211 protein-coding genes, 7 pseudogenes, 1 riboswitch and 4 other annotated features (1 of these 223 cut by a window edge) are annotated in these 230686 nt (G+C 36.9%); of the genes and pseudogenes, 190 read left to right on the top strand and 28 right to left on the bottom strand.

Translation table 11 applies throughout. The annotated features are described in order from the left end of the window. Positions 1-593 carry the start of a ribonuclease J1 gene (gene rnjA / locus BR72_RS01085; protein WP_035429233.1) on the bottom strand. It extends 1075 nt beyond the left edge of the window, so 593 of the gene's 1668 nt are visible here — the first part of the coding sequence; its start codon is at positions 591-593; its stop codon lies off the left edge, out of view. Between the two features lie 3 nt (positions 594-596). After that, positions 597-809, bottom strand: coding sequence for a DNA-dependent RNA polymerase subunit epsilon (locus BR72_RS01080; protein WP_035429230.1), 213 nt, complete (start codon positions 807-809; stop codon positions 597-599). Between the two features lie 504 nt (positions 810-1313). On the opposite strand from BR72_RS01080, the gene BR72_RS01075 reads away from it, so the two are divergent. After that, positions 1314-2087 (top strand): Cof-type HAD-IIB family hydrolase, encoded by a 774-nt coding sequence (locus BR72_RS01075; protein ID WP_035429228.1) that lies wholly within the window; start codon positions 1314-1316, stop codon positions 2085-2087. A 122-nt stretch (positions 2088-2209) separates the two neighbouring features. Here BR72_RS01075 and def (BR72_RS01070) read toward each other — a convergent pair whose 3' ends face one another. Together def (BR72_RS01070) and BR72_RS27550 are read right to left on the bottom strand one after the other, a co-directional pair. Continuing rightward, complete coding sequence (gene def, locus BR72_RS01070; protein WP_035429226.1) at positions 2210-2764, bottom strand: peptide deformylase; 555 nt, start codon at positions 2762-2764, stop codon at positions 2210-2212. 106 nt (positions 2765-2870) lie between these two features. After that, positions 2871-2951, bottom strand: a pseudogene (locus tag BR72_RS27550) (YjcZ family sporulation protein); the annotation flags it as partial. A gap of 583 nt (positions 2952-3534) precedes the next feature. Here BR72_RS27550 and pdhA point away from each other — a divergent pair. From pdhA to BR72_RS01040, 5 genes are all read left to right on the top strand, one after another. Beyond that, the gene (pdhA, locus tag BR72_RS01060; RefSeq protein ID WP_035429221.1) at positions 3535-4650 is read left to right on the top strand and encodes a pyruvate dehydrogenase E1 component subunit alpha; all 1116 of its coding nucleotides are present in this window, start codon (positions 3535-3537) and stop codon (positions 4648-4650) included. A gap of 3 nt (positions 4651-4653) precedes the next feature. Next, positions 4654-5631 (top strand): pyruvate dehydrogenase complex E1 component subunit beta, encoded by a 978-nt coding sequence (pdhB, locus tag BR72_RS01055; protein WP_035429220.1) that lies wholly within the window; start codon positions 4654-4656, stop codon positions 5629-5631. An 89-nt stretch (positions 5632-5720) separates the two neighbouring features. Next, positions 5721-7007 (top strand): dihydrolipoamide acetyltransferase family protein, encoded by a 1287-nt coding sequence (locus tag BR72_RS01050; RefSeq protein WP_035429218.1) that lies wholly within the window; start codon positions 5721-5723, stop codon positions 7005-7007. Between the two features lie 6 nt (positions 7008-7013). Then, positions 7014-8426 carry a dihydrolipoyl dehydrogenase gene (gene lpdA / locus BR72_RS01045; RefSeq protein ID WP_035429216.1) on the top strand — a complete coding sequence of 471 codons (1413 nt, stop codon included), beginning with the start codon at positions 7014-7016 and terminating at the stop codon, positions 8424-8426. Positions 8427-8610: 184 nt separating this feature from the next. Beyond that, positions 8611-8844 (top strand): hypothetical protein, encoded by a 234-nt coding sequence (locus BR72_RS01040; protein ID WP_035429214.1) that lies wholly within the window; start codon positions 8611-8613, stop codon positions 8842-8844. On the opposite strand, the gene BR72_RS01035 is transcribed toward BR72_RS01040, so the two are convergent. Then, positions 8841-9233: a DUF1885 family protein gene (locus BR72_RS01035; protein WP_035429212.1), complete on the bottom strand. Its 393-nt coding sequence runs from the start codon at positions 9231-9233 to the stop codon at positions 8841-8843. The two genes, BR72_RS01040 and BR72_RS01035, sit on opposite strands and share 4 nt — an antisense overlap. A 131-nt stretch (positions 9234-9364) precedes the next feature. On the opposite strand from BR72_RS01035, the gene BR72_RS01030 reads away from it, so the two are divergent. Further along, complete coding sequence (locus BR72_RS01030) at positions 9365-9661, top strand: DUF3055 domain-containing protein (protein WP_035429211.1); 297 nt, start codon at positions 9365-9367, stop codon at positions 9659-9661. Between the two features lie 198 nt (positions 9662-9859). Beyond that, the gene (locus tag BR72_RS01025) at positions 9860-9991 is read left to right on the top strand and encodes a GapA-binding peptide SR1P (RefSeq protein ID WP_035429210.1); all 132 of its coding nucleotides are present in this window, start codon (positions 9860-9862) and stop codon (positions 9989-9991) included. Positions 9992-10023: 32 nt separating this feature from the next. On the opposite strand, the gene BR72_RS01020 is transcribed toward BR72_RS01025, so the two are convergent. Together BR72_RS01020 and BR72_RS01015 are read right to left on the bottom strand one after the other, a co-directional pair. Beyond that, the gene (locus tag BR72_RS01020; RefSeq protein WP_035429209.1) at positions 10024-10854 is read right to left on the bottom strand and encodes a protein-glutamine gamma-glutamyltransferase; all 831 of its coding nucleotides are present in this window, start codon (positions 10852-10854) and stop codon (positions 10024-10026) included. Positions 10855-11145: 291 nt separating this feature from the next. Further along, positions 11146-12630 (bottom strand): aminotransferase class I/II-fold pyridoxal phosphate-dependent enzyme, encoded by a 1485-nt coding sequence (locus BR72_RS01015; RefSeq protein WP_090994627.1) that lies wholly within the window; start codon positions 12628-12630, stop codon positions 11146-11148. Positions 12631-13100: 470 nt separating this feature from the next. Here BR72_RS01015 and BR72_RS01010 point away from each other — a divergent pair, with 470 nt between their 5' ends. Beyond that, positions 13101-13370 (top strand): UPF0223 family protein, encoded by a 270-nt coding sequence (locus tag BR72_RS01010; RefSeq protein WP_035429206.1) that lies wholly within the window; start codon positions 13101-13103, stop codon positions 13368-13370. Positions 13371-13452: 82 nt separating this feature from the next. Here BR72_RS01010 and BR72_RS01005 read toward each other — a convergent pair whose 3' ends face one another. Further along, the gene (locus BR72_RS01005; RefSeq protein WP_035429205.1) at positions 13453-14079 is read right to left on the bottom strand and encodes a YktB family protein; all 627 of its coding nucleotides are present in this window, start codon (positions 14077-14079) and stop codon (positions 13453-13455) included. Positions 14080-14286: 207 nt separating this feature from the next. On the opposite strand from BR72_RS01005, the gene BR72_RS01000 reads away from it, so the two are divergent. Beyond that, positions 14287-14475 carry a hypothetical protein gene (locus BR72_RS01000; RefSeq protein ID WP_035429204.1) on the top strand — a complete coding sequence of 63 codons (189 nt, stop codon included), beginning with the start codon at positions 14287-14289 and terminating at the stop codon, positions 14473-14475. Between the two features lie 88 nt (positions 14476-14563). Next, on the top strand, positions 14564-15352 hold the full coding sequence (locus tag BR72_RS00995) for an inositol monophosphatase family protein (RefSeq protein ID WP_035429203.1): 789 nt from the start codon (positions 14564-14566) through the stop codon (positions 15350-15352). A gap of 67 nt (positions 15353-15419) precedes the next feature. Here BR72_RS00995 and BR72_RS00990 read toward each other — a convergent pair whose 3' ends face one another. Beyond that, a complete protein-coding gene (locus tag BR72_RS00990; RefSeq protein ID WP_035429202.1) occupies positions 15420-15599 on the bottom strand; it encodes a DUF5325 family protein in 180 nt (59 codons plus the stop codon). Between the two features lie 141 nt (positions 15600-15740). On the opposite strand from BR72_RS00990, the gene typA reads away from it, so the two are divergent. The 3 genes from typA to BR72_RS00975 all read left to right on the top strand — a co-directional run bounded on the left by typA (position 15741) and on the right by BR72_RS00975 (position 18354). Next, positions 15741-17585: a translational GTPase TypA gene (gene typA, locus BR72_RS00985; protein WP_035429200.1), complete on the top strand. Its 1845-nt coding sequence runs from the start codon at positions 15741-15743 to the stop codon at positions 17583-17585. A gap of 176 nt (positions 17586-17761) precedes the next feature. Next, positions 17762-18064: a YlaH-like family protein gene (locus tag BR72_RS00980; RefSeq protein WP_035429198.1), complete on the top strand. Its 303-nt coding sequence runs from the start codon at positions 17762-17764 to the stop codon at positions 18062-18064. 14 nt (positions 18065-18078) lie between these two features. Beyond that, the gene (locus BR72_RS00975) at positions 18079-18354 is read left to right on the top strand and encodes a hypothetical protein (protein ID WP_035429196.1); all 276 of its coding nucleotides are present in this window, start codon (positions 18079-18081) and stop codon (positions 18352-18354) included. Positions 18355-18496: 142 nt separating this feature from the next. On the opposite strand, the gene BR72_RS00970 is transcribed toward BR72_RS00975, so the two are convergent. Continuing rightward, entirely contained in the window at positions 18497-18697 is a 201-nt protein-coding gene (locus BR72_RS00970) for a YlaI family protein (protein ID WP_035429194.1), read from the bottom strand. Positions 18698-18960: 263 nt separating this feature from the next. Here BR72_RS00970 and BR72_RS00965 point away from each other — a divergent pair, with 263 nt between their 5' ends. Both BR72_RS00965 and BR72_RS00960 read left to right on the top strand, forming a co-directional pair. Further along, complete coding sequence (locus BR72_RS00965; protein WP_035429193.1) at positions 18961-19416, top strand: pyridoxamine 5'-phosphate oxidase family protein; 456 nt, start codon at positions 18961-18963, stop codon at positions 19414-19416. Positions 19417-19583: 167 nt separating this feature from the next. Next, positions 19584-20912: a PhoH family protein gene (locus tag BR72_RS00960; protein WP_035429192.1), complete on the top strand. Its 1329-nt coding sequence runs from the start codon at positions 19584-19586 to the stop codon at positions 20910-20912. Positions 20913-20985: 73 nt separating this feature from the next. Here BR72_RS00960 and BR72_RS00955 read toward each other — a convergent pair whose 3' ends face one another. After that, positions 20986-21483: a molybdopterin-binding protein gene (locus BR72_RS00955; protein WP_035429191.1), complete on the bottom strand. Its 498-nt coding sequence runs from the start codon at positions 21481-21483 to the stop codon at positions 20986-20988. 153 nt (positions 21484-21636) lie between these two features. Between BR72_RS00955 and BR72_RS00950 the strand changes: the two genes are divergently transcribed. The 3 genes from BR72_RS00950 to pyc all read left to right on the top strand — a co-directional run bounded on the left by BR72_RS00950 (position 21637) and on the right by pyc (position 27040). Continuing rightward, entirely contained in the window at positions 21637-21921 is a 285-nt protein-coding gene (locus BR72_RS00950; RefSeq protein ID WP_035429190.1) for an Fpa/YlaN family protein, read from the top strand. Between the two features lie 140 nt (positions 21922-22061). Next, positions 22062-23258, top strand: coding sequence for an FtsW/RodA/SpoVE family cell cycle protein (locus BR72_RS00945; protein WP_035429189.1), 1197 nt, complete (start codon positions 22062-22064; stop codon positions 23256-23258). 335 nt (positions 23259-23593) lie between these two features. Then, positions 23594-27040: a pyruvate carboxylase gene (gene pyc, locus BR72_RS00940; RefSeq protein WP_035429188.1), complete on the top strand. Its 3447-nt coding sequence runs from the start codon at positions 23594-23596 to the stop codon at positions 27038-27040. Positions 27041-27139: 99 nt separating this feature from the next. Here the strand turns inward: pyc and BR72_RS00935 are convergent, their stop codons facing one another. Then, positions 27140-28087, bottom strand: a complete 948-nt coding sequence (locus BR72_RS00935) for a COX15/CtaA family protein (RefSeq protein WP_035429187.1) — start codon at positions 28085-28087, stop codon at positions 27140-27142. A gap of 647 nt (positions 28088-28734) precedes the next feature. Here BR72_RS00935 and cyoE point away from each other — a divergent pair. From cyoE to ctaG, 6 genes are all read left to right on the top strand, one after another. Further along, the gene (cyoE, locus tag BR72_RS00930; RefSeq protein WP_035429186.1) at positions 28735-29658 is read left to right on the top strand and encodes a heme o synthase; all 924 of its coding nucleotides are present in this window, start codon (positions 28735-28737) and stop codon (positions 29656-29658) included. 92 nt (positions 29659-29750) lie between these two features. Beyond that, positions 29751-30800 (top strand): cytochrome c oxidase subunit II, encoded by a 1050-nt coding sequence (gene coxB, locus BR72_RS00925; RefSeq protein ID WP_035429185.1) that lies wholly within the window; start codon positions 29751-29753, stop codon positions 30798-30800. 33 nt (positions 30801-30833) lie between these two features. Beyond that, positions 30834-32696: a cytochrome c oxidase subunit I gene (gene ctaD / locus BR72_RS00920; RefSeq protein ID WP_035429184.1), complete on the top strand. Its 1863-nt coding sequence runs from the start codon at positions 30834-30836 to the stop codon at positions 32694-32696. Next, complete coding sequence (locus BR72_RS00915) at positions 32696-33319, top strand: cytochrome (ubi)quinol oxidase subunit III (protein WP_035429183.1); 624 nt, start codon at positions 32696-32698, stop codon at positions 33317-33319. Before ctaD ends, BR72_RS00915 begins: the two co-directional genes overlap by 1 nt. Positions 33320-33322: 3 nt before the next feature. Continuing rightward, a complete protein-coding gene (gene ctaF, locus BR72_RS00910; protein ID WP_035429182.1) occupies positions 33323-33661 on the top strand; it encodes a cytochrome c oxidase subunit IVB in 339 nt (112 codons plus the stop codon). Between the two features lie 166 nt (positions 33662-33827). After that, entirely contained in the window at positions 33828-34748 is a 921-nt protein-coding gene (gene ctaG / locus BR72_RS00905; RefSeq protein ID WP_035429181.1) for a cytochrome c oxidase assembly factor CtaG, read from the top strand. A 353-nt stretch (positions 34749-35101) separates the two neighbouring features. Here the strand turns inward: ctaG and BR72_RS00900 are convergent, their stop codons facing one another. Further along, complete coding sequence (locus tag BR72_RS00900; protein WP_035429179.1) at positions 35102-35467, bottom strand: YugN family protein; 366 nt, start codon at positions 35465-35467, stop codon at positions 35102-35104. Between the two features lie 209 nt (positions 35468-35676). Between BR72_RS00900 and BR72_RS00895 the strand changes: the two genes are divergently transcribed. The 6 genes from BR72_RS00895 to BR72_RS00870 all read left to right on the top strand — a co-directional run bounded on the left by BR72_RS00895 (position 35677) and on the right by BR72_RS00870 (position 39114). After that, positions 35677-36714 (top strand): CAP domain-containing protein, encoded by a 1038-nt coding sequence (locus BR72_RS00895; RefSeq protein ID WP_035429178.1) that lies wholly within the window; start codon positions 35677-35679, stop codon positions 36712-36714. Positions 36715-36806: 92 nt separating this feature from the next. After that, positions 36807-37220, top strand: coding sequence for a YlbD family protein (locus tag BR72_RS00890; RefSeq protein ID WP_035429176.1), 414 nt, complete (start codon positions 36807-36809; stop codon positions 37218-37220). An 11-nt stretch (positions 37221-37231) separates the two neighbouring features. Beyond that, a complete protein-coding gene (locus tag BR72_RS00885) occupies positions 37232-37477 on the top strand; it encodes a YlbE-like family protein (protein ID WP_035429175.1) in 246 nt (81 codons plus the stop codon). A 78-nt stretch (positions 37478-37555) separates the two neighbouring features. Next, a complete protein-coding gene (locus BR72_RS00880; RefSeq protein ID WP_035429174.1) occupies positions 37556-38128 on the top strand; it encodes a histidine phosphatase family protein in 573 nt (190 codons plus the stop codon). 76 nt (positions 38129-38204) lie between these two features. Further along, complete coding sequence (locus tag BR72_RS00875; RefSeq protein WP_035429173.1) at positions 38205-38657, top strand: YlbF/YmcA family competence regulator; 453 nt, start codon at positions 38205-38207, stop codon at positions 38655-38657. Positions 38658-38838: 181 nt separating this feature from the next. Next, on the top strand, positions 38839-39114 hold the full coding sequence (locus tag BR72_RS00870; RefSeq protein ID WP_035429172.1) for a YlbG family protein: 276 nt from the start codon (positions 38839-38841) through the stop codon (positions 39112-39114). Positions 39115-39418: 304 nt separating this feature from the next. Here BR72_RS00870 and BR72_RS00865 read toward each other — a convergent pair whose 3' ends face one another. Next, positions 39419-39808: a DUF7147 family protein gene (locus BR72_RS00865; RefSeq protein WP_035429171.1), complete on the bottom strand. Its 390-nt coding sequence runs from the start codon at positions 39806-39808 to the stop codon at positions 39419-39421. Positions 39809-40345: 537 nt separating this feature from the next. Between BR72_RS00865 and rsmD the strand changes: the two genes are divergently transcribed. Then, the gene (gene rsmD, locus BR72_RS00860) at positions 40346-40921 is read left to right on the top strand and encodes a 16S rRNA (guanine(966)-N(2))-methyltransferase RsmD (RefSeq protein ID WP_035429169.1); all 576 of its coding nucleotides are present in this window, start codon (positions 40346-40348) and stop codon (positions 40919-40921) included. Next, positions 40909-41397 (top strand): pantetheine-phosphate adenylyltransferase, encoded by a 489-nt coding sequence (coaD, locus tag BR72_RS00855; protein WP_035429168.1) that lies wholly within the window; start codon positions 40909-40911, stop codon positions 41395-41397. Before rsmD ends, coaD begins: the two co-directional genes overlap by 13 nt. Here coaD and ylbJ read toward each other — a convergent pair. Further along, the gene (ylbJ, locus tag BR72_RS00850) at positions 41392-42624 is read right to left on the bottom strand and encodes a sporulation integral membrane protein YlbJ (protein WP_035429167.1); all 1233 of its coding nucleotides are present in this window, start codon (positions 42622-42624) and stop codon (positions 41392-41394) included. The two genes, coaD and ylbJ, sit on opposite strands and share 6 nt — an antisense overlap. Positions 42625-42733: 109 nt before the next feature. On the opposite strand from ylbJ, the gene BR72_RS00845 reads away from it, so the two are divergent. Next, positions 42734-43525, top strand: coding sequence for a patatin-like phospholipase family protein (locus BR72_RS00845; RefSeq protein WP_035429166.1), 792 nt, complete (start codon positions 42734-42736; stop codon positions 43523-43525). After that, positions 43518-44543 (top strand): SepM family pheromone-processing serine protease, encoded by a 1026-nt coding sequence (locus BR72_RS00840; RefSeq protein WP_035429165.1) that lies wholly within the window; start codon positions 43518-43520, stop codon positions 44541-44543. The genes BR72_RS00845 and BR72_RS00840 overlap by 8 nt, the downstream gene beginning before the upstream one ends. 130 nt (positions 44544-44673) lie before the next feature. Here the strand turns inward: BR72_RS00840 and BR72_RS00835 are convergent, their stop codons facing one another. Continuing rightward, positions 44674-45915, bottom strand: coding sequence for a nucleotidyltransferase (locus tag BR72_RS00835; protein ID WP_081904746.1), 1242 nt, complete (start codon positions 45913-45915; stop codon positions 44674-44676). 153 nt (positions 45916-46068) lie between these two features. Here BR72_RS00835 and BR72_RS00830 point away from each other — a divergent pair, with 153 nt between their 5' ends. The 3 genes from BR72_RS00830 (at position 46069) to BR72_RS00820 (ending at position 47453) form a co-directional block, all read left to right on the top strand. After that, positions 46069-46569 (top strand): YceD family protein, encoded by a 501-nt coding sequence (locus tag BR72_RS00830; RefSeq protein ID WP_035429163.1) that lies wholly within the window; start codon positions 46069-46071, stop codon positions 46567-46569. A gap of 61 nt (positions 46570-46630) precedes the next feature. Continuing rightward, positions 46631-46804 (top strand): 50S ribosomal protein L32, encoded by a 174-nt coding sequence (gene rpmF, locus BR72_RS00825; protein WP_001984764.1) that lies wholly within the window; start codon positions 46631-46633, stop codon positions 46802-46804. A 127-nt stretch (positions 46805-46931) separates the two neighbouring features. After that, entirely contained in the window at positions 46932-47453 is a 522-nt protein-coding gene (locus BR72_RS00820) for an RsfA family transcriptional regulator (protein WP_035429162.1), read from the top strand. Positions 47454-47482: 29 nt separating this feature from the next. Here the strand turns inward: BR72_RS00820 and BR72_RS00815 are convergent, their stop codons facing one another. Further along, positions 47483-47953, bottom strand: coding sequence for an N-acetyltransferase (locus BR72_RS00815; RefSeq protein WP_035429161.1), 471 nt, complete (start codon positions 47951-47953; stop codon positions 47483-47485). 496 nt (positions 47954-48449) lie between these two features. Between BR72_RS00815 and BR72_RS00810 the strand changes: the two genes are divergently transcribed. The 42 genes and pseudogenes from BR72_RS00810 to BR72_RS27545 all read left to right on the top strand — a co-directional run. Continuing rightward, positions 48450-49328, top strand: coding sequence for a 2-dehydropantoate 2-reductase (locus BR72_RS00810; protein ID WP_035429160.1), 879 nt, complete (start codon positions 48450-48452; stop codon positions 49326-49328). Between the two features lie 81 nt (positions 49329-49409). Beyond that, positions 49410-51026 carry a bacillithiol biosynthesis cysteine-adding enzyme BshC gene (gene bshC / locus BR72_RS00805; protein WP_035429159.1) on the top strand — a complete coding sequence of 539 codons (1617 nt, stop codon included), beginning with the start codon at positions 49410-49412 and terminating at the stop codon, positions 51024-51026. 384 nt (positions 51027-51410) lie between these two features. After that, the gene (gene rsmH, locus BR72_RS00800) at positions 51411-52343 is read left to right on the top strand and encodes a 16S rRNA (cytosine(1402)-N(4))-methyltransferase RsmH (protein WP_035429158.1); all 933 of its coding nucleotides are present in this window, start codon (positions 51411-51413) and stop codon (positions 52341-52343) included. 15 nt (positions 52344-52358) lie between these two features. Then, complete coding sequence (gene ftsL, locus BR72_RS00795) at positions 52359-52721, top strand: cell division protein FtsL (RefSeq protein ID WP_035429157.1); 363 nt, start codon at positions 52359-52361, stop codon at positions 52719-52721. Positions 52722-52740: 19 nt separating this feature from the next. Beyond that, positions 52741-54918 (top strand): penicillin-binding protein, encoded by a 2178-nt coding sequence (locus tag BR72_RS00790; RefSeq protein WP_035429156.1) that lies wholly within the window; start codon positions 52741-52743, stop codon positions 54916-54918. An 83-nt stretch (positions 54919-55001) separates the two neighbouring features. Beyond that, complete coding sequence (locus BR72_RS00785; protein WP_035429154.1) at positions 55002-56918, top strand: stage V sporulation protein D; 1917 nt, start codon at positions 55002-55004, stop codon at positions 56916-56918. Positions 56919-57349: 431 nt separating this feature from the next. Next, complete coding sequence (locus tag BR72_RS00780) at positions 57350-58825, top strand: UDP-N-acetylmuramoyl-L-alanyl-D-glutamate--2,6-diaminopimelate ligase (RefSeq protein WP_035429152.1); 1476 nt, start codon at positions 57350-57352, stop codon at positions 58823-58825. 22 nt (positions 58826-58847) lie between these two features. Beyond that, positions 58848-59819, top strand: coding sequence for a phospho-N-acetylmuramoyl-pentapeptide-transferase (gene mraY, locus BR72_RS00775; protein WP_035429150.1), 972 nt, complete (start codon positions 58848-58850; stop codon positions 59817-59819). Then, entirely contained in the window at positions 59820-61172 is a 1353-nt protein-coding gene (gene murD, locus BR72_RS00770; RefSeq protein WP_035429148.1) for a UDP-N-acetylmuramoyl-L-alanine--D-glutamate ligase, read from the top strand. 256 nt (positions 61173-61428) lie between these two features. Continuing rightward, positions 61429-62526 carry a stage V sporulation protein E gene (gene spoVE / locus BR72_RS00765; RefSeq protein WP_035429146.1) on the top strand — a complete coding sequence of 366 codons (1098 nt, stop codon included), beginning with the start codon at positions 61429-61431 and terminating at the stop codon, positions 62524-62526. Between the two features lie 167 nt (positions 62527-62693). Continuing rightward, the gene (gene murG / locus BR72_RS00760; RefSeq protein ID WP_035429144.1) at positions 62694-63797 is read left to right on the top strand and encodes an undecaprenyldiphospho-muramoylpentapeptide beta-N-acetylglucosaminyltransferase; all 1104 of its coding nucleotides are present in this window, start codon (positions 62694-62696) and stop codon (positions 63795-63797) included. A 50-nt stretch (positions 63798-63847) separates the two neighbouring features. Continuing rightward, positions 63848-64753, top strand: a complete 906-nt coding sequence (murB, locus tag BR72_RS00755) for a UDP-N-acetylmuramate dehydrogenase (RefSeq protein ID WP_035429142.1) — start codon at positions 63848-63850, stop codon at positions 64751-64753. A 96-nt stretch (positions 64754-64849) separates the two neighbouring features. Further along, positions 64850-65596: a cell division protein FtsQ/DivIB gene (locus tag BR72_RS00750; protein WP_035429140.1), complete on the top strand. Its 747-nt coding sequence runs from the start codon at positions 64850-64852 to the stop codon at positions 65594-65596. Between the two features lie 406 nt (positions 65597-66002). Beyond that, positions 66003-67304: a cell division protein FtsA gene (ftsA, locus tag BR72_RS00745; RefSeq protein ID WP_035429138.1), complete on the top strand. Its 1302-nt coding sequence runs from the start codon at positions 66003-66005 to the stop codon at positions 67302-67304. Positions 67305-67343: 39 nt separating this feature from the next. Beyond that, positions 67344-68492, top strand: a complete 1149-nt coding sequence (gene ftsZ, locus BR72_RS00740; protein ID WP_035429136.1) for a cell division protein FtsZ — start codon at positions 67344-67346, stop codon at positions 68490-68492. Between the two features lie 404 nt (positions 68493-68896). Further along, the gene (spoIIGA, locus tag BR72_RS00735) at positions 68897-69814 is read left to right on the top strand and encodes a sigma-E processing peptidase SpoIIGA (RefSeq protein WP_035429134.1); all 918 of its coding nucleotides are present in this window, start codon (positions 68897-68899) and stop codon (positions 69812-69814) included. Positions 69815-69835: 21 nt separating this feature from the next. Further along, positions 69836-70552: an RNA polymerase sporulation sigma factor SigE gene (gene sigE, locus BR72_RS00730; protein ID WP_035429132.1), complete on the top strand. Its 717-nt coding sequence runs from the start codon at positions 69836-69838 to the stop codon at positions 70550-70552. A gap of 140 nt (positions 70553-70692) precedes the next feature. Then, positions 70693-71472 (top strand): RNA polymerase sporulation sigma factor SigG, encoded by a 780-nt coding sequence (gene sigG / locus BR72_RS00725; RefSeq protein WP_035429129.1) that lies wholly within the window; start codon positions 70693-70695, stop codon positions 71470-71472. Positions 71473-71935: 463 nt separating this feature from the next. Continuing rightward, positions 71936-72214: a YlmC/YmxH family sporulation protein gene (locus BR72_RS00720; RefSeq protein ID WP_035429127.1), complete on the top strand. Its 279-nt coding sequence runs from the start codon at positions 71936-71938 to the stop codon at positions 72212-72214. 115 nt (positions 72215-72329) lie between these two features. Then, positions 72330-73148, top strand: a complete 819-nt coding sequence (pgeF, locus tag BR72_RS00715) for a peptidoglycan editing factor PgeF (RefSeq protein ID WP_035429125.1) — start codon at positions 72330-72332, stop codon at positions 73146-73148. Continuing rightward, positions 73145-73819 carry a YggS family pyridoxal phosphate-dependent enzyme gene (locus BR72_RS00710; RefSeq protein WP_035429123.1) on the top strand — a complete coding sequence of 225 codons (675 nt, stop codon included), beginning with the start codon at positions 73145-73147 and terminating at the stop codon, positions 73817-73819. The genes pgeF and BR72_RS00710 overlap by 4 nt, the downstream gene beginning before the upstream one ends. Before the next feature lie 19 nt (positions 73820-73838). Next, positions 73839-74300: a cell division protein SepF gene (locus tag BR72_RS00705; protein ID WP_035429121.1), complete on the top strand. Its 462-nt coding sequence runs from the start codon at positions 73839-73841 to the stop codon at positions 74298-74300. A gap of 6 nt (positions 74301-74306) precedes the next feature. Continuing rightward, entirely contained in the window at positions 74307-74573 is a 267-nt protein-coding gene (locus BR72_RS00700) for a YggT family protein (RefSeq protein ID WP_035429119.1), read from the top strand. A gap of 10 nt (positions 74574-74583) precedes the next feature. Next, positions 74584-75357, top strand: coding sequence for a YlmH family RNA-binding protein (locus BR72_RS00695; protein ID WP_035429117.1), 774 nt, complete (start codon positions 74584-74586; stop codon positions 75355-75357). A 92-nt stretch (positions 75358-75449) separates the two neighbouring features. Further along, positions 75450-75956, top strand: a complete 507-nt coding sequence (gene divIVA / locus BR72_RS00690; RefSeq protein WP_035429114.1) for a septum site-determining protein DivIVA — start codon at positions 75450-75452, stop codon at positions 75954-75956. A 51-nt stretch (positions 75957-76007) separates the two neighbouring features. Next, positions 76008-76227: a binding site (T-box leader), on the top strand. 80 nt (positions 76228-76307) lie between these two features. Then, positions 76308-79073: an isoleucine--tRNA ligase gene (gene ileS, locus BR72_RS00685; protein WP_035429112.1), complete on the top strand. Its 2766-nt coding sequence runs from the start codon at positions 76308-76310 to the stop codon at positions 79071-79073. 130 nt (positions 79074-79203) lie between these two features. Then, positions 79204-79536 carry a TraR/DksA C4-type zinc finger protein gene (locus BR72_RS00680; protein ID WP_035429109.1) on the top strand — a complete coding sequence of 111 codons (333 nt, stop codon included), beginning with the start codon at positions 79204-79206 and terminating at the stop codon, positions 79534-79536. A gap of 121 nt (positions 79537-79657) precedes the next feature. Next, a complete protein-coding gene (lspA, locus tag BR72_RS00675) occupies positions 79658-80116 on the top strand; it encodes a signal peptidase II (protein WP_035429106.1) in 459 nt (152 codons plus the stop codon). 3 nt (positions 80117-80119) lie between these two features. Then, a complete protein-coding gene (locus BR72_RS00670; RefSeq protein ID WP_035429104.1) occupies positions 80120-81028 on the top strand; it encodes an RluA family pseudouridine synthase in 909 nt (302 codons plus the stop codon). Positions 81029-81234: 206 nt separating this feature from the next. Continuing rightward, positions 81235-81792, top strand: a complete 558-nt coding sequence (gene pyrR / locus BR72_RS00665; RefSeq protein WP_035429102.1) for a bifunctional pyrimidine operon transcriptional regulator/uracil phosphoribosyltransferase — start codon at positions 81235-81237, stop codon at positions 81790-81792. Between the two features lie 136 nt (positions 81793-81928). Beyond that, positions 81929-83212 carry a solute carrier family 23 protein gene (locus tag BR72_RS00660; RefSeq protein ID WP_035429100.1) on the top strand — a complete coding sequence of 428 codons (1284 nt, stop codon included), beginning with the start codon at positions 81929-81931 and terminating at the stop codon, positions 83210-83212. Positions 83213-83360: 148 nt separating this feature from the next. Further along, positions 83361-84275, top strand: coding sequence for an aspartate carbamoyltransferase catalytic subunit (locus BR72_RS00655; RefSeq protein ID WP_035429099.1), 915 nt, complete (start codon positions 83361-83363; stop codon positions 84273-84275). Beyond that, on the top strand, positions 84259-85545 hold the full coding sequence (pyrC, locus tag BR72_RS00650) for a dihydroorotase (RefSeq protein ID WP_035429097.1): 1287 nt from the start codon (positions 84259-84261) through the stop codon (positions 85543-85545). The genes BR72_RS00655 and pyrC overlap by 17 nt, the downstream gene beginning before the upstream one ends. Further along, complete coding sequence (locus BR72_RS00645; RefSeq protein WP_035429095.1) at positions 85542-86639, top strand: carbamoyl phosphate synthase small subunit; 1098 nt, start codon at positions 85542-85544, stop codon at positions 86637-86639. The genes pyrC and BR72_RS00645 overlap by 4 nt, the downstream gene beginning before the upstream one ends. Next, entirely contained in the window at positions 86624-89842 is a 3219-nt protein-coding gene (gene carB, locus BR72_RS00640) for a carbamoyl-phosphate synthase large subunit (protein WP_035429093.1), read from the top strand. Before BR72_RS00645 ends, carB begins: the two co-directional genes overlap by 16 nt. Next, on the top strand, positions 89839-90618 hold the full coding sequence (pyrK, locus tag BR72_RS00635) for a dihydroorotate oxidase B electron transfer subunit (protein ID WP_035429092.1): 780 nt from the start codon (positions 89839-89841) through the stop codon (positions 90616-90618). Before carB ends, pyrK begins: the two co-directional genes overlap by 4 nt. Next, positions 90615-91526, top strand: coding sequence for a dihydroorotate oxidase B catalytic subunit (gene pyrD, locus BR72_RS00630; RefSeq protein WP_035429089.1), 912 nt, complete (start codon positions 90615-90617; stop codon positions 91524-91526). Before pyrK ends, pyrD begins: the two co-directional genes overlap by 4 nt. A gap of 2 nt (positions 91527-91528) precedes the next feature. After that, positions 91529-92245: an orotidine-5'-phosphate decarboxylase gene (gene pyrF / locus BR72_RS00625; protein ID WP_035429087.1), complete on the top strand. Its 717-nt coding sequence runs from the start codon at positions 91529-91531 to the stop codon at positions 92243-92245. After that, positions 92242-92874, top strand: coding sequence for an orotate phosphoribosyltransferase (gene pyrE / locus BR72_RS00620; protein ID WP_035429085.1), 633 nt, complete (start codon positions 92242-92244; stop codon positions 92872-92874). Before pyrF ends, pyrE begins: the two co-directional genes overlap by 4 nt. 378 nt (positions 92875-93252) lie before the next feature. Beyond that, the gene (locus BR72_RS00615) at positions 93253-94158 is read left to right on the top strand and encodes a CPBP family intramembrane glutamic endopeptidase (RefSeq protein WP_035429083.1); all 906 of its coding nucleotides are present in this window, start codon (positions 93253-93255) and stop codon (positions 94156-94158) included. Positions 94159-94403: 245 nt separating this feature from the next. After that, a pseudogene (locus BR72_RS26180) lies at positions 94404-94502 on the top strand (orotate phosphoribosyltransferase); the annotation flags it as partial. 137 nt (positions 94503-94639) lie between these two features. Next, positions 94640-95241 (top strand): annotated as a pseudogene (locus BR72_RS27545) (RHS repeat-associated core domain-containing protein); the annotation flags it as partial. An 863-nt stretch (positions 95242-96104) separates the two neighbouring features. Here BR72_RS27545 and BR72_RS00605 read toward each other — a convergent pair. The 4 genes from BR72_RS00605 to BR72_RS00590 form a co-directional block, all read right to left on the bottom strand. After that, entirely contained in the window at positions 96105-96557 is a 453-nt protein-coding gene (locus tag BR72_RS00605) for a hypothetical protein (RefSeq protein WP_035429081.1), read from the bottom strand. Positions 96558-96617: 60 nt separating this feature from the next. Beyond that, the gene (locus BR72_RS00600) at positions 96618-97298 is read right to left on the bottom strand and encodes an HAD family hydrolase (protein WP_035429078.1); all 681 of its coding nucleotides are present in this window, start codon (positions 97296-97298) and stop codon (positions 96618-96620) included. Positions 97299-97333: 35 nt separating this feature from the next. After that, positions 97334-97588, bottom strand: a complete 255-nt coding sequence (locus BR72_RS00595) for a YbeF family protein (RefSeq protein ID WP_035429075.1) — start codon at positions 97586-97588, stop codon at positions 97334-97336. An 80-nt stretch (positions 97589-97668) separates the two neighbouring features. Then, positions 97669-98343 (bottom strand): MOSC domain-containing protein, encoded by a 675-nt coding sequence (locus tag BR72_RS00590; protein WP_035429073.1) that lies wholly within the window; start codon positions 98341-98343, stop codon positions 97669-97671. 279 nt (positions 98344-98622) lie between these two features. On the opposite strand from BR72_RS00590, the gene BR72_RS00585 reads away from it, so the two are divergent. Together BR72_RS00585 and BR72_RS00580 are read left to right on the top strand one after the other, a co-directional pair. Continuing rightward, positions 98623-99003 (top strand): YoqO family protein, encoded by a 381-nt coding sequence (locus tag BR72_RS00585; RefSeq protein ID WP_035429072.1) that lies wholly within the window; start codon positions 98623-98625, stop codon positions 99001-99003. Between the two features lie 51 nt (positions 99004-99054). Continuing rightward, positions 99055-99279: a binding site (T-box leader), on the top strand. Between the two features lie 49 nt (positions 99280-99328). Further along, positions 99329-99553, top strand: a binding site (T-box leader). Between the two features lie 48 nt (positions 99554-99601). After that, positions 99602-99826 (top strand) — a binding site (T-box leader). A gap of 263 nt (positions 99827-100089) precedes the next feature. Continuing rightward, complete coding sequence (locus BR72_RS00580) at positions 100090-101454, top strand: amino acid permease (protein ID WP_035429070.1); 1365 nt, start codon at positions 100090-100092, stop codon at positions 101452-101454. Between the two features lie 170 nt (positions 101455-101624). Here the strand turns inward: BR72_RS00580 and BR72_RS00575 are convergent, their stop codons facing one another. From BR72_RS00575 to BR72_RS00555, 5 genes are all read right to left on the bottom strand, one after another. Further along, a complete protein-coding gene (locus BR72_RS00575) occupies positions 101625-102155 on the bottom strand; it encodes a DinB family protein (protein WP_035429069.1) in 531 nt (176 codons plus the stop codon). Positions 102156-102275: 120 nt separating this feature from the next. Next, positions 102276-103385 (bottom strand): DUF4018 domain-containing protein, encoded by a 1110-nt coding sequence (locus BR72_RS26610; RefSeq protein ID WP_035429067.1) that lies wholly within the window; start codon positions 103383-103385, stop codon positions 102276-102278. 1 nt (position 103386) lies between these two features. Then, positions 103387-104556 carry a DUF58 domain-containing protein gene (locus BR72_RS00565; protein ID WP_035429064.1) on the bottom strand — a complete coding sequence of 390 codons (1170 nt, stop codon included), beginning with the start codon at positions 104554-104556 and terminating at the stop codon, positions 103387-103389. Positions 104557-104758: 202 nt separating this feature from the next. Beyond that, a complete protein-coding gene (locus BR72_RS00560) occupies positions 104759-105826 on the bottom strand; it encodes a M24 family metallopeptidase (RefSeq protein ID WP_035429061.1) in 1068 nt (355 codons plus the stop codon). Between the two features lie 363 nt (positions 105827-106189). Next, positions 106190-107899: an Rqc2 family fibronectin-binding protein gene (locus BR72_RS00555; RefSeq protein WP_035429059.1), complete on the bottom strand. Its 1710-nt coding sequence runs from the start codon at positions 107897-107899 to the stop codon at positions 106190-106192. Positions 107900-108003: 104 nt separating this feature from the next. On the opposite strand from BR72_RS00555, the gene BR72_RS00550 reads away from it, so the two are divergent. The 17 genes from BR72_RS00550 to spoVM all read left to right on the top strand — a co-directional run bounded on the left by BR72_RS00550 (position 108004) and on the right by spoVM (position 126444). Then, the gene (locus BR72_RS00550; RefSeq protein WP_035429057.1) at positions 108004-110724 is read left to right on the top strand and encodes a calcium-translocating P-type ATPase, SERCA-type; all 2721 of its coding nucleotides are present in this window, start codon (positions 108004-108006) and stop codon (positions 110722-110724) included. 97 nt (positions 110725-110821) lie between these two features. Further along, positions 110822-111697, top strand: a complete 876-nt coding sequence (locus BR72_RS00545) for a YicC/YloC family endoribonuclease (protein WP_035429054.1) — start codon at positions 110822-110824, stop codon at positions 111695-111697. A gap of 66 nt (positions 111698-111763) precedes the next feature. Continuing rightward, positions 111764-112027, top strand: a complete 264-nt coding sequence (remA, locus tag BR72_RS00540; protein WP_020059206.1) for an extracellular matrix/biofilm regulator RemA — start codon at positions 111764-111766, stop codon at positions 112025-112027. Positions 112028-112040: 13 nt separating this feature from the next. Continuing rightward, positions 112041-112658, top strand: coding sequence for a guanylate kinase (gmk, locus tag BR72_RS00535; protein ID WP_035429052.1), 618 nt, complete (start codon positions 112041-112043; stop codon positions 112656-112658). 1 nt (position 112659) lies between these two features. After that, positions 112660-112872, top strand: a complete 213-nt coding sequence (gene rpoZ / locus BR72_RS00530) for a DNA-directed RNA polymerase subunit omega (RefSeq protein ID WP_035429050.1) — start codon at positions 112660-112662, stop codon at positions 112870-112872. A gap of 485 nt (positions 112873-113357) precedes the next feature. Beyond that, positions 113358-114563, top strand: a complete 1206-nt coding sequence (gene coaBC / locus BR72_RS00525) for a bifunctional phosphopantothenoylcysteine decarboxylase/phosphopantothenate--cysteine ligase CoaBC (protein WP_035429048.1) — start codon at positions 113358-113360, stop codon at positions 114561-114563. After that, entirely contained in the window at positions 114560-116965 is a 2406-nt protein-coding gene (gene priA / locus BR72_RS00520; RefSeq protein ID WP_035429046.1) for a primosomal protein N', read from the top strand. The genes coaBC and priA overlap by 4 nt, the downstream gene beginning before the upstream one ends. Before the next feature lie 175 nt (positions 116966-117140). After that, complete coding sequence (gene def, locus BR72_RS00515) at positions 117141-117617, top strand: peptide deformylase (protein WP_035429043.1); 477 nt, start codon at positions 117141-117143, stop codon at positions 117615-117617. 16 nt (positions 117618-117633) lie between these two features. After that, positions 117634-118578, top strand: coding sequence for a methionyl-tRNA formyltransferase (gene fmt, locus BR72_RS00510; protein WP_035429042.1), 945 nt, complete (start codon positions 117634-117636; stop codon positions 118576-118578). Further along, complete coding sequence (gene rsmB / locus BR72_RS00505; RefSeq protein WP_035429040.1) at positions 118575-119909, top strand: 16S rRNA (cytosine(967)-C(5))-methyltransferase RsmB; 1335 nt, start codon at positions 118575-118577, stop codon at positions 119907-119909. The genes fmt and rsmB overlap by 4 nt, the downstream gene beginning before the upstream one ends. Before the next feature lie 4 nt (positions 119910-119913). Then, complete coding sequence (gene rlmN / locus BR72_RS00500) at positions 119914-121002, top strand: dual-specificity RNA methyltransferase RlmN (RefSeq protein WP_035429038.1); 1089 nt, start codon at positions 119914-119916, stop codon at positions 121000-121002. 4 nt (positions 121003-121006) lie between these two features. Next, positions 121007-121759 (top strand): Stp1/IreP family PP2C-type Ser/Thr phosphatase, encoded by a 753-nt coding sequence (locus tag BR72_RS00495; RefSeq protein ID WP_035429922.1) that lies wholly within the window; start codon positions 121007-121009, stop codon positions 121757-121759. 8 nt (positions 121760-121767) lie between these two features. Next, the gene (gene pknB, locus BR72_RS00490) at positions 121768-123735 is read left to right on the top strand and encodes a Stk1 family PASTA domain-containing Ser/Thr kinase (RefSeq protein WP_035429036.1); all 1968 of its coding nucleotides are present in this window, start codon (positions 121768-121770) and stop codon (positions 123733-123735) included. A 118-nt stretch (positions 123736-123853) separates the two neighbouring features. Further along, positions 123854-124735, top strand: a complete 882-nt coding sequence (gene rsgA, locus BR72_RS00485) for a ribosome small subunit-dependent GTPase A (protein WP_035429033.1) — start codon at positions 123854-123856, stop codon at positions 124733-124735. 2 nt (positions 124736-124737) lie between these two features. Continuing rightward, entirely contained in the window at positions 124738-125382 is a 645-nt protein-coding gene (rpe, locus tag BR72_RS00480) for a ribulose-phosphate 3-epimerase (protein WP_035429032.1), read from the top strand. Between the two features lie 275 nt (positions 125383-125657). Next, positions 125658-126299, top strand: a complete 642-nt coding sequence (locus BR72_RS00475; protein ID WP_035429030.1) for a thiamine diphosphokinase — start codon at positions 125658-125660, stop codon at positions 126297-126299. A 64-nt stretch (positions 126300-126363) separates the two neighbouring features. Then, positions 126364-126444 (top strand): stage V sporulation protein SpoVM, encoded by an 81-nt coding sequence (gene spoVM / locus BR72_RS00470; protein WP_020059192.1) that lies wholly within the window; start codon positions 126364-126366, stop codon positions 126442-126444. 72 nt (positions 126445-126516) lie between these two features. Here spoVM and rpmB read toward each other — a convergent pair whose 3' ends face one another. Continuing rightward, complete coding sequence (gene rpmB / locus BR72_RS00465; protein WP_000124776.1) at positions 126517-126705, bottom strand: 50S ribosomal protein L28; 189 nt, start codon at positions 126703-126705, stop codon at positions 126517-126519. 376 nt (positions 126706-127081) lie between these two features. On the opposite strand from rpmB, the gene BR72_RS00460 reads away from it, so the two are divergent. The 91 genes and pseudogenes from BR72_RS00460 (at position 127082) to mutL (ending at position 230389) form a co-directional block, all read left to right on the top strand. Next, a complete protein-coding gene (locus BR72_RS00460; RefSeq protein ID WP_000021111.1) occupies positions 127082-127444 on the top strand; it encodes an Asp23/Gls24 family envelope stress response protein in 363 nt (120 codons plus the stop codon). A 21-nt stretch (positions 127445-127465) separates the two neighbouring features. Next, positions 127466-129139 (top strand): DAK2 domain-containing protein, encoded by a 1674-nt coding sequence (locus BR72_RS00455; protein WP_035429028.1) that lies wholly within the window; start codon positions 127466-127468, stop codon positions 129137-129139. Between the two features lie 330 nt (positions 129140-129469). Then, on the top strand, positions 129470-131518 hold the full coding sequence (gene recG / locus BR72_RS00450; protein WP_035429025.1) for an ATP-dependent DNA helicase RecG: 2049 nt from the start codon (positions 129470-129472) through the stop codon (positions 131516-131518). 87 nt (positions 131519-131605) lie between these two features. Then, a complete protein-coding gene (fapR, locus tag BR72_RS00445) occupies positions 131606-132196 on the top strand; it encodes a transcription factor FapR (protein ID WP_035429920.1) in 591 nt (196 codons plus the stop codon). Next, on the top strand, positions 132193-133185 hold the full coding sequence (gene plsX / locus BR72_RS00440) for a phosphate acyltransferase PlsX (protein WP_035429023.1): 993 nt from the start codon (positions 132193-132195) through the stop codon (positions 133183-133185). The genes fapR and plsX overlap by 4 nt, the downstream gene beginning before the upstream one ends. A 15-nt stretch (positions 133186-133200) precedes the next feature. Continuing rightward, positions 133201-134145 (top strand): ACP S-malonyltransferase, encoded by a 945-nt coding sequence (gene fabD, locus BR72_RS00435; RefSeq protein WP_035429021.1) that lies wholly within the window; start codon positions 133201-133203, stop codon positions 134143-134145. Next, a complete protein-coding gene (gene fabG, locus BR72_RS00430; RefSeq protein ID WP_035429018.1) occupies positions 134145-134888 on the top strand; it encodes a 3-oxoacyl-[acyl-carrier-protein] reductase in 744 nt (247 codons plus the stop codon). The genes fabD and fabG overlap by 1 nt, the downstream gene beginning before the upstream one ends. A 132-nt stretch (positions 134889-135020) precedes the next feature. After that, positions 135021-135254: an acyl carrier protein gene (locus tag BR72_RS00425; RefSeq protein WP_035429016.1), complete on the top strand. Its 234-nt coding sequence runs from the start codon at positions 135021-135023 to the stop codon at positions 135252-135254. Between the two features lie 60 nt (positions 135255-135314). Further along, a complete protein-coding gene (rnc, locus tag BR72_RS00420; protein ID WP_035429014.1) occupies positions 135315-136052 on the top strand; it encodes a ribonuclease III in 738 nt (245 codons plus the stop codon). 55 nt (positions 136053-136107) lie between these two features. Further along, on the top strand, positions 136108-139677 hold the full coding sequence (gene smc, locus BR72_RS00415; protein WP_035429917.1) for a chromosome segregation protein SMC: 3570 nt from the start codon (positions 136108-136110) through the stop codon (positions 139675-139677). 15 nt (positions 139678-139692) lie between these two features. Then, positions 139693-140682, top strand: a complete 990-nt coding sequence (ftsY, locus tag BR72_RS00410; protein WP_035429013.1) for a signal recognition particle-docking protein FtsY — start codon at positions 139693-139695, stop codon at positions 140680-140682. A 295-nt stretch (positions 140683-140977) separates the two neighbouring features. Next, complete coding sequence (locus BR72_RS00405) at positions 140978-141310, top strand: putative DNA-binding protein (protein WP_035429011.1); 333 nt, start codon at positions 140978-140980, stop codon at positions 141308-141310. Between the two features lie 12 nt (positions 141311-141322). Next, positions 141323-142672 carry a signal recognition particle protein gene (gene ffh / locus BR72_RS00400; protein ID WP_035429009.1) on the top strand — a complete coding sequence of 450 codons (1350 nt, stop codon included), beginning with the start codon at positions 141323-141325 and terminating at the stop codon, positions 142670-142672. Between the two features lie 101 nt (positions 142673-142773). After that, positions 142774-143046 (top strand): 30S ribosomal protein S16, encoded by a 273-nt coding sequence (gene rpsP / locus BR72_RS00395; protein WP_035429006.1) that lies wholly within the window; start codon positions 142774-142776, stop codon positions 143044-143046. 14 nt (positions 143047-143060) lie between these two features. Then, positions 143061-143288: a KH domain-containing protein gene (locus BR72_RS00390; protein WP_035429914.1), complete on the top strand. Its 228-nt coding sequence runs from the start codon at positions 143061-143063 to the stop codon at positions 143286-143288. A gap of 120 nt (positions 143289-143408) precedes the next feature. Beyond that, a complete protein-coding gene (rimM, locus tag BR72_RS00385) occupies positions 143409-143924 on the top strand; it encodes a ribosome maturation factor RimM (protein ID WP_035429003.1) in 516 nt (171 codons plus the stop codon). Next, positions 143924-144658 (top strand): tRNA (guanosine(37)-N1)-methyltransferase TrmD, encoded by a 735-nt coding sequence (gene trmD, locus BR72_RS00380; RefSeq protein WP_035429002.1) that lies wholly within the window; start codon positions 143924-143926, stop codon positions 144656-144658. The genes rimM and trmD overlap by 1 nt, the downstream gene beginning before the upstream one ends. A gap of 142 nt (positions 144659-144800) precedes the next feature. Continuing rightward, positions 144801-145145 (top strand): 50S ribosomal protein L19, encoded by a 345-nt coding sequence (gene rplS / locus BR72_RS00375; protein ID WP_035428999.1) that lies wholly within the window; start codon positions 144801-144803, stop codon positions 145143-145145. Between the two features lie 98 nt (positions 145146-145243). Next, complete coding sequence (gene lepB / locus BR72_RS00370; protein ID WP_035428997.1) at positions 145244-145795, top strand: signal peptidase I; 552 nt, start codon at positions 145244-145246, stop codon at positions 145793-145795. Positions 145796-145817: 22 nt separating this feature from the next. Then, positions 145818-146681: a ribosome biogenesis GTPase YlqF gene (gene ylqF / locus BR72_RS00365; protein WP_035428995.1), complete on the top strand. Its 864-nt coding sequence runs from the start codon at positions 145818-145820 to the stop codon at positions 146679-146681. Positions 146682-146854: 173 nt separating this feature from the next. Further along, on the top strand, positions 146855-147631 hold the full coding sequence (locus tag BR72_RS00360; protein WP_035428993.1) for a ribonuclease HII: 777 nt from the start codon (positions 146855-146857) through the stop codon (positions 147629-147631). A 194-nt stretch (positions 147632-147825) separates the two neighbouring features. Then, positions 147826-148986: an ADP-forming succinate--CoA ligase subunit beta gene (gene sucC, locus BR72_RS00355; protein WP_035428992.1), complete on the top strand. Its 1161-nt coding sequence runs from the start codon at positions 147826-147828 to the stop codon at positions 148984-148986. Between the two features lie 20 nt (positions 148987-149006). After that, a complete protein-coding gene (sucD, locus tag BR72_RS00350; protein ID WP_035428991.1) occupies positions 149007-149909 on the top strand; it encodes a succinate--CoA ligase subunit alpha in 903 nt (300 codons plus the stop codon). An 89-nt stretch (positions 149910-149998) separates the two neighbouring features. Further along, positions 149999-150886, top strand: a complete 888-nt coding sequence (gene dprA, locus BR72_RS00345; protein ID WP_035428989.1) for a DNA-processing protein DprA — start codon at positions 149999-150001, stop codon at positions 150884-150886. Positions 150887-151529: 643 nt separating this feature from the next. Beyond that, the gene (topA, locus tag BR72_RS00340; RefSeq protein ID WP_035428988.1) at positions 151530-153608 is read left to right on the top strand and encodes a type I DNA topoisomerase; all 2079 of its coding nucleotides are present in this window, start codon (positions 151530-151532) and stop codon (positions 153606-153608) included. A gap of 51 nt (positions 153609-153659) precedes the next feature. Next, positions 153660-154964, top strand: a complete 1305-nt coding sequence (trmFO, locus tag BR72_RS00335; protein ID WP_035428987.1) for an FADH(2)-oxidizing methylenetetrahydrofolate--tRNA-(uracil(54)-C(5))-methyltransferase TrmFO — start codon at positions 153660-153662, stop codon at positions 154962-154964. 65 nt (positions 154965-155029) lie between these two features. Then, entirely contained in the window at positions 155030-155935 is a 906-nt protein-coding gene (gene xerC, locus BR72_RS00330) for a tyrosine recombinase XerC (protein ID WP_035428986.1), read from the top strand. Between the two features lie 196 nt (positions 155936-156131). Beyond that, complete coding sequence (hslV, locus tag BR72_RS00325) at positions 156132-156674, top strand: ATP-dependent protease subunit HslV (RefSeq protein ID WP_035428985.1); 543 nt, start codon at positions 156132-156134, stop codon at positions 156672-156674. Between the two features lie 22 nt (positions 156675-156696). Continuing rightward, on the top strand, positions 156697-158094 hold the full coding sequence (gene hslU / locus BR72_RS00320) for an HslU--HslV peptidase ATPase subunit (protein WP_035428984.1): 1398 nt from the start codon (positions 156697-156699) through the stop codon (positions 158092-158094). Positions 158095-158170: 76 nt separating this feature from the next. Further along, entirely contained in the window at positions 158171-158950 is a 780-nt protein-coding gene (codY, locus tag BR72_RS00315; protein ID WP_020059163.1) for a GTP-sensing pleiotropic transcriptional regulator CodY, read from the top strand. A gap of 613 nt (positions 158951-159563) precedes the next feature. Further along, positions 159564-160265 (top strand): 30S ribosomal protein S2, encoded by a 702-nt coding sequence (gene rpsB, locus BR72_RS00310; RefSeq protein ID WP_035428981.1) that lies wholly within the window; start codon positions 159564-159566, stop codon positions 160263-160265. 80 nt (positions 160266-160345) lie between these two features. Beyond that, positions 160346-161233, top strand: coding sequence for a translation elongation factor Ts (gene tsf, locus BR72_RS00305; protein ID WP_035428979.1), 888 nt, complete (start codon positions 160346-160348; stop codon positions 161231-161233). A 65-nt stretch (positions 161234-161298) separates the two neighbouring features. Next, entirely contained in the window at positions 161299-162021 is a 723-nt protein-coding gene (gene pyrH / locus BR72_RS00300; protein ID WP_035428978.1) for a UMP kinase, read from the top strand. Between the two features lies 1 nt (position 162022). Beyond that, the gene (gene frr / locus BR72_RS00295) at positions 162023-162580 is read left to right on the top strand and encodes a ribosome recycling factor (RefSeq protein ID WP_035428976.1); all 558 of its coding nucleotides are present in this window, start codon (positions 162023-162025) and stop codon (positions 162578-162580) included. 85 nt (positions 162581-162665) lie between these two features. Then, positions 162666-163442: an isoprenyl transferase gene (locus BR72_RS00290; RefSeq protein WP_035428975.1), complete on the top strand. Its 777-nt coding sequence runs from the start codon at positions 162666-162668 to the stop codon at positions 163440-163442. Positions 163443-163459: 17 nt separating this feature from the next. Further along, positions 163460-164248 carry a phosphatidate cytidylyltransferase gene (locus BR72_RS00285; protein ID WP_035428974.1) on the top strand — a complete coding sequence of 263 codons (789 nt, stop codon included), beginning with the start codon at positions 163460-163462 and terminating at the stop codon, positions 164246-164248. Positions 164249-164271: 23 nt separating this feature from the next. Next, on the top strand, positions 164272-165414 hold the full coding sequence (dxr, locus tag BR72_RS00280) for a 1-deoxy-D-xylulose-5-phosphate reductoisomerase (protein ID WP_035428973.1): 1143 nt from the start codon (positions 164272-164274) through the stop codon (positions 165412-165414). An 18-nt stretch (positions 165415-165432) separates the two neighbouring features. Then, positions 165433-166689: an RIP metalloprotease RseP gene (gene rseP, locus BR72_RS00275; RefSeq protein ID WP_035428971.1), complete on the top strand. Its 1257-nt coding sequence runs from the start codon at positions 165433-165435 to the stop codon at positions 166687-166689. Positions 166690-166704: 15 nt separating this feature from the next. Beyond that, complete coding sequence (locus tag BR72_RS00270) at positions 166705-168402, top strand: proline--tRNA ligase (protein ID WP_035428968.1); 1698 nt, start codon at positions 166705-166707, stop codon at positions 168400-168402. Between the two features lie 82 nt (positions 168403-168484). After that, a pseudogene (locus BR72_RS00265) lies at positions 168485-171382 on the top strand (PolC-type DNA polymerase III); the annotation flags it as partial. 729 nt (positions 171383-172111) lie between these two features. After that, on the top strand, positions 172112-173938 hold the full coding sequence (gene ltrA, locus BR72_RS00260; protein WP_035428966.1) for a group II intron reverse transcriptase/maturase: 1827 nt from the start codon (positions 172112-172114) through the stop codon (positions 173936-173938). A 97-nt stretch (positions 173939-174035) separates the two neighbouring features. Then, a pseudogene (locus BR72_RS00255) lies at positions 174036-175451 on the top strand (PolC-type DNA polymerase III); the annotation flags it as partial. 340 nt (positions 175452-175791) lie between these two features. Beyond that, positions 175792-176262: a ribosome maturation factor RimP gene (rimP, locus tag BR72_RS00250; protein ID WP_035428965.1), complete on the top strand. Its 471-nt coding sequence runs from the start codon at positions 175792-175794 to the stop codon at positions 176260-176262. Between the two features lie 17 nt (positions 176263-176279). After that, positions 176280-177380, top strand: a complete 1101-nt coding sequence (gene nusA, locus BR72_RS00245; protein WP_035428964.1) for a transcription termination factor NusA — start codon at positions 176280-176282, stop codon at positions 177378-177380. Between the two features lie 11 nt (positions 177381-177391). Beyond that, entirely contained in the window at positions 177392-177664 is a 273-nt protein-coding gene (gene rnpM, locus BR72_RS00240) for an RNase P modulator RnpM (RefSeq protein WP_020059150.1), read from the top strand. Next, positions 177665-177976: a YlxQ family RNA-binding protein gene (locus BR72_RS00235; protein WP_020059149.1), complete on the top strand. Its 312-nt coding sequence runs from the start codon at positions 177665-177667 to the stop codon at positions 177974-177976. It abuts the gene before it with no gap. Between the two features lie 4 nt (positions 177977-177980). Beyond that, the gene (infB, locus tag BR72_RS00230) at positions 177981-180047 is read left to right on the top strand and encodes a translation initiation factor IF-2 (RefSeq protein WP_035428962.1); all 2067 of its coding nucleotides are present in this window, start codon (positions 177981-177983) and stop codon (positions 180045-180047) included. After that, a complete protein-coding gene (locus BR72_RS00225) occupies positions 180044-180325 on the top strand; it encodes a DUF503 domain-containing protein (protein WP_035428961.1) in 282 nt (93 codons plus the stop codon). Before infB ends, BR72_RS00225 begins: the two co-directional genes overlap by 4 nt. Before the next feature lie 15 nt (positions 180326-180340). Continuing rightward, positions 180341-180697: a 30S ribosome-binding factor RbfA gene (gene rbfA, locus BR72_RS00220; protein ID WP_035428960.1), complete on the top strand. Its 357-nt coding sequence runs from the start codon at positions 180341-180343 to the stop codon at positions 180695-180697. A gap of 78 nt (positions 180698-180775) precedes the next feature. Further along, positions 180776-181699, top strand: coding sequence for a tRNA pseudouridine(55) synthase TruB (gene truB, locus BR72_RS00215; protein ID WP_035428959.1), 924 nt, complete (start codon positions 180776-180778; stop codon positions 181697-181699). A 43-nt stretch (positions 181700-181742) separates the two neighbouring features. Further along, a complete protein-coding gene (ribF, locus tag BR72_RS00210) occupies positions 181743-182714 on the top strand; it encodes a bifunctional riboflavin kinase/FAD synthetase (RefSeq protein ID WP_035428958.1) in 972 nt (323 codons plus the stop codon). Between the two features lie 100 nt (positions 182715-182814). After that, positions 182815-183084 (top strand): 30S ribosomal protein S15, encoded by a 270-nt coding sequence (rpsO, locus tag BR72_RS00205; protein ID WP_035428957.1) that lies wholly within the window; start codon positions 182815-182817, stop codon positions 183082-183084. A 160-nt stretch (positions 183085-183244) separates the two neighbouring features. Next, the gene (pnp, locus tag BR72_RS00200) at positions 183245-185383 is read left to right on the top strand and encodes a polyribonucleotide nucleotidyltransferase (protein ID WP_035428956.1); all 2139 of its coding nucleotides are present in this window, start codon (positions 183245-183247) and stop codon (positions 185381-185383) included. Positions 185384-185638: 255 nt separating this feature from the next. Next, positions 185639-186538, top strand: coding sequence for a polysaccharide deacetylase family protein (locus BR72_RS00195; protein WP_035428954.1), 900 nt, complete (start codon positions 185639-185641; stop codon positions 186536-186538). Positions 186539-186626: 88 nt separating this feature from the next. Continuing rightward, on the top strand, positions 186627-187871 hold the full coding sequence (locus tag BR72_RS00190) for a M16 family metallopeptidase (protein ID WP_035428953.1): 1245 nt from the start codon (positions 186627-186629) through the stop codon (positions 187869-187871). Between the two features lie 279 nt (positions 187872-188150). Then, positions 188151-188402 (top strand): YlmC/YmxH family sporulation protein, encoded by a 252-nt coding sequence (locus BR72_RS00185; protein WP_035428952.1) that lies wholly within the window; start codon positions 188151-188153, stop codon positions 188400-188402. 168 nt (positions 188403-188570) lie between these two features. Then, positions 188571-189473 (top strand): dipicolinic acid synthetase subunit A, encoded by a 903-nt coding sequence (gene dpaA, locus BR72_RS00180; RefSeq protein ID WP_035428950.1) that lies wholly within the window; start codon positions 188571-188573, stop codon positions 189471-189473. After that, positions 189470-190069, top strand: a complete 600-nt coding sequence (gene dpaB / locus BR72_RS00175) for a dipicolinate synthase subunit B (protein ID WP_035428949.1) — start codon at positions 189470-189472, stop codon at positions 190067-190069. The genes dpaA and dpaB overlap by 4 nt, the downstream gene beginning before the upstream one ends. A 149-nt stretch (positions 190070-190218) precedes the next feature. Beyond that, entirely contained in the window at positions 190219-191265 is a 1047-nt protein-coding gene (gene asd, locus BR72_RS00170; protein WP_035428948.1) for an aspartate-semialdehyde dehydrogenase, read from the top strand. Between the two features lie 22 nt (positions 191266-191287). Beyond that, positions 191288-192511 carry an aspartate kinase gene (gene dapG / locus BR72_RS00165; RefSeq protein ID WP_035428947.1) on the top strand — a complete coding sequence of 408 codons (1224 nt, stop codon included), beginning with the start codon at positions 191288-191290 and terminating at the stop codon, positions 192509-192511. An 11-nt stretch (positions 192512-192522) separates the two neighbouring features. Further along, positions 192523-193401, top strand: a complete 879-nt coding sequence (dapA, locus tag BR72_RS00160) for a 4-hydroxy-tetrahydrodipicolinate synthase (RefSeq protein ID WP_035428945.1) — start codon at positions 192523-192525, stop codon at positions 193399-193401. Positions 193402-194159: 758 nt separating this feature from the next. Continuing rightward, complete coding sequence (locus tag BR72_RS00155) at positions 194160-195830, top strand: ribonuclease J (RefSeq protein ID WP_035428944.1); 1671 nt, start codon at positions 194160-194162, stop codon at positions 195828-195830. Between the two features lie 103 nt (positions 195831-195933). After that, the gene (locus tag BR72_RS00150; RefSeq protein WP_035428943.1) at positions 195934-196683 is read left to right on the top strand and encodes a ClpP family protease; all 750 of its coding nucleotides are present in this window, start codon (positions 195934-195936) and stop codon (positions 196681-196683) included. Further along, positions 196680-196886 carry a YlzJ-like family protein gene (locus BR72_RS00145; RefSeq protein ID WP_035428942.1) on the top strand — a complete coding sequence of 69 codons (207 nt, stop codon included), beginning with the start codon at positions 196680-196682 and terminating at the stop codon, positions 196884-196886. The genes BR72_RS00150 and BR72_RS00145 overlap by 4 nt, the downstream gene beginning before the upstream one ends. Before the next feature lie 166 nt (positions 196887-197052). Further along, positions 197053-199422, top strand: a complete 2370-nt coding sequence (locus BR72_RS00140) for a DNA translocase FtsK (RefSeq protein WP_035428940.1) — start codon at positions 197053-197055, stop codon at positions 199420-199422. A gap of 343 nt (positions 199423-199765) precedes the next feature. After that, positions 199766-199868, top strand: a riboswitch (purine riboswitch). A 235-nt stretch (positions 199869-200103) separates the two neighbouring features. Beyond that, a complete protein-coding gene (locus BR72_RS00135; protein ID WP_035428939.1) occupies positions 200104-200829 on the top strand; it encodes a GntR family transcriptional regulator in 726 nt (241 codons plus the stop codon). 88 nt (positions 200830-200917) lie between these two features. Continuing rightward, positions 200918-202000: a BMP family lipoprotein gene (locus BR72_RS00130; RefSeq protein ID WP_035428938.1), complete on the top strand. Its 1083-nt coding sequence runs from the start codon at positions 200918-200920 to the stop codon at positions 201998-202000. A gap of 80 nt (positions 202001-202080) precedes the next feature. Continuing rightward, complete coding sequence (locus BR72_RS00125; protein ID WP_035428937.1) at positions 202081-203613, top strand: ABC transporter ATP-binding protein; 1533 nt, start codon at positions 202081-202083, stop codon at positions 203611-203613. Then, positions 203606-204664, top strand: coding sequence for an ABC transporter permease (locus BR72_RS00120; protein ID WP_035428936.1), 1059 nt, complete (start codon positions 203606-203608; stop codon positions 204662-204664). Before BR72_RS00125 ends, BR72_RS00120 begins: the two co-directional genes overlap by 8 nt. After that, a complete protein-coding gene (locus tag BR72_RS00115) occupies positions 204665-205624 on the top strand; it encodes an ABC transporter permease (protein WP_035428934.1) in 960 nt (319 codons plus the stop codon). It abuts the gene before it with no gap. A gap of 129 nt (positions 205625-205753) precedes the next feature. Continuing rightward, the gene (gene yfmF / locus BR72_RS00110) at positions 205754-207028 is read left to right on the top strand and encodes an EF-P 5-aminopentanol modification-associated protein YfmF (protein WP_035428932.1); all 1275 of its coding nucleotides are present in this window, start codon (positions 205754-205756) and stop codon (positions 207026-207028) included. A 1-nt stretch (position 207029) separates the two neighbouring features. After that, on the top strand, positions 207030-208316 hold the full coding sequence (yfmH, locus tag BR72_RS00105; protein ID WP_035428931.1) for an EF-P 5-aminopentanol modification-associated protein YfmH: 1287 nt from the start codon (positions 207030-207032) through the stop codon (positions 208314-208316). 21 nt (positions 208317-208337) lie between these two features. Next, the gene (gene ymfI / locus BR72_RS00100) at positions 208338-209051 is read left to right on the top strand and encodes an elongation factor P 5-aminopentanone reductase (RefSeq protein WP_035428929.1); all 714 of its coding nucleotides are present in this window, start codon (positions 208338-208340) and stop codon (positions 209049-209051) included. A gap of 107 nt (positions 209052-209158) precedes the next feature. Then, positions 209159-209407: a DUF3243 domain-containing protein gene (locus tag BR72_RS00095; protein ID WP_035428928.1), complete on the top strand. Its 249-nt coding sequence runs from the start codon at positions 209159-209161 to the stop codon at positions 209405-209407. A gap of 151 nt (positions 209408-209558) precedes the next feature. Beyond that, positions 209559-210344 carry a DUF3388 domain-containing protein gene (locus BR72_RS00090; RefSeq protein ID WP_035428927.1) on the top strand — a complete coding sequence of 262 codons (786 nt, stop codon included), beginning with the start codon at positions 209559-209561 and terminating at the stop codon, positions 210342-210344. Between the two features lie 21 nt (positions 210345-210365). Continuing rightward, positions 210366-211253: a helix-turn-helix domain-containing protein gene (locus BR72_RS00085; protein WP_035428926.1), complete on the top strand. Its 888-nt coding sequence runs from the start codon at positions 210366-210368 to the stop codon at positions 211251-211253. A gap of 65 nt (positions 211254-211318) precedes the next feature. Then, the gene (gene pgsA / locus BR72_RS00080; protein WP_035428924.1) at positions 211319-211897 is read left to right on the top strand and encodes a CDP-diacylglycerol--glycerol-3-phosphate 3-phosphatidyltransferase; all 579 of its coding nucleotides are present in this window, start codon (positions 211319-211321) and stop codon (positions 211895-211897) included. 21 nt (positions 211898-211918) lie between these two features. Further along, positions 211919-213157 carry a competence/damage-inducible protein A gene (locus tag BR72_RS00075; protein WP_035428923.1) on the top strand — a complete coding sequence of 413 codons (1239 nt, stop codon included), beginning with the start codon at positions 211919-211921 and terminating at the stop codon, positions 213155-213157. A 153-nt stretch (positions 213158-213310) separates the two neighbouring features. Further along, positions 213311-213925: pseudogene (gene recA / locus BR72_RS00070) on the top strand (recombinase RecA); the annotation flags it as partial. Between the two features lie 322 nt (positions 213926-214247). Continuing rightward, positions 214248-214673, top strand: a pseudogene (locus tag BR72_RS00065) (recombinase RecA); the annotation flags it as partial. Positions 214674-215332: 659 nt separating this feature from the next. Next, positions 215333-216895 (top strand): ribonuclease Y, encoded by a 1563-nt coding sequence (rny, locus tag BR72_RS00060; protein ID WP_035428922.1) that lies wholly within the window; start codon positions 215333-215335, stop codon positions 216893-216895. 335 nt (positions 216896-217230) lie between these two features. Further along, positions 217231-218025 (top strand): TIGR00282 family metallophosphoesterase, encoded by a 795-nt coding sequence (locus BR72_RS00055; RefSeq protein WP_035428921.1) that lies wholly within the window; start codon positions 217231-217233, stop codon positions 218023-218025. A 149-nt stretch (positions 218026-218174) separates the two neighbouring features. Then, entirely contained in the window at positions 218175-218435 is a 261-nt protein-coding gene (gene spoVS, locus BR72_RS00050; RefSeq protein ID WP_020059065.1) for a stage V sporulation protein SpoVS, read from the top strand. Positions 218436-218602: 167 nt separating this feature from the next. Further along, positions 218603-219526 carry a dipeptidase gene (locus BR72_RS00045; protein ID WP_035428920.1) on the top strand — a complete coding sequence of 308 codons (924 nt, stop codon included), beginning with the start codon at positions 218603-218605 and terminating at the stop codon, positions 219524-219526. 247 nt (positions 219527-219773) lie between these two features. After that, positions 219774-221531, top strand: a complete 1758-nt coding sequence (locus BR72_RS00040; RefSeq protein ID WP_035428918.1) for a 2-oxoacid:acceptor oxidoreductase subunit alpha — start codon at positions 219774-219776, stop codon at positions 221529-221531. Then, positions 221518-222384: a 2-oxoacid:ferredoxin oxidoreductase subunit beta gene (locus BR72_RS00035; RefSeq protein WP_035428917.1), complete on the top strand. Its 867-nt coding sequence runs from the start codon at positions 221518-221520 to the stop codon at positions 222382-222384. The genes BR72_RS00040 and BR72_RS00035 overlap by 14 nt, the downstream gene beginning before the upstream one ends. A 328-nt stretch (positions 222385-222712) precedes the next feature. Further along, positions 222713-224242 (top strand): tRNA (N6-isopentenyl adenosine(37)-C2)-methylthiotransferase MiaB, encoded by a 1530-nt coding sequence (gene miaB, locus BR72_RS00030; RefSeq protein WP_035428916.1) that lies wholly within the window; start codon positions 222713-222715, stop codon positions 224240-224242. Between the two features lie 3 nt (positions 224243-224245). Then, complete coding sequence (locus tag BR72_RS00025; protein WP_035428915.1) at positions 224246-224677, top strand: YlbF/YmcA family competence regulator; 432 nt, start codon at positions 224246-224248, stop codon at positions 224675-224677. A gap of 421 nt (positions 224678-225098) precedes the next feature. Beyond that, the gene (cotE, locus tag BR72_RS00020) at positions 225099-225650 is read left to right on the top strand and encodes an outer spore coat protein CotE (RefSeq protein ID WP_035428914.1); all 552 of its coding nucleotides are present in this window, start codon (positions 225099-225101) and stop codon (positions 225648-225650) included. Positions 225651-225779: 129 nt separating this feature from the next. After that, entirely contained in the window at positions 225780-228467 is a 2688-nt protein-coding gene (mutS, locus tag BR72_RS00015; protein WP_035428913.1) for a DNA mismatch repair protein MutS, read from the top strand. 8 nt (positions 228468-228475) lie between these two features. Next, complete coding sequence (gene mutL / locus BR72_RS00010) at positions 228476-230389, top strand: DNA mismatch repair endonuclease MutL (protein ID WP_035428912.1); 1914 nt, start codon at positions 228476-228478, stop codon at positions 230387-230389. 81 nt (positions 230390-230470) lie between these two features. On the opposite strand, the gene BR72_RS00005 is transcribed toward mutL, so the two are convergent. Then, positions 230471-230686, bottom strand: a 216-nt coding sequence (locus tag BR72_RS00005) for a tyrosine-type recombinase/integrase (protein WP_035428910.1), incomplete at its 5' end; no start/stop codon positions are given.

Raw genomic sequence — 230686 nt, 5'->3', positions numbered from 1 at the left:
TTCGTGCTATCAGATAGCAGGCAAAGGACACCTTCTTTTCCGATTTCAGCCATCTTCGTTAAGTTTGCTGGCTCACCAACTGGTGTAAAATCAAATTTGAAATCTCCTGTATGCACAATCTGTCCTTGCGGTGTTTTCACAACGATACCATATGAATCAGGAATACTATGTGTTGTACGGAAGAAGGAAACGGATGTTTTTTTGAACTTAATCACGTCGTCTTCTTTAATTTCATGCAATTGTGCTTTTCGCAGTAATCCGTGCTCTTCTAACTTGTTTTTAATCAGTCCGAGTGCTAGTTTCCCGCCGTAAATTGGAATATTTACTTGGCGCAATAAATAAGGAATCCCGCCGATATGATCTTCGTGACCATGTGTAATAATGAGTCCTTTAATTTTTTCTTCATTACGTACGAGATACGTGTAGTCAGGGATGACATAATCAATCCCAAGAAGTTCGTCTTCTGGAAATTTGATTCCAGCATCAATAATAATAATTTCATCTTGAAATTGAACAGCATATGTATTTTTGCCGATTTCACCGAGTCCGCCAAGCGCGAAAACAGCAGTTTGGTCATTTTTTAGGAATTTCATAAATTAAACGTTCTCCGCTAATTTGAAATCTGCATATTGCTTTTCGTATTCAAGATGAGCACCAGTAACAGACTGGATAAACTCAATATTATATGCGAACTTGTGTAATTTTGTGCGAACTTCTCTTTCAGACCCAGCTTCTAGATATAGCACCTTAGTATTTTCACGTACAGGTACTTCTAGCATTTTTTCTTGATAAAATACTTTAAAAATCATTAAAACAATCTCTCCTTGTCTATGTTTTAGGCTATCTTTTAACTATTATAAAGCAAACGGTTATGATTTTCATGTTTTTTCGCATAAGAGTGAAGAAAAAAGCCCGGAATGGGCATGATTTAAGCAATTGTTTTTTTTCGAAGCAAATCGTTCCAATATACTTTTAATTTTTTCTTCAGTTTCTTCAGCACGGTTGTCCCTTCCTTTCTTTGCTCAAAACATGTATATAATCTTAATTAAAATAAGTAAGAAGAATTAAGTTTCAAAAGATGAACTACCTATAAGAAAATATTTCGTTCAACTTATAGTATGAGATAGAATAGAAAAGAAAATGCATAAGTTGAACCGTAGTATCGTTTTTATTTCAGTATATGCATAGTTAGGCAGAAAGGTTAGATAATAAGCAGTTTATTTATCAATATGTTATACTTTTTTAGTATTTGAAAAAATATTTTTAGTATAATGTGCTACGTTTGAATTGATGAAGTAGAAAGGGTTATGTGAATGAATGATAAAATTGTTTTTTTTGATATTGATGGAACATTGCTAGACCACAACAAAGAAATACCAAAATCCACAAAAGAAGCTGTACGCCGTTTACAAGAAAAAGGTATACATGTGGCAATTGCAACAGGACGTGCTCCATTTATGTTTGAAGATATTCGTAAAGAGCTAAACATTCATAACTATGTAAGTTTCAATGGACAGTATGTGGTGTTTGAAGATGAGGTTATATATAAAAATCCCTTGCACCCTGATGCATTGCATGATTTCGCGAAATTTTCAGAACAAGAAGGCTATCCGCTTGTGTACTTGAATCATAAAGAAATGAAAGCAACAGTAACATCGCATCATTATGTAACAGAAAGCTTTGCTAGCCTTCATATGGATCATCCTACGTTTGAACCTAGTTTTTTTGAGGAACGTGAAGTTTACCAAACGCTTGTATTTTGCAAAGCAGGAGAAGAAGAAAAGTTTATTAACGACTATGCGAAGTTTCATTTTATTCGCTGGCATGCTTACTCTATGGACATTATTCCAATGGGAGGGTCGAAAGCGAAAGGGATTGAAAAGTATATTGAAAAGCTTGGATTCACAAGGGAACAAGTGTATGCATTTGGAGATGGGCTAAATGATCTAGAAATGATTGAAGCTGTAGGTACAGGAATTGCTATGGGAAATGGGCATGAAGATTTGAAAAAGCTTGCAAATTATGTAACGAAAGATGTTGCAGAAGATGGTATCCTTCATGGATTGCAGTGGGCAGGGTTGTTATAAAGTATAAATATGAGAACCATTTCAATAAAAAGAGTCAGTTTTCGCCACCTTTAGTGAAAACTGACTCTTTTTATCTTGTTATTTGTACGTCGCCAAAAATTCCTGCTGATGGAAAACTCGTTTTATCTTTCTAAAGGTGCTGCATTTTCTAGATCCATAAATGGATTATCTTTATTTATGTGGTCATAAAACATAACGCCATTTAAGTGATCAATTTCATGCTGGAATACAATTGCTGGTAATCCTTTTAAACGCAGCTTGACTTCATCGCCATCCACTGTTGTTCCTTTAATAGTAATGCGAGTGTAACGAGGTACATAGCCAGGGACTTCACGGTCCACTGACAGGCATCCTTCGCCCCCTTGTAAGTATGTACGTTCAACAGAGTGGCTAATAATTTTTGGGTTAAATAAAGCGTAGCTATATAATGTACCGTCTCGATCTGTGACGTGGACAGCGATCATTCTTTTAGAAACACCGATTTGCGGCGCGGCTAAACCAATTCCAGGACGTAAATTATATTTTTCAACCATTTCAGGGTTTTGACTGTTAATCACAAATTCGATCATCTTTCGTAATATATGAACATCTTCTTCGTTTGCAGGTAGAGCTATTTCTTCAGCCACTGCTCGTAAAATGGGATTTCCTTCACGAATTACATCATTCATTGTAAGCATATATAATCTCTCCTTTCATCTTTAGTCTACCAAAGGTTATGAAAAAAGTCATGACAAAGAACAAGGCAATAAACGCCTTGTTCTTTTATAATTGTTTCGTTTTGCATTAACAGATGCAAGCAGCACCGACGATAATTAAAAGTATAAACAATACAACGATTAAAGCAAAACCGTGTCCAAAGCCGCCGCCGCAACCACCACCATAGCCATACGTAGGATATGAGGCAGTTGAGGGATAACAAAAAGTGTATCCGTACATGGTGTGACCTCCTTTACCATTTCCGCGAATGCTGCGGTTAGTATAATGTATGGAAGAAAGAAGAGAAATGTATAGTTATTCGCCTAAAAAGAAGGAAGATGCTGTATATTTTTATTAAGATAGGACAAAAGATAAAAGGGACATAAAGCGTTTACATATTATTCTATGAGCAAAATATGTATGAAAAGGGAATAATATAACAGGAGGTTTTTGCTCACTAATACAGATGGTTTTTTGAAAACTTGTATTTGTTTAGAAAATCTCTCTAATCTTCGAAAAAAATTGAAATCAAAGTGATTGACATCATGATTAGAATAGTTGTAAACTTAAAAACGTGATCAAGATTGTATTAATTAGTTTAAATGAAAACATTAGTACAGATTGTTAGGTACACAAATTATTCAATAACTGACAAATGATACGTCAGTTTTCAAACTTATGCTTTCATGTATAGTGAGATGCTAGTGAAAGCGTTTAAGAATATGGTTCAAGAGAGGAAGAGGTGAACGGAATGGGTACTAAAACAAAAAAGACCCTATTTAATGTTGATGAGCAAATGAAAGCTATCGCAGCTCAATTTGAAACATTACAAATTTTAAATGAAAAAGGCGAAGTTGTGAATGAAGCAGCTATGCCAAAATTAACTGATGAGCAATTAAAAGAATTAATGAGTCGTATGGTATATACTCGCGTATTAGATCAACGTTCTATTTCTTTAAACCGTCAAGGTCGCTTAGGTTTCTATGCGCCAACAGCTGGACAAGAAGCTTCTCAATTAGCAAGTCATTTTGCTCTTGAAAAAGAAGACTTCATCTTACCAGGATACCGTGATGTTCCACAATTAGTATGGCACGGTTTACCATTATATCAAGCATTCCTATTCTCTCGTGGACATTTCATGGGTAACCAAATGCCTGCTGATGTAAATGCACTTTCTCCACAAATCATTATCGGTGCACAAATCATCCAAACGGCTGGTGTTGCATTAGGTATGAAACTTCGTGGTAAAAAATCTGTTGCAATTACTTACACTGGTGACGGCGGTGCGTCTCAAGGTGACTTCTACGAAGGTATGAACTTTGCAGGTGCATTTAAAGCTCCAGCAATCTTCGTTGTTCAAAACAACCGTTATGCAATTTCTACTCCAGTAGAAAAACAATCTGCAGCAAAAACTGTAGCACAAAAAGCAGTTGCAGCTGGTATTTACGGTGTTCAAGTAGACGGTATGGATCCACTAGCTGTATATGCAGCAACTGCTTTTGCTCGTGAGCGCGCAGTAAACGGTGAAGGTCCTACTTTAATTGAAACTTTAACATTCCGTTACGGTCCACATACAATGGCTGGTGATGATCCAACTCGTTACCGTACAAAAGATATCGAAAATGAATGGGAACAAAAAGATCCAATCGTACGTTTCCGTACATTCTTAGAAAACAAAGGCATCTGGTCTCAAGAAGAAGAAGAAAAAGTAATCGAACAAGCTAAAGAAGACATTAAAGAAGCGATTGCTAAAGCTGACCAAGCTCCAAAACAAAAAGTAACTGATTTAATGGAAATCATGTACGAAAAAATGCCTTTCAACTTAGCTGAACAATATGAAATTTATAAAGAAAAGGAGTCGAAGTAAGCCATGGCTCAAATGACAATGATTCAAGCAATCACTGATGCTTTACGCGTTGAAATGAAAAACGATCCTAACGTACTTGTGTTTGGTGAAGACGTTGGTGTAAACGGCGGTGTATTCCGTGCTACTGAAGGATTACAAGCTGAATTTGGTGAAGACCGTGTAATGGATACTCCACTTGCAGAGTCTGGTATCGGTGGACTTGCAATCGGTTTAGCATTAGAAGGCTTCCGTCCAGTTCCTGAAATCCAATTCTTCGGTTTCGTATACGAAGTAATTGATTCTATTTCTGGTCAATTGGCTCGTCTACGTTACCGTTCTGGTGGACGTTGGACTGCTCCAGTTACAATTCGTTCTCCATTTGGTGGCGGCGTTCATACACCAGAATTACATGCTGACAGCTTAGAAGGATTAATGACACAACAACCAGGTTTAAAAGTTGTAATTCCATCTACTCCATATGATGCGAAAGGTCTTTTAATCTCTGCAATTCGTGACAACGATCCAGTTGTATACTTAGAGCATATGAAATTATACCGTTCTTTCCGTCAAGAAGTGCCAGAAGGCGAATACACAATTGAACTTGGTAAAGCTGATGTGAAACGTGAAGGTACAGATGTATCTGTTATCACATATGGTGCAATGGTACATGCTGCATTAAAAGCTGCTGAAGAACTTGAAAAAGAAGGTATCTCTTTAGAGGTTGTGGACTTACGTACAGTTCAACCATTAGATATCGAAACAATTATCGCTTCTGTTGAAAAAACAGGTCGTGTTGTAGTAGTTCAAGAAGCTCAAAAACAAGCTGGTATTGCAGCTAACGTTGTAGCGGAAATCAATGACCGTGCAATCTTAAACTTAGAAGCTCCAGTTGTACGTGTTGCAGCTGCTGATACAATCTTCCCATTCTCTCAAGCTGAGAGCGTATGGTTACCAAACCACAAAGATATTGTTGAGGCTGTTAACAAAGTAATGAACTTCTAATTTGAGTTTTATGTGCAAAGGAAGTCAGCACATGCTGATTTCTTTTGCAATTTCCAATAATAATGATAAGAATCAGGGGGCTGAATTCCGTGGCATTTGAATTTAAACTACCAGACATCGGTGAAGGTATCCACGAAGGTGAAATCGTAAAATGGTTTATTAAAGTAGGCGATGAAGTAAACGAAGATGATGTACTTCTTGAAGTACAAAATGATAAAGCAGTTGTAGAAATTCCTTCTCCAGTTAAAGGGAAAGTACTTGACATTCTTGTAGAAGAAGGTACAGTAGCAGTAGTAGGAGATACTTTAATTAAGTTCGACGCTCCTGGCTATGAAAACCTTAAGTTTAAGGGTGACGATCATGACGAAGCTCCAAAAGCTGAAGAAGTAAAAGAAGAAGCTCCGGCAGCAGCGGCTACTCCAGCAGCAACTGAAGAAGTAGCTAATGAGCGCGTAATTGCTATGCCATCTGTTCGTAAACATGCACGTGAAAAAGGCGTAGACATTCGTCTAGTAGCTGGTACTGGTAAAAACGGACGTGTTGTAAAAGCTGACATCGACGCATTTGCAAACGGTGGACAAGCAGCAGTAGCACAAACAGAAGCTCCAGTGGCGGCAGAAGCTCCAGCAGCGAAAGAAGAAGCTCCAAAAGCACAACCAATTCCAGCTGGTGAATACCCAGAAACTCGTGAGAAAATGAGCGGTATCCGTAAAGCGATTGCAAAAGCAATGGTTAACTCTAAACATACAGCTCCTCACGTAACATTAATGGACGAAGTAGATGTAACAGAACTTGTTGCTCACCGTAAGAAGTTCAAAGCTGTTGCAGCAGAAAAAGGTATTAAATTAACTTACCTTCCATACGTTGTAAAAGCGTTAACATCTGCGTTACGTGAATACCCAATGTTGAACACTTCTTTAGACGATGCATCTTCAGAAATCGTTCATAAACATTACTTCAACATCGGTATCGCAGCTGATACAGACAAAGGTCTATTAGTACCAGTTGTTAAAGATACAGATCGCAAATCTATCTTCACAATCTCTAACGAGATCAATGAACTTGCTGGTAAAGCACGTGAAGGTCGCTTAGCTCCAGCAGAGATGAAAGGTGCATCTTGCACAATTACAAACATTGGTTCTGCAGGCGGACAATGGTTCACTCCAGTTATTAACCACCCAGAAGTAGCAATCCTTGGTATCGGCCGTATTGCTGAGAAACCAGTTGTGAAAAACGGTGAAATCGTTGCAGCTCCAGTATTAGCATTATCTTTAAGCTTTGATCATCGCTTAATCGACGGTGCAACAGCTCAGAAAGCATTAAACCAAATTAAACGTCTATTAAACGACCCACAATTATTAGTAATGGAGGCGTAATAAACAATGGTAGTAGGAGATTTCCCAATTGAATTAGATACAGTCGTTGTTGGTGCAGGTCCTGGTGGATATGTTGCAGCAATTCGTGCAGCACAATTAGGACAAAAAGTAGCTATTATTGAAAAAGCTAACCTTGGTGGTGTTTGCTTAAACGTTGGATGTATTCCTTCTAAAGCATTAATTAATGCAGGTCATCGTTATGAGAATGCAAAACATTCTGATGACATGGGTATTACTGCAGAAAACGTAAAAGTTGACTTCACAAAAGTTCAAGAATGGAAAAACGGCGTAGTTAAGAAATTAACTGGCGGTGTAGAAGGCCTTCTAAAAGGTAATAAAGTTGAAATCATTCGCGGTGAAGCTTACTTCGTAGATGCAAACACATTACGCGTAATGACTGAAGAAGCAGCACAAACATATACGTTTAAAAATGCTGTTCTTGCAACAGGTTCTACACCAATTGAAATTCCTGGATTCAAATACTCTAAACGCGTTCTTAACTCAACTGGTGCTCTAAGCTTACCAGAAATTCCGAAAAAGCTTGTTGTAATCGGTGGCGGTTACATCGGTATGGAATTAGGTACTGCATATGCAAACTTCGGTACAGAAGTTACAGTATTAGAAGCTGGCGATGAAATTTTAGCTGGTTTCGAAAAAGCAATGAGCCAAGTTGTAAAACGTGCACTTCAGAAAAAAGGCAACGTAACAATCCATACAAAAGCTATGGCTAAAGGCGTTGAAGAAACTGAAAACGGCGTAAAAGTTAGCTTCGAAGTAAAAGGCGAAGTACAAACTGTTGATGCTGATTATGTATTAGTAACTGTAGGTCGTCGTCCAAATACGCAAGAAATCGGTCTTGAGCAAGTTGGAATTAAAATGACTGACCGTGGCGTAATCGAAATCGATGAGCAATGCCGTACAAATGTACCAAACATCTATGCAATTGGTGATATCGTTCCTGGACCACCATTAGCTCATAAAGCTTCTTATGAAGGTAAAGTAGCTGTTGAAGCAATTAGCGGTCATGCATCAGCAATCGATTACATCGGAATTCCAGCAGTATGCTTTACTGATCCAGAATTAGCATCTGTTGGTTATACGAAAAAACAAGCAGAAGAAGCTGGAATGACAGTAGCAGTTTCTAAATTCCCATTCGCTGCTAACGGACGTGCATTATCATTAAACAGCACAGACGGTTTCGTACAGCTTGTAACTCGTAAAGAAGATGGTCTTATTGTAGGTGCACAAGTTGCAGGTGCAGGCGCTTCTGATATTATTTCTGAGCTTGGTTTAGCTATCGAAGCTGGAATGACAGCTGAAGATATCGCTCAAACAATTCATGCTCATCCAACATTAGGTGAAATCACAATGGAAGCAGCTGAAGTTGCTCTTGGAATGCCAATTCACATTGTAAAATAATGATAAATAAAAACAACCGCCTCCTATATATTAGGAGGCGGTTGTTTTTATTTGGAAAAGAAATATGATAATGAAAATAATAAACCAATTTGCTTCTTCTGCCAGTTTCCTCATATATATGTAATGATTTCTTTTAGCGCCCATATATTATAATACAATAGGACGTGTGAAAGGAGGCAACAGCATGAAAATAGCTTTTGTTGCTTTGTTTCATTTTATTATATGGGGTGCATTTTCCGTTGTGTTATTGTTATCAAGTCGCGATAAATTGCATTACAAAGTACTGCTCTTTTTTGTGTTTTTTTATTTGGCTTATGTTATTGCCAATATGATGTTGCACTCCAGGAAAGAGGCAATTTTATTCACTATTACTAATAGCCTTCTCTTTTTTATGAGTAAGTTACTTTTTTTTAGTTAACGTTTATAAAAGTACATTGTTCTTCCGTTAAAGAGCTGTAATTCTCCTTCTAATTTCTTTGCTAAAAATCTGCAAAATTCATTAGCTTTTCCTTTATCTCCAAAGGTTGCAGTAGATGGTAATGTAATTTGTATAAAAGATTGTTCGTTTTCAATTCCTATTCCTACATAAATAGAGTGATAGCGTTCATGATTAGATTTTAAACAAAGTGTTGTATCTGAAGTATCAACCATTTCATATGGAAAGGCAGTGTTTGCGTATGAAAAGCCGAGTTGTTGACCTGTTTGAGCTGTAATTGTTTTATAGTAATGAAATAGTTGTTTAACATCGTCTAGAGAAATAGATTGCTGTTTTGAATTTGGGACGAGTTTAATGACTGCATCTTGCATAATAAACCTCCTAAGGACATAATATATTACTATTTTAACATTGTTGTAAATTTTTTGACAATTAAAAGGGATCTTGCTTTTTTTGTTTAATATATACATTGTGGATAAATCAAGAAGAAAGGAGAGGGACAATGTTTGAGAAATTATATGATGAACATGAAAATACAAAAGTCCGCTTTCTTGGTTTTATGACAAATGAGACACGGTATGATTTTGGTGTGGTGTACACAACTATGTTTTTTGGTAAACCACTTGTTGTTTGTATGCAAACTGGTCGAGCAACTCTCCTTGGACAGGATGATATTGAAAATGTGCACCATTTACAAGATGTCTTTAAACTAAAAACGAGTGAAGAGGCAACAGATCTTGCGCAGTTTTTTAAATTTCTATTGCCACCTACTTCTGTGCATGCTGAATATGAGGAATAATTGTGTCAAAGCAGTCGTAATAATAAATATACGGCTGCTTATTATTTATAAATGTTTCATACTAATGAAATTAAAAAATAATTAATATGTCACAATCAAAACTATTGACTAAAAAAGTATAACATATTAAAATAAAGACAGAAAGTTAAGCGGTTACAAAAAATTCTTAGGAATTACAATATTAGGAGGAATTTAAAAATGGGAACTATCGTATGTCAAATTTGTGAGAACACAATTGCGCATTTTGAGGATGAAAAAGTAACAGTATTATACGGAAAATGCGGTTCTAACTGTGAGTGTGAGCATAAAGAACATACTAAAGCCCAATAAATAAAAAAACGCCTGCATGTGCAGGCGTTTTTTTAGTGGATTGAAGTCGTGTGACCAATTGTTGCAATAATTGCATCGTCTCGGATGGGAATGAGTTCGATTTCTGTTTGCATTTTCTTTGTAGAGGCAAATTGGCTCATCATCCGACTGTCTATCCGTGTTAGAAAATCTGTTAAATATGCTGTTAAAAAAGCGAAAGGAATACGTCGTTGATTGAGTGCATCAATAATTTGACTTTCTGTTTTTACACCGACACCGTGCCCATAAAAAAAGAAATTTCCTAAATAAATTGCATTCTCTCCTTGCCATTCAATTGTCGCTGGGTTCACTTGTGGGTTTTTAAAATAAACAAGGTCACCAGGAACAATTTCTCCGCCTGTTTTTGTAGTGAGCTTTAAATCCTTATCATAGTCCCATGTATATAAGTAAAGATTTGCAAATAAACGATTAAACGTTTCTTCGTCATACAATGCTAACAGTGATTTATAGAAGATAATAATCATTGCAGTTGCACATTCTGTTCCATATTTTTTGCCGTTTAGAAAAATATCACGAATAGCAAAAGAGGGTAACACATTAGGGCGAAGCTGAAAGCCACCTAAATGCGTTCTTTCCCAAAATTTAGGATTACAGAAAGATTGCTTAAATGTGCGAAATTGTAACCCGCTGTTAAATAACTCTAAAGCAGAAGTAATGATATGAACACGGACATTTATATCAAAAGCTAACTCATGTAATGATTGGAAATTGTATACTTCATGATTTCCAGTCATAATTTCTAAAATTTGTTGTTTTTCCGAATAGAAAGGTTCGTTTTCATTTTTTATATATGGATGTACAATGGAGCGGCCAATTACAATCATAAAATCCCACCTATATGTTTACATTCTTTTGATTTTGAATTAAAGGGCGATGAGGCTCTCAGCTAAGAGGGAGTTAAAGTCTAATTGATTCTCACCTACTAGGCCTTTGTGATTGCCGGGAGAGAACTGTCCGTAAGATCTTGATTGAGCAGGCTTTCGCCTTATAGAAGTTTTACATTATATCGTATGAATAGGCGAATAAAGGGTGCATAGGAAAAATAATATGAAGGCTGGGAGAGGAGTATTTATAAATGAAAAATCCCACTCCAAAGATATGAAGTGGGAAGGAAGTTATTTGCTAATTGCTTTATATTCTTTAATGACACGTAAAGTTTGCAATGTCATGTCTTCAGGACCTTGTACTGGTAATCCTGCTTCTAAATTCTTTTGAATATAGTCTAAATTTTCTTGTGTAATAATTTCACCAGGAGTAAAAATTGGAATACCTGGTGGATAGACCATAACGAAATCTGCTATAATGCGGCCAGCAGCTTCTGCAAAAGGAACAACTTCTGTTTCAGAATAAAAGGCATCGCGCGGAGATAGCGCAAGTACAGGGATTTCTGGAATATCTACTTGCATTTGAACACCTTTTTCTGCTCTATGTTTAAAGGTTGCTGATAATTCATGCAGAGCGCGTACTAGTAAATTTGTTTCATCTTCTGTATCCCCAAGTGTAACAAGACACAGAATGTTATATAAATCGGAAAGCTCAACCTCTATATTATAATGCTCTCTTAACCATAATTCTGCATCATGCCCTGTAATTCCCAATTCTTTTATAGAAATAATAAGCTTTGTTGGATCATAGTCAAAAGTTGCATCGGTTCCTAGCAGTTCTTTACCAGGACAATATAGGTGTTCAATTTCATTTACTTGCTCTCGAACTTCTTCTGCTAATTGAATAGTTTTCGTAATAAGTTCTCGTCCTTCTGTTGCTAGACGCTTTCTTGCAACATCAAGTGAAGCTAATAAAATATAAGATGTTGAAGTCGTTGTAAGCATACTAATAATCGATTGAACATGCTTTACGTTTACAAGCCCTTCTCTTACATTTAAAACAGAACTTTGTGTTAATGAGCCACCTAGTTTGTGAACACTTGTTGCAGCCATATCAGCGCCAGCCTGCATTGCTGACATTGGCATTTCGTCATGAAAATGAATATGAACACCATGGGCTTCATCCACTAGTACTGGCATATTGTATGAATGTACTAACTTTACAATTTGCTCTAAGTCAGCTGCAAAACCAAAATATGTTGGATTAATGACAAGTAGTCCTTTTGCATCTGGATGTTCTTCAAGCGCTTTTTTTACAGAAGGAATTGTAATTCCGTGTGAAATTCCTAATGTTGGATCAATTTCTGGATGAATAAAAATTGGTTTTGCGCCTGAGAAAATAATCGCTGACATAATAGATTTATGAACATTTCGCGGTACAAGAATTTTATCTCCAGGACCACAAACGCTCATCACCATTGTCATAATTGCACCACTTGTTCCTTGGACAGAAAAAAATGTATGATCAGCGCCGAAAGCTTTTGCTGCTAAATCTTGAGCATGCTTAATCATACCTTTTGGATGATGTAAATCATCGAGTGGTGCAATATTAATTAAATCAATTGATAATGCGTTATGCCCAATAAATTCGCGGAATTCAGGATCCATTCCTTGTCCTTTTTTATGACCTGGAATATGAAATTGAACTGGATTTCGCTTGCTGTGCTCTCTTAAAGCAGTAAACAATGGTGTTTCGTATTGGGACAATCTATACACCCCTTCTTTTTTTATTAATATTTATTAGTTTTGTTTTATGTTTATCCTGTTCGACTAATCAATAGCAGAAGAGAAATTCTCACTACTATTTGAAGTATCCCTTTATGTTCTATAAAACAAAAGCATTATATCACCTATAGGAGAAGATGTATATAAAAATAATAATGGTAATTATTATTTTTAAGTTGGCAGGCTCAAGCGTAAAAAATGAATTACTGGATTGATAAAAATTTAAGGATAGAGTATCAACGAATGAAGCTTGAGCAAAATAAGTGACGGAAAGAGTGAGGTATATGCACATGAACAGATTATATTTTTTACTGAATTCAAGAAAAATATCATTGATGAGATTACGGATTGGTAAAGAAAACGATTCGTGAAGAAGCATTCAGGTGGAAGTTTCACTTTATCTCGCGTATGATAATGAAGAAGAATAAATTAGAGTGAACTGGAATAGATGAGGTGTTATTATGGAATATCAATATCCAATTAATTATGATTGGTCAACAGAAGAAATGGTTGCAGTAATAAAATTTTATGAAGCGATTGAACAAGCTTATGAAAAAGGGTTGAAAAGAGAAAATTTAATGGGCTTGTATCGTCATTTTAAAGAAATTGTGCCTGGAAAAGCAGAAGAAAAGAAAATCGACAAAGAATTCCAAGAGGTGAGTGGTTATTCCATTTATCGCACAATTCAAAAGGCGAAAGATTTACAGGAAGAAGATATTGTTAAAATGTAAAAATTTTTTGAAAAATAAAAAATGAAGTGTTATAATGGGATAACAACTAAAAACGGACAATACAAATATTGTCCGTTTTGCTTTATCGATTACAAATTTTATATAAAGGAAGGAGTGAGAACATCGTTGTTTCAATTTTTCCGATGAATTGTTCGTCAGTAAGATTTGTAAATTCTTCTGGAGAAATGTGAATTCCTACTAATAATTCTGCTTTTTTAACAGTTCCTAACCGCTCAATCATTGTTTGTAGCTCTTCTAATTGAAGAGTGCTATGTAATTTTACATCAGACTTAGTATGGTCAATGGACCAAACGAAATCATTTGGTATATTTGTTTTTAAATCATTTAAATGCTTTAAAAAGGCATGAGCCGCTTCCATTTTTTGTGGGCACTCATAAATTAATCCAAAGTATATAAAAGCATGTGTTCCCCATAGTCCAATTTGAAAATGAGGTAGCATTTTATATCCGCGTTTATTTGTTGAAAATGCAACCCAAGTATCGTTTGGTGGATTGACTTTACGACGTGCATGTTTCGCGACATGATAGAAAAAAGGTTCACTAGTCTCATTTGTTAAGAAATGAGACAATTGTTCACCGAGAGCTTCTAACTTCGGATGAACGTTCGTTTTAATTGCAGCCATTCTTTCTTCTAAACCATCTACTGAGAACACAGCAAAGTCTTTTTCTTTGAAAGTTTTTGATGTCATGGTAGTTCCTCCAACTCCTAGTTTGTTTTTATTCTAACATAGCTCGTACAATTCATAAAAAAAGACGCTTATAAAAAAATTTGAGATAAAAATTCAAATTAGTTGCATAGATGATTTATCCCACATAATATAGTATAAAACAAAAAATCAGAAAATTAGGTAAATTCAAGTCGAGGGCAAACGAATATTGGGAGGGGGCAAACGAATATGAGACAGGTAATTAATGCATTAAAAAGAACAGATGCGGAGAAGAGAATTCCGGTGTTACGTTTAGAATTAGATTACGAATTAGCAACCCTATATGATGCGATGATGGAAAATGATGACATGAAAAAAGAGGAGTGTATGAAAAAATTAGAAGTGTTAAGACTTGAAATGATCCGTTTAGAGGCGTAATAATAGTGTATGTATAAAAAATAAGTTGGTGCGAACCTTATAAAGGGTTCGTTTTTTCTGTGAATCGTACAGATCGGAGTGTTTAAAAATGCAAGAGGTATGGGAAGAAATTGATGCATACGCAAAACAATGGATAAAAGAAGCGGGGCAGTACCTTATTTCATCAATGAAGCAGTCTCTTATTATTGAAACGAAGTCAAATGCCTCTGATTTAGTAACAAATATGGATCGAGAAATTGAACAATTTTTTATTGGGAAAGTGAAAGAAATATTTCCTAAACACTATATTCTTGGAGAAGAAGGATATGGCGATGATTTGGCTTCAACGGATGGGGTTTTGTGGTTAATTGATCCAATTGATGGCACGATGAATTTTGTTCATCAAAAGCGGAATTTTGCAATTTCAATTGGTATATATGAGAATGGTATTGGGAAAATTGGCCTCGTATATGACCCAGTTCATGATGAGTTATATCATGCGAAAAAGGGTGTTGGAGCATTTTGTAATGAAATAAAAATTCCATCATTACAGCCGGGTGAAATATCTTCAGGCGTTATTGCTGTAAATGCAACGTGGCTTACCGATAACTCTCGTCTTGATATGAGGAAAATGGCACAGCTTGTAAAAAAAGCAAGAGGAACACGTTCGTACGGTTGTGCAGCGTTGGAAATGGTATATGTGGCAACAGGAAGATTAGATGCATATGTGACGCCTCGTTTGTCTCCATGGGATTTTGGTGGAGGGAAAATTATTGTAGAAGAGGTTGGAGGAAAAGTAACGACATTTACTGGAGAGTCGCTTCGAATTATTGAGAAGAGCAGCGTTCTGGTTGCAAGACCAGGTGTGTATGAAGAGATGCTACAATATGTACAGTAAGTGTATAAAATCCATAGAATAAACAAAAAAGTAAGAGGCAGAGAAAATCGCTTCTTACTTTTTGTTGTTATTGTAGTTTACGCATTTTTCTTTTTGTTATAAAGCCGTATCCGATTGTAAAGATCGTACCAATGATACAAATAATTACACCAATCGGGCTATTCTCAGCAATCATAATTCCAATGCCAATCATAAAAATAACACCAATGATAGCTGTTAATAAAAAACGATACTGAATCTGTTCCATATATTTCACCCTCCATTTTTATTGTACTTTCACAAAAGTGAGAATACAACTATATTTTCATTCTTGATTTTATTTTGATTGCTATTGTATCCCCTTCGCTCTTATAATAGAAAAGGATTAAAAAGACACTAGGAGTTGGACATGTTGAAAAAACGAGAAGATTTACGAAATATAGCAATTATCGCCCACGTTGACCATGGTAAAACAACACTTGTTGACCAATTGTTACGTCAAGCGGGGACGTTCCGTGCAAATGAGCACGTTGAAGAACGCGCAATGGACTCAAATGATTTAGAAAGAGAACGCGGTATTACTATTTTAGCAAAAAATACAGCGATTCATTATGAAGATAAAAGAATTAACATTTTAGATACACCTGGACATGCTGACTTCGGTGGTGAAGTAGAACGTATCATGAAAATGGTTGATGGTGTTTTACTTGTTGTTGATGCATATGAAGGTTGTATGCCACAAACACGATTTGTGTTAAAGAAAGCACTTGAGCAAAACTTAACTCCAATCGTTGTTGTAAACAAAATTGACCGTGACTTTGCTCGTCCAGACGAAGTAGTTGATGAAGTAATCGACTTATTCATTGAACTTGGTGCAAACGAAAATCAATTAGAGTTCCCTGTTGTATTTGCTTCAGCAATGAACGGAACAGCGAGCTTAGATTCAAATCCAGCAAACCAAGAAGAGAATATGAAATCATTATTTGATACAATTATTGAGCATATTCCAGCACCAATCGATAACAGTGAAGAGCCACTTCAATTCCAAGTAGCACTTCTTGATTATAATGATTATGTAGGTCGTATCGGAGTTGGTCGTATATTCCGCGGTACAATGAAAGTAGGACAACAAGTTGCATTAATGAAGGTTGATGGAAGTGTAAAACAATTCCGTGTAACAAAATTATTTGGTTACATGGGATTAAAACGTCAAGAAATTGAAGAAGCAAAAGCTGGAGACTTAGTAGCTGTTTCAGGTATGGAAGACATTAACGTTGGTGAAACGGTATGTCCAGTTGAACATCAAGAGGCATTGCCGTTATTACGTATTGATGAGCCGACACTACAAATGACATTCCTTGTAAATAACAGTCCATTTGCAGGTCGTGAAGGTAAGTATATTACATCTCGTAAAATTGAAGAACGTCTTCGTTCACAGTTAGAAACAGATGTGAGCTTACGTGTAGATAATACAGAATCTCCTGATGCATGGATTGTATCTGGACGCGGAGAATTACATTTATCAATCTTAATCGAAAACATGCGCCGTGAAGGATACGAATTACAAGTGTCAAAACCAGAAGTAATTATTAAAGAAGTTGATGGTGTAAGATGTGAGCCTGTAGAGCGCGTACAAATCGATGTGCCTGAAGAATACACTGGTTCTATTATGGAATCAATGGGTGCACGTAAAGGTGAAATGTTAGACATGGTGAATAATGGAAATGGTCAAGTTCGCCTTACTTTCATGGTTCCAGCACGTGGTTTAATTGGTTACACGACAGAATTCCTAACATTAACTCGTGGTTATGGTATTTTAAACCATACATTCGATTGCTACCAACCAGTACATGCTGGACAAGTTGGTGGACGTCGTCAAGGTGTTCTTGTTTCACTTGAAGCAGGAAAAGCATCACAATACGGTATTATGCAAGTTGAAGATCGCGGTGTAATCTTCGTTGAACCAGGTACAGAAGTATATGCTGGTATGATTGTTGGAGAACATACACGTGAGAATGATTTAACGGTTAACGTTGTAAAAATGAAACAACAAACTAACATTCGTTCTGCGACGAAAGATCAAACTTCAACAATGAAAAAACCACGCTTAATGACTTTAGAAGAGTCATTAGAGTACTTAAACGATGATGAGTTCTGTGAAGTAACTCCAGAATCAATTCGTCTTCGTAAAAAGATTCTTGATAAGAGTGAGCGCGAAAGAGCTGCTAAGAAAAAGAAATCTGTAGAAGCTTAAGTAATGTAGGGCTGCCTTTTAATAAAAGGCAGCTTTTTTATCGTGAATATTTTTTGAAAATTTGTTCTTTTTTTGTGGACAGTACTTTTTTTGCAGGGTACTCTTATAGTAAGTAAATTGGAAATGAATATAGAAGGAGTTGTTATTCATCTGCGTGAGTAAGGGGGAGAAATGTAGTGCTTGAAAAAATGTCATTTTTTGCGAAGTTGTACAATGTAGATGTCAATCCAGAAGTGGGAATGTGGCTTCTTTACGGTACAATTATTATATTCAGCATTATTGTTTATAATTTAGGATTTGCTAGAAAGTTATCGTTGTTAAAGAATGTAGTAATCTATACTGTACTAATGCTTGGTTGCACTATTTTAACTTTTTTTGCTGTTTTTCTGCCTGTAGGAGAAGGGCTTGTTGTAGCGATTCTTATACTTAGTATGTATAAACTACGTTTACGGCAAGCGAAACATTCAAAAGCAGGTTAAAAGGGGGATGGAAGGTGCGTTCTGTTCAAGATGCATTATATAATTGGTTAACGATTAAAGTTGTTGCGGAGGCTCGTCCGTCTGATGAAGCTGCTCAAGAAACATATATGCTTTTTCATAATATGTTACATGAAGATCATCAATTACAACATGTTACAGTAGAAAGAAAGGAAGATATGTATGTTGTTACATATGAAAGAGAAGGGGAAAAAAAATCAGTTCGGTTTCCGCTTGAGCTCATTGATTGTTTTTTAGAACAGATAAACCGTGAGCCAGAGAAATATAAATAAGCCCTCATCCTTTGAGGGCTTATTTATACGTTACAATTATGTACAGTATTCTATAATATAATAGATAGCTAAAAAACTGCTGTATAGCGATGGTTGTTTTATTGCTATCTATGTTCAAATGGATGATATCGCCATTAACGGATTACCATTCATCGTCAACTGTTTTATCACGATATAACCGAAAATTTCCTGTTGCTTGTCGTTCTAAAGTACGTTCTGCAATTCGATCTGTACATTGCTTACACATAAATGTATGAATAGGACGATTGCGAAGCCGCTTCGCTACTGGATCTTCGTCATTTAAACTGTCTACTTTATCGCAAAGAATACATTTGACTCTCATTTTGTCACCTCAGCACAAGTTCTATCTTACTTTAGTATATCATGTACCTTAGAAGTTTTTGAACTATAGAAGAAAAAATAAATATTTCCGCAATTCAAAAAATAAGTTATTATATAAGTGAAACTACTATCAACGTTGTATGTGAATTTTGTTGATGGTTAGTTGAATCAAGTTGGCAGACCTCTTTTTTCGTTTGTTACAGTCTTGTGGTAGGAAGTACTTGTTTAAGCGAAATCAATATAGATGGTTATGGAGGTGCAAGCATGGCAAATATAGTAGAACTAACATTAACAGATGCTTTAGTGAAGGCGTTACGTGAAGAACGTATTGTAACAATTGCAACGACTGATTTTGAGAAAGGTGTTCCCAACGTAAGTGCAATTTCATGGGTATATGCAATGGATGAAAAAGTTATTCGTTTTGCAGTGGACCAACGCTCTCGTATTGTAGAGAATTTGCGTCATCACGCAGGACTTGTTCTTACTGTTATGGCAAATGAATCCATATATTCTATAAGTGGTGAAGCGATTATAAAAGCAGAACGGATAGAAGGTGTTCCGTTGAAATTAACTTTAATTGAAGTTTCTGTGCAAGAAGTACGTGACGTAATGTTTTATGGTGCAAAACTTGCTATTGAACCGAAATATGAAAAAACATACGATCTTCGCGCTGCAGAAAAATTAGATAACCAAGTTTCATCAGCGATGAAGGATGCGTGAAAAAGGATGGGCAGTAAGGAAAGTTGTTCATTCTTTTTCTTTATATTTAAAATGATTTCTATTCTACCTTGTTTGTACAGTACATATAATTATAACAATGGTTCGTCCATATCCATGGATGAAACCCTTGTTCTACAAATTTCATAGTGGAGTCAGGGGGTAACAGGTTGGGGAAAATTTATGTGCTAGATACGAATGTGCTTTTGCAGGACCCATTATCTATTTTTTCTTTTGAAAAAAATGATGTAGTCATTCCAGCTGTTGTGTTAGAGGAAGTAGATTCAAAGAAACGATATATGGATGAAGTTGGAAGGAATGCGCGTTATGTATCAAAGCTAATAGATAAATTTCGTGAACTTGGCAAATTACATGATAGCATTCCTCTTGAAAATGGAGGGACGTTTCGAATTGAGTTAAATCATCGTTCGTTCGTTCAATTACAAGATATTTTTGTAGAGAAAACAAATGATAATCGTATATTAGCTGTGGCCAAAAATTTATCATTAGAAGAGCAAGAAAAAGAAAATGGGAAAACTGTCATCCTTGTGAGTAAAGATGTACTTGTAAGAGTAAAAGCTGATGCTCTAGGATTACAAGCCGAAGATTATTTGAGTGATCGTGTTACGGAAGTTGAAAATATATATACAGGCTTCTTAGAGTATTACATACAAAAAGAGATTTTAAATCTTTTTTATGAAAAAGGGGAGCTTCCTCTTTCTGAAATTGCGAATCATCCGTTTTATCCCAATCAATTTATTGTAATGAAAGATGCTTTAGGTGGATCAAGTTCGGCTCTTGGGATTGTGGATCCTTTGGGGAAAAAGATTAAAAAGCTTATTTTTCCAAATGATCAGATTTGGGGAATTCGTCCTCGAAATGTGCAACAAATTATGGGGATGGAATTGTTGTTACGTGAAGACATTCCTCTTGTAACATTGACCGGAAAAGCTGGAACGGGGAAAACATTATTAGCATTAGCTGCGGGACTTATGCAAACAGAAGATTTGGGAATGTATAAAAAGTTACTTGTAGCAAGGCCTATTGTTCCAGTTGGAAAAGATATTGGATATTTACCAGGAGAGAAAGAAGAAAAGTTAAGACCTTGGATGCAGCCTATTTATGATAATTTGGAGTATTTGTTTAATACGAAAAAGCCTGGAGAATTAGATGCAATTTTAGCGGGAATGGGTTCAATTGAAGTGGAAGCTTTAACATATATTCGCGGACGGAGTATTCCAGAGCAGTTTATTATTATTGATGAAGCACAAAATTTAACAAAACATGAAGTGAAAACAATTTTAACACGTGTTGGCGAGAGAAGTAAAATTGTTTTAATGGGAGATCCACAGCAAATTGATCATCCATATTTAGATGAATATAATAATGGTTTAACATATGTGGTAGAGAAGTTTAAAGAACAAAAAATTAGTGGGCATGTGAAGTTTGTAAAAGGTGAGCGCTCTAATTTAGCACAACTAGCGGCGGATTTATTGTAGGAAAGAGTGGCGTTAAGCCACTCTTAATTGTTTTCTATAAACAATAAGCTCTCCCACTAATAGAAGATTCATTTTATACAATAGTAAATTTTCGAATATATCGAACAGGATTATTGACATTAGAGCCATCACCGAAATAAAGGTGAACAGGGCCATCTTCTTTTAGTGGCTTTCCATTACTAGAAAAACCGAGAATGGCATCTTTTGCTTCGTGTATTGAAATCGTTGTAATACCAGATTCGGTATGGATTTCTACATGTGTTGCGTCATTAGACATTTCTGCGTTTTTTAAAAAGGGTAAAAAAGGTATGCCGAATGTTCCCGTAATAATTTTCTCCTTTTCGAACCTGGCAACGCTTTTATTAACAGGTGGAAAAATAGCTCCTTCTTTAATTTCACGATCCCAATGCTTGGACGCTTCTTTCGTATATTGTGCTAACTCGCTTATTTCTTCTTTTGGAGTTGTAAAGTATGTTGTTAAGTCGACTTTTCGATCATCAAAAATCCAGACACTTGGATCAATTGTAATTGGAAAGCGGACATTTCCGTTAATAAATAAGATTTCAGTCATTATAGTTCCCCCATTTGTCTTATACTCCCACTTTTCAGTATAATAGGACTAGGTACAATTGTCACAGAAAATGTTTCTATTGCAATTTATGAAAACTATCGCTAATATTAATAGATAGGATAGGAGAGTAGGACGGAAACGGAGGGAACCAAATTGGCGTCTGAGACAGTAACAAATCATCAGGAAAAGGCACTTGCCCTTCTACAAGCTGATGCAGAAAAAATATTAAAACTTATTAAGGTGCAAATGGACCACCTTACGATGCCACAGTGTCCATTATATGAAGAGGTACTTGATACACAAATGTTTGGCTTATCCCGTGAAGTTGATTTTGCGGTTCGTCTTGGTCTTATTGTGGAAGAGCAAGGTAAGGAAATTTTAGGAGAATTAGAACGCGAGTTATCGGCGTTGCATGATGCTTTTACAAACAAACAATAATAGCTGGTTCAAATAAGGAGCTCAAACTGAATCAGTTTGAGCTTTTTTTGTGAAAAAAACGATTTTTCCTGAAAAAGCAGGAAGAATACAAATAGATATGGAATACAACTGTAAAAAAGAAGAGAGAAAGAGGATTTTGAATGAAAAGAGTCTGGAAGTCCATAGATTATTCTTTAGTGCTTCCTCTTGTTATTGTATGCGTGCTCGGCGTCATTATGGTGTATAGTGCTAGTTCTATTGTTGCGATTACAAAATATTATCCAAAATACGGATGGACGAGCGATCACTTTTTTCGGTCACAGTTAAAAGCGATGTTAATTGGGACAGTTGGATTGATTGTTATTATGTCTATTCCTTTTCAGGTGTGGCGAAAGCGCATTATTACTGTTTTAATTGTTGTTGTTAGCATTGGTATGCTATTAATAGTTTTAAAATGGGGAACTGTTGTGAATCATGCGAAATCGTGGGTGTTTGGTGTACAGCCATCGGAATTTGTTAAATTAGGGATTATCATTGTATTAGCCCGTTTTTATGCAAAAAAACAAGCGACTGATGGACCGATTTGGCATGGTGCTGGTCGAGTGTTTCTTTTTTTGTTCATTTCAATTTGTTTAATTTTGAAACAGCCTGACTTAGGAACAACGTTATTAATTATGTCAACGATTGGGATCATGACGTTCTGTTCAGGGGTACCAGTTCAAGTTTGGCTAAAACGAATTGCTCTTACATCAATTATATGGCTTCCGCTCGGATATTTCATAGGGAAAACTGTTTTAACACCTGTTCAAATCGCGCGGTTCACTACATTTTGGAATCCGTTTGGAGATGCGCAAGGGAAAGGGTTTCAATTAGTTAATTCGTTTGTTGGAATTGCTTCTGGTGGTATAGGTGGTAGAGGATTAGGAAATAGCATTCAAAAGTATGGATATTTACCAGAGCCGCATACAGACTTCATCATGGCAATTGTATCTGAGGAACTCGGGTTTATTGGAGTGGCAATTATTTTAATAGGTTTACTAGTCATTGTCGTTCGTGCTTTTCGAATTGCTCAAAAATGTAAAGATCCTTTTGGGAGTTTACTTGCAATTGGAATTGGTAGCATGATTGGAGTGCAATCTATTGTAAACTTAGGTGGGATTACGGGAATTATGCCACTTACTGGTGTGCCGTTACCATTTGTTAGTTTTGGTGGTACTTCTTTAGTGTCAACTCTAGCTGCTATGGGAGTCTTATTAAATGTAGCTAGTTTTGTAAAACAGCAAGAAAAAAGAGAGCAGCAAGAGCGAGAACAACAACAACAACCTAAACAAGAGAGACATCTTGTTGTTGTAAAATAAAGAAGCTTTGTACATTTGTACAAAGCTTCTTTTATTTCCATGGATTTTGGAAAAAAGATGATTATTTTATTATTTTACAATAAAGAGTATGTCACATATAGATAAATGTGTTCTACAAAAAGGTTGGTTGCTTCTTTCGTTTTATGCTATACTAATTTTGTCGGATAATATAGACAGAGTGCTTATCATTTGTAGAAAAATGAGGTATGATGAATAAAAATAAGCTGAAGCTTGCACGCAGTGAAAAAGTAATGCTGGAAGTGAAGTACTTACTCCCACTAAATCGGGACAGGTTTATAGCGTTATGAATGGTAGGAAAATAGAGGGGGAAAATCATGAAAAAGTTGCAACGCATTCAAAAAGTATTAGTAGCTAACCGCGGCGAAATTGCGATTCGTGTGTTTCGTGCTTGTACAGAATTAGGACTACGCACAGTTGCGATTTACTCGAAAGAAGATAGCGGTTCATATCATCGCTATAAAGCAGATGAAGCGTATTTGGTAGGAGAAGGAAAAAAACCAATTGATGCATATCTTGATATTGAGGGTATTATTGAAATTGCTAAAAGTAATCATATTGATGCAATTCATCCGGGATACGGATTTTTGTCAGAAAATATCCAATTTGCAAAACGTTGCGAAGAAGAGGGAATTATTTTTATCGGTCCAAAGAGTAAGCATTTAGACATGTTTGGAGATAAAGTAAAGGCAAGAACGCAAGCGCAATTGGCGAATATCCCTGTTATTCCTGGTAGTGATGGTCCTATAAATGCACTTGAAGAAGTAGAAGAGTTTGCTAAAAAGCATAATTACCCAATTATTATTAAAGCAGCTCTTGGTGGCGGTGGCCGCGGGATGCGGATTGTACGAACTGCAGACGAATTAAAGGAAGCGTATGATCGTGCGAAATCCGAGGCGAAGGCGGCATTTGGGAACGATGAAGTATATGTTGAAAAATTTGTTGAAAATCCTAAACATATTGAAGTACAAATATTAGCAGATGAACATGGGAATATCGTTCATCTATATGAGCGTGATTGTTCTGTACAGCGCAGGCATCAAAAAGTTGTAGAAGTAGCACCAAGTGTGTCTCTTCCAGTTGAACTGCGCGATCGTATTTGTGAGGCGGCAGTTCAATTAACGAAAAATGTTAATTATGTGAACGCGGGGACAGTTGAGTTTCTTGTAAGAGGAAATGAATTCTATTTCATTGAAGTGAATCCACGTGTCCAAGTAGAACATACAATTACAGAAATGATTACAGGTATTGATATCGTTCAATCACAAATTTTAATTGCGGACGGATATGCTCTGCATAGTGAAAAAATAAGTATTCCAAAACAAAAAGATATTATTACACATGGATTTGCAATTCAATCCCGTGTGACAACAGAAGATCCGCTTAATAATTTCATGCCAGATACGGGGAAAATTATGGCGTATCGTTCTGGTGGCGGTTTTGGGGTTCGTTTAGATACAGGAAATAGCTTCCAAGGTGCAGTTATTACACCATATTATGACTCATTACTTGTAAAAGTAACAACTTGGGCATTAACGTTTGAACAAGCGGCAGCTAAAATGGAACGTAACTTAAAAGAATTCCGTATTCGGGGCATTAAAACTAACATTCCATTTTTAGAAAATGTTGTGAAACACCGAAACTTTTTATCTGGAGAATATGATACATCATTTATCGATTCCTCACCGGAACTATTCGTATTTCCAAAGCGAAAAGACCGTGGTACAAAAATGCTATCGTATATTGGCACGGTAACAGTAAATGGATTCCCTGGAGTAGGGAGACAAGAAAAACCGATTTTTGCAGAAGCGCGCATTCCAAACATAAAACATTCTGAACCAATTCTAACTGGTACGAAGCAAATTTTAGATGAGCGTGGAGCAAATGGATTAGTAAAATGGGTTCAAGAACAAAAGCAAGTTTTATTAACTGATACTACATTTCGCGATGCACATCAATCGTTATTAGCGACACGTATTCGTACACAAGAGTTGAACCAAATTGCTGAACCAACAGCAAGAATGTTACCAAATTTATTTTCAGCAGAAATGTGGGGCGGAGCAACATTTGATGTCGCGTATCGTTTCTTAAAAGAAGATCCGTGGGAACGTTTATTACAATTACGTGAGAGTATGCCAAATGTATTATTCCAAATGCTTCTTCGTGCATCAAATGCAGTAGGATATAAAAATTATCCAGATAACTTAATTCAAATGTTTGTGGAATGTTCTGCGCAGGCGGGTATTGATGTATTCCGTATTTTTGATAGCTTAAACTGGGTAGAAGGTATGCGTGTTGCAATTGATGCTGTGCGTCAAAACGGTAAAATTGCAGAGGCAACAATGTGCTACACAGGTGATATCCATGATCCAATGCGCAGTAAATATGATTTAAATTACTATAAAAACTTAGCAAAAGAGTTAGAAGCATCTGGTGCTCATATTTTAGGGATTAAAGATATGGCAGGGTTATTAAAACCAAATGCAGCATACGACCTAATATCCGCATTAAAAGAAACGGTATCGATTCCAGTGCATCTTCATACGCATGATACGAGTGGAAATGGTGTATTAACATATGTGAAAGCAATTGAAGCTGGTGTTGATATTGTAGATGTTGCGGTAAGTTCTATGGCCGGTTTAACATCTCAGCCAAGCGCTAATACATTGTTCTATGCATTGGAAGGAAACGAAAGACAACCGAATGTGGATGTGAATTCGTTAGAGAAACTCTCTCATTATTGGGAAGATGTTCGTAAATATTATTCTTCATTTGAAAGTGGAATGAATGCACCGCATACAGAAGTGTACATGCATGAAATGCCAGGCGGTCAATACAGTAATCTACAGCAACAGGCGAAAGCTGTCGGATTAGGAGATCGTTTTGATGAAGTGAAAGTAATGTATCGCCGCGTTAATGATATGTTCGGTGATATCGTGAAAGTAACGCCATCATCAAAGGTAGTCGGTGATATGGCTCTATTTATGGTGCAAAATCATTTAACAGAGAAAGATATTTATGAGCGTGGTCATGCATTAGATTTCCCAGGGTCAGTTGTCGAAATGTTCTCGGGTGATCTTGGACAACCGTTTGGTGGTTTCCCTAAAGAGTTACAAGAGATTATTCTAAAAGGAAAAGAGCCTTTAACAGTAAGACCAGGTGAATTATTAGAGCCAATCGACTTTGAAGCATTAAAAGAAGAATTATTCCATAAACTCGGTCGTGAAGTAACGATGTTTGATATTGTAGCGTATGCGTTATATCCGAAAGTATTTATGGATTATCAAAAAACTGCAGAGCGATATGGAAATATTTCCGTTCTTGATACACCGACATTCTTCTATGGAATGAGACTTGGTGAGGAAATTGGTGTGGAAATTGAACGCGGTAAAACGTTAATTGTAAAATTAATTTCGATTGGAGAACCACAATTAGATGGTACACGTGTTATCTATTTTGAATTTAATGGACAGCCTCGTGAAATTGTTGTAAAAGATGAAAGTGTTAAAGCAACTGTTTCGCAACGAGTGAAAGGGAATCGTGAAAATCCAAGTCATATTAATGCAACAATGCCGGGAACTGTAATTAAAGTGGTGGTAAAAGAAGAAGAGCTAGTGAAAAAAGGTGATACCATGGCAATTACAGAAGCGATGAAAATGGAAACAACTGTACAAGCTCCATTTACTGGCACGGTGAAAAAAGTGTATGTGAAAGACGGAGAGGCAATTCAAACAGGTGATTTGCTGATTGAATTAGAGCAATAAAATAAGGCTATCACTTGAATTTTGAAAATAATAAAGAGCTGCTTTAGTGCAGCTCTTTTTCTTTTTTGAAAATAATAACTTGCCGAAAGAGACAAGTTATTATGATAGTTTTGTTTGTTTAGTAGTACGGTTTATTTCTGTTTTTTTCATGTTGGTTTTACTGCGTGTTCCTAGTATAACTAAATAGCATAATACAGCAAATAAACATGATATAAAGAGCGAGTGAAGAAGTGACATTGCTAAGCTTGCGTCTGTGTATACAACTAAAATACCAACGATTGCTTGACATGTTACAAGAATAAAAGCTGTAATCCACCCATAACATATAACCTTTTGTTGTTTATAATGCCTAATAGCTATCATCATGGCATATAAAACCCAAGCGAAAATTAACATAGCAGCGATCCGATGCCCCATTTGTACCCATTCATGATATTGCGTGGGTAGAGGGCTGTTTTTACTGCATAATGGGAAAATCGGACAGGCCAAGCTTGCGTGCTCATGCCGTACTAATGCTCCTGTATAGACAACAAGGTAACTGTAAATTGTTACACCATAAATGTGAAATTTCATCTTCTTATCAATAACAAGTGAATAGGCATCAAATTTCTTATCGATTTCAAAAATGAGAAGTGTTAATAAAATAACAGCAGCAAATGAAATAAGGGAAATACCGAAATGAATTGCTAGTACAGCCGGAACTTGCCCCCATACAACCGCAGCAGCGCCCATTAGCGCTTGCGCTATTAAAAACACGAAAGATAAAATAGCAAGTGCTTTTGTTTCACGAACGTGTCCATAATATTTCCAAGATAAGATACATAGCAATGTAACGAGAATTCCTGCAGAACCGGAAGTGAGGCGGTGACTTAGCTCAATAATTGTTTCCATTGATAAATTCGAAGGAACTAATTCTCCATTACATAGCGGCCAGGATTTACCGCAGCCTTGTCCAGAGCCAGTTTTAGTAACTAATGCCCCGCCAAGAAGAACAAATAATAAATCAAGACTTGTAATGACTGCTAACCATTTTATAAAGCGTTGCAATCCTTTTCACCAGCTTTCAATTTCAAAGTTATTGTGCAATATTTTAATAAAATAAAGTGAAACTTCCCTCGCTGTTGTTTTTCATCCTTACCAAGGGTTAGTTAAACTAATTTGGCGCATACGAGTAGTTCCCAACCGATATACTATATGTCTTCAGAATATTAAGGTGGAGTCCTTACTACTTGTAGATAGCCATACATGTTATAGAAACAGAAATGCACTACAGTCCTATGATATATAAAATCTGATAAAATAGCAAAGGGGACAGAAAATGTGACGAGAAGAAAAAAAATCATTAACATTTTGAACATAAATTGCTAATTTTATCAAAAAAAAGTGAGTTTTATAAATAAATAAGCGGAAATACATGCGGAATTTGACAAAATAGTTTATTATAAAAGAGAATTACGTTCTATGATTGATGAAGGAGTAGGAAACTTATTGAGTTATAGACACAAAAAGTTCATGTTTTCTTCACAATTTCTTCATGAAATATGTTTTAATATATTCGAGCGAGAAGTGTATATTAATAGTGAAACCATAAAACAACATTTCTACTGTAATAATATTGCTATATAAAAGCGCGATGTTTTATTTTAAGTAAATGGACAAAAGAAAGATGGAAGTTTTAAGAGGGGGTTAAAGTGATGAACCATGCAACAAGTGAACTGCATGATGAGTCAGCTGTAACAATTGTACCGGAAACAACACGTGTACAAGATTTATTAGCGCTCGTTAAGATGGGGATTGTAAATTCCAATACACTTACTGTATTTACAGGCATTTGGTTAGCTTTACATTTCAATGGATTGAATGTTGTGGACCATCTAGATAAAATGTTTTTTACAATCGTCGGCTCTGCTTTAATTATGGCGGGGGCATGTAGCTTAAATAACTATATTGACCGCGATATTGATCATTTAATGGAACGAACAAAAAATCGTCCAACAGTAACAGGAAAATATAAACCTGGATTCGCATTAACATTAGGTATTACAATTTCGCTTCTAGGCTTTGTATTTTTACTATTTACAACACCGATGGCAGCATTTATTGGTTTTATTGGTTTCTTTACGTATGTTGTTCTGTATTCATTATGGACAAAGCGAAAATATACGTTAAATACAGTAGTAGGTAGTGTATCAGGTGCAGTACCGCCTTTAATCGGTTGGGCAGCTGTTGATCCAAGTTTGAGTAATCCTATTCCTTGGATGCTATTCTTAATTATGTTTGTTTGGCAAATTCCACATTTCCTCGCACTTGCGATGAAACGTGTTGAAGAATATCGCAATGCAGGTATTCCAATGCTTCCTGTTGCGCATGGATTTGATATTACAAAGCGTCAAATTATGATTTGGACAGTATGTTTATTACCACTGCCATTTTATATGAGTGCACTTGGAGTAACATTTATGGTAATTGCAACATTGCTTAACATCGGTTGGATCGTTTTAGGGTTTTATGGCTTCCGAAAGAAAGATGACATCAAATGGTCCGTGCAAATGTTTGTATACTCCTTAAATTACTTAACAATCTTATTTATTTCAATGATTGTTGTAACTTTCTTCTAAGACAACGACATGAGGGGATTTCTTTACGTTGAGATTTACTTTACTTACTATAAAGTACAATCTAAATAACAAAGAAAGTGGGGGTTGTTTGCATGAAGAAACAGTGGCGATTGCTTTCGCTCGTTTCACTAGTGGCTTTACTGTTAGGGGGATGCGGTAAAGCCTTTCAATCTACTTTGATACCACAAGGTGAAGTAGCAAAAATGCAATATGATTTATTGTTATTAGCTAGCGCAATCATGATTGGTGTTGTTCTTGTTGTTACGATTATTTTCTTGTATGTAATTGTTCGTTTCCGCCAAAGGAAAGGACAGGAAAATTATATTCCAAAGCAAGTAGAAGGAAATCACAAGCTAGAAATTATATGGACAGTCATTCCGATTTTACTTTTATTGGTGTTAGCTGTCCCTACTGTTACATATACGTTTAAACTTGCTGACGTTAGTGGAATGGAGAAAAAGAATATTGATAAAGATACAATCGTTGTTGATGTAACAGCGAATCTTTATTGGTGGGAATTTTCTTACAATAATGAAAAATTAGTAACTTCGCAAGATTTAGTCATCCCTACAGGTAAAAAAGTGTATTTAAATTTAAAAGGTTCTGATATCAAACACTCATTTTGGGTGCCATCTTTAGCTGGAAAAATGGATACAAATCCAGATAATGTAAACAAAATGTGGATTAAAGCGGATAAAGAAGGCACATATAATGGTTTTTGTGCAGAATTTTGTGGCCCATCGCATGCTTTAATGCAATTTAAAGTGAAAGCTCTTAATGAAAGCGAGTACAAAAAATGGGTTGCTAGTATGAAAGAATTAGATGGTAAGAAAGCTGTTGCTTCCACGCAAGAGCAAGATGGAAAACAAATTTTTGAAAAGAGTTGTATGGGTTGTCATGCAGTTGGATCAAATGATAGCAGACCACCATCTGCACGTATCGCACCTAATTTAGCAAATTTTGCAGATCGTGATTTGGTTGCGGGAATTGCTGAAAATAATGAACAAAACGTAAAAAAATGGTTAAAAGACCCTGAAAGCATGAAACCAGGAAATAAAATGACTGGAAAATACGGTAATCTTACTGATGATCAAGTAGAGGCATTAAATGCTTACTTGAAAACATTAAAAGTTGAAAAGTAACGAGAAACTATTTGCGAAGGGGAGGTTGAAAACGTGAGTTCTGTAGCAAAGAAACAGGGAGTTGGCTCTGTAATTTGGGATTATTTAACGACAGTAGACCATAAAAAGATTGCCATTCTCTATTTAATTGCAGGTGGGTTATTTTTTATCATCGGTGGAATAGAAGCAATATTTATTCGGTATCAGTTAGCGTTTCCAAACAATGACTTTCTTGTTGGAGATGCATACAATCAAGTGTTAACAATGCATGGAACAACAATGATTTTCTTAGCAGCAATGCCGCTTGTGTTTGCGGTGATGAACGCAGCTGTACCACTCCAAATCGGCGCACGCGATGTTGCGTTTCCATTTATTAATGCACTTGGATTTTGGCTGTTTTTCTTTGGTGGTGTATTTTTAAATTTAAGTTGGTTTTTAGGCGGGGCACCTGACGCAGGATGGACATCATATGCATCGTTATCACTCGCATCAAAAGGACACGGCATCGATTTCTATGTTCTCGGCTTGCAAATTTCAGGTATTGGAACATTAATAGGCGGGATTAACTTCCTGGTTACCATTATTAATATGCGTGCACCTGGAATGACATATATGCGTATGCCGATGTTTACATGGACGACATTTGTAACATCTGCACTTATTTTATTTGCATTTCCTCCGCTTACAGTCGGTTTAGCTTTATTAATGTTAGATCGCTTATTTGGAACAGGCTTTTTTAATCCAGCTTTAGGAGGAAATACGATAATATGGGAGCATTTATTTTGGATCTTCGGTCATCCAGAGGTATATATTCTTATACTCCCAGTTTTCGGAATATTCTCAGAAATATTTGCGACATTCTCTAAAAAACGATTATTCGGATATTCATCTATGGTATTTGCAACGGTATTAATTGGATTTTTAGGATTCATGGTGTGGGCGCATCATATGTTCACGGTGGGTCTTGGACCGGTAGCAAATGCCATTTTTTCTGTAGCTACAATGGCAATTGCAGTTCCGACAGGGATTAAAATTTTTAACTGGCTCTTTACGATGTGGGGCGGAAGTATTCGCTTTACAACGCCAATGATGTGGGCTGTTGCTTTCATCCCATCATTTGTTATGGGGGGTGTGACAGGGGTTATGCTTGCGTCTGCTCCTGCTGATTATCAGTTTCATGATAATTACTTCGTTGTCGCTCACTTCCATTACGTAATTGTTGGTGGAGTTGTGTTTGGATTATTTGCGGGGGCTCATTATTATTGGCCGCTTATGTTTAATAAAATGTTAGATGAGACACTTGGTAAAATTACGTTTTGGTTGTTCTTTATTGGTTTTCATTTAACGTTCTTTATTCAGCACTTCCTTGGTTTAATCGGTATGCCGCGTCGATATTTTACGTATTTGCCAGGACAAGGATTAGAAACTGGAAACTTAATTAGTTCAATAGGCGCAGTATTTATGGCTCTTGGAACAATTGTGCTTTTGGTTAATGTTGTGAAAACATCTTTTTCCAAAAAGCAGGCGGGCCGCGATCCTTGGGATGGCCGCACGCTAGAATGGTCAATTCCGACGCCGACACCTGAATATAATTTCAAACAATTACCGTTTGTGCGTGGCTTAGACCCATTATGGATTGAAAAACGGGAAGGAAAAAATGAGATGACACCAGCAGAGCCGGTTGGTGACATTCATATGCCAAATGCATCTTTCTTACCGTTTGTAATTTCATTAGGCTTATTTATCGCAGCATTTGGAGCGATGTATATGCAAGGTGGAAAAGAGAAAATGTGGTTAGTGGTAGCGATTGTTGGTCTTATTATCACGTTTGGAGCGATGTTCTTCCGATCTGTAATTGATGATCATGGATACCACATTCATAAAGAAGATTTAGATGATAAAGGGGGCAAGGCGTAATGCATGCAGAGGAAAAATTAACAAATGAAACCTTTCCAGCAGAGCCTGAAAAAGCAACCCTTGAAGGAAAGAATAAATTTATTGGGTTTTGGTTGTTTTTAGGAGGCGAAACGGTACTGTTTGCTTCCTTGTTTGGAACATATTTAGCGTTGAAAAATTCAACTAACGGCGGTCCAACGTCACAAGAAATGTTTCAAATGCCGCTTGTGTTTATTATGACAATGCTTCTTTTAACGAGTAGTTTAACGAGTGTATATGCAATGTACCATATGAAAAATTTTAATTTTAAACAAATGCAGCTTTGGCTTATTATTACGATCTTACTTGGGCTTGGCTTTTTAGGTTTTGAGATTTATGAGTTCACTCATTATACTCATGAATTTAAGCATACAATGAAAAGTAGTGCATTTGGTTCTGCATTTTATGCATTAGTTGGTACGCATGGATTACACGTTTTATTTGGATTACTTTGGATTTTAACTCTAGTGGTTCGTAATGCGAAGCGTGGTTTGAATTTATACAATGCTCCAAAGTTTTACGTCGCATCAATTTACTGGCATTTTATCGACGTAGTTTGGGTGTTTATTTTCACTGTAGTATATTTAATGGGAATGGTGGGATAAACAATGGCGATAAAACAAACAAATATAAATAACCCTAAAGTGGATCTTGCTTATCGCAGAAAAAAAAGTGCAGAAGAAATGAAGCATCAAGTCGTTACTTTCGGATTAATGATTTTTTTGACAATGATCTCGTTTGTAGCAGTTGCATATCCAAAAACATTTAGTCCGCTTTTTTCTGTACCATTTATTTTACTGTTAGCTGCCGTACAAGTTATTTTTCAATTGTATTATTTTATGCATATGAGCCATAAGGGACATGAGGCTCCGGCATTTTTCTTGTATGGTGGTTTGCTAGTTGGATTATTAACGATTTTAGCGTTTATGACAATTGTTTGGGTTTAAAAAATGAAAGGAGATTGAGGAGGTTTATCAATCTCCTTTTATTTATCCCGCTATTCGTGGGAGATAACTGCTGGCATGCACCGATTGGTTCAACTAATAATCAGTGGGGGATGAAAAAACTCCCACTGATTAAAGTTTCACTTTATGAAAGGTAGGGTGTCAAAAAATGAACAACTTATGGATATTTGGTTTTGAAGCATTGTGGAGCCCAATCTTTTTTCTTTTTATACTAGCTGTCGTGATTAGCTATTTTTTTATAATTGGAAAGTATCGAAATCGTTTTCCGAACGGAGAGAAAGTAAGTAAGCGAAAAATCATTTGTTTTACAAGTGGTATGTTCCTCTTATATTTTGTTAAAGGAGGCCCAATTGATTTACTTGGACATATTGTATTTAGTGCACATATGTTAGAAATGGCAATTATGTATATTGCTGTGCCGCCATTATTATTACTAGGGTTACCAAACTGGTTGTTTGAGTATATCACATCATTTCGATGGATTCGTATCATGTTACGCATATGGGCAAATCCTATTATCGCATTAATTGTTTTTAATGGGTTATTTTCGATGTATCATTTACCAATTGTGTTTGATGCGGTAAAACAGAGTCAAATAGGACATCCAATTGTTCTTGCTGTACTGTTTTTTGTGGCAATTATGTTATGGTGGCCGATGTTTAATCCGTTATCACAATATCAAACATTAAGTGAAATTAAAAAGATTGGTTATATGTTTGCTAATGGGATGCTATTAACACCGGCTTGTGCGCTTATTATTTTTGCTAATGAGCCGTTATTTGTGACATATACAGATCCAAGTGCATGGATGAAGGCAATGGAACTTTGCGTGCCAGCTGGAACATTATCTAACCTAAATATTACAGGTCCTGATTTCTTACATTGGCTTCCTGTTTTGGAGGATCAGAAAACAGGAGGGATTATCATGAAGGTTATTCAAGAAGTTGTATATGGGACAGTGATTGGGTATGTTTTCTTCTCGTGGGCGCGTAAAGAACGGAAAAAGGATGCTGAACAAATACATGCATTACCCCCGTATTTACAAGCTCAAGCTGAAAGCAAGCTCTAACCAAGTAGGCTTACTGCCCACGAATAACGAGGTTAATTTACTAAACAAAAAGAAGGTGTATCATTGTGTATACCTTCTTTTTGTTTATATAAATCCATTTTAATTTTTCGATATCTTTGTCTAGCTTTGCCTTCTAAGCCCTCATGTTTAAACAGTTGGAGTTGGATCCGCTGCTGCTGTGCAACATACAACATGATCGCTATTTGCTTGCTCCCTTTGTTTTAAACCCCGCATGTGGCAGGAAAAGGCCCTAACCGCTTCTATGCATGACCAGATGCTCTCGCCCCCCTAAAAGAAAAGGGTTTTATGTCGTTTTTTACCTTGTATATAGTGAAACTCGTAGAAGGTTTTCTTTATTCTGTAATCGCCAAACCTTGCAACTCTTTTTCGATATTTTGAAGTAACTGTTCGCTTTTTTGAAGAACGTTTTTTGGGAAATTTTCATTTTCTCCATATTCCACGCCGTGTGGATAATAATGTTTACCTAAAAGAGGTTTTAATAATTTAATATGGGCATGTCGACGCCCGATGTCTCCTTCTGTTGCAAAACCTTGTATACGTAAATAATACACATCATTTAGCATTTCAAATTTATAGTCGTATGTAACTCGCTCGTAATCCCATTGCCCAGCTAGTACAAAGTGATGATTGTCCATTACCTCAGTAAGAAGTGTGAAGTCAACAATTACGCCTTCAAGTTTCGTATTTGCAAATTGCATGAAATTGCCCCCTTATTATAAACATAGTATCGCTTGAATTTATAATAGTACGAATAGTGAGAAAACGCAATTCATATAGAGAGAAAAGGGGGAATGTCTGATTTTATAATAGAAATATGATATAGTGAACATAGTGTGGTACACACAAAATGGAAAAAAGTTTTGTTTGTGTATACCTCAATTTCATGGTTATTCAGGAGGTATATAATTTGAAAAAGTTGTTTCGTATTATAGTAATTACTTTTCTTATTTTAGCAATCGATCTATACGGGAAATTACTCGTTTCTCAATATATATTTCAATCACCTCAATTAAAAAAAGAGCATAAGATTGTGAAAATCAAAAAAGAAAAAGAGATTAAAGGGGTACCAGATACGATTCCAGAGTTACTTGGTAGGGATTCTGAAATTTTATTAGCGAATTGGGATGAACCAGCGCGAATTGAACCATCTGCATATGGTTATGAATGGTGGATATATAATAAAGACCAATCGCAATATGTGCAGTTTGGAGTTAAAGAGCATAAAATTGTTACGATTTATGTTGGCGGAGAGAAAGTAAATATTTCGCCATTTCATATTGGGGAAACATATGAAGATATTTATAAGAAAAATCCGTTTTCACATGAAATTTCACTTAAAATGGGAAGAAATAGCTATCAATTCGAATTATCTGATGTTGAACTAATAGAACAACCACTCGTTTCTATAGAAGATGGCTGGGCGCAATTATATTTTGATCATTTTACACATAAACTTGTTGGTGTTCGTTATATGGATGATGAGACGTTAATTAAACAAAAACCGTATCAACTCGTTTCTTCTGGAGAATTAACGAATCCACAGCCATTATCGCCAGAACTAATGAAACAAGTTGAACAAGGGAATGCGCAGCAAATTTTAGATTTAACAAATGTCATTCGAAGTCGTTACCATATTCCATTATTAGCATGGGATCAACAAACGGCAGCAGTAGCATTTGAGCACAGTAAAGACATGAAAGATAACAACTATTTTTCTCATGATTCACCTTCGTTTGGTACATTAGGAGATCGTTTGCAAAAAGGAAATGTATCATTTCAGTTAGCCGGAGAAAACATTGCGGCGCAGCATAGTGATGCAATCGCAGCGATTCAAGGATGGTTAAATAGTGAGGGGCATCGAAAGAATTTACTAAACGAACAATTTACCGGTTTAGGGATTGGCGTGTATGATAAATTTTATACGCAAAATTTTATTCAGAAGTAGGGTGTATGGATTGCCTAAAAATAGGCGAACCATGCGCCTTTTTTTTCTTACAATATAGTAAAAAGATACATCTGATGGGGTGGGTGATTGTGATGACAACAGTGAAAGGAGATTTACATCCTTCTATCCAAAAGTTCAAAGAGTTTGTACGTCAGCATCCAAAGATGGTTCATGACGTTCGAAATGGAAAGAAATCATGGCAACAGTTTTACGAAGAATGGTATTTACTTGGAGAAGAAGATGGCGTATGGAATTACTACAAAGTAAACGGAGAGGTTGTTCCTCCTTCTGTACAAGAAGAGAGCGGAGAAAAGTCAGGGGACTTTATGGGACAAATGGCGTCGTTTTTTAAAAAAATAGATGTGGAACAGGTGCAGCAACATTTAGTGAATATGACTACAGCTATTGGAAGTGTACAGCAGGTTATTCAACAGTTTCAAGGGAACCAGACAACAAAACAACAGCGCAATTCTGAAAATAATCCGTTTTTCTTTCAAAAAGATTAGGAGGAAGAGTGATGAGATCAGAACTCATCGAATTTATAAAGTCGAATGAAGATTTACAGAAATATATTCGTGAGCAACCGCATTGGTATCGGAAACTTTCTAGAAATCCAAGTGAAAAAGAAGCATTTGAATTAGCAGCTATGCAATATTTTAAAAAGACGATCCCAGATAAGGTAGAAAAGTTTCAAAATCAATTATCCGTTGCTTCTCTTATGATAGACATGTTTCAATATATGAAACAGCAAAATGTTAATTGATTAGGAGTAAAAACTGTGTCCGTCATGCGAAACTTTTGTTACAATAAAAAAATGGATTATAGAAAAAGGAGTTATAGCATGACGGAAATTTGTTTAGTACGACATGGACAAACTGATTGGAATTTTCAAGAAATCATTCAAGGAAGAGAAGATATTCCTTTAAATGAAATTGGGAAAAAACAAGCAAGTCAAAGTGCTGCAGCTTTAAAAGCTGAATCATGGGATATCATTGTTAGTAGTCCGCTAGTAAGAGCATACGAAACCGCACAAGCTATTGCTAATGCGGTGAAAATAGACACAATTCACCTTGATGAACGTTTTATGGAAAGAAATTTTGGAGTAGCATCAGGAAAACCGGTTGCTGAAGTTAGACAGTTTATTACAGATGGTAACGTAGAAGGAATGGAAACGGATCAAGAAATTGTGGAGCGGTGTTTTGCAGCATTAAAAGATGTTGCCCAAAAATATATGGGAAAACGTATAATTATTGTTGCACATTCTCATGCAATTAAAGCAATGTTACACGCTATTTCTCCAGAAGAAATTACATTTCAAACACCATTACAAAATGCATGTATTAGTTATGTGAGAGAAATGGAAGGAACATGGGAAGTTGTGAAGTACAATATTGCTGAACATATTTGTTTGTAATTTATATCTGAATAAAGTCATAGAATTAGTAGTTCTGCTATAAATGTGATATGATTAATATTCGGAGGTGTCTCTCATGATTGTAGCGACGCTAGAGAGCGTAATGATTTTAGACAAGTCTGAACAACTTGCAAAGGCTGTTGTTCTTTCAGATATAGCAGAGCAATACCGCAAGTGCTACCGCATATTGCAACAAGATTCGGAAGTACAAATGCTAATAGGGCAATTTTCAGCAATGAAAGAGCGTTATGAAGAAGTGCAGCGTTTTGGAAAATATCATCCTGACTATACAACCGTATCGAAACAAATGCGGGAGTTAAAACGAGCAGTAGATTTGCATGAAAAAATAGCTGCTTTTAAAAAAGCAGAAAATGATTTGCAAAAGTTATTGGATGAGATAAGTGTAATTATGGGAGCTGAAATCTCTCCTGCTATTAAGGTTCCGACAGGCAATCCGTTTTTTGATGCAGGTGGTTGTGGAGGCGGTTGTGGCTCTGGAGGTAGTTGTGGGTGTAAAAAAACGGGGTAATCTGCCCCGTTTTTTAGAATATAGAAGAAAAAGGACTACAAGAAATGGCTTCCGTTTTTTAAATATTTGAAAAATGATAACGAAATCTTTGTATGTGGAGGCCTAATACCCGTTAATACGGGATGAATTTCTGTGGCTTATTGTAAAATAAATGAATGATATTAAATAAAAGGAGAACATTATGTTTGGGCAACGACAAAGTATGATTGTCTATCTAAATTCCTTAAAGAATGCTAAAATTTTAAGGAAATATGGAAACATTCATTACATATCGAAACGGTTTAAATATGCTGTTGTATATTGTGATATGGAGCAATTAGAACATCTGATGCAAAAATTAAATAAACTTCCGTTTGTAAAAAAAATTGAGCCATCTTATCGGCCGTTTTTAAAAACGGAGTTCGAAAATTCCAGACCAGATCGTGCAAAAGAGTATGATTACAATAAGATGGATTAAAAGCCCGCCAAAATTTTGGTGGGCTTTTTGTATTTTTTACTTTATCCCGCTATTCGTGGGCAGTAATACTCCCGCCTCAAAATTCAGCAAAAGCATTGTTCTAGGATCTCCGGCCGTTTCACTCCCTCGGACGAGGCAAAAAAGCGCCTCGTCCGAGGGGCGTGGGCGTCCTGCGATTCTGAACGAGCCGCTTCCGCTTTTCTTAAGAAGTTAGGCGGGAGATAAACTGCTCATCAAAGCCCGATTTGTGAGGGCTAATAATCAGTGGGGGATGAAGAAAATCCCCACTGATTAAAGTTTCACTTTATTGCATCGGTGGAATAAAATGATTCATTCGTAAAATACCGATGAGATGATTAAAGTATAGTTCGGTTTCTGGAAATATAGTAGATGGTTTTACAGTAAAAGACACTACTTTTTTTCCGATTTGTTCAGCCGTTTCTTCAAATAAAGTAATTCGTTTGCTTTTTTTATCTGTTAATACAGGGATCCCTTCTCGACATATGTATAAAGGTTGGAAATCGCCTACTGTCGTGGGTTGAAGAACAACGACGAGAGAGCATACAGCTTTGTCGCTTTTCGAAGTATTAAATTGTAGCATATGCGCTACGCGATGTTTGTTTACTTTTGCAATTTCGAGTAGTTCGTATAAATCGGAGTATCCCTCTCCTAGTTCGATAAAACGTTGAATCATGTCTTTTCCTCCTCTTTCTTTTACTGTATCATTTCATTTTCAAAATGAAAAGAAGACAAAGAAAAAACCCTGCCGAAGCAGGGCCCTTCTTATACTAGTATGACTAGCAAGAAGGCAAAGGGAGAGGAGAAACCGGAGGAAGAACTTATGGGGAAACGTAAGTCTTCTCCGCGGTTGGCAACAACATCGAAGGTGATGTTGTTATATTTATTTATCCCCAAACTGTATGAAGATATACATTGCAAAATTAAATTTTCTCTTTTCCTTTTTATTTTTCTTTCGAATGTTTTATGATAGGATAAAAAAGGTACATATACATAAAGTGAAACTTTCATCAGTGGAGGTATTACTGCCCACGAGTAGCGGGGTATAGTTGTACTTACACAAAATGATTTATATGAACATTTGTTATATGAATCCATTTTGATTTTTCGACATATAGATTGCAGTCAGATGCTCTTACCCACCTGAAAAGAATGGTTTTATGTCGTTTTTTAATTTGGATTGATATAGAAAGAGATAAGGTAGTGAAAAATTATGAGAGTAGTTTCAGGAAAGTGTAAAGGTCATCCTTTAAAAGCTGTACCAGGTAATACAACACGGCCGACAACAGATAAGGTGAAAGAGGCTATTTTTAATATTATCGGTCCTTATTTTGATGGTGGTTTAGCTCTTGATTTGTTTGGCGGGAGTGGAGGGCTTGGTATTGAGGCTCTTAGTAGAGGGATAGATAAAGCTATTTTTGTTGATCGTGATGGAAAAGCGATAAAGGTAATCCATCAAAATTTAGAAAGTTGCAAGTTAGAAGCGCAAGCTGAAGTATATAGAAATGATGCAGAACGTGCTGTAAAGGCGCTCGTGAAACGTGCGTTATCGTTCGATCTTGTACTGCTAGATCCGCCGTATAAAGATCAAAGGATTATTTCTTTAATCAGTATAATGGATCAGCATGATCTATTGAAAGAAGATGGAATCGTAATGGCTGAACATGGTGTAGATATAGACCTGCCTGAAACGATTGGTAGACTTGTGAAGGTAAGAGCTGAAAACTACGGTATTACAGCGATTTCGATTTATAAGTATGAAGGTGAGGGGACCGAATGGCAAGCATAGCGATTTCTTCGGGAAGTTTTGATCCAATTACCCTTGGACATTTAGATATTATTAAAAGGGGTGCAAAAGTTTTTGATGAAGTATATGTTGTTGTTTTAAATAATTCATCAAAAAAACCGCTTTTTACGGTAGAAGAGCGTTTAGAATTAATTCGCGAGGCGACAAAAGACATTCCGAATGTAAAGGTTGATTCGCATAGTGGATTATTAGTAGAGTATGCGAGAATGCGTAATGCGAATGCGATATTACGCGGTTTACGTGCGGTATCTGACTTTGAATATGAAATGCAAATTACATCTATGAATCGTAAATTGGAAGAGAATGTAGAAACATTTTTTATTATGACAAATAATCAATATTCTTTTTTAAGTTCAAGTATTGTAAAAGAGGTAGCTCGTTATGGTGGAAGTGTTTCTGGACTTGTTCCGCCAATTGTAGAACGTGCTTTAAAAGAGAAGTTTCAAACCCCGTTATGATGAACGGGGTTTTTTGTTATGAAAGAGACGGACAACGAGTAATAAAACGTATAAATATAAACAAAATAGTGTAAAGGCCGGACCAAACATAATAAGGGAATTCCAAGCTTTTGCAAACACGGTAGATTGTTCAGATAAAAAGACTGGAATATCGTATTGAGTAGGCGAAAAAGAATGTAATCTTTCATAAAGTGGTCCCCAAAATATGTATGTATAGATTGGAGCAAGGAAGCTTTGAATAATCCGTGCAAAAAAGTATGGTTTAAAACGGATATCCGTTTCTGCTAAAATACTGGCAACTTGAGCTTGAATAGAAAGACCGCTAAAAGCTAAGATAAAACTTGTCATCATAGCTTGTTGTAAAATAGAAGTGTGTTCTGTTTGACTAATCATTTGACTCCCAAGTGTCATTTCTAAAAGGCCGGATAAAATCGGGAAACTAAAATAAGGCGAAAGTTGAAATGCAGCTAATATTTGTTTCATAATATAAGCAAGGAAGGTTGTAATATGAAAAACGGTTAACATTTTATTTAAAACAGAGAATAAAATAATAAACCCGCCAATCATAAGTAATGTTTGAACAGAAGAAGAAATTGCATCACCGATTAATTTACCAATGGGGCGTTTTTCTTGTAATCGAGTGTTATGAAGAACTGAAAAAGCATGCCGCAACGGAATTGGCGGTGTATGTCTTTTTGCTTCTTTTTGCTTGCGATTATCTTGGTAAAAGCGCATGAGTAGTCCAACTGTGAAATTACTAACATAATGGGAGGCTGCTAAAATTATTCCTAATTTTGGGTTATCAAAAAAACCAATTGCTACAGCTCCAAAAATAAATAGTGGATTGGAAGAATTTGTGAAAGAGACGAGGCGTTCTGCTTCAATTTGTGTAAGTTGGTTTTCTTGACGTAACCGAGCGCTTAATTTTGCGCCTGCAGGGAAACCTGAGGCCATACCCATTGCCCATACAAAGCCTCCGATGCCAGGTACACGAAAGAGTGGACGCATCAAAGGTTCTAATAGCACCCCAATAAACTTTACAATTCCTAGTCCGATTAGAAGTTCGGCGATAATAAAAAAAGGTAGCAAGGAAGGAAATACAACTTCCCACCATATATTTAAGCCTCGAATAGATGATTGGAGTGCTGCTTGGGGATGGAGTACGAGAGAAATTGTAAGAAAAGAAACCGATATGGTGAGAAAGCCTGTTTTCCATTTTTCGTACATTTTATATCCCCCCCTTTGTCCCAAATGTTCATTTCAGTATACGAGGATACATAGTGAAATTAGACCATAAGTATAAAAAGAGAGTGAAAAATTTTTGAGGGTGAAGAAGATGAATGAACCGAAAATTGGATTAGCGCTTGGGTCAGGTGGTGCAAAAGGATTTGCACATGTTGGTGTTATTAAAGTACTACGAGAAGCCAATATACCTATTCATATGATTGCAGGAAGCAGTATGGGGGCACTAATAGGTACGTTTTATGCAGCAGGATGTAATGTGGACCGTTTGTATCGTTTAGCAACAGTATTTAAGCGGAAGTACTATTTGGACTTTACTGTACCCAAAATGGGATTTATTACTGGAAAACGTGTAAAAGATATGATTAAAATGTTTACATATAATAAAAAATTAGAAGAGTTAGACATTCCAACAGCGGTTGTAGCAACTGATATTTTAAATGGTGAAAAGGTTGTCTTTACAAAAGGTTCTATTGCAGATGCTGTTAGGGCAAGTATATCTGTGCCCGGTATATTTGTTCCTGAGAAAATAAATGGAAGGCTGCTCGTTGATGGAGGAGTGATTGATCGTATTCCAGTATCAGTAGTAAGAACATTAGGGGCTGATATTGTGATTGCTGTTGATGTATCCCCTATTAAGGTCAATGGGGAAGTTACATCCATTTATGATGTCATTATGCAAAGTATCGAAATTATGCAACATGAGCTTGTAGTAAATAGACAAATTGCATCAGATCTTATGATGCATCCAGCTGTAGAACAGTTTAGTTCGCGATCCTTTACGAATATAGAAGATATCATTCGTGTCGGTGAAGAAGAAGCAAAGCAGCACATTCAAACAATTTACACATTGATTGAGCAGTGGAAGGAGAAAAAAGATGTTTAAAAAGTTTCGGTATTTATATGCACTACTTATTGGAGTAATTATCGCGATGCTAATCGTGTTTGTCCCTCTGCCATACTATATTACAAAACCAGGCATGGCAGAGAAATTAGAGCCGTATGTAAAAGTTGAGGGAGGAAATAAAGAGAAAGGGGATTTTATGCTCGTAACAGTTTCGATGGGGCGAGCAAATGTTGTGAATTATCTTTCTGCTAAATTTAACAAATATAACGAAATATTTAAGAAGGAAGAAATTTTAAGAAAAGGTGAAAGTGATGAAGAATATCAATTTCGCCAAGTATATGCAATGAAAGAGTCACAAGATGCGGCTATTTATAATGCGTATAAAAAAGCAAATGCCTCTGTTACGTTTGAAAATCAAGGTGTGCTTGTAGTTGGAATTGCAAATGATATGCCAGCTGCTGGAAAATTAAAACTTGGCGATCGGATTCTTGCTGTTGATGGTCAATCATTGCAAACGGCAGAGCAGTTTATTGCCTATATGAAAACAAAAAAACAAAATGATGAAGTAAGCGTTAAATATGTGCGTGAAAATAAAGAACAGGAAGACAAATTTGTACTAAAGCCAATTCCAGAAGATAAAAACCGCGCTGGTATGGGAGTTTCTATTATTTCAGATAAGAAGCTTACAGTAAGTCCTAATGTGAAAATTGATGCGCATAAGATTGGAGGACCTTCTGCTGGTCTTATGTTTACGTTAGAAATTTATAATCAGCTCGTGAAAGAAGATACAACAAAAGGTCACGAAATAGCTGGAACTGGAACGATCAATGAAAAAGGAGAAGTCGGTCCAATTGGAGGTATTTCTCTAAAAGTAGTTGCAGCACATAATGCGGGTGCAGAAGTATTCTTCGCACCAAATGAGAATGGAAAAGAGAATTCAAACTATAAAGAGGCAGTGAAAACAGCTAAAGATATAAACACAAAAATGAAAATTATACCTGTAGATACGTTAGATGATGCCTTAATGTATTTAGATAAAATGTCAGAAAAAAAGTAATCCTCTCGTTTAAGAGAGGATTTTTTTTCGTGCTATTTTCAGACAGTGAAAGATTAAACACGGAAAGCTGAGAGATTCACTTTATCCCGCTATTCGTGGGCAATAAGCCCCCACTTATGGAAGTTTCACTTTATAAAAATACGTGTTGCACTTCGTCATATCGGATAGGGTGCTGCGTTATATCTCGTTTTATCATTTCACCGCAAAGGGTTCCTTGTAAAATAGAGAAATAAGTAGCGCTTGCTTTTCGGTCTAAATCTAAAAGAGGATGCTGAAACGTTTTTGTATGAGAAAGCAATGGAAGTGTTATTTGCTTTTTCTTTGCTGATATATACGCTTGTCCTTTTTGGGACATGCCGAGCAAACGAATATATTGTGCGTGTTGTTCTACACGGGCTTTGTGCATCTCTTCTTTTGTTGTGTTGGTTAAAATATGTGTGCAAATGCGCTGTAATCGTGTCCATGTGTAACGTTTTGTTTTTAATATTTCCATAAACTTTGCGAATGAAGTAGCTTCTTGAATAGATGATAAAATCCGATGTTCCAACCCTTCCTCTACTTCATATATATTTTGTAATTGCGATGGTGACATTGTTAGGAGTTTATATTTTAGCAAGTGAAAATAATGCTCCCAATTATGTAATAGGTGATAGGAATGTGTATATTGCTCTAAAAGTAATTTTGTCACTTTTGGAACAAAGGGAATAATTGCTGGAAAAGTTTCTGGATCATTAAATAATTGCTTGCGAATGCTCGTTGCGCTAGCGATTCGTTCATCTTGAAATGTTTCGTCATGATAATGCGAAGCAAAGCGCTTAATTGTACTCGCTTTCATTGAACTCTTTTGCCCGATAATTGCTTCTATGTAATGCATTCCTAAAATATTATTAGGCTCTGAAATGTCGATAGTATCTATGTTTTTTTGTAAGGATGCAAATGCCTCAGAAGTTGCTTTCGCATAGCTCATTCCTGTTTTTAAGTATTGTTGTACGAGGGAATGAAATGCGTCTTGCTCAGCTTGACGTAAAGTGATCGTATTGTAGAAATGATCAATATTACCACTTTCACTCCCAAAGCAAACCTCAGAGACGCAAAGAGCATCTAATATTGAAATAGCACCGTTTGCAAATGTTTCAGCTTTTTGCGTTGCGAAGGCATATGGAAGTTCGACAATAATGTCCGCGCCATTTGCTAAGGCCATTTGTGTTCGCGCCCATTTTGAAATGAGAGCCGGTTCCCCGCGCTGCAAAAAAGGTCCGCTCATAACAGCGATGATAATATCTGTCTTTGTTAACTTTTTGGTTTGTTGCATATGATAAGCATGACCATTGTGAAATGGATTATATTCAACAACAATGCCGCTAGCTTTTATAATAATCTCCCCTTTCGGTGTAGCATCTTTTTCTAAAACATGATAATCTATATATTATTTCCTATAATGACTTCATTATAGTGTAAAGAAAAAATATTGACAAATATACAATGGCTAGCTATAATTTTGTTTGTTGCCTTGAGGTGATATGATATGAAATGGTCGATTCATCAATTGAACAAATATCGACAAAAAGGACTAACGTTAGATGAGATGGTAGATGTAAGTGAGCTGAAAAATGTTGAGAACGATGTTCGAGATGTTACTCCTGTTCATGTGACAGGTAGAGTTGATTTTAGTTCTAACAAATATACGTTTCATCTACATATAACAGGAAGCATGGTATTACCATGTTCTAGAACGTTAGTAGATGTAACATTACCATTTGAAATTGAAACAACTGAGGTGTTCTTAGTTTCGAAAGAAGATTATGAAACTGAAGCAGATTTTCATTACTTAGAAGGAGAAGTACTTGACTTACTCCCTGTAATTAAGGAAAATATACTATTGGAGATTCCAATGCAAATTTTCAGTGAGGATGTTTCAGAAGGAACACCGATGCAAGGTCGAGACTGGCAAGTGATTTCGGAAAAAAGCGAAGAAAAGCCTGTTGATCCAAGATTAGCAGGACTTGCGAAGTTTTTTGACAAATAATCAGAAGACCATTTCAGGCCTTCGTATGAAAATAACTTTCTCTTTTAAGGAGGTGGGAAGAATGGCTGTACCTTTTAGAAGAACTTCTAAAACAGTAAAAAGAAAGCGTCGCACGCATTTCAAATTATCAGTACCTGGTATGGTAGAGTGCCCAAGCTGTGGTGAAGCGAAATTAGCTCACCGTGTATGTAAAGCATGCGGTACTTACAAAGGTAAAGAAGTAATCAGCAAGTAATTGCAAAAATAAACGCAGGAGGGAAACCTCCTGCGTTTATTTTTTCGCTTTTCTTTACATGTTATTCTTCTATCTTTTCTAGTAACTGCATATGTTTAATAAAAAATGCATAAGGAGGACTAGAGAGATGGCAACAACAAGACAAGATGCATGGACTGATGAAGAAGATTTACTTCTGGCGGAAGTAGTGCTCCGGCATATACGTGAAGGAGGAACGCAACTTTCTGCCTTCAAAGAAGTAGGAAGACATTTATCGCGAACACCTGCCGCTTGTGGATTTCGTTGGAATTCTTACGTACGTAAACAATATAAAGAACGCATTGAAGAAGCAAAGCAAATAAGGAAAGCTGATAATTATGAAGTGCGAGAACAAAAGAAAGAGAAAGTGACTTCTCTTTCAATAACGTTAGAAGATGTAATTGTCTTTTTACAAAGCTATAAAAAAGAAGAAGAAAAAACGGAATTATATAAGAAGATTGAGGCATTGCAAAGGGAAAAAGAAGGACTTTTGCAGCAATTGTCTTTGTATGAAGAAGAATACCGTACTTTATTCGATTATATTGACCGAAAAAGAAACTCGATGGTATTAGAACCTTCTGAAAGAGAGAGAAACCGAGAAAAAGGAATACTTGAAAAAACATCAAAATAAAAACAGCTGTTATGCAGCTGTTTTTATTTTTAAGCAGATTCACTTTTTGTAACCGCATTCAAATTTACGTTTGGATGCCAAATGTAAAAATCGCTATCATCGATGGTTACTTTTTCGAAGTGTAATTTTTCCCAAAAATCAGCAGATTGGACGCGAGCAATCGTTTTGATAGGAAGGTTTAATTGTTTTACATAATTGACAAGCATCTTACCGAATCCTTGTTTTTGGAATGTTGGTAACACTTCGAGTTTAAAAAGTTCTACATAAGGGCTAGTTAACGAATTGCTGCTGGCCTGTTGTTTCGTATACAAGCTCATGCGAGCGATAAGAGAACCACCGTAATAAATTCCGTAAAAAGGGGATTCACTATCGTTTTCGATAATATTTGCTTGTAGATCTTCCAGCATAGATAATTCTTCAGCGCCACAACCCTTGAATTTTTTAAACTCTTCTAACGTTTTATAATTGATGAGCAAGCGCTCAACTTTTGGGAAATGCATAGAATCACATCCTTTTCTTGTTGTAAAATAAAGAAAAGTATAAATATTTACAATAATATTATAACGCATTTTTTTATTTTTATGAAGAAAAGAGATGATTCTTTCGATATTTTTTTTAGAAGTTTGCTAAACTAATTTTATAAACTATATAAATACAAATTAAAAATCCGACATATAAGCCCTCTTTTTTGAGGAGAGCGAGAGCATCTGGCTATGTATAATAGCGGTCAGGGCTTATTTCTGCCACCTGCAAGGTTTAAAAACAAAAAGAGTAAGTAGCGATTATGTTATATTCTGCATTGAAGCGACTTATGGATGTTCAGGCCCGTTGGTAATGTTCTTAAATATGAGGGCTTAGGAGAAAGAGCTAGAAAAAGATGTCGAAAAATTAAAATGGATTTATATATAGTAAAGCTTTCGTTAGTAGAAATTCTTTTTTTGTTTGCGGAAAGTTATTCATAATGTATAGCATGATGAAAATGGGGGCTTTGTAAAGATGAGGATTGGAATTGTTGGGCCAGGAGCAATTGGACTTCTTTTTGCGTTTTATTTACAAAAAAATGAGCAGGATGTCACACTGTACACACGAACAGCGGAGCAATCTGAGCGTTTGAAAGAGTCCGGAATTACATGTGTGCAAAATGGTATGCGGGAAACTGTATTTCCTCGTGTAAATCATTTAGAGAATATAAAAAATGAAACACATGATTATATATTTATTGCTGTAAAGCAATATCATTTAGAAAAGGTATTACCGTGTTTGCAAGCGGAAAAGCGACTTATCTTCTTACAAAATGGAATGGGACACCTTCATTTATTACAACAAATTCAAGGTGCTAGCGTTGCAGTAGGAATTGTAGAGCACGGAGCGAAAAAGGAAAATGGGAGTATCGTTCATCATACTGGAGTTGGTAGTACGAAATTTGGAATCATACATGGAGAGAGGAAGGACTTAGAGCTTCTGTTCACTGCATTTTCTTCGAGTCTATTCCCGGCAGTGGTTGAAAGTGATTGGAAGCGAATCATGATAAATAAGCTTGTCGTAAATGCGTGTATTAACCCATTAACCGCGTTGTTCGGTGTACAAAATGGAGAATTGTTGACAAATCCTTCGTTTCACAAAGTGATGAAGCAAGTATTTTCAGAAGTAATGGGAATAGTAGGTGACGTACAATGTAAAGAGTATTGGGATCGTGTATGCACAGTGTGTGAAAATACAGCTCATAACACTTCCTCTATGTTAACGGATGTACGCAATAATAGAAAAACAGAAATTGATGCAATTGTCGGTTATTTACTTGAAGAAGCAGAGAAACAACAAAAATCAGTTCCAACGCTGTCTTTTTTGTATCATTCTATAAAAGGATTAGAATGATAAGAGTTATTCTTTGCTTTTGCAACGAACATTGACTACAATTTGGTTGGTGAGAGATTCGGAGATGAAAGGAAGAAGTATATGGAGATAAAAGAAATCTCTGTCCCGCTTCAAGGAGTTGTTGCGGACTATTTGAAACATAAAAAAGAAATTCAAGAATGCTTTGATTATCCAGTAACGGAAGAGAGTTTTGTAAGACGTATACAAGATTTACGAAATAGACAGTATCCAAGACAAGAGTTAGTATCACATTTATTACAATATAATCAAGAATTAAATGCAGGAGAAAAAACGTTTCAAAATATCAATGCTTTGTTAGAAGAAGATACATACGTTGTTATAGGAGGGCAACAAGCTGGATTGCTAACGGGTCCTCTTTATACGATCCATAAAATTATATCTATTTTACAACTTGCAAAGGAAAAAGAAGCTTCGCTTGGCGTACGAGTGGTTCCTGTTTTTTGGATTGCTGGTGAAGATCATGACATTGATGAAATTAACCATGTGTTCGTTACGAAAAACGGAAAAGTAAAAAAGACAATTTTTCACGGACGTAACCTAAATAAAGCGAGTGCATCTGAAACGGAGATTTCCATCGAGGATTGTCAACATTGGATCGAAGAAATATTTAAAACATATCCAGAAACAAAACATACAAAGGATCTACTTCGTTTGGTAGAAGAATGTTTACAGCAATCACGTACATACGTTGATTTTTTTGCGCGTTTTATTACAAAGCTATTTATGCATTCGGGTTTAATTCTTGTAGATTCTCATCATCCTATCCTGCGGAATATTGAAGTTCCTTTTTTAAAAGAATTATTAGCACGCTATAAAAATGTGCAAGTAGCACTTAACGATCAGCAACGTATATTACGTGATTTGGACTATAAAACAATTATTGAAACAAAGCCGAATGTAGTGCATATCTTTATGGAGATTAATGGGGAACGTCTTTTGTTAGAGGAAGAAGAAGGGCGTTTTATTTGTAAAGAAGGGATGTATTCGTTTTCCTACGAGGAGATTATAAAAAGTATGGAAGATCATCCAGAACGATTTAGTAACAATGTTGTTACAAGACCGCTTATGCAAGAATATATTTTTCCTACACTTGCATTTATTGGTGGACCAGGAGAAATTGCGTATTGGAGTGAACTCCAACAAGTATTTCATGCGGTGGACTTCCAAATGCCGCCAGTTGTGCCTCGCTTGACAATTAGTTATATAGAACGCGATATTGAAACTGATTTACAGGATTTGCAGATTCAGGAGAGCGAAGTGTTCAGTACTGGTATTCCTGCACTGCGAGAAAAGTGGCTATCTAAGCAAGTTGAAGAGCCGATAGACAGTCACTTTATGAATGCGTCGGAGCAAATTGGAGCAATTCATACATCATTACAACAATTTGTTCAGAAAGTAAGTCCAGGTCTTCGAGATTTTGCGAAGAAAAATGAGTTGAAAATTATGCAACAACTTGAACTGTTAGAGCGGACAATTCAATCTGACTTAGAAAGAAAACATGAAGTGCAGCTTAATAAATTCAGAAGAATTGAGTGCTCATTACAACCGTTAGGTGCACCGCAAGAACGAATATGGAACATTTGTTATTATTTAAATGTCTATGGGCTTGATTTTGTAGAACGAGTAATGAAGCAAACTTATCGTTGGAATGGAAAACAGCATATTATAAAATTATAAAATCTTGCTCTTAAGAGCAGGATTTTATTTTATTTTGTGGAATTACCTGTAAAATAAATTGATTTATTGATTATATGTATTGTAAAGTATATTGGTTGAAAATACACAACTTTTGAAGAATGGTTCTTTTTTGACAAAATGGAACAAAAAGAAAGTGAATTATCATCATTTTCGACATGTTTTTGTGAAATTTCCCGAAAAAGATGATAAGATTTAGTATATAATAAGATAAAACTTTAATTTAGTAGGAAGTGGAATTCTTACTAATTACTGACCACGCCAATCGGAATTTTATGGACAATTATCTTGATTCCTTTTCATTTTTGGAATTGGGGATAAAAAGATGACTTCAAAAGATTATTTTGTAAAAAAGTAGGTGCAACAATGTTTAAACATGTAACAGTGTTATTAAAAGAAACAGTAGATGGATTGGAAATTAAACCTAATGGTACATATGTAGATTGTACGCTAGGAGGTGGAGGACATAGTGCTTATTTACTATCTCAACTTTCTGAAGAAGGAAGATTAATTGCATTTGATCAAGATGAGGTTGCAATTCAAAATGCAAAAGAAAAATTCTCTTCTTATGACGGTCAATTTATAACTGTAAAAAGTAACTTTCGTTATTTAAAAGAAAAATTAAATGAATTAGGAATAACGGAAGTAGACGGTATTTTATTCGATTTAGGTGTTTCTTCCCCACAATTAGATACGCCAGAACGTGGATTTAGTTACCACCACGATGCTCCGCTTGATATGCGCATGGATCAAGATGCCCCGCTAACAGCATATGACGTTGTAAATAGTTGGTCATATGAACAACTTGTAAGAATCTTTTTTCAATATGGTGAAGAAAAGTTTTCAAAGCAAATTGCAAGAAAAATTGAAGCATACCGTGAAAATAAATCAATTGAAACAACTGGAGAACTAGTGGAGTTAATTAAAGAAGGGATTCCTGCCCCGGCTAGGCGAACGGGAGGACATCCTGCGAAGCGAGTATTCCAGGCAATTCGTATTGCAGTTAATGATGAATTGAAAGTATTTGAGTACGCGTTAGAAGCGGCGATCGATATGACGAAAACAGGTGGTCGAATTAGTGTGATTACATTCCATTCGCTAGAAGATCGGATTTGTAAAACGACATTTAAAAGACATAGTACAACACCACAGCTTCCACCAGGATTACCAATTATTCCGGATGAATACAAGCCGAAGTTGAAGTTAATTACAAGAAAGCCGATTTTGCCTTCTGATGTAGAATTAGAAGAAAATAAACGAGCACGTTCTTCGAAGTTACGAATTGCTGAAAAACTATAAAAAGGAGAGAGAGGTATGTCAAATTTAGCCGTTAAGTACAAAAAGCAACAAGTGGAAATAGAAGTACAATCTCAAGCTCCGCAGCAAGTAGTACAGCCAACTGTCAAAACAAAAATTACAAGAATTGAAAAATTATTGTATGTTGCATTTATTGGCTTTTTATTATATACATGCGTAGCTGTTATTGGGAATAAAGCGGCGCTATATGAAGCTGATGCTAAAGTGACAGAGATGGAAAGCACCCTTATAAAACACCAAAAAGAAAATCAAGAATTACAAGCTGAAAAGGAAAAGCTAACACGTTATGATCGCATTGCAGAAATTGCAAAAAAACATGGACTTGAAATTAATGCGAATCATGTAAAAGGCTTAAATTAATAATAGGTGTGAAGAAAAGATGAATATACGTAAATTTCATACTAACAAAGGAGCAGGATTCTTCATTAAGGTGTTTCTCCTGCTCTTTTTTCTGTTGTTAGCGCGCTTTCTTTATATTCAAGCAACGAAAACAGTGCATGGAGTAGATTTAGAGACAATTGCACAGCAAAAGCATAATAAAAAAGGGGTACTTGAAGCAAATCGAGGAACGATTTACGATCAAAATGGTTACGTGCTTGCTCAGGATGCAAATTCGTATAAGATGGTTGCCGCACTAAAAGGACAAAAGTATGTGAAAGACAAAGATGATGCGGCAGAGAAAATATCAAAAGTACTTGAGGTTGATAAAAATGAAATTTTACAGTACTTAAATAAAAATGCTACACAAGTAGAGTTCGGAAAGATTGGAAAAGACTTAACGAAAGAAAAGAAAATTCAAATTGATAATCTGAAAATAGATGGAATATCGTTTGTTACAGAAAAGGCAAGAATATATCCGAATGGAAATTTTGCTTCTTACATACTTGGATTTGCAAAACCAAATGATGAAGGAATTGCAGAAGGGAAATTTGGACTGGAACAAAGCTTAGATAAATATTTAAGAGCTTCTAACGGAAGCATGAAGTATACAGGAGATACGAAAGGTATTGCGTTAGATGGTGGTAAACAGTCTGTGAAGCCTCCTAAAAACGGGGATAATGTATATTTAACACTTGACCAACGGATTCAAGGCTATCTAGAAGATGCGATGGAAGAGGCAGAAAAACATTATGATCCGTCTATGTTAATTGGAGTCGTAGCAGATCCGAAAACAGGAAAAATTTTAGCGATGTCTAGCAGACCGAGTTTTGATCCGAATCCGAATAATCGAGATATTCAATACTTTTTAAATGATACGATTGCAAACGCGTATGAACCAGGTTCAACGATGAAAATCTTTACGTTAGCAGCTGCTATTAATGAGGGCGTATATAAAGGACAAGATTATTATCAATCTGGTAGATACAAAGTGGGGAATGAGGAAATTAGAGATCATAATGGCGGATCAGGTTGGGGTTCTATTACGTTTGACGAGGGAGTAGAGCGCTCATCAAACGTTGCTTTTGCTATTTTAGGAAATGAAAAGCTAGGCCCTGATCGTTTTCGTCAATATATTCATAAGTTTGGTCTGGATGAAAAGACTGGTATTGATTTACCTGGAGAAGGCGAAAATACAATTTTATTTGATAAGAAAATCCAGCAAGTAACAACAGCATTTGGACAAGGTTCAACTGTAACTCCAATTCAGCTTGTACAAGCAGCTACTGCAATTGCTAACGATGGGAAAATGATGAAACCCTACATGATTGATCAAATTGTAGATCCGATGGATAATAAAGTTGTCTTGCAACACCGTCCAGAGGAAGTAGGGAAACCAGTTACAAAAGAGACTGCAACGCAAGTAAGGCAACTGTTAGAACGAGTTGTAACGTCACCGAAAGGGACTGGAACGATGTATAAACTTGATGGATATTCCGTTGGTGGTAAAACAGGAACAGCACAAATTCCGGATGGAAAAGGCGGTTATATGATAGGGAAAAATAATTATATATTCTCCTTCCTTGGTATGGCACCAATGGATGACCCACAGCTTGTCATATATTTAGCAGTTAAGCAACCTAAATTGAAAGACACTGAAAATGGTGCACAGCCGTTATCCGAAATGTTTAAATCTGTTACGAAAAATAGTTTGGAGTATTTGAAAATTAAGCCAAATGAAATAAAAGATGTGAAAAAACAAGGAAACCAGCAGCAAGCTACTGTTCCAAATGTAACGGGTAAAACAATGGAAGAAGCAAAAGGCATATTGGAAAAGGCGAAGTTCCGACCTGTTATTTTAGGAGAGGGAAAAATCGGACAACAAGTGCCAAAAGCGAATGAAAAAACGTTAACGGGTGATCGTGTATTCTTAGTAGGAAATCAACCGAAAATGCCGAATGTTAATGGTTGGGCCCTTCGTGATGTGATGAATTTAGCGAAAATATTAAATCTTGATGTGAAGCTTTCTGGTACAGGTTATGTAACTGAGCAAAGTGTCGCTGAAGGTACTCCTTTACAAGAAAGAACACAGGTAGAAGTAAAACTTGAACCACCTCTTGAACCGCAACAAGAAGCAGAGCGGGAACCAAATAAGAAGGAAAAGAAAGAGGACACGTAACATAGGAGAAATGAACGTGTTCTAATGAAACAAGTACAAGCATATATTGGAACAAGCTAGGCGTAAAGGAGGCTTGTTCCAATATGCGTGTATCAAATGTAACGGTAAGAAAAAGACTTATTTTTGTGCTGATTTTTGGTATACTTATTTTTACAATTATTGATATTCGTCTTGGATATGTGCAGTTTTTTCTTGGTAATCTGTTAACAGATCGTGCGAAAGATTCATGGAGTCGTAATATTACATTTGAACCTGAACGGGGAAAAATTGTAGATCGTAATGGTGTGGAACTTGCAACAAATAAAAGTGCACCAACTGTCTTTGTGGTACCAAGGCAAATTGAAAAACCGGCAGAGACTGCAGAGAAGTTAGCTGCAGTTTTAGGTGTGTCGAAAGAAGATATTTATCAACGCCTTACGAAAAAAGAGTCTATAGTCAGATTAGATAAAGGTGGACGAAAAATTTCTCATGATAAGGCGAAAGAAGTTAGAGCTTTAAGTTTAAAGGGTGTATATATTGCTGAAGATTCAATTCGATACTATCCGTTTGGTAAGTATTTATCACATGTGCTTGGCTTTGCTGGGAGTGATAATCAAGGGCTTATGGGGCTGGAGTCATATTATGACAAAGAATTAAATGGTGACAAAGGATATGTCCGTTTCTTTGCTGATGCGAAAGGACAACGCATGCCGAACATAGGCGATGATTATAAGGAGCCAGGCGACGGCTTGAATTTGAAGTTGACAATTGATTCGCGTATTCAGACAATTATGGAGAGAGAATTAAATATAACAGAGTCTACGTATCATCCAGATGGAATCGTCGCGATTGCAATGAATCCAAATAACGGTGAAATATTAGGTATGTCTAGTCGTCCGAGTTTTGACCCAGCGGATTTCAAAAGTGTTTCACCAGAAGTCTTTAACCGAAATCTTCCGGTTTGGAGTACATATGAACCAGGATCCACATTTAAAATTATTACACTTGCAGCTGCTTTAAATGAAAAATTAGTAGACTTGGAGAAAGATACGTTTTATGATGATGGAGCGGCAGAAGTTGGCGGTGCAAGATTGCGTTGCTGGAAAGCGGGGGGGCATGGCAGCCAAACGTTTTTAGAGGTTGTTCAAAACTCTTGTAACCCGGGTTTTATAGAACTTGGAGACCGTTTAGGAAAAGAAAAGTTGTTTCAATATATCCGTGATTTTGGATTTGGACAAAAAACAGGTATTGATCTACAAGGAGAAGGTAGAGGGATTTTATTTGATCTAAAAAAAGTAGGACCTGTTGAACAAGCGACTACAGCGTTTGGTCAAGGAGTCTCTGTTACCCCGATTCAACAAGTAGCAGCAGTAGCGGCTGCTGTAAATGGAGGCAAGTTATATCAGCCTTATATAGCGAAAGAATTCATAGACCCAACTACGAACAAAGTAATTAGTAAAAAAACACCTATTGCAAAGAAACAAGTGATTTCCAAGGAAACATCTGAAAAGGTTCGGTATGCACTTGAGAATGTTGTTGCGAAAGGTTCAGGTAACAAAGCATATATTGATGGATATCGTGTTGGAGGGAAAACAGGTACAGCACAAAAAGTAAAAGATGGTAAGTATTTGGATAACAACTATATCGTATCATTTATTGGATTTGCACCAGCGGATAATCCGCAAATTGTTGTATATGTCGCTGTAGATAATCCAAAGGGAGTTACACAATTTGGCGGAGTGGTTGCTGCACCAATCGTTGGGAATATTCTTCGTGATGTCTTACCGGTTATGGGAGTAGAGCCTAGAAAAGAGCAAATTGAAAAGAAATTAACTTGGGATGAGACGCCATTAGTAGAAGTCCCTAATATAGTAGGCTTGGATCGAAAGGAATTACAAAGTCAACTTGTTGATTTACAAATTGATGCCAGCGGTGATGGAAACAAAGTGGTTGAACAGTCTCCAAAGCCAGGTACGAAAGTAAAAGCAGGATCCAAGGTTCGAATATATTTTAATAAGTAAGTATCAAGGCATGTGTGTACGATATAGTAACACTCAACTAACAATACAAATTGAAAGACTGGCATAAAAACCCTTTTTCTTTTAGGAGGATGAGAGCATCTGGCCGTGCATTGGAGCGGTCAGGGCCTTTTCCTGCCACATACGGGGTTTAGAACAAAGAGAGCAAGCAAGTAGCGGTTATGTTTTAATCTGCATAGCAGCGACTTATAAAGAAAAGCGGAGCCGCCTGTTTAGGCCATTGGCTAAGGTTCTTATACATAAGGGCCTAGGAGGCAGAGTTAGACAAAGATGTCAAAAAATCAAAATGGTTTTTATAGTAGTGAGATGTTTGATTCACATTGCATGTTGGGTAAATATATGACATTCTTATTAATGGAGTGCTTTGATAGCATTAATAAGAGGTAAATAAAGAGTAGAGAGGATTTAAAGAAATGAAGTTGCATACACTCGTATCAAATTTGCATGATTTTCCAGTCATTCCAATAGAAAATCCAGAAATTACATCAATTGAAGCAGATTCACGTAAAGTGACAACTGGAAGTTTATTTGTATGTATAAAAGGTTATACGGTTGATAGTCATGAATTTGCTATGCAAGCAGCCGCGCAAGGTGCGGCTGCTATTGTTGCGGAAAGACCTATTGATGTTGACGTTCCAGTTGTACTTGTTAAAGATACAGTACGTTCTTTAGCAGTGTTAGCTGACTCTTTTTATGGACAGCCGACGCAAAAGTTACACTTAATTGGAATTACAGGTACAAATGGAAAGACAACAACATCGCATATAATGAACGAAATTATGCGCGCACATGGACATAAAACAGGGCTAATTGGGACGATTAATATGAAAATAGGTGATGAAACGTATGAGGTGAAAAATACAACACCTGATGCATTAACATTACAAAATACGTTCGCTAAAATGGTCGAACAAAATGTAAATAGCGCTGTTATGGAAGTATCTTCACATGCGTTGCGTCTCGGAAGAGTACATGGATGTGACTATGATGTAGCGGTGTTTACAAACTTAACGCAAGATCATTTAGATTATCATAAAACGATGGAAGAGTATAAATATGCAAAAGTCTTGCTATTTGCACAGCTTGGTAATAGTTATCATCATAATCGTGTAAAGTACGCTGTATTAAATAATGACGACGCTGCAACAATAGACTTTATGGAAAGTACAGCAGCAACAGTGATTACGTATGGGATTGATACAAAAAGTGATATTATGGCGAAAAACATTGAGATGACAAGTGCTGGTACGACGTTTACACTCGTAACTCCAAATGAAAGTTTTGACATCACGATGAAATTAATTGGGAAGTTTAATGTGTATAATGTATTAGCTGCAACAGCTGCATGTTTTGTTTCTGGTGTAGCGCTGCAAACAATTATCGACGTTGTGAAAGAATTAAAAGGTGTTCCTGGCCGCTTTGAAGTTGTTGATAGAGGACAAGATTTTACTGTCATTGTTGATTATGCGCATACACCAGATAGTTTAGAAAATGTATTGTTGACAACGAAACAATTTGCAAAAGGTAATGTGTATTGTATTGTTGGATGCGGCGGAGATCGAGATCGTACGAAACGACCAATTATGGCCAATGTTGCAATGAAATACGCAACGCATGCGATTTATACATCAGATAATCCGCGTAGCGAACACCCACAAGCAATTCTTGATGATATGATTGAAGGTATAGAGGGAAATAATTATGAAGTAATTGTTGATCGAAAAGAAGCGATATTTCATGCTGTATCAGAGGCAAAAGCTGGAGATATTATTGTAATTGCAGGTAAAGGTCATGAGACATATCAAATTATTGGTACAGAGGTACACCATTTTGACGATCGTGAGGTTGCTGGGGAGGCAATTGCACAACGTTTAAGCATGAAAGAATGACAACAAGAGAGGGGGACTAGATATGCTTGAACAAGGATTATTAATTACAGTTGGGGTGTCATTTTTAATTTCGGTTGCGTTGTCACCAATTTTTATTCCATTTTTACGTCGTTTAAAATTTGGGCAGAGCATTCGAGATGAAGGACCAAAATCACATCAAAAGAAATCGGGAACACCGACTATGGGCGGAATTGTTATTTTTATTTCAATTATGATTACGTCTATTATTATGATGTTTAAATTTCAAAAAAGTGCTGAGACGTACTTATTGCTTCTTGTTACATTTGGCTACGGTTTAATCGGATTTTTAGATGATTACATTAAAGTTGTAAAAAAACGAAATCTTGGTTTAACATCAAAGCAAAAATTGGTAGGACAATTTATTATTGCAGTAGCATTCTTTATCATTGCAAAAGGACAAGGATTTGATACACATTTAATGATTCCAGGTACGGAAATTAAGTTTGACTTACACTGGGCGTACTTTATTCTCGTGCTCTTTATGCTGATAGGAGCTTCAAATGCAGTTAACTTAACAGATGGTTTAGATGGATTATTAGCAGGAACAGCTGCTATTGCATTTGGTGCATATAGTATTATTGCATTTGCTCAGGAACAGTATACAATTGCTATTTTTTGTATGGCAGTTGTGGGAGCTGTATTAGGATTTTTAGTATTTAATGCCCATCCCGCAAAAGTGTTTATGGGGGATACAGGATCTTTAGCTCTTGGCGGTGCTTTAGCTGCTGTTTCCATTTTAACGAAAACAGAATTATTATTAGTTATCATTGGTGGAATGTTTGTTATTGAGACACTCTCTGTTATTATTCAAGTTGTGTCGTTTAAAACGAGAGGAAAGCGTGTATTCAAAATGAGTCCGCTTCATCACCACTATGAATTATGTGGTTGGTCAGAATGGCGAGTAGTTGTAACGTTCTGGTCAGTCGGACTTTTATTTGCCGTGTTAGGAATTTATATCGGAGTGTGGATGTAATTGAAAACGATAACTGACTATCAAAATAAAAATATTCTTGTATTAGGTATGGCAAAAAGCGGTTATGCTGCAGCTGTCTTATTAAAGAAACTTGGAGCAAATGTGATTGTAAATGATGGCAAGCCGCTTGCTGAAAACCCATTAGCGACAGAGTTACAAAGTCAAGGTATAGAAGTTGTATGTGGCGGCCATCCTTTAGAATTATTAGAAAAAAATATTTCTGTCGTTGTAAAAAATCCAGGGATTCCGTATTCTAATCCGTTACTAGTAGCGGCAAAGAAAAAAAACATTCCGATTATAACAGAAGTAGAACTAGCGTATCGCATTTCGGATGCTCCATTAATTGGGATTACAGGATCGAACGGAAAAACAACGACAACAACATTAACATTTGAAATGTTAAAAGAAGGAGAAAAACATCCTGTTATTGCTGGAAATATCGGCATGGTAGCGTGTGAAGTTGCACAAGGTGTAACGGAACAAGAAGTGGTTGTAACAGAACTTTCTTCTTTTCAATTAATGGGGATTGATACATTTCAACCGAAGATTGCGGTGTTGTTAAATTTATTTGAAGCACATTTAGATTATCATGGTACGAAAGAAGAATACGGTTTAGCAAAAGCGAATATCTTTAAAAATCAAAATGAAAATGACTATAGCATCATTAACGCTGACGATGAAGAGGTAATAATGTTGTCTGAGCAAAGTAAAGGACAAAAAGTGTACTTTTCTACGACGAAAGTCATTGAAGACGGTGCGTGTGTAAAGGACGGCGCTCTTTACTTCAAAGGTGAAAAAGTGATTGATGTTCAAGATATCGTATTGCCAGGGAAACATAATTTAGAAAATATCCTAGCTGCTATGAGCATTGCAAAGCTTATGGGTGCTGCAAATGAAGCGATTATAGCAGTCTTAAAACGGTTTACAGGTGTAAAGCATCGTTTAGAATATGTAACGACAATTCAAAACCGTAAGTTTTATAATGATTCGAAAGCAACAAATATGCTGGCGACAGAAAAAGCATTGTCCGCATTTACGAAACCAGTCATTTTATTAGCTGGCGGACTAGATCGCGGGAATGAATTTGACGAATTAATTCCATACTTTGAGAATGTAAAGGCATTATTTACATTCGGACAAACTGCACCGAAGCTTGTTGAAGTGGCAGAAAAGGCTGGAATGAAAGGTATTAAATGTGTCGATAATGTGGAACAAGCGGTACAAGAAGCGTTTGCTCTGTCTGAAGAAGGAGATATAATTCTTTTATCTCCAGCATGTGCAAGCTGGGATCAATTTAAAACATTTGAAGAAAGAGGAGACATGTTTATACAAGCTGTGCATAAGCTAGTATAAAGTGAAAGAATCATCAGTGGATTATTTCTGCTGATGATTCTTTTATAGATAAAATAATGTGAAATTTCTATCGGTGAGAGAGCTCATCTTCTACTGATGAGAAATCTTCACCAGGTTCTTACAGGCAGTTATTCACACATATCTTCTTTGATTTTGCGGTGGAATTAGGCTGCTTGCCTCTTGCCTAAATAAATGAGACTTCGGTTGTAAAAAAAGTATGGTTAACGAAAAGCTACATTCAAAGAGGTGATACTCATTGCCAACAAAAAAGACGCCTGACTTTATTCTTATAATTGTAACCTTGTTACTTTTGACGGTAGGAATGGTGATGGTATACAGCGCTAGTGCTGTATGGGCTTCGTATAAAATGGGAGATTCGTTCTTTTTTGCAAAACGTCAATTGTTATTTGCTGGGCTTGGTGTCGTTGCTATGTTTTTTATTATGAAGATTGATTATTGGGTGTGGCGTACATATTCTAAAGTGATTTTACTCATTTGTTTTGTTCTCCTTATATTAGTTTTAATTCCAGGTATTGGACTGGTGCGCGGCGGCGCTCGAAGTTGGATTGGGATAGGGGCATTCTCAATTCAGCCTTCGGAGTTTATGAAGTTTGCGATGATTATTTTTTTAGCGAAATTTTTATCGGAAAAACAAAAAATGATTACATCTTTTAAACGAGGATTGCTTCCTTCGCTTAGTTTTGTATTTGTTGCATTTGGCATGATTATGCTGCAACCAGATTTGGGAACGGGAACCGTAATGGTTGGCACTTGTATTGTTATGATTTTTGTTTCGGGAGCACGGATTTTTCACTTTTCCATGTTAGGACTAATAGGAGTAGCAGGATTTGTAGGGCTGATTGTATCAGCACCATATCGAATGAAACGGATTACATCTTATTTAGATCCATGGTCGGATCCGCTTGGAAGTGGATTTCAAATTATTCAATCGTTACTTGCAATCGGACCGGGTGGATTATTTGGTCTTGGTCTTGGGCAAAGCAGACAGAAATTTCTTTACTTACCAGAGCCGCAAACAGACTTTATTTTTGCGATTCTTTCTGAAGAATTAGGTTTTATTGGTGGTTCGTTTGTGTTATTATTATTTAGTCTGTTGTTATGGCGTGGGATTCGAGTAGCATTAGGAGCGCCAGACTTATATGGAACTTTTTTAGCAGTCGGGATTGTGGCGATGATTGCGATTCAAGTAATGATTAACATCGGTGTTGTAACTGGTTTAATGCCAGTTACAGGAATTACCTTACCATTTTTAAGTTATGGTGGGTCTAGCTTGACCCTTATGTTAATGGCGGTTGGAGTATTACTAAATATAAGTCGCCATTCTCGCTACTAAACCCTGTTTTTATGACAGGGTTTTTCGTATGTAAAAATAGAAACTAAGCGATTGACATATGAATAGCATACAGTGGAATTTATGAACAGTAAGGTTAGTTAAACAAATCGGACTTTTATGATCTGGCAGTAGTGGGATAATAGAAAAAAGAAGCGGAGGAATAAGCAGTGCGAGTATTAGTCAGTGGTGGCGGAACAGGTGGGCACATTTATCCAGCTCTTGCGTTAATTCGAGAAATCAAAAAAATTCATCCGGAAGCGAGATTTTTATATATTGGTACTGAAAATGGTTTGGAGAGTAAAATTGTTCGCAAAGCGGGGATACCTTTTCAATCCATTGTTATTAGTGGGTTCAAGCGTAAATTATCAGTTGACAATGTGAAAACGGTGATGCGTTTTGTGAAAGGTGTACAGGATAGTAAACGGTACATACGTCGTTTTAATCCAGATGTTGTTATTGGAACAGGTGGTTATGTATGTGGTCCGGTTGTATACGCAGCAGCTAAACTGGGTATTCCAACAGTTGTACACGAACAAAATAGTGTACCTGGTGTAACAAATAAATTTTTGAGCCGTTACGTGAATAATGTAGCGGTTTGTTTTGAAGCGGCAGTAGAACATTTCCCGCAAAATAAAGTTGTGATGACAGGGAATCCTCGGGCTTCAGAAGTGTTGAATCAAAATGGTATGAAAGGCAAGCGTTCGGTCGGTTTATCTCTTTCAAAAAAATCAGTGTTAATTTTTGGAGGAAGCCGAGGCGCTAGACCAATTAATGATGCGTTTTTAGAAGCAATTGAACAATTTGGTAATAAAGCTTACGAAGTATTGTACGTTACAGGTGAAGTGCATTATGATAAAGTGATAGAATTGGTGAAACAAAAAGGGAATCCACACAATGTTATAATTAAGCCGTTCATTGATAATATGCCAGAAGTACTTACTGGGGTAGATCTTGTTGTTTCGCGTGCAGGTGCCACAACGTTAGCTGAATTGACAGCTTTAGGGAAACCAAGTATTTTAATTCCAAGTCCATATGTTACAAACAATCATCAAGAGAAAAACGCTCTTTCTGTTGTTGAAAAGGGGGCAGCAAAAATGCTTCTTGAAAAAGATTTAACAGGTGAAACGCTTCTTGGTGATATCGATGAAATTTTATTGGATACACAAAAATTACAAAATATGAAACTTGCTGCAAAGCAGTTAGGAATTCCAGATGCAGCAAATAAGTTATTTGAAGTGATGAAAAAACTTGTAGAAAATAACGTTAGGTGAATACCCTGCATACTACTGTAGTACAGAGATTTAATATGGGGGAGATCATCATGAAACAATTAGCAAAAGAACTTATGGAAGCACATGTAGGAAAAGTATTAGAAAATGAACCGTTAGCTCGTTATACAACAATGAAAATAGGTGGTCCAGCAGATATTTTAGTCATTCCAAGTAGCATGCAAGGTGTAGAAAAAGCGCTAGAATGTGTGAAAAAGTATAGAACAAAATGGACTACGATTGGTCGCGGTTCTAATCTGCTTGTATCCGATAAAGGAATTGAAGGTGTTGTCATTCGACTAGGAGAGGGTTTGGATCATTTAGAAGTGACTGGAACGAATGTCCGCGCGGGCGGAGGATATCCTCTTATTAAGCTTTCAACTCTACTAAGCCGTCAAGGACTCGCAGGATTAGAGTTTGCAAGTGGAATCCCAGGAAGTGTAGGCGGGGCTGTGTATATGAATGCAGGCGCTCATAAATCGGATATGTCTAAAATTGTGAAGCGCGCTCGTGTGATGTTTGAAGACGGAAAGTTTGAATGGTTAACGAAAGAAGAGCTAGAATTTTCTTATCGTACATCTGTGTTACAAAAGAAGCGCCCTGGTATTGTACTAGAAGTAGAATTGCAATTAAAAGAAGGAAATCGTGACGAAATTATCGGGATCATGCAAAAAAATAAAGATTATCGTCGTGATACTCAACCTTGGAACCATCCGTGTGCAGGGAGCATTTTTAGAAACCCGCTCCCAAACTATGCTGGTGATCTAGTGGAAAAAGCTGGGCTGCGCGGTTATCAAATTGGTGGTGCGAAAATTTCAGAAATGCATGGAAACTTCATTGTAAACACGGGGACAGCATCAGCACAAGATGTTCTTGATTTAATCTCTTTTGTAAAGAAGACAATACTAGAACAGTTTGGTTTAGATATGCACACTGAAGTAGAAATCATTGGAAGATAATAGTTGTCTGTCCTGCCTTGTATCATTTATGATATAATGAGAAGAAGAACGGCATGCATAACATGCCGTTCTTTATGTTACATAGGGGGAGCGTACATGAAGAATAGTAAAGTTATTAAGTTACAAGATCGTGTACCAAAATTAAAAAATCAAAAGAAGAAAAAACAAGTAAATAAACGATTAATTTTATATGTATCGATTTTATTTTTATTGGTACTTTTTTTAATTTATTTTCGATCTCCGATGAGCAATATAAAAGAGATTACAATTCATGGTAATCATTATATGACGGATAAACAAATAATGGAGCAGTCTGGGATTACGAATAATATGAGCTATTTTAGTCTAATTGGACATCAAGCGGAAGCGAAATTAAAGAAGCAAAAGGAAATAAAAAATGTCCATGTGAAAAAACAATTTCCAAACAAGATTGTTATCGATGTTGAGGAATATGTGACAATTGGCTACATTAATAAAGATGACAAATTATATCCTCTTTTACAAAATGGAAAATCATTAGATGCCCTTCCAAATGGGAAGTTACCAGTTGCTGCACCAATTTTTGTTCCTTTTGAAGAAAAGAAAATGAAAGAATTGATTGCTGAACTAGAAACGTTAACACCAGCTGTTCTTCGCTCCATATCAGAAATCCAGTATAAACCAACAGAATTGTATGCAGATCATCTTACACTATATATGAATGAGGGATACGAAGTAAGTACAGTTATTCAAGATTTTGCAAAACGAATGGAAGCTTATCCACTTATTGTTAAGAATTTGTCGCCAGATAAAAAAGCAATTATCCACCTAGAGGTAGGTGCTTACACTGAATATCTAAATTAACGAATAACAGCTTAGCAAAGTGGATGCTTTAGTTGTAAAATTTGTTTTGTTAAGAAAAATAGAAATGTATTCTTGAAAATTATGTAATTAAGTCATATTTTCCTCTTTTTTCTTTTTTTAATATAATCTTAGGAGTAAGTTTCACTTTTCTAGAAGTACATCTTAGTGTAGACTTATAATTGGCGGTAATCTTTGTAGAGAGATAAGGTTGTTTCAAAAAATAACAGTGATTTATATTTTGCTGTTAAAAAAATGAATAAATACCAAACGAAAATAAGAAAAATATAGTGTTAAAAAAGGGAAACGCATAAATACGTTGAATATTTTTCTTATAACATAGTAAAGCAACGATTGTTGTTCCATATATTGAATCTTATGGTATAAATAAAGAAGGAGGTGCCAAAGAATGAACAGCAATGAAATATATGTTAGTCTTGACATCGGTACATCCAATGTTAAAGTCATAATTGGCGAGATGGTCAATGACGCTTTAAACATTATTGGTGTTGGAAATGTAAAGTCGAATGGTTTGAAAAAAGGCTCCATTGTTGACATAGATGAGACTGTACAATCGATTAAAAAGGCTATTGAACAAGCTGAACGCATGGTAGGAATTCACATTGAACGCGTTGTTGTAGGTGTAAATTCTAATCAAGTACAGCTTCTTCCTTGTCATGGAGTAGTCGCTGTTTCAAATGAAGATCGTGAAATCGGAAACGAAGATGTGCTTCGGGTACTTGATGCAGCACAAGTTGTGTCAATTTCACCAGAGCGTGAGTTTATTGATGTGGTGCCTCGACAGTTTATCGTAGACGGCCTTGATGGAATTAATGATCCGCGTGGAATGATTGGTGTACGTTTAGAAATGGAAGGTACATTAATTACAGGCTCGAGAACATTGTTACATAATTTACTTCGATGTGTAGAAAAAGCGGGTCTTGAAATAATTGATATTTGCCTTCAGCCATTAGCAGCAGCATCAGTTGCATTATCGAACGATGAAAAAAATCGTGGTGTTGCTCTTATTGACATCGGTGGAGGTTCGACAACATTATCCATTTTCCAAGATGGGGAATTACAAACGACAAGTATATTACCGATTGGTGGAGATCATATTACAAAAGATATCGCCATCGGATTGAAAACATCAACTGAAAATGCCGACCAAATTAAACTAAAATATGGACATGCTTTTTATGATACAGCATCTGAGGAAGAAATGTTTACTGTTTCAATGATGGGCAGTGATCAAACGGAGCAATATTCTCAATTAGAGTTAGCTGATATCATTGAAGCTCGTGTAGAGGAAATTTTTATGCTAGTACAAGATGAGGTGCAAAAACTTGGCTTGAAACAGTTACCAGCTGGCTATGTACTTACTGGTGGTGTTGTTTCTATGTCTGGTATTCTTGATCTTGCAAATGACATTCTACAACAAAATGTTCGTATTGCAACGCCAGATTATATTGGTGTACGTGAACCACAATATACAATTGGGGTTGGACTTATAAAAAATGCATACCAAAAAGCTAAATTGCGAGGAAAGAGCGTGCAGGAAAAGCAGGAAAATTATGAAACACAGCATACACATGCACCAGTACCTGCTGCAGCGCAACAACCAGTAAAACAAAAGCCTCGTAAAAACAATGATAACAATGAACGAATGATGTCAAAAGTGAAGCGTGTATTCCGATATTTATGGGATTAGATTTAAACGCGAAAAATGAGGTTCTAGGGGGATTTCGACATGTTAGAGTTTGATACTACACAAGATCAATTAGCAAATATAAAAGTTATTGGTGTTGGCGGCGGCGGAAACAATGCTGTCAATCGTATGATTGAAAATGGCGTACAGGGCGTAGATTTTATTGCTGTAAACACAGATGCCCAAGCACTAAACTTATCAAAAGCTGAAACAAGAATGCAAATCGGTGGTAAATTAACGCGCGGACTTGGTGCGGGCGCAAATCCGGAAGTAGGAAAAAAAGCTGCTGAGGAAAGTAAAGAACAAATTCAAGAAGCACTTCGCGGTGCGGATATGGTCTTTGTCACAGCTGGTATGGGCGGTGGAACTGGGACTGGAGCAGCTCCTGTTATTGCACAAATTGCAAAAGAACTAGGGGCATTAACAGTTGGGGTTGTAACTCGCCCATTTACATTTGAAGGTCGTAAGCGTGCAACGCAAGCTACATCTGGGATTGCTGCGTTTAAAGAAAATGTAGATACAATCATTGTTATTCCAAATGATCGTATTTTAGAAATCGTTGATAAAAATACACCAATGCTTGAGGCATTCCGTGAAGCAGATAACGTATTACGTCAAGGTGTTCAAGGTATTTCTGACTTAATTGCAACGCCTGGTCTTATTAACTTAGACTTTGCAGACGTAAAAACAATTATGTCTAACAAAGGTTCTGCATTAATGGGGATTGGTATTGGAACTGGTGAAAACCGTGCGACAGAAGCAGCAAAACGTGCGATTTCTAGTCCGTTGCTAGAAACATCTATTGATGGTGCACAAGGTGTTATTATGAACATTACAGGTGGCACGAATTTAAGTTTATACGAAGTTCAAGAAGCGGCGGATATTGTAGCTTCAGCTTCTGATCCAGAAGTAAATATGATTTTCGGTTCAGTAATTAATGAAAACTTAAAAGATGAAATTGTTGTTACAGTAATTGCAACAGGTTTTGATGATAGTATCTCAATGCAACCACCTAAACCAATTACTCGTTCCTCAGTAACTACTACTAAAAGTGCGCAGCAACCAGTACAACCAGTTAAACAACGCGAAGTAAAGCGTGAAGTAAAGCGTGAAGAGCCAGTTAGCGAGCGTCATACAGATGTAGATGATATCGATATTCCAGCATTTTTACGTAATCGTCGCAGACGCTAATGGAGCGTTTATAAAGTGAAACTTTAAGTTGTAGGGTATACCCGCTGCTTATTAGTTGAACCAATTAAGTTTTTACTGTCCATAAGTTGCGAGATGAATTTTCGTATTTCATGGAAAAATAAAGAAGAAAACTCTCTTTAAATGCAAAGAGGGTTTTCTTTTTTTTATTCTCTTTCCTTTGTTATTCACGGACAGAAAAATAATAATCTTTATATTGATACAAATTTCGTTACTTACTCAAAGATAGTGCCTTCTCGGTAGTTTTATAAGAGTCCTCTTTTTCTACATGACAAATTATTCCTTAAAGTTTCAAAATAACAAAAAATCCCTTCCGTCAATTGACACACTTTTCCATTGGATATGCATTATACTAGTCTCAACTTTATAAAAAAGAGGTGAACCGTTTGGTTGTATACGCCGACATTATATGGTTATTAAATGTCTGCATTGATTTTCTTTTACTTTTATTAACAGCAGTTGTTTTAAAACGGAAAGTGAAAAGATGGAGACTTATACTTGGGGCATGTATCGGTTCAACAATTGTTATTTTTGCATTCACGCCGTTAGCATTCTTGATGACACATCCTGTAATGAAATTAATATATTCATTTCTTATTGTTTATACTGCATTTGGCTTCATTCGTTTTCGGACATTTCTCCAGAGTGTTTTAACGTTTTATTTTGTGACGTTTATGGTAGGAGGTGGCCTTGTCGGCACTCACTTTTTTCTTCAAACAAGCGACATGATGAATGGGCTAATTTCAACAAAATCTATTTCGTATGGTGATCCTGTAAGTTGGTTGTTTGTAATAATCGGGTTTCCTGTTATCTACTATTTTTCAAAAAAGAGAATTGCAGATGTAGAAGTAACAAAGATTCATTATGAGCAAATTGTGAAAGTAGATATCAAAATAGGTATAAATGATATTCAACTAGATGGATTGATTGATAGTGGAAATCAATTGCATGATCCGCTTACCAAAACACCAGTTATGATTATCCATGTTTCTTCTTTGGACAATGTGCTACCGAGTTGGCTAATAGAACAAGTTCAACGAAAAACAGCAATTCCTTATATACCAGATGAAGAATCGGGGTGGGCAACACGTTTGCGCTTAATTCCTTACCGCGCTGTAGGGGTTAACCAACAATTTTTATGGGCGTTTAAACCTGACTATGTACAAATTTATCATGAATCTGCGAAAGTTACTGTAAATAAAGTATTAATTGGTTTGAATGCACAGCAGCTATCAGCGAATGGTGAGTATCAGTGTATTTTACATCCAAAAATGTTATTGTCACAAAAAATAACAATTGCTTAATAGAGAAATGGAGGGATTGAATTGAAGTTGAAGTTTCGGTTAACGTATCTTTGGTATAAGTTATTGTTAAAACTTGGAATTAAGACCGATGAAATATACTATATTGGTGGGAGTGAAGCGTTGCCACCACCATTAACAAAAGAAGAAGAAGAAATTTTGTTAAAAAAACTACCAAATGGAGACGAAACAGCAAGGTCACTTTTAATAGAGCGCAATTTGCGTCTTGTTGTATATATTGCTAGAAAGTTTGAAAATACAGGGATTAATATTGAAGATCTTATTAGTATTGGAACCATTGGCTTAATAAAAGCGGTTAATACATTTAATCCAGAAAAGAAAATTAAACTTGCAACGTACGCTTCAAGGTGTATTGAGAATGAAATATTGATGCATTTACGGAGAAATAATAAAAATCGTTCAGAAGTGTCTTTTGATGAGCCTCTTAATATTGATTGGGATGGAAATGAACTATTGTTATCAGATGTTTTAGGAACAGATGAAGACATTATTACAAAAGATTTGGAAGCAACTGTTGACCGCCATTTACTTATGAAGGCATTGCATCAATTAAATGATCGAGAGAAACAAATTATGGAACTTCGTTTTGGATTAGATGGTGGAGAAGAAAAAACACAAAAGGATGTTGCTGATATGCTCGGCATTTCCCAGTCGTATATTTCACGTTTAGAAAAACGAATTATTAAAAGGCTTCGTAAAGAATTTAATAAAATGGTATAGATGAAGCTAAGCAGACAATTGTCTCGTTATAAAGAATGTAGGTTTCATTTGATAAAGTGAGACAAATGAATTAATGCATAAAATTCCCTCCAAAGGAGATACTTTACACTGTACAGCAACTCCCGTTAGGAGGGAACACTTTGACGAGAAACAAAGTAGAAATTTGCGGTGTTGATACATCAAAACTTTCAGTACTAAAAAATGAAGAAATGCGACAGCTATTTCGAGAAATGCAAAGCGGCGATATAAGCGCAAGGGAGAAACTAGTAAACGGAAACTTACGTCTTGTACTGAGCGTCATCCAAAGATTTAACAACAGAGGGGAGTTTGTTGATGATTTATTTCAAGTGGGCTGTATTGGACTTATGAAATCCATTGATAATTTTGATTTAGGTCAAAATGTTAAATTTTCAACATATGCTGTACCAATGATTATCGGAGAGATTCGAAGATATTTACGTGATAATAATCCAATACGAGTATCACGTTCTTTGCGAGATATTGCGTATAAAGCATTACAAGTACGCGAAAAACTCATTGCTGAAAATTCGAAGGAGCCAACAGCAATGGATATAGCAAAAGTACTTGATGTGACGCACGAAGAAATTGTGTTTGCACTTGATGCGATTCAAGACCCAGTTTCATTATTTGAGCCAATATACAATGATGGTGGAGATCCGATTTTTGTTATGGATCAATTAAGTGATGATAAACAAAGGGACGAGCAATGGGTCGAAGAGCTAGCGTTAAAAGAAGGAATGAAGAGATTAAATGAACGAGAAAAGATGATTATTCGCAAGCGTTTCTTTCAAGGAAAAACACAAATGGAAGTGGCTGAGGAAATTGGAATTTCTCAAGCACAAGTGTCGCGTCTTGAAAAATCAGCAATTAAACAAATGAATAAAACAATTCAAGGCTAAGAAACTGACTTCAAAAGGCGCATAAGTGCCTTTTGAAGTCAGTTCTTTTTTCGTTATCGACCACTCTTTAGAATATATCGGCGCTTTTCACAATATATCGGCGTTTCGGCACAATATAAAGACCGTTCGACGATATTCGACATACAAGTAGTCAATTCGCTGAGCTGAATCATACCGAAAAGTGAATTTTTTAGTCAGCCACTTTCATGTAAGAATTAAGAGGGGAGATTCTGTTCATAGGAAAGGTTTCATATTCATATAATGGCTATAAAGAAAAGATTTTGTACGTGAAGGGACGGATTCTCTACTAATGATTATACTAACAGGCCTCATCTCAAGAGGCGGAGAGAGCCAAAGAAGTTAGGTAGGAAGGAAAAAACTTATTGATGGAAGTTTTACTTCATTTTTTAATTGAGGTGAATTTGCGATTGTCAGTTAAATATGTGACAAGGAGTGGATTGTAATGATACGTATTTCAGAATTTCAAATGAAAGATGTTGTCAATGTATCCGACGGAAAAAGGCTTGGAAACATTGGAGATATCGATATTGATATGAGAACAGGGAAGATTCAGGCAGTTATCATTACAAAGCAAGGGAAAATGTTAGGGTTATTTGGAAAAGAAGAGGAATTAGTAATCCCTTGGAAACAAATTGTGAAAATAGGGGAAGATGTAATATTAGTTCGAGCGGATCATGTTCCTACTGTTACAGAAACAATACAAACACCGACAACTTTTTAAAGAATATTACAATTTTCTCTTTTTTTTTAGTTGTCATTATGGAAAAATAAAAGTATGGTAAAATAGACAGGAAGTACCATACTTTTTATGTTATTTTATTATAAGGAGCCTTTTTATGAGAGAACCATTTACATATAAGGACGATATGTTGTATTTACAAATATGGGAAGAACTGGGTCCTATCATAGCTGGATTTACCACAAAAGAAGGTGGAGTGAGTACTGGGGCGTTTCATTCAATGAATCTAGGACTGCACGTTCATGACAAAGTGGAAAATGTTCATGAAAATCGCCGTCTTTTAGCAGAAAAATTACAAGTTCCATTAGAAAATTGGATTTGTTCTGAACAAGTTCATGATCACCATGTTGCAAAAGTGGGCAAACAAGAGAAAGGAAAAGGTGTCTTTTCCTATGAAGACGGTATCCCAAATACCGATGGCATATATACAAATGATACAGATGTGTTATTAACATCTTGTTATGCGGATTGTGTACCACTCTATTTTTATGCACCATCTTATAGAATGATTGGACTTGCACATGCTGGCTGGAAAGGAACCGTAAAAGGAATTGCGAGTGAAATGATCGGTAAGTGGAAAAATGAAGGCATACCGCTTGATGATATACACGTTGCTATCGGTCCATCTATTGGAGCGTGTTGTTATGTTGTAGATGAGCGTGTATTATCTGCTGCTAAGCAGGTGCTTCATGGCTCCGTACCGTATGACATGATTTCTACTGGACAATATGCACTAGATTTAAAAGAAATAAATCGTTTGCTATGTTTACAAGCTGGGATTAAAGAAGAGAACATTGTTATGTCTTCTCTTTGTACAAGCTGTGAAACGCAATTATTTTTCTCACATCGCCGCGACCATGGAAAGACAGGAAGAATGCTTAGTTTTATTGGTTTTAAGGAGGATGGAAAACAGTGACAGTACAAGAGAATTTAGCATACATTCAACAAGAAGTTGAAAGAGCATGCCAACGAGTGAATCGATCTTTAGACGAAATTACACTTGTTGCTGTTACAAAAACAGTAGGGATTGAAAAAACCAATGAAGTGTTACAAGCTGGGCTTGTACATCTTGGAGAAAATCGTAATGAAGGTTTTTTACAGAAGTATGAGTATTTTGGAGACAAAGCGACGTGGCATTTTATCGGTTCATTGCAATCTAGAAAAGTAAAAGAGGTTGTAAATGAGATTGATTATTTACATTCACTTGATCGTCTTTCCCTTGCAAAAGAAATTCAAAAACGAAGAGCGAAACCTATTCGCTGCTTTGTGCAGGTAAAAACCTCAGCAGAAGAGTCTAAACAAGGGTTAGATATAGAAGAGACCATTGAGTTTATTTACAACTTACAACAATTTGATAAAATTGAAGTTGTTGGACTGATGACAATGGCACCTTACACAGACGATGAAATGCAAATTCGTAGTTGTTTTCAGATGTTGCGTAAACTGCAAAAGCAAGTACAAGATTTAAACCTATCGTATGCTCCGTGTACGGAGTTATCAATGGGAATGTCGAATGATTATACAATTGCAATTGAAGAGGGCGCTACTTTTATTCGTTTGGGAACGATTTTAGTGGGAAAAGAATAAAAGGAAGGAGAATTTGATTATGAGTTGGTCAAAAGTAAAGTATTTCTTTTTTGACACACCAGAAGAGCGGGAAGCGCACTATGCTTACGAAAAGGAGCAAAATGAAATGAAAAAACAGCAGGACCCAGAGCAGGATATTCCTCTTGCAAAGATACAAACGAAACAAAACGTAGTAAGCATTGAAACAGCAAAACAATCTTCAAAAGTTGTTTTATTAGAACCCCGTACTTACTCAGAAGCACAGGGGATTGCCGATCATTTGAAAGGCCGTCGTGCAGTTGTAATTAATTTGCAACGTATGTCTACAGATCAAGCGGTGCGTATCGTTGACTTTTTAAGTGGAACTGTATATGCAGTAGGCGGGGATATTCAAAAGTTAGGCCCAAAAACATTTATATGTACGCCAGATAATGTAGATATTGTTGGGGCAATTTCTGAATTGTTTGGTGAAGATGAAGAAACAAATATAAAAAGGTGGTAGTGCACTATGATGGTAATTTTTCAAATTTTGTACTATCTATTCGAAATTTATTCATTTGCGCTTATTGTTTATATCCTTTTATCCTGGGTTCCGGGAGCTAGAGAGTCAACATTTGGTGATTTCCTAGCCCGTATTTGTGAGCCGTATTTAGAACCGTTTCGGAGGTTTATTCCACCATTAGGTGTAATTGATATTTCTCCAATTGTGGCGATTCTTGTACTACGTTTTGCAAAATCAGGATTGGTACGTGTATTTGAATTCTTTTTGATATAGGGAAATATAGATGAGCATCTATGAACATTTTAGACCTGAAGAAACAGTTTTCGTTGATAAAGTATTAGAATGGAAGCAAGCAGCAGAAGAATACCATCAAGTAAAACTTACTGATTTTCTTGATCCGCGAGAACAACAAATTGTTTCTATGATTGTTGGACATCAAGGTGATGCTGCATTTCAGTTATACGGGGCTACCCCGAGTGCAGAAAGAAAACGGGCGTTAATTTATCCCGATTACTTTCTGCCGAATGCAGAAGAGTTTCAAATAGAAATATTAGAAATTGACTATCCTTCTAAATTTTATACGCTAGAGCATCGTCAAATATTAGGAGCATTTATGTCTCTTGGCTTAAAGCGGGAGAAATGCGGAGATATTTGGCTTCAGAACAATCGTGCCCAAATTGTAGTTGCAAAAGAAGTTGTGTCGTATATAGAAATGAATTTACAATCAATTGGAAAAACAAAAGTATCATTATCACCTGTGTCAATTGATCGTGCATTACATATAGAAGATCAGTGGGATGAAAAGTCAGGTACCGTCCCGTCACTTCGATTAGATGTACTGCTATCAGAAATGTTTCATCTATCTCGACAAAAGGTACAGCCATTCATTAAAAATGGTCTTGTGAAAGTAAACTGGAAAGTCGTTGATCGATCTGCTTATGAATGTTTTCCGGGAGATGTATTTTCTGTAAGAGGTCATGGTAGAGGTAAATTACTCGCTGCTGAGGGAAAAACAAAGCGCGATAAATGGAGAATTTTGTATGGGACTTTAAAATGATTTCTTTTTTTAGAAGGAAAATCTCCCATTTTGTCGAAGAAAAGATATAATTAAAAAAGAAAATTTAGATAACCTACTTGGAGGTGGCGTTTGTGCCGTTAACACCGTTAGATATTCATAATAAAGAATTTAGTCGTGGTTTTCGTGGCTATGATGAGGATCAAGTAAATGAATTCCTTGATCAAATCATTAAAGATTATGAATTAGTAATTCGTGAGAAAAAATCATTAGAAGAAAAAGTTGCACAACTAGAAGGGAAATTAGATCATTTCTCCAATATTGAAGATACATTAAACAAATCTATCGTTGTAGCACAAGAAGCAGCAGAAGAAGTAAAGCGTAATGCACAAAAAGAAGCAAAGTTAATTGTTCGTGAAGCAGAAAAAAATGCAGACCGTATTGTTAACGAAGCGTTAGTAAAATCAAGAAAAGTGGCATTTGATATTGAAGAGCTGAAAAAGCAAGCAAAAGTGTTCCGTACGCGTTTCCGTATGCTAATAGAAGCGCAGCTTGAAATGTTAAACAATGACGATTGGGACAAGTTAATCGAGTTAGAAGAAGAAGTAGATGAGCTTCTTAAGAAAGAAGAAACTGTGTAAACTTGACGTTTTTCTCATTATTACATATAATTCTATACAACATAATTTTTTAGAAAAACGAAGATAGGGATAAGTACTTTTTTCATACCTTATATAGCGAACTGAGGGCGGTGGAAGCTCAGGATAAGGAGAGAATGGGAATATCACCCTGGAGTTCCTCGCTGAACAACAAAGTAAGCAGAGGCGTGTATTCGCGTTAAGAATATAAAGAGGATTACTATATGTAGTAGTCTACTAGGGTGGTACCGCGGGAGACCTTCTCGTCCCTTTTTGGGGATGAGAAGGTCTCTTTTTTATTCCATTTATTTAGAAAAAGTGTCAATCTTTTATATATTCAAGGAGGAATTAAGTATGGAGTATAAAGATACATTATTAATGCCAAAAACAGAATTTCCAATGCGTGGGAATTTACCGAAACGTGAGCCTGTTATGCAAGAAAAATGGGCTGAAGTGAACATTTATGAAAAAGTACAAGAACGTACAAAAGAACGTCCGCTGTTTGTACTGCATGATGGACCGCCATATGCGAATGGTGACATTCATATGGGACATGCGTTAAATAAAGTATTAAAAGACTTTATTGTTCGTTTTAAATCAATGACGGGATACTGTGCACCATATGTACCAGGTTGGGATACACACGGACTACCAATTGAGCAAGCCTTAACAAATAAAGGTGTTAAGCGTAAAGAAATGACAGTTGCTGAATTCCGTAAACTTTGTGAAGAATACGCATACGAGCAAGTAAATCGTCAGCGCGAGCAATTTAAACGTTTAGGTGTACGCGGTGATTGGGATAATCCATACATTACATTAGAGCCAGCATATGAAGCACAGCAAATTAAGGTATTCGGCGAAATGGCGAAAAAAGGTTATATCTATAAAGGACAAAAACCTGTTTACTGGTCTCCAACAAGTGAATCTGCATTAGCAGAAGCAGAAATTGAATATAAAGATAAAAAATCTGCATCTATTTATGTAGCATTCCCTGTAAAAGATGGAAAGAATGTTTTAGAGGGTGATGAGAAGTTCATCATTTGGACAACAACACCTTGGACGTTACCAGCTAACTTAGGTATTTCTGTTCATCCAGAACTTGAATATAGTGTTGTGAAAGTAAATAATGAAAAATATATTATCGCTTCTGAACTATTTGAAACAGTTACGAAAACATTAGAGTGGGAAAATGCTGAAGTTGTGAAAACAGTAAAAGGTAGCGAGCTTGAATATACAACGGCGAAACATCCATTCTACGACCGTGATTCTCTTGTAATGCTTGGTGAACATGTCACGACAGATGCTGGTACAGGTTGTGTACATACAGCACCTGGGCACGGGGAAGATGACTTCCTTGTTGGAAAGAAATACGGTTTAGAAGTTCTTTGTCCAGTTGATGATAAAGGTGTATTAACAAGTGAAGCTCCAGGGTTTGAAGGACTATTCTATGATAAGGCAAATAAACCAATTACAGAAAAATTAGAAGAGGTTGGTGCGTTATTAAAGTTAACATTTATTACGCATTCTTATCCACATGACTGGAGAACGAAACAACCAATTATTTTCCGAGCAACTGCGCAATGGTTTGCGTCTATTGAAGCGTTCCGCAGTGAATTATTACAAGCTGTAGAGGAAACAAAATGGGTGCCAGCTTGGGGAGAAACACGTCTTCATAACATGGTTCGTGATCGCGGTGACTGGTGTATTTCTCGTCAACGTGCATGGGGTGTTCCGATTCCTGTATTCTATGCAGAAAATGGTGAACCAATTATTACAGATGAGACAATTAATCATGTAGCAGCGTTATTCCGTGAACATGGTTCGAATGTATGGTTTGAACGTGAAGCGAATGATTTATTACCAGAAGGATTTACACATCCATCTAGTCCAAATGGTGAGTTCCGTAAAGAAACAGATATTATGGACGTATGGTTTGATTCAGGTTCTTCTCATCAAGCTGTCCTAGAAGAGCGCGAAGACTTACAACGTCCAGCTGATTTGTACTTAGAAGGATCTGACCAATATCGTGGCTGGTTTAACTCTTCGTTATCAACAGCAGTTGCGGTAACAGGTAAAGCACCATATAAAGGCGTTTTAAGTCATGGCTTCGTACTAGACGGTGAAGGTCGTAAAATGAGTAAATCTATCGGGAATATTGTTGTACCGAAGAAAATCATGGATCAATTAGGTGGAGATATTTTACGCCTATGGGTATCTTCTGTTGATTATCAATCTGATGTACGTATTTCAGATGATATTTTAAAACAAGTAGCAGAAGTATATCGTAAAATCCGTAATACATTCCGTTTCTTATTAGGAAACTTAGCTGACTTTAATCCAAGTCAAGATGCAGTAGCAAAAGCTGAACTACGTGAAGTAGATCGTTACATGCTAGTGAAATTAAATGACTTAATTGCAAAAGTAAAAGATGCTTATGAAACATATGAATTTGCTGCTGTATATCATGCGATTCATAACTTCTGTACAATTGATTTAAGTTCATTCTATTTAGATTTTGCAAAAGATATTTTATATATCGAAGCAGAAAATAATCATGAGCGTCGTGCAATTCAAACGGTACTATATGATGTACTTGTTTCATTAACAAAACTTGTAACGCCAATTTTACCGCATACAGCAGATGAAGTATGGCCGTATATCCCTGAAGTAGTAGAAGAGAGCGTCCAATTAACTGATATGCCGGAAGTTGTAGAAGTAGAGGATGCTGAAGAGTTAAAAGGAAAATGGGATGCATTTATGACACTTCGCGATGACGTACTAAAAGCGTTAGAAGATGCACGTAATGCAAAAGTAATTGGTAAATCATTAAATGCAAGTATCACACTTTATCCAACAGCAGAAATGAAAGAATTGTTACAATCCATTACAGAAGATGTGAAACAATTATTTATCGTTTCTGAGTACCATCTTGGTGGAACGATGGAAGAAGCACCAGCTGATGCACCGAAATATGAACATACAGCTGTTGTTGTAGCGCAAGCAACTGGTGAAACATGTGAACGTTGCTGGGTTGTCTCTGAAACAGTAGGAAGTAATGCGGACCATCCAACATTATGTAAGCGTTGCGGAGAAGTTGTAACTGAACATTATGTAAAATAATGCAATGAGGAAAATCGACTGCATACAAGGCAGTCGATTTTTTTCTTCCTTGGAAGGAAAAATGTGTGTGCGGTAATCGAGTGTGTTTCGGATAAACTAACGATACATTCCAGCCGGGAGGGACGCACTTGTGACTGACACATACATGGAAATTCAAGCAGAACTACAATTAATGAAGCGAGAATTACAGGAGAGATTAGCTAAAGAAGAGTTGTATGCGTATGATGTGGAATTTGGTCAGGAATTGCTATTTATAGCGAAAACAGATATGAAAAATAAATTATTATTGCATGATATGAGGGAAGATTTAAAAGATGTAGAGCGAGCGCTTTGGAAAATGGAAATAGGGATGTATGGAATTTGTGAGGAAACCGGACAACAAATGACACTTAGACAATTAAAGGGGATGCCGACAGCACGTACAATTTATGAGTGCTTTTATGAAAAAGTAAAAACACTTTAAAGACAACAATATTATATTACCTAGTTCATTTTATTTTATGCTCCAATGCGATGCTTCATTGTGAAAACATAGCAGCTATGCTAAAATTTTGAGGTATACTGTCATTGTGGGGGAAACGAAAATGATATATTATTTAATAGCATTATTTGTGATTGCCATTGATCAAGTATCAAAATGGATTATCGTGAAGGAAATGGAGTTAGGTGAGAGCATTCCGATTATTGATAATGTGCTGTATATAACGTCTCACCGCAACCGCGGAGCTGCATGGGGTATTCTAGAAAATAAAATGTGGTTCTTTTACGTTATTACGGTTATCTTTGTAATCTTTATTCTGTTTTATATGAAGAAATATGCAAAGACAGACAAGCTTCTCGGTATTTCGCTGGGGCTTATTTTAGGCGGGGCAATTGGTAATTTTATTGATCGTGTCGTACGAAAAGAGGTTGTTGATTTTATTCATACGTATATTTTTTCGTATAACTTCCCAGTGTTTAACGTTGCGGACTCGGCATTATGTGTAGGAGTGGCGTTAATTATTATTCAAACATTACTAGAAGGAAAGAACATAAAGGAGTAAATAATGAGCGAAGTAGTACAAGTAACAGTTTCAGAAGAGCAAAAGAATGAACGGATTGATAAATTTGTTGCTGGAGTGAATAATGAATGGTCTCGTTCACAAGTACAGCAATGGATTAAAGATGGTGTTGTAACGGTAAATGGAAAAGACGTTAAAGGGAATTATAAAGTAAAAACAAATGATGAAATTATAGTTACCATTCCAGAACCAGAAGAACTTGATATCCAGGCCGAAGATATGAATTTGGAAATTCATTATGAGGATGCTGATGTATTGGTTGTAAATAAGCCGCGTGGCATGGTTGTACATCCAGCCCCGGGACACACAAGTGGTACACTTGTAAATGGTCTTATGTATCATTGCACAGATTTATCAGGTATAAATGGTGTAATGCGCCCAGGGATTGTGCATCGCATTGATAAAGATACATCTGGGTTATTGATGGTGGCAAAAAATGATATGGCACATGAGGCGCTTGTTAACCAGCTTGTAGCAAAGACGGTAACAAGACGTTATCAAGCAATTGTTCATGGTGTTATTCCACATGATAAAGGAACGATTGATGCGCCAATTGGTCGTCATAAACAAGATCGTCAAAGTATGACCGTTGATGAAAATGGAAAACATGCTGTGACTCATTTCCGAGTATTAGAACGTTTTAATAACTTCACTCATGTGGAGTGTCAATTAGAAACAGGCCGCACGCATCAAATTCGTGTACATATGAAATATATTGGTTATCCACTTGCAGGTGATCCGAAATATGGTCCGAAGAAAACATTTGATATAAATGGTCAAGCTTTGCATGCAGGTATTTTAGGTTTTATTCACCCGCGTACAGGTGAATATTTAGAATTTGAAGCACCAGTTCCACAAGTTTTTGTAGAGCTTCTAAATGATTTACGAAAATAATATTGACAATCGTTATAAAAACTGACATAATAACATCAGTTGAATAAGTCCTTTAACACAACCCCGTGAGGTTGAGAAGGTAACGGTTTGAAATGCATAGGGTATCTTTATATCCTTTTTCAGAAACCCCTCTCGCACACGACGGCGAGAGGGGTTTTTTTATACCATTCCTCTCACGCAAGAAAAAAAGCCTGGAGGTGAAGAACATGAAAGAAAAAGCAGTGGTACTAGATGATCAAATGATTCGCCGCGCTTTAACACGCATTAGTCATGAAATTGTAGAACGTAATAAGGGTGTTGAAAATTGTGTTCTAGTTGGCATTAAAACACGCGGCATTTTCATCGCTCAACGTTTAGCAGAACGAATTGGTCAAATTGAAGGAAAAGAAATGGCCGTCGGTGAATTAGACATTACGTTATATCGTGATGACTTGACTTTGCAATCTAAAAACAAAGAACCGCTTGTAAAAGGTTCAGACATTCCAGTTGACATTACAAATAAAAAAGTCATTCTTGTTGATGACGTATTATATACAGGAAGAACAGTGCGAGCTGCTATGGATGCATTGATGGATATCGGTAGACCATCACAAATTCAGTTAGCTGTTCTTGTAGATAGAGGTCACCGTGAACTGCCAATTCGCGCTGATTATGTTGGGAAAAACATTCCAACATCAAGCGAAGAGCGTATTGAAGTAGACCTTCGAGAAACAGATAAACAAGATCGAGTAAGCATATACGAAAAAAAAATAAAGCCCTTTTAAATGTAGTCCCGTGAGGCTGCCAAAGGGTCTTGACTTTCATATGTCTAATTTGACATACGTAAGTATAGGACTCTTTGTGCATAGTCACAAAGAGTTTTTTTATTGCAAGTTTTCAACATTGGAGGAGGAGATAACAATGGAACAAAAGCCAGTGTTAGATATTCATGAAGTACCAAAGCCAGGAAAATGGTTATTGTTAAGTATACAGCATTTATTCGCTATGTTCGGGGCAACGGTGCTTGTTCCATTTTTAACAGGATTAAATCCAGCAGTTGCTTTAATTTCAAGTGGACTCGGAACGTTAGCATTCTTGCTTGTGACGAAAGGGCAAGTACCTGCTTACCTCGGATCATCGTTTGCATTCATTGCACCAATTATTACAGCAAAAGCAGCAGGCGGTCCAGGAGCAGCTATGCTTGGCGGAATGATGGCAGGACTTGTTTACATGTTGATTGCACTTGGCATTAAAAAGTCTGGATCGAACTGGATTATGAATCTCTTACCACCAATTGTAGTTGGTCCAGTTGTTATGGTAATTGGACTTGGGCTTGCGCACACAGCGGTAAATATGGCAATGAATAATGCAGATGGAAAATATAGCTTTACACACTTTTCAGTTGCGCTCGTAACATTAGCAATTACAATCATCTGCTCGATTTTTGGAAGAGGCTTCTTTAGCATCATACCAGTATTAATTGGAATCATAGGTGGTTATATCTTTGCCTACTTCCAAGGCTTAGTCGACTTGAAACCAGTGGTAGAAGCAAAGTGGTTCGACGTGCCAGACTTCATCGTACCATTTGTCACATATACACCAGAGTTTTCGTGGAAAATCGTCCTAGTCATGGTACCAGTTGCGATTGTAACGATTTCAGAACATATCGGACATCAAATTGTACTTGGAAGTGTTGTAAATAGAGACTTGATTGAAACTCCTGGTTTGCATCGCTCTATTATGGGAGACGGCATTGCAACATTTATCGCGTCCACAATTGGAGGACCGCCAAATACAACGTATGGTGAAAATATTGGAGTACTTGCGATTACTAGAGCATATAGCGTGTACTTGTTCGTCGGATCAGCAGTATTTGCGATTATCTTCGGGTTTATTGGGAAAATCTCAGCACTTATCCATTCGATTCCAACGCCGGTAATGGGTGGTGTATCAATCTTACTCTTCGGTGTGATTGCATCAAGTGGTTTACGCATGTTAGTAGATGAGAAAATAGATTTAGGAGATAAGCGCAATCTAATGATTGCATCTGTCATACTAGTCATTGGAATAGGCGGTGCAGTGCTTCATATCGGCCAGTCTTTCCAGGTAGAAGGTATGGCTCTTGCAGCAATGGTGGGAGTACTGTTAAATCTAGTTTTACCTAAAATGAAAACGAAAAAACAATCAAAGCGAATTGCTTCATAAAGACAGCCTTTTAATTCAGTCCTGTGAGACGGAAAAGGGTGTGTAGTTTGTTACACCCTAGTCTCACATGGCTAGGGTGTTTTTATGCGGTTAATATAATAAAAATTCATATGTACTATTATAAAAATTAGAAAGATGAGGGATGACAATGAACCATTTGTTAACGATGAGTGAGTTATCGGAGCAGGAGATTTCAGAAATCCTAAAAGATGCAGAAGATTTCGCAAGCGGAAAGGGTATAAAAGCGACAGAGCAAACGTTTGTTGCAAATTTATTCTTTGAGAATAGTACAAGAACGCGTTTTAGCTTTGAAGTAGCAGAGAAGCGTTTAGGACTAGATGTTCTCGACTTTACAGCAGAATCTTCTAGCGTACAAAAAGGAGAAACATTGTACGATACGGTAAAAACACTAGAATCGATAGGAACAAAAGCTGTTGTCATCCGCCACGAGCAAGATCGCTATTTCGATGAGCTTAGAGAGCAAGTGAATATTCCAATCTTAAATGCAGGGGATGGATGTGGAAATCATCCAACACAATGCTTGCTTGATCTACTAACGATAAAACAAGAATTTGGAACATTTGAAGGACTGAAAGTGGCAATTGTTGGAGATATCAGTCATAGCCGGGTAGCGCGCTCAAATGCAGAGGCGTTAACGAAGTTAGGAGCAACTGTTTATTTTGCAAGTCCAGAAGAATGGAAAGATGAAACGAACACATTTGGAACGTACAAAGCATTAGACGAATTAGTTCCAGAAGTTGATGTAATGATGTTACTACGCGTGCAGCATGAGCGTCATGATCACTATGAAACAGATATTATGAAAGAGTATCATGAACAGCACGGTTTAACGATTGAACGTGAGAAACGCATGAAGCCAGGAAGCATTATTATGCACCCAGCACCTGTAAACCGTGATGTGGAAATTGCAAGTGAACTTGTCGAGTGTGAGCGCTCACGCATTTTTAAACAAATGGAAAACGGTGTTTATGTAAGAATGGCTGTATTAAAACGCGCATTACCAAATGTATTAGGAGGAATGAAACATGAATTATTTGTTTAAAAATGGTCGCTATGTAAATGAAGAGGGAACTATCGTCACAACAGACCTTCTCGTACAAGACGGTAAAATTGCGAAAGTAGCAGAAAATATCACTGCTGAAAATGTAGAAGTAATTGATGTAAATGGAAAATTAATTGCACCTGGGCTAATTGATGTACATGTACATCTTCGTGAACCGGGTGGTGAGCATAAAGAAACAATTGAAACAGGCACACTTGCGGCAGCAAAAGGTGGATTTACAACAATTTGTGCAATGCCAAATACACGTCCTGTACCAGACTGCAAAGAACATATGGAAGATTTGCAAAAACGAATTCAAGAAAAAGCACATGTAAATGTACTGCCATATGGCGCTATTACAGTACGCCAAGCAGGTTCTGAAATGACAGACTTTGAAACGTTAAAAGAACTCGGTGCATTCGCGTTTACTGATGATGGGGTAGGCGTACAAGATGCAAGTATGATGCTAGCTGCAATGAAGCGTGCAGCAAAATTAAATATGGCAGTTGTTGCACACTGTGAAGAAAATACGCTAATTAATAAAGGTTGTGTACATGAAGGGAAGTTTTCTGAGAAACACGGATTAAACGGTATCCCATCAGTATGTGAATCTGTACATATTGCCCGGGACATATTACTGGCGGAAGCAGCGGATTGCCACTATCACGTATGTCACGTAAGTACAAAAGGATCTGTACGCGTGATTCGTGATGCAAAACGTGCTGGAATTAAAGTAACAGCAGAAGTAACACCACATCACTTAGTATTATGTGAAGATGATATCCCATCGGCTGATCCAAACTTTAAAATGAACCCACCGCTTCGAGGAAAGGAAGACCAAGAAGCATTAATTGAAGGGTTATTAGATGGAACAATCGATATGATCGCAACAGATCATGCACCACATACAGCAGAAGAAAAAGCACAAGGTATTGAAAGAGCACCGTTTGGAATTACTGGTTTTGAAACAGCATTCCCATTACTTTATACAAACTTTGTGAAAAAAGGAATCATCACATTAGAACAATTGGTTCAATTCTTAACAGTAAAACCGGCAGATACATTTGGTTTAGAAGCTGGTCGCCTGCAAGAAGGAAGAGCAGCTGATATTACAATTATCGATTTAGAACAAGAAGAAGAGATTGACCCAGCAACATTCTTATCAAAAGGAAAAAATACGCCATTTACGGGCTGGAAATGTCAAGGATGGCCGATTATGACATTAGTTGACGGTAAGATCGCATGGCAAAAGGAGAGTGCATTAGTATGAAAAGACAGCTTATCTTAGAAGATGGAACAGTATTAATTGGAAAAGGTTTCGGAGGAGAAATCGAGAAGTCAGGTGAAGTTGTATTTACAACTGGAATGACTGGATATCAAGAAACACTATCTGATCCATCATACTGCGGTCAAATTGTAACATTTACGTACCCATTAATCGGAAACTACGGCATTAACCGTGATGATTTCGAATCAATTCATCCATCTGTAGATGGTTTAATAGTAAACGAAATTTGTGATCACCCATCTAACTTCCGTAATGAAATTTCGTTAGATGATTATTTAAAAGAAAGAAACATTCCAGGATTAGCAGGAATTGATACAAGAAAATTAACACGAAAAATTCGTCAATATGGAACATTACGCGGACGTCTTTGCAACATGGATGCGGATGTAGAGTACATCGTTAGCCAATTAAAAGAGACAGTCTTTACAGATCATGTGAAACGCGTATCAACAAAAGATCCATATCCAAGTCCAGGCCGTGGCCATCGCGTTGTACTTGTAGACTTCGGTATGAAGCATGGTATTTTACGAGAACTAAATAAACGTGATTGTGACGTAATCGTTGTACCATACAATACAACTGCCGAAGAAATTTTACGCCTTAGCCCAGATGGAATTATGTTAAGTAATGGACCTGGGGATCCAAAAGATGTACCAGAAGCAATTGAAATGCTAAAAGACATTATCGGAAAAGTACCATTATTTGGAATTTGCCTTGGGCATCAATTGTTCGCTCTAGCATCTGGTGCAAATACAAGCAAGTTAAAATTCGGTCACCGTGGTTTAAATCATCCAGTAAAGCATCTTGCAACTGGAAAAGTAGCCATTACTTCTCAAAACCATGGTTACGCAGTAGAAGAAGAATCAGTTAAAAGTACAGATCTTGAAATTACACATGTAGCTTTAAATGATGGAACAGTAGAAGGTCTTCGTCATACGAAGTTCCCAGCATTTACAGTACAATACCATCCAGAAGCTTCAGCAGGACCAGAAGATGCAAATGATTTATTCGAAGATTTCTTAACAATGATTGAAAACTTCAAGAAAGAAGGGGAAGAGTTATGCCAAAACGCCTAGACATTAACACAATTTTAGTAATCGGATCAGGACCTATTGTAATCGGGCAAGCAGCGGAGTTTGACTACTCTGGAACGCAAGCTTGTCAATCTCTTAAAGAAGAAGGTTACAAAGTAATCCTTGTAAACTCTAACCCAGCAACAATTATGACAGATACTGCAACAGCAGATAAAGTATACATTGAGCCATTAACATTAGAATTTGTAAGCCGTATTATTCGTAAAGAACGTCCAGATGCAATCTTACCAACATTAGGTGGCCAAACAGGCTTAAATATGGCGGTTGAACTTGCAAAATCAGGCGTACTTGACGAGTGCGGAGTTGAAATTTTAGGAACAAAATTATCAGCAATTGAGCAAGCGGAAGATCGTGATTTATTCCGTACATTAATGCAAGACTTAAACGAACCAGTACCACCAAGTGAAATTATTCATACGCTTGATGAAGCATATGAATTTGTAAAAGTAATTGATTATCCAGTTATCGTTCGCCCTGCATTTACGCTAGGCGGAACTGGCGGTGGTATTTGCCATAATGAAGAAGAGTTAATTGAAATTGTAACAAGCGGTTTAAAACATAGCCCAGTAACGCAGTGCTTATTAGAAAAAAGTATCGCAGGGTTTAAAGAAATCGAATACGAAGTAATGCGCGATGCAAGCGATAATGCGATTGTAGTATGTAATATGGAAAACATTGACCCAGTTGGTGTTCATACAGGAGATTCAATCGTTATTGCGCCTAGCCAAACATTAAGTGACCGTGAATATCAAATGTTACGTAATACTTCATTAAGAATTATTCGTGCATTAGGAATTGAAGGTGGATGTAACGTTCAGCTTGCACTTGATCCGCATAGTTTCCAATACTATGTAATCGAAGTAAATCCACGTGTAAGTCGTTCATCTGCATTAGCATCAAAAGCAACAGGATATCCAATTGCAAAATTGGCAGCAAAAATTGCAGTCGGCTTAACACTTGATGAAATTGTAAACCCGGTTACACAAAAAACATATGCATGCTTTGAACCAGCTTTAGACTATGTTGTTTCTAAAATTCCACGTTGGCCATTTGATAAGTTTGAGTCAGCAAACAGAACGCTTGGCACACAAATGAAAGCGACTGGGGAAGTCATGTCAATCGGTCGTAATTTAGAAGAATCATTATTAAAAGCAGTTCGTTCTTTAGAGCTTGGTATTTATCATTTAGAGCTTGATTACTTAAAAGAGCTTGATAAAGAAACAATGAAAAAACGTATTATAAAAGCAGATGATGAGCGTCTATTCGTTGTAGCAGAAGCAATTCGTCAAGGTGTAACGAAAGAAGAAATTAATGCATGGTGTGAAATGGACTTCTTCTTCTTACAAAAAGTTGAAAACATCGTAACTATGGAGCTTAACGTTAAAAACAATGTAGGCAATATGGAAGTATTACAAGAAGCAAAAGCAATGGGATTCAGTGATCATTACATCGCAGCTGCTTGGGGTAAAACAGAGCGTGAAGTTTACGATATGCGTAAAGAAAACGGCATGACACCAGTATTCAAAATGGTAGATACATGTGCGGCAGAATTTGAATCGGCAACGCCTTACTACTACAGCACATATGGTGATGAAAACGAATCAATCGTTACAGAGCGTAAAAGTGTAGTCGTTCTTGGCTCTGGTCCAATTCGCATCGGTCAAGGTGTCGAGTTTGACTATGCAACAGTTCATTCTGTATGGGCAATTAAAGAAGCTGGTTACGAAGCGATTATTATAAATAACAACCCAGAAACAGTTTCAACAGACTTTAGTATTTCAGATAAATTATATTTTGAACCACTTACAATTGAAGATGTAATGCACATCATCGATTTAGAACAACCAGAAGGTGTAATCGTTCAGTTTGGTGGACAAACAGCGATTAACTTAGCGGCAAAATTACAAGAGCGCGGCGTGAAAATTTTAGGTACATCACTAGAAGATTTAGACCGTGCAGAAGACCGTGATAAATTTGAAGCAGCTTTAACAGAGCTAGGTATCCCGCAACCAGTTGGTAAAACAGCAACGACTGTAGAACAAGCGGTAGCAATCGCTGAAGAAATTGGTTACCCAGTATTAGTAAGACCATCTTACGTACTTGGCGGACGTGCAATGGAAATTGTATATCGTCAAGAAGAACTACTGCACTATATGAAAAACGCAGTAAAAGTTCATGCAGATCATCCAGTATTAATTGACCGCTACATGGTTGGGAAAGAAATTGAAGTAGATGCAATTTCAGACGGTGAAAATGTATTCATTCCAGGTATTATGGAACATATTGAACGCGCTGGAGTTCACTCTGGTGACTCAATTGGAGTATACCCACCGCAAAGCTTATCTGCAAAACTGAAAGAACAAATTATCGAAAATACAATTGCACTTGGAAGAGGATTAAACATTGTTGGATTACTGAATATCCAGTTTGTAGTATTCAAAGATGAAGTGTATGTAATTGAAGTAAACCCACGTGCGAGCCGTACAGTACCATTCTTAAGTAAGATTACAGGTGTACCGATGGCGAATATCGCAACAAAAGTTATTTTAGGTCAAAATCTTGTAGAACAAGGTTATGAAACGGGATATCGCCCAGAAGAGAAAGAAGTATATGTAAAAGCTCCAGTATTCTCTTTTGCAAAATTACGTTCTGTTGATACAACATTAGGACCTGAAATGAAATCAACAGGGGAAGTAATGGGTAAAGATTTAACGCTTGAAAAAGCATTATATAAAGGACTTGTTGCTGCTGGAATCAATATTCCAACGCACGGATCTGTAATCATCACAGTAGCAGATAAAGATAAAGAAGAAGCACTAGAAATCGCTAAACGATTCCATGAAATTGGCTATAACTTATTAGCGACAGCAGGAACTGCGAAATCATTAACAGACCAAGGCGTTCCAGTCCAAGTTGTAAACAAAATTGATTCTGAAGACTACAACTTACTTGATATTATTCGCCAAGGAAAAGCGCAATTTGTTATTAACACATTAACAAAAGGAAAACAACCAGCGCGTGATGGCTTCCGTATTCGCCGTGAGTCTGTAGAAAATGGTGTAGCATGCTTAACATCATTAGATACAACAAGAGCAATTTTACGAGTACTAGAGTCTATGACATTTTCAGCTCACGCAATGAAAGAATTTGCAGGGTCTGAGCGTCAAGAGGTGGTACATGCATGATGCAAAAGCAAAATATGATTGTCGTTAACCAAACAGAAATCGCAAAAAACATTTATGAATTAGTGCTTCAAGGTGATATTGTACAGCAAATGAACGAACCAGGGCAGTTTGTACACATTAAAGTCGCAGAGGGCATCGCGCCCCTTCTGCGCCGCCCGATTAGTATTTGTAATGTCGATCAAGAGAAAAACGAATTTACAATGCTATACCGTGCAGAAGGACAAGGAACAAAAACATTAGCAAAGAAAAAGCAAGGTGAACTTGTAGATGTATTAGGACCATTAGGCCATGGATTTCCGGTAGAAGAAGCGGAGGCAAGGCAAACTGCTCTATTAGTAGGAGGCGGAATTGGTGTACCACCACTTTATGAGCTATCACAACGCCTTGTTGCAAAAGGAGTACGTGTCATTCATATCCTAGGTTTCCAAACAAAAGATGTTGTCTTCTACGAAGAGAAATTTGCAGAACTTGGTGATACGTACGTTGCAACAGTAGACGGCACGCATGGGACAAAAGGATTTGTAACAGATGTAATTGATGCATATGGAATTGATTTTGACATTCTTTACTCCTGCGGCCCACTTGCAATGTTACGTGCACTAGAAGGGCGTTATAAAGAGAAAAAAGCATACATTTCACTTGAAGAACGTATGGGCTGTGGTATTGGAGCGTGTTTTGCATGTGTATGCCACTTACAAGAAGATCCAAGTGGACATTCTTACAAGAAGGTGTGTAGCGACGGGCCAGTATTTCCAATCGGGGAGGTTGTACTATGAACAGATTGCAAGTTGAATTACCAGGATTATCATTAAAGAATCCAATCATCCCAGCATCTGGTTGCTTCGGGTTTGGTCGTGAGTATGCACAATTTTATGATTTAAGTGTACTTGGATCAATCATGATTAAAGCAACAACGGAACAACCTCGTTATGGAAATCCAACGCCTCGTGTTGCCGAAACACCGGGCGGAATGCTAAATGCAATCGGGCTTCAAAACCCAGGGTTAGAAAAGGTGATGACTTCAGAATTACCATGGCTAGAACAGTTTGATCTGCCAATTATTGCGAACGTTGCAGGATCACAAGCTGAAGACTATGTGGCAGTTGCGAAAGAAATTTCAAAAGCACCGAATGTTCATGCATTAGAATTAAATATTTCTTGCCCAAATGTGAAGACAGGTGGAATTGCTTTCGGTACAGTACCGGAAATTGCAGCAGATTTAACGAAACGTGTAAAAGAAGTATCTGAAGTTCCGGTATACGTAAAGCTATCACCAAACGTTGCAAACATTGTTGAGATTGCAAAAGCAATTGAAAACGCGGGAGCAGACGGGTTAACGATGATTAATACATTGCTTGGCATGCGTTTAGATTTAAAAACAGCAAAACCAATTTTAGCAAATCGTACAGGCGGACTATCTGGACCAGCGATTAAGCCAGTGGCAATTCGCATGGTGCACGAAGTGAGTCAAGCTGTTAACATTCCAATCATCGGAATGGGTGGTATCGAATCGGCGGAAGATGTAATTGAGTTCTTCTACGCTGGTGCAAGTGCAGTAGCAGTTGGAACAGCCAACTTCGTTGATCCGTTTGTATGTCCAACAATTATTGAAGAATTACCAGCACTTTTAGATGAATTAGGATTTGAACACATTTCAGAATGCCGTGGAAGGAGCTGGAAGTAAGCATGTCACAATCTTTAATAGTTGCACTAGATTTTCCAGGTAAGGCAGAGGTAGAACAGTTTTTAAGTCACTTTGAAGGAGAACAATTATTTGTCAAAGTTGGTATGGAACTGTTTTATAAAGAGGGACCTGCTATTATCACGTATTTAAAAGAAAAAGGACATCAAATTTTTCTAGATTTGAAACTTCATGATATTCCGAACACAGTAAAAAGTGCAATGCGTAATTTAGCTAGTTTAGAAGTTGACATGGTAAACGTTCATGCTGCTGGGGGAAGCAGTATGATGAAATATGCGCTTGAGGGATTAGAGGAAGGTAAGAAAGAAGGAAAAGAGAGACCGATTTGTATTGCAGTTACACAACTAACAAGCACATCGGAAGAAGTAATGAAAAAAGAGATCGGCATTGAGAAAACGTTAGAAGAAGCGGTTGCTCACTATGCGAAATTAACAAAAGAAAGCGGTTTGGACGGCGTTGTTTGTTCAACGCTTGAAGTACCAAAATTACGTGAAGTATGCGGAGACGCTTTCGTAACAGTAACACCGGGGATTCGTCTTGCAAGCGACGATGTAAATGACCAAGTGCGTGTAGCAACGCCAAAACGTGCGCGTGAACTCGGCTCTAGTTATATCGTAGTAGGACGTAGTATTACAAAAGCAGAAAATCCGCGCGAGGCGTATCAAATTGTAAAAGAACAGTGGGAGGGTGTAACAGTATGAAAAAACAAATTGCATCTCATTTATTAGATATCGGAGCAGTATTTTTACAACCAAATGATCCATTTACATGGTCTTCTGGCATGAAATCACCAATTTATTGTGATAACCGTTTAACGTTATCATACCCAGAAGTACGCCAAGCGATTGCAGCAGGATTAGAAGAATTAATTCAAACACACTTCGGAGATGTAGAAGTTATTGCAGGTACAGCAACAGCAGGTATTGCGCACGCTGCTTGGGTAAGCGACCGTATGAACTTACCAATGTGCTATGTACGCAGCAAGGCAAAAGGTCATGGTAAAGGTAACCAGATCGAAGGTAAAGCAGAAAAAGGCCAAAAAGTTGTCGTAGTAGAAGATTTAATCTCAACTGGCGGCAGTGCAATCACTTGTGTAGAGGCACTTCGCGAAGCTGGTTGTGAAGTACTAGGAATCGTATCAATCTTCACATACGAACTAGAATCAGGAAAAGAAAAATTAGCAGCAGCAAACGTTGCATCATACTCTTTAAGTGACTACAGTGCACTTACAGAAGTAGCAGCAGAAAAAGGTATCATTGGCGAAGCAGAAACGAAGAAACTGCAAGAATGGCGTAAAAATCCAGCTGACGAGGCTTGGGTTACAGCGTAATAATATAGAAAACACGACCGTGGGGGAACGCGGTCGTGTTTTTTTGCAATTATATGTATTCATTCATGTAAGGAGTATATATGAATAGTATCTGATAGACAGTGTAATAAGAAAGAATCTTAAGAACGAAAGGATTTAAAAGAAGACTTCGGTATTGGCGGAGTCTTCTTTCTCATGTTCATGAATTTATATATTACAAGAAAAAGGAAAAAAATACTATGTGTCGAAAATAAGATGATGAAGGATGTCGTATCAAAAAGATAATAAAGTGAAACGCCTTTATTAGTTTTTATTATTACATTTTTTAATTAGGGGTAAGCGTTTGGAAAAATATAAGTAGATTGTAACAGAAATAACGAAGGACTTGGGAGGGAAAAAATGAATAATGATCGATTTAAAACAATAGAAGCAGTACGAGAAGGAAAAAAGAAAGTACATCCAATTTTAGCGGTGATATTAACAATTTTATTTTTAGTTTTAGGTGAATTGTTTATGCTCTTTATGTTGTTTTTACCGAAGGCAAGAACGACCTTTATGGAGGGGATATATCTTGATTTAGAAATGGTATTAACATTTGGAGGAACAATCTTAATTGTATTTTTATGGGTTCGATTTGTGGAGAAAAGACCATTTTCATCCATTGGTCTTTGGAAAGGACAATGGATAAAAAAGTATTTGCGCGGAGCTTTGCTAGGATTTATATTCATATCAATACCAGTTGTATTTCTTGTTATAACAGGAGCTGTACAGTTGCAAATACAACATATTACAACGACAGGTATATTTAGTATATTCGGATCTTTAGTTGCATTTTTAATACAAGGAGCCGCAGAAGAGGTTGTAGTACGAGGGTGGTTGTTTCCTGTTATATCTGTAAGAAGCCGCATATGGATTGGGGTGGTTGTAACTTCAATTCTATTTGGTTTTCTTCATTTATTTAACCCTGATATTACAATTCTTTCAATATTAAATATCATATTAGTTGGTGTATTTGCGGCATTTTATGTATTAAAAGAGGGTAGTCTTTGGGGGATTTGTGCTTGGCATTCTATATGGAACTGGGCTCAATATAATGTATATGGTTTTGCGGTGAGTGGAACAACGGCATATTCTACACCATTATTTAAATCGGTTACGAGTGGTCCCAACCTATTACATGGTGGAGCATTCGGAATCGAAGGAAGTATGATTACGACAATTATGCTTGCAGTTGTTTCGTTCGGACTATGGAGACAACTATGGGGAAGAAAGGGAAACAGCATAATGCTAGATCATAATAGGTGAGAAATGGATGATGCGATCATCTGTCTATATAAATATCAATTGAAAAACCAATAGAAAACCATTCTATTTAGGAGGGAGAGGGGATCCGGCCATGCAGAGAAGCGGATCCTCCCATATGCAAGTGTTAAAGTGAGTGCAGGTTAGTTTTCGTTGTACATAATAGGGATTTATATATCGAATGTCGAAAAAATTAAAATAAACTTATATATCCAAAAGCAAAAGGTCATAGTAAAGGAAACCAGATTGAAGGTAAAGTAGAAAAAGAGATGATTGGCGAAGCAGAAACGAAGAAACTACAAAAATGGCGTAAAAATCCAGCTGACGAGGCTTGGATTACAGCGTAATGATAAAGAAAACACGACCGTGGGGGGGAACGCGGTCGTGTTTTTTTATACATAATAGTAGAGGGGGAGTTATATTTGTGCGGTTATGTTATTTCTAACATGTTGTTTTTTATAATGGAAGAAATCATAATGTATTTGATATTGGAAACGTTGTTCGTTATCAAGTCGGCAATAGCGCGGCGGGCCAATTTACGTATGACCACACAAAGAAACTGACAAACTTACAAATAGGCACAAAAGATTCACAGCGTATTTTAGAAGAATCCTATACGTATGACGCAACAAGTAACCGCACCGCAATCGAACGCAAAAACGGTGACAAAACAGAAAAAACAACATATGCATATGATTCTATTAATCAACTAACAAAAGAAGCATTACAAAATGGTACAATGAAAGAATACAGCTATGACGGCTTTGGAAACCGCACAAACGCACAAGTAACAGAAGCAGGACAGCTGTATCAACAACTGTATTTAACGACGGCAACCAGATAACGAAATTTGGCAACGAATCCCTAACATATGACGCAAAAGGCATCGCCGCAGAGAATCCATTTGGCTATGCGGGATATATGTATGATGAAGAAATTGGGATGTATTATTTAATTGCGAGATATTACAATCCAACTCATGGTGTGTTCTTGTCTGTGGATCCAGATCCGGGTGATGAGGATGATCCGATTACGCAGAATGGGTATACGTATGGGAATAACAATCCGGTGATGATGGTGGATCCGTAATGGCTAGTTCAAAATTTTTGCAACCATAATGGGAAGCAACGAAATCGTATGGCAAATATCAAAATAAATCCAAATGGCTAGTTCAGCAAAGTGCAAATTTAAAATCTAAAAAAGGAAAAATATTGTCTAGAGTACAAAGTAAAGCAAATGCTAGGCAATTTCAAAAAGTGAGTATTCGATTGGCTGGAAAAGTAGGAAGGAAAACCTTATTAGGTCCGATTGGTTGGGCATCGGATGCTTATGTATTTTATAAAGATTTTAGGAAAGGACGGAAATCTTATAGGAAAAGGTGATTAAATGATAGATAGCGATGAAACAATAATTTGGATATATGGGATTATTATAGGAGTTATTTTTGGTGGAGGTTGCATACTAACAATAGTTAAAAATAAAACATATATACTATTTTTATTTTTTATTCCTTTTATAATTCTATATTTACTATACTTCACATCATTATCTTTTATCCCCATATTATTTCGTTTGTTGATATTTGGAGGATCCTTTATCTTAGTTTACATTGTCGTATACTGGTTTGAAACACGTTAAGTATATAGAAAAATAACCAAAATAAAGAAATTTGAAACGACAATAAATCAAAGTGGTAGCGAGGACGCATAGAATAATTTCTTAAAGTGTGATACGGAAAGGTATTGCAGCAGAGAACCATAATAGTAGGGGAATCGATACATTTAAATCTAGCTGATAAAGCTTGGATTACAGCATAATAAGAAAAAACACGACTGTGTGGGGGAAATCAGTCGTGTTTTTTATATTGCATTCATGAACAATAAAATTATTTGTTTTAAAATTCAGAGAAAATAAAAGAGAGGTGCAGTGATCATTATCAATTAATCTTATTATAAAAAATAAGGCAGGTAATAAAATATGCCAATGCCAATACTTGCAGTTGATAAAATAATCGTACCAAATACAAGAGGATTTAAAGAAAGGCGGAATACTGTTACTGATCCTAAATCTACACCACCGCTATAATATTTATCTGCAATTTTAGCATTATTTCTTTGAATCGTAACGAAATAGGGAATAAGCCAAACGCAACATAATAATAAAATACTTCCCATAACTAAACTTTCTAAGACAGATACTTTGAAAAAAATTGAGAAGCGCCATATCACAAGTAATTCGAATAAGATGGTTATGGCTGTTAAGAGTATCTTTCTCCACTTTGCACTAAACTTTTTAAAAATAGTTGCATTAAGAAATTGCTCGGTTTTATCCCATGCAAATGCTAACAAGAAGAGGCAACAAACAAAAATGAGAGTGACTAGAAATTTTAATAATGAGACCATATGTTATTCCTTTCTTTTACGGTTTTATAATAGGTAGTCTAAATATTCGTACTAGAGCGTTTATGTAAGTATATGAATTAATTCATACAACGATTGTATGGTAAGAACACTACATTGTTGTTTTTTATTACTTCGATCTAGCCATATTCCATGCATACCAGCTTTTTTACTGCTGAGGGCATCTGTTTCTAAGCGATCACCAATGTAATAGCAATCTTGAATTTGACATTTGGCTTTCATACTAGCTGTTTGAAAGATAGCTATATTAGGTTTTGCCACACCTATTTCACTAGAAGTGATAACGGGATCGAAATAATGTAAGATATGTAAACGATGTAGTTTTTCAATTTGTTGTTCATAATTCCCATTACTAATAATTCCTAATGGATAACCTTTTTGTTTTAAGCTATCTAGTACATAGACTACATCTTCATACACTGTCCAGTTTTCTATATATAAGGATAAATATAGGCTGAATTTCTCATCAGCTTCTTCATTCGTTAAGAGAACGCCATATTTTTGAAAAAGGTGTAGCATTCGCAATCTTTGTTGTTCTTGAAACGATAATGTATTGGATAAAAATTGATTAAAGTATTGTTCAGAGAGTTGGTTCCATAGTTTGCTAGCTTCAAATTCTTTACCAGAAAAAATAGGATTATGCTCGCGAAAGAAGTCAAGAATACCATTTTTTTCAGCGAGCTCATAATCAAGTAGAGTACCATCAATATCAAAGAAAATCATGAATAATGCTCCTTCAGTAACATGTAATGACATAGTTAATGCTTTTTATCTACTTCTTTTTTCTCTTTTTCAAATAATAGTGTTATATAAGAAACAAGAAATGAAAAAATACTATACATCCCGACCCAAAAGAAAAATGATCGATTAAATAAGGTTACTGCCAAAATAAGAAAAATCGCAAACGTAATAATAGGCATTACATAATATGTTTTTGTAACCCGTGTACCAATAACAGAAAAAATAAAGACAAGCAATGGACAAATAAGTAATACGAATGCAAATTCACTCATGTGCTGTCCTCTTTTCTATCAAATTATTCCGCTATTCGTGGGCAGTAAATAAGACCCCCACTGATGGAATTTTCACTTTATTATTTTCCTGTTAAACGTTTTTCTGTACTCGTTTCTTTTCCTTCTAATCGCTTCGTAAATGTGTTACGCCAGCTTTCTGATAAAGAATCAACTGCTAATATGCGTTGTATACCTTCAATATTTTGTTTATCGCGGTGCATGATTTCATTTGCGAAGGCTATTGTGATGTGGTGTTTATTATGTTCTATTAATATTATTTCATCAGAAGGGGAAACAGTTCCTTCTGTTAGCACTCTTACATAAAAGCCAGTAAATCCTGTATTTTGCACAAGAAGCGGGAAGTCTTTTCGATTGTAGCGATAAGATAGTTTATAGCAAGGTTGTCTCGGCTGTGTTACTTGAACGAGCGCTTCTCCTATTTTATATATATCACCAATGCATACATCTGATTCCAGTAATCCTGTTACTGTTAAATTTTCTCCGAATGCTCCGTATGGAAGTTGCTGCGTTAGCTCTTGTTCCCAATATGGATAATGTTCAAAGGCATATATACAAACAGCTTTATCTTTTCCGCCGTGATGCTTTAAATCAGCCTGACCGTCGCCTTCGAAGTTAAGTGTCGATAAATATAATGGTTTATTAATACTTTCTTTAAACAAACCAGTTTCAATTTCTTTCCCTTGAAACTGGAATTTTTGCGGTGTCCCGATATTGAGGGAAATGATGTGTGGCATAATAATAACTCCTTTCTATCTTTATATATGGTTTATATTACCATGAAATGAGATAAGGATTACATGCTTTGTAGGAAAATTCATACATTTTTGAATGGATTAAAGCAGAGGTCATAAGTGGTATGAAGAAGTATGAATCCCCCAGTAGGGTCAACTGTTTAAAATAGGAGAACAATTTCACTCACCGTAATGGAATAAGTACGACATACAAAAAACATAATGAATGAATGAATGTTATAATGAAAGTAATTCTATAAATGGAAAATAAAGGAGGTTTTTATGGCAAAAAAAATAGGTTTTTACGGTTTAATGGCTAGTTTAATTTTATCTATTATTTTAACTCATCTAATTGCAGATAATTGGATAAACATTGTTTTTATTGCTGGAATTATTTTTGCTTTGCTATACAGGTGGGAGGATATTCGAAATTTAAGTAAGAAAAAGAAACTAATTTTTACGATTGAATTTATTATTTTAGTACCGACTGTAGCATTTCTATTAATAGCAGGTCAGAAAAAAATGGCTGCTATGTCACTTTTTCAAGAGTGGTTATTTTTAGCGAAATTCATTTATATATTTGTAATTTTAATTGTTTCTGGAATGATTGTTTCCAAAGTAAATAGAAAGTTATTATTACATGATGATACATTTCGTGTATAAAAAATATTGCTTTTTTACCTTATTTATTATAGGATAATCATTAAGTAAATAAGATAAGCGATGAATGGAATAAAGTAGTGTATGTTCTCCCTGTTAAAGAGAGCTGGCGGTTGGTGTAAGTCAGTACATAGAACAACATGAATTACAATCCAGGAGCATCTTCTTCGAGCGAATAGTAAGGGGAAGACGGTGAAGAGCCGTTATAGAGAATGAAGAGATTGACATATAAAGTTTGTCAATAATTAGGGTGGTACCGCGAATAAAATCGTCCCTACTGATTAATTTTCAGTAGGGATTTTTTGTATTTTCATAACAACTAAATAATAGATAAGCGATGAATGGAATAGAGTAGTGTATGTTTTCCCTGTTAAAGAGAGCTGGCGGTTGGTGTAAGTCAGTACATAGAACAACATGAATTACAATCCAGGAGCATCTTCTTCGAGCGAATAGTAAGGGGAAGACGGTGAAGAGCCGTTATAGAGAATGAAGAGATTGACATATAAAGTTTGTCAATAATTAGGGTGGTACCGCGAATAAAATCGTCCCTACTGATTAATTTCAGTAGGGGTTTTTTGTATTTTCATAACAACTAAATAATAGATAAGCGATGAATGGAATAGAGTAGTGTATGTTCTCCCTGTTAAAGAGAGCTGGCGGTTGGTGTAAGTCAGTACATAGAACAACATGAATTACAATCCAGGAGCATCTTCTTCGAGCGAATAGTAAGGGGAAGACGGTGAAGAGCCGTTATAGAGAATGAAGAGATTGACATATAAAGTTTGTCAATAACTAGGGTGGTACCGCGAATAAAATCGTCCCTACTGATTAATTTCAGTAGGGATTTTTTATTTACTTTTTAAATAGAAGTACTTAAATGTATGAATGATGATGCTTTTAAGAGGCCTAATTGTGGATAAGACTGACAGGCCGTTATTTAAAAAATGAATTTAGCTAGTATAAATCAATTCATTCACCAAGTACCAATAGAAATGTAAAGGAGGTGAATAGCTATGGAAGATGGCTATTACTATGTAAAATCACTTGCAAAACAACTTGGGAAATTAAGAACAGAAAGAGGAGAACAGAATGAAGAAAGATGGTTTAAAGAAAGAGTTATTACCTAGACATGTGCAATTTTTAGCGTTAGCGGGAATGATTGGTACGGGTATTTTTAAAGGTAGTGGAGATACTTTAGGGATTGCTGGGCCTGGCGTAATTATTTCGTACTTACTTGGTGGATTATTAATGATGATTGTTATGGTGGCTTTAGCAGAAATGGCTGTTGTTTATCCAAATCAAAATGTTCAACATTTAGTTCATAAGGCTTTTGGATTTCACGTATCATTTGTAGTGGGATGGCTATACTGGATTAACTGGACGCTTGTTACAATTGTAGAAATATTAGCTGCAGGATCTTTTTTACAATTTTGGTTTCCGAATGTACCTCTTTGGTTACTAAGTGCTATTTGTGCACTATTAGTTGTGGGGATTAACAGCTTTCAAGTGAAATTTTATGGCGAAATGGAATTTTGGTTTGCTAGTATAAAAATTTTGGCACTTGTATTATTCATCCTTTTAGGAGGAGCAGTCTTATTTGGACTAACGAGTTTTGCTCCGTCAACACCAACGGAACATTTACTTGGGCATGGTGGATTCTTTCCAAATGGTATTAAAGGGGTATTTAGTGCTTGTTTTATTGTAATGTTTTCGTTCGGAGGATCTGAGTTAATAGGGGTAGCAATTTCTGAGACAAAAGACGTTGAAAAGGTGTTACCTAAAGTGATAAAGGGTGTTGTTTGGCGCGTAATCATATTTTATATCTTGCCCATTACAATTATTGCGGGATTAATACCTTGGAATGAAGTTGCAGGAAATGAAAGTCCATTTATACAAGTAATGAATGCCATTGGTATCCCAGGTGTTGCACATATTATGAATTTTGTTTTATTAACTGCAGTTCTTTCAGCGGCGAATTCAGGAGTTTTTGCTACTTCCAGAACAATGGTTGCGTTAGCTGAAAAAGGAGAAGCACCAAAAATATTGAAACAGACTGCGAAATCAGGTGCACCAATCATTGCAATTTCTTTGAATGGCTTATTACTATTGATCGGGGCAGGCCTAGCATTCTTTGCTCCAAATAGTATTATCGGAACAATGATGACAATTCCAGGGTTTACAATGTTATTGCTTTGGTTAAGTATTTGCTTTGCGCAACTTAAATTACGTCCTAACTATGCAACGATGCCTAATTTTAAAATGAAGTTATTTCCAACTACAACTATTATTGGAATCGTGGGATTATGTATTATCTTCATAGGCTCAACGTTTAGTAATGGAATTTCAGTTGGAACAGTGGTTTGTTTTACAACTTTAGCAATTTTAATTAGTTTTGCTTTATTTAAAGGGCGGAATAGAAAGAAAGAAAAAACACAATTAAAGCATATAAGCTAAATTTATGAGCGGAATAATGAAGTATATTATTAAATTTGATAGAGTAGGGACATTCATCTAATAATCATTAGAGCATGCTTTTACTGAAATAAGAGTTTAATAAAATAAATTAAAGTCATAACAAAAAGCTGTATTACTTCACGTATAAAGTAATACAGCTTTTTTACATATTATTTTACGGATTGAGCCTGTTGCATTTTTTTAATCATGCGAATTTGTCCACGGTGATTTAGTTCGTCTTCAAACACATGAAACCATTTGAAATAATTGTTTGCTGGCTTGCCCTCCCAAAATGGAGTTGTTTTAAATAACCATTCGTTTGGAAGTGATTGAAATGTAGCGATTGTTTTCTCGCGCACTTCTTGTAATGTGTTGATGTAGAAATCTAGCGGTTGGTTTTTGATTTTCTCCCGTCCAAGACTACCGAGTTCAACACCTGGTAACCAGCGTTCTAGTTCTTCTTCCGTCGGCTCTCTGTCTTCAAAGGTATGAATTTGATAATAAAATTCGATAGCTGCCATGTGATACAGAAGCATACCGATTGAATTTGCATTTTCATCATTTAAGTAATCTAATTCTTCAATTGTTAAATCTTGAACTGCATGTAGTGTTGAGAAACGTGCATAATTCATCATCGAAACAAGTTTAGAAAAATCGTCGCTTAATCCGTCGATTTTATCAATTAAAAATAAATTCTCCATTGTAATCCCCCTGTTATGAAATGTAGACCTTTATTTCATTTCTCCAAATAGGAAGAGAATCCTTTTTTATGTATAGGAATAAAGCGGAAAATAATCTTTAAAATTTCAATTTTTTTGGAATCAACTTCCTTTGCCGCTTTTTTGTTGAGCAATAATATGTTCAACTTCTTTTTCTAGCGAGGTCAGTAGATGAGAATCTAGTTTATTTTGCGAATAACGAGCTTCGTTATAAGAATGAATGATAAGCATTTCATTGATTGAAATTCCTAGTCTTTTTAAACGAAATAACCAATCTTCTAACGTTTCCCCGCGGTGTCGGGAGAACGGAGGATGCAACTGTTGTTCTAATTGAAAAATGATATAACGAAATGGATTTTCAGGTGCCTTACTTTTTTTGTTTTTTGTTCCATTTGTGACTTTACTTGGCATAAATACAGCAGGGAGTATGTTCGTTTCCTTTATTTTTAATCCGTTTTTTCGTTTTACAATACGATAGATGACATAACTCATTAGAAATAAACCTGTTACTCCAATGAGTATATAGGGAAGTTGTGATGATTGATTATTAGAAGAAGAAACAAGGCCCTCGTGCAATTGAGAGTTATTCCCGGATTGATTTTGCAACACTTTTGCAATTTTGTTACCTGTTCTTGTTGGAATCCGTTCAAATAAAGGAGTTACTGCATAGCCAATACTAGGGAAAAACATTGATATAACATAGAATAAGCCTATTCGAAAATAGATTCCTATATGTAAGAGAAGAAAGCTAACAATACTTAAACCAATTATCATGATGGGCCGAGTAACTTGTTGTTTTTTGTTGTGACTGGTTAATAAAAGTATGATAAACCCTTGTAACAAAAGTACAAAAATATCAAATGATGAAGGAAAGTCCATACTTAAAAACATCGATACAACAATGATTAACACAGAAAAAATAAATTTTTCTACTAAAGATATATTCTTTTTGAATAAGAGAATAAAGAAAATACATGAAAAAATAAGCGTATGAAAAATTGTAGTAGAAAATAGAACATAATTATTGATGATAAGAAAAGAATAAAAAATAAGGTATCCAAAATAGTTATGTATATATTTTTTCACAATGTAATACGAAAAATAATAGATGATTAAAAATAAAAAGAGAAAGTGTAGCCTTATTATTCCTAGCGATGATGCGAGTAAGAGAAGGAGCAAGATGTCAATAATAAAAGAAATATATAATTTCATCTTATTCTACAACTCCTTTATCTGATACGAAATATGTACGTTGCTGAGCAGATGGAATATCTGTTTTATTTACTCCGATAAAAATAAGAGAAGAAGAGTAGTCTCGTTTGTTCATAAAATAGTGAATAAATCGCTTTTTTGGTAGTAATATATTTCCTTGTGTAATATGAGCTAATTTTTCTAAAGCTTGTGTATACTGCTGAATGCCTTCATTTGCAGGAAGGTGAATGGGATTGTTCTCTGAAAGAATACTAATAAATAATTCAAAGGGAATCTTTTTTTCTACTGCAGTTTGGCAAATAAATGCGGTATAAGAAATCAAATCTTCCATATTTATATTCCAATCAGGTATTGCATCATAAGATAAGCAAAGGCAAATACTCCAAGAATGATTGAGAACGGGTTGATAATGTTTTGCATGTAACTGTTGCATTTTTGCCGATGCTTTCCAATGGATAGAGCGAAAGGATTCTCGTTCATATGGTTTAATACCAATGATAGTAGATTCATCTTGATAAAAAGATAGAGTTGTTTTATAAGTACCAGGTGTAGTTTGGAAAACTTGTTGTAATCCTATAACTGGTTTGAGTGATGGATAGACGAGAATTTCTGTTCGCAACTTATGAATGGAAGGTAAATGAATATGAATAAACTGAAAAGGATCACCGATGATACATTCTAAATTCTCAATTTGAAAGCAACCTCGTTTTGTCGCTTGAAATGAAAAATTCCATTGTTGCATGGAAGCAGCATTTTGTACAAAAGAGAAAGTAAATATTGTATTGGATACAGTTTCTACTTTTGAGTAGTTATAAAGAGACGAATCCGAATTGAATATGATGTGTTCATTTATAAGTGGAAGCTTAGCTGTACGAAATGTAACTTTTCCATTCATAACGGGAAGTTTAGCATTGTTTTGCATAATGATGCTTAGTGTTCCTGTTTCTTTAGGGAAGAGACGGACAGTTTTTTTAGAATCTATAACTTTTATATTTTTTTCTATATACGAGACATAAAAATGTAGAGAAATTGCTAATAAGTAATAGAAAAGAAAAAAATATATAATCGTATTATTTTGAAATACAAAGAAAAATAAAAGGAAAATAGGAATGGTTAATTTGAGAATATAATGTTGCAGGAAAATAGGAACTACTTCGATATGTTGATTCATTTATAACCTCCTGTTGAATATTTTTTGTAAGGTTTTGTAGTTTTTATTATTTGATATAACGATAGCATAAAAAATAATAATTTGGAATTATCTGAAATTAATAAAGAGAGGGAGAAGTAGTATTAAATAGCGGTGATATTTATATAAATATCACCGCTATTTATGAGTAGTAATTGAGGGATAAAAAACGAAAAACTTCTTTTTAGCCTATAACGATAAGTTCTCTATTCGCATGTGTAATCACTTCATGTCCAGTTTTTGTCACGACAATATCATCTTCAATTCTGCAACCGCCAAAGTTTGGGATATAAATACCTGGTTCTACAGTTACAACCATTCCTTCTTGTAGTGTGTCTGTACTGTCTTTTGATAATCGAAGAGGTTCATGAAGTTCTAATCCAAGTCCATGGCCTGTTGAATGACCGAAATATTCACCGTATCCATGTTCAGTAATGTAATTTCTTGTAATGTCATCGATTGTTTTTGCTGACTCACCTGGGCGAATTGCTGCAGTACCTCGTTTTAAAGCTTCAAGTATAATGTTGTATATTTTTACGAATTCCTCGGAACAACTGCCGATTGCAACAGTACGCGTTATATCAGAGCAATATCCGTTATAAAGTGCACCGAAGTCTAATGTAACAATGTCACCGTCTTCAATGATTTTACTTGTAGCTACTCCGTGTGGGAGAGAAGAGCGAGTGCCGGACGCAACGATAATGTCAAATGATGAAGAGGAAGCCCCTTGTTTTCGCATGAAAAATTCTAATTCATCTCTAACATCACGTTCGGATACGCCTGGTTTTAGGAACGTTATAATATGCTCAAATGCATCATCTACGATGCGAGCGGCAATTTTAATCATTTCGATTTCGAAGTCTTCTTTTACAGTACGAATCGTCTCGATTATTTCATTTACATGAACAAGTTCGATATTTGTATATTTTTTTAACGCTGTGTATTGTTTTAGCGTCATATTATTTTCTTCTATACCTAGTTTTTTAATTTGTAATCTGTCTATTTGAGCCGCAATCTCTTTTTCCATGTTTCCTTTATGCATAATAATTTCCGCTTCGCGTACTTGCGATTTTGCTTGATCTGTATAACGGAAATCTGTAATAAATACGGCATTTGTAGGAGAGATTAAGATAACTCCAGCAGTACCTGTAAATCCAGTAGCGTACCTGCGGTTTTCTTTTTTTGTAATAAGTAATCCGTCTATTCCAAATTGATGTAGCTGTTCTTGAATTTTTTTAATTCTTGAATTCATTTTAATTCCTCCCTTTCATCTCCTTATATAAAGCAAGAATAATGCCAACATTTTATCCAGCATGAATGGGGAGTAAAAATCTACTGTGAAAAAAGTTTCGTTATATCTCTGTCAAAAAATATAGACACACAAGATGATTTTGTGTCTATATTTTTTGACAGAAAAGTGATTGTGTAAAAATGAATGAAATAACGATCTTTTTTGTAAGGGAATATAGAGAATCTTTAGAGCTTCATTAAGATTTTTCAACATGTAGGTCGCTTTCGCTCTTTGTTTTAACCCTTGTTTGTGACAGAAAAAGGTTTTCATGAAAAAGAAGTTGCCCTAAGTTACTACTTTTTGGGACAACTTCTTTTCGTATTTTTAAGCCTTTAATTTCATCACTGTGTCTGCATTCGGTGTTACGTATACTGTTTGTTGATTATCATATGTCACAAACCCAAGTTTTGCTCCGCTTGGCTTTTTCACATGACGAATTTTCGTATAATCGACTGGAACTGAGCTCGATTCTTTTGCTTTACTAAAGTAGGCAGCGAGCTTTGCTGCTTCCACTAATGTTTCGTCACTTGGCTCTAATGAACGGATGACTACGTGAGAACCTGGAATGTCCTTCGTATGAAGCCAAATTTCATCCCGGCGTGCTAGTTTATTCGTTAAATAATCGTTTTGTTTGTTATTTTTCCCAACTAAAATCTCTGTTCCATCACTTGCAATATATTTGTCTAATACAGGTTTAGTTGGCTTTTTCTTTACATTTTTCGTTTTACGATTCCGTACATATCCTTCTTCAGCTAGTTCTTCGCGAATTTCCTCAATATCTTTAGAAGAAGCAGCTTCCATTTGTTGTAGTAAGCTATCAAAGTAAACGATTTCTTCGTTTGTTTTTTCGATTTGTTCTTCTACGATTGTGATAGAATTTTTTGCTTTTTGATATTTTTGGAAATAACGCTGTGCATTTTCTGATGGTGTGCGCAGTGGATCTAAAGCTATTTTTACAGTACTGCTATTTTCATCATAGTAATTGATAACTTCAATTTCTTTGTCGCCCTTTTTCATTGCGTACATATTAGCTGTAAGCAATTCGCCAAATAGTTGATATTTATCTGCTTTGCCCGCGTCTTCTAACGTTTTTTGTAATTTAATTAATTTCTTTTCATTCTTTGCTTTTTCATTTTGCATAAATCGTTCTAAATCATGGGCCTGTTGCTTTACGCGGTCACGCTCTGCTTTTCCGAAGAAGAATCGATCTAGTAATTCACTTACAGATGAGAAGGTTTTCTCTTCACCTTTTAGGTGTGCAAGCGGGAATAAATAAAAGAACTCTTTCCCATTTGCTACAATCATCGAAGGCGTATACTGATGTTGTAAGAGCGGTTTTTGTAATGTGAAAAATGCTTCAGATAATGCATGTTCATTTACCATGCCAGCTTTTGCAACTACTTCTTTTGCAAATAATGGAGAGATTCCTGTAAAAGCTCCTACGAGTTGTTTATCCATATTTCCTGATAAAAAGTCGAGCGGCCGAATAAATTCTTCTTGCGTTTCAATTTGCAAGGGGTTGATTTTTTGTTGCGTTGGCGGTGCAACATATTCAATCCCGGCATATACAGTACGGTGACGGTTTACCGCTAAGGAAACGTGTTTTAAGCTGTCCAAAATAATATTTGTTTTGGAGTCTACTAAAATGATATTGCTATGGCGTCCCATAATCTCAATAATTACTGTTTTTAATGATTCATCACCAATTTCATTGCGGCTGCGAATAGTAATTTGAATCATTCGTTCTAAATCAATTTGTTCAATTTTTTCAATGAATCCACCTTCTAAATGTTTGCGAAGAAGCATGCAAAACATTGGTGGTAATGCAGGGGAGTCATAGTTTTGTGTTGTTAGATGCATCCGCGCATATGTTGGGTGAGCGGAAAGAAGTAATTTTTGATTTTTTCCGTTTGCCCGAATATGTAATAAAATTTCATATTTTGACGGTTGATATATTTTTGAAATTCTTCCTGTTTGAAGAGAGTTTGCAATTTCATGTGTGATTGCTCTTGTAAATAATCCATCGAATGCCACGTTGAACACTCCTTTCTCACTAAAAGTTAATTATAGCATTTTTTCGGACGAGGCTGAATAAGCTTTCATTAGAGCATGTCTGCAATCAGGAGGTAGATGGCGAGATGAATTGGTATGAACTGCGTGCACATGAAGTAGAAGAGCGAACGAATACAAATGTAAAAACAGGATTGACGGAGCAAGAGGTAGAAGTGCGGCTGAAAAAACTTGGCCCAAACGAATTACAAGAAGCAAAAAGGCCTTCTGCACTTATTGTGTTTTTGGCGCAATTTAAAGATTTTATGGTACTTGTTTTGTTTGGTGCAACGATTATTTCTGCTTTTTTAGGAGAATATGTGGATGCAATCGCGATTGTGGCAATTGTCATTATTAATGGTATTCTCGGTTTTTTTCAAGAGAGAAAAGCAGAAAAATCACTGGAAGCATTAAAAGAGCTGGCCGCCCCGCAAGTAACTGCACTTCGGAATGGGAGATGGATGAAGATTCCTTCGAAAGGTCTTGTGCTTGGAGACATTATAAAATTTTCAAGCGGGGATCGTATCGGTGCGGATATACGGCTCATTGAAGCTTCAAGTCTATATATTGAAGAGTCTGCATTAACTGGAGAATCAGTGCCGGTCCAAAAGAAGATTGATGTTCTGCATGGTACTGATGTTTCAATTGGTGATCAAACCAATATGGCATTTATGGGAACGATGATTACGAGAGGATCCGGTATTGGCGTTGTTATTGGAACTGGAATGAATACAGCGATGGGACAAATTGCAAATATGCTGCAAAATGCGGAGCAAAATGAAACGCCGCTACAGAGAAGGCTTGAGCAGCTTGGAAAAATCTTAATTATCGTTGCATTAATTTTAACAGCACTTGTTGTATTAGTTGGTGTTTATCAAGGTAATGAAATGTATCATATGTTTTTAGCAGGTGTTTCGCTTGCGGTTGCAGCGATTCCTGAAGGATTGCCGGCCATTGTTACAGTAGCACTCTCACTTGGTGTTCAACGGATGATTAAGAAAAAAGCAATTGTAAGAAAGTTACCTGCGGTTGAAACTTTAGGATGCGCATCTGTCATTTGTTCAGACAAAACAGGGACAATGACGCAAAATAAAATGATGGTCACACATGTCTGGTCGAGTGGTGAAACGTGGAATGTAACGGGGCAAGGTTATGAACCAAGTGGCGAATTTATGAAAGACGATAAGAAAATAAATCCAACAGCGGCTCGCTCTTTATATCAGCTCCTTACATTTGGATGTCTATGTAACAACGCAAATATTGTGAAAAAGAAAAAATCATATGTATTAGATGGTGATCCGACGGAAGGTGCCCTCGTTGTAGCGGCGATGAAATCTGGTATTTCAAGAGAAGGCATAAAGGATCAATTTGAGGTCATTCACGAGTTTCCATTTGATTCAACGCGGAAAATGATGAGTGTCATCGTTCGTGACAAGGCAGGAAAAAAATTTGTAATAACAAAGGGAGCGCCTGATGTTTTATTACAAATGAGTCAAACTATTTTATGGGGAAATAAACAGCAGCCATTAACAGAATTGTATCGAAATGAAGTGCAAACGGCTATTCATCAGTTAGGAAGTCAGGCACTTCGTACAATTGCGATTGCTTTTAAGCCTTTAAAAACAACAGAGCAATTGGAAAGTGAACGAGAAGCAGAACGAGATTTAATGTTTATTGGACTGCAAGGAATGATTGATCCGCCAAGACCTGAAGTGAAACAAGCGGTGCAAGAGTGTAAAGAGGCGGGGATTAAAACAATTATGATTACAGGAGACCATAAAGTTACAGCGATGGCAATCGCCGAGCAGCTTGGGATTTTACCATCTGGCGGCCGCGTTGTGGAAGGAATTGAACTTGCAAACATGTCAGTTGAAGAGTTGGAAGATATTGTGGATGAAACATATGTCTTTGCGCGTGTTTCTCCGGAACATAAGTTGAAAATTGTGAAGGCGTTGCAAAATAAAGATCATATTGTGGCAATGACCGGCGACGGCGTGAACGATGCGCCTGCTATAAAAGCAGCTGATATTGGTGTGGCGATGGGGGTTACTGGGACAGATGTTGCGAAAGAAGCATCATCTCTTGTGTTATTAGATGATAATTTTGCTACTATTAAAGCGGCGATTAAAGAAGGAAGAAATATTTACGAAAACATTCGTAAGTTTATTCGTTACTTATTAGCGTCTAATGTTGGCGAAATTTTAGTTATGCTATTTGCAATGATATTAGCATTGCCACTGCCACTCGTACCGATTCAAATTTTATGGGTGAATTTAGTAACAGATGGTTTGCCCGCGATGGCGCTTGGACTTGATGCAGCAGAAGGTGATGTGATGAGAAGAAAACCACGCCATCCAAAAGAAGGGGTATTTGCGAGAGGGCTTGCATGGAAAATTGTGAGCCGAGGCTTTTTAATCGGTGCGATGACACTCTTAGCGTTTATCATTACATTCAATCAACATCCAAATGAATTAAAGTATGCGCAAACAGTTGCCTTTGCAACACTTGTATTAGCTCAGCTTATTCATGTGTTTGATTGCCGGAGTGAGCATTCTGTCTTTCACCGTAATCCATTTGGAAATATGTATTTAGTAGGGGCGGTAATTATTTCGATTTTACTCATGCTAGTAGTCATATATTATCCGCCGCTGCAACCGATTTTTAGTACGATGCCAATTCAATCGAGAGATTGGTTATTAATTGGTGGACTTTCTTCTATTCCAACATTTTTATTAGTTGGATCCTTGCTAACTGGGAAGTCTGAAAAGAAGAAACCAATTGTATATAAAAGAGGGGTAAACTTGAAATAGTAAATGACATAAAAGTATGCTATAATTTGAAAAGGTAGTAGAGTAGAGTCTCTATTACCTTTTTCATTGAGTAAGATCATGGCTTGGATGTGATAAAATGATTTCGAGTATGACAGGTTTTGGACGCGCAAAAGTAGAAAGTAATGCGTTTCAAATTACAGTAGAAATGAAGTCGGTCAACCATCGTTTTTTAGAGATGAATATTCGTCTTCCAAAGCAAATGATGGTGTTCGAGGATAAAATCCGCAAGTTAATTGCAGAACAAGTAGGCCGCGGACGTATTGAAGTATCGATCATTGTTGAAGGGGAAGGACTCGTTGAACGAAAGTTACGCGTGGATTGGTCCCTTTTAGAGCAATATAAGCTCATTATGGAAGAAGCGAAGGGGAAATTTCAATTACAGGATTCGATTACATTACAACAGCTTATTGCTATGCCAGAAGTGACAGCAATTGAAGAAGTTGAAAATGTAAATGAAGCGTTTGAACATAGTTTGTATGAGGCGGTTCGCCGCGCAGCTAGCATGTTAAAAACGATGCGTGATGGTGAAGGGGAACGACTGCATAAAGATTTGGAGCATCGTTTACAAGGAATTAACACGTGTGTGCACGCCATTATTCCTTATGCGCCGTCAGTTATTCAAAAATATCGTGAGCGCTTAGAAAACCGTTTGAAAGAATTACATAATCAAGAATTAGAAGAACAACGATTACTTACAGAAATAGCGGTGTTTGCAGACCGCTGTGATATTCATGAAGAGTTAGTTCGTTTACAAAGTCATTTAGAACAATTTCAAGAGGCATTGCAAAGTAAAGAGCCTGTTGGAAGGAAAATGGATTTCATCGTACAAGAAATGCATCGTGAAATAAATACAATTGGTTCAAAAGCAAATGACTTAACCATTTCAAAATATGTTGTGGAAATGAAAAATAATCTTGAAAAAATCCGTGAACAAGTACAAAATATTGAGTAGCTGTCAATTGTATACGAAGTTATACGAGAGGGAGAAATCGGATAGACTTACTAGGAGGCGCAAATTATGGCCATGCGGTTTTTAAATATTGGATATGGAAATATCGTATCTGCACATCGAATTATTTCTATTGTAAGTCCGGAATCAGCACCGATTAAGAGGTTAGTACAGGAAGCGCGCGAACAAAATGTGCTGCTTGATGCTACCTATGGGCGAAAAACGCGAGCGGTGATTGTTATGGATGATGGACATATTGTTTTAAGTCCGATACAACCGGAAACAATTGCACATCGGTTAAACAATAAAGAAGATTTAAGTGACGAAGGGTAGGTTTAACATATATATGAGAAGTAGAAGAGGGTTGCTCATCGTTCTTTCAGGGCCTTCTGGTGTTGGAAAAGGAACAGTTCGAAAGGAATTGTTCAGTCAAGAAGATACAAATTTACAATACTCTATTTCTGTAACAACGCGTAAACCACGTGAAGGAGAAGTAGACGGCGTTGATTATTTCTTTAAAACGAGAGAAGAGTTTGAAGAGATGATTCAAAATAATAAACTGCTGGAATGGGCGGAGTTTGTTGGGAACTATTATGGAACACCAATTGATTATGTCGAGCAAACATTACAGCAAGGGAAAGATGTTTTCTTAGAAATTGAAGTGCAAGGTGCCATTCAAGTAAAGAAAGCTTTTCCAGAAGGAGTATTTGTCTTTTTAGCTCCTCCAAGTTTATCGGAACTAAAAAACCGAATTGTGGGCCGCGGTACAGAAACAGAAGAAGTAATTCAAAATCGTTTAACAGTAGCAAAAGAAGAAATCGAAATGATGGATGCTTATGACTACGTAGTAGAAAACGATGAAGTAGAACTTGCTTGCGAACGTATTAATGCAATTGTGATAGGTGAACATTGTCGCCGTGAGCGAGTAGCAAAATATTATAAAGAAATGACGGAGGAAATATAATATGTTAAACCCATCTATTGATGCATTGTTACAAAAAATTGATTCTAAATATACGCTAGTAACAGTAGCTGCAAAGCGCGCTCGTGAAATGCAAGAGCATAATGATTGTGCTGTTGAAAAACCGGTATCTCATAAATTTGTAGGGAAATCATTAGAAGAAATTCATGCACAATTATTAAGCTACGAACCAAGTGAAGATAACAACCAAAAATAATGCGTTATTTTCGACAAATAGAGGCATAGATACTATACTTTTCTATGTAACAGTAACAACCTATTTACAAGTAGGTTGTTATTTTTTTACGATGTTGATAAATTTAAAAATGAGATAAAAGCTTTCTTTTTAGGTGGGCGAGAGCGTCTGGCCGTGCATAGAAGCGGTCAGGGCTTATTTTTGCCACATGCGAGGTTTAAAACAAAGGGAGAAAGCAAGTTGTGGTCATGTTGTATTCTGCATAGCAGCGACTTATATGCCGAAAAAAACAAAATGGATTTATCCCGCTATTCGCGGACAGTAAGTCCCCCACCTCAAGGTTCCGAGAAAATCGAAGAAAATAGGTGAGGGCTTTCCATCAGCGGGGGATGAAGTCCCCACTGATGGAAGTTAGAATAACGGTAGCTTATATTTGCAGGCTGTGATGATGAATGAATTGAAGTTCGAATTGGGTTAAGGATGATGAAAGAAAGAGGACGAGACTTATGCTAAAAGGGAAAAAAATACTTTTATGTGTTACGGGGGGCATTGCTGTATTTAAAGCAGCTGCGCTAACAAGTAAATTAACACAGGCAGGTGCGCTTGTAAAAGTAATAATGAGTGAATCGGCAACGAAGTTTGTTACACCGCTTACATTTCAAGCACTTTCTCGCCATGATGTATACACAGATACATTTGATGAAAAGGATTCAGCAGTCATTGCTCATATTGATTTAGCAGATTGGGCTGATCTTGTACTTGTTGCACCGGCGACAGCAAACATCATTGGTAAATTCGCAAATGGTCTTGCCGATGATATGGTTTCAACGACGCTTCTCGCGACAACAGCTCCAGTGTGGATTGCAGCTGCGATGAACGTTCATATGTATGAAAATCCAGTTGTCCAAAAAAATATGCAAATGCTAAAACAGTTAGGCTATACATTTATTGAGCCTGGAGAGGGCTTTTTAGCTTGCGGATATGTTGCTAAAGGTCGGTTAGAAGAACCAGAAAACATTGTAACTATGTTAGAGAAGCATTTTTCAGAAGAGAAGCCGCTGCAAGGGAAACGAATATTGGTGACAGCTGGCCCGACACGTGAAAAAATTGATCCAGTTCGTTTTATGACGAATTTTTCTTCTGGCAAAATGGGATATGCACTTGCGGAAGTTGCGGCGAATCTTGGTGCAGAAGTCATTCTTATTTCTGGTCCAACAGCGCTAACACCGCCTGCGAATGTAACAACAATACAAGTGGAATCAGCACAAGATATGTTAGAGGCGGTTTTACATCATTATGCTAATATGAATGTTGTAATTAAAACAGCAGCAGTAGCAGATTACCGTCCAAAGTTTGTGTGCGATGAGAAGATGAAAAAGAAAAGCGGAGATACAGTTATTGAATTAGAAAGAACGACAGATATTTTGAAAACATTAGGTGAGCGAAAAGAACATCAATTACTCATTGGTTTTGCAGCAGAAACAACAAACGTTGAAGAATATGCAACGAAAAAATTACGCGAAAAAAATGCTGATATGATTGTTGCGAATGATGTAAAAGCAGAAGGGGCAGGATTTGGTACGGACACAAATATTGTGACGATGTATAAACGAAATGGCGCCGTGGTTGAATTGCCATTATTAACAAAGCAGGAAGTAGCGCGAGAAATATTACTGCATGTTGAAAAAATGTTGGAAGATGATCCTGCATGAAATTTGCAAGCGTAATTGTCGATGTTTCAGCAAGGCAAACGGATAGGCCATTCGATTATATTATTCCTAAACGTTGGGAAGATTTTGTTCAAACGGGTATGCGAGTTGTTGTTCCTTTTGGACCGCGAAAATTACAAGGATTTGTCATTGGGATAAAAGATACAGTAGATGTAGATGTAAATAAGTTGAAAACATTACATGAATTGTTAGATGTAACACCTGTATTAAATGAGGAATTACTACAGCTTGGAAATTGGCTTACAGAAGAAACACTTTGTTTTACAATTTCAGCGTTCCAAGTTATGTTGCCAACAGCAATTAAAGCGACATATAAAAAACAGCTACGTCTTCATCGGCCCGAAGACGTAGCGACCAATGTGAAGCAGCTCTTTCAAGGAAAAGAAAGTATCGATTGGAATGTACTTGATGAATGGCCGCAGTTGTACCGTGCAGTGCAAACAGAAATTGCAAAAGGGACTGTTGAAGTTGTTTATGAAGTAAAAGATAAGGCGCAAAAGAAAAAACAAAAAATGATTCAACCTGTTTTGCCTTTTGAAGAATTGGAGGAAACGGCTTTTCATCTAAAGAGTAAAAAGCAGCAGGATGTATTGTATTATTTCATGGAACACTATCAGCCTGTACCGTTAAAAATAGTAATGGAAGAATTGCAAATGACGGATGCTCCCATTAAATCACTTGTGAAAAAAGGTTTGTTAGCTGAAAAATATGTGGAAGTATATCGAAATCCCTATGATGATGATGCTTTCGAACGCACAAAGCCATTCCCGCTTACAGAAGAGCAACGACAAGTAATTGCACCAATCTTAACCACCATTACTGAAGAGCAGCATGAGACGTTTTTACTGTACGGTGTCACAGGGAGCGGAAAAACAGAAGTTTATTTACAGTCAATTGAAGAAGTACTTAGCAAAGGAAAAGAAGCCATAGTACTTGTGCCTGAAATTTCGTTAACGCCGCAAATGGTGGATCGTTTTAAAGGGCGTTTTGGCTCGCAAGTGGCAGTTCTTCATAGTGCATTGTCTGTTGGTGAAAAATATGATGAATGGCGTAAGATTTTACGGAAAGAAGTCAAAGTAGTTGTAGGGGCGCGTTCAGCAATTTTTGCACCATTTGAGAATTTAGGAATTATAATTATTGATGAAGAACATGAATCGAGTTACAAACAGGAGGATAATCCACGCTACCATGCACGTTCTGTTGCGATTCGGCGGGGAGAATATCACAATTGTCCTGTTGTGTTAGGAAGTGCTACGCCTACACTAGAATCGTTTGCTCGCGCTCAAAAAGGTGTATATAAACTGCTTACAATGGCGAAGCGGATGAATGAAAAGGATTTGCCTGCAGTTGAGATTATTGATATGAGAGAAGAGCTTCGTGATGGTAATCGTTCTATGTTTTCTCAGCTTCTTCATGAGAAGATAGCGGATCGATTAGAGAAAAAAGAACAAATGGTGCTTTTTTTAAATCGAAGAGGGCATTCGACATTTGTTATGTGTCGTGATTGCGGATATGTCGTACAATGTCCACACTGTGATATTTCGCTTACATATCACAGAATGAATAACCGTTTGAAATGTCATTACTGTAGTTATGAGGAACATTTACCGAATGCTTGTCCTGCTTGTAATAGCTCCCATATCCGCTTCTTTGGGACAGGGACACAAAAGGTTGAAGAAGAAATTACAAAATTGTTTCCAGAAGCACGCGTTATTCGAATGGATGTGGATACGACAAGTCGTAAAGGGATGCATGAAAAGCTCCTGAAGTCATTTGGGGCAGGAGAAGCTGATATATTACTTGGGACGCAGATGATTGCGAAAGGTCTTGATTTTCCAAATGTGACGCTTGTAGGTGTATTAACAGCAGATACAATGTTGCATTTGCCGGATTTCCGGGCAAGTGAAAAAACGTATCAGCTTTTAACGCAAGTAAGTGGTCGAGCTGGACGTCACGAGCTTCCAGGAGAAGTAGTCATTCAAACGTATACACCTGAACATTATAGTATAGAATTAGCAAAAAAGCAGAAGTATGATTTGTTTTTTGAGCGTGAAATGTATATGAGGAAAATGCGGCAATATCCACCATATTATTATGTTACGTTAGTTACAGTATCTCACCCGGAATTATTAAAAGCAGTGCAGGTAACAGAAAAAATTGTTGGTTTTTTACGACAACATTGCTCACAGCAAACGATGATCTTAGGTCCAGTTGCTTCGGCAATTCCTCGTATAAAAGATAGATATCGATACCAATGCATGATAAAATACAAACGGGAACTAAACTTAAAGTACGTGCTTAAAATGGTAAATGAACATTATCAGGCAGAAATGCAAAAAGACTTGCAAATCTCAATTGATTTTAATCCAACTATGTTGATGTAGTAGAGCTGAATTTAGAGGCAAATGGATAAAATAGAGTGAAACTTTTATAAGCTAGGAAGAAGGTCCTCGTTGCCCGTACTGCTGGCATGTGCCTGAATAGGCAAGCAAATCATCAATGGAGTTGCCTCCATTGATGGAAGTTTCAATCTGATTGTATGTTGAAAAGGAGAGTAGTATGGCAACATTAGAAATTGTAAAACATCCAAATGAAGTATTAGAAACACCGTGTGAACGTGTTATTAATTTTGATAAAAAGTTAGTGAAGCTTTTAAAAGATATGCACGAAACAATGTTAATTGCGGATGGTGTTGGATTAGCAGCGCCGCAAGTTGGTGTTAGTATGCAAGTTGCTGTTGTAGACATTGATGATGATAACGGGAAGATTGAATTAATTAATCCTGTTATTTTAGAAAAACGTGGTGAACAAGTAGGTCCCGAAGGCTGCTTAAGTTTTCCGGGGCTTTTTGGTGATGTAACACGTGCTGAGTATATTAAAGTACGTGCCCAAAATCGTCGTGGTAAAGTGTATTTATTAGAAGCAGACGGCTTTTTGGCCCGTGCAATTCAACATGAAATCGATCATTTACATGGTGTGTTATTTACATCGAAAGTAACGCGATATTATGAGGAAAATGAATTAGAAGAGATGTAAAAGGAGAGTTTTTCAAATGGTGAAAGTTGTATTTATGGGAACACCGGACTTTTCAGTGCCGGTGCTTCGTCGTCTTATTGAAGATGGATATGATGTGATTGGTGTTGTGACGCAGCCAGATCGTCCAGTAGGTAGAAAAAAAGTATTAACCCCAACGCCTGTGAAAGTTGAAGCAGAAAAACATGGTATTCCGGTATTGCAACCGTTAAAGATTCGTGAAAAAGATGAATATGAAAAGGTATTGGCATTAGAGCCAGATTTGATTGTGACAGCTGCATTCGGACAAATCGTTCCAAATGAAATTTTAGAAGCGCCGAAATATGGATGTATTAATGTCCATGCTTCGTTACTTCCAGAACTTCGCGGCGGTGCACCTATTCATTATTCGATTATGCAAGGAAAAGAGAAAACAGGCATTACGATCATGTATATGGTTGAAAAATTAGATGCGGGTGATATTTTAACGCAAGTAGAAGTCGAAATTACCGAACGCGAAACAACCGGCTCATTATTTGATAAATTAAGCGTAGCTGGAGCTCAGTTATTATCTAAAACGGTGCCGCTTTTAATACAAGGAAAGTTAGAACCAATTAAACAAAATGAGGAAGAAGCAACATTTGCTTATAATATCAAACGTGAGCAGGAAAAGATTGATTGGTCGAAAACTGGAGAAGAGATTTACAATCATATTCGTGGCTTAAATCCTTGGCCAGTTGCTTATACGACATTAGCAGGACAGGTTGTAAAAGTATGGTGGGGAGAAAAAGTTCCTGTCACAGAAAAAGCTGAAGCTGGAACAGTTGTTGCAATTGAAGAAGATGGTTTCGTTGTGGCTACAGGAAATGCAACGGCAATTAAGATTACTGAGTTGCAACCATCTGGTAAAAAACGTATGGACTGTTCGCAATTTTTACGTGGAACAAAGCCTGAAATAGGTACGAAGTTAGGAGAAGACGCATGAAACAAAACGTTCGTGAATTAGCTCTTGACGGTTTAACGCAAGTTGAAAAAAGCGGCGCATATAGCAATTTGCTTTTAAACAACCTTATTGAAAAAAATAGTATTGATAAAAAAGACGTTGGATTGTTAACTGAAATTGTATACGGAACAATTCAACGACGCGATACACTTGATTATTATTTACAGCCGTTTTTACGAAAAAAGATTGAACTGTGGGTAAAAGTATTGCTTCGTCTCTCTTTATATCAAATGTTGTATTTAGATCGTGTTCCAGAACGGGCAGCCATTCATGAAGCGGTTGAAATTGCGAAGCGTCGTGGCCATAAAGGAATCGCCGGACTTGTGAATGGAGTACTTCGTTCGATTCAGCGTGAAGGTATTCCATCACTAGATGAGATTAAAAGTCCGGAAAAGCGTCTTGCTATTGCAACAAGTCATCCAGAATGGCTTGTTAAAGAATGGATAGAAGCATACGGAATTGAAACGGCAAAGCAAATGTGCGAAGTAAACTTACTCCCGCCAGTTCCGACAGCTCGCGTTAACGTAGCGAAAGCGTCTAGAGAAGATGCGCTCAAAATGTTAGAAACAGAAGGAATTCAAGCAAAGCATGGCGATTTATCGGAAGATGCGATCCAAATTGAAAAAGGGAATGTAGCTCATACAGGAGCATTTCAAGAAGGGATGTTATCTATTCAAGATGAAAGTTCTATGCTTGTAGCTCGTGCGCTTGATCCAGAGGCAGGAGATATAGTTCTAGATAGCTGCGCTGCTCCTGGTGGGAAAACGACGCATATTGCAGAACGATTGGGAGGAACGGGGAAAGTTATTTCTCTTGACTTACACCCACATAAAGTGCGTTTAATTCAGCAGCAAGCAAAGCGTCTTGAATTAGAAAATGTAGAAGCGAAAGCTCTTGATGCACGGAAAGTGCAAGAACATTTTGAACAAGAAAGCTTTGATAAAGTATTAGTAGATGCACCGTGTTCTGGATTTGGAGTAATCCGCCGTAAACCAGATATTAAAATAGGGAAACAGAAAGAAGATAGTGAAAGACTTGCTAATATTCAACTATCTATTTTAGAAAAGGTAGCTCCTTTGTTGAAAAAGGGAGGACGCCTTGTTTATAGTACGTGTACAATTGAGAAAGTAGAAAATGAACAAGTAATAGAGCAGTTTTTACAATCACATCCTGAATTTGAATGGGATGCAACAATGAAAGACCGATTACCAAAAGCTGTGCATCCTTATGTAGTTAATGGTGAAGTGCAAATTTTGCCACATTACTTTGCAACGGATGGATTTTATATTGCTTGTTTAAGAAAGAAGGTGTAGCATCATGGAAACTACTGTAAAAAAACAAAAGAAAGAATTAGAAGAGAAAAAGCCATCTATTTATTCCTTGCAGCTTCATGATATGGAACAATGGTTAAAGGAACAAGGAGAACCTAAATTCCGTGCCAGTCAAATTTTTGATTGGCTATACAAAAAAAGAGTAACGACTTTTGAGGATATGTTAAACCTTTCTAAAGGATTGCGTGAAAAATTGTCGAATTCCTTTGATATTACGACTTTAAAAACATTAGTAAAACAAACATCTTCAGATGGAACGATTAAATTTTTATTCCAACTGCATGATGGTTATTCGATTGAAACAGTATTAATGCGCCATGAATATGGAAATTCAATTTGTGTGACAACACAAGTTGGGTGCCGAATTGGCTGCACATTTTGTGCGTCAACACTAGGCGGCTTAAAACGTAATTTAGAAGCTGGTGAGATTGTTGCGCAAGTAGTTGAAGTACAACGTGAGTTAGACGCTTCAGATGAGCGTGTTAGCTCCCTTGTTGTAATGGGAATCGGAGAACCGTTTGATAATTATGACAGTTTAATGGCGTTTTTACGCATCGTGAATCATGAAAAAGGTCTTCACATTGGGGCTCGTCATATGACGGTATCAACAAGTGGAATTATCCCGAAAATTTATAAGTTTGCTGAAGAAAATATACAAATTAATTTTGCGGTTTCTTTACATGCTCCAAATACAGAGCTGCGTTCAAAATTAATGCCAATCAACCGAGCGTACAAGCTGCCAGATTTAATGGAAGCTATTAAATATTATACTGAAAAAACAGGGCGCCGTGTTACGTTTGAATATGGCTTATTTGGAGGAGAGAATGACCAAGTCGAACATGCTGAAGAGTTAGCTCAGCTGTTAAAAGGTGTAAAATGTCATGTTAACTTAATTCCGGTTAACTATGTACCAGAACGCGATTATGTGAGAACGCCACGTGAACAAATTTTCTTGTTTGAAAAAACATTAAAAGATCGTGGAGTTAACGTAACAATTCGTCGCGAGCAAGGTCATGATATTGATGCAGCCTGCGGTCAATTGCGTGCAAAGGAGCGCAAAGAAGAGACGAGGTGAGATGATGAAAACCGTGTTTCTATCAGATAAGGGAAAAGTTCGTCAACATAATGAAGATAGTGCAGGAGTATTTCATAATTTAGATGGAGATATTTTAGCGGTTGTAGCAGATGGAATGGGAGGTCATCGAGCAGGCGATGTTGCTAGCTCGATGGCAATCCAACTGTTCCATGACTACTGGAAACAAACGTACAATATGGATAAGCCTAAAAAAGCAGAACAATGGTTACATAATCATGCACAAATTATTAATGAACGAGTATATAAATATTCTGGAGAACATCCAGAATGCAGTGGAATGGGAACAACAATCGTTGCTGCTATATGTACGGATACTTTTGTAACGATTGGTCATATTGGAGATAGTCGCTGTTATATGCTATCAGATGATTATATGTCACTTGTTACAGAAGACCATTCCCTTGTAAATGAACTCGTTCGGCATGGGGAAATTTCCAAAGAAGATGCTGAATATCATCCAAGAAAAAATGTTTTACTTAGGGCGCTTGGAACGGAAGAAACCGTTATATTAGATGTGAAAACCTTAGTATTAGAAGAGGGAGATCAGTTGTTACTCTGCTCGGATGGGTTATCTAATAAAGTTGCAATGAGTAATATGAAAGAAATTTTACAGTCTAATGAACCTCTGCAAACAAAAAGTGTGCAGCTTGTGCAGCTTGCAAATGATTTTGGAGGAGAAGACAATATTACTCTTGTCATTATTGATTATGCGGACTCGGCGAACGAAAGTAGGTGAATGACAACGTGATGATTGGAAGACGCCTAAATGACCGTTACAAGCTACTTAAAATGATCGGCGGAGGAGGAATGGCCAATGTATATTTGGCGCATGATGACATACTCGATCGTGATGTAGCTGTAAAAATGTTGCGACTTGACTATTCCAATAATGAGGAATTTATTAAGCGTTTCCATCGAGAAGCACAGTCGGTTACAACGCTATCGCATCCAAATATTGTGAATATGTATGATGTTGGAGAAGAAGATGGAATCTATTATCTTGTTATGGAGTATGTGCCAGGTCAAACGTTAAAACAATATATACAACAGCGAGGTCTTCTTCCTGTAGAAGAAGCGATTAATATTATGGAGCAATTAACTGCTGCGATGGCTCATGCGCATCATTTTGAAATTGTCCACCGTGATATTAAGCCTCACAATATTTTAATTCGAAATGATGGTGTTGTAAAGGTTACAGATTTTGGGATTGCAACCGCAACAAGTGCAACTACCATAACACATACAAATTCTGTTCTTGGTTCTGTTCATTATTTATCTCCTGAACAGGCAAGAGGTGGTGTTGCAAATAAGCAATCAGACATTTATTCTCTTGGAATTGTAATGTTTGAATTATTAACTGGAAGGCCGCCATTTTCCGGAGAATCTGCTGTTTCTATTGCACTGAAACATTTGCAAAATGAAACACCATCTCCAAAAAGGTGGAACCCTGATATTCCACAAAGTGTAGAAAATATTATTTTAAAGGCAACAGCGAAAGATCCGTTTCATCGTTATCAGTCTGTAAATGCAATGAAACGTGATATTGAAACTGCATTATATCCAGAGCGAATAAATGAACAACCTTTCTATATACCAGAAGATATGGAAGCCACAAAAGCGATTCCTATCATTCAGCAGGAACAGTTAATAAGTGCAAATACTGAAGAAACAATTGTTTTAGCTGGAAAGTCGAAAGAAGAAAAACAGCAGGATAAACCAGAAGAAGAACAAAAAAAGAAAAAGAAAAAAAGCAATCGTTGGCTTAAAATTTTATTAACGACGTTCCTATTTTTAGTTGTTTGTGGAATATTAGCAGTGACGGTGATACCAGGTTTCTTTATTCCAAAAGAAGTCAAAGTGCCAGATGTATCTGGAATGACATATGAAACAGCAGTGAATACACTTAAAGGATTCGACTTGACGTCACCTCAAGTTATATATACAGATGAAGTGGAAGAAGGTAAGGTTATTAAAACAAGTCCAGCGGCAGGACGAGTTGTACGAGAAAATACAAAAATTACAATTTTTAAATCTGGTGGAAAGCAAAAGAAAAAAATGCCTAATTTGATAGGGCAAGATTATGAAAAGATTAAAGATGGATTGACTTCATATAAAGGGGTTGTTCCTGATTATATTGAAAGTGAAAAGCCGCGCGGTGAAATTGTGTTACAAAGTCCAGAAGCAGGACAAGATATTATAGAAGAAGAGCAAGAGGTAAAGGTGTGGATTAGTAAAGGGCCAAAACAAATTAGCCTCGCCGATTTTTCCGGTTGGACAGAAAGTAGCGTGAATAGCTATTTAAATGAGAAAAAACTTGTGCCGGAAATAAAGAGAGAGTATTCCGATAAAGTGGATAAGGGGCTAGTTATTTCCCAATCGCCAAAACCAGATACGAATTTAAAAGAAGGGGCAAAAGTAACAATTACTGTCTCTGAAGGACAAAAAGAAAAACCAACAAAAATTGTAAAAGTTGATAATATTCCAATTCAGTATCAAGGGCCAGCAACTGGAGAGAAAACACCACAAAAAATTGAAATATATAAAGAAGATATGCAAAATACTATGGATAAACCGCTTGAAACGAGAACAATAACAGAGTCAACGACAGTCTCTCTTGAGTTTATTATTCAAGAAGGAAAAAAAGGGCGTTACAAAATTGTTCGTGATGGAACGACCTTAATTGAAAAAGAAGTTTTGTATCCAACGCAATAAAGTGAAACTCCTATTAAAAATAATTATAAATGGTGAGTTGAGCGAATCTCGTTCTAAAGTGTATTATGAATAGCTATTTTTATGTCTTTTAGAACAAGGTAAAAAAAGGAGAGAATGTATGCCAGAAGGGAAAATTATAAAAGCTTTAAGTGGGTTCTACTATGTGCAGCATGAAGAAGAGATCACACAGTGCCGAGGACGTGGTGTATTTCGTAAACATAAGATTACACCGCTTGTTGGTGATCAAGTTGTATTTCAAGCCGATAACCCGAGTGAAGGATATGTTCTAGAGATATTAGAACGAAAAAATGAGCTTGTGCGTCCACCGATTGCGAATATCGATCAAGCACTTCTTGTGTTTTCAGCTGTAGAGCCAGAATTCAATCCATTACTATTAGATCGGTTTTTAGTTTTAATTGAGTTTCATAACATTAAGCCGATTATTTGTATTAGTAAGATGGATTTAGTAGATGTGAAAACGCGTGAAAAGATTGAAGCATATGCAAAGGATTACATTGCAATTGGATATGATGTTGTATTCACTTCAACGACAACATCAGAAAGTATAGATGTATTAAAGCCGTTTTTAGAAGGGTGTGTTTCCGTTGTAGCAGGACAATCTGGTGTAGGGAAATCGTCGCTTTTAAATGTATTACGTCCAGATTTAGCGCTAAAAACGAGTGGGATTTCAGCTCATTTAGGGCGAGGTAAGCATACGACAAGACATGTAGAATTAATTGAAGTAGGGAGTGGACTTGTGGCGGATACACCTGGATTTAGTTCACTCGATTTCATCGATATAGAAGTAGAAGATCTCACATATTGTTTTCCAGAGTTGAAAGAACGGAGTCAATACTGTAAATTTAGAGGTTGTACACACCTTTCTGAACCGAAATGTGCGGTGAAAGAAGCGGTAGAAGAAGGGAATATTACAAACTATCGTTATGAGCACTATGTGCAGTTTATTGAAGAAATTAGAGAGAGAAAGCCGAGGTATTAATTATGATTAAAATTGCACCATCGATTTTATCAGCAGATTTTTCAAGATTGGGAGAAGAAATTAAAGATGTAGAAAAAGGCGGAGCAGATTACATACATGTCGATGTAATGGACGGACATTTTGTTCCGAACATTACAATTGGACCGTTAATTGTGGAAGCTATTCGTCCAATTACTTCTTTACCATTAGATGTTCATCTTATGATTGAAAATCCGGATCAGTACATTGAGGCTTTTGCGAAAGCAGGAGCGGATATTATTACGGTACATGTAGAAGCTTGCGCGCACTTACATCGTACGATTCAATTAATTAAATCACATGGCATTAAAGCAGGTGTTGTTTTAAATCCACATACACCAGTTTCCATGATTGAACACGTATTAGAAGAAATCGATATGGTTCTACTTATGACTGTAAATCCAGGGTTTGGCGGACAAAAATTCATTCACTCTGTATTGCCGAAAGTGAAACAAGTCGCTGATATGGTTCGTGAACGTAATTTACAAGTAGAGATTGAAATTGATGGCGGCGTGAATGCAGAAACAGCAAAACTATGTGTAGAAGCAGGAGCGAATGTTCTTGTTGCTGGATCTGCAGTATATAATGAAAAAGATCGCGGAGCAGCTATTGCTGCAATTCGCGGATAAGAATGTAGAAGTAGATATATATACAAGTTAAAAAACGACAAAAAACCTTTCTTTTTAGGGGAGCGAGAGCATCTGGCTGTGTATAGAAGCGGTCAGGGCCTGCTCCTGCCACATGCGAGGTTTAAAACAAAGGGCGCAAGTAGCGTCATGTTTTATTTTGCATAGCAGTGGTTTATATGTCGGGAAATTTAATTGGATATATAGGAGTTTTGTTTAAAAGAGAAGGTAATCTAGCTATTAGCAGATTGCCTTTTTTCTATAGGAGGAGAGAGAACGTGATTATTCATATTTTAGCTGGAGGTCCAGTAGAGTGCTGGGCAGATTTTTCTAAATATGAGAATGAAAAGGTCGTATGGGCAGCTGTTGATCGCGGAGTATACCATTTGTTGCAGTTTGGAATTATGCCAGAAGTGGCGTTTGGTGATTATGATTCTGTTACAAAAGAGGAACTAGAATGGATGCGAGAGCAGAAACATGATTTGCATATTGTACCGAAAGAAAAGGATGAAACGGATTTAGAGATTGCAATTAACTGGGCTTTAAAGCAACAACCAGAACAAATTCGTATTTTTGGTGCAACAGGTGGAAGGCTGGATCATAGTTTAGCGAACATTCAAATGTTAATAAAAGGTTTGAAATCCAATACTAATATAAGCATTGTAGATTATAAAAATGAAATCTCAGTTAGAGAATTTGGCACATATATAATTGAAGAGAATTCATCATTTCCTTACATATCTTTTGTTCCAATGACAGAAATAGTAATGGGAATTACACTTCGTGGCTTTAAATATCCTCTTACTGATAAAACGATAAACTGGGGATCGACACTTTGTATTAGTAATGAACTCGTTGCGGAAAAAGGTACTTTTTCATTTACTTCCGGCATATTAATGGTGATAAGAAGCACTGATTGATGAAATACTTCTGTTGCGGCGTCTATAGTAAACAAGTGGAGTAATGGGGATTAGGAGGGAAACCATGAGATTTTATACAATTAAGTTACCGAAATTTCTTGGTGGAATTGTTCGCGCGGTATTGAATACCTTTAAAAAAGGATAAAAAAGCACCTATTACCGGTGCTTTTTTCATGAGCATAATAAAAAAAGAGCCAACAGGCTCTCTTTTTTATTATTAAACACGTTCGATTTTGCCAGATTTTAATGCTCTAGCAGAAACGTAAACACGTTGAACTTTACCGTCGATGCGTACGCGAACTTTTTGAAGGTTAGCGCCCCATTTACGTTTTGTAGCGTTCATTGCGTGAGAACGAGAGTTACCAGAACGAGCTTTTCTTCCAGTAATAGCACAAACACGAGCCATCTATATTTCCCTCCCTTAACTACCGTAACTTACGTAATTTTCAATGTTAGTCTTTTATGCGATGCTAAAAACACTACTATAATTTAACACAACTAAAAAGAGAATGCAACAGTGTATAAAAAAGAAATCAAGAAAAATTACTTGACACTATATGTAAGAAATCAAAAGCTGAAATCAAGAAAAATCACTTGACATATTGTAGTGGTATATGTTGTATAATAAAAATGGACTATTTTGCTCACCATAAAAAATTGCTGTTTTATTATATAAATGTGAGAGCAAAACGAAAGAACGATGGAATTTTCTTTAAAAAGATTATATGATAGTAAATAAAGTAGTCTAGCTCACTTTCACCATTTCAGAAGGGGGAAACGAGATGTCAATTGAAATTAAGACAAAATACGGTCAAATTGATATTAGTACAGATGTAATTGCAACAATTGCTGGAGGCGCTGCAGTAGACTGTTACGGCATCGTCGGTATGGCTTCTAAAAACCAATTAAAAGATGGGTTGACAGAAATTTTACGAAAAGAAAACTTCACTAGAGGCGTTATTGTTCGTAAAGACGAAGATGAAGTACATATTGATATGTATATTATCGTGAGCTATGGTACAAAAATTTCAGAAGTAGCACATAACGTCCAAACGAAAGTGAAATATACACTGGATCAAACGGTAGGACTAGCAGTAGATTCTGTAAACATCTACGTACAAGGAGTTAAAGTAATAAACTTGTAATTGCATTAAGGAGGAAGAACTGTGTCAATTCAAAAAATTGATGGAAAACGTTTGTCACAAATGATCATACAAGGAGCGAATAATTTAACAAACAATGTTCAACTTGTTGATGCTTTAAACGTTTTTCCGGTTCCAGATGGCGATACCGGTACAAATATGAACTTATCGATGACTTCAGGTGCGCGCGAGGTGAAGGGAAATCCTTCGCAACACGCTGGTAAAGTCGGAGTAAGTTTAGCTAAGGGATTATTAATGGGAGCGCGTGGTAACTCAGGTGTTATTTTATCTCAGTTATTCCGTGGTTTTTCAAAATCCATTGAACAAAAAGAAGAATTAACAACAATTGATTTTGCTGATGCGTTAGAAGCGGGTGTAGAAACGGCATATAAAGCAGTTATGAAGCCGATTGAAGGAACGATTTTAACTGTTGCAAGGGAAACGAGTAAACATGCAGTCACTGTTGCGAAAAAGCAGCGCGATTTTGTTTTGTTTATGGAAGAAGTTGTGAAAGAAGCGAATGCATCATTAAATCGTACACCTGATTTATTACCTGTATTAAAACAAGTTGGTGTTGTAGATAGCGGTGGAAAAGGTCTTGTTGTCGTTTATGAAGGATTTCTAGCGGACTTAAAAGGTGAGACAATCGCCTTTAATGAGCCAACACAACCATCTATGAACGAAATGGTACGTGCAGAACATCACCGTAGTGTACAAAGCCAATTGAGTACAGAGGATATTAAATACGGCTACTGCACAGAATTTATGGTTAAGTTAGACGAAGAGAAGATGCAAGAACATAATTTCTCTGAGCAAAAATTCCGTGAAGAGATTAGTGTGTATGGTGATTCATTGCTTGTTGTATCTGATGAAGAAGTCGTAAAAGTTCATATTCATGCAGAGCATCCTGGAGATGCGATGAATTACGGACAACGTTATGGAAGCTTAATCAAAATTAAAGTAGAGAATATGCGTGAACAACATACTGCTTTATTAGATGAGCCTGCGGCGATGCATGTAGAAGTAAAACCTGCAGAAAAACAGTCTTATGGAATTGTAACAGTAGCAATGGGTTCTGGTATTAAAGAATTGTTTGAAAGCATCGGAGCGACGGTAGTTATTGAAGGCGGTCAAACGATGAATCCAAGTACAGAAGATATTGTAAAAGCGATTGAAGAAGCGAATGCAGAAAAAGTTATTATATTACCGAACAATGGTAATATTGTAATGGCTGCAGAGCAAGCAGCTTCTGTAGTGGATCAAGAAGTAATTGTTGTTCGTTCAAAAACAGTTCCGCAAGGTATGGCAGCGATGCTTGCATTCAATCCAGCAGGAACTCTTGAAGAAAATGAAGCGCAAATGAACGAAGCACTTGCTCATGTGAAAACAGGCCAAATCACGTATGCGGTTCGTGATACGGAAATTGATGGTGTGACAATTAATAAAGATGACTTCATGTGTATTGCAGATGGAAAAATTGTATCAACAGATGCAGAGAAAATTTCAGCTGCAAAAAAACTGTTAGAAAATATGCTTGATGAAGATGCAGAAATTTTAACAATTTTACAGGGTGAAGATGCATCAGAAGAAGAAGTAGACACATTAGTAACGTTTGTAGAAGAAAAATTTGAAGATGTAGAAGTGGAAGTTCATAATGGAAATCAACCTCTATATTCTTTCATTTTTTCTGTTGAATAAAGTGAAAACTTTATTTCTGTTTAAAATGTAATTACTCTATTATGAGATGAACAAATATATATAAGAAGAGGGCCTTGCTAGCAGATGTGGTGAGGCTCTCTTTCTTTTTGGGGAAATATGCCGAGAAACTAAATGAATATATAAGATTTAGGAAAAGGGAAATGACTACTATGCTTTCTTGATGCTATGGTAGAATAAGAGAGGTAGCGATTGCGTATTCAACGTGAATACGGAAATACGTAATCCGTTGTTGAGATATAACCTACAAGTAAAGAAGATGTATGTTATATATGAAAGGTTAGGAATAAGATTTGACGGGGCGTGAAGATCTTGAATGAAGTGGTGCAAATTCCAATTACGGATGTGAAAGGGATTGGAGAAGAAACAGCTGTATTACTAAATGAGATGGGGATTTTTACGGTTTCTGATTTACTAGAGCATTTTCCGTATCGTTATGAAGACTATGCGATGAAAGATTTGGCTGAAGTTAAACATGAAGAACGAGTAACTGTAGAAGGTAAAGTACATAGTGCACCTCTACTGCAATATTATGGAAAAAAGAAATCTCGTCTAACTGTGCGTGTTCTCGTGGGGCGTTATTTAATTACAGCTGTATGCTTTAATAGACCCTACTATAAGCAGAAATTAAATATTGATGAAACGGTAACGATATCTGGAAAATGGGATCAACATCGTCAAATGATTTCGGTATCTGAACTTCACTTTGGGCCGGTTGTTCGTCAACAAGAAGTAGAACCGGTGTATTCAGTTAAAGGGAAATTGACGGTAAAACAAATGCGGCGGTTTATTGCGGGGGCGTTTAAAGAGTATGGTTCTTTTGTGAAAGAAGTGTTACCAGAAGGGTTGTTGTCGCGTTATAAGTTATTATCCCGTTATGAAGCACTATATGCCTTGCATTTTCCTAGTGGACAAGAGGATATGAAACAGGCGCGTCGTCGCTTCGTATATGAAGAGTTTTTCTTGTTCCAATTGAAGATGCAAGCACTTCGCAAAATGGAGCGGGAAAGTTCGAAGGGAACGAAAAAAGATCTATCTCTTGAACAATTAGAGGAGTTTATAGGCGCTCTTCCTTTTCCGTTAACAAATGCGCAGCGTCGTGTTGTTACAGAAATTATGAAAGATTTGCAGTCCCCGTATCGAATGAATCGTTTACTGCAAGGTGATGTAGGTTCTGGAAAAACGGTAGTGGCTGCAATTGCTTTGTATGCTGCGAAATTAGCTGGATATCAAGGAGCATTAATGGTACCGACAGAAATTTTAGCAGAGCAGCACTATCAATCTTTAGAATCTATATTTTCTCATTTTAATATGAACATTGAATTATTAACAAGCTCTGTAAAGGGAGCGCGTCGCCGCGAGATACTAGCAAGACTAGAACAAGGGGAAATTGATATTCTTGTTGGGACGCATGCTTTAATTCAAAATGAAGTCATATTTCACAGGCTTGGACTTGTAATTACGGATGAACAACATCGCTTCGGTGTAGCACAGCGTCGTGTGTTAAGGGAAAAAGGTGAAAATCCAGATGTCTTATTTATGACAGCAACACCAATTCCTCGTACATTAGCAATTACTGCGTTCGGTGAGATGGACGTATCCATTATTGATGAGATGCCGGCGGGTCGTAAAGTCATTGAAACATACTGGGCGAAACATGATATGTTTGAACGTGTTCTCGGATTTGTAGAGAAAGAAGTAAAAAAAGGACGACAAGCATATGTCATTTGTCCATTAATTGAAGAATCGGAGAAACTGGATGTGCAAAATGCAATTGATTTGCATAGTATGTTGACTCATCACTATCAAGGAAAATTTCAAGTTGGGCTAATGCATGGCCGTCTTTCTTCTCAGGAGAAAGATGAAGTAATGCATCAATTTAGTGAAAATAAAGTGCAAATTCTCATTTCGACAACGGTTGTAGAAGTTGGTGTGAACGTACCGAATGCAACAACGATGGTTATTTATGATGCAGAACGTTTTGGGTTATCGCAACTTCACCAGCTTCGTGGTCGTGTGGGACGTGGAAGTGAACAATCTTATTGTATTTTAATTGCTGATCCGAAATCGGAAACGGGAAAAGAACGCATGCGTATTATGACAGAGACAAATGATGGATTTGTCCTATCGGAAAAAGATTTAGAACTGCGTGGTCCTGGGGATTTCTTTGGGAGTAAGCAAAGTGGTTTACCTGAATTTAAATTAGCTGACATGGTACATGATTATCGAGCGTTAGAAACAGCGAGGCAGGATGCTGCGCTACTTGTTGATTCGACTGCTTTTTGGCAAAGTGAACAGTATGAAATGCTGCGAAGATATTTAGAGAAATCAGGTGTTTTTCAAGGAGAAAAGCTGGATTAAAGCGCAATGCGTAAAAAAATGTTGCATTCTGTATTTAATGCTTATATACTACTGTTAGTACCTAGTCATAAAAATGGATGGTGCGGAATGAAAAAGAGAAAGAAAAAAGAAAGACAAGAGTTGTTACAACAAACAATAGAAGAAAATCCGTTTATTACGGATGAAGAATTAGCTGAACAATTTCAAGTAAGTATTCAAACAATTCGTCTCGATCGAATGGAACTTTCGATTCCAGAATTACGAGAACGAATAAAACATGTGGCAACGAAACAACATGAAGAAGATGTAAAATCTTTACCGCTTGATGAAGTGGTAGGGGAAATTATTGATATAGAATTAGATAGACATGCAATTTCTATTTTTGAAGTGAAAGAAGAACATGTCTTTAAACGTAATCAAATTGCTCGTGGACATCATTTATTTGCACAAGCAAACTCATTAGCTGTTGCGGTTATTGATGAAGAATTAGCACTAACTGCAAAGTCTACCATTCGATATATTCGTCCTGTAAAATTAGGGGAGCGTGTTGTTGCGAAAGCGCGTGTTGAAGATGTAGAGAATGATAAAGGACGGACGGTTGTCAAAGTGCAAAGCTTTGTTGGGGAAGAACTTGTTTTTGCTGGCACTTTTGAAATGTATCGATCTAGTAACTACAGTGAGGAAGGTAACAACTTATGAGAATCGCAATAGATGCAATGGGCGGCGATCATGCGCCGAAATCTGTCGTACTTGGAGCAATGAAAGCAATTAAGCAATATTCAGATTTACATATTACTTTAGTTGGAAAAGAAGATGAAATTCGTAAATATTTAACGAGCGAAGAGCGTATCACAGTATTGCACACAGACGAAGTAATTGAAGGAACAGATGAGCCGGTACGAGCAGTGCGTCGAAAAAAACAAGCTTCTATGGTACTTGCTGCGCAGCAAGTTAAAGAAGGTACAGCTGATGCTTGTATTTCAGCCGGGAATACAGGGGCTCTTATGGCAGCTGGATTGTTTGTAATAGGACGTATAGAAGGGATAGAGCGCCCTGCTCTTTCTCCGACGATGCCAACAGTAGATGGAAAAGGCTTTGTTATGCTAGATGTCGGTGCAAATGTCGATGCGAAAGCAATTCATTTGTACCAATATGCTGTAATGGGATCTGTATATGCAGAGAAGGTAAGAGGAATTTCTAATCCGCGAGTAGGTCTTTTGAATGTTGGAACTGAGGAAGGAAAAGGAAACGAGCTTTCTAAACAAGTCTTCGCAATGCTAAAAGACGCACCGGTTAACTTTGTTGGAAATATAGAATCACGAGACCTATTACAAGGTGTAGCTGACGTGGTTGTTTGTGACGGATTTACTGGAAATGTTGCGCTTAAAACACTAGAGGGAACTGCAATATCTTTATTCTCAATGTTGAAAGAGCAGTTAATGAGTTCATTTACAAGCAAACTAGCGGCAGCGGTATTAAAACCGAAATTAATGGTATTAAAAGATAAAATGGATTATTCGGAGTATGGAGGAGCAGCTTTATTTGGATTGAAAGCTCCTGTCATCAAAGCACATGGTTCTTCAAATGATCAATCGATTTTTAGTGCGATCCGTCAAACTCGAGAAATGGTAGCAAAGGAAGTTATTCCTACTATTAAGAGTGTAATGGAGGAAGAACCGCTTCAATAATGAGGAGGGTTTGAAATGGGAAAACTGGCATTTCTTTTTCCGGGACAAGGTTCACAAGCAGTTGGAATGGGAAGACAATTAGCAGAAAGTTATGAAGAGGCTACAAAAGTATTTCGTCAGGCTGATGAAATTTTAAAGGATTCTCTTTCATCACTTATTTTTGAGGGACCTCAAGAAGCGTTGACGTTAACAACCAATGCACAACCGGCATTGTTAACGACTTGTGTTGCAATTTTAAAAGTATTGGAGCAGTACGATATTGCACCTGATTATGTTGCAGGACATAGTTTAGGTGAGTATAGTGCGTTAGTAGCAGCAGGTGCTCTATCATTTGAAGATGGTGTTTATGCTGTTAGAAAACGTGGTGAATACATGGAAGAGGCTGTGCCAAATGGCGAAGGTGCCATGGCGGCTATTTTGGGAGCGGATCCCGATATGTTAAAACAGGTAACTGAGGAAGTGACAGATGAAGGTTATTCTGTTCAAATTGCGAATATGAATAGCACAAAGCAAATCGTAATTTCTGGTACAAAGCAAGGTGTAGAATTGGCTTCGGAAAGAGCGAAAGCAAACGGCGCAAAGCGTGCAGTTCCTTTGCGAGTTAGTGGTCCGTTTCATTCATCACTTATGAAACCAGCGGCTGAGAGGTTTCGAGACGTGCTAAATGAAATTAAGATTGAAGATACAAAAATTCCGGTAGTTGCAAATGTAACAGCAGATTGTATTACACGTAAAGAAGATATTCAAGAAAAATTAATTGAGCAACTCTATTCCCCTGTATTATGGTACCCATCCATTGAACGTATGGTAGAGCTTGGTGTAGATACATTTATTGAAATTGGGCCTGGAAAAGTTTTAGCTGGTCTTATGAAATCAATCGCTCCTTCTGCGAAAGTATATGCGATATACGATGAAGAGACGATGAAAGATACCATTTCGAAACTGAGAGGAGAAGGCTAATGTTATTAAAAGACAAAGTTGCGTTAGTAACGGGAGCATCTCGCGGAATTGGCCGTGCAATTGCATTAGATTTAGCAAAACAAGGTGCAAAAGTAGTTGTAAACTACGCAGGAAACGAATTGAAAGCAAACGAAGTTGTTGATGAGATTAAAAATATAGGTTCAGAAGCAATTGCAATAAAAGCAAATGTTGCAAGTAGTGAAGAAGTTGCTGACATGATAAAACAAACTGTCGATACATTCGGTCAAATTGACATTCTTGTAAATAACGCTGGCATCACGAAAGATAATTTGTTAATGCGTATGAAAGAAGAAGAATGGGATACAGTTATTAATACAAACTTAAAAGGTGTCTTCTTATGCACAAAGGCTGTCTCTCGTTATATGATGCGTCAACGTCATGGACGTATTATTAATATCGCTTCAGTTGTCGGTGTTACTGGAAATCCAGGACAAGCAAATTACGTTGCAGCAAAAGCTGGTGTAATTGGATTAACAAAAACTTCAGCAAAAGAGCTAGCAAGTCGCAATATTACAGTAAATGCGATTGCACCTGGATTTATCGTAACAGATATGACAGATGTATTAGCAGAAGATGTAAAGAACGAAATGCTTAAGTTAATTCCAATTGCAAAATTTGGAGAAGCTGAAGATATTTCAAATGCAGTTGCCTTTTTAGCATCAGATGCAAGTCGTTATATTACTGGACAAACACTTCATGTTGACGGTGGTATGGTGATGTAAGGGAAGAAACTATAGAAATAGGTTGATTTCATCTCGTTTTTCTGTACAATATTAAATATAATGTCTTGAGGAAATCGGATGGATTAATAATAGTAATTGTATGTTTATACTTTTTAAAGGAGGTGAATGAATATGGCAGACGTTTTAGAGCGTGTAACGAAAATCATCGTAGATCGTCTAGGAGTAGACGAAACAGAGGTAACACAAGCTGCGAACTTTAAAGAAGATTTAGGTGCTGATTCCTTAGATGTAGTAGAACTTGTGATGCAATTAGAAGATGAGTTTGAAATGGAAATTTCTGATGAGGAAGCAGAAAAGATTGCTACTGTTGGCGATGCTGTGACTTACATAGAGAGTCATCTATAATGCTTGATGAAGTCCCGTTTATATACGGGGCTTTCTCAGCATATATACCTGGAGGGACCTATGCCGTACAGAAAGTATAGAGATAAGAAAAATGAAACTAAATATCGAGAGGCTTTTAAAAAGTTTCAAGAGAAAATAGGTATTACATTTACAAATGAAAAGTTATTGATTCAAGCATTTACGCATTCATCGTATGTGAATGAGCATCGAAAAAAGCCACATGAAGATAACGAGCGTCTTGAATTTCTTGGCGATGCGGTATTAGAACTGACAGTTTCGCAATACTTGTTTCAAAAATATCCGACAATGAGCGAGGGCGAATTAACAAAACTTCGCGCTGCTATTGTATGTGAACCTTCTCTCGTTCGCTTTGCAAATGAGTTATCATTTGGAAGTTTGGTCCTTTTAGGAAAAGGAGAGGAAATGACAGGAGGGCGTGAACGTCCAGCATTATTAGCGGATGTCTTTGAAGCGTTTATTGGTGCTCTTTACCTTGACCAAGGTTTGGATAAGGTATGGGGATTTTTAAAAACAGTTGTTTATCCAAAAATTAATGAAGGTGCTTTTTCTCATGTGATGGATTTTAAAAGCCAACTACAAGAGTTAATACAGCGTGATGGTAGCGGGAATATAGAATATCAAATTCTGCAAGAAAAAGGACCGGCTCATAATCGGGAATTTGTATCGCGTGTTACATTAAATGGTGAATCATTAGGTCTTGGAAGTGGGAAGTCTAAGAAAGAGGCAGAACAGCATGCTGCCCAAGAAGCGTTGGAAAAATTAAAAGAGCACTTATAGCGAATCCCCCTTATACTTAGGGGGATTCCTTGTGCATAAAGGGGGAAGGCCTTTCGTGTTTTTAAAACGATTAGAAATATTAGGATTTAAATCTTTTGCAGAACGTGTGTCGATTGACTTTGTGCCAGGTGTAACGTCTGTGGTAGGACCAAACGGAAGTGGAAAGAGTAATATTACAGATGCTATTCGTTGGGTGCTTGGTGAACAATCTGTAAAATCACTTCGCGGTGCGAAAATGGAAGATATTATTTTTTCAGGCAGCGATACACGTAAAGCGTTAAATATTGCAGAAGTCACATTAACATTAAATAATGAAGATCAGCGTCTACCAATTGAATATAACGAAGTAAGTGTAACGAGACGAGTATATCGTTCTGGAGATAGTGATTTTCTTATTAATAAACAATCTTGTCGTTTAAAAGACATTGTCGATTTATTCATGGACTCAGGTATGGGGCGTGAAGCGTTTTCTATTATCAGTCAAGGTAAAGTGGAAGAAATTTTAAGCAGCAAAGCAGAAGATCGCCGCAGTGTGTTTGAAGAAGCAGCTGGTGTGTTGAAATATAAAATCCGCAAGAAGAAAGCGGAAGGGAAATTAGCCGAAACGCAAGATAATTTAAATCGTGTAGAAGATATTATTCATGAATTAAGTACACAAGTTGAACCTCTTGAAAGACAAGCTTCTATTGCAAAAGATTATCTTGAGAAAAAAGATGAACTAGAAAAAGTTGAAGCGGCATTAATTGTGTATGAGATTGAAGAATTACATGAAAAATGGGAAGCGCTTCGTGAGCAATTTAAACATAACAAAGATGAAGAAGTGAAGGTATCGACGCATCTTCAAAAAAATGAAGCGGATTTAGAAGAGATACGCGGAAATGTACAAGCTATTGATGAATCTATTCAATCTTTACAAGAAGTTCTTCTTCTTTCTAGTAAAGAACTTGAAAAGCTAGAAGGACAACGTGAACTGCTGAAAGAAAGAAAGAACAACGCAACAACACATTGCGCGCAGTTAGAAGCATCCATTCATGAATTAACAGAAAAAGTTTCTATATATGAAGGAAGTGCCCTGCAAGGAACAGAAGAATTGCTGGAATTAACAAATCATGTGAAAGAGTTAGAGCAGAAACTACATGATAGCGAACGATTGTTGTCTACATATGAACAAAATTTAGATGAGAAAATCGAACATTTAAAAGGGGATTATATTGAACTTTTAAATCAGCAGGCAAGCTATCGAAATGAACTGTCTATGTTAGAGGAACAATTTAAACAGCGAGATTTCAAAAATCAGCGTCTTGATGAAGAGAATGAAAAATATGTTCAGATGCGTATAGGTATTGCGCAGAAAAAATCAATTGTCGTTGAAAAATATGAACGTATAAAAGAACAAATTTCAACTTTATTGTCAAGTATACAGCAGACGGAAGCTACGCTTGGTAAATATAAAGATCAATACAGTGAAAATGAAACTAAACTGTATCAAGCATATCAATATGTTCAACAAGCTCGTTCACGTAAAGAAATGCTTGAAGAAATGCAAGAAGATTATTCAGGATTTTATCAAGGTGTCCGTGAAGTGTTAAAGGCGCGTGATAGCCAGTTGCATGGTATTGAAGGGGCGATTGCCGAGCTTCTTACTGTACCGAAAAAATATGAAATAGCGATGGAAATCGCACTTGGGGCAGCAATGCAACATGTGGTTGTGCAAACAGAAGAACATGCACGCCGAGCTATTACATTCTTAAAGCAAAACCGCCATGGCCGAGCGACCTTTTTACCGCAAAGTGTTATAAAGGGCCGGGCGCTTAATAGAGAGCAACTTCGCATGATAAGTCAGTATCCTTCATTTATAGGGATTGCTTCAGAGCTTGTACAGTACGATAATAAATATGAAAATGTAATTGCAAATTTATTAGGTACAGTAATCGTTGCCCAAGATTTAAAAGGGGCAAATGAATTAGCGAAGCTGCTGCAGTATCGTTATCGTATTGTTACATTAGAAGGGGATCTTGTGAATCCAGGCGGTTCAATGACAGGCGGTGCAGTGAAACAAACAAATTCTTCTTTATTAGGACGTCAACGAGAATTGGAAGAGTGGAATGAAAAGTTGACAGATATGGAAGAAAAGACTGAGAAGCTTGAGGACTTTATTAAAGCGTTAAAACAAGAAATACAAGAAAAAGAAGTGAAGGTAAAGGAACTGCGCCAAAATATTGATGAAAAGCGTGTAGACGAACAACAATACAAAGAAGAAATGAATCAGTTAGAGCTGGAAGAACATCGTATTAATGAGCGGTTATCTATTTATGATTTAGAGCTAGAAGGGTTTTTGCAAGATCAAGCGAAGATACAAGGGCGAAAAACTGAGCTAGAAGAAACGCTTACTGAGCTGCAAGGGAAAATTACGGAACTCGATATGACGATTACAGAGTTAACACAACAAAAGAATGAGCAGCATTCTTCGAAGGAAAAAGTTCAGAAAGAGATTACCGAGCTAAAAGTACAAGCGGCTGAAAAGTATCAGCGATTATCAAATCAAAAAGAAACAGTAGAACGCCTTACGAGAGAACGAGATGAAACTAGTAAGAATCTTATAAAGACAAAAGAAGATTTAGCATTCTTAAAACAAGAAATGACATCGAATTCTAGCGGCGAAGAGCAAATTACAAGTCTAATTGAAAAGAAAACACACGATAGAAACCAAACTGTGGAATTAATTAGCTCACGCCGTGAACAACGTCTTGATTTACAAGGGCGGTTAGAACACCTAGAGTTAGAGGTAAAAGAAGCGAAACGTAGGCATAAATACTTACTTGATGTATTAAAAGATCAAGAAGTGAAAATAAATCGTTTAGACGTGGAGTTAGAAAATCGCTTGCAACACTTACGGGAAACGTATACCATTTCGTTTGAATTGGCGAAACAAAAATATACGATGACAATGTCTAGCGAGGAAGCTCGTAAAAAAGTGAAATTAATCAAACTATCCATTGAAGAACTCGGTACAGTAAATATAGGTGCTATTGATGAATTTGAGCGTGTATCTGAGCGCCATACGTTTTTATTAGAGCAACGGGATGATTTGCAAGAGGCGAAAACAACGCTGCATCAAGTAATTGACGAGATGGATGAAGAAATGAAAAAGCGTTTTTCTTATACATTCCAAGCAATTCGTACAGAATTCCAGTTCGTATTTAGTGAATTATTTGGCGGTGGGCGTGCAGACTTGGTTATGACAAACCCGAATGATTTATTAAATACAGGAATTGATATTGTTGCACAACCGCCGGGGAAAAAGTTGCAAAATCTAGGCCTTCTTTCTGGAGGCGAACGAGCATTGACAGCTATTGCATTGCTATTTGGTATTTTAAAAGTTCGTCCTGTACCGTTTTGTGTGCTAGATGAAGTAGAAGCTGCGTTAGATGAGGCGAATGTTGCTCGTTTTGCACAGTATTTGAGAAAGTTTAGCAATGAAACGCAGTTTATTGTGATTACGCACCGAAAGGGTACGATGGAAGAATCTGATGTATTATATGGTGTAACGATGCAAGAGTCTGGTGTGTCTAAACTTGTTTCTGTCCGTTTAGATGACGGAGAAGAGCTTGTTACAAGCAAATAGGAAGGATGGGAAAGAATGAGTTTTTTTAAAAAATTAAAAGAAAAGATTTCGAAGCAAACAGATACGGTAACAGAGAAGTTTAAACAAGGTTTAGAGAAAACGAGAAACTCTTTTGCTGAAAAAGTAAATGATTTAGTATTTCGTTATCGTAAAGTTGACGAAGATTTCTTCGAAGAGTTAGAGGAAATTTTAATTGGCGCGGATGTGGGTGTGTCCGTAGTAATGGAGTTAATTGACCAATTAAGAGATGAAGTGAAGCGTCGTAATATTCAAGATCCAAAAGAAGTACAAGCTGTTATCTCTGAAAAATTAGTCGAGATTTATAAAGGTAACGGTAATTTTAATAATGAATTAAATGTACAAGATAATGCATTGACAGTTATTTTATTTGTTGGAGTAAACGGTGTTGGAAAAACAACAACGATTGGAAAAATGGCACATAAATTTAAAACGGACGGCAAATCTGTATTATTAGCAGCCGGCGACACATTCCGTGCTGGTGCAATTGAGCAACTAGAAGTATGGGGAGAACGCGTTGGTGTAGATGTAATTAAACAAGGATCAGGTTCAGACCCAGCAGCTGTTATGTTCGATGCAATTCAGGCTGCAAAATCGCGAAAAGTTGATGTCTTGTTATGTGATACGGCAGGTCGTTTGCAAAATAAAGTCAACTTAATGAAAGAGTTAGAGAAAGTGAAACGTGTAATTGAACGTGAAGTTCCTGGAGCTCCTCATGAAGTATTACTTGTCATTGATGCAACAACAGGGCAAAATGGTTTAAGTCAAGCGAAGACATTCCGTGAGGCGACAAATGTAACGGGTATTGTCTTAACGAAATTGGACGGAACTGCTAAAGGTGGAATTGTATTAGCGATTCGTAATGAGATGGATGTACCGGTGAAATTTGTTGGTCTAGGAGAACAAATGGATGACTTACAAGCATTTGATCCAGAACAATATGTGTATGGATTATTTGCGGACTTTGTAGAAACAGAAGCAGAATAAATATAACTTGAAAACTGACTTAAAAACCCTTTTTCTTTATAGGTGGGCGAGAGCATCTGGCCGTGCATAGTAGCGGTCAGGGCCTATTTCTACCGCGCGCTAAAGGAGCGAGTAAGTGGCTGACATGTTGTATTCTGCATAGCAGCGACTTATATGTCGAAAAAGAAGGGGCGGTGTTTACCGCTTCTTCTTTTGGATTAAAATTGAGATGTTAAGAAAAAAACTTGACACACCTTTACTCTCCATGTAAACTAATCCATGTAAAGGTAATTCACTTAACAAAGGGTGATTCAACATGCTCGAAAAAACAACGAGAATGAACTATTTATTTGATTTTTATCAATCGTTGTTAACGCCAAAACAAAGAAGTTATATGTCACTTTACTATCTTGATGATCTATCGCTTGGTGAAATTGCAGAAGAATTTGAAGTAAGTCGCCAAGCAGTGTATGATAACATTAAACGGACAGAAGCGATGCTTGAAGAATATGAAGAAAAGTTATTATTACTTCAAAAGTTTCAAGAAAGGCAGCAACTTGTTACAAAGTTAAAGCAGCTAATCAGCGAAGAAGAGCATGTAGATGAACAAATAAAACAAGTTGTTGAAGCTATCGAAAATTTAGATTAGGAGGGCGGCAATATGGCATTTGAAGGATTAGCCGACCGACTTCAACAGACAATGCAAAAAATTCGCGGCAAAGGGAAAGTATCCGAAGCCGACGTAAAAGAAATGATGAGAGAAGTTCGTCTTGCACTTTTAGAAGCAGACGTTAACTTTAAAGTAGTAAAAGATTTTGTAAAGCGTGTGTCTGAACGTGCTGTCGGACAAGATGTAATGAGAAGTCTAACGCCTGGACAGCAAGTTATTAAAGTAGTACAGGAAGAACTTACTGAGCTAATGGGCGGGGAACAGAGCAAAATTGCTATCTCTAACCGGCCACCAACTGTTATTATGATGGTAGGTTTGCAAGGTGCGGGTAAAACGACGACAACAGGTAAGCTTGCGAATTTACTTCGTAAAAAGCATAATCGGAAACCGATGCTTGTTGCAGCTGATATTTATCGTCCAGCGGCAATTAAGCAACTTGAAACACTCGGTAAACAATTGGATATGCCAGTTTTCTCTTTAGGAGACAAAGTAAGTCCTGTTGAAATCGCGAAACAAGCAATTGCAAAAGCAAAAGAAGATCATCATGATTACGTTCTTATTGATACAGCAGGTCGTCTGCATATTGATGAGGAACTTATGGGTGAATTAGCACAAGTTAAGGAAGTAGCGAAACCGGATGAAATTTTCCTTGTTGTTGATGCAATGACAGGACAAGATGCGGTTAACGTTGCACAAAGCTTCCATGAACAGCTTGGTTTAACAGGTGTGGTATTAACGAAATTAGATGGTGATACGCGCGGAGGTGCAGCGCTATCTATTAAAGCTGTTACAAACACACCGATTAAATTTGCTGGTATGGGTGAGAAATTAGATGCGCTAGAGGCATTCCATCCAGAACGTATGGCATCACGTATTTTAGGTATGGGTGATGTTCTAACGTTAATTGAAAAAGCGCAAGCGACAGTTGATGAAGAAAAAGCAAGAGAACTTGAGCAAAAAATGCGTACACTTTCCTTTACGTTAGATGATTTTCTAGAGCAATTAGGACAAGTGCGTCAACTAGGACCACTTGATGAGCTATTAAATATGCTTCCTGGTGCTGGGAAAATTAAAGGATTAAAAAATGTCCAAGTTGATGAAAAGCAAATTGGACACATTGAAGCGATTATTCGCTCAATGACGAAAATAGAGCGTGAGCAACCGGAAATGATTAACGCTAGTCGCAAGAAACGTATTGCTAAAGGTAGCGGTACAACTGTACAAGAGATCAATCGTCTTTTGAAGCAATTTGAAGATATGAAAAAGATGATGAAAACGATGTCTGGTATGCAAAAAGGTAAGAAAAAAGGACTAGGTGGTATGAAGTTTCCATTTATGTAAGGAAAAAAAGATGGCTCTGTTAAGAAAAAATACTTTACAAAGGCCCACTCTTTTTGCTAATATTATTATCTGTGTGAAATATATTCGGAGGTGCTTTATAAATGGCAGTTAAAATTCGTTTAAAACGTATGGGAGCTAAAAAATCTCCTTTCTATCGTGTAGTTGTTGCAGATTCTCGTTCTCCTCGTGACGGACGTTTCATCGAGGAAATCGGAACTTACAATCCAGTTGCAGTGCCAGCTGAGATTAAGATCAACGAAGAAGCAGCATTAAAATGGTTAGGAAACGGTGCGAAACCATCTGATACAGTTCGCAACCTTTTCTCTAAACAAGGCATCATGGAGAAATTCCATTTAGCTAAACAAGGTAAGTAATTAAAGCAATGGCTATGTCAGGGTTAATCGAAACAATTGTTAAACCCCTTGTGGATCATCCTGATTATGTATTGGTTACACAGGAACTGTACAACGGAGAGATGAAGTATCGGTTAACCGTACATCCTGAGGATGTGGGTAAAGTCATTGGGAAACAAGGGCGAGTTGCAAAAGCAATTCGAACGATCTTATATGCAGCGGGACATCATGAAAATGAAAAAGTCACGCTGGAAATTCAATAAGTACGAAAAGGGCGAGGATATGTTCCTCACCCTTTTTTAACATTTTAAGATAAATCGCATCTTCAGCAAAGAGAATGGAGATGCTAACGACATATTGCGAACAGGGGTGACGTGCTGTTTATGACGAAATGGTTTAATGTAGGGAAAATTGTAAATACTCACGGTGTTAGAGGTGAGGTCCGTGTCGTTTCACGTACAGATTTTCCAGAAGAGCGTTATAAAGTAGGAAACACATTATACATATGGCAGGAGAAAGTTACTGAGCCATTAGCTGTAAAGATTACTTCTCATCGTCAACATAAGTCTTTTGATTTATTGACATTCGAAGGCTATAACAATGTAAATGAAGTGGAACAATGGAAAGGCTCTTTATTAAAAGTGCCAGAGGATCAGCTTGGAGAATTGGCTGAAGGAGAGTATTATTATCACGAAATTATTGGTTGTACAGTTGTAACAGAAGACGGAGAGACAATTGGTACAATTAAAGAAATTCTTTCTCCAGGTGCAAACGATGTTTGGGTCATTAAACAACCAAAAGGTCAAGATGTTTTAATCCCATATATTGAGGAAGTTGTCTTACAAGTAAACATGAACGAAAAGCTTGTGACCATCCACGTGATGGAAGGGTTACTGTAATGAAAATCGATATTTTAACATTGTTTCCAGAAATGTTTACAGGTGTCTTTGGTTCTTCTATATTAAAAAAAGCACAAGAAAAAGAAGCGGTGCAGCTAAGAGTTGTTAATTTTCGTGATTATTCAACGAATAAGCATAATAGCGTGGATGATTATCCATACGGCGGCGGAGCTGGAATGGTATTAACACCACAGCCCATTTTTGATGCTGTAGAAGAGTTAACGAAGGAAACAGAGCGTAAACCACGAGTTGTACTAATGTGTCCACAAGGAGAGCGTTTTACGCAAAAGAAGGCTGAAGAATTAGCTGAAGAAGAGCATTTGATTTTTATTTGTGGTCATTATGAAGGGTATGATGAGCGTGTTCGCGAGCATCTTGTGACCGATGAAATTTCAATAGGTGATTACGTCTTAACAGGCGGAGAATTGGCATCTATGGTTATTACAGATAGTGTTGTGCGTCTATTACCTGACGTTTTAGGAAATCAGCAATCACAAATAGAAGATTCATTTAGTACAGGCTTACTAGAACATCCGCATTATACGAGACCAGCGGAGTTTCGTGGGATGAAAGTGCCAGATGTACTTTTGTCTGGAAATCATAAATATATTGAAGAATGGCGTCATAAAGAGTCGCTGCGCCGTACTTTTGTACGCCGCCCTGATTTACTAGAGGAACGAAGCTTATCTAAACAAGAGGAAAAGTGGTTAGCAGAAATTAAAGAAGAGAAGTAAAAAAATGCTATTGCAACAAACCAAGCAATATGCTATTATAACACTTGTGCTACTTATAGAGAGTAGCCGTTAACAACGGTGTTCCGCTGTAATTTATGATATGACTTTGCATGAGCATCTGTTTGGAAGGAGAGAATTGAATATGCAACAATTAATCGCAGAAATTACAAAAAATCAATTAAAAACTGATTTACCTTCATTCCGTCCTGGTGACACTTTACGTGTACACGTAAAAGTAGTAGAGGGTACTCGTGAGAGAATTCAGATTTTTGAAGGTGTTGTAATTAAACGTCGTGGTGGCGGAATTAGCGAAACATTCACAGTTCGTAAGATTTCTTACGGTGTAGGTGTTGAACGTACATTCCCAGTTCACACGCCAAGAATCGCGAAAATTGAAGTACTTCGCCGTGGTAAAGTACGTCGTGCTAAGTTATACTACTTACGCAACCTTCGCGGTAAAAAAGCACGTATTAAAGAAATTCGATAAGACATGTATGGGAGCTTGTATTTGCAAGCTCCCTTTTTCCAATCTAGCTGTGTCCTAACTTACATACAAACAGCTTACATAACCGTGGAGGGAATTACATGACGAAACAAAAAAGTACGCTTTGGGAATGGACAAAAGCTATTTTGATTGCTGTTGTCTTAGCTTGGATTATTAGACAATTTTTCTTTGCACCAATTCTTGTAGATGGTGTATCGATGTCACCGACGCTTCAAGATCGTGATCGTATGATTGTCAATAAAATAGGTTATCACATTGGAGAACCAAAACGCTTTGATATCATTGTGTTTCAAGCGACAGAAGATAAAGATTACATTAAACGTATCATTGGTTTACCTGGTGATCAGATAGAATATCGAAACGACACACTCTATGTTAACGGAAAGTCGTATGAGGAGCCGTATTTAGATAAGCAGAAAAAGCAGCTTGCTGATGGGCCATTAACGTATGATTTTAAGCTTGAAGAAATTACAGGGAAAACAACGGTTCCAAAAGGAGAATTATTTGTATTAGGAGATAATCGTCGTTTTAGTAAGGATAGTCGTACAATTGGAACGATTTCAATAGACCAAGTAATTGGAAAAGCGAATATATTGTATTGGCCATTCGAGGATGCACGTATTGTAAAATGAATGTAGAAAAGAAGGTGGAAGTATGGTAATTCAATGGTTTCCTGGTCATATGGCTAAAGCAAGGCGCCAAGTAACAGAGAAATTAAAATTAATCGATGTGGTAATTGAACTTGTTGATGCAAGGTTGCCATTATCATCACGAAATCCAATGATTGATGAAATTATTACGCACAAGCCAAGACTTGTTGTTTTAAATAAAGCGGATATGGCAGACGATCGTGTAACAAAAGAATGGATTGCTTATTTTGAAGAAAAAGGTCATAAAGCAATCTCTATCAATGCGCAAGCTGGACAAGGTATGAAAGAAATTACAGCAGCTTGTAAAGAGCTTGTGAAAGAGAAATTTGATAAAATGATTGCAAAAGGTATTAAACCAAGAGCAATTCGTGCTTTAATTGTTGGGATTCCGAACGTTGGAAAATCGACATTAATTAATAAATTAGCAAAGAAAAATATTGCTAAAACGGGCGATCGTCCAGGTGTAACAACGGCACAACAATGGATTAAAGTTGGAAAAGAAATGGAGCTATTAGATACACCTGGTATTTTATGGCCGAAATTTGAGGATGAAATGGTTGGACTTCGACTCGCAACAACTGGAGCGATTAAAGATTCTATTTTAAATTTGCAAGATGTGGCTGTGTATGCGCTTCGCTTTATGGAGAAACAGTATCCAGAACGTTTAAAAGAGCGATATAAGTTAAATGAGATTCCAGAAGATATTGTAGAGTTATTTGATGCGATTGGAAAAAATAGAGGCTGTTTAATGGGCGGGGGACTTGTTGATTATGATAAAACATCAGAACTTGTTCTTCGTGAGCTTCGCGGTGGTAAACTTGGGAAAATGACATTTGAAACACCGAAAGAGATAATGGAAGAAGCATAGAGCAATCCTTCTATTTCGTTCATTCCATGCCATTCGATGAATGTTACTGGTAGTTATTTTTTTGCCAAGTGTCTTTCTTTTTTAAAAATGAAAAGATAATGCTTGCTATTGTGAAATGGGAGAGAAAAGGCACGCTATTGCGCGCCTTTTCTTACTTGTAGGAGGAACTACGTATGTCTAAAAAACAAACAATTCAAGAAATCGAAACTGTATTGCGAGAAATTGAACGAGAAGACGACGAGCGCTTTCGTATGTTAGTAGCGGATGAACGAAAAGGCGTGCAGAGACTAATATTAAAATGGAAAAAACAGCAAGAGGATAAAGAAAAAGAAAGACAAAAATTTGCTGAGATGTCTTCATATGAGAATGCGCTTCGTCAAAAGGGGATTGAATCAATTGCTGGTATTGATGAAGTCGGAAGAGGCCCCTTAGCAGGACCTGTTGTTACGGCTGCTGTTGTGCTTCCGAAAGATTTCTATATGCCTGGTTTGAATGACTCGAAAAAATTGAGTGAGGCAAAGCGTGAGCAGTTTTATGATGGGATTAAAGAGCAGGCGCTAGCAATTGGGGTTGGAATTATTCCACCGCGCGTTATTGATCAGATAAATATTTATCAAGCGACGAAACAAGCGATGTTAGAGGCTGTAAGTAATTTATCATGTGAGCCAGAGCATTTGCTAATTGATGCAATGGATTTGCCAACATCAATCCCACAAACGTCTATTATTAAGGGAGATGCGAAAAGTATTTCGATTTCAGCTGCGTCTATCATCGCGAAAGTCACAAGAGATCGCATGATGAAAGAACTTGGAAAACAATATCCGCAGTATGGATTTGAGCAACATATGGGATATGGAACGAAACAACATTTACAAGCGATTGAAACTTATGGTGTGTTAGAGGAACATCGAAAAACGTTTGCTCCAATTAAAGATATGATTGAAGAATAAGCTGGGAATTCACAGCTTATTTTTTTATTTTTGTATATTAACATTATTATTTTCAAAAAAGAATAAAGCGATTTCAGTTTTCTGATATTTTACTGTAGACAGCGTGCCAATCATTTTATACAATGACAATGTAGTGTTTAAAAACATTAAAAAAACTTTTCGAGTAAAACAGGAAAATAGGGGAGGATGGGACCATGAATATCCACGAGTATCAGGGTAAAGAAGTCCTTAGAAACTATGGGGTAAGCGTTCCGAATGGGAAGGTTGCCTTTACAGTAGAAGAAGCTGTAGAAGCAGCGAAAGAATTAGGAACAAACGTATGTGTAGTAAAAGCGCAAATTCATGCTGGCGGACGCGGCAAAGCTGGCGGTGTAAAAGTAGCAAAGAACTTAGATGAAGTTCGTACATATGCAGAAGAAATTTTAGGGAAAACGCTTGTAACTCATCAAACGGGTCCTGAAGGTAAAGAAGTAAAGCGCTTACTTATCGAAGAAGGATGCGACATAAAAAAAGAGTACTATGTTGGTCTTGTGTTAGATCGCGCGACTTCTCAAGTTGTGTTAATGGCGTCTGAAGAAGGCGGAACAGAAATTGAGGAAGTAGCAGAGAAAACACCAGAAAAGATCTTTAAAGAATATATTGATCCTGCTGTGGGTCTACAAGGCTTCCAGGCACGTCGTATTGCGTTTAATATCAATATTCCAAGCGCGCTAGTTGGACAAGCTGTAAAGTTTATGATGGGCTTATACCGCGCGTTTATTGAAAAAGATTGTTCTATCGCAGAAATTAACCCGCTTGTAACAACAGGTGACGGAAAAGTAATGGCGTTAGATGCAAAATTAAACTTCGATTCTAACGCTTTATATCGCCATAAAGATATTTTAGAGCTTCGTGATCTTGATGAAGAAGATCCGAAAGAAGTTGAAGCTTCTAAATATGACCTGAACTATATTTCATTAGATGGAAACATTGGTTGTATGGTAAATGGTGCAGGACTTGCAATGGCAACGATGGATATTATTAAACATTATAACGGTGACCCAGCTAACTTCTTAGATGTTGGTGGCGGTGCAACAGCTGAAAAAGTTACAGAAGCTTTCAAAATTATTCTTTCTGACAAAAATGTAAAGGGTATTTTCGTTAACATTTTTGGCGGCATTATGAAATGTGATGTAATTGCAGAAGGTGTTATTGAAGCGACAAAACAAGTAGGTCTTGAATTACCGCTTGTTGTTCGTTTAGAAGGTACAAATGTAGAGCTAGGAAAGAAAATTTTAAATGAATCTGGCTTAAATATTGTTGCAGCAGAATCTATGGCAGACGGTGCACAAAAAATTGTTTCACTAGTAGGCTAATAGAAAGCGGGGGAGAAGAAATGAGCGTATTAGTTAATAAAGATACAAAAGTTATTGTACAAGGTATTACAGGTTCTCAAGGTTTATTCCATACAAAACAAATGATTGAATACGGTACGAAAATTGTCGGTGGTGTAACGCCTGGTAAAGGTGGTACTGAAATCGAAGGTGTACCGGTATTTAATACTGTAGAAGACGCTGTAAAAGCGACAGGTGCAAACGCTTCTGTTGTATACGTTCCACCTGCTTTTGCTGCAGATGCAATTATGGAAGCTGTTGATGCGGAACTTGATTTAGTAGTATGTATCACAGAAGGTATTCCTGTATTAGATATGGTAAGTGTTAAAAAATATATGGATGGCAAAAAGACACGTCTTCTTGGACCAAACTGCCCAGGTGTTATTACGCCAGAAGAATGTAAGATTGGTATTATGCCAGGATACATTCATAAAAAAGGTCATGTTGGTATCGTATCTCGTTCAGGTACGTTAACTTATGAAGCTGTACATCAATTAACACAAGAAGGAATCGGCCAATCAACTGCAGTTGGTATCGGCGGAGATCCTGTTAATGGTACAAACTTCATCGATGCTTTAAAAGCATTCAATGAAGACGAAGAGACACATGCGGTTATTATGATTGGTGAAATCGGTGGAACTGCAGAAGAAGAAGCTGCTGAATGGGTAAAAGCGAACATGACAAAACCTGTTGTCGGCTTTATTGGTGGCCAAACAGCACCTCCAGGAAAACGTATGGGTCATGCTGGTGCGATTATTTCTGGTGGTAAAGGTACAGCTGCTGAAAAGATTAAAACAATGGAAGCATGCGGTATTAAAGTTGCTGAAACACCAGCTGTTATGGGTGAAACTTTAATTTCTGTGTTAAAAGAAAAAGGCTTATTTGAAACTTGTAAAAATTATTAATCATTAAGAAAGACACCTTCTGTAAAAGAGGGTGTCTTTTATCCCTTTCGTAGTTAACATAATCTTAATTATGGGTAAGGAGAATGAATATGAAACGTGAAAGATTATTACATCTTCACTACTTCTTGGCAGATCAGTGGAAAGTACTAAGGCGCTTATTAGCTATTGATCCTCAGTTATCGAATATTTATTCCTTTCAAGCTCCTCAAATTGAAAAATACCTTGGGTTATCGATACAAAAAGCCTCTGCACTTGTTTCTTATCTTCAAAAAACATCACCTTCTTTTTACATTCAACAATTACAAAATGAACACGTTTTTTACATGACGATATGGGATGATGATTATCCGAGTTTGTTACGCGAAATCCCTGACCCGCCATATGTTTTATATGGAAAGGGGAAGAAAGAATTATTGCAATGGTCAAAAAAAATAGCTGTTGTTGGAACGCGAAATCCGTCTTTATACGGAAAAGGTAGCATACAATCTATTTTACAACCGCTTATAAACAATGACTGGCTCATTGTGAGTGGTTTTGCAAATGGTATTGATACAATTGCTCATGAAATTGCAGTAGAACATCCTTTTATGACAATTGCGGTGTTAGGACATGGTCTAAACTTTATGTATCCAAAGAAGAATCAAGGTTTTTATGAAAAATGGAAAGACCAAATATTACTCGTAACGGAGTATCCCCCGTATTATGCGCCGCAAAAATGGTATTTTCCAAGACGAAACCGCATTATAAGTGGACTTTGTCAAGGTGTTCTCGTAGTAGAGGCGAAAGAGCGAAGTGGTTCTCTTATAACAGCAGATTGCGCTTTAGAGCAAAATAGAGAGGTGTTTGCTATGCCGGGACCAAATTATATTGTGAATGCGGTTGGAACAAATCAGCTCATTCAACAAGGAGCAAAATTAGTTCAATGTGCCGAAGATGTGATAGAAGAACTTTCAAATTATAAAATGAACCCATTTTAATCTGCTTTACAGAAAAAAGGAGTATGCACTCGTCCAACAAAAAAGAAAGAGGTTGTTCAATCGGTTTCTCAACTAATATTTCTAAAGTTATCTATATATCCATGCACGCAAAACAAAAACATAATGGGCTCTCGCATACTACCATGTGTTAAAAGCGCGGTACGCGGCAAAAAAAGCCTTGATCGCTACTATACATGGTCAGATGCTCTTGTATTCGTAAAAAAATAAAGAGGATGTTCAATCAATTTCTCAACTAATATTTCTAAAGTTATCCATATGTCCATGCACGCAAAACAAAACATAATGGGCTCTCGCATACTACCATGTGTTGAAAATGCGGCACGTGGCAGAAAAAGGCCCTGACCGCTACTATGCCCGGCCAGATTCTCTCGCCCACCTAAAAAAGCTCTTAAGTCATTATTAAATTTATCTTTATACAGTATATTTCATGTTTTTTATTAAACAATTATTGACAAATAGTAGATACTCACTGTATGTTATATTCATTGTTGATTGACAAAAATGAGAGAAATCAATAATATTAGTCAATAATCCTTCCCAAAAGGTTATAGAAACTTTTCGGAAGGAAATTTTGTGTGAATAAAGATGAAGACTTGAATCCACCTCTTAAGGAGGCACTAGCATGTCAGATTACCTTGTAATCGTGGAGTCGCCTTCTAAGGCGAAAACGATTGAAAAATATTTAGGGAAAAAATACAAAGTAGTCGCGTCTATGGGCCATGTTCGCGATTTACCTAAAAGCCAAACGGGGATAGATGTGAAAAATAATTTTACCCCGAAATACATTACCATTCGTGGTAAAGGGCCTGTTTTAAAAGATTTGAAGACAGCGGCAAAAAAAGCAAAAAAAGTTTATCTCGCAGCCGATCCGGATCGCGAAGGAGAAGCGATTGCTTGGCACTTAGCTAATACGTTGAACGTAGATATAGAATCAGATTGCCGCGTTGTGTTCAATGAAATTACAAAAGATGCTATTAAAGAATCTTTTAAATATCCACGTGCGATTAATATGGATTTAGTGGATGCTCAGCAAGCAAGACGTGTGCTTGATAGGCTTGTTGGTTATAATATTAGTCCTTTACTATGGAAGAAAGTGAAAAAAGGGTTAAGTGCAGGCCGTGTGCAGTCTGTTGCAGTTCGTTTAATCATAGAACGAGAAAAAGAAATTCAAGCGTTTTTACCTGAAGAGTTCTGGACAATTAAAACTGAATTTGTAAAAGGGAAAGAGACGTTTGAAGCAGCCTTTTATGGAATAAACGGGGAAAAAGTAGAATTAACAAATGAACAACAAGTAAATGAAGTCATTGAAAAAATGCAAGAAAATGCATTTTCAGTTGAAAATGTAACGAAGAAAGAACGTAAGCGTAATCCGGCACTACCGTTTACGACATCTTCACTGCAACAAGAAGCTGCAAGAAAGTTAAATATGCGAGCAAAGAAAACGATGATGCTTGCGCAGCAACTTTATGAAGGTATTGATATTGGGAAGCAAGGAACAGTCGGATTAATTACTTATATGAGAACAGATTCAACGAGAATTTCAGAAACGGCGCAGCAAGAAGCACGTTCTTATATTGAAGAAGCGTTTGGTGCAGACTACATAGGAACGCAAAAAAAGAAGGAATCGAAAAAAGCAAACGCACAAGATGCGCATGAAGCGATTCGTCCATCATCTGTTTTGCGTAAGCCAGACGAACTAAAAAGTTATTTGAGCCGTGACCAACATCGTTTATACAAACTGATTTGGGAGCGATTTGTTGCAAGTCAAATGGAATCTGCTATTATGGATACCGTTACAGCTACACTGATAAACAATTCTGTGCAATTTCGTGCGCATGGTTCTGTTGTAAAGTTCCCGGGATTTATGAAGGTGTACGTGGAATCAAAAGATGACGGAGCAGAAGAGAAGGATAAAATGTTGCCGCATCTAGAAATTGGAGAAACAGTCTTTTCTAAAGATGTCGAACCGAAACAACACTTTACACAGCCGCCACCGCGTTATACAGAGGCACGTTTAGTAAAAACGTTAGAGGAACTTGGAATTGGTAGACCATCTACATATGTACCAACGCTAGAGACAATTCAAAAACGTGGGTATGTAGGGTTAGACAATAAGCGATTTGTTCCGACTGAACTTGGCGAAATTGTAACCGAACTTATTTTAGAGTTTTTCCCTGAAATTATTAACATTGAGTTTACAGCTAATATGGAGCGAAATCTTGATGAAGTAGAAGAGGGGAACGCAAATTGGGTACAAATTGTCGATGATTTCTACAAAGAGTTTGAGCCGCGTTTAGAAAAAGCGGAGAAAGAAATGCGCGAAGTAGAAATTAAAGATGAACCTGCTGGGGAAGACTGTGAATTGTGTGGTCACCCAATGGTCTTCAAAATGGGTAAATTCGGAAAGTTCATGGCTTGTTCTAATTTCCCAGATTGCCGAAATACAAAACCGATTGTAAAAGAAATCGGTGTTACATGTCCAAAATGTAATGAAGGACAAATTATTGAACGACGAAGCAACAAAAAGAAACGTCTTTTTTACGGCTGTGGTACATATCCAGAGTGTGACTTTGTTTCTTGGGATAAACCAATTGGTCGAAAATGTCCAAAGTGCGAAGGGATGCTTGTTGAGAAGAAGTTGAAAAAAGGCGTTCAAGTACAGTGTATTTCTTGTGATTATGAAGAAGAACAACAAATGTGAGCCTACGAGCTCACATTTTTTTCGGGAAATGCAAAAAGAAAGGTGAGATACATGACAACACAAGTAGTAAACGTAATTGGTGCAGGACTTGCAGGAAGTGAAGCAGCTTATCAAATCGCAAAACGCGGTGTTCAAGTAAGGTTATACGAAATGCGACCAGTAAAACAAACACCAGCTCATCACACAGATAAATTTGCTGAGCTTGTATGCAGTAACTCGCTTCGTGCAAATACATTAACAAACGCGGTGGGCGTAATTAAAGAAGAGATGCGCCGTATGGATTCTGTTATTATTCGCGCAGCAGACGAATGTTCTGTGCCAGCAGGCGGTGCGTTAGCTGTTGACCGTCATGAATTTGCGGCTAAGGTAACGGAATATGTGAAAAATCATCCGAACGTGACAGTAGTGAATGAAGAAATTACAGAAATTCCTGAAGGACCTACAGTAATTGCAACGGGCCCTCTTACGTCAGCAAGTCTAGCGGTACAACTGAAAGAGCTAACAGGCGAGGATTATTTTTATTTCTATGATGCAGCGGCGCCAATTGTAGAAAAAGATAGCATTGATATGGAGAAAGTATATTTAAAATCCCGTTATGACAAAGGGGAAGCAGCATATTTAAACTGTCCTATGACAGAAGAAGAATTTAATCGTTTTTATGATGCGTTAATTGCTGCAGAAACAGTGCCATTAAAAGAGTTTGAGAAGGAAATTTTCTTTGAAGGCTGTATGCCGGTAGAAGTCATGGCAAGCCGTGGTAGACAAACGTTAGTATTCGGACCGATGAAACCAGTTGGATTAGAAGATCCAAAAACAGGGGAAACACCGTATGCAGTTGTTCAATTGCGTCAAGATGATGCAGCAGGAACGTTATACAATATTGTTGGTTTCCAAACACACTTAAAATGGGGACCGCAAAAAGAAGTGTTACAATTAATTCCTGGATTAGAAAATGCGGAAATCGTACGTTATGGTGTGATGCATCGTAATACGTTTATTAATTCACCGAAATTACTTCGTCCAACGTACCAATATAAAAATCGCGACGATTTATTCTTTGCAGGACAAATGACTGGGGTAGAGGGATATGTAGAATCAGCTGCTTCGGGCTTATTAGCAGGTGTAAATGCAGCGCGACTTGTGAAAGGTGAAGAACCAGTTGTTTTACCAGCAGTAACAGCAATGGGAAGTATGGCAAATTACATTACATCGACGAATGCGAAAAACTTCCAACCGATGAACGCGAATTTCGGACTATTTGCACCGTTAGAAAAGAAAATTAAAAAGAAGCAAGAACGTAATGAAGCGTATGCAAATCGCGCATTAGAAACAATTCAAAATTTTGTAAATATTTAGTCAAATTTCTTGCAAAGGCTACTAAATTGTGATACGATTTAGTAGCCTTTATTGAGGTGAAGAGTATGAATGAAGATGTGAATAAAATGTTACAATTATTCGTCGGATATTTACAAATTGAAAGAAATTATTCAAAATATACAATTGCAAGTTATCAAAATGATGTAGAACATTTTATACAATTTATGAATCGAGAAGGTATTTTGACTTTTGAGGATGTTACGTATACTGATGTTCGTTTATATTTAACAACTTTGCATAATGAAAAGTTAGCAAGGAAGTCTGTAGCGCGAAAAATCTCGAGTTTGCGAAGTTTGTATCGCTTTTTGATGCGTGAAGGATATCGGGAAGATAATCCATTTGCACTTGCTGCACTCCCTAAAAAAGAATGGTCAATACCAAAATTTTTGTACGCTGAAGAGTTAGAAAAACTATTTGAAGTTTCGGATACTTCAAAACCGCTAGGTCAACGAGATCAAGCGTTATTAGAACTTATGTACGCGACGGGTATTCGTGTAAGCGAATTCGTGAATATTCAGCTTGCGGATATTGACTTTTCAACAGGTACGATTTTGGTGACGGGAAAAGGAAAGAAACAACGCTATGTTCCTTTCGGTAGTTATGCACAAGATGCTTTACTAACTTACATAGAAAATGGGAGAAAACAATTGGAGAAAAAATCGCAAGAACACTCTCAAATGTTGTTTTTGAATGCGAAAGGCACACCGCTAACGAATCGAGGTGTTCGATATATTTTAAATGAACTAATAAAAAGAACATCCCTTACAATGCATATAAGTCCCCATACGTTAAGGCATACGTTTGCAACCCATATGTTAAATGAAGGGGCAGATTTAAGGGCTATACAAGAATTATTAGGACATGAAAATTTATCGGCAACACAAATTTATACGCATGTCTCAAAAGAAAGATTGCGATCGGTTTACATGATGCACCATCCTCGTGCATAAATTGCTTTTAAAAGTTATAAAGTGAAACTACTATTGGTGGAGGAGATTCTTCCTTTTTCACTAATAGCTAGGTGTACCAATTGAGCTCTTACGGGTAGTTAACTCCTAGGTACCTTGTTTGATTTATCAGAATTTTTAGGTTGGAGTCTAAGTGCCTGTTAGCAGCAGGATAAAAACAAATAAAGGAGTTTTTTCTATGGGAAACTTCCATGCTACAACGATATTTGCGGTTCACCATAATGGAGAATGTGCAATGGCCGGTGATGGGCAAGTTACACTTGGAAATGCTGTTGTTATGAAGCATACAGCTCGTAAAGTTCGAAAGTTATTCCATGGCAAAGTGTTAGCAGGTTTTGCAGGTTCTGTAGCTGATGCTTTTACATTATTTGAGATGTTTGAAGGAAAGCTTGAGGAATACAATGGTAATTTACAGCGAGCTGCGGTAGAAATGGCAAAGCAGTGGCGGGGAGATAAGATGCTTCGCCAACTAGAGGCAATGTTAATCGTTATGGATAAAAATACGATGTTGCTTGTTTCAGGAACGGGTGAAGTGATTGAACCAGATGATGGCATTTTAGCAATTGGTTCTGGTGGGCATTACGCACTTGCAGCAGGGCGCGCTTTAAAACAACATGCAGGTTCCCATTTCACAGCAAGAGAAATTGCGAAGGCAAGTTTAGAAATCGCTAGCAATATTTGTGTATATACAAACGAAAATATTATTGTGGAAGAACTGTAGAACTGTAAGGGAGGCATTTTATATGCATTTACATTTTACTCCGCGACAAATTGTAGAAAAATTAGATCAATATATTATTGGTCAAAAAGATGCGAAAAAAGCAGTTGCAGTGGCACTTAGAAATCGTTATCGCCGCAGTAAATTAGAAGAAGGACTTCGCGATGAAATTGCACCGAAAAACATTTTAATGATTGGACCTACAGGGGTCGGAAAAACAGAGGTGGCGCGTCGTATTGCAAAGCTTGTGGGGGCTCCTTTTATTAAAGTAGAGGCAACTAAATTTACAGAAGTAGGCTATGTTGGTCGTGATGTTGAATCGATGGTTCGTGATCTTGTAGAAACTTCTGTTCGAATTGTAAAAGAAGAAAAAATGATTCATGTGAAAGATAAAGCGGAAGAGCAAGCTAATCAACGAATTGTTGAAATTTTAGTGCCGCATAAACAAAAAGAATCAGGATTTAAAAATCCGCTAGAAATGTTATTTGGCGGGTATCAAAATCAAAACACTGCTCCAACTTCAGAAAAGCAAGATGAGAGAGAAGTGGAGCAAAAACGAAATGAAGTAGAGAAACAGCTTGCTGCTGGTTTACTTGAAGATGAAATGATTACAATTGAAGTGACAGAACAGCAATCATCTATGTTTGATATGCTCCAAGGTACAGGGATGGAACAGATGGGCATGAATTTTCAAGATGCACTTGGAAGCTTTATGCCGAAAAAAACGAAAAAACGTAAACTTTCTGTAAAAGAAGCGAGAAAAGTCTTGACAAATGAAGAAGCACAGCGCTTAATTGATATGGATGAAGTTACACAAGAAGCCGTTTATCGTGCTGAACAGCTTGGGATTATTTTTATTGATGAGATTGACAAAATTGCTGGTAAACAATCGAATAGCGTTGATGTATCGCGTGAAGGTGTGCAGCGAGACATCTTACCGATTGTGGAAGGATCGACTGTTGTGACAAAATATGGACCGATAAGAACGGATTATGTTTTGTTCATTGCAGCGGGTGCTTTTCATATGTCAAAGCCGTCAGATTTAATTCCAGAACTGCAAGGAAGATTCCCAATCCGCGTAGAGTTGACAAAATTGTCAGCGGACGATTTTGTGAAAATTCTTGTAGAACCAGATAATGCTTTAGTAAAACAATATATAGCATTATTGGAAACTGAAGGTATAGAAATTGAATTTTCTGACGAAGCTATTCGTAAGATTGCCGAGATTGCTTATCAAGTCAATCAAGACACAGATAATATTGGAGCAAGAAGGCTCCATACCATTATGGAAAAACTTCTTGAAGATTTATCATTTGAAGCATCTGAAATTACGTTAGAAAAGGTAACGATAACACCTCAGTATGTAGAGGAAAAATTAGAGACGATTGCTAAAAATAAAGATGTGAGCCAGTTTATTTTGTAATAGTATCATCAGGTGACTCGCCTTAGCTTCCAAGTGATTAAAACTATGTGAATAATGTGTAGGAGGAAATTTAGAAATGGAATTATTAGCAAAAACGAGAAAGTTAAATGCGTTATTACAAAGCGCAGCAGGAAAACCAGTAAACTTTAGAGAAATGGCTGACACGATGTGTGAAGTGATTGAAGCGAACGTGTTTATTGTAAGTCGTCGTGGAAAATTATTAGGATATGCAATTCACCAACAAATCGAAAACGAGCGCATGAAGCAAATGCTTGCTGAGCGTCAGTTCCCAGAAGAATATACAAAGAACTTATTTAATGTAACTGAAACATCTCCAAACTTAGAAGTAAACAGTGAGTATACAGCGTTCCCTGTAGAAAACAGAGAGTTATTTGGTCAAGGTTTAACAACTATCGTACCAATCGTTGGTGGTGGTGAGCGTTTAGGTACATTAGTATTAGCGCGACTTGGTCAAGAATTTTTAGACGATGATTTAATTCTTGCTGAATATAGTTCTACTGTAGTAGGTATGGAAATTCTACGTGAAAAAGCGGAAGAAATTGAAGAAGAAGCACGTAGTAAAGCAGTTGTACAAATGGCGATTAGCTCATTATCATACAGTGAACTTGAAGCAATTGAACATATTTTCGAAGAGTTAAATGGAACAGAAGGTTTACTTGTTGCAAGTAAAATTGCTGATCGTGTAGGTATTACACGTTCTGTAATTGTAAACGCACTTCGTAAGTTAGAAAGTGCTGGTGTAATTGAATCTCGTTCTTTAGGTATGAAAGGAACATACATCAAAGTACTAAATGACAAGTTTTTACATGAACTTGCGAAACTAAAAACAAACTAATTTTTATAAATGAAGAACTCTTCTGGATGTTGCAGAAGGGTTCTTTTTGTTATTAACAGAAAAGAAGAATTTGCTATTGCAAGTTTCACTGTATTATTAAGACAGCTTAAAAATAATGGAAATTGGTAATACTGTATATAAGTTCAAAAAACATAAAACCCCTTTCTTTTTAGGAGAGGACGAGAGCATTTTATCGTGTATAGAAGCGGTCGAGGCTATTCCCTGCCCATGCGAGATTTAAAACAAAGGGAGCAAGGAGAGTACAGGATATAATGTATCCCGCATAGCAACGACTTATAAAGAGAAGCGAAGCCTACTGTTTAGACATGATGGCCTAGGAGGCAGAGCTAGACAAAGATGTCGGAAAATTAAAACGGATTTATAGATAAAGAGTGCGTATATCATTCAGCAATAAAATAGGAAAATGAAAAAGAAAGTTTGACAATGTGTGTATTTTCGACTTGATTGTGATATTTTGTTGTGATATAGTTGTCAGTGGTGTCAGTACAAAGTACACACGTTCATTGATTTAAGTGTTGGTGCTACGCTTGTAGTTTCGCTTAAAGATGAAGTGAACGGAGGATATCAAAAACCATTTAGGAGGAACAAAATTATGTCAGTAATTTCTATGAAGCAATTGCTTGAAGCTGGTGTTCACTTCGGACATCAAACTCGTCGTTGGAACCCAAAAATGAAACGTTACATTTTCACAGAGCGTAACGGTATCTACATCATCGACTTACAAAAAACTGTGAAAAAAGTTGAAGAAGCATTCAACGTAATGAGAGACATCGCTGCTAACGGCGGTAACGTATTATTCGTAGGTACAAAAAAACAAGCACAAGATGCTATTAAAGAAGAAGCAACTCGCGCTGGTATGTACTTCGTTAACCAACGTTGGTTAGGTGGTACGTTAACAAACTTCCAAACAATTCAAAAGCGTATTAAACGCCTTAAAGACATCGAAAGAATGCAAGAAGATGGCACTTTCGAAGTACTTCCTAAGAAAGAAGTTGTACAACTTAAGAAAGAATTAGAGCGTCTTGAAAAATTCTTAGGCGGCATTAAAGATATGAAAGGTCTTCCAGATGCATTATTCATAGTAGACCCTCGTAAAGAGCGTATCGCTGTTGCTGAAGCACGCAAATTAAACATTCCAATCATCGGTATTGTTGATACAAACTGTGATCCAGATGAAATCGATCATGTAATCCCAGCAAACGATGATGCTATTCGTGCTGTAAAACTTCTTACATCTAAAATGGCAGACGCAATCCTTGAAGCAAAACAAGGTGAAGAAACTGTTACTGCGTAACAAATTTAGAAAGGTGATAAGGGGTTAGGCCTTTTATCACCTTTTTTAAGGTATATACATATTTTAGGAGGATGAAAAGCATGGCAATTACTGCACAAATGGTAAAAGAACTTCGCGAAAAAACTGGCGCAGGTATGATGGACTGCAAAAAAGCGTTAACTGAAACTAACGGTGACATGGAGAAAGCAATTGACTTCCTACGTGAGAAAGGTATTGCGAAAGCTGCGAAAAAAGCAGACCGCATTGCTGCTGAAGGTTTAACTTACATCGAAGCAAACGGTAACGACGCTGTAATCTTAGAATTAAACTCTGAAACTGATTTCGTTGCGAAAAACGAAGGTTTCCAAGCATTAATTAAAGAATTAGCTGCTCACTTATTAGCTAACAAACCTGCTAACGTTGAAGAAGCTATGGCTCAAACAATTTCAAACGGCAAAACAGTAGAAGAGCACATCAACGAAGCAATCGCTAAAATTGGTGAAAAACTTACACTTCGTCGTTTCGAAATCGTATCAAAAACTGATGCAGATGCATTCGGTGCTTACCTACACATGGGTGGACGCATTGGTGTATTAGCAGTTCTTGAAGGTTCTACAGATGAAGCAGCTGCTAAAGATGTAGCAATGCACATCGCAGCAGTTAACCCTAAATACATCGACCGCGATGCTGTAACAGCTGAAGAAGTTGAGCATGAACGTCAAGTATTAACACAACAAGCTTTAAACGAAGGCAAGCCAGAAAAAATCGTTGCGAAAATGGTTGAAGGTCGCCTTGGCAAATTCTTCGAAGAGATTTGCTTACTTGACCAAGCATTCGTTAAAAACCCTGATATGAAAGTTCGTCAGTTCGTTGAGTCTAAAGGCGGAACATTAAAAGGATTCGTTCGCTACGCTGTTGGTGAAGGAATTGAAAAACGCGAAGACAACTTTGCTGAAGAAGTAATGAACCAAGTAAAAGGTAACAACTAATAAAGATTGGGGAACACATTGTGTTCCCTTTTTTAAAATAAAGATGCAAGTACTGGAGGTTCATTATGAGTAAGCCAAAATATGATCGTGTTGTATTAAAGCTAAGCGGAGAAGCTTTAGCTGGAGATAAAGGGTTTGGAATTAACCCATCTGTTATTAAATCTGTTGCACAGCAAGTAAAAGAAATTGCTGAGCTTGATGTAGAAGTTGCAGTCGTTGTTGGTGGCGGTAACATTTGGCGTGGAAAAATCGGAAGTGAGATGGGAATGGACCGTGCAACAGCCGACTATATGGGCATGTTAGCAACTGTAATGAATTCTTTAGCTCTTCAAGATAGCTTGGAGAATTTAGGAGTCCAAACACGTGTGCAAACTTCTATTGAAATGCGCCAAGTAGCAGAGCCTTACATTCGTCGTAAAGCAAATCGTCACTTAGAGAAGAAGCGTGTTGTAATTTTTGCAGCAGGTACGGGTAACCCTTACTTCTCTACTGATACAACAGCGGCATTACGCGCAGCTGAGATTGAGGCTGATGTTATTTTAATGGCAAAAAATAATGTAGATGGCGTATATAGTGCAGATCCAACTGTTGATGAAACAGCGACAAAATATGAGACACTTACATATTTAGATGTCTTAAAAGAAGGTTTAGGTGTAATGGATTCTACAGCTTCTTCTTTATGTATGGACAATGATATTCCACTAATTGTATTCTCAATTATGGAAGAAGGAAATATTAAGCGTGCCGTTCTCGGCGAAAATATTGGAACAATTGTAAGGGGGAAATAAAATGGCACAACAAGTAATGAATAATGCAAAAGAAAAAATGGAAAAAGCAGTTGCGGCATATTCTCGTGAACTTTCAACAGTTCGTGCAGGTCGTGCGAGTGCTGCTGTATTAGATAAAGTACAAGTAGATTACTACGGTGCACCAACACCAGTTGTACAATTAGCAAATATCACAGTGCCAGAAGCACGTTTGCTAGTTATTCAACCGTATGATAAGACATCTATCGGTGATATTGAGAAGGCGATTTTAAAAGCTGATTTAGGTTTGAACCCTTCAAATGATGGTACTGTTATTCGTATCGCATTTCCAGCGTTAACAGAAGAACGTCGTCGTGAACTTGTTAAAGTTGTAAAGAAATATTCTGAAGATGCAAAAGTAGCTGTTCGTAACGTTCGTCGCGATGCAAATGATGATTTAAAGAAACTTGAGAAAAACGGCGATATTACAGAAGATGACTTAAGAGGATATACAGAAGATATCCAAAAAGAAACAGATAAGTATATCGTAAAAGTTGACGAAGTTACAAAAAACAAAGAAAAAGAAATTATGGAAGTGTAATCGCGAAACTTTCGCAAATATGACCCTCTTCTTAAGGGGGTCTTTTTACACTTTTAGGCATATGTCTGCTCGTTGGAGGGTTTGAATGATGTTTAGAAAACTTCCCTTTTTTAAAGGCAATAAGATTGCGTCGTTTGATCATCTCGTAGAAGAGGCAAAAAAAGGAGAAATCCCAGCACATATTGCAATCATTATGGATGGTAATGGAAGATGGGCGAAAAGAAGAGCGATGCCACGTATTGCAGGGCATCATGAAGGCATGCAAGTCGTAAAGAAAATTACGAAGTTTGCCAGTAAGCTCGGTGTCAAAGTGTTGACTCTTTATGCCTTCTCTACAGAGAACTGGAAAAGACCAAAAGTAGAAGTAGATTATTTAATGAAACTTCCTGAAGAGTTTCTAGGTACATTTTTACCAGAGCTTGTTGAAGAAAATGTACAAGTACGTGTGATAGGACAAAAAGATCGCCTTCCAACTCATACGCGAAGAGCAATGGATAAGGCAATTGAAGATACAAAAGAAAACACGGGGTTAATTTTAAATTTTGCGTTAAACTATGGAAGTCGTGATGAAATTGTATCTGCTGTGCAAAATATGGTGAAGGATAGTAAGGAAGGGAAACTTTGTTCTGAAGATATAACAGAAGAAATGATTTCTTCATATTTAATGACGAGAACATTGCCTGATCCTGATTTACTAATCCGAACAAGCGGTGAGCTTCGAATAAGTAATTTCATGTTATGGCAAATTGCTTATACAGAGTTTTGTTTTACCGATGTATTGTGGCCGGATTTTACAGAAGAACATTTATTACAGTCGATCACTGACTTCCAAAATAGAGGTCGCAGATTTGGAGGCGTGTAGAAAGAGAGGGTTTGGTAGTGAAACAGAGAATAATTACTGGAGTGATTGCTGCCGCGCTATTCATCCCCATCGTATTTTACGGTGGCGTGCCTTTTACAATTTTAGTGTATGCATTAGCTTCTGTTGGATTATATGAATTAATTAGAATGAATAAACTAACGATTATTTCTGTACCAACAATTTTAGCAGCGATATTGTTATGGATTAGTTTAGTTCCAAGTAATGCATTGGACGTATTTGAAACAATAGGTTTATCAAAAGGAGAAATTACATTTGTAATTGTCTTATTACTTTTATCATATACGGTCCTCTCTAAGAATACATTTACTTTTGACAATGCTGCATTTTTATTAATGGCCACAACGTATGTTGCAATGGGTTTCCTTTATTTAAATGAAACGCGTATTGCAGGAATCCAGTACGTATTTTATGCGTTATTTGTAATTTGGGCAACGGATTCTGGCGCTTATTTTATTGGAAAAGCTATCGGAAAACGAAAGCTTTGGCCGGAGATTAGTCCAAATAAAACAATAGAGGGTTCTATCGGCGGTATTTTATGTGGAATTGTTGTTGCGCTTGTGTATAATGTATTTTTACCGGTTCATTCCAATATCGGTGTTCTTATTGCAGTTACAATTGCAATAGCGGTATTTGGCCAAATTGGAGACCTAGTAGAGTCAGCATTTAAACGTCATTACGGTGTGAAAGATTCAGGTACGATTTTGCCAGGACATGGTGGTATTCTAGATCGTACTGATAGTTGGCTATTTGTGTTACCGCTATTACATTTCTTACATTTCATTTAATGAATGAACGAGGAGTAGAAGTAATGAAAACCATTAGTTTATTAGGTGCAAGCGGATCAATTGGAACGCAAACATTAGATGTATTGCGTACGCACCAAGACCAATTCCGTCTCGTTGCTTTTTCTGTTGGTAGAAATATTGAATTTGCTCAGCAGGTGATTCAAGAATTTTCTCCTGAGATTGTTTCTGTACAACATAAAGAAGATGCCGGGAGGTTACAGGCGGTTTGTGGAAATACGAAAATTGTATATGGAGAGGAAGGACTGCTTGCGGTTGCACTTCATCCAGATGCAAAAATAGTTGTAAACGCCGTTGTTGGGAGTGTAGGATTATTACCGACATTGCGAGCAATTGAAGCGAAAAAAACGATAGCAATTGCAAATAAAGAAACATTAGTAACAGCAGGACATTTAGTTATGGAAGCTGCAAAGAAACATAATGTATCTCTGCTTCCTGTAGATAGTGAACACTCTGCTATTTTTCAATGTTTGAATGGGGAAAATGAGAAGCGCATTTCCAGATTAATTTTAACGGCATCAGGTGGAAGTTTCCGAGATAAAACGAGGGATGAGCTGAAAAATGTAACAGTGGAAGATGCACTTTGTCATCCAAACTGGTCTATGGGTTCGAAAATTACTATTGATTCTGCTACAATGATGAATAAGGGATTAGAGGTTATTGAAGCGCATTGGCTTTTTAATATCCCTTATGAGCAAATCGATGTTGTATTACATAAAGAAAGTATCATTCACTCTATGGTTGAGTTTGAAGATCGAAGTGTAATGGCGCAGCTTGGTACACCAGATATGCGTGTTCCAATTCAATATGCCCTTACTTACCCTGATCGTTTGTCACTTCCAAACGCTAAACAGCTGAATTTATGGGAAATTGGGACATTACATTTTCAAACAATGGATATGGAACGTTTCCGCTGTCTTAAGTTTGCATATGAAGCTGGAAAAATGGGAGGAAGTATGCCAACTGTGATGAATGCAGCTAATGAAGCTGCTGTAGAAGCTTTTCTGCAAAAGAAAATTAGCTTCTTAACAGTAGAAGATCTCATTGAAAAAGCAATGCACCATCACAATGTCATTGCGCGTCCAAGCTTAGAAGAAATTCAGGAAATTGATGCTGCCACAAGACGGTTTGTGATGGAACAAATTTAGCAAAGGTGGTTATGAGAATTGAATACAGCGATTGCCTTTATTTTAATTTTCGGTGCACTTGTATTTTTCCATGAACTTGGACATTTGTACTTTGCCAAACGTGCTGGCATTTTGTGTCGTGAATTTGCCATCGGTTTTGGTCCAAAATTGTACTCGTTTGAAAAAAATGAAACAGTTTATACAATTCGTTTACTTCCGCTTGGCGGATATGTCCGAATGGCTGGAGAGGATCCAGAAACAGTTGAACTAAAACCTGGGACTAAGGTAGGTCTTGTTCTAAACAAAAACGATGAGGTTACGAAAATCGTTTTGGATAAACGTGAAAAATATCCAAATGTTCGTGTCATTGAAGTAGAACAAGCTGACTTGGAACATAAGCTGATTATATCTGGATATGAAGAATATGAAGAAGAGTTACAAACATTTCGAGTACATGAGAAAGCTCATTGTGTTTCAGCGGGAGAGGAGACCCAAATTGCGCCGTTTAACCGCCAATTCGGTTCAAAAACACTAGGACAACGAACGCTTGCCATTTTTGCTGGTCCTGCTATGAACTTTGTGCTTGCTTTTGTTATCTTTGTAATTATTGGTTTTGTACAGGGGATTCCAGTAGATAAACCGATGATTGGAAAAATTGTATCTGGCAGCGTGGCAGAGAAGGCAGGCTTGCATGAAGATGATATCATTACGTCGATTAATAAAAAGCCGACAAATAGTTGGAAAGATATCACAAGTATTGTCCGTGAAAATCCAGGAAAAGAAATTACGATGGATGTAACACGTGATAGTAAAAAAGTAGCAATTCAAGTTACACCTGCTGCTGAAAAAGAAGGCGACGTTACAGTCGGTAGACTTGGTGTGCAATCGCCTGTTGAAAAATCAGTCTTAGGTTCTATTAAATTAGGCTTTGAAGAAACATACAGATGGACAAAGCTTATATTTGTCTCACTTATTCAGCTCGTTACAGGTCATTTTTCTATAAACGATTTATCTGGTCCAGTAGGAATTTATAATTTAACAGACCAAGTTGTAGAATATGGTACGATTCGCGTCATGAGCTTAGCGGCTGTTTTAAGTATAAATCTTGGTTTATTTAACTTATTACCAGTTCCTGCACTTGATGGAGGACGTCTTTTCTTCTTCTTAATTGAAGCGCTTCGTGGGAAGCCGATTGACCGTCAAAAAGAAGGTATGGTTCACTTTATTGGTTTTGCTTTATTAATGTTACTGATGTTAGTTGTAACATGGAATGATATACGGAAGTTTTTCTTATAAAAGAGGTGCTATTGAATGAAACAAAGTATAATATTTAGTCCTACACTGCGTGAAGTGCCAGCTGATGCGGAAATTAAAAGTCATCAGCTTCTATTGCGCGCAGGGTTTATGCGTCAAAATGCTTCAGGCATATATAGTTTTTTACCGCTTGGTCTGAAAGTGTTGCATAAAGTAGAGCGTATTGTTCGTGAAGAAATGGAGAAAGCTGGTGCTGTAGAATTGTTAATGCCAGCTCTTCAAGCAGCTGAATTATGGCAAGAATCTGGACGCTGGTATTCATATGGTCCAGAATTAATGCGTATGAATGATCGTAACAATCGTGAGTTTGCTTTAGGAGCAACGCATGAAGAGGTAATTACTGATCTTGTACGTGACGAAATTAAGTCCTATAAGAAATTACCTTTAACGCTTTATCAAATTCAAACAAAATTCCGTGATGAGCAAAGACCTCGCTTTGGTTTGTTACGCGGAAGAGAATTTTTAATGAAGGATGCATATTCTTTCCACGCAACGCAAGAGAGTTTAGATGAAGTGTATAACCGTTTGTTCCAAGCGTACTCTAATATTTTCACACGTTGCGGCTTAAATTTCCGTGCTGTTATCGCTGATTCTGGAGCAATGGGCGGAAAAGACACACATGAATTTATGGTATTATCAGATGTAGGAGAAGATACAATTGCATATTCTAATACATCTGACTATGCTGCAAATATTGAGATGGCACCTGTTCTTGCTTCTTATGAAAAGAGTGATGAAGTAGAAAAAGCGCTTGAAAAAGTAGCTACGCCAGATCAAAAATCAATTGAAGAAGTGAGTACGTTCTTAAATATTGAAGCGACAAATTGTATTAAGTCTATGGTCTTTAAAGTAGACGAGAAGTTTATTGTTGCTCTCGTTCGCGGAGATCATGAAGTAAATGATGTTAAGGTGAAAAACTTATACGGTGCTTCAGTTGTTGAACTTGCAAGTCATGAAGAAGTAAAACAATTGTTAAACTGTGAAGTGGGTTCATTAGGTCCAATTGGCACAGCGGAAGTAGAAATCATTGCTGATCATGCAGTGCAAGCTGTCGTAAATGGATGCTGTGGAGCAAATGAAGAAGGTTTCCATTACGTGAATGTAAATCCAGAACGTGACTTTAAAGTAAGTCAATATACAGATTTACGTTTTATCCAAGAAGGAGACCTTTCTCCAGACGGCGAGGGAACAATTCGTTTTGCTCGTGGTATTGAAGTAGGACATGTATTTAAGCTTGGCACTCGCTATAGTGAATCAATGAATGCAACGTTCTTAGATGAAAACGGTAAAACACAGCCGATTATTATGGGCTGCTACGGAATTGGAGTATCTCGTACAGTTGCGGCTATTGCTGAGCAATTTAATGATGAGAATGGTTTAGTATGGCCAAAAGCAGTTGCTCCATTCCATGTACACGTAATTCCAGTAAATATGAAATCTGATGCACAGCGTGAAGTGGGCGAAAAAATCTACAATTCATTACAAGAACAAGGATATGAAGTGTTATTAGATGACCGCGCAGAGCGTGCTGGTGTAAAATTTGCTGATGCAGATTTATTCGGTCTTCCAGTTCGAGTTACAGTTGGTAAAAAAGCTGATGAAGGTATTGTTGAAGTAAAAGTACGTGCAACAAATGAATCTGCAGAAGTAAAAGTCGAAGAACTTCACACATACATTGCAAATATTTTAAAATAAGAAGAGGTACCTCCAGGTGAGGTACCTTCTCTTTCTTTGTGGAACGTTTCAATTTATAATAGCAGGTGGAAGGAGGTTGCTTATGTCATTAACAAACGAACAACAAGAGCGATTTCAAATTTTGCTCCAACAGTTAAAAATGCCTGAAGACCTTATCAATCAATATTTACAAGGTGGTGGCATTCAAAGGTTAGTTGTTGATAAAGCAAATAAGAGTTGGCATTTTGATTTACAAGTACCACGTATTTTACCAACAGAATTATATGAATTGCTTGAAACACAACTTAAGCAGTCATTTTCTCATATTGCAAAAACGTCATTTTCACTAGAAACAGAGAATAAGCAATTTACGGAAGAAGAGGTTAAGGCGTATTGGCCGCTCTGTACAGAGCGAATTACTTTCTCGCCTATGTTTGCGTATTTAAAAAAGCAACTTCCGCATGTAAACGGAGTGAAGTTGTTACTTGATGTGAATAATGATTTAGAATCTACTGCGCTAAAGAAAAATCTTGCGAAGTCAGTCGGAGACCAATATGAAATTTTTGGATTTCCTCGTTTTCAGCTAGAAACAAATATAAAACAAAATGAAGAGGAAGTTCAAAAGTTTCGTGAACAAACACAGCAAGAGGATCGCCAGCGTGTTATACAAGCCATGGAAGAAATGGCCAAGAAACAAGCGGAAGAAAGTGATATTGTACACGAGGGGCCGATTGTACTCGGTTATCTTATTAAGCCTGATGAAGAAATTACGCCACTTCGTGAAATTCAAGATGAAGAACGAAGAAAAACGGTACAAGGTTATCTATTTGATGTTGAAACGAAAGAACTACGAAGCGGACGTACGTTATTGACATTAAAGATAACGGATTACACCGATTCCATTATGATTAAAATGTTTTCACGCGATAAAGAAGATATTCCACTCTTACAATCATTGAAAAAGGGAATGTGGGTGAAAGCACGCGGATCCGTTCAAAATGATACGTTTGTTAGAGATTTAGTCATGATAGCAAACGATATTAATGAAATAACAGGACCATCTCGTAAAGATAAAGCGCCTGAAGGAGAAAAAAGGGTAGAGCTTCATATGCATACACCGATGAGCCAAATGGATGCTGTAACTTCTGTATCTACACTTGTGAGTCAAGCGGCAAAATGGGGACATGAAGCGGTAGCAGTGACAGATCATGCTGTTGCACAGGCTTTTCCTGAAGCGTATTCTGCTGGAAAAAAAGCAGGAATTAAAGTGATTTTTGGGGTAGAAGCAAACCTTGTTAATGACGGTGTGCCAATTGCTTATAATGAGGAACATCGATTACTTGCAGACGAAACATATGTTGTATTTGACGTTGAGACAACTGGATTATCAGCTGTATATGATACCGTTATTGAGCTTGCTGCAGTAAAAGTAAAAGGTGGAGAAATTATCGATCGTTTTGAATCGTTTGCAAATCCACATCAGCCATTATCAGCAACAATCATTGAATTAACAGGTATTACAGATGATATGCTAACGGATGCCCCAGAGGTAGAAGAAGTATTTAAAAAGTTTGAACATTGGATGGGTGATCATACACTTGTCGCTCATAATGCAAGCTTTGATATGGGGTTTTTAAATGTTGGATTTAAGAAAAGTGGTTTAGAAAAAACGAAAAATCCAGTTATCGACACGTTAGAGTTGGCTCGTTTCTTATTTCCAGAGATGAAAAACCATCGTTTAAATACGTTATGTAAAAAGCTTGATATCGAATTAACACAGCATCACCGTGCGATTTATGATACAGAAGCAACGGGTTATCTGCTTGTGAAGATGCTGAAAAATGTAATTGAAAAGGGTTTCGAATATCACGATCAGTTAAATGACAGTATGGGACAAGGAGATGCGTATAAACGTGGACGTCCTAGTCATGCGACACTTCTCGCAACGTCAGATGAAGGATTGAAAAATTTATATAAACTTGTTTCTTACGCGCATCTTCAATATTTTTATCGTGTCCCACGTATTCCGCGTTCTTTATTAAAGAAGTATCGCGAAGGTATTTTAGTCGGTACGGCTTGTGATAAAGGTGAAGTATTTGAAGCGATGATGCAAAAAGCACCAGAAGAAGTGGAGGAAATTGCTCAGTTTTATGATTACATTGAGGTAATGCCTCCAGAAGTGTTACGACATTTGGTAGAGCTTGAGCTTGTTCGTGATGAAGGTCAATTAAAAACAATTATTTCTAACTTAGTAAAGTTAGGTGAAACGTTAGATAAGCCTGTTGTTGGAACTGGAAATGTTCATTATTTAAATCCAGAAGATGCAATGTACAGAAAAATTTTAGTGAGTTCGCAAGGCGGAGCGAATCCATTAAATCGTCATTCATTGCCGCCTGTGTATTTCCGAACAACAGATGAAATGTTAGAATGCTTCTCCTTCTTAGGTGAAGAGAAGGCAAAAGAAATTGTTGTAACAAATACACAAAAAGTCACATCGATGATTGGGGACGTAAAGCCTGTAAAAGATGATCTTTACACGCCAAAAATTGAAGGTGCAGATGATGAAACGCGGGATATGAGTTACGTAATGGCTCGAAGTATTTACGGAGATGAACTTCCAGAAATTGTAGAAGCCCGCTTGGAAAAAGAATTGAAAAGTATTATTGGACATGGATTTGCTGTTATTTACTTGATTTCTCATAAACTTGTAAAGAAATCACTTATCGATGGTTACCTTGTTGGTTCACGTGGTTCAGTTGGTTCATCATTTGTAGCGACAATGATGGAAATTACAGAGGTAAACCCTTTACCGCCGCATTATGTTTGTCCAAATTGTAAGCAATCGCAGTTCTTTAATGATGGATCGGTCGGTTCTGGATTTGATTTACCTGATAAAGATTGTCCAAGCTGTGGAATTGCATATAAAAAAGACGGTCATGATATTCCGTTCGAAACGTTCCTTGGTTTTAAAGGAGATAAAGTTCCGGATATTGATTTGAGTGCGACACGTTCTTAACTGAAAAGGTTAAGCATTAGCATTTGCTAGTAGAACTGCTATTTCGAAGTGTGGAATGATGGAGTAACGCCCTAAAACACACTCACTGAAGCTACGGCAAGCGATAGCGATATTGCAACCATCAACATCGTTTGAAGCCCGTTAAAGTAGGCTGAAGTTCACCCTAACGTAGAGACGAGGAAAGGGAGGTAGAAACCTTCTGTGAATGATAGGTCTGGTGTCTATAAAATTCCTATGGTTAGAATCAGTAGAATCACTGGGACGAACCCTCGACTGACTTTTCGTGAATGTCACGTAGTAGAAATGTTACGGGGTCCAAATAGGACTTCCAAGTGTGGATGAGTAAGCGTTTGGTTATGAAAATCCATACTGTGTTACAGGCACAGTCAAGCTTGGCGGAATTTAGGGGGAACCTAAGGGAATTATGTACAGATAGGAATAGTGGAACGTGTGAAGCTTTCGACATAAGAGAAGGTTGTACTTCGATGACGATGGTATGTGGAAAGGCAGATGCTATAACACATTTTACGAGAGTGGCAGTAGTGCCGTAGTACCGCTTAATGAAATGCTGAAGATGACTGAATAACCAATAAGTCGGAGGGGAAAAACATTTCAGAGGGAAGGGCACAAGTCGTTAACGTCGAAATAAAACCTACAAAAGTCAGATTCGTGTATGACAAAAGAGAAACGAAAACTTCATAAGGAAGTGATTAGTTGGCTGACTTAATGATTCAAAAATTAAGAAACAATGAATATTTTGGCTTACAATCAACTTTTGATAATCTTTATGAAGAGAGTAACGAGGGTCGATATTTCAAAAACATATATGAGCTGATTGTTTCTGAAGAAAACATTCGATTAGCCTTTCGTAATTTAAAAAGCAACACGGGTAGTAAGACGAAAGGTACAAACGGACACACAATAAAACATCTTAACAAAATAGATGTCGACAAGCTAATCAGATTAACGAAGAAGAGATTGGAAAACTACATGCCACATGCAGTAAGACGTGTGTTTATATCAAAGCCAAACGGGAAAATGCGACCTCTAGGAATTCCAACGATTGAAGACCGATTAATTCAGCAAATGTTCCTACAAATTTTGGAACCGATTGTTGAAGGGAAGTTTCATCCGCAAAGCTATGGTTTTCGACCAAAACGAAGCACTCATGACGCTTTAGCCAGGTGTTATCATATGGTCAATCACAGTCACCAACATTTTGTAGTGGACATAGATATTAAAGGTTTCTTTGATAACGTTAATCATAAAAAGTTAATGAGGCAGCTATGGACAATTGGAATACGAGACAAAAGAGTTTTAGCCATTATCAAAAAGATGCTGAAGGCGGAAATTACAGGCGAAGGCATTCCTGTTAAAGGGACTCCTCAAGGTGGTATTTTATCCCCATTGCTAGCCAACGTTGTATTAAATGAACTTGACTGGTGGGTGTCAAACCAATGGGAAACAAAACCGACAAGAGTACCTTATAAATTGAAACGCAATAAAACGGATGCACTTAAAAAGACAAGGTTAAAACCAATGTATCTAGTAAGGTATGCGGATGATTTTAAAATCTTCACAAATTCCTACGAAAACGCTAGAAAGATTAAAATAGCGGTTGAAAGATGGCTCAAGGAAAGATTAGGACTTGAGATAAGTGAAGAAAAAAGTAAAATCACAAACTTACGGAAAAACGGTACAGATTTTTTAGGAATTCGATTTAGAGCAGTTCAGAAGGGAAATGCTAAAACTGGTTATATTGTAAATTCTAAAATGGACCCGAAAGCGAAAGATAAAGTATTGGGTGTCATTAGGCATCAATTGGTGAAGCTAAGAAAAAGTCCTACTCCAGAAAAAGTAATGAACTTTAACTCCAACATTCTTGGATTGCATAATTACTATAAAATTGCGACCAGAATTTCTCAAGATTTTAATGAGATAAGGCATAAAGTTCATCCGAATATAAAATCATTGATGTTTAGAAACATCTTTGTTTATACAAAGGAAACGAACAACGTCATTAATAAATTTTATGGAGATTACAATTGTCCAAGGTTTAAAAGTAATGGATTTCTGGTCTATCCTATTGAAGCAATTCGACATGATATACGAGGTCAAAGAGACCCTAACTTCTCAGTTTATAATGAAAAGGATAGGGCACTAATTCATAAAGAGATAAAACATGTGTCTGTTCGTGAGATTGAAATGTTTCGTAAAGGAATATATAAAGCGAAAAGTGTTCTGTATGAAAATAACCGCTTAAGTAAATATGTTGCTCAAAAAGGATGCTGTGGAATAACAGGAGAACGATTGACTCCTCATAATGCTATCTGTCATCACATTAAGTCAACAGCTCAAGGCGGTAGTGATGAATATGATAACTTGATTATTATTAATAAGAAATATCATATGTTAATTCACAATAAAGACCCTCTTGCAAATAAAGATTACAAAGAAATGTTAGCCAAGTTTGAAAAGAAAGCTTTAAACAAATTAAATAAGCTGAGAACGGAAGTAGGAAATCCAAAACTTAGCCTATAAACTTCGACAAAGTTAACGATGGAACGCCGTGTGAGTGTGAAAGCCTCATGCACGGTGTGGAGTGGGGGAAAAGCTGGAGATAATATCAAATGCTTACCTATCACTATACTTCTCAGGAGAATACCAACCACGTGCCCATAACTATACGAAAGTACTGTTCGGTGAAGATAATGTATATCGTGCTGGAACAATAGGTACTGTTGCCGAAAAGACCGCGTATGGATATGTGAAAGGATATGCTTCCGATCATAATTTAACGATACGAGGAGCGGAAGTAGACCGCCTTGTAGCAGGGTGTACTGGTGTTAAGAGAACGACAGGACAACATCCAGGTGGTATTATCGTAGTGCCAGATTACATGGATGTCTTTGATTTTACACCGATTCAATTTCCAGCAGATTCTTTAGAGGCAGAATGGAGAACGACACATTTTGATTTCCATTCTATTCATGATAACTTGTTAAAACTTGATATACTCGGACACGATGATCCGACAGTGATTCGTATGCTTCAAGATTTAAGTGGAGTGGATCCAAAGACGATTCCTACTGATGATCCAGAAGTAATGAAAATTTTCTCGGGTACAGAATCACTTGGCGTAACGGAGGAACAAATTAACTGTAAAACAGGTACACTTGGTATTCCAGAATTTGGGACGAAATTCGTTCGCCAAATGTTAGAAGAAACGAAGCCGACGACGTTCTCAGAGCTTGTCCAAATTTCTGGACTATCTCACGGTACAGATGTATGGCTTGGAAATGCAAATGAACTCATTTATGATGGTACATGTACATTAAGTGAAGTAATCGGTTGTCGTGATGATATTATGGTGTATTTAATTTACCAAGGTTTAGAACCGTCTTTAGCGTTTAAAATTATGGAATCTGTGCGTAAAGGGAAAGGTGTGCCTCCAGAGTGGGAAGAGGAGATGCGTAATAATAATGTGCCGGGATGGTATATTGATTCGTGTAAAAAGATTAAGTATATGTTCCCTAAGGCGCATGCGGCAGCATATGTACTCATGGCAGTGCGCATTGCCTATTTTAAAGTGCATTTTGCGCTCTTATTCTACGCAGCATACTTTACTGTTCGGGCTGATGATTTTGATGTAGATGCGATGGTAAAAGGCTCAGCAACTATCCGCACTAAAATTGATGAAATTACGCAAAAGGGATTAGATGCTTCGCCAAAAGAAAAAAGTTTACTAACAGTATTAGAAATGACACTCGAAATGTGTGAACGTGGTTATTCATTCCAAAAAGTTGATTTATATCGCTCTAGTGCAACAGATTTTATTATTGATGGGAATACATTGATTCCACCGTTTAATGCAATACCTGGTCTTGGTACAAATGCTGCATTAAACATTGTAGCAGCACGTGGAAATGGCGAGTTTTTATCGAAAGAGGATTTACAACAGCGCAGTAAGATTTCCAAAACAATTATTGAGTATTTAGATAGCCAGGGTTGTCTAGGAGATCTACCAGATCAAAACCAGTTATCGTTGTTCTAATAGGTAGGAAAAGTCTTTGCAAAACAATGGTTACTATGCTATACTAGATAGCGAGATAACCATGTCGTGTATATTTTGTGAAAAAAAGAGTGGGGAAACCCACTCTTTCGTTTTACTATCTACGTTTCTGCGTCTAAAATTTACGTAGACGCTTCTGTCGTATATACATATTTTGTTACAAGTTTTACTTCTTAAATTTGGTAATACTAAGACAGATATTCCCTGCTTATTAGCAGGGGCTTTTGTTAGCTAACGAGAAAGAATATACAAACTGCATTGGTTAAAAGTACGCAGGATGAAGTCTTTCAACTGTTACATGGCGGCAGAAAGGAGGCTGTTTATGGATAAGAAAGTTACAGAAGTTGTTGAAGCACTTGCGCAGCCAATTGTCGAAGAGCTTGGTCTTGAGCTTGTAGATGTAGAGTATGTGAAAGAAGGACAAGATTGGTTTTTACGCGTGTCCATTGACTCTGATACAGGAGTAGATATTGAGGAATGTGGAGCGGTAAGTGAGCGGTTAAGTGAAGCTTTAGATAAAGAGGATCCAATTCCTCATCTTTACTTTTTAGATGTATCCTCTCCAGGAGCGGAGCGTCCACTAAAGAAAGAAAAAGATTTCCACCAAGCAGTAGACAAACAAGTTGCAATTAAAACATACGAGCCAATTGATGGTGAGAAAATGTTTGAAGGAAAACTACTTGCATATGATGGAACAACAATTACATTACTATTAACAATTAAAACACGTAAAAAAGAAATCCAAATTCCAATGGATAAAGTTGCCAATGCGCGACTTGCAGTTACGTTTTAGTAAGAAGGGGGATCTTCATGAGCACTGAGTTGTTAGATGCTTTGCTCGTATTAGAACAAGAAAAAGGTATTAGCAAAGATATTATTATTGATGCTATTGAAGCAGCTTTAATATCTGCTTACAAACGAAATTTCAACCAAGCGCAAAATGTTCGCGTTAGCTTCAATCCTGAAGTTGGTACAATTCAAGTATTAGCACGTAAGGATGTAGTGGAAAATGTATTTGATCCACGTCTTGAAATTTCTGTTGAAAAAGCAAGGCATATTAATCCGAACTATCAAGAGGGCGACGTATTAGAGATTGAAGTAACGCCAAAAGATTTCGGACGTATTGCAGCACAAACAGCAAAACAAGTTGTAACACAGCGTGTACGTGAAGCTGAACGTGGCGTGATTTATTCTGAGTTCAGCGACCGTGAAGAAGACATTATGGTTGGTATTGTACAACGCCAAGATGCTCGCTTTATTTATGTAAGTTTAGGGAAAGTAGAAGCACTTTTACCAGTAAGCGAGCAAATGCCAAATGAACAGTACAAACCTCATGATCGCATCCGTGTTTTCATTACAAAAGTAGAGAAAACAACAAAAGGACCGCAAATTTATGTATCACGTACGCATCCAGGCCTTTTAAAGCGCTTGTTTGAAATTGAAGTACCAGAAATTTATGATGGAACTGTAGAAATTCGTTCTGTAGCACGTGAAGCAGGAGACCGTTCAAAAATCTCTGTGTACTCTGAAAATGTAGATGTAGATCCAGTAGGTTCTTGTGTAGGACCGAAAGGACAACGTGTACAACGCATCGTAGATGAACTAAAGGGTGAAAAAATTGATATCGTTCGCTGGTCAAATGATCCGGTTGAATATGTAGCAAACGCACTAAGTCCATCACAAGTTGTAAAAGTGCTTGTAAACGAAGAAGACAAAGCAACTACTGTAATTGTTCCAGATCATCAACTTTCCTTAGCAATTGGTAAGCGTGGGCAAAATGCACGACTTGCAGCAAAATTAACAAATTGGAAAATTGATATTAAAAGCGAGTCTGATGCGAAACAACTAGGACTTTTAACAGAAGAAGATATGATAATCGCATTCGATTCTGCTGAAGATGAAATCGAATAGAGGTGATGAACGTGAGCAATCGAAAAGTTCCGTTACGAAAATGTGTGGTAACACAAGAAATGAAATCAAAACGCGAGCTCATTCGCATTGTTCGTTCCAAAGAGGGAGTCGTGTCAATTGATTTAACAGGTAAACAATCAGGACGCGGTGCATATTTATCAAAAGATAAAGAATGTATTTCTCAAGCGAAAAAGAAAAATGTTTTGGAACATCACCTAAAAGCGAAAATTGATGACTCTCTTTATGAAGAGCTAATCGAGCTTGTTGAGAAGGAGTCGAAGTAAGTGTCCAATTGGAAATCGTTTTTAGGGCTGGCTAATCGGGCCCGAAAGATTATATCGGGTGAAGAGCTTGTTTTAAAAGAAGTCCGAGGTGGTAAAGCAAAGCTCGTATTGCTTTCTGAAGATGCGTCAGCAAATACAACAAAGCGCATTACGGACAAAACAACGTTCTACAACGTACCAATGAGAAAAGTCGAAAATCGACAAGAATTAGGGCATGCGATTGGGAGAGAAGAACGAGTCGTTGTAGCGGTGTTAGATGACGGCTTTGCTAAAAAGCTGCTTAGCATGCTCGATACAACTTACCGGGGGTGAAGGTATGAGTAAAATTCGAGTATATGAATATGCAAAAAAACACAATATCTCAAGTAAGGATATTATTACAAAACTAAAAGAAATGAATATAGAGGTTTCTAATCATATGGCGATGTTAGATGATGAAGTAGTAAACAAGTTAGATAATCAATATAATGACGGAGCAGAAAAACCTTCTGTTGCAGATGAGTTTGAAGTAGAAGAAAAAGTTGTTCGCAGTAAAAAGAACAGCAATAAGAATAAGAAAAAAGGCAAAGGAAATCAAGACAAACGTCAAGAAAACTTTGCTGGAAGACAACAAACGCAAGTAGTAGAAACACCAGACAGAATCACTTTCTCTGGCACGCTTACAGTAGCTGAACTTGCAAAAAAATTAAGCAAAGAGCCGTCTGAAATTATTAAAAAGCTCTTTATGCTTGGAATCATGGCAACAATTAACCAAGATTTAGATAAAGATACAATTGAGTTAATTGCTAGTGATTATGGTATTGAAGTAGAAGAAGAAGTAATTGTTAGTGAAACAGAATTCGAGACGTTTATAGACGAGCAAGACGATGAAGAAAACTTAAAAGAACGTCCGGCTGTCGTTACAATTATGGGACACGTTGACCATGGTAAAACAACATTACTTGACTCTATTCGTAATTCAAAAGTAACTGCTGGTGAAGCAGGCGGAATTACGCAGCATATTGGTGCATACCAAGTTGAAGTAAACGACAAAAAAATTACGTTCCTAGATACACCAGGTCACGCAGCGTTTACAACAATGCGTGCACGCGGTGCGCAAGTTACGGATATTACAATTCTAGTTGTAGCAGCTGATGACGGTGTTATGCCACAAACAGTTGAAGCGATTAACCACGCGAAAGCAGCTGGAGTACCAATTATTGTTGCTGTAAATAAAATGGATAAACCAGCTGCAAATCCGGACCGTGTAATGCAAGAGTTAACTGAATATGAGTTAGTTCCAGAAGCTTGGGGCGGCGATACAATCTTCGTACCAATCTCAGCTATTAAAGGTGAAGGAATTGACAACTTGTTAGAAATGATTCTTCTTGTAAGTGAAGTAGAAGAATATAAGGCAAATCCAAATCGCTATGCAACTGGTACAGTAATCGAAGCACAGCTTGATAAAGGTAAAGGAACAATTGCGACGTTACTTGTTCAAAACGGTACACTTCGAGTAGGAGATCCAATCGTTGTTGGTACATCATTCGGCCGTGTTCGTGCGATGGTAAATGATATTGGTCGTCGTGTAAAAGTTGCAGGTCCGTCTACTCCTGTTGAAATTACAGGTTTAAATGAAGTACCACAAGCGGGAGATCGCTTTATGGCATTTGCCGATGAGAAGAAAGCACGTCAAATCGGTGAAGAACGTGCACAACAAGCATTGCTTGCACAGCGCGGTGAAAAATCTAAATTAAGCCTTGAAGATTTATTCCAACAAATTAAAGAAGGCGATGTAAAAGAAATTAACTTGATTGTGAAAGCAGACGTACAAGGTTCTGTGGAAGCAATGGCAGCATCACTTCGTAAAATTGATGTTGAAGGCGTAAAAGTGAAAATCATCCATACTGGCGTAGGTGCAATTACAGAATCTGATATTATTTTAGCTTCTGCATCTAATGCAATTGTAATCGGATTTAACGTACGTCCTGATGTTAATGCGAAGCGTACAGCTGAATTAGAAAACGTTGATATTCGTTTGCACCGCATTATTTATAAAGTAATTGAAGAGATCGAAGCAGCAATGCAAGGTATGCTAGATCCTGAATTCGTAGAAAAAGTAATTGGTCAAGCAGAAGTTCGTCAAACGTTCAAAGTAACGAAAGTTGGAACAATTGCAGGCTGTTACGTAACAGATGGTAAAATTACACGTGATAGCGGCGTGCGTATCATTCGTGACGGCGTAGTTATTTTCGAAGGCCAACTTGATACGTTAAAACGTTTCAAAGACGACGTAAAAGAAGTTGCCCAAAACTATGAGTGTGGTATTACAATTGAAAGATATAATGATCTTAAAGAAGGGGACATCATTGAGGCGTACATTATGGAAGAAGTGAAGCGATGATTATCGCTTCACTCTCATTCGAATGTATAATCTATGATGTGCATTCTTTAAAAGAGAAACGAGCAATTTTACAGCGTGTTTTAACTCGTGTAAAACAGCGTTACAATGTATCTGTTTCAGAAGTTGGGCATCAAGATGTATGGCAACGTACAGAAATTGCGATTGTTTCCGTATCCTCAAATCGTGTTGTCTGCGAAAAAGAAATGGATCGTGTACTTGCCTACATTGATTCATTTCCTGAAATTGAACGTACGATAACACAATTGGAATGGTATTGAATGAGGTGATTAGTTATGAAGCTACGTGCAAATCGCGTGGGCGAGCAAATGAAGAAAGAATTAGGCGAAATTATTAGTCGCAAGATTAAAGATCCACGTATCGGTTTTGTGACGGTAACAGATGTGCAAGTAAGTGGGGATTTACAGATTGCCAAAGTATATATTTCTGTTTTAGGAGACGAAGAACAGAAAGAAAATACATTAAAAGGTTTAGCGAAGGCAAAAGGCTTTATTCGTTCCGAAATTGGACAACGTATTCGTCTTCGTAAAACACCTGAAATTTCCTTTGAATTTGATGAATCGATTGGATACGGTCATCGAATTGATACACTTTTACATGAAATTAATAAAGACGGTAAACGTGAAGAATAATGGATAGACATTTGTCTATCCATTTTTTCAATCTAGAGTAAGTTTGACATACAAAAAGAATAACGATGAGGTGAATATATGGAAGGTGTAGTACTATTACATAAACCAAAAGGCATGACATCACATGATTGTGTATTTAAATTAAGAAAAATATTAAGGGAGAAACGTATAGGGCATACAGGAACTTTAGATCCGGATGTGACAGGAGTATTACCAATTTGCGTAGGGCGTGCCACGAAAATTGCACAATTTTTGACGAGTGAAACAAAAACGTACGAAGGCGAAGTTACACTAGGATTTTCGACGACTACAGAAGATGCTTCAGGTGAAGTGGTTGCAAAGCAAGATGTCAATCGTGTTATTAGGCGTGAAGAAGTAGAAACCGTATTAGCAGGCTTAACAGGAACAATTGAACAAGTACCACCGATGTACTCAGCTGTAAAAGTAAATGGAAAGAAGCTATACGAATATGCGAGGGCGGGAAAAGAAGTAGAGCGTCCTGTTCGTACAATTACGATTCATGAATTTACTTTACTTGATAATTGTGAATTATTTGAAGGGAAGACAATTTCCTTCCGTTTCCGTGTGACTTGTAGTAAAGGAACATACGTAAGAACATTAGCAGTTATGATTGGGGAAAAGCTTGGGTTTCCAGCGCATATGTCCGATCTTGTAAGAACAGCATCAGGAGAGTTTAAATTAGAAGATTGTATATCATTTGAAGAAATTGAGCAAAACATGCAAAATGGAACAGTGGAATCTATCTTCATTTCAATTGATGAAGCTTTATGTAAGTTTCCAAAAATAATTGTTAGTGAGGAACAAGCAGAAAAAGTGAAGAATGGTATGTTTTTACCGAATAAAGAACAAATAACAGCACCATACATCACAATTTTTGATAAAAATGAGCGTTGTTTAGCAATTTATGAACATCATCCAAAGCATCAAGATATGTTGAAACCGATGAAAGTACTTGTGAATAATCAAGAATTACAGCTATAATGGATAATTGGAAGGATTATTACAGAAAAAGGTGAATTCAAGCGTGAAACTTATTCATTTAACTCATCCACACGAACAAAATAAAATAGAACTACCACCTACTGTAATGGCATTAGGATTTTTTGATGGCATTCATTTAGGGCATCAGCGTGTGATTCGAACAGCAAAAAAAATAGCGGATGAAAGAGGATATAAAAGTGCTGTCATAACGTTTCATCCACACCCATCTGTTGTGTTAGGGAAAAAAGAAGCGCATGTGGAGTATATTACACCGTTATCTATTAAAGAAAAAGTAATTGCAGATTTAGGGATTGATATGTTGTATGTGGTGAAATTCGATGAATCATTTGCTGGATTACTGCCACAACAGTTTGTAGATGAATATATTATTGGGCTAAATGTAAAGCATGTAGTAGCAGGTTTTGACTATTCATACGGACGTCTAGGAAAAGGGACGATGGAAACTTTACCATTTCATGCAAGAGGGGAGTTTACACAAACCGTGATTGAAAAAGTAGAATTTCAAGAAGAAAAAGTAAGTTCCACATTATTACGAAAGCATATTCGTAATGGAGAAATGGAACGAATCCCAGCTATTTTAGGAAGACCATATACAGTTGAAGGCATAGTTGTTCACGGAGATAAACGAGGACGCCAAATTGGCTTTCCAACAGCTAATGTGGCTTTAAGTGATGAATATCTTTTGCCGCCTGTTGGTGTGTATGCTGTTAGAATGAACGTAAATGATGAGTGGCATGAAGGTGTATGTAATATCGGATATAAACCTACTTTTAAGGAAAATGAAAAGCAGCTTTCTATTGAAGTGCATCTATTTGAATTTCAGCGCGATATATATGATGAGTCTGTTGTTGTAGAGTGGCACATCCGCATTCGTGAAGAAAAAAAGTTTAACGGAATAGATGAGTTAGTTGCACAAATTGCAAAAGATAAAAGAACGGCAGAAGATTATTTTAGCCGTGCAAATAATATACTTGCTTTTTCTAATGAAAAGTAGTATTCTATCTTATGTACTTTACAATAACCTTTGCTTGGCATTACGACTCACCGACGTGTGCTAGGTAATTGGGGATATAATACTTAGGAGGTGAAATAGGATGGCTTTAACACAAGAGCGTAAAAATGAAATCATTGCACAATTTAGAACTCATGAGACTGATACTGGTTCTCCAGAGGTTCAAGTTGCTGTCCTAACAGAGCAAATTAACACTCTAAATGAGCACTTACGTACTCACAAGAAAGATCATCATTCACGTCGCGGTCTTTTAAAGATGGTTGGTAAACGTCGTAACTTACTTACTTACCTTCGTAACAAAGACATCACTCGCTACCGTGAGTTAATCACAAAGCTTGGATTACGTCGATAGTCAAAGAAGCGGGAATATTCCCGCTTTTTTGTTAGGTAAAAATATATCTTCTACTCTTGATAGCTTACTGTATTTTCGGTAATACTAGAGGAAGAATATTGTGATATATTATTCATTTACATAGAAGAATTGAATATTTTAAATTGAGAGGGGTACTTAAATGAGTCAGGAAAAGCAAGTCTTCTCGATAGATTTGGCTGGTCGTCAGCTAACAATTGAAGCAGGTCAGCTTGCAAAACAAGCAAACGGAGCAGTTTTAGTAAGATATGGCGATACAGCGGTTCTATCTACAGCAACTGCATCAAAAGAGGCAAAAAATGTAGATTTCTTCCCACTAACAGTAAACTATGAAGAGCGTTTATATGCAGTAGGAAAAATTCCAGGTGGCTTTATTAAACGTGAAGGTCGTCCAAGTGAGAAAGCGATTTTAGCGAGTCGTTTAATTGATCGTCCAATTCGCCCTCTTTTTGCTGAAGGTTTCCGTAATGAAGTACAAGTTGTCAGCATTGTAATGAGTGTTGATCAAGATTGTTCTTCAGAAATGGCGGCTATGCTAGGTTCTTCATTAGCATTATCGATTTCAGATATTCCATTTGAAGGTCCGATTGCTGGTGCGACAGTTGGTCGTATTGACGGCGAATTTATTATTAATCCAACAGTTGAACAACAAGAGAAGAGTGATATTCACCTTGTTGTTGCCGGAACAAAAGATGCGATTAACATGGTAGAAGCTGGTGCAGATCAAGTGCCTGAAGAAACGATGTTAGAAGCGATTATGTTTGGTCATGAAGAAATTAAACGTTTGATTGCATTCCAAGAAGAGATTGTACAGGCTGTAGGTAAAGATAAAACAGAAGTACAACTTTATGAAGTGGATGCTGATCTTAATCAAGTTGTACGTGAAATGGCAGAGCAAGATATGCATTCAGCGATTCAAGTGCACGAAAAACACGCGCGTGAAGATGCAATTAATGCAGTGAAAAAGCGTGTTATAGCGCATTATGAGGCGCAAGAAGCTGATGCTGAAACATTAGGACAAGTAAATGAGATTTTATATAAAATTGTAAAAGAAGAAGTACGTCGTCTTATTACAGTTGAAAAAATCCGCCCAGATGGACGTAAAGGTGATGAAATTCGTCCTTTAGCATCAGAGGTAGGGATTTTATCTCGTACGCATGGTTCTGGTTTGTTTACACGTGGACAAACACAAGCATTAAGTATTTGTACATTAGGAGCATTAGGTGATGTGCAAATTTTAGACGGTCTTGGTGTAGAAGAGTCTAAACGATTCATGCATCATTATAATTTCCCGTCCTTTAGTGTTGGTGAAACAAGACCAATGCGTGGACCAGGTCGTCGTGAAATTGGTCACGGTGCGTTAGGTGAACGTGCTCTTGAACCTGTTATCCCATCTGAAAAAGATTTCCCATATACAGTTCGTCTTGTATCAGAAGTATTAGAATCAAATGGTTCTACTTCTCAAGCAAGTATTTGTGGTAGTACTTTAGCGATGATGGATGCAGGCGTTCCGCTGAAAGCACCAGTTGCTGGTATTGCAATGGGACTTGTAAAGTCAGGTGAACACTATACAATTTTAACAGATATTCAAGGTATGGAAGATCACTTAGGCGATATGGACTTTAAAGTAGCTGGTACAGCTAAAGGTGTAACAGCACTTCAAATGGATATTAAAATTGAAGGTTTATCTCGTGAAATTTTAGAAGAGGCATTGCAACAAGCTAAGCTTGGTCGCATGCACATCTTAGAACATATGTTATCTGTTATTGCTGAGCCTCGTAAAGAGTTATCTCAATATGCTCCAAAGATTGTTACAATGACAATTAATCCGGACAAAATCCGTGATGTTATTGGGCCAAGCGGAAAGCAAATTAACAAGATTATTGAAGAAACAGGCGTGAAAATTGATATTGAACAAGATGGTACAGTCTTTATTTCATCTATTGATCAAGAGATGAACGAAAAAGCGAAGAAAATTATCGAAGATATCGTTCGTGAAGTGCAAGTAGGTGAAATTTACTTAGGGAAAGTAAAACGAATTGAAAAATTTGGTGCTTTCGTTGAATTATTCAGTGGTAAAGACGGCCTTGTTCATATTTCTGAATTAGCGCTTGAACGTGTAGGGAAAGTAGAAGATGTTGTGAAAATCGGTGATGAGATTTCTGTAAAAGTTATCGAAATCGATAAACAAGGTCGTGTAAACTTATCTCGAAAAGTATTGCTTAAAGAAGAGCAGGAAAAAGAAGCAGCAAAACAAGAACAAGAACAAGAACAAGAATAAGCAAAAAAGCTAAGGAATTTCCTTAGCTTTTTTTATTATGTAAAAACCTTGGGATATATCTCAAGGTTTTTTGTATATAACAGAGTATAGTTTTAATGAGAACGTTTAAATTAAAAATGAAAAGAAAAGAAACTGTTATTACTTTCGTTTGACGAGGTGTACATGAAAAGAAAAGAAGGGAAATCTGACTAACTATTAGTCGGCGGACGGAAGATCCTTGACTGATGGGAGTTTTACTTTATTGGAGGGTGCTTAATGAAAATTCGCATTATTTTACTTATAGTTATACTATGCTTCTTTGCAATGCATGTTTCGCATATATCATATGCAAAAGACAGCTTGTATGAAGAGATTGAAGAAAAAGCAAAAGTGTATGCGATTCCACCGCAAAATGCATGTATTGATAAGGTGTGGAAAGCGACGCCGGGGTATAATGGTAAAGAAGTAGATATCCGAGCTTCCTATGATAACATGAAGAAACAGGGGCGTTTTGATGAGAAACAATTGGTATATCGAGAAGTATCGCCCAAAGTACATTTAACAGACTTATCGCCTGCTCCTATTTATAGAGGAAATCCAAGTAAAAAAATGATTGCACTTACCATTAATGTTGCTTGGGGAAATGAATATCTTTCAAAGATGTTAGAAATACTGCAAAAGCACAATGTGAAAGCAACTTTTTTTCTAGAGGGAAGATGGGTGAAAGAAAATTTACGGTTTGCAAAAATGATTGCGGATGCTAACCAGGAAGTGGGAAATCATTCATATACGCATCCTGATATGAAAACGTTATCGCTTTCTGCAATTCAAGAACAATTACAAAAAACGAATCAAGTCATTGAAGCGGCAACGAATCAAAAAGTGCGTTGGTTTGCACCTCCAAGTGGCAGTTTTCGTGACGATGTTGTTCATACTGCTGCAAAATTGCAAATGGGGACGATAATGTGGACAGTGGATACAATTGATTGGAAGCATCCAGAACCGCACGTGTTACTTCAGAGAGTATTAAGTAAAGTGCATCCCGGAGCCATTATTTTAATGCATCCAACTTCTTCTTCGGCAGAATCACTTGATACATTGATTTCAAAACTAAAAGAAAAAGGATATACTGTAGGGAACGTATCTGCTTTAGTAGATGAAAAGCGTATTGAATAAACACATTTGCATGACATTCTTCTTTAAACTTGTTATGATTATATAATAGAATTTTTTAACAGAGAAATTGTTAATAGGAGGAAGGCTTTTGATCAAAAAATATACGTGTAAAAATGGAGTAAGAATCGTAATGGAACATATTCCAACAGTACGTTCTGTTGCAATTGGAGTATGGATTCATGCAGGATCACGAAATGAAAATGAAAAGAATAATGGAATTTCTCACTTTTTAGAACATATGTTTTTCAAAGGAACGAAAACACGTAGTGCTAGAGAAATCGCTGAATCCTTCGACAGCATTGGCGGGCAAGTTAATGCGTTTACATCAAAGGAATATACATGTTACTATGCGAAAGTGTTAGATGAACATGCGAAATATGCACTTGATATTTTAGCGGATATGTTCTTTAATTCAACGTTTGTAGAAGAAGAATTGAAAAAAGAAAAAAATGTTGTGTTTGAAGAAATTAAAATGTATGAAGATACGCCAGATGATATTGTCCATGATATGTTAACGAAAGCGACGTATGAGACGCACCCGCTGGCATATCCTATTTTAGGAACAGAACAAACGCTTGAAACGTTTACTGGTGATACACTTCGTGAATATATGAAGGATCATTATACGCCAGAAAATGTCGTTATCTCTATTGCTGGCAACATTGATGAGTCATTCGTTCAAAACGTTGAACAATATTTTGGAAGTTATGAAGGAACGACAAATCGTGAACAAGTACATAATCCTATTTTCCATCCAAATAAAGTAGCACGCAAAAAAGAAACAGAACAAGCTCATTTATGTCTAGGGTTTAAAGGATTACAGATGGGTGATGAAAGTGTTTATAATCTGATTGTATTGAATAATATTCTAGGTGGCAGTATGAGTAGTCGTTTGTTCCAAGAAGTGCGTGAGCAACGCGGGTTAGCATATTCTGTATTTTCTTATCATTCTTCTTATGAAGATACAGGTATGTTAACAATTTACGGAGGAACGGGCAGTCAACAACTCGATATGTTGTACGAAACAATTCAGCAAACGCTTGATACATTAAAAAATACAGGTATTACAGAAAAAGAATTACTTAATAGTAAAGAGCAACTAAAAGGAAATCTTATGTTAAGTTTAGAAAGTACAAATAGTCGAATGAGCCGCAATGGTAAAAATGAATTACTTCTAAAAAAACATCGCTCTTTAGATGAAATTATTGAAAGTGTAAACAGTGTTACAAAAACAGATGTAGACACATTAATTCGTAATATGTTTACAGATGAGTTTTCTGCAGCATTGATTAGCCCAAATGGTGAGCTTCCAAAAGGGATAAGTCAAAAATAAATACAAATAAAAAACCGTTTCTTATTAAGGAAACGGTTTTTTATTTGTATTTATATATTCGGTTTAATATTTATGTATATAAATTGGTATTATGCAGAGTGCAACATAACTGTTCCTTGTTTTTGCTTGTTGTAAACCATGCATGTGGTAGGATAAGAACCTGACCGTTTCTATGCCGTTTTTTTAACTTATATATAGGCATTTTTTTTTGAAGTTTAGAATAGGTACTTAATATAAAAGAAATCTTCTATTCCAAATGATATATAAGGAGGGGATGGAATGCGATTAAGTGAACTAAGTGGAAAAGAAATTGTGGATTTACAGCGTGCGGAACGAATGGGAGTATTAGGGCACGCCGATCTTGAGATTGATGAGAAAGATGGGAAGATTCAAGCGCTCATTATTCCAGTTGGAAAATGGGGAGGATTTAAACGAGGGCAACAAGAAGTCAAGGTGGAGTGGAGTAGAATTAAAAAAGTGGGGCAAGATATGATCATTTTTGATCTTGTTAATTATTCAGATTCTAATTAAAAGATGACCATTGCGGTCATCTTTTTTATTATGAGAACCTATAGGTGTAAATCATCCTTACTTTGTTGTTTTCAATCACCTTATACTCGTACATTACATATGATGTGGAGGAAAACGAAAAAGTAGGCACTTTTCTTATAATGAGAGAAAAAGAAGGTGAAGAAAAGAATGTTGACTGATATTCATATCGCTGTCATAGGAGGAGATGCAAGGCAGCTTGAAGTCATTCGTAAGCTAGTTGAGCTTGATGCGAAACTCTCATTAGTAGGCTTTGATCAGTTGGATCATGGATTTACAGGATCAGCAAAAGAGAGTATGCAAAATCTCGATTTTACTACTTTAGATGCCATTATTTTGCCGGTAGCTGGAACTGATGCGAATGGAAAGATTGATACTATTTTTTCAAATGCAAAAGTTATGATTACAAAAGAACAGATTGAAAACACACCAGCCCATTTTACGATATATTCAGGAATAAGTAACACTTACTTAGATACAATTGCTTCTTCAACGAATCGAAAACTTGTCAAATTGTTTGATCGTGATGATGTAGCGATTTATAACTCAATACCAACTGTTGAAGGGACTATTATGATGGTTATTCAACATACCGATTATACAATTCATGGGTCTACGGTAATGGTATTAGGTTTTGGGAGAACTGGAATGAGTGTAGCAAGAACATTTCAGTCATTAGGAGCGAAAGTGAAAGTAGGTGCACGACGTTCTGAACATATTGCTCGTATTACTGAGATGACATTCACGCCATTTCAAATGCGAGATATAGAGCGAGAAGTACACGATGTTGACATTGTTATTAATACAATCCCTCATCTTGTTGTAACGGCAAGCGCAATTTCAAAAATGCCTGCTCATACATTAATTATCGATTTAGCCTCTAAACCTGGAGGGACAGACTTCCGCTATGCAGAAAAACGAGGAATTAAGGCTTTGTTAGCGCCTGGACTTCCAGGGATTGTTGCACCGAAAACAGCCGGACAAATTCTCGCAAATGTCCTTTCTAATTTATTAATAGCAGATGTAGACGTAAGAAAGGAGAATAAAAAATGAGTGTGAAAGGTAAACGAATTGGCTTTGGATTAACAGGCTCACATTGTACGTATGCAGAAGTTATGCCACACTTAGAAAAACTTGTTGCGGATGGAGCGGAAGTACGTCCTGTTGTATCATATACATTACAAACGACAAACACAAGATTTGGTGAAGGTGCAGAGTGGATTGAGAAGATAGAATCGATAACTGGTTATAAAGTAATTGATTCTATTGTGGGGGCAGAACCACTAGGTCCGAAAATTCCATTGGATTGTATGGTTATAGCACCATTAACAGGAAATACGATGAGTAAATTTGCGAATGCAATGACAGATTCACCTGTATTAATGGCTGCTAAAGCTACCTTGCGAAATGGTAAGCCTGTTGTATTAGCAGTTTCAACGAACGATGCTCTTGGGTTAAATGGTGTGAACTTGATGCGCCTTATGGCAACAAAAAATATATATTTTGTGCCATTTGGGCAAGATGCACCGCATAATAAACCGAACTCTATGGTAGCGCGTATGGAATTATTACAAGATACAATTGTTGAATCGCTAGAAGGGAAACAACTCCAACCTGTAGTTGTAGAAAAATTCAAGTATATGAATTAACAATCAAAAAACAGACAATTTTTTTCATGAAACCATCATTCTTATCGCAGAATATGATAAAATTAATTCTATTAAGAATGAGAAGGAGTATTTGTTACTCCTTTTTATTCTAAGTATAGAAGGATTGGTACCTAGAAAGGGGCATAGTGATGGAAAAGAAAAAATCTTTTCATGTCGCTGTAGTTGGAGCAACCGGCGCAGTTGGTGAACAAATGTTAAATACTTTAGAGAAACGTAATTTTCCAATAGAAAAGCTATCGTTACTTTCATCTAAACGTTCTGCAGGTAAAACGCTTTTATTTAAGGGAGAAGAAGTAACGGTACAAGAGGCTACTCCTGAAAGTTTTGAAGGAGTGGATATCGCACTCTTCAGTGCGGGTGGATCTGTATCGAAACAATTAGCACCAGAAGCAGCAAAACGCGGTGCAATCGTTGTTGATAATACGAGTGCATTTCGTATGACAGAAAATGTTCCGCTTGTTGTACCAGAAGTAAACGAAAAAGATTTATTAGAGCATAATGGAATTATTGCAAATCCAAACTGTTCTACCATTCAAATGGTAGTTGCTCTTGAACCAGTTCGTCAAAACTTTGGTTTAAAACGAGTAATCGTTTCCACATATCAAGCTGTATCAGGAGCAGGAGCGGCTGCGATTGAAGAGCTACATGAACAATCACAAGCCATTTTAAACGGTGAAGAAGCAAAAGCAAATGTTTTACCAGTAAAAGGTGATGAAAAGCATTATCCAATTGCATTTAATGCGATTCCGCAAATTGATAAGTTTGAAGATAATGGCTTTACATTTGAAGAAATGAAAATGATTAATGAAACAAAGAAAATTATGCATATGCCAGATCTTGAAGTAGCTGCTACATGCGTACGCTTGCCAGTTGTATCTGGTCACTCTGAATCTGTTTACATTGAAGTGGAAAAAGAAGGTGTAACAGTAGAAGATGTGCGTAATCTGCTAACGAATGCAGAAGGAATTGTTCTGCAAGATAATCCAGCAGAACAAGTATATCCAATGCCAGCAACTGCAGTTGGTAAAAACGAAGTATTCGTTGGGCGTATCCGTAAAGATTTAAACAATGATAAAGGATTCCATCTTTGGGTCGTATCTGATAACTTATTAAAAGGTGCTGCATGGAACTCTGTTCAAATTGCAGAACGATTAGTGAAATTACAATTAGTGTAAACGGCTAAAAGAAGGTGCGAAAATGAAAATTATTGTCCAAAAATTTGGTGGTACATCTGTACGTGATGAAAATGGTCGGAAACATGCCCTTCACCACATCAAAAAATCGTTAAAAGAGGGCTATAAAATTGTAGTTGTTGTATCTGCGATGGGGCGCAAAGGTGAGCCATATGCGACTGATACATTATTAGGCCTTGTAAATGAAAAACAATCATTTATTTCAAAACGTGAACAAGATTTATTGTTATCTTGTGGTGAGTTAATTTCGGCAATTGTGTTTTCAAATATGTTAAATGAAAATGAAATTAAAGCGGCAGCATTCAATGGTGCGCAAGCTGGTTTTATTACAAATGATGATTTTACAAACGCTAAAATCATTGAAATGAACTGTGAACGTATTCGAAAAGAGTTAGAAGAAGTAGATGTAATTGTCGTAACAGGATTTCAAGGACAAACTAAAGAAGGCGATACGACAACACTTGGGCGCGGTGGAAGTGATACATCAGCGTCAGCATTAGGTGTTGCGCTTCATGCCAAATATATCGATATCTTTACAGATGTAGAAGGTGTGATGACAGCCGATCCTCGTATTGTAAAAGATGCGCGTCATCTTGAAAATGTAACATACAATGAAATTTGTAATATGGCATATCAAGGTGCAAAGGTTGTTCATCCGCGTGCGATTGAAATTGCGATGCATGCGAAAGTACCATTGCGTGTACGTTCTACGTATTCTGATAGCGAAGGAACTTTAATTGCAGCATATGATGGTGCACGCGACGTACAAGAGCGTCCTGTAACTGGTATTGCTCATTCTTCAAGTGTCACGCAAATTAAAGTGTTGGCCAAGGACGGAGCATACGATTTACAAACAGAAGTGTTCAAAGAAATGGCTAAAGAAAAGATTAGCGTAGATTTGATCAATATTTCTCCTACGGGTGTAGCATACACAGTGAGTGATGATGTTGCATATCGAGCGGTTGAAGTGCTTCATAAACTTGGTTATGATCCAATTGTAACGGAGCACTGTGCAAAAGTATCTATTGTTGGAGCAGGTATCGCAGGTGTTCCAGGTGTTACAGCGAAAATTGTGACGGCATTAGCTGAAAATGGCGTTCAAATATTGCAATCAGCAGATAGTCATACAACAATATGGGTACTTGTGAAAGAAGAGAAACTTGTAGATGCTGTAAATGCACTTCATCGTGCATTTGAGCTTTCAAAAGAAAAGCAACTGGAATTATAAGGAGTGAGACCATGAGAGATTTTGGGACAATTGCAACAGCGATGGTCACACCGTTTGATAAAAATGGAAACATCGATTTTGCAAAGACAACAAAATTGGTAAACTATTTGATTGATAACGGGACAACGTCAATTGTTGTAGGAGGAACAACAGGTGAATCTCCTACATTAACATCTGAAGAAAAGGTAGCGTTATATCGTCATGTTGTATCTGTTGTCGATAGCAGGGTGCCTGTCATAGCTGGAACTGGCAGCAATAATACGCATGCTTCTGTGGAGCTTACGAAAAAAGCGGAAGAAGTAGGCGTAGATGCGATTATGTTAGTTGCACCATATTATAATAAACCAAGTCAAGAAGGAATGTATCAGCACTTTAAAACAATTGCTGAAAATACAAAACTTCCGATCATGTTATACAACGTTCCAGGTCGATCTATTGTTCAGATTTCGGTTGATACAGTTGTTCGTTTATCGCAAATTCCAAACATTGTTGCAATCAAGGATGCGGGCGGCGACGTATTAACGATGACAGAAATCATTGAAAAAACTTATGATGATTTTGCTGTATACAGTGGTGATGATGGATTAACATTGCCAGCGATGGCAATTGGCGCAAAAGGGATTGTCTCTGTTGCTTCTCATATTATTGGTAATGAAATGCAATACATGATTGCAGCATTCCGAACTGGTGATATGAAAACAGCACAAAAGCTTCATCAAATGTTAGTTAGAGTGACAAATGCATTATTTATGGCACCGAGTCCAACTCCTGTGAAGACGGCATTGCAATTCGTAGGATTAGATGTTGGTTCTGTTCGTTTACCTCTTCTACCATTAACCGAGGCAGAAAGAACGCAATTACTTGAAGTTATCCAATCTATTCCTCGCTAATAAGCAAGTGGCTTAGTGATATGTGCTAAGCCACTTTTTGTATTTTATCCCGCTATTTGCAGGTAGTAAGTCCCACACATTAAGGATTAGAGAAAAGGGAAGAATCTATATGAATTCATTTGTTTTTTGACATCTTTGTCTAGCTCTACCTCCTAGTCTAGTTGGCTAAACAGTCGTCTTGGTTTTTCTTTTTAAATTACTGCTATGCAGAATACAACATGCCCCTACTAACTTTCTCCTTTTGTTTTAAACCTTGTATGTGGCAGAAATAGGCCCTGACCGCTTCTATGCACGGCCAGATGCTCTTGCTCACCTAAAAGGAAAGGGGTTTTATAGCGTTATTTTAACTTGCATATATAGATAGGGATGAAGAAAATTACAACTGCTAGATGTCTCGCTTTACTTCTTACATGTAGTAGTGAAATAAATCCAGTTTATCCTCTTATACATATTCTTCTCTTTGCTTTCTTATAATTTAACTTGTGTTCTATTTCTTATATCAGTTATAATATGGCTAAGTAGCTTAGTACGGGTATGCTTAGCAAAAATGGAAAAACTTTACGGGTTATCGGATTTTGTATGAAATTACATAAAACATTTGATCTATATAATGAAAGAGAGGTGGGACCTGGTTTAAAAACAAAAAACGTGATAAGACCTTCGTTTTAGATGTTGAAAAATGATGGTGGAGTTTCCCCTGGTTTCTCTACAATGTTAGTGGGATCAGTTTTTATACTATTTTTAAACCAGGCAACAACATGAAGAAGAAAGAGATAGATACTGTAAAAGTATTCGCTCTCGGCGGAGTGGGCGAAATTGGAAAGAATATGTACTGCGTGGAAATTGATTCTGAAATTTTTATTGTGGATGCAGGACTTATGTTTCCAGAAGAAGAGATGTTTGGAATAGATATTGTTATACCAGATATCACATATTTAGTGGAAAATAAAGAGCGCGTAAAAGGACTATTTTTAACACATGGTCATGAAGATCATATTGGTGGTATTGTTTATGTGTTAAGGAAATTAGATATTCCAGTTTATGGAACGAAGCTGACGAACGGTCTTGTGAAAGAAAAATTAGGAGAAGCGGGTATGTTAGGCCGTGTTGATTTAAGAACAATTGATTCTAATGCTACTGTAGAATTCGATACATCAACGGTTTCCTTCTTTAATACAACTCACAGTATTCCAGACGCAGTGGGTGTTTGTTTCCATACTTCACAAGGGGCAATTGTATATACTGGTGATTTTAAATTTGATCAAACTCCTATTGGGAATAATGGTGCAGATATTGGAAAAATGGCACAAATCGGCAATGAAGGTGTGCTTTGCTTATTATCTGATAGTACTAATGCAGAGCGACCTGGCTATACAGGATCTGAGAGAGAAGTTGGTATAGAGATTTCCAAAGTATTTTATAACTCAGAAGGTCGTATTATTGTAGCCTCATTTGCGTCTAATGTTCATCGTATTCAACAAGTTTTTGATGCAGCTTATGAAACTGGTCGTAAGGTAGCGGTAGTTGGACGAAGTATGGTAAAGGTAGTTGATATTGCATATAATTTAGGTTATTTAAATATTCCAGACGGTATGTTAATTTCACTACAGGATGTTGATAATTATCCTGAGAAAAAGGTGACAATTTTAACGACTGGAAGTCAAGGTGAGCCAATGGCTGCCCTTTCTAGAATGGCTAGACAAGCTCATAAACAAATTTCAATTCGTAAAGGTGATACAGTCATTATTGCAGCATCCCCAATTCCAGGGAATGAAACATCTGTCTCAAGAACAATTGATTTACTATTTAGAGCAGGTGCGGATGTAGTATATTATGGAGAAAAGAAAGTTCATGTTTCGGGGCACGGTAGTCAAGAAGAATTGAAGTTAATGTTAAATTTAATGAAACCGAAATATTTCTTGCCTGTACATGGTGAATTTCGTATGCAAAAGGCACATGCCCGCTTAGCTCAAGATGTTGGAATTCAATCAGATCGTATTTTTATCACAGAAAAAGGTGAAGTAATCTCCTTTACAGATGGTGAAGCGAAACCAGCAGGGAAGGTTCCGGCTGGAAATGTATTGATTGATGGATTAGGCGTTGGTGATGTTGGAAATATCGTATTACGTGATCGAAAAATGTTATCACAAGACGGTATTTTAGTCGTTGTTGTGACACTTGGAAAAGATGAGAAAAAAATTATTTCTGGACCAGAAATAATTTCGCGAGGCTTTGTTTATGTTCGTGAATCTGAAGCATTGATTGAAAAATCAACGGATATCGTCCGTACAATTGTAGAACAATCTATTAAAGAGTATTCAATTGAATGGTCAACGTTAAAACAAAATATTCGTGAGCTACTTGGACAATTTTTATTTGAAAAAACGAAGAGAAAACCGATGATTTTACCAATTATTATGGAAGTATAAGAGATGGCTGCCTGTTTATAGGTAGCTTTTTCTTTTATCCTCTGTCGAATGAAATTTATAACTTAAGAAATAATAGTTATATACGTGAGAAAGGGGATACGACATGATAGAGCGTGATAAAATGAAAAATGAAGAGAAAGAGCCTGTGACAAAAGAAGAGACGAAAGAAGCTTCTGTATTAGAGAAAATTCAGCAGCTTGGCCAGACGAATGTCCCGCAATTAAATGAATCACGTATTCATTGTTTAACGATTGTAGGGCAAATTGAAGGCCATGTGCAATTGCCACCACAAAATAAAACGACGAAATATGAGCATGTTATTCCGCAAATTGTAGCAATTGAACAAAATCCTAAAATTGAAGGGTTATTAATTTTGTTAAATACAGTTGGAGGGGATGTAGAAGCTGGGCTTGCGATTTCTGAAATGATTGCTTCTCTTTCGAAACCGACTGTATCAATTGTTCTTGGCGGAGGTCATTCTATTGGTGTGCCGATTGCGGTATCAACAGATTATTCATTCATTGCAGAAACAGCAACAATGACAATCCACCCTATTCGTCTTACAGGTCTTGTAATAGGTGTTCCGCAAACATTTGAGTATTTAGATAAAATGCAAGAGCGTGTCATTCGTTTTGTAACAAAGAATTCCAAAGTAACAGAAGATCGTTTTAAGGAGTTAATGTTTGCAAAAGGGAATTTAACGCGAGATATTGGTACAAATGTTGTAGGTATGGATGCGGTGAAATATGGTTTAATTGATGATGTCGGAGGGATTGGTCAAGCAATCAAAAAGTTAAATGAATTAATTGAGGCGAAAACATCAACTAAAAAAGATAAGGCGTTGTTACAATGATTTTATATACGATTATGCCAGAGCAACTCGTGTATCCAATAGATCATGCAGAATTTGCGAAGCAGAAAATTATACATGTAGATGGTATTGATATGGTTGTGGAAATGGGGAATGAAAATAACTATTCTGTTATACGTGTGTTAAGTACAAATCCAGAGCATTTTTTACAATATGAACCTGGGCAGAAAATATCCTTTTCATAAAAGAAGGATTTTGTTTATGAGCTATGGTATAATATAAAAAACAAGAGGGTGAAGCAGCCGTGTGTACAGGCTGCTTTCTTGCGTTTATCCTGTAAAATCCTCTTTGAATGGGACTATACTGATTCTATGAAAGCTATATTTTTGAATGAGAATTTGAGGTGAAGAAATGGCAAAACAAAAGCAAATAGGGACGAAAACAAAAGCAAGACGTACTATAAAGCCAACTTTGTACTACGAAATCGTCGGTTTGACTCTTTTTGCGCTCTCTATCATTACAATTATGCAACTAGGTGTTGTCGGAAAAGCATTCGTGCTATTTTTTCGCTTTTTCTTTGGAGAATGGTACATACTTGGAGTACTTGGGGTTATTGCACTTTCTGTAGCGTTTGTTATAAAACGAGAGTGGCCGGATTTATTAAACAAACGATTGATTGGTCTATATTTAATCGTATTAGCTATATTGATGTTTAGTCATATTACATTAGTCAGCCTTTTAACAAAAGATGGAGCAGTACAAAGTACATCTGTTATTGTAACGACAAAAGATTTGTTCTTTCATGAAATGAAAAAAGGAGTCGACTCGGTCCATTTAGGCGGGGGAATGGTTGGGGCTATTATGTTTGCGACATGTTATTTTTTATTTGATGAAGTTGGCGCATACATAATCGGAATGATTCTCATTTTACTTGGTGTATTATGTATTACAAATAAACATATAGGAGAAGTACTAGCACCAATTGGAAGAATACTGAGACGGCAATTTCAAGTGATGCAAGGTGATTATAAAGATTGGCAATCAAAACGAACTGCCGAGAAAACTGAAAAGAAAAAGACTGCTCGTACGCGGAGTGAGCGTCATGTGTCAGAAGCACCAGAGTTAGTAGAATGTACAGAAGAGGTTGATATAGCGCCGCCGATTATATCGAATTTTACTGAAAACTATACAACGCCGGATCCAATAAGTGAAGAATCCCTTATTCCTGAAGCGATTCAAGAAGAAGCTTTGCCTATGCAAGAAGAAAAGCAAAAGCGGAAAAAAGGTGAAAAAATTGTTGAATCACTTGCCGGAGAGACGACAGCGCCGCCAATGCATTTTTCCGATGTTGAAAATAAAGATTATAAGTTGCCGTCTTTAGAGCTATTAAAGTTCCCGAACAATAAGCAAGTGACAAATGAGAATGAAACGATTTATGAAAATGCTCGTAAATTGGAACGAACATTCCAAAGCTTCGGTGTGAAAGCGAAAGTAACAAAGGTCCATAGAGGACCAGCAGTTACAAAATATGAAGTGTATCCTGATATGGGGGTTAAAGTTAGTAAAATTGTTAGTTTAAGTGATGATTTAGCACTAGCTTTAGCGGCGAAAGATATTCGAATTGAAGCACCAATCCCAGGGAAATCAGCTGTTGGTATTGAAGTGCCAAATTCAGAAGTTGCAGTGGTTACGTTAAGAGAAGTGTTGGATTCGAAAGCAAATAATCATCCAGAAGAAAAGTTATTAATTGGACTTGGACGCGATATTACAGGTGAAGCTGTCTTAGCACGTCTAAATAAAATGCCCCATTTACTTGTAGCAGGGGCAACTGGTAGCGGAAAGAGTGTATGTATAAACGGAATTATTACAAGTATATTAATGCGCGCTAAACCGCATGAAGTGAAACTCATGATGATTGACCCCAAAATGGTCGAATTAAATGTATACAATGGTGTTCCGCATTTATTAACACCTGTTGTGACAGACCCGAAAAAGGCGTCACAGGCATTAAAAAAGGTTGTCAATGAAATGGAACGACGTTATGAATTGTTTGCGCATAGTGGAACACGGAATATTGAAGGGTATAATGAATACATTAAACAACATAATGAACAATCCGAAGCGAAGCAACCAGAACTTCCGTATATTGTTGTTATTGTGGACGAGTTAGCAGATTTAATGATGGTTGCTTCTTCTGATGTAGAGGATGCGATTATGCGTCTGGCACAAATGGCACGTGCAGCTGGTATTCATTTAATTATTGCAACGCAGCGACCATCTGTAGATGTTATTACCGGTGTTATTAAAGCGAATATTCCATCGCGAATAGCTTTTGCGGTTTCCTCTCAAACTGATTCAAGAACGATTCTTGATACAGGGGGAGCAGAGAAATTATTAGGACGAGGTGATATGCTGTTTGTACCAATTGGTGCTTCTAAGCCAGTTCGCGTACAAGGTGCATTTTTATCAGATGATGAAGTAGAGAAAGTAGTCGAGTATGTTGTTGCGCAGCAAAAAGCGCAATATCAAGAGGATATGATTCCGCAAGATGTACAAGAAACAGTGCAAGCGGTAGAGGATAATTTATATGATGAAGCGGTGCAGCTCGTTGTAGACATGCAAACTGCATCAGTCTCTATGTTGCAGCGCAGGTTTCGTATTGGATATACGCGTGCAGCCAGGTTAATCGATGCAATGGAGATGAATGGTGTTGTTGGCCCGTATGAAGGAAGTAAGCCTCGTGAAGTGCTTATAAAGGATATTCAAGAGAAAAGTTCGTGATAAAGTGAAACTTTAATCAGTGTTTTTTCATTCCCACTGATTATTAGCCCTCACCGATCGGGCGCATGCCAGCAGTTTACCTCCCGCACAACTTCTTTGAAAGCACGTTCAGACCTGGACAACGCTTTCGCTGATTTTGAGGTGGGAGTATTACTGCCCGCAAATAGCGGGATAAAGAAACCGATTAGGAAAGATTCTAGTCGGTTTCTTTAATGATTAAAAATGATAACGCTTACCGTTTGTGAATTTCAATGAGAATACGAATGGTAGGATGTTTTTGAATTTCAACGTTCGATTTTTTCTTGGATTGTATTGACAGTTATCCTATCAAGTGGTACGATTACTTCGAAATCAAAATAAACCTCATATAATCTTGGTAATAAGGTCCATAAGTTTCTACCTAGCAACCATAAATCTGCTAGACTATGAGGAAAAAGTGTCAATACAAGGTGTATAACAACTTTGTTCCTAACTTTTTCAACATGTGAGAAATGGAGGGTGCAAAGTTTTTTTTATAGGTTAAAGAAAGAAAATTTCATTTAAAGAAATTATTAACACTTATTCGACAAATTGCAACTTTCTTATTTTTATTTCGGGTAAATCATGATATAGTAATTGTGGAAAAAAGAGAAAAGAGGTCTTACATCAGAGGTCGAATAAGTGAAGTGCGAGGGGAGTCTTATGTCAGTAAAGTCAGATAGTCGACATTTGTATTTACGAGTGATTGACCACATTAAAGAAAAGATTAAAAACGGGGTATATAAAGAGAAGCAAAAGCTACCGTCCGAATTTGATCTAGCAAAAGAGTTAGGTGTTAGTAGAGCGACCTTACGAGAAGCACTTCGAATTTTAGAAGAAGAAAGCGTTGTCATTCGTCGGCATGGTGTAGGAACTTTTGTAAATGCAAAACCATTGTTTTCTTCAGGAATCGAACAATTATCTAGTATTACAGATATGATTACTAGTGTAGGCAAACAGCCGGGTACAGTATTTTTATCATCAGCAGTAGGGAGCTTAACGGAAGAGGAAAAAGAAAAGTTTAATAGTGAAGATGGTTTTGAAACACTTATGATTGAACGCGTTCGTACAGCAGATGGGGAACCTGTAGTTTACTGCGTTGATAAGTTGCCAAAAGAAGTTCTTCCTGATTTGTCAGAATACAAAGAGGAATCATTGCTTACGGTCATACATAGAAATACACATAAACGCATTACATATGCTGTTGCTCATATTGAACCACTCGGTTATCACTCTAAAATATCACCAATTTTAGAATGTGGACCGGAAACAGCATTACTTGTGTTAAAGCAAATGCACTATGATCAAAATGATGAACCGATTTTATATTCTATTAATTATTTTCGAGCAGACAAATTTAGCTTCCATGTGTTAAGAAAACGTATGTAGGTAGTGCCCATTTTAGGGAGGTGACAGCAAGAAAATAGGACATGACTTTGTAAGGAGCTAGATACATATTTTAGGAGGGGTTTTTAGTATGAAGAAAAAAGCGGGGATTTTATTATCATTAACGTTAGCGGCAAGCACAATTTTAGGAGCTTGTGGAAACACTGATAAGTCAAGTGAGAAAAAAGAGGGAAAAGACAGTAAAAACTTTAAAGTTGGTATGGTTACAGACGTTGGTGGAGTAGATGATAAATCATTTAACCAATCTGCATGGGAAGGTTTAAAGAAGTTTGGTAAAGATAACAAGCTAAAAGAAAATGAAGGATATCGCTATCTTGAATCTGCTAAGGATGCGGACTATATTCCAAACTTAGCAAAATTTGTAGATACTAACTACAATTTAACATTTGGAATTGGTTATAAAATGCAAGAGGCTATCCAAGAAACAGCTGTAAAGAATTCGAAAAAACAATTTGCAATTGTTGACGCAGTAGTTGATAAGCCAAACGTAACAAGCATTACATTTAAAGACCATGAAGGTTCTTTCCTTGTAGGTGCTGTAGCAGCAATGACAACAAAATCAAATAAAGTAGGATTTATTGGTGGAATTAAAAGTCCTCTAATCCAAAAATTTGACTCTGGTTTCATGGCTGGTGCGAAATTTATCAATCCGAAAATTGAAGTTGTATCTCAATATGCAGAGGCATTTGATAAGCCGGAAAAAGGTTCTGTATTAGCTTCTGCTATGTATGGCCAAGGTGTTGACGTAATTTATCATGCATCTGGTGCAACTGGTAACGGTGTGTTTACAGAAGCGAAAAACCGTAAGAAAAAAGGTGAAAATGTTTGGGTTATCGGTGTTGACCGTGATCAAAACCAAGAAGGTATGCCAGAAAACGTAACATTAACTTCAATGGTAAAACGTGTTGATGTTGCGGTAGCGAAAGTTTCAGAAAAAGCAAAAGACGGTAAACTTGAAGGCGGTAAAACAGAAGTATTTGGTTTACAAGATGATGGCGTTGGAATTGCAAAAACAACTGAAAACGTGAAAAAAGTAAATCCAGAAATTTTAACAAAAGTAGACGAATTGAAAAAGAAAATTGTAAGTGGTGAAATTAAAGTACCTTCTACTCCAGATGAGTACAAAACATTTGAGGCTTCTCTTAAAAAATAATGGTAGATCAATAGCAAAGGTTAGTTCTTAGAACTAACCTTTGCATATATAAAGAACTATATCCTGTTAGGAGGATTAATATGGAATACGTAATTGAGATGAATAATATTACAAAAGTATTCCCAGGAATTGTGGCGAATGATAATATTACGCTGCAAGTGAAACAGGGAGAAATTCATGCTTTGCTTGGAGAGAATGGTGCTGGGAAATCCACACTTATGAATGTTTTGTTTGGCTTGTATCAACCAGAACAAGGTGAAATTAAAATTAAAGGGGAACCTATAAAAATTACCAATCCAAATGTAGCAAATGATCTTGGGATTGGCATGGTACATCAGCACTTTATGTTAGTACATAATTTTACAGTTACAGAAAATATTATTCTCGGAAATGAACCGAAGAAAAGCGGGAAAATTGCGATTGACGATGCTGCTAAGGAAATTAAAGCATTATCTGAGCAATACGGATTATCGGTAGATCCATATGCGAAAATAGAGGATATTTCTGTTGGAATGCAGCAGCGTGTAGAAATTTTAAAAACGCTTTACCGCGGAGCGGAAATTTTAATTTTTGACGAACCGACAGCTGTACTAACGCCGCAAGAGATTCAAGAACTTATTCATATTATGAAAAAGCTTGTGCAAGAAGGGAAATCTATTATTCTTATCACACATAAGTTAAAAGAAATAATGGAAGTGTGTGATCGTTGTACAATTATTCGTAAAGGAAAGGGAATTGGAACGGTAGACGTTGCAAATACAGATGAAAACAAGCTTGCAGAATTAATGGTCGGACGTCAAGTGAATTTTAAAACAGAGAAATCAGACGCCAAACCACGTGGGAATGTACTTGAAATTTCCAATCTTGTTGTGCACGATGCACGTCATTTACCTACCGTAAAAGGACTTGACTTAACTGTTCGTGCAGGAGAAATTGTTGGTATTGCAGGAATCGATGGGAATGGACAAAGTGAATTAATAGAAGCGATTACTGGTTTACGAAAAGTTGAGTCAGGCTCTATTACGTTAAGAGAGAAAGACATAACAAATTGGCCGGTTAGACGTATTACAGAGGAAGGTGTTGGACACATTCCTGAAGATCGTCATAAGCATGGTCTTGTTCTAGATTTTTCTATCGGAGATAACATGGTACTGCAAACGTATTATAAAAATCCTTTTTCTAAAAAAGGGGTTTTAAATTTCACAAAGATTTATGAAAAAGCAAAATCATTAATTGGGCAGTTCGATGTTCGTACGCCGAGTGAGCATACGCCAGCACGAGCATTATCTGGAGGAAATCAGCAAAAGGCAATTATTGCTCGTGAAGTAGATCGTGATCCAGATTTATTAATTGCTGCGCAGCCAACACGTGGTTTAGATGTTGGAGCAATTGAGTTTATTCATAAAAAGTTAATTGAACAGCGTGATAAAGGAAAAGCAGTTCTGCTGCTTTCGTTAGAGCTTGATGAAATTATAAATGTAAGCGACCGCGTTGCTGTCATTTATGAAGGGAAAATTGTTGACATTGTAAATGCAAAAGAAACGAATGAGCAGCAGCTAGGTCTATTAATGGCTGGGGGAAAGAAGAAAGAGAAGGTGAACACAAATGGCTAAAAAATTTTTAACGGAGCGAACAATTAACATTATAGTACCTGTATTATCCGTTATTTTTGGTTTACTTGTTGGAGCCATTGTCATGATTACGAGCGGATACGATCCAATCGTTGGCTATGCCGCATTATGGGATGGTATGGTCGGAAATCCACGTGCAATAGGTGAAACACTCCGTACGATGATTCCACTTGTTCTTGCTGGTTTATCAGTAGCATTTGCCTTCCGTACAGGTTTGTTTAATATCGGGGTAGAAGGACAGTTGCTAGTAGGATGGCTTGCTGCTGTTTGGTTCGGTTATGCTGTTTCTTTACCAGCCTTCCTCCATGTTCCGTTATCGATATTATTTGCAGCGCTTGTTGGTGGACTATGGGGATTTATTCCTGGATATTTAAAAGGGAAGTTTAAGGTAAATGAAGTTATTGTCACAATTATGATGAACTATATCGCGCTTTATGTAACGTATTACATCATAAGGAATTTTCTACATGAAGCAAATGAAAAATCGTATGACATAAAAGCGAGTGCGTCTTTATCTTCTTCTTGGTTAGCCTCTTTAACAGATGGCTCTCGCCTGCACTGGGGAATCGTTGTCGCGATTGTTGTAGCACTTATAATGTGGTTTTTATTAGATCGCACAACATTAGGTTACGAGCTTAAATCGGTTGGGTTTAATCAGCACGCTTCTAAATATGCCGGAATGAAAGTGTCGCGTAATGTTGTATTATCAATGACAATTGCTGGTGCATTTGCGGGAATTGGTGGTGCAATGGAGGGGCTTGGAACATTCCAAAGTATGACAGCAATGTCTTCCTTTACAGGAATAGGATTTGATGGTATTGCCGTGGCTCTTCTTGGTGCAAATAATGCATTTGGTATTTTGCTATCAGCATTATTATTTGGTGGTTTGAAAAGTGCTGCACCGCAAATGAACTTTGAAGCGAACGTGCCATCTGAACTTATTAATGTAATTATTGCATGTATTATTTTCTTTGTAGCATGTAGTTATATTTTACGATGGGCACTTTCTCGTTTTAACAAGGAGGGGAAATAAATGAGTTTCCTAGATATTGTAGCCATTCTTGTTACAGGTACGTTATATACGGCAGCGCCGCTTATTTTTACAGCGCTTGGAGGCGTATTTAGTGAACGTTCTGGTGTTGTAAACATTGCATTAGAAGGGTTAATGTTGTTTGGTGCGTTTGTTGGCGTTGTTACCACTTTATTAATGGGAGATACATGGGGAGCGATGACGCCGTGGATTGCGCTTATTTTTGCAGCACTTGGCGGGGGATTATTTGCACTTCTTCATGCGGTTGCATCCATTACATTCCGCGCTGATCAAGTTGTTAGCGGAGTCGCGATTAACTTTTTAGCGTTAGGATTAACGGTGTTTGCGATTAAAAAGATTTTTGGAAAAGGTCAAACTGATTTTATCCAATATCGTATTGAAAAAATCGATATTCCTGGTCTTTCTGATATTCCCGTTATTGGAAAAATATTTTTCTCTGATGTACCATTAACTTCTTATATTGCAATTATTTTAGCATTTGTAGTTTGGTATGTGATTTATAAAACACCATTTGGTTTACGATTACGTGCTGTTGGGGAGCATCCGATGGCAGCTGATACAATGGGTATCAATGTTTATAAAATGCGCTATATTGCAGTTTGTTTATCAGGTATGTTTGCAGGTGTTGGCGGCGCTGTATTTTCAACATCTATCTCAAATAACTTTTCGGGCGCTACAATTACAGGGCAAGGATTTTTAGCATTAGCAGCAATGATTTTTGGGAAATGGCATCCAATTGGAGCTCTAGGTGCAGCGTTATTTTTTGGATTTGCACAGTCACTTGGCGTTACAGGTGGTACAATTCCTGTTTTAGATCAAATTCCAAGTATCTTTTTAACGATATTACCATATGTATTAACAATTTTTGCACTTGTCGGTTTTGTTGGGCGTTCCGAAGCTCCGAAGGCACTTGGAACACCATATGAAAAAGGAAAACGATAAAATAAAAAGCTCGCACATTAGTGCGAGTTTTTTTACATACAATAACGTTAATACATGAGAAAATTTGCATTTTCTTTTGTGAAAACTGTATATTGAAGAAGAAAATTCCTTTTTAGAGGAGGTTTATGAATGGATCTTATAAAACAAGAAACACATGAACTAGGTGGATTACGTGTACATATGATTCCAACAGAGAAATATAAAACGAATACACTTGTGTTACGGTTAAAATCACCGTTATGTGAAAAAACAGTAACAGAACGGGCGTTGCTACCCTATGTATTACAAAGTGCTACAGAAACACATCCGTCTGTCATTCGAATTCGTCAATATTTAGAGGAGTTATACGGTTCGTCATTAGCTGTTGATGTAAGTAAAAAAGGTGAGGATCATGTTATTTCTATTTATATAGACATCGCCAATGAAACATATTTACAGGAAGCGCCGCCGCTTTTCGAAAAAGCACTTGCAATGCTTGCTGATATTTTACTAAGGCCAGCAACAGAAGGAAATAGTTTTTTACAAACGGTTGTAGAAAGTGAAAAGCGTGCACTCGTGCAGCGTATTGAATCTACATTTGATGATAAAATGCGCTATGCAAATGAACGTCTCATTGAAGAAATGTGTAAAGTAGAACCGTACCGTTTAAGTGCAAATGGTCAAATAGAACGTGTTTCTAAGATTACAAACGAAACGTTGTATCAATATTATAAAAAAGTGTTAGAAGAAGATGAAATGGATTTATATATCATTGGTGATATTGAAGAAGGGGCTCTTGACCTTGTGAAACGGCATTTTTCTGTTTCTATACGTGAACCGAAAGAAAGAAATGTGTTGCTTCATAAGAAAAATGAAAAAGAGCAAGAGGTTGTAGAAAAACAAGAACTAAAGCAAAGTAAATTAAATATTGGATATCGCACATATATTACGTATCGCGACGAAGACTATTTTGCCCTGCAGTTATTTAATGGCCTGTTTGGTGGTTTTTCACATTCGAAATTATTTGTGAATGTACGTGAGAAGAACAGCTTGGCATATTATGCTGCCTCTCGTTATGAAAGTCATAAAGGACTTCTGTTTGTAATGTCTGGAATTGAGGGGGAAAATTACGAAAAAGCTGTAACGATTATTAAAGAACAAATGATAGCGATGCAAAATGGTGATTTTACTGATGAGGAAATCGTACAAACAAAAAGTGTAATTAAAAATCAAGTTTTAGAGACAATTGATACGCCGCGCGGTCTTGTAGAACTTCTGTATCATGGAGTAATTGCAAATTATGACCGCCCTGTAGAAGAATGGTTAACAGAGATTGAACGAGTAACGAAAGATGAAATCGTTAAAGTAGCCAATGATATTCAGCTAGATACAATCTACTTCTTACATGGGACGGAGGGAGTTTAAGATGGAAAAAATCGTTTATGAACAATTAAAAGAGACGCTGTATTATGAAAAACTGTCCAATGGTCTAGAAGTATATATTCTCCCAAAACAAGGTTTTAATAAAACGTATGCAACATTTACGACAAAGTATGGTTCTATCGATAATACGTTTGTGCCACTAGGGAAAAATGAGATGCTTCGTGTGCCAGATGGAATTGCCCATTTTCTAGAGCATAAATTATTTGAAAAAGAGGATCACGATGCGTTTCAATTATTTAGTAAGCAGGGAGCTTCTTCAAACGCATTCACATCGTTTACAAGAACTGCATATTTATTTTCTTGCACATCGAACGTTGAAACGAATTTAGAAACATTGTTAGATTTCGTGCAAGATCCATATTTTTCTGAACAAACGGTGGAGAAAGAGAAGGGGATTATTGGGCAAGAAATTCAAATGTATCAAGATAATGCCGATTGGCGTTTATATTTTGGGTTAATTGACAGTTTATATAAGGAACATCCGGTGAAAATTGATATCGCTGGAACAATTGATTCAATCAGTAAAATTACGAAAGATTTGTTGTATGAGTGCTATCATACATTTTATCACCCAAGCAATATGTTGCTATTTATTGTTGGTTCAATTGATCCAGAGAAAACGATGGATTTAGTGCGTCAAAATCAAGCGAAAAAAAATTATACTGCCCAATCTGAAATAGCTCGGTCTTTTAATGAGGAGCCAGAACAAGTAAATGAGAAAAAAACGATTATTACAATGCCGGTACAAACACCAAAATGTTTAGTTGGTGTGAAAGCCCAAGACTTAAAGCAACAAGGAAAGGACTTGTTAAAACAAGAAATTGCATTAACGCTTATGTTAGATTATTTATTTGGAAAAAGTTCTACCCATTATGAAACATTGTATAATGAAGGTTTAATTGATGATACGTTTTCGTACGATTACACAGAAGAAAGTAGTTTCGGTTTTGCGATGATTGGTGGAGATACGAAGCACCCGGATGAATTAGCAGAGCGAATAACGGATATTTTACTTCAAACGAATTATGATGAGTTATGCGCGGAAACATTAGAACGTGTGAAAAAGAAGAAAATAGGTGGTTTTTTACGTTCACTAAATTCACCAGAATATATTGCGAATCAATTCACTCGATATGCATTTAACGGTTCTAGTTTGTTTGACGCATTAACTGTTTTGGAAAGTTTATCAATTCAAGATTTACAAACAGTTGCGAAGAGCTTTTTAAAAGAAGAACGAGTGAGTATTTGCCAGGTTCTTCCAAAGAAATAACGAAGTAGAGAGAGGAAAAAGATGAAGAAGTTTGCATTAGTTACCGGGGGAAGTGGGGGAATCGGCTCTGCCATTGTAAGACGATTAGTAAAAGATGGCTATGCGGTGTATGTTCATTATAACCAAGGTGAAAAGAGAGTCCGGCAATTAGAACAAGAACTTAAAGATATTATTCCTGTTCAGGCTAATTTATCAGAAATAGATGGTGCTTCGCAATTATGGTCGCAAATTCATCATCCAATTGAGACGATTGTATATGCAGCAGGGCAAAGTATATTTGGATTGACGACAGATGTTACAGATGAACAATTAAATGAGATGGTGGAGCTGCAAGTGAAAAATGTATATAAACTTGTTTCATTTGCACTTCCCTCTATGATTCGAAGCCGAAGTGGGAATATTGTTGTGATTTCTTCCATTTGGGGACAAATAGGTGCATCATGTGAAGTGTTATATTCAATGGTGAAAGGAGCGCAAAATTCATACGTAAAAGCATTGGCAAAAGAAGTTGCATTAAGCGGTGTACGGGTGAATGCGATTGCTCCAGGCGCAATTGAAACAGAGATGCTGCATGTATTTTCAAATGAAGAAAAGCAAGAGATTGCAGAAGAAATTCCGCTTGGTCGATTAGGGATGGCAGAGGAAGTTGCAAATACAGTTGCATTTATAATTTCTTCTCAAGCATCATATATAACAGGTCAAATCATTGGAGTGAACGGGGGATGGCATTGCTAATCACTTAAGAAGGAGTAGTGTATTTTGCTGTTTTGTTTGTACATAAAAAAGAACGTAGTGGCAAATAGTAAATATGACTCCATTACTTTATAGTGAGGTGCTTAACAATGTCAGTATTAGATAACTTTGAACAATGGAAAGGCTTTTTAGGAGAACGTTTAGACCAAGCGCAAGGAAAAGGTTTAGACGGCGGTGCGATTTCTGATATGGCTTATCGTATTGGGGATTATTTAGCACATGAAGTAGAAGCGCGTAATGACCAAGAAAAATTATTAGCGGAGCTATGGAAAGTTGCAGATGAACAAGAGCAACATACAATTGCAAATTTAATGGTAAAAATGGTCAAACATAAGTAGTGAAAAGAGAGGAAGAGTCCTCTCTTTTTTTGTCGATTTTGAGAATCCGTCAATTAATTTGAGTCCTCGATTGTACATTTCGCTTTCCTATTAGGGGAAAATCATATAATATAGTACGTAGATGTAAAGTAAGCAAGGGGAGTGTCATCAAATGATTGAATGGTATTTTGAGTATGAAATACATAAAAACCGACCTGGCTTGCTTGGTGATGTTTCTTCGTTAATCGGTATGCTTGGTATTAATATTGTAACAATTAATGGGGTAGACAATGCTAGGCGCGGACTATTATTAATGTGTGATAATCAAGAACAAATTTCTAGACTTGAATCAATTCTAAATACGATGGATAATATAACTGTAACGAAATATCGTCCACCGAAGCTTCGCGATCGATTAGCAGTTCGACACGGAAGATATATACAGCGAGATGCAGATGATAAGAAAACATTTCGTTTCGTTCGTGATGAATTAGGTTTACTTGTCGATTTTATGGCAGAACTTATGAAAAAAGATGGCCATAAATTAATTGGAATTCGTGGAATGCCGCGCGTTGGAAAAACAGAGTCCATCGTTGCTGCAAGTGTTTGTGCAAATAAACGTTGGCTTTTTGTATCGTCGACTCTTATTAAACAGACGGTACGCAGTCAATTAATTGAAGATGAATATAATGATAATAATATCTTTATTTTAGATGGAATTGTTTCAACGAAGCGCGCAAATGAACGACACTGGCAACTTGTTCGCGAAATTATGAGATTGCCAGCAACAAAGGTTGTAGAGCATCCAGATGTATTTGTGAGTCAGTCAGAATATACACTTGATGATTTTGATTACATTATTGAGCTGAGAAATGATTACGATGAAGAAATTCAATACAATCTAGTAGATGAAATTGAACAAGGAAATCAAAATAATTTTTCTATGTTCGACTTTTAAAGAAATATTGAGGTGTTAGCATTGACAGAATTAGGACAAAAGCTGAAAGAAGCACGAGAATTGAAAGGTTTATCCATCAATCAGCTGCAAGAAATTACAAAAATTCAAAAACGCTATTTGGTTAGTATTGAAGAAGGAGATCTTAGCGTATTACCTGGGGATTTTTATGCGCGTGCCTTTATAAAGCAGTTTGCAGAAGCAGTTGGGTTAAATGGAGAGGCGGTATTAGAAGAATATAGACACGAAATACCGCAGTCAGTTTCTAAAAATGTACCGCAAGTTGCAACGGGACAAAAAGCGCAGGAAACTGTGCAAAGAGCAGCGTCAGCGCCAATTACAGACCATATGCCCAAAATTTTAATTACATTGCTTGTTATTGCTGTTGGTGTTGCAATTTGGTTCGTATTCCAGTTTATTTTGGGTAAAAATGACGTTAGTCAAGTAAATCAAACGAAAAATGCACAAACAGAAGTAGAAAAAGCAGAAAACTCTCCTCTTGATCAAAAGAAAGAAGAGAAAAAAGAAGAGAAAAAAGAAGTCCCTCAACAACCACAGCAACAACAAAATGCTGCACAAGAAGAGATTAAAGTTGTTGAAAAAAATGGAAAAGAATCTACATTAGAACTAAGCCATAATAAAGAATTAAAGGTAGAAATTCACGCAAAAGGTACAAGCTATGTAGATATTAAAAACGAAGATGGTAAAGAATTTTATACAGGTACTTTAAATAAGGATGAAACACAACAACAAGATTTATCGCCAGAACATGTTGTGCGTTTAAACATTGGTAGTGCGCCAAATGTTGAAATTAAAATTAACGGTAAACCTGTTGAATTTCCACAAAATGCAGAAGAAATGCGTCATCAAATTTTGGTGATTAAAAACTTAGGAGAACAACCTGCACAATAATAGTCATCGTTCCGATGACTTTTTTCAATGCATAAACCGTTTTTTGACATGATGGAGGAATAGCTGTGAATTTACCAAATAAAATTACTGTATCAAGAATATGCTTAATTCCTATATTTTTAATTATTATGCTCGTTCCGTTTGATTGGGGAGTATATACAATTGGAGAAGTAGAATTGCCAGTTCAGCACTTAGCTGGAGCGCTTGTTTTTATTATTGCTTCTGCGACAGATTGGATTGATGGCTATTATGCAAGAAAACATAATCTTGTAACGAATCTAGGAAAATTTTTAGATCCTTTGGCGGATAAATTATTGGTATCTGCGGCATTAATTACGCTTGTAGATTTACATTATGTAGCGACTTGGATGGCGGTTGTTATTATTAGCCGAGAATTTGCTGTTACAGGCTTGCGTCTTGTATTAGCTGGTACAGGGGAAGTGGCTGCTGCGAAGATGCCTGGGAAAATTAAAATGTGGATGCAAGTTATTGCAATTTCTGCCTACTTACTTCACGATGTTCCATTTAATTTAATTCATATTCCAATTGCAGATATTTCAATATGGGTTGCACTTATTTTCACGATTATTTCAGGATGGGATTATTTCTGGAAGAATAGAGGAGTTTTTGTGGATTCGAAATAACGGCTTATGGGGGAATGGAAGATGAATGCAGAGATTATCGCGGTTGGTACAGAGCTATTGCTTGGGCAAATTGCGAATACGAATGCCAAATTTTTATCAGAAAAGCTGGCATCTATCGGAATCGATGTATATTATCACACTGTCGTTGGGGATAACAATAATCGCTTACGCAGGGCAATTGAAATCGCTCAAAAACGTGCAGATATATTGATTTTTACAGGTGGTTTAGGACCAACAAAAGACGATTTAACGAAAGAAACAATTGCTTCTTCCTTGCAGGAAGAGCTTGTATATGATGAAGTAGCGCTCAATTCCATTGCTGATTATTATAAAAGAACGGGAAGAGAGTTTACTGAAAATAATAAAAAACAAGCTCTTGTTTTAAGTGGGGCGACTGTGTTTGCAAATGATCATGGTATGGCTCCGGGTATGGGATTATGTAAGGATAACAAAGTATATATTTTACTCCCAGGACCACCTAAAGAAATGAATCCAATGTATATAAGTTATGTAGAAAATTGGCTTCTTTCTTTTACAGTTGGTGAGAATCTATATTCTCGTACTCTTCGATTTTTTGGAATTGGAGAATCGCAATTAGAAGCAAAGATTCAAGATTTAATAGATGCTCAAACGAATCCGACCATTGCTCCTCTTGCTTCTGAAGGAGAAGTAACGCTTCGCCTGACAGCAAAGCACAATGATGCAAAAGAAGCTGAATCTTTAATAAATCATATAGAAGAATTGATTTTACAAAGAGTAGGGCCGTTTTTTTACGGATACAATCAAGATCTTCTTCATAAAAAAGCCATTGCTTTGCTTAAACAAAAGTGTTTAACGATTGCATGTGCTGAAAGTTTAACGGGTGGCTTATTTGGTGATCGTATTACTGAAGTTGCCGGTGTATCTTCTCTGTTTAAAGGTGGCGTAATTTGTTATAGCAATGATGTGAAACAACATGTTCTGGATGTACCAGAAAAGACTTTACAAACCGCTGGAGCTGTTAGTGAAGATTGTGCCCGTTATCTTGCTGAAAATGTGAAGAAACTAATGCAAACGAATGTCGGAATTAGTTTCACTGGAGTAGCAGGGCCGGATGCATCTGAAGGAAAAGAGCCTGGGACAGTGTTTGTTGGTTTGGCAATAGATGAACAACCGACAGTAGTAATTCCCCTTACATTAAGTGGAAGTCGTCAACAAATTCGTGAACGGACTGTCAAATATGGTTTTTATCATTTGTATAAGAAGCTAGAAGAAGTATAAACTTCTTCTAGCTTTTGCTATTTTATATAGAAAAAGCGAGTTTTTCCTCTACTGGAAAATAAAAAAAACGAATAAACGTTCGATTTTTGTTGGCATATTGGGGAGGAAATATGTATAATAAGATTAGCATTTAAGTTAAGGAGGAATTTTTGAATGAGTGATCGTCAAGCGGCATTAGATATGGCGTTAAAACAAATAGAAAAACAATTCGGTAAAGGCTCTATTATGAAACTAGGAGAGCAAGCAGAACGTAGAATTTCTACTGTATCAAGTGGTTCATTGGCACTTGATGTTGCCCTTGGAGTTGGTGGTTATCCACGTGGCCGTATTATTGAAATTTATGGACCTGAAAGTTCAGGTAAAACAACTGTTTCTTTACATGCGATTGCAGAGGTACAGCGTCAAGGTGGACAAGCGGCATTTATTGATGCGGAACATGCAATGGATCCTGTATATGCACAAAAATTAGGTGTTAACATTGATGAATTATTATTATCTCAACCAGATACAGGAGAACAAGGATTAGAAATTGCTGAAGCATTAGTACGGAGCGGTGCAATTGATATTATTGTTATTGACTCGGTAGCAGCACTTGTTCCAAAAGCAGAGATTGAAGGAGAAATGGGTGACTCTCACGTCGGTTTACAAGCACGTTTAATGTCACAAGCTCTTCGTAAATTATCTGGTGCGATTAACAAGTCAAAAACAATCGCAATTTTCATTAACCAAATTCGTGAAAAAGTTGGGGTAATGTTTGGAAATCAACAAATGGTTGCTTAATCTTTATAGATTAAGGAGTTTACTATGGGTTTCCCTTGCTAGTGATAGCATGTTCAAAAAACCTTGTGAACCTTATTGCCTAAGGGTGTAGCTATATAGCTGCTAACGGTGAAGCCCTCCAAATAATAGGGTAATACCGTGCCAAGCTTCAAAATGATATGAAGAAGGTGTAGAGACTACCGAAAAGGACTTTTAAAGTTAACTGAGTAGGGTACGGCAGAAGATAGGCTCCTGCTGGAAGTGCAAGGCTCTCTGTAAAGAGATGAAGAGATAGTCCGCGCTATAGAGATGGAAAATCTATAGAATTATGCCAGAAACAACTCCAGGTGGACGTGCGTTGAAATTCTATTCAACTGTACGTTTAGAAGTACGTCGTGCTGAGCAGTTAAAGCAAGGTAACGATATTGTTGGTAATAAAACAAAAGTGAAAGTAGTAAAAAATAAAGTAGCGCCTCCTTTCCGCGTTGCAGAGGTTGATATTATGTACGGAGAAGGGATCTCGAGAGAAGGCGAAATTTTAGATATGGCTTCTGAACTTGATATCGTTCAAAAGAGTGGAGCTTGGTATTCTTATAATGAGGAACGCTTAGGACAAGGGCGTGAAAATGCGAAGCAATTCTTAAAAGAAAATCCAGAGGTTACAGATGAAATAGCATTCTTTATTCGTGAGCATCATGGTATTGGTGAAGAGGGTGCATCTGGAAGCGGAGAAGATACGACTCTTCTTGATAATTAAAAGACACGGTTTCGTGTCTTTTCTTTTTTATCCCGCTGTTTATGAACTGTTAACCTATTTAAATGGATCTGTTCTGTGCAACTATATAAATCCATTTTCATTTTCCGACATCTTTGTCTAGCCCTGCCTCCTAAGCTCTCATGTCTAAACAGTCGGATCCGCTTTTTTTATAAGTTGTTGTTATGCAAAATACAGTATGACCGCTACATGTATTCTTAACATTGCATGCAGTAGAAAATGGTTCTGGCCGTTTCTGGGCGTGGCCAGATGCTCTCGTTTCCCCTAAAAGAAAGGGGGTTATGTTGTTTTAAAATTTACATATAATAATCAATTAATTGATAAAGAAACATTACTGATGAAAGTTTTGTTTATCGTAGGTAAAGAAAGTAAAGGTAGACAATGCTTGACAATGAAAATAGCGGTAGATACAATGAGAATGTATATTTTTTCTTATATTATATACGATACACTCTTCTCAAGAAGAGAAGTAACATTCGGAGAGGACGTATACTTTCCGAAATAAGCATATGTCTAGTTTAATTGTGAATTGAAGAAAGTCCCTTAAAAAGGCGGGACGACGGTCATCGTTGTACGTTGCAGTTACAAACAATGTACATCCATGCAGTCTTTTTTCATTCATAGCAAGAGGAGGTGAAATTATGAGTAATGAAGTTTGGATACTCATCTCCATTTTGCTGGCCATCGTCAGTGCAGTTGTTGGGTTTTTTGTTCGAAAGTCCATTGCAGAAGCGAAGATTAACGGTGCGACCAATGAAGCGAAGCGCATTGTAGAAGATGCAAATCGTCAAGCAGAAGCACTGAAAAAGGAAGCGCTATTAGAAGCAAAGGATGAAATTCATACACTTCGTACAGAAGCGGAATTAGAAATTCGTGACCGAAGAAGCGAGTTGCAAAAACAAGAAAATCGTTTAATGCAAAAAGAAGAGAACCTTGATCGAAAAGATGAATCGCTTGAGAAAAGTCAGCAATTATTAGAAAAGAAAGAGGAATCTCTTGTAGCAAGACAACAGCAGATTGAAGATTTGGAAAGCAAAGTGGGAGAGTTAGTACAAAAACAGCAAGATGAATTAGAGCGTATTTCTAACCTAACACGTGATCAAGCAAGAGCTATTATCTTAGAAAAAGTTGAAAATGAAATTTCGCATGAAATCGCTGTTATGGTAAAAGAAACTGAAGTTCGTGCAAAAGAAGAAGCGGATAAGAAAGCGAAAGAGATTTTATCTTTAGCTATGCAAAGATGTGCTGCTGATCACGTCGCCGAAACAACGGTTTCAGTTGTCAATCTTCCAAATGACGAGATGAAGGGTCGTATTATCGGACGTGAAGGCCGAAATATTCGTACGCTAGAAACATTAACGGGTATTGACTTAATTATTGATGATACACCAGAAGCGGTAATATTATCAGGTTTTGACCCGATTCGTCGTGAAACTGCTCGTATTGCTTTGGATAAACTTGTACAAGACGGACGTATTCACCCAGCGCGTATTGAAGAAATGGTTGAAAAATCAAGACGTGAAGTGGATGAGTATATTCGTGAAGTGGGTGAACAAACGACTTTTGAAGTAGGTGTACACGGATTACACCCTGACTTAATTAAGATTTTAGGTCGTTTGAAATTTAGAACAAGCTACGGTCAAAACGTCCTAAAACACTCTATGGAAGTTGCGTATTTAGCTGGGCTAATGGCAGCGGAACTTGGTGAGGATGAGAAACTGGCTCGTCGTGCCGGTTTATTGCATGACATCGGAAAGGCAATTGACCATGAAGTTGAAGGTAGCCACGTTGAAATTGGTGTCGAGCTTGCGACAAAATATAAAGAGCACCCAGTTGTTATTAATAGTATTGCATCTCATCATGGGGATACAGAACCGACTTCTATTATCGCAGTTCTTGTGGCTGCGGCAGATGCGCTGTCAGCAGCAAGACCTGGAGCACGAAGTGAGACACTTGAAAATTATATTCGTCGTCTTGAAAAGCTTGAAGAGATTTCTGAGTCTTATGAAGGCGTTGAGAAATCTTATGCAATCCAAGCTGGACGTGAAGTTCGTATCTTAGTGAAACCAGATACAATTGATGACCTAGAGGCTCATCGTTTAGCACGCGATATTCGAAAACGTATTGAAAATGAATTGGATTATCCAGGACATATTAAAGTTACCGTTATTCGTGAAACTCGTGCAGTTGAATATGCAAAATAAAGTGGTGGTGTTGCACCACTTTATTTTTTTGTGCCAGAAATGGACACAATATAGAAAAGCTTGTAGAATCGGAAATGATTCACGAAATGGGAAAATGTGAGGAAATCCGTATTTTTTATAAGTGAAAGTTGTAGTTTATCCCGCATTAACGGGCAGTAATACCCCCACCTCAAAATTAGACGAAAGCAAGGAGGTTAGGTGGAGATAAACTGCCCGTAAAAGCCCGATTGGTGAGGGCTGATAATCAGTGGGGGATGAAGAAAACCCCCACTGATTAGAGTTTCACTTTATGAGAATAAATTACGAAGAATGTATAGATGGAAAGGGTAAGAAAAATGAGAATTTTATTTGTTGGGGATGTAGTAGGCTCGCCAGGAAGAAAGATGATTCAAGATTATGTGCCTGCGTTAAAGAAAAAATATACACCTACAGTTACGATTATTAATGGAGAAAATGCTGCAGGTGGACGTGGCATTACAGAGAAAATTTATCGTAATTTTTTAGAGTGCGGTGCACAAGCAGTTACACTTGGAAACCATGCCTGGGATAACCGTGAAATTTTTGAATTTATTGATGATGCAAAGTATCTTGCAAGACCAGCAAATTTCCCGGAAGGAACGCCAGGAAAGGGACTTATTTTTGTAAATTGTAATGGTGTAGAAGTAGCGATCATTAATTTACAAGGCCGTACATTCCTGCCGCCAATTGACTGTCCATTCCGAAAAGTGGACGAATTGATTAAGGTCGCAAAAAAACGTACGAACATTATTTTTATTGATTTTCATGCGGAAACAACAAGTGAAAAGCAAGCGCTTGGATGGTATGTAGATGGACGTGCTACAGCAGTTGTTGGTACCCATACACACGTTCCAACAGCGGATAATCGTATTTTACCAGATGGAACAGCTTATATTACAGATGTTGGGATGACAGGTCCATATGATGGTATTTTAGGAATGGATCGCGAAGCGGTGCTGAAGAAATTTTTAACAAATCTTCCTGTACGATTTGAAGTAACGAATGGAAGAACGCAGTTAAGTGCCGTCCTAATTGATGTAGATCCTAATACAGGAAAAGCTAAAAAAATTGCTCGTATTTTAATTAATGATGATCAACCATTTTTTGAATAAAAGACATAAAAGTTAGAAAAAAGAATATATTTTAATTTTTTAGAAAAATTACGAATTTTTAGCAGGAATATGAATCATTGCTCGTGAATATAAGTTAAAAGTGAACTCAATCGCTAATATTTTTTTAAGAAACGAGGAGGAAACGAGCAATGGAAATATTAAAAGTTAAAGCAACTTCGGTACCTAACTCTGTAGCTGGTGCACTAGCTGGAGTCATTCGTGAGCGTGGTTCAGCAGAAATGCAAGCAATTGGTGCAGGTGCATTGAATCAAGCCGTAAAGGCAGTAGCAATTGCGAGAGGATTTGTGGCGCCGAGTGGTGTGGATTTGATATGTATCCCAGCTTTCACAGATATTATGATTGATGGTGAAGAACGCACAGCGATTAAATTAATTGTAGAGCCTCGTTAAATTGGATGACCTGTTTGCATTTGCAGACAGGTCATTTTTATCCCTCTATTTGTGGACAATCACACCTTCAATTTAAGGGGCAGGGGCAGCTACAAGAAGATTTTGGTTTCAAGTCGTAACAATACAATAAATAATAAGAATGTTTTAGACAGAAGGGAAGAAGAGCATTGAAAATTTTTGATGCGCACTGTGATGTGTTGTGGCAATTATGGATGGGGAAAGGCAAGCGAACTTTTCAAAATGATTCTTCTTTACATATTACATACGATCAGTTAACAAAAAAGCGTGGTAGTATTCAATGTTTTGCAATTTATGTACCAGAAGAAGTTCCATATGGACAGCGGTTTGCAGTTGCATTAGAGATGGCAAATATATTTCATGAACAAATTTTAGCACTGCCGAATGTAAAATGGATTCGGACAAAAGAAGACATTCAACGATTAGGAACAGATGATATAGGAGCGCTTTTAACTTTAGAAGGATGCGATGCAGTTGGAAGAGAATTAACGAAACTACAAACGCTATATTATCTTGGTGTTCGTTCTGTTGGGCTTACTTGGAACTATGCGAACTTAGTTGCTGATGGAGCGCTAGAGTCTCGAGGTGGCGGTTTAACACTGTTTGGAGAAAAAGTAGTGGAAGAATTAAATCGTTACAAGATATGGACAGATGTTTCTCATCTGTCAGAGAAAGGTTTTTGGGATGTAATGGAACTTTCCGACAATCCAATTGCGTCGCATTCAAATAGTTATGAGTTATGTTCGCATCCAAGAAATTTAACGAATGAACAAATAAGAGCATTAATTCAAAAAGACGGAATGATCGGGATAACATTCGTCCCGATGTTTTTAGCTGCAAATAAGTCTGTTTGTACAGATGATATATTAAGGCATGTAGAGCATGTATGTATGCTTGGCGGCGAAAGGAATGTTGGATTCGGATCAGATTTTGATGGAATCACGGAAACAGTCGTACATGTAGAAAGATATGAGCATTATGAATATGTCATAAATGAACTATTAAAGCGATATAAAGAAGAGCAAGTAAACAATTTCATATATCGTAATTTTATACATCATATTCCATTTTAGAACACTACTATAAAAGCGTTCTGTAAAAGTTAGAAAATTCGTAAAAATACACAATGAAATTGTATCAAATTGTTGCATTTTTACGGTTGTAAGGCTAGAATTGTAAACGAATTAAGATTATGCGAAATATTTACTGAAATCAGAAGAGGTATAATTTGTGTCCATTGTAGTTTCTTATTCTAAAAAGTGCTAAACTAGTACTGTAAAAAAATACACTACAATGTATGCAGTTAAAGGGGTGTAGGAAATGATTAGTCAACTTTCATGGAAAGTTGGAGGCCAACAAGGTGAAGGAATTGAAAGTACAGGAGAAATCTTCTGTGTTGCATTAAATCGACTAGGTTATTATTTATATGGTTATCGCCATTTTTCATCACGAATTAAAGGTGGACATACAAACAATAAAATTCGCGTAAGTACTACAGAGGTACGTGCGATATCAGATGATTTAGATATTTTAATTGCATTTGATCAAGAAACGATTGATTTTAACTTCCACGAACTACGTCCTGGTGGAATTGTTGTTGCAGATGCAAAGTTCAATCCAAGCATTCCAGAAGGAACAGATGTAACTTTATATGCGATTCCATTTACGGATATTGCTTCTGAGCTAGGTACATCTTTAATGAAAAACATGGTTGCAGTTGGAGCGTCTAGTGCGGTATTAGGGCTAGATGAAAAAGTGTATTTAGAAGTTGTAGATGAAATTTTCGGTCGTAAAGGAGAGCAAGTTGTTCAAAAGAACATGGATGCAATTCAGCGCGGTTCTCAATATATGAAAGAATTGCTCGGCGAAAAAGTAAATATGATGCAACTTGAAAAAGCAGATGGAAAAAAACGTATGTTTATGATCGGGAACGATGCAATCGCATTTGGTGCAGTAGCTGGCGGTGCTCGTTTTATGTCTGCTTATCCAATTACACCTGCTTCTGAGATTATGGAATACTTAATTAAGAAGCTTCCAAAAGTAGGAGGAACGGTTATTCAAACAGAGGATGAAATTGCTGCTTGTACGATGGCAATCGGTGCAAACTATGCTGGTGTACGTACATTAACGGCTTCAGCTGGTCCTGGTTTGTCTCTTATGATGGAAGCGATTGGATTAGCTGGGATTACAGAAACACCTCTTGTAATCGTTGATACGCAGCGTGGTGGACCAAGTACGGGATTACCAACAAAACAAGAACAATCTGATTTAATGGCGATGATTTATGGTACGCATGGTGAGATTCCGAAAATCGTAATGGCACCAAGTACTGCTGAAGAAGCATTCTATGATATTGTCGAAGCATTTAACTTAGCTGAAGAATATCAAGTGCCTGTTATCTTTTTAACAGATTTACAACTTTCTTTAGGTAAACAAACAGTAGAACCGCTTCAATTAGAAAAAGTTGAAATTCGTCGTGGTAAACTGGATCTACATGCGGAGTTACCAGAGCGTGAAAATAAAGCATACTTCAAACGTTATGAAGTAACAGAAGATGGAATTTCACCTCGTGTTGTACCTGGTATGAAAAATGGTATTCACCATGTAACAGGTGTAGAGCACGATGAAACAGGGAAACCATCTGAATCAGCACTGAACCGCAGTGCACAAATGGACAAACGTTTCCGTAAAATGGAGAATATTAAGTTTAATACCCCTGTATACAAAAATGCCAAATATGATGACGCTGATGTATTATTAGTAGGCTTTAACTCAACTCGCGGTGCAATTGAAGAGGCAATGGAACGTTTAGAGCAAGAAGGATTAAAAGTAAATCATGCTCATGTGCGTTTAGTTCATCCGTTCCCAACAGCTGAAATGCTGCCGCTTGTGAAGGAGGCAAAACGTGTTGTTGTTGTAGAAAACAATGCAACTGGACAGCTTGCTAACATTATGAAGATGAATCTTGGCTATGGTGAGAAAATTTCTAGTTTGCTAAAATATGACGGAAACCCATTCTTGCCAAAAGAAATTTACAACGAATGCAAAAAAGGGGTTGTTTTAAATGGCAACATTTAAGGACTTTCGTAATAGTGTAAAACCAAACTGGTGTCCAGGTTGCGGTGATTTCTCGGTACAAGCAGCAATTCAGCGTGCTGCAGCAAATGTAGGTTTAAATCCTGATGAATTAGCGGTTATTTCTGGTATCGGTTGCTCTGGTCGTATCTCTGGTTATATTAACTCTTACGGTGTTCATAGTATTCATGGACGTGCCCTTCCAATTGCACAAGGCGTAAAAATGGCAAATCGTGATTTAACAGTTATCGCATCTGGTGGTGACGGCGACGGATTTGCAATCGGAATGGGACATACAATTCATTCTATTCGTCGTAATATTGATATTACGTACATCGTTATGGATAACCAAATTTACGGTTTAACGAAAGGGCAAACTTCACCACGTAGTGAAGCTGGCTTTAAAACGAAAAGTACGCCGCAAGGATCGATTGAACCAGCATTATCTGTAATGGAAATGGCATTAACTGCTGGGGCAACGTTCGTAGCACAAAGTTTTTCTAGTGATTTAAAAGAATTAACACAGCTAATTGAGGCTGGTATTCAGCATAAAGGGTTCTCTCTTATCAACGTATATAGCCCATGTGTAACATATAACAAGGTAAACACTTACGATTGGTTTAAAGAGAACTTAACAAGACTTAGCGAAGTAGAAGGATATGATCCATCTAATCGTATGCTTGCTATGCAAACCTTAATGGAAAACAAAGGTTTAGTAACAGGTTTAATTTATCAAAATAAAGAACAACCTTCTTACCAAGAGCTTGTAAAAGGTTATAGTGAACAACCGTTAGTTCATGCTGACCTACAAATGGACCAAAACATGTTTGATGAGCTTGTAGCAGAGTTCATGTAATAGATGAAAGGCTATCGAAATATCGGTAGCCTTTTCTGATACAAAATTATGATTAAGTTTTTTCATAATGAGATGTATTTTATTTACTAGGAAAATTCAGAATGATAAAATTATAAATAGGAGTCATATTATATGAGTTCCTCTTATCCCCTTTAGTACCAAGTAAAGTCGTTCATGAATCCAAGCTATCTCTATTGTTTAATTTGACTGAACGCTTTATACTATAATAATGTGTATAGGAATGAAGCGATATGCTTTTTTATAAGAACAAATTAAACAACAAATAAAAGTGAAACTTTGTATATGTAAGGTTGAAAGGAGATTAATCATGAACGAAGAACAACGATTAGCAGGCCAACAAGCAACTTCAACTACTAAAAAAGCAGAAAAAGATTACAGTAAATATTTTGAAAGCGTATATCAGCCACCTTCTTTAAAAGATGCGAAAAAACGCGGTAAAGAAGAAGTTAAAATTGAACGTGATTTTGGTTTACCAGAAGAGTTCCGTAACTTTGGTACAGGAAGAAAGTTTTACATCCGTACTTATGGATGTCAAATGAATGAACATGATACAGAAGTAATGGCTGGTATTTTTACAACTCTTGGATACGAACCAACATTCTCTACAGAAGATGCAGATGTAATTTTATTAAATACATGTGCTATTCGTGAAAATGCTGAAAATAAAGTATTCGGGGAACTTGGTCATTTAAAATCCTTAAAACAAAGAAATCCTGATCTTTTAATCGGTGTATGTGGCTGTATGTCACAAGAGGAATCTGTTGTAAACAGAATTATGCAAAAACATCAGCATGTAGATATGGTATTTGGTACACATAACATTCACCGCTTACCGTACATTTTAAAAGACGCTATGTTCTCGAAAGCGACAGTTGTTGAAGTATGGTCAAAAGAAGGTGATGTAATTGAAAACCTTCCGAAAGTACGTCGCGGAGATATTAAAGCGTGGGTAAACATTATGTATGGATGTGATAAATTCTGTACGTACTGTATCGTACCGTATACACGTGGTAAAGAGCGTAGCCGCCGTCCTGAAGATATTATTAAAGAGGTACGTCATTTAGCTGCAAATGGTTATAAAGAAATTACGCTACTTGGCCAAAACGTAAACGCATACGGAAAAGACTTTGAAGATTTGAAATACGGTTTAGGAGATCTTATGGATGAACTTCGTAAGATTGATGTAGCACGTATTCGATTTACTACAAGCCATCCGCGCGACTTTGATGATCATTTAATTGAAGTGCTTGCAAAAGGTGGCAACTTAGTTGAACATATTCACTTACCGGTGCAATCTGGAAGTACGGATATGCTGAAAATTATGGCACGTAAATACTCACGTGAGCACTACTTAGAACTTGTACGTAAAATTAAAGAAGCGATTCCGAATGTAGTATTAACGACTGATATCATCGTCGGTTTCCCAAATGAAACAGAGGAACAATTTGAAGAAACGATGTCGTTATATCATGAAGTAGGATTTGATAGTGCATATACATTTATTTATTCACCGCGTGAAGGTACACCAGCTGCAAAAATGCAAGATAATGTACCGATGGAAGTGAAAAAAGAACGTTTGCAACGTTTGAATGCGGTAGTAAATGAATTTTCTGCGAAGAAGAATAAAGCCTATGAAGGGCAAATCGTTGAAGTGCTTGTTGATGGAGAAAGTAAAAATAATCCTGATGTACTTGCAGGTTATACACGTGCTAATAAACTTGTAAACTTCGTAGCTCCAAAATTTGTAATCGGTCAGCTTGTAAAAGTGAAAATAATTAAAGCGAAAACTTGGTCTCTAAACGGGGAATTGGTAGAGGAGCCGATTGAGGTGAAATAAGAGATGAAAATCTTTACAAAAGATGAAATTGTAGAGCAAGCGAAAGAATTAGCAAAAATGATTTCTGAAACAGAAGAAGTGGATTTGTTTAAACGTGCAGAAGCGCAAATTCATAAAAATGAAAATGTAAAACGTACGATTGATGAAATTAAAGCTTTGCAAAAACAAGCAGTGAATTTACAACATTATGGGAAGTGGGAAGCGTTAAAAAAAGTAGAATCCGAAATTGATGCGCTGCAAGATAAACTGGATGAAATTCCAGTTGTCCAGCAGTTTAAATCTTCTCAAACATATGTCAATGATATATTGCAGCTTGTCGCAAGTACAATTTCAAACACAGTCACAGATGAAATTTTAATTTCAACTGGCGGCGATGTGTTAAAAGGAGAGACAGGTGCTGAAGTAGTAAATAAAAAAGGCACATGTGGTTTCTAAAAAGATGTCGAGTTCGGCATCTTTTTTTTGTTGTGCACCCAGCATACGTCTATTCCAAAATCATAAAGGCAGAAGTAATGTTTAGTTTAAGACAAGTGTGTACGTGGTGATGCAGAATTTAAGGAAGTCGGCGGAAAATCTCTAGACTGAGGAACTCGAACTACATAGAAGGCTAGGTACTGGATGAGGTTGCCATACGCAAATCAAAGGCTGAACAAAGTAAATGAAGCAGATAGATGGATGGGAAGAATATGTGCTTAATAACCTAACTTATGAAAAATTTATAAAGATTATTAAATTCTGGAAACCACGGTTTTACTATTATAATAATGAAAGGTGTAACGCTTTTTCAAAAAAGAATAACACATTCCGCGTTTGCCCCGCATATAATTAATTGAATATTTATTGAGGAGGGTTTCGGATGTCTGAATTTAGAGAGATTATTACGAAAGCAGTTGTGGGAAAAGGACGTAAGTATATGAAAACAACTCACACTGTTGAACCGAATCATCCACCGACTAGTATTCTAGGTTGCTGGGTTATAAACCATGCATACGAAGCGAAAAAGAATGGGAAGTATGTAGAAATCGAAGGATACTATGACATTAATACTTGGTATTCGCATGATGAAAATACGAAGACGGAAGTTGTAACAGAGCGTGTACATTACACAGATGACGTGAAAGTTGGTTTTCGTGATAAGAGTTTTTCTGGGGAAGATCTTGAAATTATTGCACGAGTCGTTCAACATCCAAATTGTTTAGAAGCAGTAATTTCACCAAATGGAAATAAAATGGTTGTTACAGTAGAACGTGAATTTGTCACAGAAGTTATCGGGGAAACAAAGATTTGTGTAAGTGTGAATCCAGAAGGTTGCCAAGAAGAAGAAGAGCCATTTGAAGTGGATGATGATGAGTTTGAAGAACTTGATCCGAATTTTATTGTAGAAGCTGAAGAAGCTGAAGAAGAGTAAGTTGAAGCTAGGGAGATTCTCTTCCTAGCTTTTTGTTTATGTTTCAGATGATGGATCAAAATCATTCGTGTATAATTTGTGTTATAATATGTTTTTAAAGTGAAAAAGAAAGATGTATGGAGGAACAAAATGGCACAGTACACGCCGATGATGCAACAATATTTAAAAATCAAGGCAGATTATCAAGATGCCTTTTTATTTTTTCGCTTAGGCGATTTTTATGAAATGTTTTTTGAAGATGCTGTAAAAGCAGCACATGAACTTGAAATTACATTAACGAGTCGTGATGGGGGCGGAAGTGATCGCATTCCGATGTGTGGTGTACCATATCACGCTGCCAAAAACTACATTGAACAGTTGGTTGAAAAAGGATATAAAGTAGCAATTTGTGAACAAGTTGAAGATCCAAAAACAGCAAAAGGTGTTGTGCGCCGGGAAGTTGTACAATTAATTACACCAGGAACGATGATGGAAGGTCGAACAATAGATGAAAAGGAAAATAATTTCCTTGCAGCATTAGAACAGTTTGAAGATGGTTCCTATGCATTAGCTTGTAATGACTTAACAACAGGCCAAAATACAGTAACATTGTTAACTGGAGCACTTGAAGATGTAATACTAGAAGTATACGCAACGGGCGCAAAAGAAATTGTTGTATCGTCTACATTCTCTGAGGAAGAACTAGATAAGTTGTTAGCAACACTAAAAATGACAGTTTCATATGAAAAGGAAACCGACATTCCAGAGAATCTTATGCACCTCGTTCAAAATGTGACGCAAGCAAAACTCCTTGCAGCCGTTGGACGTTTATTTCATTATGTCTTACGTACGCAAAAACGTTCGTTAGATCATCTACAACCGGTTGAAATTTATTATACAAATCAATTTATGAAGATTGATGTTCACTCTAAACGTAATCTAGAACTAACAGAAACCATTCGCACAAAAGAAAAAACAGGTTCTTTATTATGGCTGTTAGATAAAACGAAAACAGCGATGGGGGGACGTATGCTAAAGCAGTGGATGGAACGTCCGCTCATTCAAAAAGAAAAAATTGAAGAACGTTTAGAAATGGTTGAAACATTTGTGAACGATTATTTCTTCCGTGAGGATTTAAAAGAAAAATTAAAAGAAGTATATGATTTAGAACGGTTAGCAGGAAAAGTTTCATATGGAAATGTCAATGCACGTGATTTACTGCAACTAAAGCGTTCTTTACTGCAAGTACCATCCATACTGGAGGCGGTTAGTCTTTTAGATAATGCCTATGCTGCAACCTTAATTCAAGGCGCTGATCCATGTGAAAGCTTAACAGCGTTACTAGAGAAAAGTATTCAAGAAAACCCACCGCTTTCAGTAAAAGATGGTGACATTATTAAAGATGGTTATAGTGAGAAATTAGATCAGTATCGCTATGTAAGTAAAAACGGAAAAACATGGATTGCAGAGCTTGAAAAGCGTGAGCGTGATATAACGGGAATTAAATCGCTGAAAATTGGATACAACCGCATTTTTGGCTACTATATTGAAGTTACAAAAGCAAACCTTTCTGCACTTCCAGAAGGACGTTATGAACGAAAACAAACTCTTGCGAATGCAGAACGTTTTATTACAGATGAATTAAAAGAAAAAGAAACGTTAATTTTAGAAGCAGAGGAAAAAATCGTTCAATTAGAATATGATTTATTCACAGCTCTTCGCGAAGAAGTAAAAGTATTTATTCCGAAATTGCAACAATTAGCAAAAATTATTAGTGAATTAGATGTCCTTCAAAGTTTTGCAACTGTAAGTGAGGAAGAGCAATTTGTAAAACCAACATTAACAGGTAAACGAGAAATCTTTATTAAAGATGGTCGTCATCCTGTCGTTGAAAAAGTATTAAACGGTAAATTGTATGTACCAAATGACTGTATCATGCCAGAAAATATGGACATCTTTTTAATTACTGGTCCAAATATGTCAGGTAAAAGTACGTATATGCGTCAATTGGCATTGATTACTGTTATGGCGCAAATCGGTTGTTTTGTACCGGCAGCAGAAGCAGTTCTCCCTGTGTTTGACCAAATCTTTACGAGAATTGGTGCAGCCGATGATTTGATATCAGGTCAAAGTACGTTTATGGTCGAAATGTTAGAAGCGAAAAATGCAATTGCGAATGCATCGGAAAGAAGCTTAATTTTATTTGATGAAATTGGCCGTGGTACATCTACGTATGATGGTATGGCACTAGCGCAAGCAATTATCGAGCATATTCATGATCAAATTGGTGCGAAAACGTTATTTTCAACACACTATCATGAATTAACAGTTCTAGAAGAAAATTTGGATAAGTTGAAAAATGTACATGTTTCCGCAATTGAAGAGAATGGAAAAGTTGTCTTCTTGCATAAAATTCAAGAAGGAGCAGCAGATAAGAGTTACGGTATTCACGTTGCTCAGCTTGCAGAGCTCCCAGATAGCTTAATCACTCGTGCGAAAGAAGTATTAGCGCAGCTTGAAGGACAAGAGGAAGTTATCATTCCGAAACGAACGGAAGTTAAAGTTTTAGAAGAAAAAGTACAGGAACCTGTGATCGTAAAAGAAGAAATATTGTCGCAAGAAGAAGTAGAAGAAGAAGTAGAAGAAGAAGTGGAAGAAGAATCACAGCTATCCTTCTTTGCAGCGGAACAACCATTGAAAAAAGAAGACAAGCCTGTACTTGATGCAAAAGAAACAACAGTATTAACACAAATTAAAAAAATGGACTTACTCGATATGACACCGTTAGAAGCGTTAAATGAATTGTACCGTTTACAGAAAAAGTTGAAGAAAGGATGAGTAAGTAGATGGGGAAAATTCGCAAACTCGATGATCAGCTTTCTAACTTAATTGCGGCAGGGGAAGTAGTAGAACGCCCTGCCTCGGTTGTAAAAGAACTTGTCGAAAATTCCATCGATGCGAATAGTACATCTATTGAAATCCACTTAGAAGAAGCTGGATTATCGAAAATTCGCATCATTGATAATGGAGATGGCATTGCGGAAGAAGATTGTGTTGTTGCCTTTGAACGACATGCAACAAGTAAAATTAAAGATGAAAATGACTTGTTTCGTATTCGAACGCTCGGCTTTCGCGGCGAAGCATTGCCAAGTATTGCATCTGTCAGTGAATTAGATTTAATGACAAGTACAGGGGATACACCAGGAACCCACCTTGTCATTAAAGGCGGCGAGATTTTAAAACAAGAAAAAACAGCGAGCCGTAAAGGAACAGACATTACGGTTCAAAATCTGTTTTTTAACACACCAGCACGCTTAAAATATATGAAGACGATTCATACAGAGCTTGGAAATATTACCGACATTGTATATCGCATTGCCCTGTCGCATCCAGAAGTCTCGTTGCGTTTGTTTCACAATGAGAAAAAATTGCTTCATACATCAGGAAATGGTGATGTAAGACAAGTTCTTGCGGCAATTTACGGCATTCAAGTTGCGAAAAAATTAGTTCCAATTGAAGCAGAATCGTTAGACTTTACGATTCGTGGTTATGTGACGTTGCCAGAAGTGACGCGTGCATCTCGTAACTATATGTCAACGATTGTAAATGGTCGTTACGTTCGAAATTATGTCTTAATGAAAGCAGTGCAACAAGGCTATCATACGTTGTTACCTGTCGGCCGTTATCCAATTGGTTTCTTATCAATTGAAATGGATCCGATGCTAGTTGATGTGAACGTTCATCCAGCAAAACTAGAGGTTCGTTTTAGTAAAGAACAGGAGCTATTGCAGCTTATTGAAAAAGCATTGCAGAATGCTTTTAAAAAGATCCAACTTATTCCTGATGCTGGCGTAACAACAAAGAAAAAAGAAAAAGATGAAAGCGTCCAAGAACAGTTTCGATTTGAGCACGCAAAATCGCAAGAACTACCGAAAATTGTGTTGCCAAGTGGAATGGATGAACAAGAAGAAAAACCGAAGTCACAGACGCCGCTTTGGAATCCACCAAAACAAGAATGGCAGCCGCCAGAGTCTCTTGTGAAAGAAGAAAACAATTGGCAACCATCTAAGCCAATCGTAGAAGAACCACTCCCACAAGAGACTGATTGGGATGACAATGAGGAAGAGTTTGAATTAGAAGAACTTCAAGAAGTGCAAGAAATCGAAATGAACGGAAACGATTTACCACCGTTGTATCCAATAGGCCAAATGCACGGAACATATGTTTTCGCTCAAAATGATAAAGGATTATATATGATTGATCAGCATGCCGCTCAGGAGCGCATTAACTATGAATATTTCCGTGATAAAGTAGGAAAAGTGGCACCCGAGGTACAAGAATTACTCGTTCCATACCGAATTGATTTATCGCTTAATGAATTTTTGCGCATTGAAGAACAATTAGAAGAACTGAAAAAAGTAGGAATCTTTCTAGAACAATTTGGCCACCAATCGTTCATTGTCCGCTCACATCCAACATGGTTCCCAAAAGGACAAGAGATGGAAATTATCGATGAAATGATGCAGCAAGTATTGAAATTGAAAAAAGTCGATATTAAAAAACTGCGTGAAGAAGCAGCTATTATGATGAGCTGCAAAGCATCGATTAAAGCAAATCAATATTTAACGAACGATCAAATCTTTGCTTTATTGGAAGAACTGCGAACAACAACAAATCCCTATACTTGTCCGCATGGCAGACCTATACTTGTTCATCATTCGACTTATGAATTGGAGAAGATGTTTAAGCGGGTGATGTAAATAAAATGGCGCTAAACTCTTTATTTATAAAGGGTTTAGCGCTATTTTTTATAACATTGACCACATTTTGACCACATTGTATCAATTTGTTTGCTGAAAAGCTTTTTCAAACCGATCTGATGATTCCTTTTGCATGTCGAAAGTCACGTGAGAATATGTGTTCATTGTCATTTCGATAGATGAATGTCCTAATCGTTCTGATACAATCTTCGGATGTTCTCCAAGAAGTAACATAAGTGATGCATGTGTATGACGCAAATCATGAAAACGGATTTTTTTCACATTGGCTTTTTTTAT

Source organism: Bacillus sp. UNC322MFChir4.1, assembly GCF_000746135.1.
Lineage (GTDB): Bacteria > Bacillota > Bacilli > Bacillales > Bacillaceae_G > Bacillus_A.
This window is presented reverse-complemented; position numbering and strand designations above follow the sequence as displayed.

Coding starts and splice junctions, on each gene's coding strand:
- rbfA (WP_035428960.1), top strand. CDS start 180,341: ATGAAGCTACGTGCAAATCGCGTGGGCGAGCAAATGAAGAAAGAATTA.
- hslV (WP_035428985.1), top strand. CDS start 156,132: ATGGGAAACTTCCATGCTACAACGATATTTGCGGTTCACCATAATGGA.
- BR72_RS00460 (WP_000021111.1), top strand. CDS start 127,082: ATGTCAATTGAAATTAAGACAAAATACGGTCAAATTGATATTAGTACA.
- BR72_RS00615 (WP_035429083.1), top strand. CDS start 93,253: ATGAATAATGATCGATTTAAAACAATAGAAGCAGTACGAGAAGGAAAA.
- BR72_RS00790 (WP_035429156.1), top strand. CDS start 52,741: ATGAATATACGTAAATTTCATACTAACAAAGGAGCAGGATTCTTCATT.
- BR72_RS00140 (WP_035428940.1), top strand. CDS start 197,053: ATGGCAAAACAAAAGCAAATAGGGACGAAAACAAAAGCAAGACGTACT.
- BR72_RS00390 (WP_035429914.1), top strand. CDS start 143,061: ATGTCAGGGTTAATCGAAACAATTGTTAAACCCCTTGTGGATCATCCT.
- rny (WP_035428922.1), top strand. CDS start 215,333: ATGAGTAATGAAGTTTGGATACTCATCTCCATTTTGCTGGCCATCGTC.
- BR72_RS01075 (WP_035429228.1), top strand. CDS start 1,314: ATGAATGATAAAATTGTTTTTTTTGATATTGATGGAACATTGCTAGAC.
- BR72_RS00995 (WP_035429203.1), top strand. CDS start 14,564: ATGCAAGAGGTATGGGAAGAAATTGATGCATACGCAAAACAATGGATA.
- BR72_RS00495 (WP_035429922.1), top strand. CDS start 121,007: ATGAAAACCGTGTTTCTATCAGATAAGGGAAAAGTTCGTCAACATAAT.
- BR72_RS00815 (WP_035429161.1), bottom strand. CDS start 47,953: ATGCATTTCCCAAAAGTTGAGCGCTTGCTCATCAATTATAAAACGTTA.
- BR72_RS00660 (WP_035429100.1), top strand. CDS start 81,929: ATGGAACAAAAGCCAGTGTTAGATATTCATGAAGTACCAAAGCCAGGA.
- coxB (WP_035429185.1), top strand. CDS start 29,751: ATGAAGAAACAGTGGCGATTGCTTTCGCTCGTTTCACTAGTGGCTTTA.
- BR72_RS00670 (WP_035429104.1), top strand. CDS start 80,120: ATGAGCGAAGTAGTACAAGTAACAGTTTCAGAAGAGCAAAAGAATGAA.
- BR72_RS00655 (WP_035429099.1), top strand. CDS start 83,361: ATGAACCATTTGTTAACGATGAGTGAGTTATCGGAGCAGGAGATTTCA.
- ileS (WP_035429112.1), top strand. CDS start 76,308: ATGGAGTATAAAGATACATTATTAATGCCAAAAACAGAATTTCCAATG.
- def (WP_035429226.1), bottom strand. CDS start 2,764: ATGCTTACAATGAATGATGTAATTCGTGAAGGAAATCCCATTTTACGA.
- def (WP_035429043.1), top strand. CDS start 117,141: ATGGCAACATTAGAAATTGTAAAACATCCAAATGAAGTATTAGAAACA.
- BR72_RS00195 (WP_035428954.1), top strand. CDS start 185,639: ATGAAAATTCGCATTATTTTACTTATAGTTATACTATGCTTCTTTGCA.
- BR72_RS00885 (WP_035429175.1), top strand. CDS start 37,232: ATGAGATCAGAACTCATCGAATTTATAAAGTCGAATGAAGATTTACAG.
- fabD (WP_035429021.1), top strand. CDS start 133,201: ATGGGAAAACTGGCATTTCTTTTTCCGGGACAAGGTTCACAAGCAGTT.
- sucC (WP_035428992.1), top strand. CDS start 147,826: ATGAATATCCACGAGTATCAGGGTAAAGAAGTCCTTAGAAACTATGGG.
- ftsL (WP_035429157.1), top strand. CDS start 52,359: ATGTCAAATTTAGCCGTTAAGTACAAAAAGCAACAAGTGGAAATAGAA.
- coaBC (WP_035429048.1), top strand. CDS start 113,358: ATGCTAAAAGGGAAAAAAATACTTTTATGTGTTACGGGGGGCATTGCT.
- frr (WP_035428976.1), top strand. CDS start 162,023: ATGGCACAACAAGTAATGAATAATGCAAAAGAAAAAATGGAAAAAGCA.
- BR72_RS00560 (WP_035429061.1), bottom strand. CDS start 105,826: ATGAATTCAAGAATTAAAAAAATTCAAGAACAGCTACATCAATTTGGA.
- BR72_RS00585 (WP_035429072.1), top strand. CDS start 98,623: ATGGCAAAAAAAATAGGTTTTTACGGTTTAATGGCTAGTTTAATTTTA.
- hslU (WP_035428984.1), top strand. CDS start 156,697: ATGCATTTACATTTTACTCCGCGACAAATTGTAGAAAAATTAGATCAA.
- BR72_RS00405 (WP_035429011.1), top strand. CDS start 140,978: ATGCTCGAAAAAACAACGAGAATGAACTATTTATTTGATTTTTATCAA.
- remA (WP_020059206.1), top strand. CDS start 111,764: ATGGCCATGCGGTTTTTAAATATTGGATATGGAAATATCGTATCTGCA.
- BR72_RS00700 (WP_035429119.1), top strand. CDS start 74,307: ATGATGGTAATTTTTCAAATTTTGTACTATCTATTCGAAATTTATTCA.
- dprA (WP_035428989.1), top strand. CDS start 149,999: ATGAAACGTGAAAGATTATTACATCTTCACTACTTCTTGGCAGATCAG.
- mutL (WP_035428912.1), top strand. CDS start 228,476: ATGGGGAAAATTCGCAAACTCGATGATCAGCTTTCTAACTTAATTGCG.
- lpdA (WP_035429216.1), top strand. CDS start 7,014: ATGGTAGTAGGAGATTTCCCAATTGAATTAGATACAGTCGTTGTTGGT.
- BR72_RS00830 (WP_035429163.1), top strand. CDS start 46,069: ATGAAATGGTCGATTCATCAATTGAACAAATATCGACAAAAAGGACTA.
- ymfI (WP_035428929.1), top strand. CDS start 208,338: ATGAAGAAGTTTGCATTAGTTACCGGGGGAAGTGGGGGAATCGGCTCT.
- BR72_RS00090 (WP_035428927.1), top strand. CDS start 209,559: ATGATTGAATGGTATTTTGAGTATGAAATACATAAAAACCGACCTGGC.
- coaD (WP_035429168.1), top strand. CDS start 40,909: ATGGCAAGCATAGCGATTTCTTCGGGAAGTTTTGATCCAATTACCCTT.
- dapG (WP_035428947.1), top strand. CDS start 191,288: ATGAAAATTATTGTCCAAAAATTTGGTGGTACATCTGTACGTGATGAA.
- pyrD (WP_035429089.1), top strand. CDS start 90,615: ATGAACAGATTGCAAGTTGAATTACCAGGATTATCATTAAAGAATCCA.
- BR72_RS00965 (WP_035429193.1), top strand. CDS start 18,961: ATGGCAAATATAGTAGAACTAACATTAACAGATGCTTTAGTGAAGGCG.
- rsgA (WP_035429033.1), top strand. CDS start 123,854: ATGCCAGAAGGGAAAATTATAAAAGCTTTAAGTGGGTTCTACTATGTG.
- rpe (WP_035429032.1), top strand. CDS start 124,738: ATGATTAAAATTGCACCATCGATTTTATCAGCAGATTTTTCAAGATTG.
- BR72_RS00785 (WP_035429154.1), top strand. CDS start 55,002: ATGCGTGTATCAAATGTAACGGTAAGAAAAAGACTTATTTTTGTGCTG.
- BR72_RS01040 (WP_035429214.1), top strand. CDS start 8,611: ATGAAAATAGCTTTTGTTGCTTTGTTTCATTTTATTATATGGGGTGCA.
- pgeF (WP_035429125.1), top strand. CDS start 72,330: ATGAGAGAACCATTTACATATAAGGACGATATGTTGTATTTACAAATA.
- spoVM (WP_020059192.1), top strand. CDS start 126,364: ATGAGATTTTATACAATTAAGTTACCGAAATTTCTTGGTGGAATTGTT.
- rnc (WP_035429014.1), top strand. CDS start 135,315: ATGCCGTACAGAAAGTATAGAGATAAGAAAAATGAAACTAAATATCGA.
- fmt (WP_035429042.1), top strand. CDS start 117,634: ATGGTGAAAGTTGTATTTATGGGAACACCGGACTTTTCAGTGCCGGTG.
- BR72_RS00550 (WP_035429057.1), top strand. CDS start 108,004: ATGAATTGGTATGAACTGCGTGCACATGAAGTAGAAGAGCGAACGAAT.
- rimP (WP_035428965.1), top strand. CDS start 175,792: ATGGATAAGAAAGTTACAGAAGTTGTTGAAGCACTTGCGCAGCCAATT.
- BR72_RS00750 (WP_035429140.1), top strand. CDS start 64,850: ATGAAGAATAGTAAAGTTATTAAGTTACAAGATCGTGTACCAAAATTA.
- nusA (WP_035428964.1), top strand. CDS start 176,280: ATGAGCACTGAGTTGTTAGATGCTTTGCTCGTATTAGAACAAGAAAAA.
- pyc (WP_035429188.1), top strand. CDS start 23,594: ATGAAAAAGTTGCAACGCATTCAAAAAGTATTAGTAGCTAACCGCGGC.
- pyrE (WP_035429085.1), top strand. CDS start 92,242: ATGAAAAAACAAATTGCATCTCATTTATTAGATATCGGAGCAGTATTT.
- BR72_RS00225 (WP_035428961.1), top strand. CDS start 180,044: ATGATTATCGCTTCACTCTCATTCGAATGTATAATCTATGATGTGCAT.
- plsX (WP_035429023.1), top strand. CDS start 132,193: ATGAGAATCGCAATAGATGCAATGGGCGGCGATCATGCGCCGAAATCT.
- BR72_RS00035 (WP_035428917.1), top strand. CDS start 221,518: ATGGCAACATTTAAGGACTTTCGTAATAGTGTAAAACCAAACTGGTGT.
- BR72_RS00575 (WP_035429069.1), bottom strand. CDS start 102,155: ATGGAGAATTTATTTTTAATTGATAAAATCGACGGATTAAGCGACGAT.
- BR72_RS01010 (WP_035429206.1), top strand. CDS start 13,101: ATGGAATATCAATATCCAATTAATTATGATTGGTCAACAGAAGAAATG.
- BR72_RS00125 (WP_035428937.1), top strand. CDS start 202,081: ATGGAATACGTAATTGAGATGAATAATATTACAAAAGTATTCCCAGGA.
- BR72_RS00040 (WP_035428918.1), top strand. CDS start 219,774: ATGATTAGTCAACTTTCATGGAAAGTTGGAGGCCAACAAGGTGAAGGA.
- spoVS (WP_020059065.1), top strand. CDS start 218,175: ATGGAAATATTAAAAGTTAAAGCAACTTCGGTACCTAACTCTGTAGCT.
- BR72_RS00810 (WP_035429160.1), top strand. CDS start 48,450: ATGAGGATTGGAATTGTTGGGCCAGGAGCAATTGGACTTCTTTTTGCG.
- BR72_RS00915 (WP_035429183.1), top strand. CDS start 32,696: ATGCATGCAGAGGAAAAATTAACAAATGAAACCTTTCCAGCAGAGCCT.
- BR72_RS00780 (WP_035429152.1), top strand. CDS start 57,350: ATGAAGTTGCATACACTCGTATCAAATTTGCATGATTTTCCAGTCATT.
- fapR (WP_035429920.1), top strand. CDS start 131,606: ATGAAAAAGAGAAAGAAAAAAGAAAGACAAGAGTTGTTACAACAAACA.
- rimM (WP_035429003.1), top strand. CDS start 143,409: ATGACGAAATGGTTTAATGTAGGGAAAATTGTAAATACTCACGGTGTT.
- rpmB (WP_000124776.1), bottom strand. CDS start 126,705: ATGGCTCGTGTTTGTGCTATTACTGGAAGAAAAGCTCGTTCTGGTAAC.
- pdhA (WP_035429221.1), top strand. CDS start 3,535: ATGGGTACTAAAACAAAAAAGACCCTATTTAATGTTGATGAGCAAATG.
- cotE (WP_035428914.1), top strand. CDS start 225,099: ATGTCTGAATTTAGAGAGATTATTACGAAAGCAGTTGTGGGAAAAGGA.
- yfmF (WP_035428932.1), top strand. CDS start 205,754: ATGGATCTTATAAAACAAGAAACACATGAACTAGGTGGATTACGTGTA.
- BR72_RS00545 (WP_035429054.1), top strand. CDS start 110,822: ATGATTTCGAGTATGACAGGTTTTGGACGCGCAAAAGTAGAAAGTAAT.
- BR72_RS00130 (WP_035428938.1), top strand. CDS start 200,918: ATGAAGAAAAAAGCGGGGATTTTATTATCATTAACGTTAGCGGCAAGC.
- rpmF (WP_001984764.1), top strand. CDS start 46,631: ATGGCTGTACCTTTTAGAAGAACTTCTAAAACAGTAAAAAGAAAGCGT.
- mraY (WP_035429150.1), top strand. CDS start 58,848: ATGCTTGAACAAGGATTATTAATTACAGTTGGGGTGTCATTTTTAATT.
- rpoZ (WP_035429050.1), top strand. CDS start 112,660: ATGTTAAACCCATCTATTGATGCATTGTTACAAAAAATTGATTCTAAA.
- mutS (WP_035428913.1), top strand. CDS start 225,780: ATGGCACAGTACACGCCGATGATGCAACAATATTTAAAAATCAAGGCA.
- carB (WP_035429093.1), top strand. CDS start 86,624: ATGCCAAAACGCCTAGACATTAACACAATTTTAGTAATCGGATCAGGA.
- BR72_RS00890 (WP_035429176.1), top strand. CDS start 36,807: ATGACAACAGTGAAAGGAGATTTACATCCTTCTATCCAAAAGTTCAAA.
- BR72_RS00270 (WP_035428968.1), top strand. CDS start 166,705: ATGAAACAAAGTATAATATTTAGTCCTACACTGCGTGAAGTGCCAGCT.
- BR72_RS00185 (WP_035428952.1), top strand. CDS start 188,151: ATGCGATTAAGTGAACTAAGTGGAAAAGAAATTGTGGATTTACAGCGT.
- BR72_RS01025 (WP_035429210.1), top strand. CDS start 9,860: ATGGGAACTATCGTATGTCAAATTTGTGAGAACACAATTGCGCATTTT.
- ctaG (WP_035429181.1), top strand. CDS start 33,828: ATGAACAACTTATGGATATTTGGTTTTGAAGCATTGTGGAGCCCAATC.
- BR72_RS00720 (WP_035429127.1), top strand. CDS start 71,936: ATGATACGTATTTCAGAATTTCAAATGAAAGATGTTGTCAATGTATCC.
- ctaF (WP_035429182.1), top strand. CDS start 33,323: ATGGCGATAAAACAAACAAATATAAATAACCCTAAAGTGGATCTTGCT.
- fabG (WP_035429018.1), top strand. CDS start 134,145: ATGTTATTAAAAGACAAAGTTGCGTTAGTAACGGGAGCATCTCGCGGA.
- BR72_RS00900 (WP_035429179.1), bottom strand. CDS start 35,467: ATGCAATTTGCAAATACGAAACTTGAAGGCGTAATTGTTGACTTCACA.
- rsmB (WP_035429040.1), top strand. CDS start 118,575: ATGAAACAAAACGTTCGTGAATTAGCTCTTGACGGTTTAACGCAAGTT.
- BR72_RS01000 (WP_035429204.1), top strand. CDS start 14,287: ATGAGACAGGTAATTAATGCATTAAAAAGAACAGATGCGGAGAAGAGA.
- BR72_RS00025 (WP_035428915.1), top strand. CDS start 224,246: ATGAAAATCTTTACAAAAGATGAAATTGTAGAGCAAGCGAAAGAATTA.
- BR72_RS01020 (WP_035429209.1), bottom strand. CDS start 10,854: ATGATTGTAATTGGCCGCTCCATTGTACATCCATATATAAAAAATGAA.
- ylbJ (WP_035429167.1), bottom strand. CDS start 42,624: ATGTACGAAAAATGGAAAACAGGCTTTCTCACCATATCGGTTTCTTTT.
- gmk (WP_035429052.1), top strand. CDS start 112,041: ATGAGAAGTAGAAGAGGGTTGCTCATCGTTCTTTCAGGGCCTTCTGGT.
- BR72_RS00145 (WP_035428942.1), top strand. CDS start 196,680: ATGATTTTATATACGATTATGCCAGAGCAACTCGTGTATCCAATAGAT.
- pdhB (WP_035429220.1), top strand. CDS start 4,654: ATGGCTCAAATGACAATGATTCAAGCAATCACTGATGCTTTACGCGTT.
- BR72_RS00945 (WP_035429189.1), top strand. CDS start 22,062: ATGAAAAGAGTCTGGAAGTCCATAGATTATTCTTTAGTGCTTCCTCTT.
- topA (WP_035428988.1), top strand. CDS start 151,530: ATGTCAGATTACCTTGTAATCGTGGAGTCGCCTTCTAAGGCGAAAACG.
- BR72_RS00155 (WP_035428944.1), top strand. CDS start 194,160: ATGAAGAAGAAAGAGATAGATACTGTAAAAGTATTCGCTCTCGGCGGA.
- pnp (WP_035428956.1), top strand. CDS start 183,245: ATGAGTCAGGAAAAGCAAGTCTTCTCGATAGATTTGGCTGGTCGTCAG.
- BR72_RS00580 (WP_035429070.1), top strand. CDS start 100,090: ATGAAGAAAGATGGTTTAAAGAAAGAGTTATTACCTAGACATGTGCAA.
- asd (WP_035428948.1), top strand. CDS start 190,219: ATGGAAAAGAAAAAATCTTTTCATGTCGCTGTAGTTGGAGCAACCGGC.
- rpsB (WP_035428981.1), top strand. CDS start 159,564: ATGTCAGTAATTTCTATGAAGCAATTGCTTGAAGCTGGTGTTCACTTC.
- ftsZ (WP_035429136.1), top strand. CDS start 67,344: ATGTTAGAGTTTGATACTACACAAGATCAATTAGCAAATATAAAAGTT.
- BR72_RS00565 (WP_035429064.1), bottom strand. CDS start 104,556: ATGAATCAACATATCGAAGTAGTTCCTATTTTCCTGCAACATTATATT.
- rpsP (WP_035429006.1), top strand. CDS start 142,774: ATGGCAGTTAAAATTCGTTTAAAACGTATGGGAGCTAAAAAATCTCCT.
- bshC (WP_035429159.1), top strand. CDS start 49,410: ATGGAGATAAAAGAAATCTCTGTCCCGCTTCAAGGAGTTGTTGCGGAC.
- infB (WP_035428962.1), top strand. CDS start 177,981: ATGAGTAAAATTCGAGTATATGAATATGCAAAAAAACACAATATCTCA.
- rlmN (WP_035429038.1), top strand. CDS start 119,914: ATGGAAACTACTGTAAAAAAACAAAAGAAAGAATTAGAAGAGAAAAAG.
- BR72_RS00605 (WP_035429081.1), bottom strand. CDS start 96,557: ATGGTCTCATTATTAAAATTTCTAGTCACTCTCATTTTTGTTTGTTGC.
- BR72_RS00360 (WP_035428993.1), top strand. CDS start 146,855: ATGTCTAAAAAACAAACAATTCAAGAAATCGAAACTGTATTGCGAGAA.
- BR72_RS00695 (WP_035429117.1), top strand. CDS start 74,584: ATGAGCATCTATGAACATTTTAGACCTGAAGAAACAGTTTTCGTTGAT.
- BR72_RS00990 (WP_035429202.1), bottom strand. CDS start 15,599: ATGGAACAGATTCAGTATCGTTTTTTATTAACAGCTATCATTGGTGTT.
- pyrR (WP_035429102.1), top strand. CDS start 81,235: ATGAAAGAAAAAGCAGTGGTACTAGATGATCAAATGATTCGCCGCGCT.
- murB (WP_035429142.1), top strand. CDS start 63,848: ATGAAACAATTAGCAAAAGAACTTATGGAAGCACATGTAGGAAAAGTA.
- ftsA (WP_035429138.1), top strand. CDS start 66,003: ATGAACAGCAATGAAATATATGTTAGTCTTGACATCGGTACATCCAAT.
- BR72_RS00865 (WP_035429171.1), bottom strand. CDS start 39,808: ATGATTCAACGTTTTATCGAACTAGGAGAGGGATACTCCGATTTATAC.
- BR72_RS00970 (WP_035429194.1), bottom strand. CDS start 18,697: ATGAGAGTCAAATGTATTCTTTGCGATAAAGTAGACAGTTTAAATGAC.
- dapA (WP_035428945.1), top strand. CDS start 192,523: ATGAGAGATTTTGGGACAATTGCAACAGCGATGGTCACACCGTTTGAT.
- lspA (WP_035429106.1), top strand. CDS start 79,658: ATGATATATTATTTAATAGCATTATTTGTGATTGCCATTGATCAAGTA.
- BR72_RS00645 (WP_035429095.1), top strand. CDS start 85,542: ATGAAAAGACAGCTTATCTTAGAAGATGGAACAGTATTAATTGGAAAA.
- BR72_RS00840 (WP_035429165.1), top strand. CDS start 43,518: ATGTTTAAAAAGTTTCGGTATTTATATGCACTACTTATTGGAGTAATT.
- BR72_RS00875 (WP_035429173.1), top strand. CDS start 38,205: ATGATTGTAGCGACGCTAGAGAGCGTAATGATTTTAGACAAGTCTGAA.
- pyrK (WP_035429092.1), top strand. CDS start 89,839: ATGATGCAAAAGCAAAATATGATTGTCGTTAACCAAACAGAAATCGCA.
- truB (WP_035428959.1), top strand. CDS start 180,776: ATGGAAGGTGTAGTACTATTACATAAACCAAAAGGCATGACATCACAT.
- BR72_RS01030 (WP_035429211.1), top strand. CDS start 9,365: ATGTTTGAGAAATTATATGATGAACATGAAAATACAAAAGTCCGCTTT.
- BR72_RS01005 (WP_035429205.1), bottom strand. CDS start 14,079: ATGACATCAAAAACTTTCAAAGAAAAAGACTTTGCTGTGTTCTCAGTA.
- ftsY (WP_035429013.1), top strand. CDS start 139,693: ATGAGTTTTTTTAAAAAATTAAAAGAAAAGATTTCGAAGCAAACAGAT.
- priA (WP_035429046.1), top strand. CDS start 114,560: ATGAAATTTGCAAGCGTAATTGTCGATGTTTCAGCAAGGCAAACGGAT.
- codY (WP_020059163.1), top strand. CDS start 158,171: ATGGAATTATTAGCAAAAACGAGAAAGTTAAATGCGTTATTACAAAGC.
- trmD (WP_035429002.1), top strand. CDS start 143,924: ATGAAAATCGATATTTTAACATTGTTTCCAGAAATGTTTACAGGTGTC.
- BR72_RS00820 (WP_035429162.1), top strand. CDS start 46,932: ATGGCAACAACAAGACAAGATGCATGGACTGATGAAGAAGATTTACTT.
- BR72_RS00150 (WP_035428943.1), top strand. CDS start 195,934: ATGATAGAGCGTGATAAAATGAAAAATGAAGAGAAAGAGCCTGTGACA.
- dxr (WP_035428973.1), top strand. CDS start 164,272: ATGAAAACCATTAGTTTATTAGGTGCAAGCGGATCAATTGGAACGCAA.
- dpaB (WP_035428949.1), top strand. CDS start 189,470: ATGAGTGTGAAAGGTAAACGAATTGGCTTTGGATTAACAGGCTCACAT.
- yfmH (WP_035428931.1), top strand. CDS start 207,030: ATGGAAAAAATCGTTTATGAACAATTAAAAGAGACGCTGTATTATGAA.
- BR72_RS00135 (WP_035428939.1), top strand. CDS start 200,104: ATGTCAGTAAAGTCAGATAGTCGACATTTGTATTTACGAGTGATTGAC.
- ylqF (WP_035428995.1), top strand. CDS start 145,818: ATGGTAATTCAATGGTTTCCTGGTCATATGGCTAAAGCAAGGCGCCAA.
- BR72_RS01080 (WP_035429230.1), bottom strand. CDS start 809: ATGATTTTTAAAGTATTTTATCAAGAAAAAATGCTAGAAGTACCTGTA.
- BR72_RS00600 (WP_035429078.1), bottom strand. CDS start 97,298: ATGATTTTCTTTGATATTGATGGTACTCTACTTGATTATGAGCTCGCT.
- pyrC (WP_035429097.1), top strand. CDS start 84,259: ATGAATTATTTGTTTAAAAATGGTCGCTATGTAAATGAAGAGGGAACT.
- BR72_RS01035 (WP_035429212.1), bottom strand. CDS start 9,233: ATGCAAGATGCAGTCATTAAACTCGTCCCAAATTCAAAACAGCAATCT.
- BR72_RS00095 (WP_035428928.1), top strand. CDS start 209,159: ATGTCAGTATTAGATAACTTTGAACAATGGAAAGGCTTTTTAGGAGAA.
- rsmD (WP_035429169.1), top strand. CDS start 40,346: ATGAGAGTAGTTTCAGGAAAGTGTAAAGGTCATCCTTTAAAAGCTGTA.
- BR72_RS00955 (WP_035429191.1), bottom strand. CDS start 21,483: ATGACTGAAATCTTATTTATTAACGGAAATGTCCGCTTTCCAATTACA.
- pyrF (WP_035429087.1), top strand. CDS start 91,529: ATGTCACAATCTTTAATAGTTGCACTAGATTTTCCAGGTAAGGCAGAG.
- typA (WP_035429200.1), top strand. CDS start 15,741: ATGTTGAAAAAACGAGAAGATTTACGAAATATAGCAATTATCGCCCAC.
- BR72_RS00590 (WP_035429073.1), bottom strand. CDS start 98,343: ATGCCACACATCATTTCCCTCAATATCGGGACACCGCAAAAATTCCAG.
- BR72_RS00055 (WP_035428921.1), top strand. CDS start 217,231: ATGAGAATTTTATTTGTTGGGGATGTAGTAGGCTCGCCAGGAAGAAAG.
- dpaA (WP_035428950.1), top strand. CDS start 188,571: ATGTTGACTGATATTCATATCGCTGTCATAGGAGGAGATGCAAGGCAG.
- BR72_RS00115 (WP_035428934.1), top strand. CDS start 204,665: ATGAGTTTCCTAGATATTGTAGCCATTCTTGTTACAGGTACGTTATAT.
- BR72_RS00705 (WP_035429121.1), top strand. CDS start 73,839: ATGAGTTGGTCAAAAGTAAAGTATTTCTTTTTTGACACACCAGAAGAG.
- rsmH (WP_035429158.1), top strand. CDS start 51,411: ATGTTTAAACATGTAACAGTGTTATTAAAAGAAACAGTAGATGGATTG.
- cyoE (WP_035429186.1), top strand. CDS start 28,735: ATGAACCATGCAACAAGTGAACTGCATGATGAGTCAGCTGTAACAATT.
- rplS (WP_035428999.1), top strand. CDS start 144,801: ATGCAACAATTAATCGCAGAAATTACAAAAAATCAATTAAAAACTGAT.
- miaB (WP_035428916.1), top strand. CDS start 222,713: ATGAACGAAGAACAACGATTAGCAGGCCAACAAGCAACTTCAACTACT.
- BR72_RS00845 (WP_035429166.1), top strand. CDS start 42,734: ATGAATGAACCGAAAATTGGATTAGCGCTTGGGTCAGGTGGTGCAAAA.
- tsf (WP_035428979.1), top strand. CDS start 160,346: ATGGCAATTACTGCACAAATGGTAAAAGAACTTCGCGAAAAAACTGGC.
- BR72_RS00425 (WP_035429016.1), top strand. CDS start 135,021: ATGGCAGACGTTTTAGAGCGTGTAACGAAAATCATCGTAGATCGTCTA.
- rpsO (WP_035428957.1), top strand. CDS start 182,815: ATGGCTTTAACACAAGAGCGTAAAAATGAAATCATTGCACAATTTAGA.
- ffh (WP_035429009.1), top strand. CDS start 141,323: ATGGCATTTGAAGGATTAGCCGACCGACTTCAACAGACAATGCAAAAA.
- BR72_RS00120 (WP_035428936.1), top strand. CDS start 203,606: ATGGCTAAAAAATTTTTAACGGAGCGAACAATTAACATTATAGTACCT.
- BR72_RS26610 (WP_035429067.1), bottom strand. CDS start 103,385: ATGAAATTATATATTTCTTTTATTATTGACATCTTGCTCCTTCTCTTA.
- BR72_RS00880 (WP_035429174.1), top strand. CDS start 37,556: ATGACGGAAATTTGTTTAGTACGACATGGACAAACTGATTGGAATTTT.
- BR72_RS00075 (WP_035428923.1), top strand. CDS start 211,919: ATGAATGCAGAGATTATCGCGGTTGGTACAGAGCTATTGCTTGGGCAA.
- lepB (WP_035428997.1), top strand. CDS start 145,244: ATGACGAAACAAAAAAGTACGCTTTGGGAATGGACAAAAGCTATTTTG.
- BR72_RS00595 (WP_035429075.1), bottom strand. CDS start 97,588: ATGAGTGAATTTGCATTCGTATTACTTATTTGTCCATTGCTTGTCTTT.
- trmFO (WP_035428987.1), top strand. CDS start 153,660: ATGACAACACAAGTAGTAAACGTAATTGGTGCAGGACTTGCAGGAAGT.
- sucD (WP_035428991.1), top strand. CDS start 149,007: ATGAGCGTATTAGTTAATAAAGATACAAAAGTTATTGTACAAGGTATT.
- BR72_RS00290 (WP_035428975.1), top strand. CDS start 162,666: ATGATGTTTAGAAAACTTCCCTTTTTTAAAGGCAATAAGATTGCGTCG.
- xerC (WP_035428986.1), top strand. CDS start 155,030: ATGAATGAAGATGTGAATAAAATGTTACAATTATTCGTCGGATATTTA.
- pyrH (WP_035428978.1), top strand. CDS start 161,299: ATGAGTAAGCCAAAATATGATCGTGTTGTATTAAAGCTAAGCGGAGAA.
- BR72_RS00870 (WP_035429172.1), top strand. CDS start 38,839: ATGTTTGGGCAACGACAAAGTATGATTGTCTATCTAAATTCCTTAAAG.